The sequence below is a fragment of the Enterococcus sp. CR-Ec1 genome (genome assembly GCF_002850555.1).
Lineage (GTDB): Bacteria > Bacillota > Bacilli > Lactobacillales > Enterococcaceae > Enterococcus_D > Enterococcus_D entomosocium.
Genome location: NZ_CP025223.1, coordinates 712501 through 943186, shown reverse-complemented (window position 1 = coordinate 943186; position 230686 = coordinate 712501). Strand labels below are relative to the sequence as shown.

Below are 230686 nucleotides of genomic sequence, written 5' to 3'. Positions count from 1 at the left end.
TATTTTTCCCGTGGCAATTCTTGAATTTTTTCCCGCTTCCGCAAGGACAAGGATCATTGCGGCCCACGTTTTTGAAACTTGGCGCTTGGGCAGCCGGTGCTTCTTCTACCCCTTGTGCTTCTCCTTGGGCTACTTGTTCCCGTTGAACGTTTTGGCGGATTTCTGCCTTCATAAACAGACGAGTTACTTCATACTCGATGGCTCCAACCATGTTTTCAAACATATTGAATCCTTCTGTTTGGTATTCAACTAACGGATTGTTTTGTCCATAAGCCCGTAACCCAACCGATTGGCGCAATTGATCCATGGCATCGATGTGGTCGGTCCACTTCGTATCAACGACTCGTAAAATCACTACTTTTTCAAATTCCAGTAATTGTTCTGGACTATTAAGTTGTGTTTTCTTTTGTTCAAAGACTTCTTCTGCCCGTTGGTTTAGATAATCTTTAATCTCTTGAGCTGATTTGCCCTTGATGTCTTCAATACTGATGGTATCTTCATGAACAAGTGCATTGGCAGCAAAATCAACGATTCCTTCATAATTCCAATTGCTTTCTTCTAATTGCGTATGACTGTCAACGACACGGCTGATGGAACGTTTCACCATATTCATTAATTGTGGTGAAAGATCCGTTTCTTCCATGATTACTTCTTGACGTTGTCCGTAAATAACTTCCCGCTGTTCTCGCATTACGTCATCGTATTGCAAGACGTTTTTCCGGGTATCGTAGTTATTCCCTTCCACTCGTCTTTGGGCAGATTCTACTTGTTTTGAAAGCATCTTACTTTGGATCACGGCATCGCCTTCATCGATTTTCATCCGATCTAAGAACACTTTGATTCGTTCAGAACCAAAACGTTTCATTAAATCATCTTCTAGCGACAGGTAAAATTGCGACATCCCTGGATCTCCTTGACGTCCCGCACGTCCCCGCAACTGGTTGTCGATCCGTCGTGATTCGTGACGCTCGGTACCAATAACTGCCAATCCGCCTAGTTCTGCAACACCAAGACCCAACTTGATATCCGTTCCCCGACCAGCCATATTGGTCGCGATCGTTACAGCGCCTTTTTGCCCAGCATTCAAAATGATTTCCGCTTCTTTAAAGTGATTCTTGGCATTCAATACTTCATGAGGAACTTTCTCCCGATCAAGCATTGATGATAGTAATTCAGAAGTCTCAACAGCGACGGTCCCTACAAGGACTGGTTGCCCTTTGCGGTGACGTTCTTTGATGTCTTGAACGACTGCTTGGAATTTGCTGGTAAGTGTTGGATAAAGCAAGTCCGCACGATCATCCCGTAAGATCGGTTTATTCGTAGGAATCTGAATGACTTGCATGTTATAGATTTCTCTAAACTCTTCTTCTTCCGTTTTCGCAGTACCGGTCATCCCAGACAATTTTTTGTACATCCGGAAGTAGTTCTGGAATGTGATCGTCGCCATCGTTTTGGTTTCATCTTCGATCTCGACACTTTCTTTTGCTTCGATCGCTTGATGCAGCCCGTCAGAATAGCGGCGGCCATCCATGATCCGACCTGTAAATTGGTCAACGATCATTACTTTGCCATCTTGCACCACGTAATCAATGTCACGAATCATGATGTAATTCGCCCGCAACGCTTGGTCCAAGTGATGGGTCAATGCGGTGTTTTCGATATCATACAAGTTTTCTAAGCCGAAGGTCTCTTCCGCTTTTTCGATCCCGCGTTCTGTCAAGCCGATCGTTTTTGATTGAATATCGATTTTGTAGTCTTCTTCTTCCGTCAAGCGTTTGACGAAATTGTCGACCCGATTGTATAGCGCGGTCGATTTTTCTGCTTGTCCTGAAATGATCAATGGCGTTCTCGCTTCATCGATCAAGATCGAATCGACTTCATCGACAATGGCATAGTTTAATGGACGTTGTACCATTTGATGACGATAAACCACCATGTTGTCCCGCAAATAGTCAAACCCTAATTCATTGTTTGTACTATAAGTGATGTCACAAGCATACGCCGCACGTTTTTCTTCTGCTGATTTTGAGTTGATGTTCAAACCGACTGTCAATCCTAAAAAGTTGTACAGCTCTCCCATCTCAGTCGAGTCACGAGTTGCCAAGTATTCATTGACGGTTACGACATGGACGCCTTGACCACTCAAGGCATTCAAATAAACAGGTAATGTCGCCGTCAAGGTTTTCCCTTCACCGGTACGCATCTCTGGAATATTCCCATCATGCAAGACGATCCCACCCATTAATTGGACGTGGTAAGGATAAAGACCCAAAACGCGTTTTGCAGCTTCACGTACTACTGCAAAAGCTTCAGGTAATAATTTATCCAAAGTCTCTCCCTCTTGGAAACGACGACGAAATTCATCGGTTTTCCCGCGTAATTGTTCATCAGATAAAGCGGCCATTTCATCCGCATGTGATTCAACTTGATTCGCAATATGGTCAAGACGTTTTAATTCTTTTTTGTCGTTTTCGATTAATTTTCTAAAAAAATTGGCCATACCTTAATAATTCTCCTTTTACTTCTACATTATCCTAGCTGGAAACTCTCCTAACTATTTTAGCACTAGTTCACCATAAATGAAATATTTTTCGATAGAACTATCGCATCAATCTTGCGTGATAAACGGATTCTTAACCTTTTTTCACAGATTTTAAAGAAACGAAGGGAAAAAATACGCAACAAGCCATCGATCGGTGCCCAAAGTCCAGCGCACGTCCAAATGACTTGTTGCGAATATTTGCAAATTAGGCCGTTTTAAAACGGGTTTTTAAGAAAGCTAAGAAGAGCATCAGCAGCATGCCTAAAGATTGGATCCCAATCATCAAGATGATGTCCGCGCCAATAAATCCTGCCAACATCGCCACCAGAGAGCCTGCCCCCAGTGCATTCAAAATCACGTTGGTACTTTCTTTGAAACTGCTGATCGTCGACAGTCGCGACTTTTTCGTCAGCCAGAGGAAACACGCTGCGCCCATGACGAGGATACTATTCATTGCCACCAATAAAAATGCCACCGTGATCGTCTGGCTGAAGAAAATCGCCGTCTCGTTGTTGCGATAAAAGCCGTCTTCGATCACTCTCTGAAACGAAGCCGCATCATGCACTTGATCAGGCATCATTTCCGCCGTGTAACGCATCTCATAATGATAGGTTTGTCCATCGATTTCCTCTTTGATGGTCCAGTCTGTTTCACGAAAATTGATGGCATATTTTGCTCTTGAAAGGTCCGCTTCTGAAAGCGCAACACCTATAATGCCCGCTTCTGTTTGCGAAAAGACTTGTGACTCATCCGTTAAAAGTTTGCCATCTTCCAGCTGCAGTTCACTGTATTCGGCTGCTGTTTCAGCAGTCATGAGTGTTTTTGCATGGGGGAAAAATGCTGCAAAGGCTTGATCCGTTTGCTTGCTGATCATCAAGGTCAGCGGGATCATCAGCAAGGACATCAAGAAAATATAGACAAACACTTGCTGCCAGCGATTTAATTTTTTACGCCATGCATAGACTTTTGTTGGAGAAAATATGGCCCCAAAGTATGTTAAGGGAAATCGTTGTTCAGACATCCTATCATTCCTATCCTTTTGTTCCGCCCGAGGTCAAACCTGAAACAAAGTATTTTTGTAAGAAGAAAAACAGTGCAGCAATCGGTACGGCGATCAAAATCGCCCCAGCCGCAAAAAGTGCTACCCGTTGGTTACGGGCATCGTTGATAAAAGTCTGCAGACCGACTGCGACGGTCAAACGCTCTTGTGAGCGAAGCAAGAACCGCGCCAGCAAGAATTCGCCGAATGGCCCCATAAAGGCCCACAATGCTTGCACGGCGACCATTGGTTTTACGAGGGGCAAAACGATTTGCCAAAAGATGCGGAAATGCCCTGCACCGTCAAGTTTTGCTGATTCATCCAAGTCGATCGGTACCGTATCAAAGTACCCTTTCATCAGCCAAGTATTCATGGGAATCCCACCACCGATATAGATCAGTGTCAAGAACCAGAAACTATCTAGGCCGTTTGCTAATAAGCCCATGACATAAAAAGCGGTCAACGCCGACATTGTTGGCACCATCTGAACGATCAAGAACACCATCAAACTGCTCTTACGACCGGCAAAGCGATAACGACTGTAAGTATACCCTGCCAGTGTTACGATCATTACTTGGATCACCATCGTGGAAACAGCCACGATCAAGGTGTTTTTATACCATGTCAAATAGGGGGTTTCATTGAACAATCGTCGAAAGTTGTTCAATGTCCAATCCGCATCAAAATCCAAGCGAAAGGCGATCATATTCCCTGCCTTGAAGGCTGAGGTGGCGGTAATCAACAAGGGATAGATGATAACGATCGATAAAGCGATCATAAACAAGTAGGTAAATAATTTGCTGAAAGAAAACTTTTTCTTTTTCATCCTCAATCCTCCATATTAAATGCATTCGTCTTTTTAAACACCAGTAATGAAATGGAAATCACCACAAAGGAAATGATCAAGGTCAATGCAGAAGCAATCGAGTATTGTGGCGAGCCGCCCGTCGTCAATTTGTAGATCCATGAAATCAAAATATCCGTCGAACCGGCATTTCCACCTAAACTTCCTGGACCACCTTCGTTAAAGAGATAGATCATGGAGAAGTTATTAAAGTTCCCTGTATATTGCGTAACGAAGGTTGGTGCTGCCACCAAAAAGATCGCCGGTAACGTAATATTGCGAAAACGCTGAATCGCATTTGCTCCATCCATTTTGGCTGCTTCATACAAATCTTCAGAAATGGATTGTAAAATCCCTGAGACCATAACATAAATATATGGAAACCCTAACCAACCCTGAATCAAAATAATCGCCGTTTTCGTCCAAAACGGATCGGTCTTCCAAGCAATGTTCCCAATATCCACAAAGGGCAGATTGTTCAATAGCGGGATCACCTGCGTATTGATCGCTCCTGCGGTATCATTAAACATATTTGAAAAACTCATGATTGTGATAAACGCTGGCACCGCCCAAGGAAGCAAGAAAATCACCCCGAAGACCCGACGGAACTTCACAAATTTTTGATTGGCAACAACAGCTGTCAGTATTCCTAAGGTAATTTGCAAAGTAGTTGCTAAAACGGTCCAAATCACCGTCCAACTAAACACTTTTACAAAGGTGTCGCGGTAAGAACTTAAGGTGAAGATATTCGTAAAATTCGAAAAACCGATCCAGTCGATTAAGTTTGCTGGCGGAATATGTCGAAAATCATAGTTGGTAAACGCCATGAAGAGTGTCACCATTACCGGAAAAATAATTGCTACGATCATCACCAGATAGGCTGGGATCGTCAATAGATAAGCGAAACCATCCTCATACAATTTATTGAAAAACTCTTTTCTCGTAACTGCCACCGGGAACCCTTTTTCAATACTTTGGCGAACTTGATAGGCATCTTTGATATTTAAAACCCAAAAGATAATGAAAATAACGGTAACGATGACCTGTAGCGTTCCTTCGATCAACAAGAACAAAGAATTGTGTTCCATCGGTACTGATCCCAGTGTGACAAAGTTATATAATGCTTGTCCACCGAACAAAAGCATTTCGCCTAGAAAAATTAGAAAGACCGCAAAAAAGAGTCCCGCTTTAAATTTCTGACCATTTTTGAATTGTCCCACCCCAGGGATGATTGAAAGAAGCGCTGTCTGCGTGGCTTTTGAATTCGTCCTCATATGTATCCTCCTTAAAATCGAAAGTCTGCCAAGCGGCCGACGATCCATAGAAATCAATCTCATCAAGCAATTTCTTGCGTGCTACGTTGCAAGGAATCCTTTTGACAAACATCCTCTATAGAATCGTCGACATGAATGACAGACCGTAATCGGCTATTTATTAATATTTCTGCTCAATCGCTTCTTCGATTGTTTTGGCAGCATTATCCGCTGCTTCTTGAGGAGTCATATTGCCTGAACCTGCATCAAACAGCATGTTTTCAGCCCCTACCCAAACCTCAGACATTTCAGGGATATTTGGCATTGGTTGTGAAACACTGTATTGCTCGATCACTGCTTTTGCTACTGGATCATCAGAAGCAGCAACTGTTTCTTGAGCCATAATGTTTGCTGGAATATCATGACGCATTTCATACAATTTCTCTTGATTAGCTTCGTTTGTTAAATATTCGACAAATTGTTGAGAAACGTCTTTGTTTTGTGAGTAGTTGGAAACAACCCATGCTTTTCCACCACCAAACGTTTCATAATCATTGCCATTGCTCAGCGTTGGGATTTTCGCTACGCCATAGTTAATCCCTGCTTCTTCAAAGCCGTTCACGCCCCATGGTCCGTAAATGATGGCTGCTGTTTTGCCTTGGTTAAAGTAATCTAACATCAAGTTTTCGTTGGCTGATACATCCAGCATTCCTTGCGGCCAGACATTTTGGAACCAATCAGTTGCGTACGTGATTGCTTCAACAGAACCTTCATTGTTAATCCCTAAATCAGATGGATCTGTCCCTTCATCCCCAAAGACATAACCACCATAACCAGCTAATAGACCATACGTATAATAAAAGTCTGTCCAACGAGCTAAGAAACCAACATTGTCATCGCCTTCTGCAAAACGATCATCTTTTGCTAGCTCTTCTAAATCAGAAAAAGTTGCTGGCGCTTCATCGATCAAATCTTTGTTATAGAACATGACAACTGCTTCAATCATTGCTGGTGCGCCATAGATTTTATCATCGATCGTTACCTGTTGCTTGTCTGTATCGCTGTACCGTCCATCATCTGGCAAAGTCATTTCTGCCAAATGCCCTTGCGAGCCTACTTGACCTACACGATCGTAAGGAGACATCGTAACATCTGGACCTTTCCCAGCGGGACCGTCTAGTTGAAGCGCATCCATTTGATCGAACATATCCATTTCTACAACGTTGATGGTCACATCATTTTCAGATTCAAAGTCAGATTTCACTTCATTGATATAATCAATATAGTCTGCGCCTACAGAGACCGTGAGCGTTTTTTCATCGCTACCTGAACCTGCATCTGCATTACTACCATCGGTACTACCACCGTTGCCGCCACACGCCGCAAGCGCTAACAACGCACTTCCTGAAACTAATCCTAGAGCTGCCTTTTTCCAATTCACTTTCATCCTGTTTACCTCCTGCAATTTGTAACTCCATTATGCAACCGGTTTCTTAAAATGGCAAACCTTTTCTAAATGTTAGCGATAACAAAAATAGAAAAAGCCTTTAAATTAAGATGTCGAGGAATCGAAAAGAAATTGCGCAACCATTTGCTTAATTTTTCATTTTGTGGATTCACGAACCACGAGTTGAGGTAAAAAGCGCTGTTGTCGCTGGCTCGTATCATTATGTTCGATTTTTTGGATCAATAATTCGCCGCAAACTTCCCCCATTTCCACAATGGCTTGCTTCATCGTTGTCAATTTTGGCGAACTTACCTGATCAAGGAATACGCCATCGTAGCCGATGATCCCAAAATCATCTGGCACCTCCACTCCGATCGACTGTAAGCCTTGATTGATGCCTAACGCTAAACGATCTGTGGCACAGATAAAACAAGTGTTTTTCATTAAATGCTCATTCTGCGATTGGATAAACTTGCGGGCGGCGGAAGATCGGTTGTCAAAACGATAGATTTTTGGTGATATTCCCGCTTTTGTGACTGTATCTATGTACCCTTTTTCTCGGCTTTTCGTAAACGCTTCTTCCAACTCTAAACCAATATAGACCAATTGTTGATAGCCGGTGTCGATAGCATGTTTGCATGCAGAAACGATTCCTTGATAGTTGTCACTGTCAACAAAACTGAACCCAGCTTCATTTTCGCCAAACAACACCACAGGCTTTCTTAAATTTCTTATCCAGTCCATGTCAGCCTGGCGAAAGCCCGTAATGATGCAGCCATCTGCTGGACCACGATCCACCCCGTCAGTCGTAACTAGCTGCAAAGAATAGTGTGCTTTACCAATAGAACGAGCGATCCCAACCAATAAGTTCATATAGTAAGGTTCCGTCGTATCCATCTCCTCTAAAATATACACTTTGATGATATGGGAACGCTTGGAAACTAATGATTTGGCAGCAATATTCGGCTGATAATCCAATTCAAGCATCGCTTGATGAACCAGCTGCTTTAACTCTTCAGTTACTTTGTCCGGATGATTGATCACTCGAGAAACGGTCATTGCGGAAACATTTGCTTTTTTAGCAACATCTGCTAGCGTAGTCATGATTCACTCTCCTTGTATTATTTCATCTATAGTATAACATAATAAACCAAAAGAAGAACCAAGGCACTCTCTATATAAAAAAGATTTCCAGCCAATTTAACGAGTATAAAAAAACAGAGTGGCTTCTCAGCTACTCTGTCAAAAAAGACTATTTTTTTGGGGTGTCGAGAAAAAGGTATCAACACTTGTTAATCGGTTTCGATCAACCCGTATTTGCCATCTTTTCGACGATACACAATGCTCGTTCCATTCGTTTCCGCATCTTCAAAGATAAAGAAGTTGTGTCCAAGCATGTTCATTTGTAAAACAGCTTCTTCACTGTCCATTGGTTTTAAAGACAAACGTTTTGTACGTACGATGTCTAATTCAGAACCATTGTTTTCTTCATCGTTTGCTTCAGTTGTGAACAAATCACCATCTGTTGGCGGAACCAATGCTGTCTCGCGAGATTTGCGGTTGATTTTTGTTTTAAATTTGCGGATTTGGCGTTCCAATTTGTCAACAACCAAATCGATACTAGCATATAGATCAGGTGAGGTTTCTTCCGCACGCAGAACTAAGAATGGTAAAGGAATCGTTACTTCTACTTTTGCTGTTTTTTCAGTATAAACTTTCAAATTAACATGTGCTGTTGCTTCCGGCACATCGTTAAAATAACGTTCTAATTTACCTACTTTTTTCTCGACGTAATCACGGATCGCTTCTGTTACCTCGATATTTTCGCCGCGCACATTATATCTAAACATAAAAATTACCCCTTTCGTCTACCAGTAAAGAAGGAGAAGGACCACTCTTTTCTTCTTCTTAACTCTATTATATCGAACTCTTGCTCATTTGCCTAGTAAATCGAACAAATTTCTTTAAGCGTTTTCAAAATAACGATTCAACGGGCAAAGGAAAAGGATCGAATCGACTGGGGGCCAAAGGTCTGCAATGCTTCAGCTGCGTGATATAACGTTCTACCGGTAGTGTAAACATCATCGATCAACAACAGTTTCTTGTTTTTTATTTCAACCGTTGCCTCTGGCTTCACCGCAAAAGGTTGCACCTCCTCTAATCGTTGCTTGCGAGAACGTTGAGCTTGTGGTGCGGTATCAACCACTTTATCCAGCCATTCTTTCGACTTAACTCCGCCTGCGTCTAGCACAGCGGTCACTTGATTAAACCCTCGCTCCTGGTAACGTTCTGCCGATAGCGGGATGGGTATCAAACAATCGTAATCAAAGTTGTTGATCTTTTGTCTGATGGCAGCAGCAAAGGTCTCTCGCAACTGATAGTTTCCCATTAATTTGTATTCGTGAATCCACTCCTTCATCCCTTGATCGTAAGCGAACAGTGCCCGATGCTGCAAATGGATCATGGGACAGGTTTTCGCCCAAAAGAGACAGTCACTGCAGGAAATGGTATCCTTTTTGCCACATGTTGGGCAGCAACTTTGCCAATCAATCACTGTAAATCGCTGAGCGCATTGTGGACATAATTCTTTTTCGGGGATGCGCCAAGGAGCCAACAGCTCAATGATCGTTACCTCTCTTGAAAAAAATATTTGGCACCAACTACACTCCATCGGTCAACCAGCTCCTTGCTAATTGGTTCATCTCATTGATTTCTTTGATTGCTTGACGGATTGCTTCTGTCATTTGGTCGTAGAAAAAAATGACTTCCCCTTCTGTAAACGCACCTTTGCGATCGACACGGCCAGCGATTTGTACTAACGCCGATTTTGTAAAGACCGGGTGATTGGCTCCCAGTACCACCACTGAGACATTTTCAAACGTTACACCTCGTTCTAAAATCATCGTTGTAAACAACACCTTGTACACTTGGCTGCGTGCCGATTGGACTTTTTCCCTCCGTTTTTCATCTTGTGAAGAAACACTAGTGAGGAGCCATGATGCTTCTTGCCTGCGGACAGCCCCTTCCATTTCCTTCATCAGCTGAATACTTGGACAAAATACCAAGACAAAGTTTTTTTTAACCAACCGCTGCAAGCGCTGTAGCAATGGTCGCAGCCAACGTTTTTTGCGATAAGCCTGCGCCCAGCGGCTATAATGAATAGGTTTCGGAACGATCAGCGGACGCTGATGAAACCGTAGAGGCATTTTTAACACTGCAAATTCCGAATGAATTTCTTGCAACAATCGTTTTGAAGGCGTCGCACTTAAATAGATCAGACACCCGTTTTCTGCCAAGGCATTGTATAATCCGTAACGCAGCTGCGCATCGCCCTCGTAGGGAAATGCATCTATCTCATCCACCTCGATCAGTTGAAAGCTGCGATAAAAATGCAGTAGCTGATGAGTGGTGGCAATAAGGATCGTTGTATAACGATAAGGTTCTTCTGATTTCCCATAAAGGAGCAGGCTTTCCTCTTGTGGGAACGCTTGTTGAATCCGGGGGAACAGTTCACGGCAGACATCGATCCGTGGCGAGACGATCGCCACACGACCACCTTCTTGCCGTACGTGGCGGATCGTCTCAAAGATCATCTCGGTCTTCCCTGAACCCGTGACTGACCAAACAAGAGACGATTTCTTTTGTCGACAATTTGCCACTAGTTGTTGAGAAATTTTTTGCTGAAACGAAGTCAACACTCCTGGCCAAACGATCTTGTGATCAAAGGCTGGAAGATCCGTTTGTTGAATTACGAGTTGGCCATCTGATGTGATCCGACCATAGCGAATACAAGTTGGACAGTAATAGCAGCCTATCGGCAATAGAACCGACGTCTTGTGGTGGGAAGAACCGCAACGCTGACAAACGATTCTCTTCCCCTGCTCGAGCATTGCCGGTCGAGAATCAAAAGTTTTTCCTACACTCATTGTTTCATCTAAAACAAAAAATTGTCTTCCTTTTTGATTGGTCATAACATACACCTCAGTTTTAAGTACGCAAAAAAATCGGTTCAAGTACTTTTTGAAAAGTACTTGAACCGATTACAGGTTTCTTGTTTGCTTCAACAGCAGGTCTTGCTTATTCGCCGATCAATGTCAAAGCTTGATCTAAGACTTTTTCGCCGTTCATCATGCCGTAATCTGCCATGTTGATTACTTCTAATGGAATTCCTTTTGGCGCTAGACGTTTCTCGAAATCGCCTTTCATGAAACGAACTTGTGGTCCTAATAGTAAAACGTTTACGTCTTTGCTTTCTAAATGTTGATCTGCTTCTGATGCGGAAACTGCAAAAATATCTGCTTCTAATCCTTTTGCTTCAGCTGCTTTTTGCATTTTTGTTACTAATAAGCTTGTACTCATCCCTGCAGAACAAACTAACATAATTGTTTTTTTCGCCATATCGAACACTCCTTGAATTTTAAGAATAAGATAACATTTCCTATCTCTAGTATAGAACAAGTTTGAAATTTGTCAACGCTTTCTATCCAGCAACCAGTTTGATTTTACTAAACGATTAAAAACGACGTACTCTTTTTTTAAATTGACGAGGACTACCTCGTAGCCGGCATTCAGCCACGCATAAGCCCCATTTTCTGGATGTCGGTAATCATTCGCCCACCAATCGCTACTGGTGCGGGCACTTTTGGGCAAACCGGATGCGGGGAAAAGAAATTCATCAAACTGCGTAAACGTTAAGGTGATTTGCGAACCACCGTTGTTTTTTAAATAGTGAGTGATCGTATCGTACTTTTTGCGTCTACCCAAAGCAACTGCCTCCTCTTTTTAGAGTCTATGTTCGTACCTGTTTCTTTCTTCTATTTGTAACTTTCCTTCCGATTGCCTATACTAGAAATATAAAGGAGGCGATCGTGCGCGTGACTTATCGAACGATTCGACAAGACGGAGAAACAGAAATAGAAATCAAAAAATCGCGTTTCCTCTGTTCATTAAAACGAATTCAATCAGAAGACGAAGCCAAAGCGTTTATTCAAGCCCTCAAGAAAGAGCATTGGAAGGCAAATCATCATTGCAGCGCCTATGTATTAGGTGAAAATCATGAGATCCAGCGCAGCAGTGATGATGGTGAACCGAGCGGCACCGCTGGGGTACCGATTTTAGAAGTGTTAAAGAAAAACGAACTGATCAATGTGATCGCCGTTGTTACCCGCTACTTCGGTGGAACGAAACTGGGTGCTGGTGGATTGATTCGCGCTTATTCAAGTTCGGCCTCTGCTGGAATCAAAGAGGTAGGAATCGTCGAGGGTATTTTGCATCAAGAACTTGCCTTGACCATCGAGTATCCACTTTTAGGCAAGCTCCAAAACTACTTAGAACTGCAGAATATCTATATAAAAGATATTGCTTATACGGAGAAAATCGTTGTCACCTTAATGATTCCTGAAGCAGTACTTGCCGACCAAGAAGCCGCTCTGATCGATTTGCTACAAGGTCAAGTGCAATTGACCAGAGGGACTACCGAATATGTAGAACGCTTGATCGAGCAGTCAACAGAGTAAGCCAGCTTACTAAAGACCTTCCAGTGTGTGCTCTTTTCCTCAAGGAGGACGCTGCCAAGTTTGCTACAACCAATGCAGGAAGCCCAAATATTTGAAAAGCCGAAACGGTCATGCAACCAGCGACGCTACGCAACAGCTGAAACGCTCGTAGGGTCCTTTCGGCTTTTTTGGGCTTTTTGTTGCCAATTGAAATAGACAGGTTATTTTTCCATATAAAATTCAAAACGATTACCAACATATTGGGTGCGCACGTATTCAAATGGTTGACCATCTTCAAATGAAGTGATTTGCCGCATACGTAAAATGGCATCGCCGCGTTTGATTTGTAAGTAATCAGCAATTTGCTCGGAAGCGACCATAGCTGAGATCGTTTGCGAAGCGCCGCCAATTTTCCGCTGTCCTTTTTCTTCCAACACTTTATAGAGGGAAGAGATGATCTCCTCCTTGCTAAAGTCATGAATAAACTTTTCAGGAATACTCGCTACTTCAAAACAGATCGGCACATCATCCGCATACCGAATCCGCTCCATCCGTAAAATCGTTTCGTGACCTTCTAATTGCAGCTTTTCCATCTCACTGGAGCTAGGTGCCGTCAAGAAATAAGCGACCGCTTTGCTGGAAGGCTTACGACCAAGAGAATTCATGATTTCGGTAAAACTCGTCGTGCCCGTCATTTTCTCTTGTACTTTTTGGCGAGCCACATAAGTGCCGGAACCGATTTTACGCTCAAGAATCCCCTCATCTGCTAAGGTTTGGATCGCTTGTCGCAACGTCATGCGACTCACGCCGAATTGTTTCGACAACTCGCGCTCTGAGGGCAGACGATCCCCGATTTTGTATGTATTGTTTTCAATATTGGCTTTAATTTGATCATGAATTTGGATATAAACAGGTAATTTTTCCACCACTACACATTCCTCCGTTCCCCTCCTATTATAACTGGTATATACCTAAATAGCTAATAAAAAAAGCAAAAACTGCTCTGTTTTTCTCAATTTGTGCGAATTCTTTCCCTATTTTATAGGCAGAAGAAAGAAGTTATCACAAAATGTCCAAACAAGAGCAGTCGCTTTTCTTTTAAATTGGTTCGGTCGCTGGCTTGAGAATTTATTCAGCCAACGCTTTATTGGCAGTGGCCATCAACAAGCGGATACGATTCAATTGATTGACGATTGAGACACCTGGATCATAATCAATGGCCGCAATGTTCGCCTGCGGGTATTGACGACGTAATTCTTTCATAACACCTTTTCCTACCACATGATTGGGCAGACAGCCAAATGGTTGCAGACAAATGATATTGTTGACATTATTTTCCAATAGATCAATCATCTCACCGGTCAAGAACCAGCCTTCTCCCGTATGATTACCAATGGAAACAATCTCGCTCGCTTGCTCCGCAAGCTGATGGATCGAATGGATACCATCAAAACGCGTTGACGCCCTAAGTGCTTTATCCATCGGTTTTTGGAGCCTTTCAATCGCCATGATTGCAAAATCAGCGATCATTTTACTTTTCTTCGACATCCCCAAATGCTTGTAGCGCCAAATCTGATTGTAGAGGGAATAATTCATGAAGCCGACAATATCCGGTACGACCGCTTCCGCTCCTTCTGCTTCTAACAGGCGAACGACATCGTTATTAGCTGTCGGTGAATATTTCACTAAAATCTCTCCCACGACTCCGACACGCGGCTTCTTGATATCTGTTAGGGGCACTTGATCAAAGGCTTGAATGATTTTTTTCATATTGCGATTAAACAGACTGAAGGAGCCATTACGAACGTTTTTGGCAATTTTTTCCAGCCATTCTTGATGGAGCCGATCGACAGCCCCTGCTTCTTGCTCATACGGACGGGTGCGATAAACGACCCGTTCAAAGAGATCTCCGTATAAAAATGCCACCGCCAAACGCTTCATCATCGGTAAGGTAAAGCGAAAGCCCGGATTTGATTCAACCCCGGTGTTGCCCATCGAAATAGATACCACCGGCACTTGTGGGAATCCTGCATCGTTCAGTGCTTTACGTAACAAAGGAATATAGTTTGTTGCACGACACCCGCCGCCCGTCTGGGTCATCAAAACACTGGTATTTTCAACATCATATTTTCCGCTTTGCAATGCTTCTACTAGCTGTCCAATGGAAATGATCGCCGGATAACACGCATCATTATTGACAAAGCGTAAACCGACATTAACCGCCTCACGATCTTCACTAGGTAGACAGACCACTTGATACCCAGAAGCTTGCAAAGCAACATCGACTAACCCGCTTTGATGGATGGGACTCAACATCGGCAATAAGAGCGTGTGCTGCTTGCGCATCTCTTTGGTAAAAATGATCTTTGCCGGTTCCTCGTATTGCTTTTTAGGTGCAAAGTGCTGTTTGTCCCGTTCGTTGACTGCTGCTTTCAAGGAACGCAACCGAATCCGAATTGCCCCAAGGTTCGCTCCCTCATCGATTTTCAACACCGTATATAACTTCCCATACTGCGCCATAATCTCTTCGACTTGATCAGTAGTGACTGCGTCGATCCCGCAACCGAATGAGTTTAATTGAACCAGTTCTAATTGTTTGTTTTTCGCGACCACTCGAGCTGCCGCATACAATCGCGAATGATAGACCCATTGATCCACAACCCTCAGATCGCCGACATTTGCTAAATGAGCAATACTGTCCTCAGTCAATACATGGAAGCCTTCTTGGGTAATGACTTCTGCAATCCCATGGTTGATTTCAGGATCCAAATGATATGGTCTTCCAGATAAAACGATCCCTTTTTGATTGGTCGTCATCAGCATACGTAGCGTTTCTTCTCCCCGTTGCGCAATATCTGTCTTGAACTGATCCAGCTCCTCGAAACCGCTGCGTAGGGCTTGGGCAATTTCTTCTTCTACAAAACCAAAATCTTGAAAAGTACTCGTTAAAGTTTTGACCATTGAGGCTTCATCCGCCAAATTCAAAAACGGACAGCGGTAGTCAACCGCCCCTTCACGAATCGCATCGACGTTATTACGAATCACTTCTGGATAGCTTTGCACAATTGGACAGTTAAAATGATTCTCAGCGGCAGTGTTCTCTAGTCGCTCAAAAATAACACCTGGATAAAAAATCAACGGTACGTTTTGATCAATCAGTGCTTGGATGTGTCCATGGGCTAGTTTGGCTGGGTAACAAACCGTATCACTAGGAATCGTTTCAATCCCTTGCTCATATAGTTCTTTGTTGGAACGTGGCGACAAGGTTACTCGAAACCCTAACTTGGTGAAAAAGGTATGCCAAAGCGGATAATTTTCATAAAGATTCAATACTCTTGGCAGGCCGATTTCGCCATGGACGGCCTCTTTTTTACGTAAGGAACGGTACTTAAACAAGCGGCGATATTTTTCATCCACAAGATTGATTTTGCGGTCTTCTTTCTTGATTTTGATTCGCGCACCACGTTCGCAGCGATTCCCGGTAATAAATTTTCGACCGTCAGAAAAGAGGGTCACCGTCAACAAGCAATTGTTTTCGCATAGACCGCAATTCGTAAATTCTTTTTCTGCTTGGAAATCGGCCATTTCTGCTGGAGACAACAACGTACTAACATCGTCAAGGGCTGCTTCTTCTAAAGCGATCAAGGCGGCACCATATGCCCCCATCAAACCGGCGATCGATGGTCGAACGACTTCACGGCCGCTGATCAATTCAAAAGCGCGCAGAACCGCTTCGTTATAGAAAGTCCCTCCTTGGCAGACGATTTTCTCGCCGAGGTCTTCAGGTCGCCGAACCTTGATAACTTTATAGATAGCATTTTTTATGACCGAGTAAGACAAGCCGGCTGAAATGTCGCCAACAGAAGCCCCTTCTTTTTGGACCTGTTTCACTTTTGAGTTCATAAAGACGGTACAACGCGAACCAAGGTCAACCGGTGCTTGGGCTTTTGTAGCTGCCAACGCAAATTCTTTGACATCCTGATTCATAGATTTGGCAAAAGTCTCAATGAAGGAGCCGCATCCTGAGGAACAGGCTTCATTCAATTGAATCGAAGATAACGCGCCATCTTTAACCGTCATCGCCTTCATGTCTTGTCCACCGATATCTAGGATAAAATCAACCCCCGGCTGGAAATGTTCGGCAGCTTTGTAATGGGCCATCGTTTCCACTTCACCGATATCGACTTTCAGTGCATGTTTGATCAAATGCTCGCCGTAACCTGTGATCGTTGACTTTGCGATGTAAACGTCAGAAGGCATCTGACGATAAAGCTCTTGTAAAACCGCCATCGTTGTCGCTAACGGTTCACCTTCATTATTGCCATAGAAAGAAAACAATAATTCCCCTGCATCATTGATCAAAACCACTTTCGTTGTGGTTGATCCTGCATCGATGCCTAGATAAGCAGCGCCTGTATGCTCAGACAACGCTTTTTCTGCAGCAACCGCTTGAGCATGGCGAGCACGAAAAGCAGTCAATTCCACCTCGTCTTTAAACAATGGGGCTAATGTATCAGTTGGCGCGAGTTTGCCATCTTCTCCGTTGGCTAAGCGGGCTAATAGCACGGAAAGCTGTTGCTCTTCTTCTGCATACAGTGCGGCCCCCATCGCTACAAACAGTTCTGGGTTCTCGGGAAAAATGATGTCTGCTTCTTGCAGGCTCAACGTATCGATAAATCGTTGACGCAATTCCGACATAAACGTCAACGGTCCACCTAGAAAGGCTACCTTGCCTTTGATTTTACGACCAGCAGCCAAGCCAGCAATCGTTTGATTGACCACCGCTTGAAAGATACTCGCCGCAATGTCTGCTTTTGCTGCTCCTTCATTGATCAGCGGCTGCACATCGGTTTTGGCAAAGACCCCGCAGCGTGAGGCAATCGGATAAAGGGTTTGATAATCTTTGGCTAGTTCATTGACCCCATTGGCATCCGTTTTCAATAAAACCGCCATCTGATCAATAAACGCACCCGTTCCACCGGCACAACTGCCGTTCATTCGCTGCTCCAATGCCCCTTCAAAAAAGGTGATCTTCGCATCTTCGCCGCCTAACTCGATGGCCACATCGGTTTCGGGAATCACTGTCTCAACTGTTTTGGTACAAGCGATGACCTCTTGGACAAATGGGATCCGCAAAACTTCCGCCAGACCCATCCCACCTGATCCGGTAATCGCCAGCGCAAGCGGCTGATCTTCGATCACTTCTTGCGCTTCTCTAATGATTTTTTCCGCTGCCTTCTGGATGTCTGCATAGTGCCGTTCATATCTTGAAAAACACGTTTGATTGCCTTCATCTAACAGAACCATCTTGACTGTTGTCGACCCGACATCGATACCCGCTTTATATTTTTTCATTTGTTGCCTCCATCTAAACAACACTTTGTTGATTATCTAACAAGCCGTTTGTTATAATACTTATGTTCATTGTAATTCTTTTAATTGATAATTCAACAAACAATTCTAAGGAAGGTGTGGGATAAACAACAATTACCCGTTTTTTGTTGTTTATTTTGAAAGGAAATTCACAATATGAAAAAATTGGATTTACGTGTCAAACGAACCAATAAGTACATTATTGAAGCTTTTATCCGCTTAGTGGAAGAAAAAGGCTTCGAGCAAGTGACTGTCCAAAATATCGCCGACGAAGCCATGATCAACCGTGCAACCTTTTATGCCCATTACAAAGACAAACAAGACTTGTATGAAAAGATATTTGACTTGGCTGTCGAATCATTTACCGCGATTCTTGATTTTGAAGATTTTGTTCAAGGCAATCGCATCAAAATCCGCAAAATCGAAGCGGCCATGACCGAACTTTTTTTACACATTCAAAACAATCGTTCCTTTTATTTGACGATCATGGATGCCTCTGCCATTGAGATCATCCGTAAAAAGTTGGGCCTGATTTTGACTGAACGTTACCAAGAGATCTTTTCAACGTTGAGAATCACCGAAGGAGACATTGAAGTGCCCTTAGACTTCATCATTGACTATATGACCTCGATATTTGTTGGTACCTTGCATTGGTGGCTAACGGCAGAAACAACGATGACACCCGACCATCTAGCAAAACTTGTCATCAAACTGGTGGCAAACGGCCACCTGACTGTCTTGGGGATTGAGATTGAGGAATAAAAAAAGAAGCTGCGAATATGCAGTTTCTTTTTTATTCCTCAATTAGTGATTCTTTGAACGCCATTTGATCGTGTCTTTCGTCTTACGCTGTTTCGTTACTTTGATCCCTTTTGGAGCCACACGAATCGCATAATCTTCCTTTTTCACCACATCATAGACATGCTCTGCAACTTCCGTTACTTTTTCTTTTAGATTCAATTTAAATTTCATGTGTTTTCATCTCCCGAATGCTTTACTAATAGCCTATCGCAAATAAAAAAAATCTTCAACTTATAGCCCTTCATAAAAAGGATTTTTAGGGTTTTCGTTCCTCTTTATTGGACAAGCGATTTAGACGCAACCAATGCTTCGTAATGCTGAACTGTTTTTCTAGGTTTAGAAGAAAATTTGTTGAACAAACGGCACGATCTTTCCTTTTCCCCTTCACAGTTCCCTATTTCTGGCAATGTAGCATTATTGACATCCCTTTGATTTCAGGGATGTTTGCAGAAACTTATCTTTTTCATGTGCTCCTCGTTTCTTATCAAATGAGACTGAGTTTGATCGACAGATTGTCTCTAGACAGACACACTTATTTTCTAGTTTCAATAAAAAAGTGTCAGTAGAAAATCCAACGATTTCCCACCAACACAAAATAGTATAGTTTCCAACTACCACGAAGTTTGATTAATAAATTAAATAGTCAGAGGCACCAGCTTGCTTGATCTCGATCACCAGCTTATGAGGCAGGCAAATGCTCGTCTGCCCATTGCGATAGATCCAGCTGGTTTTGACAGCAATCTGGTCGGGACTATTGTCTTCACGAACTCGGATCGCGCCATCTTTGATCTCGACGATATTGTACTGACCTTCTGCTGGATAGTAGGTTTTTTCCATCGCATCGATTTCTTCTAAGTTAAAACGGTCAACCTCTTCTCCATTTATTCGCACGATTGCATACCGATCGCCGGTATCACTTTGAGCTTGCGCTTCAAATAGAAAAAGCGGTAAAAAAGAGCCAACAACTAATAGAACAAACAATAGATAATCATAGGGCTTTAATAGTTTTAAAAATGGCTGGATCGTCTTTTTCATCACATGTACGCCTTTCACTGTTCATTTTCGGAAGGTAATCGCTCTTCAAAAAAGGCAGTCAGATCAATGATCTCTTCCTCTGTGAAGGTTTCTCGTTCCCATTGGTCAAGAATTTGTTCTTGCAAAGCCAAATCCATTTCCCAAAAATGATCGATCTTCTTGAAATGCTTTGGGTCAAAGGAACGAAACACGGGGTAGATCATCAAAAATTCTTCAAAGGTAAGATCCCAGTCCTCAGTATAATCTTTAACGACCCCTTCTGACAAGGCTTTTTCCGTTGGATCGCCATTTTCTTTGATTAAACCAGCTTCGTAAAAATGGCGATAGATGGCCTCTTTGGTGATCTCTGGATGAAATTTTTTACTGTGACGGTAGGCTTCTTCAATCAATGACGGATAGATGATCTCCATTTTCCCCCTGCTTTCTGGACGGCGTCATAAGACGGCGTTAATTCTTTTCGATTGGGTGCTGTGCTTTGTATTCTGCTAAAGATACATGGTGGCTGCGCTTGAAGGTTCCTGTTGTCCCATCAAACGAAATCGCTGGGGATTTGACGCCATGGTGGGTCCGACGCTTATTCTTTTTTGCTTTTGATGTTTTTCTTGCAGGTACTGCCATGTCATTTCCAACTTTCTTTCACTTTTTCATTATGCACGCAGCTGCAATGCATTTTTTCGTTTGTTTCGTTTAAATTCATGAATGATTTTTAATGCGCGTTTCCTTGTTTTGATGTTCGGGCTCTTTAAACGTCGATACGCACTAGACAAGTCCGTTTTTTCCATGTTGACTCCTTTCTGTTACCAGCTTGCTTTTGTAACGCCGGGAATTTCTCCGAGGTGTGCATGCTTACGGAAATTGATCCGTGACATGCCGAATTTATTCATGTAGCCCCGAGGACGACCATCGATCATATCCCGTTTCTTCAAACGAGTCGGATTCGAATCCTTCGGTAGTTTGGCCAATGCTTGGGTATCTCCTTGCGCTTTTAATTCTTGACGCACTGCTCGGTATTGTTCGATCAGTTGTACTTGCTTGTTGTATTTTGCCATTTTTGATTTTTTTGCCATTCAGTTATTGTCCTTCCTATTTCTTGATTTCACGAAAAATCGCTCTGCGCCGCAACTTTGGTGAATATTTTTTTAATTCTAAACGTTCCGGCGTATTGCGCTGGTTCTTATTAGTCAAATAAAGTCTTTCCCCTGTCTCCACACATGCCAAAATAATATTGTTTCTCATAATAACCAGCTCCTTTCTCTTGCGTCACACCAAAAAAGGTTAAAGTGTAACGATTACGTTTTGTATCATATCACACTCAAACATAGGAAGCAAGCAAAACTATTTCTTCTTTTTGTTATTTAACACGTGAAGAAAACGTCATATGAATTTGTTTTCAATCGTTGCTGTCATTGGCGGCAAGGTAACAGGAACCTGTAGCTTTTGATCGCGCAAAAAAACCACCTGATCTTTAAGGAATCACTGGTCGGGCTTTTCAAGCAGCCCATGTCGTGATCCTTTATCAGGTGATTTCTTTCGGTTAATTTACTGATTTGTTCTCATGTGATGCAAGCCATTCACTGATCGCCTGCAAGCGTTCTATCCGCAAGTTCGGCAAGCCATTGCGTGATAAACCATGCGAGGATTGAGGAAACAATATCAGCTTCGTATCGACGCCTTTACGCTGCAACGCCATGTAAAACTGCTGTCCTTGTTCTTGCGGACATCGCAAATCATTTTCCCCATGGAGGACTAGCGTAGGTGTCTTGACTTGGCTGGCATAGGCCAAAGGCGACATCTTCCAAAGTCCTTCGGTCTCATCAAGTTCCCGCAACAATTGGAATTTGACGAAGGCAGGTCCAATGTCGCTCGTCCCATAAAAGCTGATCCAATTTGAGATCGAGCGTTGCGTAACTGCCGCACAAAAACGATCGGTATGACCAACGATCCAGTTGGTCATAAAGCCACCATAGCTGCCGCCAGCTACATGGATCGTGTTCGTATCGATTTCTGGATGGTTTGCCACCACGGCATCCACCCCCAACAGTAAGTCTTGATAATCTTTATTGCCATAATCACCTAAAATCGATTTGACAAACGCCTGACCGTACCCTTGCCCGCCACGAGGGTTCAACAAGATGACCCCATAACCGTTAGCGGCATGGACTTGCATCTCATGGAAAAATGTTTCCCCGTAGCAGACTTGCGGACCGCCATGGATGTACAAAATTGCTGGATGACTTTCTTGTGTTTCGGTCGGGGGCAAATACCAGCCTTGAATTTGCCAACCATCTGCTCCTTCGTACCAAAACGCTTCGGGTTTACTGATCGCTAACCTTGACATAACTGCTTGGTTGGGATCGTATAGATCAGTTACTTCGCCACTTGTTAAGTCAACCAAGCCTAAGCGACTAGGGATCGTTGGCGTCGCATAAGCAACAGCAAGTTTGGCTTCCGAATAGATCGCCGCATCAAGGATATCCATTTTTTCATCAAGCAGTTTGGTCCATTCTCCTTGGATCGAGGCGCGGTACAATTGTAGCTTGCCATGCTCCGTTACGGGTACAAGGAATGTGTCATCCGTCAACCAGGTGATCGCTACGCCGCGATTTTTTTGTTGAAAATCACTGATGATCGCATTGCCAAAAGCGATGTCAAGATCTTGGGAAAGATTTTTGACCGCTTTTGTTTTTAAGTCGACCAAAAACAAATCATCCAAGGTCACAAAACCATAGGAAAGATCATTGCCTAATAGTAATAGCTGATCATTGCGCGCTGCAACAAAAGTATACGTTCCTTCTGGCAGAATGTTTTCTAAACTTTCTGTCTTTTTCGTCTGGCTATTTAGGAGATAAACCTTCGATCCATAGTCCCACTCGTCTTCTTCCTCTTTGTCAAAAGTGAGAAACAAAGTCTCTTGATCATCCGCTAAGCCAGAGAACACAAAGGGATACTTATGCTCAAAAATCAGTTCCGTTTCTTGTGTCGCGATCGTTTTTTTGATGATCGAATGTTTTTTTTCTTTTAAAAAGCCGACGCCATCCGCCAAATAATTGACTTTCGTAGTAGCTTTTACTTGTGGAAATTCCTTCTGCTTGTCCGTCTTTTCTTTGTCGTCTTGATCCTCTGAAACTGTCTCCTCTTGTGCCAGCTGGTAATAGATAGCCGTTGCGTCTTGCTCCCAAAAATAGTCGCCCAGACCTTTTTCAGTGACAAGTGCTTGGGGCTTGCCGCCGGATATCGGCATCGTCCATAACGTACTTTCACCTTTCTTTGGATCGGTCGTCACAAAACTGAGCCATTGCTCATCTGGCGAGACCTTTAGACTGTTGTGGGTCGTCGCTTCGGTGCCCCACTCACGCCGTTCATTGGTCTTTGCGTCAATACTATAAATCGCTGAATCATACGTGTTGGTCTCTGGGTTGACTACCGTTTCCAAGTAAAAAACCTGATTTTGCCCCACTGCAGGCTGCGCAATCGTTTTCAGTTCAAACAGTGTCTCATTCGTTATTTTTTTCATCCATTTCCCTCCAAATATACGTGTTTTCGTAGTAACTATCTACTAGTATATCAAAAGAAACGAATTTTTCTGCTTTTTTTAATAGTGAAATCCTCGCAAATTCGCAACTTCTTCAAAACCAGCCGACATCCCTGTCTGCCTTAAGATCTCCTGCCCATTTTCTAAAAGGGTCAAGGCAATTTCCGTACTGGCACTTTCGCGAATGATCCGATTCATTTGCCCAATAGAAGGTGCCCTCAAAGAATGTCCTTCTTTCGTCAAAACTTCGATCGTTAAGGACCATTGTTTTTGTTTGAGATGGATCACTAAACGGTCTTCCGTGCGTTTGACATCATGAATCTTTGCACCATGATAAGTAGCAAAACGATATTCTTGGCTCCCGGCTTGCAGAACACAAATCGTTCCCAAAAAAGCAAAACCAGCAAAGGGAATGTCGGCTGCGGAGAAAAAGAACCGAACATCTGGCGCATCAAAGCTGTTGCATTGAACCCAAATATAAGCTGCTGGAAAGGAGGTTCCCCAATCTTTTTCCAAATAACCGATCCCGTTCGTAAAATCGATTGCTTCGTCGTTCCACTGCAGCGTACCTTCTAAGGTATGACTCATGCTCAAGACCCCGTGATAACACTCCATAAATGACAGATACGAAAAAGGACCCATGATACTCGGCGCATAACGTGTCCGCTGAATCGGTTTGTGGTCGTTATACTTTACTGACCCTTGTACTTGAAGTTCGTTATTTTTTAAAGAGACTTGGATGCCTGCTTCACTAAAGATATTGTCACCAATCGTTACTTTACGCTCCTCTTCAGACACTTGAAAGTCAGTTTCTGGAAAGGAAAAGTAATGCGCACCCTCATGATTGATCACTTGAATGAATACTTCTTTGGTCCCGTCTTTTTGAATCGAAAAACCAGGAATAAAAGCATAGACTTCTTCACCGATTTGGTGTTTATGGTACCAGCCTTCAAAAAAAGCGGTCTGCTTGTCGTGGCCGTGAAAGAACTGATCTGTTGTCAACATCTTGATTTCCCTCCGTTTCTTTTTTAGTGTAGCATGAAGCAGAAAGATTCCTCAGGATAATGCTTTTTCTATGTAAAAAAAGCCAGAAACAAGCAAGACACTTGTTTCTGGCTTTGCTTATTGCTCTTTCATCACTCGACGGGTCCACCAGAGAAAAATAAGAAACCCTACAACTAACAGTGTCAAAAGTCCGCCGGTCATCCACGATGGAGCCCCAATGTGATAAAATGCCATGGCTTTTTGCAGGCAACCAAGCAACACAAATACCCCCAGTAGAAAAACGATCGGATAAAAAGCTTTTTCTTTGAGTGATACAACAAAAACGATCGCCGCTACCAGCAAACTGCCAACCAATACTACATCAAATGGAAATGCGATCGTCAGGAGCCACCAGTTTGGGGTCAGCAGATTGATCAGCAGTGAAAGACCAATCCAGCCACTCACAACGAGCCACAGGGAGCCGAAACGAATCACTTTGCTTGTGCCCTTCTTTTGATAGATGGTTTTGCTGATGATCGCAAAAATCCCGATGATCGCTAACACAGTTACCAATCCTGTCAGAAGATAATCCAGAAGGTTAAGAACCAGTGGTCCTTGATTTGTAAAATCAGCTATAAATTTGATTCCCCAACTGATGCCAACCGCTAGATACGCCAATTTGAGGCGCTCTTTGAGATTACTCTTTGGCGTGTTTGCCAATAGTTCATCTGCCACCCCTTTCGGATCATTGCCAAAATAGTGTTGCGCCTCTTCCCCATGAGTTTGTGCTTCTAATAAATCCATTGCAATCGCGTATACCTGCTCTGTGACTTTATGCTCATCGTAAAAAAGGCTGGAAAGTAAGAGGTAGCTTCGCAAATCATCAAAAAATTGGCGATTTTTCTCATTGAATTGTTGCTCGATCAGATTGGTTTGCTTTCGCCAATAGGTCGTCTCTTGTTTATTTGCCATGTTTCCTCACTCCTTAAATAATCCTTCGACTTTCTTCATTAGGTTCGTCCATTGTTCTCTAAATTGTGCCAAATTGTCTATGCCTTTCGGGGTGATCGAGAAATACTTGCGATCAGGTCCTTCAGGTGACTTTTTCATCTCAGAGGTAATAAGTTCTTGTTTTTCCAACTTCTGCAGCAAAGGATAGATCGTGCCGCCAACGATCGTTTCAAAGCCTCTTTGCTTCAGTTCCTGTACCAGTTCATAACCATAAATCTCTTTTTGAGCAATCACTTGCAAAACACACCCTTCCAAAACCCCTTTTAGCAATTGCGTCTCTTTCACGATTTCCCTCCTTTGGTTCCCTTTATCTAGTTTGTTATACAAACTAGTGTTGTACCTAGTATACGTGTTTGCCACTAGTTTGTAAAGCATACTAGCAGTGGAAATAAAAACGGCCTTTTAAATAAGACCGTTTTTGACAAACCCGATGCTTTTTTCTAGATGACAATATCGATATCCTCGGGTAAGAGGCTCTTGTAAAAATATACTTTATTCCGCTTTGATTCTAAAACCATTAGAATAATTTTTTCGGTGCAGTCTTTCAATACCTGTTTAAATACTGCTTCCCCTTCAGTATTCTCAGTGGCTCCTTTTTCTTCATCGTATCCTCTACATGAGAGAAGTGCAAGATCAAAATGATAGGTTCTGAGCTGGTTGACTGCTGTAACTGAATTAACGGTAAACTTTTTGTTCGTTACCGTCCCGCCAACGATGGTCACCTCAGCAGCAGTATGTTCCGATAGTAGTGCGGCAGTTAGCACACTATTGGTTACCACTCGTAACCCATGAATTTTTTTCAGGTAAGGGATCAGGTGCAAAGCTGTGCTCGAACTGTCCACGAAAATGGTCATATCGTCCTCAATATACGTCACTGCACGTTCTGCAATTCTGCGTTTTTCTTCATCATTGACATAATTCCCCACTTTTGTCAGATAAGCCGCATCGACCTTCTCTGAATCGATCAGCACAGCACCACCTCGGGTACGTCTGATTTGTTCTTCGTTTTCCAGTTCAATCAGATCGCGTTTGACCGTAGCATCACTATAATGTAAGAATTCAACTAATTCCCCCAGAGAAGCAAATTTCGTTTCATTTAAATACATCATGATTTTCTGCTTACGCTCATCTTTTGCTTTCCCCATACATTAAACTCCTTTAAAAAAGAGATTCCCACCAATTTAATCCTGTACCAATCAATCATTTCATTTATTATCTCTGATAAAAACGTGCTTTGTCAACCGTATTCAGCAGGGTCAACTTATGGCGTACAACAGCTTTCACATCTTTTATTGGTTGTACATATACTTGATTTGGTTCATACATAGCAGGGTTTTCCGTCAATACTTTTCTGACTGAATCAAAAAATACGGATTTCAAATCAGAACTAAGATTTACTTTACATACGCCATATTTTACAGACTCTCGCACTTCATGATCTGGGTTTCCTGACCCACCATGCAATACAAATGGTAAAGCAATACGATCGTTCAACTTTTTCAACAAATCGATGTTCAACTTAGGGGTGATATTTTTTGGATACAACCCATGAGCCGTTCCAATTGCAATGGCAAGGGTGTCAATGCCGGTAGCACGTACAAAGTCTTCGGCTTGGTCGACATCTGTGTAAATAATTTCTGCAGCTCCCCCTTCTGCGGAACCGTTGTTCCCAATCGTACCAATTTCTGCTTCAACGCTGACACCAACCATATGTGCCAGTTCAACAACTTCTTTCGTGATTTTTTTATTTTCTTCGTAATCGGCTAATGATGCATCGATCATCACCGAGGTATAGCCATTACGGATCGCCCGCATGACATCGTAGATTGATCCCCCGTGATCCAAATGAATAACGACTGGTACCTTACTTTTTAATGCGTACTCCCGCACTGTCGCTATGAAACAATCTCCTAAGTATTCGATCTCATCAGGATGAATTTCTAAAATGACTGGTGCATCCTGTGCCTCAACTTCTTCCATGATTGCTTTTAACATATCAAAACTGCAAATATTAAATGCTGGAACAGCAAATTTATGTTCTTTTGCTACAGCAAGTAATTCTTTCATTGTCATTAACATTGTGACATTCCTCTTTTCTTTTGATTCGTTTCTCTTCAACTTATAAATAGTTTCTAAATCAGTTTTCCTTCATCGGTTGGTTGGCGTTCCATTTCAGTTCTAGATTTTTTCAAAAACCCTAACATCAATGCTGTAACCACCGTTCCAGAAACGATTGCCACGACATACATCAACGGATTGTTCAATACATTGGGAATCGGTAAGATCCAGATACCACCATGTGGAGCTAATGAAGTTACGCCGACACCCATTGATATTGCAGCAGCGGTTGCTGAACCTGCCATCAAACTAGGTATTACTCGTAATGGGTCAGCGACAGCAAATGGAATCGCACCTTCAGTAATATAAGATAATCCCAAAACCCAGCAAGACTGAGCAGAAGTTCGTTCTTCTTGAGTAAATTTTTGCTTAAACAAGATAGAAGCCAAGGCAATGCCTAGAGGAGGTGTCATCCCGGCAGCCATACAAGCCGCAATTGGTGCATTAACTCCTGCCGACATCAAACCAATACTAAAGGTTGAAATCGATTTATTGATGGGACCGCCCATATCAGCTGCCATCATAATGCCTATCAGTAAGCCGAATACCACACCACTCGTAGAACCAAGTCCATTAAGCCAATTCGTCAAAGCATCCAATACATAAGAGATTGGTTTATCAATGAAATAAAACATGGCAAAGCCAGTCACAGCAACTGAGATCAAAGGAACAATAATCAACTGATAGAGTGCCGCAAATGATTTTGCTACTGTTACTTTATTCGCTAAATAATCCGTAGCATACCCAGCGAGTAAACCACCAACCATCCCACCTAAAAAACCAGATCCTCCACTTGCCGCCATCGTTCCCGCAACCAAACCAGCGGCAAAGCCCGGTCTACCGGCAACGGAAGTGGCAATTCCTGCTGCAAGTGCAGGAACCATCAATGCAAAAGCCGTATTCCCACCAATCGTGCTTAAAACTTCGGCAATTTGATTGTATGATGGATCGCTAGGATCAGCTGCATTGATCCCAAAAGCAAAACTAAACGCAATTAAAATTCCACCAGCAATAACCAAAGGCAACATGTAATTAACGCCATTCATGAAATGATTATAAATGCCAGCTTTCTTTCCGGATTCGTTTGAAACATGCTCGCCTTGGGCAATCGTGGTCACTTCTAACCCATCAATTGCCTCTTGGATCACTTTTTCTGGTTCTCTGATTGCTCTTGCGGTTGACACTCTTTTAACTTTTTTTCCAGCAAATCGGTCGGTCTGTACTTCTTTGTCAACCGCTAAAATGACAACCTCTGCCTGTTGAATTTCTTCTGTACTCAAAATGTTTTCGACTTTTACTCCTTGTGTCTCGATTTTGATTGTATATCCCAATGATTTTGCCGTTTTTTCCAGTTTTTCAGCAGCCATATACGTATGCGCAATTCCAGTCGGACAAGCAGAAATACCGACAATTTTCATACAGGTTCCCTCTTTTCTGATTGATTTGATTGAATATTATTAATAATATCTGAGGCGTCTTTTGCCTTCTTTACTGCATTTCGAAATCCTTCGTGCATCAACAATCGTGCGAGATTGCTTAAGATGATTAAATGATCGTCAGTACTCTTTTCAGGTACTGCGATGACAAAAGAATAGGTGACAGCCGTTCCGTCAATTGCTTGATAATCAGTAATTGGACTCGACTTTACGAAGGCGATTGCGGGCCTTAGTACTGCCTTACTTTTTGCATGAGGAATACCAAAATGATCTTCAATCCCAGTAGAGGTTTGTTTCTCGCGACGAAATAAATCTTTTTTGTACTTCTTTATATTACTGATAACTCCTGAGGACTCGAATAAAACAGATGCTTGAGTAAACAATTCTTCTTTTGTCCGAATTTGCTCATCAAATAAAATGAATCGTTCATCAATCAGTTGACCGATATCCAATTTCAACACCTCCATTTTTTGTAATCGTTTTCGAAAACTTGCCTAAACTATACCATCGTGAACTAAACAGTTCAATGCTATGAGCTATTTAATGCAAATAGACGAAAAAAAGTGGAATACGTTCATAAAAATGATCTATAAAAGTCAAAAAAAAGAACAAAGAACGACAAATCATCGTCCATTGTTCTCTTATTTCGATTAATTCCTAACCTATACTAAAAAAATTTTTAAAAGAAGAACCGTAAGTAAATCTCTACTTTTCTTCCATTCCCGATCTCTACACTTACAAGTCATTCTTTCGAATCAACTCTCATGTAATAAAACATATATCAACGTTTCACCCCACGTTGATAGGAATCATTGTACGCTTGAAAGGACTTATCGTGAAGTTTAGCCGCTGCATCTGCCAACCAGTTGGCATTTCTGATCAATGCGCGGCCTTGTAAAACCAAATCCACTTGATTGGTTTGCAAAAGATATTCACAAAGATCAGGATTATCCAATAAACCGACTGCTGCTACGGGAATATCGACCACTTGCTTGATGGCTGCAGCAAAGGGCACTTGGTAGCCATCATAGATCGGAATATTAGGCTTTTTATCCACCACACCACCGGTTGAGCAATCAAGACAATCAATGCCATCTGCTTGAAGCCATTGGGCTACTTGCTGCCAATCTTCCAACGAATTTTGGCGTCCTGGTTCTTCATAGTCTGTCAGTGACAAGCGCATCCACAATGCCCCAGAAAAGACCGCCCGAACTGCTTGTACCGTTTCTTTTACAAAGCGATACCGATTCTCTAAGGAACCACCATACTGGTCGGTGCGTTGATTGACGAATGGCGAAAGAAATTGATCCATCAAGTAGCCATGAGCCCCATGAAGTTCGATCATCGCGACACCCGCATTAGCTGCTCGTTGGGCAGCCTGAACAAAACTGTCTTGCACCCGTTTGATCTCCGCCAGGGTCATTTCTGACGGTAACGGGTAGCGTTCGTTAAAGGCAACGGCACTTGGTGCCAAAGGATTGGTGGCATCAACTGCTTTTCGTCCTGCATGGCTTAGTTGGATGCCTACTTGCGCATTGAAACCATGCAGCAGTTCCACCAATTTCGTCAGTTCTGTTTGCTGTTCTTCATTCCATAACCCTAGATCATTGTTTGTGATTCGTCCGTCTGGTTCAACGGCAGTTGCTTCGATAATGATCAATCCGGCTTTGCTTAATGCTCGTGCCCCATAGTGAACAAAATGAAAGGGCTCCGCAACACCGTCTTCTTTTTTTACTTCATACATACACATCGGCGACATAACGACGCGGTTGGCCAATGTTAAATTCGCTAGCTTCACTGGTGACAATAGTTTGGACATGTTGACACTCCCTCAACGATTTTTCGCTTTGTATTTTTCTCTATATTCAGTATAAACAGCCCCTTCAAAAACACAAGCAATGACCCTTTTTCTCATTTTTAAAACAAAAAAATAGACGCATTCTGCTTGCTCCCATGACATTGGAACAATCAGCTGCCTCTTCCCACTATTATTATACCGCATCCAGAGTCAAAAAAATAGACTAGTATTTTTGGTGGATGCCCGTATAATTGAGTTACTTTGGAGAATGGATGTGAGTCTGAATGAACAACCTAAAGGCTGAAAAGAAGCATCTCGCAGACACGTACCAGCAATTGCTGACACGAAAGACAGTGCTGAACAGTTTCTTGACTGAAGGCAGAAAAAAAGATCGCCTTGCGATGCAAAGCATCGGCGAAGAAATTCGCTTAAACTTTGATAATTTTGCTGACCGTTTAGATACTTTTGCTGCCATCGAAAGTAAGAATCGTGAGATAGACCAAATGAACGCCGCTCTTCAATCTGCTGAACGTGAATTAGCTGCCATCGACCGTCTTCTGGATAGTCCCTACTTTGGTAAAATCTCCCTACAATTTGAAGATGAGGAAACGATAGAAGATTTTTACATTGGGATCAATGGTTTTGTTAATGAAAATAAGGAAGGGCTGATCTATGATTGGCGCTCCCCAATTGCCGAATTGTTCTATGCCAAACGCCTGGGTCCGGTCTCTTATCAAGTGAACAATCAGACGATTTCTGCCGTTCTTGAACAACGCCGTCAATTTATTATCGAAAAAGATCAATTGAAGCAAGCCTTTGATACCTCAGTGGCGATTCAAGATGAAGTGTTACTGGCAGCCCTTGAAGCCAATAATAGCCAAAAAATGCAGGATATCACTGCTTCGATCCAACACGAACAAAACGTCATCATCCGTGACTTAGCGCATAAAAACCTACTGGTCAACGGTGTTGCTGGAAGCGGAAAAACTTCTGCTGTCATGCAGCGGATCGCCTTTTTGCTGTACCATTTTCGTGAAGAGATGACCGCAGAGAATGTCTTGATCCTCTCCCCGAATTCGCGGTTTATTGATTATATTTCGCAAGTGCTGCCTTCCCTCGGCGAAAAAAATCCATTGACGTTGACCATGCGGCAGTTTTGCCAAGCATTTCCTAGCGTTGACTTAGAATCGGAAGAGGCTTATTTTGACCGCATCCAGCAAGCACCCAGTGAAGCAATCGAACTTTTACGCAGTGCTGACTTCAGCCGCTTTCTTCAATCCTTGAGCAAACAGCTGCCAGAAGAACTTGTGCTTCAGTTTAAACCAATCAAAAGAAAAAACGTCGTCCTTTTTTCTGAAGAAACGATCGACACTTTCTTCCAAGAAACACCGAAACAGGCACCCTTGCGCGATCGCATCCAAGCTGTCAAAAAGAAATTGGCTTACGCTTGGGAGGAACGATTGCAAAAAAATGCCTTAGCAGCGAATGTTCACGACCAAGTTCGTTCTTTGACTGAAGATGAACAACGATCCCTTTTAGGGACAGTTTTAAAAGATGATTCAGAAAAAACGATTCAGAAAGCAGCCCTTCGCCTCCTAAAGAAAAAATATGCAAAAGTTACGAAACAAATCAATGACCTTACGTGGTTTGATACGAAACAATTGTTAGCAGACAGTGCCGACTATTTTACTCATGGACAGATCACTTTGACGCAAACAACAGATAGTTTGGATTATACTGTTTGTCTATTGCTGATACGTCATTTGGTGGCCGAAAAACAACCTGTCCCTGCTTTGCGCTATCTCTTTATCGACGAAGTCCAAGATTATACGCCAGCACAACTGCAGTTTCTATTATGTCTTTTTCCTATGACCGCTTTCACCCTCGTGGGGGATCAGCAACAGGCGATTTTTACAAGTGCCATCACCGTATCAGAAATCCAAACGATATTTCAACAACAGGCGAAATCCCTCGAAACGTATCAGCTGACTACGAGTTATCGGTCTAGCGGTGTAATCACACGGTTATTTGCTCAAATGCTACCAAAAGAAACCAATTTAAACATCTCTGCCGTTCGACCAGCAGGAAAGTTGCCACAGTTTTATGCCAATCTGACTGACGTTGCCTTGGTAGACATAGTAAAGGAACTTAAGCAGCCAGTAACGATCATCACAAAAGATAGTCGATCCAGTGAAGAGCTTAAACAATTCTTCGATAAACAGGCCGTGTCATTTCATGGAACGGTTTTACCGATTCATCTTGCCAAAGGATTGGAATTTAAGCAGGTTCTTTTATATGATGTTTCAGCAGAAAATTATCATACCGATCAAGATCAGCGGATTCTCTATACGGCGATTTCTCGTGCAATGGAAGAACTGATGGTAACTTCAAAAACGACCTTTTCACCGTTTCTCACTATTTGATAGTAGAACGAGAAACCTCCTATTTTCTATAGAATCTTGATAAGATTTGAGAGAACCCTGTCTTGTCTCTCTGGGTAATTCTCTTGTCTGACCGATTTAGAAAGCGATCGATCAAATAAAAAAGCATCAACGCGATTGCGTTGATGCTTTGCTTTTGATTTGATTAGCGATGGATGTAAGTATATCCAGATGCGCTCAATGTTGCAGTGTTTGGTCCACCAGGACTGTCAAAGCCCATTCCGCCTTGAGAGATCGTGATCGTATTGTTTGATGGGTTGTATGATTCAACATAGGCTACGTGACCATAAGTTGGATCAGCAGTCCAAACGCCACCAACTGATTGACCAGCGGCAAAGACTACAACAGCACCGGCTGCTGGTGTACCATTGACAGTGTACCCATCAGCTGCAGCTGACGCACCCCATTGGGCCCCGTTACCCCAGTAAGTACCTACCCAAGGAGCACGGTTTTTCACGTACCAAGTACATTGACCCCAAGCATACATGTTCCCTGAGCTTGAATGATCTTTTCCGCCGCCTGTAGAAGTACTTCCGGTAGAATCATTGTTTGATGAAGAGTTTGAACCTGAGTTACTTGAACTTGAATTGCTTGAACCAGTGTTCGAAGAGCTTGTGTTCGATGAACTTGAGCTGTTAGAACTGCTAGTATTGCTTGAACTTGAGCTTGTGTTGCTTGAAGAACTACTTGTTGCTGTTTCAGTAGAAGCAACTGTATTTTCTGTCGTGCTCTCTGTTGATTGGGCAGCAGCTTCTTCTTGTGCTTCTTTCAAAGCAGCAGCTTGTCTTTCTTCTTCTGCTTTTTGAGCAGCAGCAGCTTCTTGTTGTTCTTTCAAGATACGGGCTTTTTCAGCTTCCGCTTCTTGTTTTTTCTTGTTCAATGCATCTTTGTCTTTTTCAGCAGTTGCTTGTTCTGCTGCTAAGTTTGCTTTCAAGACATTTAAATCAGCTTGTTTTGCTGCAATGGCATCTTTTTGTTGGCTAAGTTCTGCTTGGTTTGCAGCAACTTCTTGGATCTTGCTTTCGTTTTCTTTGACTTTGTCTTCAACATCTTGTTTGTCTTGTTTTTGTTGTTCAACTAAATCATTGTTTGCATTGACGATCGTTGTCATCGCTTGTACGCGACCGATAACATCCGTTAAAGAATCTGCTTCTAAAACAGCATCAATGAAATTGGTGCTTTGACCGTTAACTTGTACATCACGGGCTTGCTTTTGAATTGCTTCTTCACGTTTGGCAATACGCAATTTCAATGTTGCGATTTTGTCTTGCAATTTCTCAGCTTCTTGACCTAACTCAACTTGTTTTGCTTCTAATGAAGCAACTTTTGCACTCACTGTTTCAATTTCTGCTTCTAGAGAATCGATCTGTGATTGGGCGTCAGCTTGCTGACCTTTAAGAGAATTGATTTTTTGGTCTTGCTGCTCGATTTGATCATCAATGGAATCTGCAAATGCTAATGCAGGTGCTGCAACTGCGGTTAATGTTAGTGAACACACCATTAATGCTGATAACAAACTATTCTTCACTCGTTTTTCCTCCGACTAGCTGGTTGATTTGACAGATGAACTGCCTTTATAAAAACTTAATTTTGTCTAAGAAAGTTTAATGTTCGATTTAACGACAAATGAATTCTACCATAATGATATGACACACAGATAAAGGAAATGTTACAAAAATATTTCAATCTAACATTGCCTTTATCTCAGCGATAAATAACAGAACAATTAAAGACCGTTAAATCAATGTTTCTGAATAAAACACCGCGTTTTCTTTTCATTTTCAAAAAATGATGTTCTTTCTATTTTAGTTATTTTTATCACATAAAAGCACCCAAATAAGAGCACTTATAGTTTTTTCGGAATTATCTTAACAAGAAAAACTATGAAAACAAGAAATCTTTCAAAAAAAGACCCTTTATGTGACAAGATTCCTTTTCCTTCCTATAATAAATAAAACAAGCGAGGAGGGAATCGCGATTCGTACACACAAAAAATGGTTTTGGCCATTGGCACTTCTTACACTTTTTGTCACCTGTTTCCTGTTATTCTTTCAATTTCGTAAGGTGCATGAAGCCGATACACCTTTGCAACAGGCAAGCAACAGTGAGTTTTGGCTCTTAAGTGATATTCATTTTCTTTCCTCCACGCTTCATGATAATGGCGAAGCCTTTCAGACCTTCACGCAAGGAGCTGCTGGCAAAGAGATGATGTATCAAGAACAATCAATCGAGGCCTTCACCGCTCAAGCCTTAAAGGAGAAACCAACGGGAATTATTTTGACCGGTGATATGACGCTCAATGGCGAGAAAGCAAGTGCTCAAGAGTTGGCAAGATTGCTTGAACCATTGCAAGAAGCTGGCATTATGGTTTTAGCATTACCTGGCAACCACGAGATTTACAATGGTTGGGCGCGAGCATTTCAAGGTGAAAAGGAATACTATGCCGATCAAATCAGTCCTGAGGATTTTCAAACGATTTTTGCTGAAGGTTACGAAAAAGCCAACAGTATCGACAAGTCTTCCCTTAGCTACAGCATTCAGTTAAATGACAAGTATCGCCTCTTTTTACTAGATTCATGTATCTACGATTCTGAGGTTAATTGGGATGATCCTACAACGAATGGTGAGTTGAAACCAGCTACTCTAACCTGGTTGGAGGAGCAATTAACCCTGACAAAAGAAGCAGAGCAAGTACCACTGGTCTTTTTACACCATAACTTGTTTGGTCATAATGAACTCTTACAAGACGGTTATGTTCTCAACAACGCCTCTGAGACTGTCGCTTTGTTGGAACGCTTCAACGTGCCAGCCGTTTTCTCTGGTCATATCCACATTCAAGACATTAACGAAGGGAATGATTCGCTTTATGAAGCAGTCACTGGGTCTTATTCAACAGCAGAATTAGGCTACGGCGTCCTTTCTCTTTCTGACAAGGAAATCGACTATGAAGCTCGTCAAATTGATCTACATGCTTGGGCGGCTGAAACGAAGCAAACTGATGAACAGTTACTGGACTATCAAAACTACCAGAAAAGTATTTTTGAAAATGACACCGACCAACTGGTCCGCGACCAATTGTCCGCCGTGTCTGAACTGTCAGAAGCCCAGATCACACAACTTTGCACGTTTGTCACGAAGCTGAACACGGCCCTTTTTACTGGCAATGATACTTACTCAGTCGAGGAAATAGCTGCCATCAAAGACTCCGAGGAGTATCAGTGGTTAGCGACCTATTCTTACTTTTTGAAGCAATATGTCGATTCAATGCTCGACGATCAAACCGATGATCGCAAGCTGACGATCCCCCTCACAGCAGAATAAAGCCAAAAAGTGTCTTCTTCCTTTCTTTTAGGAAAAAGACACTTTTTCTTTTCTAATGAACGATAGCCCTCTCGTTTGGGTAAACGAGAAGGCTATCTGACGAGTCAATATTTATTCTTTGAAAGTGCAGCATACTATTACTACTATTATTTATTTCTCATTTAAACGATACAATCCCTAACCTCTATTGTATCCTTGTAACTCTGAAGTTACGCCAGGTTTGAATAAATTTCTTCAAAACAAGTAACGTGTGGTACAAAAATATTTGTCGCTTATTAATAACTTTACCACGAGACAGAGTGCAAATGGAAGAAAACGTACTTATTCTTAAACATTACTTAAACAAAAAGCTTTGTTTTCATACAGTGTTGCCCTTTAAGAATTTTACGTGAAGCGATTAACCTTCCTGTCATGCATATCTGCTAACCATTCCTATACGGGAATTCCTTTTATTCAATAGGCAAGTCGTGCTGTTTTAAAAAAGATAATTTATCCCAGTAGCCTCTTTGAAATAAAATTTTATCATTTACTATTTGAAAAAAACCGCAGCCTCTCAAACCTAATGGGTCACGCCACTCTAAAATTGCCCATTGTCCATCTTCGAAAATGTTCTCAACGATACAAACCATTTTTGCGTTAGAAAAATCTTGCTCAAACATCTGCTTTATCGCTTCTTTCCCAATAACTGGCTCATTGGCAACCTGATGGTTTATTGCATTGTCATCATATAATTCTGAAATACATTCTACATCTGCTTGATTAAACGCATCAACCCATTGGCAAAGTATTTCTTTTGGCTTCATATAGATTCCCCCTCGAAATGTAATCATCTTTGTTCCAATCGCAATAAAAAAGCAGCTAATTTGTATCAATATATTCTACTTTTACAATTCATTCAAGACAATATCGATGAAACGAATAAGAATTATCGATCTTTCACATCGATTACTCTTGTATAAGTACGGGGGACCATACATTGAATCGTGGCATTTTCCACTGTACCTGTTTCTTTATTCTATTCAAATGAGACATGCCATTTGAATCACTAGCGATCATTGATTTTATTGGTAGCGATGCTACTAAACCTGTTCAATCACTTTTTCATTTACTGTGAAAAGCATTTATTTATTGAATACGGTATATAGCCTCTCTTTCTGTTTTCCTCTTTTTATACGCTTATCATCGAATGAGAAATCATGGATAAGTAAAACGCAACGCTTAGGGTTAGTTGACTATCGAAAGCAAAGATGTACTGTTTACCATGTCAGGCCCTCAAAGCCTGCAACTATTCTCTTGTAACAGATCCTGGAAACCTTATCAATTTCAATATTTACATAAAATAAAACAAAAAAAAAGCGAGAACCCAATGGATTCTCGCTTGTTAACGTCAATTAACCTTTAACGATGTTTGTTGCTTGTAAGCCACGTTGGCCTTCTTCAACGTCGAAAGTCACTGCTTGACCTTCTTCTAAAGTTTTGAAGCCGTCGCCTTGGATAGCTGAGAAGTGAGCAAATACATCATTGCCGTCTTCACCTGTAATAAATCCAAAACCTTTATCTGCATTAAACCATTTTACTGTACCGTTATTCATAAACGTATACCTCCATATTACACATCGACTGTGTTTATTTGTTTGTAATAGAAAATGATGTGTAATTGAAGTGTGTATCAATAGAAAAGATAAACAAGTATTAACATATCAGAACTTTACCTATTCATCATAGCACGGTTAAAATAAAATAGCAAATAAATTTGGGCTTTTTTCTTGATAAAAAGCTAAATTGTTAAGAAACCTTATGATTAAGCCTAGGAATTGCTTTATCTGGAAGAATCAAAAATCAAAGAGTTGCGCCGTTTGAAGCAATTACTTTTTTGTACCAATCAAAAGATGCTTTCTTGATGCGTTTCTTTGTGCCATTGCCTTCATCGTCTTGGTCGACGTAGATAAAACCATAGCGTTTCGACATTTGTGAGGTCGAAGCACTGATGATATCGATGCAGCCCCATGCCGTATAGCCAAAGACCTCGGCGCCATCATGTAACGCTTCATTGATTTGTTCAATATGCTGACGCAGATAGTCGATTCGATAAAAATCATCGATGGTGCCATCTTCGTTTACGACATCCTCTGCTCCCAAACCGTTTTCGGCAATAAACAAAGGTTTTTGGTAGCGGTCATAGAGTTGATTCAATGCTGTTCGCAACCCTTTGGGATCGATCTGCCAGCCCCATTTACTGCTTGGCAAATAGGGGTTTTTTATCCCACCAGTAATCAAATTCCCGACAGCACTTTCCAATCGTTCTGGATGCGCGCTGACTGCACTGGACATATAGTAACTAAAGGAAACAAAATCCACAGGGTTTTCCCGGATGACTTCTAAGTCTCCTGGTTCGATCACCAATTCCACTCCTTTTTCTTCAAACATGCGTTTGGCATATGCTGGATAATAGCCTCTTGCCTGCACATCACTGAAAAAGAGTGAGGTTCGTTGACTTTCGACTGTTTTTTGGACATCATCTGGATCACAGCTGTACGGCGTTAATAATTGATAGCTGATCATACAGCCGACCTTGGCATCGGGAATCAATCGATGGCAATAGTCAGTCACGATTGCGCTGGCGACAAATTGATGGTGCGCCCCTTGGTACTTTTCTTGTTCAATATTAGGATGGCCTTCTTCAATGATCCCGACACTAACATATGGATGGTGTTTGACACAGTTGATTTCATTAAAAGTCACCCAGTATTTGACTTTCTTTTGGTATCGCTCAATCACCGTCTTGGCAAAACGGACATAAAAGTCGATCACTTGCCGATTCGGCCATCCTCCATACTCAGTCACTAAATACAATGGCATTTCATAATGGGATAGTGATACTACTGGTTCGATCCCATACTTCAAACACTCATCAAAGACTGCATCGTAAAATGCCAATCCAGCTTCGTTTGGTTCTACCTCATCCCCCTTTGGAAAGATCCGTGTCCAGGCAATTGACATCCGATAGGCTTTGAAGCCCATCTCACCAAATAAACGAATATCTTCTTTAAAATGATGATAAAAATCGATGCCCTGTCTTTTCGGATAGTATTTCGTGCTGTTAGGATCCTGTGCTTCTGCAACTTGCTGATGAGTCATCATATGCCATTGGTCAGTCCAACGTTCTTTCGGCATTGAGGAATCGAACAGATAGACATCAGAAACCGACAAGCCTTTTCCATCGATCCCAGAGCCTCCTTCAACTTGGTTGGCAGCTGTTGCTCCCCCCCAGAGGAAATCTTTTGGAAAATAACTTTTCATTTTACTTGCCGCCTTTCAAAAATGATTCGTACGCCAACGCTTCCCCATTCGTGGCGATCACTTGCTGATAATACGCAAAACTAGCTTTTTTCTTGCGGGAAAGATCTCCGCTACCATCATTTTGCTTATCGACATAGATAAAGCCGTATCGTTTTTCCATCTCTCCTGTCCCCGCAGAAACGATATCGATCGGTCCCCACCATGTATAGCCTAGAATCGTTGCGCCATCTTTGATCGATTCCGCCATTGCCTTTACATGATCTTTCAAATAAGCCATCCGTTCTTCATCGACGATCGATCCATCTTCATTGACAACATCCTTTAAACCAATTCCGTTTTCAACGATAAATAATGGTTTTTGATAGCGATCAGTCAATTCGCTGCAAACATAGCGTAATGCCAACGGATCGATCGGCCATCCCCAAGCAGTTTCTTTTAGGTAAGGATTCTTTTTCCCCAATAATCCGCCAGTATTACCTAAAATTTTCATGCCCGCTTCATGCAATGAGCTGCGGTAAAAACTAAAGCCTAAATAATCGCAGGTCCCCGCTTTAATGATCGCTAGATCTTCTTCTGTAATGTCCAGCAACAGATGATTATCCTTCACGATGCGGTCGAAGTATTCAGGATACGCCCCTCGCAATTGCACATCACTATAAAACAAAGAACGACGGCGCAGTTGATACGATTCAAAAACATCTTGCGGGTTGCACGTTGCAGGATAAATCGGACTCAGTGACAGCATACAGCCAATCTGATTGTTTTCATCTACTGCCTTCCCATTCAGAACTGCTTTGGCACTTGCAACAAACATATTATGACTCGCTTGATAAAGTGCCTGTAATTTTTCTTCTTCAGTCTCGAAAGAAAACACATCGATACCTGCTGCGAGTAAAGGGATCGTATGGGTATGGTTGATTTCATTGAAAGTCATCCAATATTTCACTTTCCCTTTATAGCGTGCAAAAACCACTTTTGTATACCGATCAAAAAAATCGATCAGTGCACGATTTTGCCAACCACCATATTTCGTTACCAAATGCAGTGGTGTCTCAAAGTGAGCTAACGTAACAACTGGTTGGATCCCTTTTTCATTCAAGGCATCAAATAAATCATCATAAAATTGTAAACCTGCTTCATTCGGTTCCGTCTCATCCCCATTCGGAAAAATGCGACTCCAAGCAATTGAGGTACGCAAACACTTCAAGCCCATTTCCGCAAACAGTTCAATGTCTTCTGGGTACCGATGATAAAAGTCGATGGCTTCATGGCTCGGATAAAAGTTTTCCTCTTCAAGCTGCAGTGAAACTTGCTCAATACGTTTTTCACCAACTGGTAAAATATCTGCTACGCTTAATCCTTTTCCTCCTTCCAAATAAGCTCCTTCGGCTTGATTTGCGGCGATTGCGCCGCCCCATAGGAAATTTTTTGGAAATACACTCATGAAATCGCTCCTTTTAATAAATCATTTGCTACCAATGCGGTAACGTCTTTTTTCGCTTGATCCACAACTGTCAATGCATCTTCTTTGATCACACTGGTAAAGACCAACATGGTTGTCGGATCATATCCTTTTTCAATAATTTTTGCTAAGTCAAAGGTGCCAATTTTTTGCCCCTTCACGACTTGATCCCCTTGTTTCACCGAAATCTCAAACACGCCTTTTGCTAAATCAACCGTGTCTAAGCCGATATGAACCAACACTTCCGTCCCAGCAGCTGATTGGATCCCAAAAGCATGTCCAGTTGGAAACACTGTCACAACCGTACCAGTAAGTGGCGCATAAATATCGCCGGCTGATGGATAAACGGCTAATCCATCTCCCATTGCTCGAGAAGAAAATACTTCATCTTTGACATCATCAAGCGTGATCGCTTCACCAGCAACTGGTGTCATCACTTGCAGCCCTGCACCTTCTTCTAAAACAGGTTCTAGCGTTTCTTCAAATCCTAATACATAGGTCAAAATAGCAGTACCGAAGAACGCAAAGGCAATGCCGATCAAATAGTACACAAAGGTGTCCCCAAAGAAAGCTGGCAATGTCGTCAATGCTGGAAAAACATAGACGATGGCCTTGGTTTGCATCATGCCCATAAACGCACCAGCAATGGCACCAACGATGGTTTGAGCAATCAACGGCTTTTTAAATTTTACCGAAAGTCCATAGACGATGGGTTCTGTAATTCCTCCAAGCAATGCTGGAAGCAAGGAAGATAGCGCCAGGCCTTTGGTTTCTTTTCTGCGAGAGCGTAAAAATACACCTAAAGCAACCCCAGCACTCGCAAATGTTGCTGCTGCGATCATCGGGCGCAGCGTATCATAGCCATATACCGCTAGGTTATTGACCATGATCGGTACAACTCCCCAATGGATCCCGATCATTACTAAGAATGTCCAACCGCCACCGATCAACAAGCCAGCCAACAGCCCACTCTTATCGCTGATAAAGTTCATGGCATTGCCTAAACCGTCCCCAAGCATTACACCGACCGGTCCAATGATCAAAACAGTCAGAGGCACCATGATCAAAAGAGCCACTAGCGATAGAGCAAAAATCTCGATACTCTTAGGAATGATCCGTTTGAGTAGGCGTTCCAAGTGCGAGTAGATATAGATCGAAACGATCGCTGGAATCACGGTACCCGAATACCCCATCAGCACAGCTGGGATGCCAAAGAAATCAACCGTCACACCGTTTTCCGTCACCATTGCTGTAAAATTCGGCTCCAGCAACGCCCCAACGATTGCTAAAGCAATAAACATATTGACTTTGAAAATCCGCGCTGCACTGATCGCTAAAAATAAAGGCAAGAAATAAAAGACACTATTGCCAGCAGCAGCTAATATTTTATAGGTGCTTCCTTCTGCGTCCATCAAATGATAGGTCGTAAAAACAACTAGTAAAGCTTTCAACATCCCTGCCCCTGCAAGCGCAACAATGATTGGATTAAAGATCGCAGACAATACATTGAAGAATCGGATAAATACATTGCCTTGTTTTTCTGTTGATTCTTCGGCATCTCCATCACTTTCCAAAGCGTTTTGGATCGAATACTTGCTCATGATCGTTTGAAAAACATCTGCCACATGATTCCCGATCACGACTTGAAACTGGCCATTTCCTTCAATGACTGACAATACCCCATCAAGCTGCTGAATTTTGTTCTTATTTTTTCGTGCCAACTCGACATCTTTCAACTTAAAACGCAATCTAGTGATGCAATGATACAGGCTAACGATATTTTGTTCCCCACCGACCTGTGCTATAATTTCACTAGCAAGTTTTGAATAATCTTTTGCCAAATGACTCACTCCCGTGTTTGATTTATAAAGCGCTTTATGGCGTTACTATAGCAGATTTTTTTCTCTCACCTGCGAAAGTTCGCAATTTGGAAACTGCTTACAAGAAAGGAAAGAAAATGGGCCTCTTAATCATTCGTTTATTGAATCTTTTAAATAATGCACCCACTGATTCCACCAACTACTATATCGGTTTGACCATGATCAACTATTACGATCAGATCCAAACTCTAAGTATTGGTGAATTCGCCGCTCTTTGCCATGTGTCAAAGTCAACCGTTTCAAAATTCGCCCGTACCTTAGGCTTTGATGACTATGGTGATTTAAAAGACAACGCAGCTTTCATCGAGAACCGCTTCAACAATCCGCTAAATTATCGCTCGAATATTTTGTCTGCTTTGGAGCAAGAAGGCGTAGACTCCTATTTTGACGCAGTGATACAAGACATCGATTATCTGCGGCATCATCTTGATCTGCCAGCCATCGAACGGATCGCACAAGCAATTGTTTCGCATAAAAATGTCTTTGCTTTTGGAATATTATTCTCAGAATCGGCTGCTATTGATTTCCAGATCAAACTAGCTTACAACGGCAAGTTCATTCGGACCTTCCAAGACGATCTCGTACAAGAAGAAATCATCAAATCTGCCGATGAAGAATCGCTTTTTATTATTTTTACCAATTCCGGTGACTACCTGACCAAGCAACAAATTCGAAATGGAACGCCTCGAAAAGATTTCTTTGATCGAACCAAAGCCAAAGTCATTGTGATCACCGCCAACCCACAGATCTCGGAACTTCCCTTTGTCCAAGAAGCCATCATCTTCCCTCATCAAACCCATTTCCAAACCCATGCCTTTATGTATCAGTTCATCATGGATTTGATCGTATCGAAGTTCAAGCAGTTGACTGATCGAAAGCGAATGTAGTAATGACCCTCCATTATAGAAGAAGGGCATTTCTTCCATAATGGAGGGTTCTTTGTGAATGAGATGTCTCATTCATTCGTAAGCGTCACGCATTTATTCCTAGTTTCTTTGAAATTTTTTTAATCCTAGGCTGATATTTATTAAATTTCTCCTCATTTATGTTTTTTGTTTCACAAACTTCACTTCGGTATGGTATAATCATTTTGTTTTTAAGAAAACTATGGGAATACAAAGGAGAAGGAAACATGAAAAAAACTAAAATCACTTTAATCGCTGCATCATTGCTTATGGGAGGCACTCTTTTAGCTGCATGTAGTTCAGATAACGACACAGCTGCAAGCTCATCATCAACAGCAGCTTCAACTGCTGCATCAACTGAATCATCAGATGATGTTGTTTCAACTGCTTCTATCAGTGACCAAACTTCAGTCATTGAAAAAGCATTGGGTGCAGATGGTAACTGGATCGTTGCTGTAACTGCTGACATGACATTTGATAACGATGTAACCGTTGATGGCGAATTCCATGATAAAGGCGATGACTCAGCTGATATCTACCGTAAATTTGCATTGTACTCACAAGATGAAGACCGCAACGTAACAGCTGAGTACACAGTAACTGTTCCTAAATTGATCGTTAACTCAGAAAACTTCAACATCGTTCACGGTGTAATCAAAGGTGACGTTGAAGTGAATGCAAACGGCTTTGTATTGAACGGTGCAAAAGTTGAAGGTAACGTAACATTCACTTCAAAAGAATTCCAAGATTCAGCAACACTTGACGAAGATGGCGCTTCTGTAACAGGCGACGTAACAGTTAGCGAATAATCTTTCACTGGATTTCTGTGAAATAGATGAAGAAAAAACGAGGTTGACAAGTTGATCATTGATCCTTGTCAACTTTTTTTTGTTTTTTTATAAACAATTGCATCCGCTCTCATTACTAACATTGTGTAAGTAAGAACAAAGCACAAGAAAAAAACTGGCTTGCTTACGCAAAACCAGCTTCTTCTTTAGGCGCTTATTCTTCAATAACTGCCCACTTGTAATCGTATTGCGCACCGGCACCGTGAGAAACGACCCCTTTTACTTTTGGTGCACGTAAATGAGCTTCAACGTTTTGGTACACAGGGATAACCCCTTGTTGATCCATAATGATTTTCTCTGCATCCAACAAATCTTGCCAGCGGGCATCTGGATTGCCAGCATTTGTCGTGGCAGATGATTTCACTGCTGCATCGTACTCATCGCTTGTCCAACGACCTCGGTTGTATGAATTATCGGTTACAAATAGATCTGTAAAACTGCTGGCATCCGCATAGTCAGCACCCCAGCCACCCATAACGACATCAAAATCACCTGAGTTTGAACGATCAAGGCGAACGGAGAAAGGTACTGGACTTAGGCTAACTTTCACCCCATCAAGCGTATCTTGAATCGCACTTTGAATATATTCAATGGCTTTTTTGGTTGAGTCTGTGTCAGAGGCCAAAATTTCAAAACTTAAAGAATCGATTCCCAAAGCCTCTTTGGCTTTTTCCCAATGTTCTTTGGCTTTTTCTTGATCGTATTCAATGACACTTTCCGCTTCATCGACAAAATCAGTATTATCAGTTGGGTTAAAGGTCATTCCTTTTGGTATCAATCCTGTGGAAGCCAATGAACCATCACCTAAAATCGATGTCACTAATGCATCACGATCGATGGCATAAGAGATTGCTTTACGCAGATCCTCATTGCGAAATGGCGAATCTTCTTCTCGCTGATTCAACTCGATATAGGAAGTACGGGCTAATGGTTCTGACACAAACGCTTCATCATTGGCCATTTGCTGCGCCAATTCTCCTGTTAAGATGACGTCGTCCGCTTGCCCATCCTGGAATAGATTCAAGGAGGTCGATGATTCTTTTACGACACTGACATTGATCGTATCAAGTTTCACCGTATCTTTATCCCAATATTGGTCGTTCTTTTCATATGACCATTCTGTATCGGTTCCTGGACCATCAAAGCCAGCTAACACAAACGGTCCATTGTAAACGGCATTGTCGCTTGTTGAAGCATATTGATCGCCGTTGTCTTCTACGACTGCTTGGCTTTGTGGGAAGAAGGATGGAAATGCCAATAAGTATTGGAAGTATGGCGTAGGTGTCGTCAGCGTGATTTCTAATTCATAGTCGCTGACTGCTTTGATCCCCAATTCTGAGGCATCTTTTTCACCTGCTGTTATCGCTTCGGCATTGGTTACGGGCGCAAATAAGTACGCATATTCAGAACCTGTTTCCGCACTTACGGTGCGTTGCCAGCCAAAGACATAATCCGCTGCTGTTACTGGTTCTCCATTTGACCATTTGGCATCTTCACGTAATTTCAATTTATAGGTCAGACCATCTTCACTGACTTCCGCTAATTCGGCGGCACCTGCTGGTTCGGGCTTACTATCAGCATCTAAGCGGTACAACCCTTCATACACATTATTTAAAGCACTGAAACTGATCGTATCGGTGGCTAAGGATAGATCGGCACTAGGCATTTCTTGTTGAACCACAACATTAAAAATTTGTTCGGCAGCTGCTGTCCCACTACCACTTGAACTTTCACCTGTACTTGATGTCCCTCCTGTTGAGCAACCTGCTAATACGATTCCACAAACAGCGATGACACCATATCCCCATTTTTTCTTCATCTTACCTACCCCTTATGAAAATCCAAAATTTTCAGAATTATTACAAAACTCTGAATGTAAATAAGATTTTAATAAATATTAATTATAAAAGCAAGCTATTTTTCTCATTTTATTATTATTTATTTTTTATGTTAACACTGCATGTTATTATTTATGACACAAAAACAAAAAACACAAAGCGAAAGAGATCGCGCTTTGCGTTTTTTTATCTTTGGATAGGAAAGTGGATTACTCCATTTTATAGCTTTGACGCGTCACTTTACCCTCTCGTACCGCAGCGATAATAGTTGGAATAGCCCCAATCGCCGTAAAGAGATAGACCAGACCTAAGTTCCCGTAATATTGACTCGCTTCCAAATACCCTTCACGAATCAAATCAGGTAAAATACGGAAAGCGTAGAAGACATCAACGTCCGTGTAATAATTCGCTACACTGATCGACCAGTCGATACGATTCCCGACATAGACCATAACGATCATGACGATGATACTACTAATAATACCTTTTGTACTGAGTTTTCCACCTAATAATTCATACCCTTTGATGGCACAGATCGCCATTGCGATTCCAGACAATGCAGCTACATATCCCAGTTGTCCTAATAAAATAATTGCGCCGGCACCAATCAGTGAACCAAGAAACGCGCCCACTGTTCCAGCTAGCCAATTTTCTTTTTTCTGCCCTTTTTCCCGTTCTTGTGCAAGGACCGCTTCTTGTTGTTTCTTAAAGCAAGCTTCACACGCAATGACGGGAGTGCCGCCAATAGCATACAGCGAAACCGGCTCAGTGATCGTTCCGCAGAAGGTACAAGCATTTTGGTAACCTTTCGTCTTCAAGAAATTCGTCAATTGGTCCAACGCAGTACGGATCTTGTCCACAGTTTTCCCTGCAGTCATCGCTCCGCGTAATGTATAGGCAACTTGATATCCTTGGATCACACAGTCGGTGATCTCTTTTGACTCACTTAAAACTTCTTTGACTTCTTCTTGGTTCGGAAGTTCCCCCTCTTTGCTAAGGGAAAAATGAGCCACAAGAGAATAACTATTGTTATTCTCTTGAACTAAAAAAAGTTTATAACTATGATACGTTCCATAAATCACCCCGGTGGAAGTATCAACTGAGAGCCCCAACGGCTCGGCAAATTTGGTCAATGTCTTCTCGATCTTCTTATTCATTTTTCTCCTTCTTTCCAACAAACACTTACCTTTTTAGGTATAGCTAAAAGTTTAAGGAGAGTAGAAATGAAAGTCAATCAATTTGTTCAAAAAACCTAGTTTTTTTATTTATTCTGTGACAAATCGCCGCAATGCATCAGCAACCCCATGGTCTGTATTGCTAGCCGTCACAAAATCAGCTTTTGCTTTGACCAAATCGGGCGCATTCTCCATCGCAACACCGATACCGGCTGAAGCAATCATTGGCAGGTCATTAAAATTATCGCCGATCGCTAAGGTTTGCGCCAGCGACACTTGGAAATAGGCCGCTAATTCATTTAGCGCCTTATCTTTTCCCACAGCTTGATGAGTGACTTCCAAATAATTCTCTTTGGATAAATAAAAGGCGCTTTCTAAAAAGTCAGCGTTCTGGCAGGCAGCATGAAGCGCTTGGATTTCTGCCGTTGTGCCGATCAAAAGAAACTTATGAACCTCAAAAGCTTCTTGTGCCAACAGTTGTTCTAATGAAGTTTCTACAGGAGTCTCTTTGGTGATCGCCGCTTCTGCTCGTGCCCATTGGTCCACTCTTTCGCAATACCACTGATCACCAGAGTAGACATTGATGGAAACACCAGGAAAATCAGCTTTGATGCGCGCAACCAAAGTTTTTGCTTCTGCTTTTTTGACCTCATGACTAAATATTGGTACAAGCGTACCCGTATGATCGTACCGTCCAATCAGGGCACCGTTGTAGCAAGCCAAGGGCCAGTCTTCTATCTCTAATTCTTCAGCTATCGGTAGCATTCCTTTCGGGGAGCGAGCGGAAGCCAAAACAAAAGGAATCGCTTGCTGCTTCAACCGTTTGATTTCTTCAATCAAAACCGGATCGATTTGATGTTTATGATCCAAGATCGTCCCATCGATATCACTTAAAATAAACCCAATCTGCTTTTTTTCCAAATAAACCATCCTTTCCCATTCCCCATCCTTTTTACGAAAGCGAATTGATCCATCGCTTTCGACCAAAACAAGCGCCGTTTCCATAAAACGAAAACAGCTTTCTTGTCCTTCTTTGCTTCCAGTTTACCATACTAGCCAATGAAAAAAAGAGTGCATCGCTGCACTCTTAGGAAGTATAGATATAAAACTCGATTTCCTTCTTGATCGGCTTTTTGATCCAGCGTTTCACAGCAGCTGCCCGCTTCAAGCCCATATGCTCATAAAAACCGTAATTACAAGTGGTATCGGTATAAAGGAAAAACGGAGCTGTTTTATCATGCTGGACCATCGCTAAGAAGGAAGTAAAGAGTTGCTTGCCTACACCCAATCCTTGTGTTTTGGGACTAACGGCAAACAAACCAACTTCGGTCTGAAAAGGAATTTGTAAGTCTTTCAACATCGCTTGATTTAACTCAGCCACCTCTTTGGCATAATGCAGCAGCGTGTTTCTCCCTTGATTAGAAAGCATTAAGCAGCCAGCATGCCACATCGTTTTCCCCCAATAGCGCATTGGATGAAGCTTCTTTCCTCTTTTACTGTCTGCTAATAAGATACCGACAGCTTCACCATTTAAAAGAGCCACACGTGAATAGGTAGCACGGGCAAGTTCATAACACAAAAAGACATGAGCAAAGTGTTTGGCGGTCTTCGGGTCAAATTGCTTGTCGTAGTTCCAGCTATCAATAATTACTTGCACAAGCGCAGGCAGATCTTCTCGTTTAAATGGTCGATATGTTACTTGTTTATTCATTCTATCTTCCTCCCAGTAGTTGACTATCTTTAGTATAAAGTTTACAGTAACTGTAAAGTCAAGGAGGAGCGCCATGAAAACCAAATTAAAAGTATCGGAAATGGCACGCTTAGCGCGAATCAATCCTCGGACACTCCACTATTATGACGAGATTGGGCTATTTCAACCAAACAGCAAAGACGAGAACGGGTACCGGTATTATTCCCTTGATCAACTTTTGGATCTCGGATTGATCCTGTCTTTGAAAGAATTATCGATGCCCTTAAAAGAGATTCAAACAGCGTTGCAGGGGGATGCCGAGACCATGAGAAACTTATTGGAAGCCAAGCGGCAAACCATCGATGAAAAAATTCAGCAGTTGTCCAACATCCAAAAAATCATCGAACGAAAAGCAGCGGACTTGCGTCTGGCTGCAGAAAAAACTTCCCCCTTCACCTTGAAGGAACAGCCAGAGGAGTATTTCTCCCTTAGTCCTAGATTAAACGGCAGCAGCATCCCAGAGATGATCACCCAAGCCTACGACCTTTTGATGGCACAGCCTTATCTTTTCTCGAATAACGAATACGGTTTTATGATTCGGACGAACAAAGGCAATACGCAGGACATCGACTACGTTTATGTGCGGCAAGAAGAACCACAACGAGCTTCCTTCGTGAAACCGGCAGGTTGCTATTTAACCACCATTTATCAGGGGGATGACGAAGGATTGAAGCAGTTCTATCAAAAACTCAAGCAGCTGATTGCAGCGCACCAATGGCAAATCGATGACTACTTCTATGAACGATCGATCCATGAAACGACCCTTAGCAACGAGCAAGCTTATTTGACAGAGATCCAAGTCCGGATTTTATCTGAGGAATAAGGATTCGTCTAAACAACACTAAAAAGTAAATGAAAAAACGCAACGACCACGAGCAGTTTCTTTCGCCTCGTCGTCGTTGTGTTTTAATTAAATCAAATGGTTTTCTTTCAACAGATCGCCAATGTAGGTATGTTCAGTTTTCTTAACGAAGCCTTCCAATAGTTTCCGTTCGATAAATGGTAGCTCCATTTCCGTGATTTTTTTCTTATCGGTCAGATAATAGACAGCTTTGGCCAAGGTACGCAGATCATAAGCGGAAGCAAACACTTCTGGTACCCCGCGTTCCACATCTAATAGCTGATAAACAGCCTCCATTGCAGTCCGAACGGAATACTCTGTTGTAAAAACAGTGTCTCTTTCAGTCTCTGCGAAATTACCGATAAAAGCTAAGTTTTTGGAGCCATTTGGAATAACCAATGGCCGATCCCCTGGCTCACGCAGCATGAAGTAGGAAGTGATAAACGGCATGTAAACCGGAACTGCCACACTTGATTCTTTTGAAATGCGTTGGATTTCTGCTTCCGGCACGCCTAAATGGTAAAGCAGTTCTTGCACGATTTCTTGTCCAGAACATTGCTCAATTGGTTTTTTGATGTAGTTTCCTGGCGTATTTGACAACAAGCCATACACCCATGTGATCGTTTGTTGGTCTTTTTGTTCTTTAAAGTGCGGTTGGCGATGGGTCGCAAAGCTCATCATCCAATTGGAATCTTTGATGGTGATGATCCCCCCAGTGACGATTCTGCCTGTTCGCAACTTGCGATGGGTCAATTTTTCTAAATAAGGTTCAACATCAAAATTTTGCCAAGTGACAGTTGCCGAAACAAACCAGCTTTCTTCAGGTAAGTTTTCATAAAAGACTTCTGGATGACCAAAATCAGGCGATTGCGCCGCCAAGTTTTTCCATAAACGCCAGCTACCACCAGGTGCTTTTGAGATAGGCGCTGGAGTATAATGGTCCCCTTGCGTGGAACTTTCAGTGATCGATCCGTTGGTAACAAAGACCAAGTCATCTTCTGACAAAGGAATTTCTTCGATTGCCCCCGCTTTTTCTAGCACAAGTTTTTGAGCAACTTTTTCCTCGCCCACGATCCGAACATCGATATTGCTGACTGTGCATTCATATTGGAAGTCGACTCCTTGTTCTTCCAAATAAGCAAGTAGTGGTTTGACCAATGACTCATATTGGTTGTAACGGGTAAATTTTAACGCGGTAAAATCAGGCAAGCCATCGATATGATGCACAAAACGCAACACATAGCGACGCATTTCAATCGCCGAATGCCATTTTTCAAAGGCGAACATCGTACACCAGTATAGCCAAAAATTGGATTCAAAGAATTCTTCGCCAAAAACATCTTCGATTTTTTTCCCGATCAATTGATCTTCTGAAGTCATAAATAATTGAGTCAATTCTTTTTGTGCTGTAGCAGACAAGGTAAATTCTCCATCATCTGCTGCTCGTTGGCCGCGATTGTGGATGATCCGACAGTTAGACGAATTTGGATCATCGTGATCCAACCAGTAAAACTCATCTAACACCGAAGCATCTTCCACCTCCAAAGACGGAATCGAGCGAAATAGATCCCACAGACACTCAAAATGATTTTCCATTTCTCGACCGCCGCGGGTCACAAATCCATCATGGGGAATGAATTTTCCGTCTAATGAACCGCCTGATAAAGAAAGTTCTTCAAGGACGTGGATTTTCTCACCCGCCATATGGCCGTCACGGATCAAGAAGACTGCCGCAGCAAGTCCTGCTAATCCACCACCAACAATATAGGCTTCTTTCTTTTCGACATCTTTCGGTTTTCTGCTTCTTGCAAAAGCTTCGTAATTTCCGTTCGTATATCTCATGTAGATCCCTCCTAATATTGGTACGTTTTTATGGTATCAGTAACTATTTTTTTTGACAAAAATTTGTACTAGTAAAAACAAGTGATTTTGACAAATCGGCCTTTTTGTCAAAAAAACAAGGGCAAAATCCCACCTTTTAGAAGATCTGCGCCCAGCACAAAAAGCGCCCCTAAGAAAACTGATTGCAGCTTTCTTAGGGGCGTTTCTAACAAAGGACAGACCCTTTGCCTTTTCAATAAAATATTTATTTCACGCGTAGAGCGAAGCTAGCAGTCGAAAAGCCTGATTGTGCTTCGGTGACTGTATAACCCGTGCTTGGCGCATGGATATAGCTTGTATTACTTGTAGCGATCGCTACATGGTAGGTATTCCCTTTTTGACCCCAGAACAGCAAGTCGCCAGCTTGTGCTTGCGAGACAGGAATGATCGTCCCTGCGCTTTCTTGTGGGACTGTCCAATCACCGATGTTTTTGCCCGTCACTTTTAAGAAGACGTAGCGTGTAAACCCAGAACAGTCGAAGACATCTGGTCCTTTGCCTCCCCATTGATAAGGAGTGCCGATATGTTTTCTAGCTTCTGCAACGATCGCTGCTCCGTTCACGCTCATCGGAATATTAGTATTGCCTGCGTTGTTATTGTTGCCAGGAGTCGTCGCACTGACTTCTTTGACATATGCTGCAGATACCCAGCCACCAGTTGATAACTTATACCAAGTGGTATTGCCATTGACTGACGTGCCTTGTTTTTGAGCCACTGCTTTGAAGGTCGCATTACTGCCCAAACTGCTGACCACACTTGCAGAAGTCGATGCATTTGAGCGCACATTCATCCCAGTGGTTGTTTGGAACGTCTTATTGATGGCTTGCTCACTCGCATTGCTTGAGCCGTTTGATGAACCAGTATTGTTTGAACCTGTGTTTGAATTATTGTTATTACTTGTATTTCCAGAACTAGACGTGACGTCACGCACATATGCCGCTGTGATCCAGCCACCAGTCGATACTTTGTACCAAACATTGGTGCCGCCAACGGATGTGCCATTTTTCTGGGCAACGACCTTCACCGTCGTGCTGTTGCTTAGGCTGCCAACGACACTGCCGCTTGTTGACGCACTCGAACGAACATTTAATGCCGCTGTTGTTTTCACGTTCTTGCTGATAGCCGTTTCTGCAGAAACACTTGTATTGCCGCCAGAAGAACTATTGCCTGTGGAGCTACTGGAAACATCTTTGACATAGGCTGCCGTGATCCAACCGCCTGTGGACAATTTGTACCAAGTGGTCGTGCCATTCACCGATGTCCCACTCTTTTGTGCAACGACCTGTACTGTCGCATTACTGCTCAAACCGCGTACGACACTAGAACTTGTCGTTGCATTTGAACGGACGTTCAATGCAGTAGTCGTTTTCACTGATTTCGAAATTGCTTTTTCCGATGAAGAAGACGACGAATTGGACGAGCCTGTATTGGCAGAAGAAGAGCCTGAGGTGCTCTTCACATAAGCCCCTGAGATCCAGCCGCCTGTTGATAGCTTATACCATATTGTATTGCCATTCACTGAGGTACCGTTCTTTTGAGCCACCGCAGTGATTGTTGTATTTGCTCCTACACCACTTACGATAGAGGCACTTGTTGAAGCATTTGAACGAACATTCAGTGAAGCTGTTGTTTTAAATTGTCGATTGATCGCCGTTTCAGCTGACGATCTGGCAAGAGTAGCAGTTGTGTTGGTTGATGACGAAGCGTTCGTCGTTTCGGTCGCATGAGCAAGAGACGTAAAGACACCTGATGTTGATGCTAACGCTGCTGTGATACCCAATCCTTTTTGTACGAAAAGGGACCGTTTTTGTTTCACTAAACGCTTCCGTTTGATTTTCCGAGATTCCAATAAAACACCCCCTGTACCCCATTTTAACAAAAATTAATATTTTTTGATATTGTTTTCGTTTTGTATTTTTTTAATTTGCGTTTAATAAAACGTGTCATTTATTTTCCTGCGTTATTCTTTTTAATCACTTTCTCTTTGACGCTGACCGTTGGCACTATATTTACAAAGATTTCTATAAACAACAAAAAAATGCTATTTCATTCAACGTTATTTTAATTCGCGAATAAAAACAGGATTTTTTTTACAAACAAACCCACTTTTTGAAAATCAAGACTGTTATTTGAATAACATTTCTTTCCTGATCCCCTTTTTCAAAAATCGATACTAAAATCACCCATTTATCATTCCTTTTTTACACACGGGATTCTGTGAAAAAAGTTTTTTCAAAAAGAATGCTTCTTTTACCAGTGTGATCGACGCTATGATGAAATCCTGTTACATCGCTTCCAACTGGATACGAATTTTTTGATAGAGAAGTCCCTCACTTCTACCGAAAGAAATATTTTCACAATGTATTTCATACGAAAGTTTATAATACCAAGGAGAAAACCAAGAATTTGCATAAGTTTGTGAAATTATGCTATACTAAAAAAAAAGGAAGAGGTGACCGAGTATGAAAACAAAGACGAAAGAAAAAGTTTATGCTGAACGACAACATAACTACAAAACGAAAAAAGAAGAGATTTTCAAAAAAGCCCTAGATTCCGTACCGACCACAGACAAGAAAAAAGAAGAACAGAAAAAGAAAGCGTAGAATCCTGCGTTTTCTTTTTTTGTTGATCTGTAAAAAGACGAGGCTTCGCCGAAGGGTGGCGAGTCTCGTCTTTATTGTAATCGAAAAAAAAGCAGGCTATGATACTTTCTATCTCAACCATTGTCAATTCACCTTGAAAATCACCGAATGACTACCATCAATGCAATAAAGGGAAACTCTTCCTCAAAAGAAGCGACAGTTTCTTATTCCAACGGGTCTTAAACACAATATTTAGTAGGCGAAAACACGTTCCTACAATATATTGTGGATAAACCTGTTGAAACTGTGCATAACTAAAAAGCCTGCGATTTTTTTGCAGACTTTTTAGTTATTGACATGCTTGAATTAATCTAGAGATAAATAATAGCTCACATTATCTGGTAACGGTTTAAAGCCATTCTTTTTGTAAAAATCCGCTGCGGGCATACTTTCTTCGGTATCTAACAGGATCGTTGGAATCTCTTTCTTGAGCAGATCCTCTTTGATCATTTCTAAGAAAGTGGAACCCAAGCCCTTTCCTTGGTGCGTGCCTGTAATTAAAAAGGTGTCGACCACATACTCTTTTCCTTGATACCAGGGCTTGATAAAGCCCAATGAAAGACCAATCAATTCATTCGATGCTCGGTTTGTTAGTCGATAACCAATAAAAGTATTCATTGCCATCATTGATGATACATAGTCGGTGATTTGCGGCACTGTCAATTGGTCATTCCATGGTTCTGCTGAAAATACAGCAATATAGTGGTCCACGACTTCTGCTAAATCTGCCGTTGTTAATTCACGCATGCTTACGTTCTTTTCCATCCTATCTCCTGCTTCCCTTTCTATTTCGGTCGAGCCTATACTCGAAGAATCCACTAATTTTTGTGCGTGTATCAATCATCGATTCGTTTTGCATAGCCATTGCCATAACTGATATAACGGCGCTTTTGGTTGACGGCCATTTTTTTATGAATCTCTGCTTCAAGATCAATGGAAAGGATTTCTGCTAACCCAAGAAGATAAATCGCCACATCCGCCAATTCTTCTCCTACCTCTTGTTGCTTCCGATAGGCATCAAAGGCCTCCCCTATTTCACCATATAAAGCCAAAAACTCTTTTTCAATATTGGTGACATTGAATTGGTGATCGATTTTGTTTTGATAAATCGCTTTTTGCATTTCTGATAGTTTCATAGTCGCTCCTTTTGGGATAGTATACCATTTAATTAAAATTCAAAATAGAAACTTAGTAAAAAAATCACCTCAAAAAATAGTGACCCCAAAACGTTAGAATTTTGATCTAACTTTTGTAGGTCACTATAATATAGGATTCCCTTTTTTTATTCTGCCCGCTCCAATTCAGCAGATTTGATTGCAACCCGTTGAGCGATTTTTAGAAATGGAAAATAGATTGCTACACAGACGACGATGATGATCACCTGAACCAAAACAACTTTGAAATCCCCTTTTGATGCCAATAATGCACTAAGAATTGGCGGTGTCGTCCAAGGAACCATGACTGAAAGTGGCTCAATGAATCCTACTGCGGTCGCAAAGTAGCCAATCAACGTCGCAACAATTGGACTTGCAACGAAGGGAATGATCATTGGTAAATTGAAGACGATCGGTAAACCAAAGATGATTGGCTCGTTAATATTAAAAATACCCGGAGCTAGGGATAGATTGACGACATCCCGAAAAGGTTGGTAATTGCGGACGAATAAGAGCACTGCAATGATCAAACTGATCGTAAATCCAGTCCCGCCTAGTTGTGCGAAAACCGTCACAAATGCTGAATTTAAAATATTGGGTGGCGTAGCACCGTCCTGCACAGCCTGCATGTTCTCATTCATATTGACTAACAGCAACGGATCTAACAAGGTGCCATTGATGACGGTTTGGTGAATGCCTAAAGTAAACAGAAAGTTGCCCGTTGAATAGATGATCAAGAAACCAAAAATCGATGTGTTCAATAAACGCAGTGGTTCTTGGATCACTGTTGAAATGATTTGAATCAGGTCGGTATCAAATGCTGCTAGCACGGTCGCAACTACGGCAAAGAAGGAAATCACTAAAATAGCAGGGATCAACGTACTGAAGGATTTGCTGACAGCAGGAGGAACTTGATCCCCTAAATTGATTTCTAAGTGCTTGTTTTCTGATAGCCGAATAAATAATTCCGTGGCAACTAGCCCACAAATGATTCCAGAAAACATCCCTTTGGTCCCGACATCATCAAACAGCATCACACCACTGATGGTCACTTCTGCTTGGGCGCCTTCCGGCATCACGGCATGAGCCATCGCCAACATGACCACTAAGCAAGTCGTTGCCACAAAGGTTGCATTGATGGCGCTCGGATTATTTTTGTTGCGACAAAGGAAGTAGGCGATCATCGGAGCAATCAGCAAACCGGCGATATTCAATGTTCCATTGGTGATGGAATTGCCAAACACTTGCATTCGCGCCAAGGCAGCCCCTTCTAAGAACCACGGAAAGAAGACATTATTAAACAACACAGCGATCCCTGCGATAATAAAGGCAGGCATTAAGGTCGCAAACGCATCACGAAGACTTTTGAGATGAACCTGATTGCCGAGACGGACCGAAAACTCTGTAAATTTATCTAAAAACGTGCGCTTTTCTGCTGCCATTTTCTGTTCCTCCTATTCTGCATATGGGTTTGTATAGATCGTACTACCATTCGTTTTGATAACTTCTTTGAACCATTCATACGATTTTTTCGGCACACGTTTCATATCTCGCAACTCATGATTGCCACGATTGACATACACAAGTCCGTATCGTTTCTCCATATCACCTTGAGAGCTCAAAATGTCGATCAGTCCCCAGCCAAGATAACCAAGACAGACCACTCCATCTTCCACCATCGCTGCAAACATCGCTCGAATATGCTCTTGATGGTAGGCAATCCGGTAATCATCTTGAATCGGTTCGTTGCCATTCCAATGCTCTCTGACACCAATTCCGTTTTCAATCGGAAACACTGGCAACCGGTACCGCTGATAGACTTTATTTAAGACATCACGGAAGCCGAGCGGATCAATTTGCCAATTCCATTCCGTCGTTTCAATATACGGATTGTCTTGTTTTCCAAAAGTCATGTACCGATTTGGCGACGTTCCTTCAGGGATTTTTTCAGCGTTCAAGGTAGAAGAAGCATAATAGCTAAAGGCAATGTAATCATTTTTCTGCGCTGCGATCGCTTCTAATTCCCCAGGTAAAATATTCATATTGAGTTGATGATTTTTCACGTATCGGTCTTGTGCTGCCGAATACTTGCCGTGCGCATAGCAATCTAATAAAGTAAAATTCGCAAATTCATCAAACTCTCTTGCTGCTTTGATGTCTTGTGGACGACAAGTCGCTGGATACGCTTCAGAATACGCCAGCATGCCGCCAATCTTCGCATTTGTTGTTTCATGAAGATAGTTACAGATCTCTGCATGGCAAACCATGACATTGTGGAAAATTTGATACAATTCTTCTGTTGTTTCTTCCCCTTCTAAATAGCCGCTGATCTTAAAACCATGGTCTTGGTGGAAAAGATTTTGTTCGTTAAAGGTTAACCAATAATGGACTTTATCCGCAAAACGATCCACCATTTCTTTTCCAAAGCGAATGAATGCGTCCTTCACTTCTTTACTGATGAACCCGTTATAGGTTTTCGCTAGATGCAGGGGCATATCAAAATGGTACAAACAAATCATAGGTTCGATTCCTCTAGCTAACAGATCATCAATAAAACGATCGTAATAGGCGATCCCTTCTTCATTAAAGGCACCATCTCCATCGTGAACGACCCTTGACCAAGAAATTTGAAAACGATACATGTTCATCCCCAAATCTTGCATATAATCAAAATCTTCTGTATACGCATGATAGTTATCATTTGCTACATGCCAATCGCTAGCCTGTTCCGAAGCTTCCCGTATATCATAAACGGATAAGCTTTTACCACCTTCATTCCATCCACCTTCTGTCTGCATACTGCTGACACTGTTTCCCCAATAAAATGTCGTCATATTGATTCCTCCATCATTTGTATTCGCTTACAAAACCTATTATAATTAGGTGAAATCGGCATGTAAATTTTTCGAGAACACATGTAAAGCTTTTTCTGTACATATGAATTTCAGTTGATTCTTTAATGATATACCTTGTTTTTATCCCCTTCAAACAAAACTCAAGTCCATGAATTACTTTACATAAGGAGTGATGACTATGACAAAATACAAAGAGATCGTTGATCAGTTGCGGACGAATATTTATGAAGGTGTTTTTCCAGCTTTATCAAAGCTACCGGAACAAACGGCGTTAGCCAAACGATTTCAAACCTCGCGAATGACGATCCAAAAAGCGCTAAATCAACTGAAGCAAGAAGGCCTGATTTCCACCAAAAGAGGTCATGGCACCTATGTCAATTCAGCGACCTACCAAGGACAGATCAATGAGTATATCGGTCTAGTCAACCGATATGGCGGGCGGCATAAAGTGCAAAGTAAAATCATTAGTTTCAATGTTCGTTTCCCAGAAGCCAACGAAATGGATTACTTGTCCTTGCGAGAAAACGAACCTGTTTATGATATCGTACGACTGCGCTATGTTGATAACGAACCCTTTGAATTGGAGTACACGATCATGCCCATCAAAACCATTCCCGATATTGATATGGCGATCCTTGAACACTCGATCTATCGATATATCACTGATTCCTTACACCTCAAAATAGGCCCCGCCATACGTAAAATCCGTGCCGACAAAGCGGATTCCTATGATATCAAATATTTAGAAGTTGATCCCAATGATCCGATCTTAGAATTAGAACAAGTTGCTCGTCTCTCCGACGGACGGCCCTTCGAATTTTCACAAACTCGTTATCCTTACCAAAATCGTGAGATTTACTATCTTTCTGAACCTTAATGGCAAAAAAACAAGTCTGAAGAAAACTCAGACTTGTTTTTATTGTCTAGGAAAGGTGAACTCGTTAAGATTCTTCGTTTTTTTTCGCCGTTCGCTCGGGACTGACCCAAACGCCGCTACCGTAGCCAAGGATGGTTTTGACGGCTGGAATAAAGGTAGTGACGATCGTTATGGCATTAATCATCCAGTAAAACAGCATGTAAAAAGGGGCAAAGCGGAAATACTTCAGCTTGCTGCGGTTGTCATCCGCCAAAAGGCTGGTAAATAGCTGCATGACCCCTGCAATCATCTCAAAACAAACAAAGAGAAAGGCCATCGTAAACATATGGTAGATCCGCTCGTAATTCCCAGTTGCCCCATAATAAATCAGATAAAAAACAAACAAAGCCGAAGACAACCAGAAAAAGAATGACCAGATAATACTTAAGGACTGATCCACAAACATGGCGGTTCGTCCGATATTTTCAAAAGGGTGTAAGAAAACTTTTTTAAAATTGGTCAACCACACTTCCGTTCCGCCTTTCGCCCAACGTTTCCGTTGCCGATAGAGCATCTTGAGTGTTTCTGGCACCTCCATGAAAAACATCACTCGTGACGCAAACAATGACAACCAACCATGGAATTGGTGGTCCCAGGCAATACTGATATCTTCCGTGGCACGATTTTGTCGAAAGAGACCAACGTCCATCAATGCGGCTCTACGATACATTGTGTTGGCACCGCTATAGGCATAGATGACGCCGAAAACGGCTTGCTGGGTTCGTTTGATAATTCCTACGATACTTGAAAATTCAACGGTTTGCGATTTCCCGACGATCGTTGTGCGATTTTGAACGTCCATATTCGCCGTAATGGCAGAGATATTGATGGAATCTTGGCGGATGAAATAATTGACATATTTCCACAATGCATCAGGTTCAGGGACCGTATCTGCGTCGTTGCTCAAAATCAATTCCCCTTTAGCAAACCCTACACCAATATTAAAGGCATGGGCTTTCCCTTGGTTTTTTTCGATACGCAAAACCCTTAGATTCGGGTACTGTTCCATCAATCGATCTAGTATCACAGGAGTTTGATCCGTTGAGCCATCATCCGTCACCAACACCTCATAGTTGCTGTAGTTTAGATTGTTCATTAAATAATGAATCGTGTCTTCAATTACGACTTCTTCATTGTGAGCCGGTACCATAATGGTGATCATCGGCTCGATTTCTTCGGGGATCGGTATCCACTCTAACTGACGATAGCGGAACAAAAAACGATTGCAGATCACCCCGATGAACCAAGCAAAGCCGCCTAAAATGGGATACGTGAACAGAATCATTAAAACAACCGTTAAAAATGTATCCAACCACGGGAACCCAGTATCAAAATTGACAACCATCAGCCCACCCCATTTCTACGGAAAAGTTCTTGGATCTCCGTTTCTCCAATGTTTTGCTCAGGAGTAACGGCATAGTACTTGGCAGCGTGACGCTCTTCTTTCGTTCCGAAGCGTTCTTCGTAAAAAGCTTCTAATACTTCTTTGCGTTTTTCTAAGGCAACTTCGTCATGCATCGATTGCTTTTGCAACAATCTTTTGAAACGCCGGTTGTTCCTCAAGGTCAACAAAGTAAATGTCAGAACCAAGACCAAAAAAGAAATTCCTAGGAACAACGCCAAAAAATCAAAAGTCACTGCTTCTTCCAGATATGTCCGAAAGGCGATCCGATCCGCTAGATTCGGTAAAGTCAGCGGGATGGCCAGCCAGACAAACGGAACCAAGACCATCAGCCAAGCAAGAATCGTCAAAATCGTTTGGCGGGTCTTCAAAGCAGAACGACCTTTTTGAAAATACGCATCGGTGACCAACCGTTCTTTGACTTCTTCCCGTGTCACTCGTTGTTTCATTTTACTCACTCCTTAAAAAGTATTTTTTGCTGTGAAGAAAAAGAAGCAACAAAAGCAAGTCGTCTTTTGATGGACCTGCTTCGTTCTTCTTTTTGACCTACTTGGATTTCTTGCCAACTTTCAACGCATTGAACAGCGTGTGAAATTGGCCTTTAAAGGACATCACTTGCTCAAACACATCTTCCCCATCATTCAGCATCTTGACAGTCACCCAGCCTAATGCTTCGGTGATACCACTAGCCACACTGGCATTGATCGCAGCTCCAGCAACGGTGCCTACTGCTGGGACAAATTTCAAGATATTGCCAACGGCACTGCGTCCAAAACTCACCACCACTAACTCTTTCGAGATACTCTTCGCTAACCCTTCACGCCACGTTCGCCCAAAAATGCGATACAAACGTGCCATCATCGTCATTTGAACCGGCACAAGTAACACTGCATCTGAAAAAGGAATCGGTGAACAGCCGATGATCGCCGCCGTCAAAGAAGCCGCATGGATCGTGCGGTGGGCTTTTTTCCGCGTTTCATCATCTACGCCAACCAAAAACTCCTCAAACACCTGATCAAATTGATCCTTGCTTTTCGCTAACACTTTTTCCGCCTGGGCTTTTGATCCGTCATAGCCTTTCATCACAAGGGCAGCCGATTTTTTCGGCATTCGCTTCATGACATCCGCAAAAAAAGAAGTAAACTCCGCTTCTTCTTGCAGCTCTTCTCTCGTTTGACTTTGCTCGACTTGAACGGACTGTTCCGTTAATAATTCATTTTCGTTTTGCTTCTTTTTGCGTTTTATCCATGGTTTTTTCAAAGAAATGTCTCCTTCTTTCGACTCGTTGTTCATTTAAAAAATCAAAGTGAGCCATGATTTTGTTCCTCTTTCTATTTTAGCTCAGGTTTTTCAAGATAGCGAAAATGTAGCTTGAGAGAGCTTACACTTGATGAAAAATGCAAATTTGCATCTTTAGATTATTTATTTATATTATCGTTTTTTTATGCTATGATACACAAAAGGAGTGGATCAAATGAAAAAGAAATTGAATTGGAAAGTCCTTTTTTATTTAGGCTTATTGACTTACTTTCTTTTAAGCGGTATCTTCGCATTCTTTGGGGTCGAAATACCGTTTCTTTATAAACGTTGATCTTCACGTTTTCTCAGAACAATATCATTCAACCCTTTGCTCTATGCTAAGACAATCCATCATTCTAACATCCATATAATCTAATTAGAAAAGGTGATTTTCTTGTCCATTTTATTTGATTTATTGCAGCTACTTGCCGTTATCTGTATCGCGTATTTATTGTTCACAAAAAACCATTTCCTCAAGCAATTAACCGCTGTTCAGAAAATGGTCTTTCTCGTCTTATGTGTTTCTGTGCTCCTACCGGCTCTTTATGAATTTATTACTGGGTTTGCCCAGGGATTTTGGGAACGGTTGTAATTCACGGTTCCTTAGAAAACACGCTGCCTTTACAAGACAAATAGATAGCTCATATCTACCAGTCCTTTCTCCTTTTATTCAAGCAATGAACCAATTCTTTGGTGCTTAGAATACTAAGAAGAGAGGTTTTTTGTCTTTTACTGTGTTAAAGTATTTTTTGATCGTACAAAAAAAGAACCCCTCAAAAGAGGAGTTCTCAAGGCTTGCTTACATCATGCCGCCCATACCCATTGATGGGTCCATTGCAGGAGCTGCTGGCGCTGCTGGTTCTGGTTTGTCGGCAACGACTGCTTCAGTTGTTAACAATAATGCGGCAACAGAAGCTGCGTTTTGTAATGCAGAACGCGTTACTTTTGTTGGGTCAACGATCCCAGCTTCTAGCATGTTTACCCATTCGCCAGTTGCTGCATTGAAACCAACACCTAAGTCAGCGTTTTTCAATTTGTCGATGATGACTGAACCTTCGTAGCCTGCATTTTCAGCAATTTGACGAACGGGTTCTTCTAATGCACGTAAAACGATTTTGACACCTGTTGCTGCATCGCCATCTGTTTCGATTTCTGCAACTTTGTTGATGACATTGACTAAGGCAGTTCCACCACCAGAGACCATGCCTTCTTCAACAGCGGCACGTGTTGCGTTCAATGCATCTTCAATACGTAATTTCAACTCTTTCAATTCAGTTTCAGTTGGTGCCCCAACTTTGATCACTGCAACTCCACCAGCAAGTTTTGCTAAGCGTTCTTGTAGTTTTTCACGGTCAAAGTCAGAAGTTGTATCAGCGATTTGGTTTTTGATCAATTGAACGCGTGCGTCAATTGCTTCTTTTTCACCAGCACCTTCAACGATCGTTGTGTTGTCTTTATCCACAACCACTTTGCTTGCTTGACCTAAGTTATCGATGGTTGCATCTTTCAACTCAAGACCTAAGTCTTCAGTGATCACTGTACCACCAGTTAAGATCGCAATGTCTTCTAGCATTGCTTTACGACGGTCACCAAATCCTGGTGCTTTCACTGCGACAACGTTGAATGTTCCACGGATTTTGTTCAAGACAAGTGTTGGTAATGCTTCGCCATCAACGTCATCAGCGATGATCAATAATGGTTTTGATTGTTGTAAGATTTGTTCTAACAATGGCAAGATATCTTGGATGTTAGAGATTTTTTTGTCAGTGATCAAGATGTATGGATTTTCTAACGCTGCTTCCATTTTATCGTTGTCAGTTACCATGTATTGTGATAAGTACCCACGATCAAATTGCATTCCTTCCACAACATCTAATTCTGTTTCGATCCCTTTTGATTCTTCAATAGTGATAACACCGTCATTGCCGACTTTTTCCATTGCATCAGCGATATATTGACCAACTTTTTCACTACCAGAAGAAACAGCACCAACTTGTGCGATTGCTTCTTTTGAATCAACGATTGATGAAATGTTGTGTAGCTCTTCTACAGCCACTTTTGTTGCCATTTCGATCCCACGACGAATACCTAATGGGTTCGCACCAGCGGTGACATTTTTCAATCCTTCACGAACGATTGCTTGTGTCAATAACGTAGCAGTCGTTGTTCCGTCACCAGCGATATCGTTTGTTTTTGAAGCGACTTCAGAAACAAGTTTTGCGCCCATGTTTTCAAAATGATCTTCTAATTCGATTTCTTTAGCGATCGTTACACCGTCATTTGTAATCAATGGTGAACCGTAAGATTTTTCTAAAACCACGTTACGACCTTTAGGACCTAAGGTTACTTTTACTGTATCTGCTAATTTATCTACCCCACGAAGCATTGCTGCGCGTGCGTCTTCTGCAAATTTGATTTCTTTTGCCATGATTTCATCACCTCAAGTATTTTTTATTTTTCTTATTCTACTACTGCAATGATATCTTTTGCAGCAACGATCAAATATTCTGTTCCTTCATATTTCACTTCTGTGCCAGCGTATTTTTCAAACATTACTTGTTCGCCAACGTTGACAGCAACAGGAGCTTTTTCACCGTTTTCGAGCGTGCGTCCTTCGCCGACTGCAATAACGGTACCCGTTTGTGGTTTTTCTTTTGCTGCTGATGCAAGCACGATTCCGCCTACAGTTTTTTCTTCTTCTTTTGCGACTTCGATAATCACACGATCACCTAATGGTCTTAACACGATAAATCCCTCCAATGAATGTTATAGAATTTAGTATTAGCACTCTCTTGTATCGAGTGCTAACTTACAGTTTCAATATTACTCATTTTCCCAAATTTTTGCAAGCCTTTTGCTAAATTTTTTTTGCATTTCTATTTGATTGATAAAAATAGTAGGATTTTTTGTTTCTAGAAGCAACCTAGTCTATAATGAAGCAAAGGAGTGTGAGGAAACAACTATGTCTTTATCAAAATATTCTTTGTCCACGATTCTTACTTACGGCATCGTCTTTTTTCTACCGATCGCCTTCATCCCTAGCGGACATCAAGTGGCCGCAACAACGATTGGTTATTTAGTTGGTGCTGCGATCATGTTTTTCTTGTATTTCAAACAAACGGAACCGTTATCGTTTGAACACAAAAGATCAAAAATTTCATCGATTCTTATTTATGGACTGACAGGTATTATTGCAGCGATCTTGTTGCAAAATCTAGCCATTTTTATCGAATCGCTTTTCGGTGAAGTCAGTGCTTCGCAAAATACCGAAAATATCATTGCTATTGTGCTGCAAAACCCACTGTTCGCCCTCGCGGCAATGGTTGGTGGACCAATTATGGAAGAATTTGTCTTCCGCAGAGCCTTAGTTGGCATCATTGGGAAATACAGCAATGTTTGGGTCGGTGTAGTGGTCAGCGCTGTAGCCTTTGCCTTTGCCCATAATGACAATCATCTCTTAGTCTATATTTTCTTAGGACTGTTCTTTTCTGGGCTTTATGCCTTGACCGGCAGCATTTGGACTTCCATGATTACCCATGTGGGAATGAACACTTTAGTTATTATTATTCAGTTGTTGCTTCATTACGGCTATATCCAAATGCCCTAAAGAAAAAAACGCTACGCAGAAATTTTGCGTAACGTTTTTTTTCTTTATACCTTCATGCCATTGGACGCAATCACTTGCTGATACCATGCAAATGAATCTTTCTTCCGACGATCAAGGGTCCCATTTCCTTCATTGTCTTTGTCCACATAGATCACACCGTAGCGTTTCTTCATTTCCCCTGTACCAGCAGAAACCAAGTCAATGATGCCCCACGGTGTATAACCCAATAAGTCGACGCCATCATAAGCTACTGCTTCTTTCATCATTTCGATATGGGCTTTCAGGTAATCAATACGGTAGTCATCATGGATCTGCCCATCCTCTTCCACTGTATCTACGGCACCAAAGCCATTTTCTACAATGAAGAGCGGCAATTCGTAGCGTTCGTTGAACCAATTCATGGCATAGCGTAAGCCCTCGGGATCAATCTGCCAGCCCCATTCGGAAGCATCAACATAGGGATTATCCACCAGATCTTGGCTCTCATCATAGTCATAGGTTGGATCATTTTCCTTACCTTTGATCGCAAAAGACATATAGTAACTAAAGCCGATGTAGTCAACACAACCTTTTGCCAAAATTGCTTCATCTTCAGGGGTGATATCTAAATCAAATTGTTTTCTCTCAAAATAGCTGCGCATATATCTCGGATAGTGTCCACGGGCATGCACATCTGAAAACCAATAGCGGCGCTGCATGGCCACCGTGGCTGCCATCATGTCTTTGGGATTGCAAGAATACGGATAGATTGGACACATCGCGATCATCGATCCGATTTGAAACGCAGGATTGATTGCATGCCCTAGCGCCACCACTTTCGCACTAGCAACGAGTTCGTAATGGGCTGCTTGGTACATGATTTTTTCTCGGTCTTCTCCTTCGGTAAAGAACAGACCGGAATTGGTAAACGGCGCAAAATCTTCTTTGTAGTTTGCTTGATTGTTGATTTCATTGAAAGTCATCCAATACTTCACTTTCTTTTGATAGCGCGTAAAACAAACTTCTGCAAAGCGGACAAACAAATCGATCAACTTACGGTTACGCCAACCTCCGTATTCGGTAACTAAATGATAGGGCATTTCAAAGTGAGAAAGGGTAATAACCGGCTCAATGCCATAGCGTAAACACTCATCGAATAATTGATCATAAAAGGCCAAGCCTTCCTCATTTGGCTCGCGTTCATCACCTTTTGGAAAAATACGGGTCCAGGCAATCGATGTTCGGAAGCACTTCAACCCTAATTCGGCAAAAAGCTTGATGTCTTCAGGATACCGATGATAAAAATCGATCGCTTCATGATTGGGATAGCTTTCGCCCGGTTGGATACCTTCCGTGATTCGGCGAGAAATTCCGTTGCCTCCTACAGTCATGACATCAGCGACACTCACGCCTTTTCCACCCGCACGATAGCCGCCTTCCAATTGGTGAGCAGCGACTGCGCCACCCCATAAAAAATCGTTTCTAAGTTTATTCATTTCTGTTCAACCTGCTTCCTTGGTATTAAACGATCTCTGTTTCTTGTTTATAGTTCAAACTATCGACCTTACGAATGAAAGGATAGTAAATAAAGAAGCCGATTGCTAAAACAACAAATTGTAAAATAGCGGTCCGGATGCCCCCTACTAGAAATCCTGAAATGATCGGCGGGGTCGTCCACGGAACTTGCACAGCAGTAAATAACGGTACGATACCGGTATAAAGTGCAAAATACGTGATCACGCCTGAAACCATCGGTGTCAAAATAAATGGTAAGACCATGATTGGGTTCATGACGATCGGTGTCGCAAAAATAATTGGTTCATTGATATTAAAGAATGCTGGGATCAGGGAGAGACGTCCTAATTGTTTGAACTGCGCTGAACGGGCAAAAGCAACCATGTATAGCACGATGCCAATTGTCATTCCTGCACCAGTTACCGTCATAAATTGATCTAAAAACTGTTGGGTCACGATGTGTCCCCCATTTTCCAATGTCAATGCTTTACCAGATTCAAGAATAGCCGTATTTGCTAATGAATTGGCTTGTAAAATCGGCCCCATGATGCCGCCCACGATCGTCGAACCATGAACCCCGAAGAACCACAAGAATGGTACTAAGAAGCCTAGCATCATTGCACCGCCAAGAGAATCCGTCACACCTTGCATTGGACTTTGAATCACGGTGTAGATCCATTCGACCACGGTTGTCTGAAAGACTTTATCAAAGAAAACATAAATGCCTAATGCGATGGTCGTCAAAACAGCTGCCGGAATCAACGCTGTAAATGAGTTTGCAACATTGGTGGGTACTTGTTCTGGCAGTTTGATCCGGATGTCGCGTTTTAAGAACCAAGTATAGCCCCAACCCACAAAAAGCCCTACTAAGATGGCACTGATCATGCCTTGTCCACCAGTCCATGTTTTATCAATGACATTTGCGATGGTCACATTTGCTTCAGCATCCGTTACACTTGACTCCATAGTTAATAAGAAAATAACTAAACCAATCATTCCTGCTGGGAGTCCTTCGTAACCTTCTGCTTTTACATACGAATAGGCGATACCCATTACGGCGAAAAAAGCCATAATTGCAAAAGAGGCGCCATAGGCTTGGTTGAAGTATTCACCTAAGCCACTATTCGTTACCCAATCCGCAATCGACTGGACGGGAAAGTTTGCTAATAGCAGGAAAATCGATCCTACGATTGAAAAGGGCATCGTATAAAGCATACCGTTTCTTAATGCAGTGATTGCTTTCGTATTAACAAATTTTAATATTGGGGGTAATAATTTCTCATTGATCCATTCGTTCATCTCACATCACTCCTAAAATAAAATTCCATCCACCGGCCAGTGAATTCGCTTACAAATAAATCTTAATGGATAATATTCCCCTTGCCTATAGCTTTTCTAAGTTATGAAACATGTTCCAACAAAAAAAACAGCCGAAGCTGTTTTTTTACGATCGCTTAGATTTGCTTGTAGACTTGATGGGCTAAAAGTTCGATCAGTGTAATCACCGGGACTTGCGTTGTCAGGTTCAAATCGACTTCTTTTCCGCCACTTACGACGGGCATATAATACGATATATTGTAGTCCGCCATTTGGGCGATCGTCGATTTTTCATCATTGGTGATGCTGAGTACTTTTGCTCCATAGCGTTTGAAGTCTTCCGTTTGCTTGATCATTTGAATGGTTTCACCCGACACCGATAAAATGATCGCTAACGTATTTTCCATTCCACGAGACGGTACTGGCAAAAAGGGATCAACGATGCTATAAGCATTAATGCCTAAGTTGGCAAAATAGCGACTGCCATAGGTGCCCAGAATGCCGCTTGTGCCGATACCGGAAAACGCCACATGGCGTGCGGAAAGAATCAATTCTACTGCCGGTTGGATAAACTTACGGTAATCTTCATTATTGACTTTTTTTAAGAATGTATTGACTTGAATCGTTGCATCATAGAAAAGATCAAACGCTCGTGCGTCTTGTTCCTTTTTTTGACAGATTGCATACTTTAACTCTGAATATCCACGATAGCCCAATTTCGTGATACATCGTAAAATCGTCGACGTTGAGACGTGGCATGCAGCTGACAATTCGCGAATCGTCAGCTGATCGATCTCTTCAAAATGCTGGACAATGTATTTATAAACTGCCATTTCAAGCTCGTTCAAAGTCTTGATTTTTTCTTCATCAAACATCCCACTGCCTCCACCCAACAAATTCATCGCTCTGATGATCGATTAGATCGCAAATAATTCCGTCGCTTTGTCAGGATCGGTATCAAAGACTTCAAACGTTTCTCCAACACCTAGATCATGTTCTTTCATGGTGTTGACCATCGTTAAGTGCGCCAACTCTTTCAGGTTGTTTTCTTTACTTAAATGACCAAGATAGACCCGTTTGGTGTTGTCGGTCAAGATATCCGTCATGACAAGTGCGCCATCTTCATTCGATAAGTGACCGCGATCTCCAAGAATCCGCTGCTTGAGACTCCATGGATAAGGACCCATTCGCAACATTTCTAGGTCATGGTTGCTTTCCACAAGGTACGCATCGGCGCCTTTGATAATGCCTCGCACATGATCGCTGCAATAACCGGTATCCGTCAACATCACGAATGATTTGCCGTCTTTATGGAAACGATAAAATTGCGGCGCTGCAGCATCGTGAGAGACGCCAAAGCTTTCAATGTCCAAGTCACCCAAGGTCAGCACTTTTCCCATTTCAAAGATATGTTTTTGTTCGACAGCGACGTTACCGATCATTGGATCCATCGCTTGCCATGTTTTTGTATTCGCATAGACATCAAGTTTGTATTTTCGTGCCAGTACTCCAACACCGTGGATGTGGTCCCGATGTTCGTGGGTCACAAGAATGGCGTCCAAGTCTTCTGGTTTGCGCCCTACTTCATCCAATAATGAAGTGATCTTCTTGCCGCTCAAACCGGCATCCACTAAGATCCGCTTTTTATTGCTTTCGATATAGAGCGAATTCCCTGAGCTTCCGCTGGCTAGAATACTTACTTGAAAGGCATTTTCCTTCATCATGGTTTACGTGACTTCCTCTCTGGTTGTTTCAACGAGTTCCATTATACCCGCTTTTTTATGGATTTTCTACCTTTTGAACGGCATTATTCGTGATGATCCGATTGCTGAAGGCATTGACCGTTTCGATTTGAATGGTGTCATCGCCATCTAATTGGAAAGCAATAAACCATGCAGGAATATACACGTTTTTTTCCCTAACCTTCAAAATCATCGTATAGGCTAATTCCGTCCAGAGAATTTTCGAGTGACTTGGCAGCTTGTTGTTCAGATAAAGCGTATTTACTGCTTCTTTTTCTGAATAGACCGTCATCTTTTCCCTTAGAGGCGTAATATTGGAGATATGTGTTTGCGTATAACGGGCAATCTGCAGTAGATCATCCGTTTGTTCTAAGGTGATATCGATCCGACTTGAGCTGTCATTGAAAGGAATGCCTTCATACGACTGGACCGCCACCACCGTCGGATGATTGGCGTTCAAGACAGAGAGGTTTTCCAAATAGTCATATTCATCCCCAAACAGGACTTGGTCTTTACGTTGCAAGAAACCATTGACGGTTTCTTCCGTTTGAGAATCATCACTGATATAAAAGCCATTGGTTGAGACATGGATCAACTGCTGCCCTTTGACCGTCGACCCTCTTTTGAACTGAGTATTGAGTTGCGGATTTCGTAGTTCTGCCTCAAAATCCGTCTGTTCACCGCTCAAATAATAGCCACTCAAGACCTCGTCTGATAATTCACCAGAATACCGAATGTCCTCAGAATCGAGTCGTTGTTCGATAGGAATCGTTTGGTTTGATTGTGAAACCATCTGATGCTCGCTGCGAGCCTCACTATAAACATTGAATAAAAAGACATTCAGACCAAGAAAAGCGAGGAAAAAAATCCATTCGATTCGTTTAAAATCCAATTAATTCTCCTCCGTTTCTGCTAATTTTGTCATTAATGCATCATAGCTAATCCAAGACGAGTCATAATTGACATACCAAGCAGGTGTCAAATCAACCAGTGGTGCATCTTTGATCTCCCCCCATTGATAGCCGACGATGATCTGTTGCAACAGCTCTGGGTCAGCCCCTGCCGCAATCAAATCATTTTTGACTGACAAACTAGAAGGCAATTCAATCTCCGTTTCAGAAGGAATCGGCACTTGAATTGCGTTCAAGCTGGCAGAAATCGTCATTTCACGACTGCCGGTCTGACCACTTTCTGAAAAAGCGACACTGATCACCCCTTGGCCGCCAGTACTAAAGACTGGATAGCCTTCGACGAAAACCCGATAATCCAAGTGTTTGTCTTGTTGATCAAAATAGCGGATCGTCCCAAAGTTATTGCCTAGACGAATAATGTAATCCGCACTCAACATTGCCAGATCCATTTCATCGGAACCGTCTGTGGTGGTTTCAAACTTGACTTGCTGCTGATCTTGCAAGACCGTCATGTTTTGCCCACCTTCATAATAGTAGGTATCGACACTTTCGTCATTGATCTTGACATTTTTAGGATTGCTGAAAAAGGCTTCTCGGAACAAACTCTGAGACTGTGTCGAAGAATAGTAGCTGTATTTTTTTAGCTTGATCGAATCCTGCGTATAGTATTGATTGCTGGATCGTTCTTGATCAGTCCTCATTGCCGTCCATTCCCGAGGATTGTCTGCTAGTAAGTGTTTTACTTGGCTTTTATCCCAGTCGATCTTGCCTCGAACTACTCGTTGATGGGTAAAGTCAACAAATTGGATCGTATTTTCTTCGAGATCAAACTGGATGCGAGAAAACGGAAAATCCTCTGTTTCACTTTCGTCCTCTAAGGACAGTTCTTTATCAAAGGTTTTCTCGTAATCTTTCAAGTAAAACGTCGTATAGTAGTTTAAGGATATTCCTTGATCGACCTCTTGGGCTTTCGAAAAAGCCTGTTCTTCACCATAGGTTCGCAGGGTCAAATCACTGATCGTTGCCTCGTTGATCACCTCTTGGATCTCTCGAATCACCGCTTCAGAGTTGGTTTCTTTGATATCCTCTTCGTCATTCCATGTCAGATATAGGGGCAAAAACAAATCACTTTTTTGTTTGTAGGTTTGAACCGAAGGATTGACGCCAGTATCTGTTTCGGTGCTGGCATTGTTGAACCCGGTCGGATTTAGCCAAATCATATAGGAGAAATAAAAACTCAAGGCGATCATCACGATCAAACCTGCTCGAATGATTTTTTCTGAGATTCTCATACCCACCAATCCTCCTCATACGGTTCATAAGGCAACATGATGTAAAATGTTGACCCGCGATTTTCTCGACTTTCCGCCCAAATCGCACCGCCATGAGCTTTGATGACTTCACGTGAGATCGCCAACCCTAAGCCGGTGCCTCCTTGTTGGCGGGCTCGAGCTTTATCGACTCGATAAAAACGATCAAAGATCTTCGTGAGATCTTTTTTCGGAATTCCTAGTCCTTGGTCATTGATGCTAAGGACGATGTTATTATGAGTCTCCATCAATTTCACCGTAATAATCCCACCATCTGGCGAATATTTGATGGCATTATTCATGATGTTGTCGATCACTTGGATCATTTTGTCCGTATCGACTTCCACCCACAATTCTCGTTTGGTGAACTCCCGACGAATCAAATATTTTTTGCTTTCATTCGTCACCATCATGTCAAAACGATCCAACACGAAATTAACCATTTCATTGAAATTGATGTATTCCAACTGCAGTTGCGAATTGCCGCTATCCATCCGCGACAGACTCAACAGGTCATTGATCATGCGAATCATTCGATCCGTTTCATCCAAAGTCACTTTCAAAAAGTTCGGCGCAATTTCTGGATCTTTCCAAGCACCCTCACTCAGCGCTTCGATGTAACTACGCATACTCGTTAGAGGTGTTCGCAACTCATGGGAAACGTTGGAGACAAATTCTCGCCGTTCCTGCTCATTTTTTTCTTGTTCCGTGACATCGTGCATTACCGCAACTAGACCGGAAATGAACCCGGACTCTCGACGGATCATGGAGAAATCAATGCGCAAGATCAGATTTGTTCCCGTCAAATCATTGCTAGGACGTTCCAAAAGCATGTCTTCAGGATTTTCCAAAAGCTTTCGTAACGTGTATTCTTCATCGATTTCCAATAACGTCAAAATCGACTGCCCGATCGCTTCTTCGTTTGTGACATTCAACAAGGACATCGCCATCTCATTGATGGTAATGACTTTGCCTCGTCGGTCGGTGGCAACAACGCCGTCTGTCATGTGGGATAAGACACTATCCAAGCGATTTCGCTCGGACTCCATCGCCTCTTGAGTCTCTTCGATTCGTTCTCCTAGTTGATTGAAGGTTTCCGCCAATTGTCCCAATTCATCTTTCCCATGAATCGCGACCTTGCGGCTATAATCTCCTTTAGCGATGCGAATCGCTTGTTCCCGCATCTCTCCAATTGGTTGGGTAATCGAACGAGAGACCAATAGTGCCACAATGATCGAAATCACTGCCGCTATCAGCGAGGCGGTAACAAAAATGACCGCCGTCGTACTGACTTCATTGTACTTTGACTCTAGATTGCTCCGTAAATAAAGGGTTCCTAAAACGGTATCCCCTGTCGGTGATTGGATCGACTGGACGATATTGAACACCCGCTGACCGCTGGATTCATCATAAAGGACTTCACTGCGGTTCGTATCGTAATCACGGTAATCATTTTTTTCTCCCACCGAGCCACGATCATTGATATTGGTGGTTGCACGAATAATCCCTTGCTCATCCACCACCCGCATCTCCAAAATTTCTGAAGAGTTGGTACTCGTTAAGATTCGATTCAGGGAAGCATTCATGGAATCCCAATCCAACCCGTCATCATTATCCATGCGACTCAATTCAGAGCCTAATGTCACCACTAACGTGCTGGCCCGTGCCTCCATGTCGCGTTTGAAGGCATCGACCGTTGTTCTTTCCAATTCGCGAATAAAATACGCCCCGATAATCTGGATCGCAATCAATAAGATCAAGATAAAAGTCAGGGCGATTTTGAAGTTCACCGATTGAAAAAAGCGAACCTTATTTTTCATAGCTTATTCCTGTTCTGGGTTCCGCAAGTAATAGCCCACTCCGCGACGAGTAACCAAATAGTTTGGATGGCTCGGGCTGTCTTCGATTTTTTCACGCAAACGGCGCACCGTCACGTCAACGGTTCGAACATCACCAAAGTAGTCATAGCCCCAGACAGTTTGCAATAAATGTTCTCGGGTCATCACTTGACCAAGATGTTTTGCCAAGTAGTGCATCAATTCAAACTCCCGGTGCGTCAATTCGATGGCTGCACCATTTTTAGTGACCATGTAGGCATCCGGATGAATTGTTAAATCACCAATCGTTAATTCGCTGTTGGCATTGTCGTCTGCTTCCTTCGCAGCTGCCGAGCCGCGACGCAGATTGGCTTTGACGCGGGCCACCAATTCCCGGTTTGAAAATGGTTTGGTTACATAATCGTCCGCACCAAGCTCAAGGCCTAGTACTTTATCGATTTCAGAATCTTTGGCTGTGACCATGATGATCGGCATGTCATGGGTTTTGCGCACTTCCCGTGCAACTTCCAATCCATCCATTTTTGGTAGCATCAAATCAAGCAAAATCAGATCAGGATCGACCTCGGCTACTTTTTCTAATGCCTCTTCTCCATCATAGGCGGTATATACTTCATATCCTTCTTTGGTTAAATTAAATTTGACGATATCAGAAATTGGTTTCTCATCGTCCACTACTAGGATCTTTTTCAAAAATGTCACCTCAATTTTTTTGGTTTCTTACTTATTATACATTATTTAAACAGGCTTTTCATCTTTCCCAAAAACCGCCGCCTCATTCTTAAGGAAAGCACAAAAAAAGAAAGGCACGGGGCCTTTCTTTTTTACTCTTCTAAGAGTTGAATACCGATCCCTAACAACCCAGGACCCGTATGGACAACTAACGCGGGAGAGATTTGCCCAAACAAGATTTCTTTGACCTTAGGAAATTCGGCTTCTAATCTTGCTTTCATCTCTTTGGCTTCTTGTAGTGCATCACCTTGGGCCACGGCTAAACGCACATGGCGATGGTCACCGATGAATTGCTTGATCAAGTCAACGGTTTTATCCAAGCTTTTCTTCCGTCCACGAGATTTTGCGACCGTATAGTAGATCCCTTCTTCATTACAAGAGATAATTGGATTCAATTTCAAAGCATTACCTAAGATGGATGCAACCAGACCGATCCGGCCGCCTTTTTGTAAATACTCTAAGGTAGCTACGTTGAAAAAGACTTTGTTTTTCGGTACTTCATTCGTTAATTGTGCCCGCAATTCTTCCCAAGTCACGCCTTTTTCTAACAGTTCTGCCGCACGAATCGCTTGCAGCCCTGCACCGATCCCAATATTTTTCGTATCAAGTACAAAAACCTCAAGATCCGTCCGTTGTTCACCTAACAGTCGAACGACATTAAACGTTCCGCTCAATCCGCTGGAGATGGTTACGGCAAGGACTTTTTCATACCCATCGGCTTTGATCCGATCAAAGATTTCCCCGATCGCCGCGCCATCAGGTAATGAAGTACTAGGAATCTCTTGCGGCAAACGTTCGTAAATTTCTTCGGCAGTAATATCAACTTTATCGGTATAGGTCCGATCCTTGTAGATTATTTGCAATGGCAGCATATACATGCCGTATTGCTCCATGATCTGTGCGGGAACATCGGTACCTGAATCAACTAATAGGGCAATTTTCTCTTTATTCATGGGCTTCTCCTTTATGTGTTTCTAAATAAATGACTTCTAATTCGATGGTTTTTTCTGCCAACAATTTATTAGCAAAGGAACGCGTTGCACCTTTCATGGCCACTAATTCAATCGGGATTGGTTCCGATGCCATTTGCTCGGGCTCTCCCATTGCTTCTTTGCCAACAAGATGAATTGCTTTTTCTTGTTCTTCACAAAATACATTATAGGCATTTCTGATTCCGACAGCTTTCCCTTGAAAAAGGATGCCTGTCTTTATTTCTGGAATTGTCAACACTTGCTTCAGCATCGTGATCGCGATCAAAAATGCGAGATGCTTTTGGTTGTAACGTTTTTTTTCTGGTGCGGGGATCATCCCTTTTTTGACATAATTATTGACCATAGAAGAGGTCAATAGCGGATGTTTTTCTGTTTGGATCACAGGTGATAAATATTGGTCAATCAAAGTGATTACCTGATCCATATACAGTTCCAGGGTTGGCAACTCTTCCCACCTAGGCAGATGGAATTCCAGCAGCGATTCACCCCATGTTTTCATGTTCGATTGTAATTTTTCCATGTCATCCTCCATTTTGACTAACAGAAGGTTAGATTATCACAAACTAATCATCTAGTTTCGATAACTAGATACATTTTATCACGGTTTTCTGAGTTTTTAAAGCAATCTGATCAATCTTTTAAGAATTTCCTATCATTTGAAATTGGGGAACGAATGGTGTTTTTTTAAGATAACCCCTGTTTTCCAACTGGAAAAAGCGCACATTTTTTTCAAAAGAATGATTGATTTTTAAACACCGGAGTGCTAAGATAATGAAGTACTTTTGGTACGGGCCGTTAGCTCAGTTGGTAGAGCAGCTGACTCTTAATCAGCGGGTCGCGGGTTCGAGCCCCTCACGGCCCATTGGGTGCCAAACCCACGGAACAGGTAAATGTTGGTGCGAAAGCATTTCGAAAACATTTATGCTGTTCCATTTTTTTGTTTATAATTATCACCTTACGAATAAAGGATTTTTTTGATAAGAAGATTTCTTATTCGAAGAGGTCTGTGTAAAACTTCAAAAACTTTTGAGCGATGAAGAAGGCATCTCAATACGATTCTCTCCCTTACTCAAACGATGACTCATTTACCGATCACGAAACGAGTATTCTACAGATTTAAATCATTTGAGAACATGAGAATTAGAATCATTTTGATCAATCAATTAATCAAAGTAAGCTAACAAAAAATCTGAGCCAGAATGCTATTCATTCTGACCCAGATTTGATTTTGTACGACTCATCAGTCCTTGTTGACAAAGAGTCGAAATAGTTTAGCATATTATATCCCACGTTCATAGTGTGACCAAACAGAGAGAATCGTGATCGTTTTACTCTCTTCTTCCACGCTGTAACCAACCTGTGTTTGATATTGAGACGTCTTGAACAGTAAGGTAATCCTGGTAATTTTTCGTAAGGCGGCGGTGTTTGAAAAGGATTTTCCTTAATGACTTTGATCAGTTCATCAAACTTACTAGTTAGATTGATACTCTTCAATTTAGACAAATCTTTGCGAGCATTCTTTTTGATCTTTACATTCTATCCCAATCAATTTCACCTAAGTCTTCACTTTCTTCATTCTCAAAGTGTTTGATCCGATCAAGTACACCCACATTTTGTAAGTTGAGCGTTTCTTGTAAGGAGTTCCAATCGCTCTTACTAATCATGATGGCGCTTTCTTCCTCTTTTGTACTCGCAATTTCTACAGGTTGACTGTCAGCCACAACATGCTTAATGATTCCATAAAGGTTTTTTCTTGCATTCGTTGGTGTAATTACTTCCATGTTTTCTCCTCCTTCTATTTAAAAATCTTAAGCATATTATAACGTACGTAAATAAAGAGGAAGAACATATTTAATTTTTCTTACAAGTCTTCAAGTCTTTTAGTAATCGTTTTTTGTGCCGTAATTTGTGGTTTCGATTGCTCAAATTGGTTACTGTTTGCCGTCCTATTTACCAAATGGGCGGTTTCTTGTATTGATTCTTGGTCTTTAACAGCTGCCATAGTCATTTTGTCTTCAGCGGCTTGCTTTTTGATCCGTTTATTAATCGAAGAATGCAACAAGAAAAGAAATTGCCAATCACTGTTTTGCTTCTAGTATGACTGTCCTTTGTGTCCTGCACAGTAATAAGACTAAATGTATTGAAAAGGAGTAAAAACATTTTGATGCTACTTCATTTATTCTTTTGCTCAATCACTACTTCATCTTCATTTATCGGTTCTTCGAATCCTGAAAAAAACCGTTGAAGGATTTCTTCTGTAATAGGAAAAGCGGAATTTGCAGTCTGGACTTTATTTCTGATCGCTAATCGTTTTCGTAAAGTATCATAATCAGCTTTTAGATAGATTACTTTAATCGTCACATCATATGCTGCCAGTAGTTCTCTATAAGCGTCTCGGTGACTTTTAGCCCAAAAACTAGAATCGACAACTACGTTTTTTCCTTCTTGAACAGCCCTTACTGTAAGCTCTTTCAATTTAACTGAAGATAATGACGAAACTTTTGCATATTTTTCCGAAGGGTAATCAACACCATAAACGCCATAGTCTTCCCAAATTAATTCATCTATTGCTAATCTTACATAACCTTCTTGCTCTTTTTGTTTTGAGTAAGTGGTTTTGCCTGCACCACTAACGCCACACATCAAAAGTACCTCAACCATTATTCTCCTCCTACCTTTTCTGATCAATAAACAAAGAGAACGAAAAAACCTTATTTGTAATCAACGCTCGTGTTTTAGACCACTGTTCGCCACCCACATCTGATGATACAATGATAACATTGTTTTTATGAACAACAAGCAGATTGGGAAACAATCGCAAGAAAAATAGTAAGTAAAACCATATATTAGAGAATAGAAGCGTTAGCCACTTAAGCTAACGGATAAATCAAATTTTTGTCCATTTCCACTCTACTATAAAAAAATTATTTTCTACAAAAAATAGGAACGAAAGCCAAAATACGAAAGAAACATCATGGCTAAAACTTATGTATGTAATGGTATCTTTATTTCTATTATTCCAATTTTAAAATAAAATAAGCCACCACTCCAAACTATGATAGAAAAACAAGAATAGACTCTTGAATAGAACTTGAATGCAAAACTACCTCCAAAATAAACGCAAGAGTCTATCTGTATAGATAAAGATCTTTATGTGCAAGTTCTTTTGCACCAATAAAGATCCTTAGAATCAAACAAATCAGAATGTTTTCAAATCAAATGTGATAGTGTCATTGTTCTTTAAAATCAACGCTTGTGCCCCTTTATCGGTCATTTCGTCATTGACGGTATAGACCCAAAATAGATTGGCTTTTTGATCTTGGCTGATGCCGTTGATCGAGGTGATAAAGCCATCTTTTTCTTTGATCGTAAAGTTTTCTTTCATTACTTCCAGCAGCGACTCATTTTCTCGGAACGTTACTTCTTTTGAGGTCACATCTTCTTGATTTTGGATGACGATCGTAGCTGTTCCTTGTTCTTGCTTCAAGGAACTTTGCTGCGTGCTTTCTGACGTTACACTTGCCTGTTGACATCCTGTAGCGACGAGTAATGTGCTCACTAGCATAAATACGACAAATACTTTTTTCATCTATTTCTTCCTCTCCAATAGTCAAAATACTAATCGTTTTTCTATCCAATATGCGGATAAGAGTTATTTTATCAATCCCGTTTTTTCTTAGAGCCCGCATTTTAATTGGATTTTACAGTTTGTGCAGGTACTACAGCCGCCGATTTCCTCAATGGTTCCTTCATGGCAGATGGGGCAGATTTCACCAGAGACGACGGGTTCATCTACTTGAACGACAGGCAGCGGTTCAACTTGTGCGGTCAGCTCATTTTCTACCGCTTCTAAGGTAAGTACTTGTGAATCTCGGCTGCCATCTACATAGACGGTCCCTCCTTTGGCTCCTCCTTCATAAAGATCTCGATAAACCTTGGCTACTTGGCTTACTGTATATCCTTTTGGTGCATTGACCGTTTTTGAAATGGAGCTATCCACCCAACGTTGAATGGTGCATTGCACACCGACATGTTCTTCGGGCGTCAACTCCATAGCGGAAATGAACCATGCCGGCAACTGCGCTTTGGTTCTTTCAGGATGATCCATCAGGTATTCGTCAACGATCTCCGCATTGATTTCAATAAACTTACCTAGTCGACCGCTTCTAAAATAAGAAAAGGAGTAGTAAGGTTCTAAACCGGTTGAAACTCCCGTCATCGTGCCTGTCGATCCTGTTGGTGCAACGGTCAAAAGATGAGAGTTACGAATGCCGAATCGCAGCACGCCTTCGTGGATGTGCGCTGGCATTTTTTTCATGTATCCTGTATCGACAAATTTCTTCCGCAACGCTTGCGTCTCTTGGTCATTTTTTCCAATCAGGAAGGGAAAGCTGCCTTTTTCTTTCGCCAATTCAATGGATGCCTCATAGGCAGTGACTGCCATTGCCTCGAAAATTTGATCAACGAATTGATTCCCTTCTGCCGATCCGTATTTTTTCCCACAGTAGATCAATAAATCTGCCAAGCCCATGATCCCTAATCCAACACGTCTTTCCCCTTTCGCCTGCTGCTCATTTTTGTCAAAAAAGTAAGGCGTTGCGTCAATAACATTGTCTTGGAAACGAACTGCTGTTTTCACGGTTTCTTTTAGTTTGGCAAAATCAACGGTGCCTTTCTGGCGATCCGCCATGTTTGCGAGATTGATGGCTGCCAAGTTACAGACGGCATAAGGGGTTAGGGGCTGTTCACCGCACGGATTGGTTGCCACGACTTTTTGTCCGTATGCTGTAGCATTCGTCATCTTGTTGGCATTATCGATAAAGAAAATACCAGGCTCAGCAGAATACGTTGCACAAAAAGTAATCAACTCCCATAACTCACGAGCTTTGATCCTTTGATAGGTTTTGACTTTATGACCAGCTGCTGCCCATTCTCGCACATCCCCGACTTCCGCCCATTTTGCATCATATTGCGCCATCTCTGCTTCTGAATAATTGTCAATATCTGGAAAGCGCAGCTCATACCACCCATCTGTCTTCACTGCTTCCATGAATTCTCCTGTCAAGCAGACTGAAATATTCGCACCAGTTAAGAAATCACTTTCTTTTACCGTATAGCTGCCACCTATTCGCAATTTTTCTTTTGCCTTTTGGATCATGTCATTATGTTCCTTATCTGACGATTCAGGCAGTTGCGCTAGATAAGTGAACATTCTTTCTTCCATTTTTGTCAAAGGATCAAATTGCAGTTTTTCATTGATCAGTTGTTTGATTGCTGCATTCGTGACTGTTTTTTTCAGGTGAAGCAATACAGCAGGATTTTGAACTTTAGAAAGAATAAACGTAAAAATATCTGGATGCCAATCTGCCATCATAATCATCTGCGCTCCGCGACGACTACCTCCTTGTTCGACAAGGTTCGTCAAGTTCGCCAAATCATTCAACCAAGAAACTGCCCCAGAAGACCGACCGCTGACGCCGTGGACCACACTTGATTTTGGTCGCAAGGTCGACCCATTGGTTCCAACCCCACCACCACGACTCATGATTTCCATGACTTCTTGTCGATGGACAGCAATCCCTTTTCGGGAATCATGGATGAAAGGCATCACAAAGCAACTGAAGTAGGTAACTTGAGAATTTGTTCCTGCTCCATAAAGTACTCTGCCTGCGGGAATTAGGTTTTGCGCCACGATTTGTTGGTAAAACGTCTCAAGGAAGCGCTCCTGGTCATGGGACTCGTTGGCAGAAATCCCTTTGGCAACACGATGCGCCACTTGCTCAAAAAAGAGTTCTAACGGTTTTTCAATGTCACTTTTTCTTCTTTTCACAAGTCCACTGGCTTGTTCATCAGTATCTTCTAACGCTGAACGATAGGCCTCTTCCACTTCGATAGAGACTAGTTCCCCATCGATTGCTTTCACAATACCGATTCCTCGTGCAGGATATTTAGGATCAGCTTTCGTTGTCAAAATCACCAAATCATCCTTACCCAACGTTTGATGGGTTTGATCCTTGAATGAGTAACGATCCAACATAATCAAACGAGCGATTCCCTCAAATGTTTTGGTCATTTCCGGTGTGATCGCCGAAACTTCTTGGAACAACTTGATATCCTCGTTCAATTTCTCAATCGTTTGTTTTTTGTAGTCCATTTCTTTCCCTCTCCTTCTAAAAACACAACATATTGTGCTCCGTTTTTATTATCGTACTATATGATGTGTATTTCAATCTTGAATTATATTATTTTCCATGTATAATGAGAATGATTATCAATTAGAAAGTCGGCGATTTTCATGCTTCCTCCCCAATCCAAGGTATTCTCCGTTCAAAGAATTTCTCATTTAGCACTGCTCACCGCAGCGTGTATCGTTGGACGGTTGGTTTTTGTCTTTATCCCTAACGTTCAGCCTATGAGTGCCCTTTTATTTTTAGTGGCTTTTTCTTACTGCTTAACCGATGCGTTGATGATTGCCTTGCTAAGTTTGCTCGGAACAAATATCTATTTAGGCATGGGTCCCTGGACGATCAGTCAATTGGCTGCACTTACCGGCACCATCGTTCTTTTTCAACAGCTTGGAAAAATCCCGATCATCAAGAAAAATCGTATCCTGCAAGCTTTCTTTGCCTTTCTTTGCGGACTTCTTTATGGCTTGATCGTTTCGTTGATGGAGGTTTGGCTTTATCAGTTTCCTTCGTTTCTTGCCTATTACCTTCAAGGACTACTGTTCGATTTCTTTCATGCCAGTGGAAACTTCGTCTTTTATTTGCTTTTATGGCCAGTATTTGAGCGAATAACACCCAACTCCTATAAATTGAAGAAAAAAAACCAGTGATTTCGATGGAATGAAGAATCCGGCTAACTTTGTTTTCGTGTTTCTTTGAAAGAATGTTAGCGTAAAGTTATTGTTAGAAAAACAAAAAAACTATGGCTACTCTTCTGTTTCCTTTGCTTAAAAATCTATCCAAAAAGTAACAGCTAAAAGCCTTTCGAAAGGGTTTCTTTCATCTTTATGCGTCCATTCATTTAAATGAAACGTTCTCTATTTCATCCACGCCCTTGACCGAATGTAGTAGCATTTCTTTCAGATTATTAATGAATGATGATGTTTACTTTTTCTATCATCAGAAATTTATTATTTTTTTTAAATAACAATTTAATTTTTCTTGACCAAAAGAATTCAGAGGTTTATCCTAACTATGGAAAATCAATGACTGGATAAAAAAGAGCAGCTGAAATTTTTTTATTCAATTTGACCTTTGACATTTGTGAAAAAGTGCATAAGAAACTTGATAGTGATCAAGCGCTTATGGAAAGAAATTTTTTTCTCACTAAATTTCAAAAAACGCTCTATTTTAACCAGTCAGAAAAATCATTTTAAGAAGGAGAAAGCGATGAATGAGAAACAATTACGCTGGTATAATATTGCGCTGATGGCGTTCGTCTCTGTTTGGGGACTGGGAAATGTTGTAAACAATTACGCTCAACAAGGATTGACTGTTGTTGTTTCGTGGCTATTAATTATGGCTCTTTATTTTGTACCCTATGCATTAAGTGTTGGTCAGTTAGGATCGACCTTCAAAGAGTCAAGTGGTGGGGTCTCCTCATGGATCAAAGAAACCTCAACAAAGCGGTTGGCTTTTTTTGCTGCTTGGACTTATTGGGTCGTTCACGTGCCCTACTTGGCACAAAAACCCCAAGGAATCTTAGTATCCTTGAGTTGGTTATTTAAAGGAAATGGTACATTTGTATCGACGATGGGTTCCATGGAAGTCTCGTTGATTTGTTTAGCTATTTTTCTATTCTTTTTATGGATTGCCTCTAAAGGATTGACGACCTTAAAAATGATTGGGAACATCGCGGGAACAGCCATGTTCGTGATGTCGATTCTTTTTATTCTTTTAGCAGTCACCGCTCCAGCAATGACTGGTGCTGAAATTGCTACACCAAACATGTCATCTGTTTCAACCTATATCCCTAAATTTGACTTTACCTATTTAACCACGATCTCGATGCTGGTATTTGCGGTAGGCGGCTGTGAAAAAATCTCGCCTTACGTAAATAACACAAAAAATCCTGCAAAAGAATTTCCAAAAGGCATGATCTTTTTAGCCGGTATGGTGGCGTTATGTGCCTTGCTCGGCTCGATTGCTATGGGGATGCTTTTTGATGCCAACCATATTCCAGAAGATTTGATGGTTAACGGCGCTTATGAAGCCTTTCAACGACTTGGAAACTTCTACGGAATCGGCAACTTCTTTGTCATTCTTTATTCCATCGCCAATGCGTTGGCGCAAATCTCTGCTTTGGCCTTTTCAATTGATGCCCCATTGAAAATATTACTGTCTGATGCTGATTCAGAATTTGTACCAAATGGCTTAGCAAAACTAAACAAAAAAGGAACACCAGTAAATGGATATATTATGACTGGTATCCTGGTAAGCATTTTGATCATTATTCCAGCACTAGGAATCGGCAATATGACCGAACTGTACCGTTGGTTGCTGAACTTGAATTCAGTTGTCATGCCACTGCGTTACTTATGGGTCTTCTTAGCCTTTATGCTAGTCAACAAACACGCCAATCGCTTTACTTCCGATTATAAATTCGTGAAAAACACCAAAGTTGGCTTTGGGATTGGCTTATGGTGCTTCTTGTTCACGGCCTTTGCCTGCATTTTAGGGATGGTTCCTAAGCTTGATTATGCGGCAGATCCGCAAGCTTGGTTCTTCCAATTGGCCTTAAATATCATTACGCCGATCGCCTTTCTTTTGATTGGCTTGATCTTGCCAATCATTGCGAAACGTGTAAATAAAAAATAATCATTTGCTCAAAAAAAAGGTGTCCGACAACTATTTCGGTTGTCGGGCACCTCTTTCTTTGTAAATGAACTTCTCCGCCGCGTGCGGTATTTGATCCATCCTCTTGCCGAAGCGTTCATTCCTCTTTGTTGTACTCTTTGTTGTCCTTTTTGATTCCATACTTGATCCACTGCACCTTATAGCGGAAATCTTTGATCAGCTCTTTTGCGGTCCATTCATTCGAAATAAAATCTGTCAGACTATCCATCACGACCGCCATAATAAAGTAAAGGAAACTGACGGCTTCTTGCGTATCATGGATCGTGAAGCGATTTTCTTCCAACAGCTCCAACCATTGGCGAATCATGGGCGAATCGTCAGGGATCGCATCGCGCTTCGTCCAGGCATTGCTTTGGGTACATAAGTGGATCATTTTCCAATGATCATCTTCAGGTGACCATTGACTGCACCAAGCCAAGTATTCTTCGATCCCTTTGAAAAAATCATTTTTGTTGCGATTGATAAACGTAAAAATCGCAGAATGAATTTGGTTGGAATAGTTGGTGATCGCATAGTCATAGGCATCTTCTAAGTTTTGAAAGTACTTGTAAAACGCCCCTCTAGAAATGTGCGATTTTTCGACGATGGCAGAGACCTTGACTTGACTGATATGCTTGCTAAAAAATTCTTCTAAAAGCACGGCATCGATTTTTTCTTTTTTCTCTTGTTTTAAATGAAAAAATGTTGTACTTGGCAAGGGATTCTCCTCCATCATTCGCAATCTACTCCCTCTATTATAAACAAATCCCTCTACTTTTCCACTCAGACTTGTGCAGTTTCTCTTGATGGGGCGTTTTGTTCGATCAGATTGCCATCTTCCATTCGGAAAATGCGATCACTCCATTGGATCATTCGCTCGTCGTGGGTGACCATAACTGTCGCTTTCTTTTTCTCATGCGCTTCTTTCACTAATAACTTCACGACTTCATACGCATGATCGGTGTCTAAGCTGGCAGTTGGTTCATCCGCTAAAATCAAGCTTGGGTCATTAAACAAGGCCCTGCCGATCGCTACTCGTTGACGTTCCCCACCAGATAAATCGCGGGGAAACTTGTCTTGAAGATCGAGAATATCTAATGAAGCAAGCAATTCATCAATCCGTTCCTTTTCCTTGGCTTTTCCTGAAACTTTGTCGACCAAATAAAATTGTTCCTTTACTGTTAGAAAAGGGATCAAATTCGAGCTTTGCAAGATAAACCCAATCTCTTTAAAACGCAACTTCCCTCGTTGCTTTTCATTTAATTGGGAAAAGTTGACCTGGTTGATGATGATCTCTCCGGCTGTTGGACTTTGTAAGCCGCCAGCGATGGTCAAAAAGGTACTTTTTCCTGAACCAGAAGGACCGATGATACTGACAAACTCCCCTTCTTGAACGTGAAAATTCAGTCCTTTTAGTGCCGTTACTTCGGTATGCTGCTTGCCAAATTTTTTTATAATATCCTTCATTACTAAAATGTCTTTCATCTTTGTTACCCTCCTATTGCCGTTATTGGATCGACTTTTGTGACCGTCCGAATGGAGAATAAGCCGCCTAGAACTGCCACGAGAATCAAGATGCCGCTATAAAGCAGCCATTGCTTTAATTCAAAGAAAAATGGCATGGCATCTGGTAAAAACAAGCTGGTGCCGTATGCCGCCGCAAAGGCTAGGGCTACCCCGATCACTCCTACCATAAATGCTTGCGCAATAATTGATTTGGCAATGAAGCTGGTCCGAATCCCTTGGGCTTTCATCACACCAAAAATCGCTGTTTTTTGTAGGGTGATCACATACATGAAAATCCCCACGATTGCCGTTGCAACAACAAACAAGAAGTAGATCATGGCATTTAAGGTCAAGTTTTGGGCAGAAAATCCGGGAAGCTTTTCAATAAAGTCTTCCGTTGCCAACACTTTGAGCTGGGTTCCTTCTTGGTTATCGACTTTAGGATCACTTGATTTGGTCACAATGATATTGATTGGCTGCTCCTTGTCAGATGCAAATGGTTGATTAGCAAACTTCATTTTCGTCCAAGTATCGAGGGAAGTATAAATCACTGGTGACACCGTATAAGACGTTTCTGGGGTGATCCCAACGACTTTGAAGGTTTCATCTGAGCGTCCGATTTTCACTTGATCCCCGACCTTGATACCTTCTTCTGCTAAGTTTTCTGAAATCGTGATCTCATTTTCTTTTGAAAACAGCTTGCCCTCTAAGACTTCTGGTAACAAGAACGCATCGTCTTGTGTACCAAAAACAGTCACATTGACTTGTTCATCGTTGACCGTAATGACACTGCTGTATAAACCAATTGGGGCTTTTTGTGTCCCTTCTACACGGTCTAAATCCCCTCTCGTCAATTGCGAAGCCGCAAATGTGTCATTCGCATCTTCTGATAAAACGATCGCGGATGAATCCCAGTCGACGATGGCCTTTTTAAAATCCCAGTTAAGTCCGGTAGCTAAGCCAGACAATATAAAAACAACATAGGCGATCAAAAACATGATTCCTACGATCAACCCATATCTTAATTTTGAATAACGCATTTCTTTTATAGCCAGAAACATTGTTCTTTCCTCCTACTTTCCAAATATTGACAAAGTGTCACTTTTTGAAGAATACCACATAAGGTGACACTTTGTCACTTTTTACAACTCGGAAAGTTTGTAAGGTTGATCGATCATTCTTTTTCTGTCATTCACTGAGGATGTTTTTTCCTAAAGGAGTGTGAATAAAGAGAGTTGAATACTGGGCGTTTCGCGTAAAATACGCCATTTCCTTTTAACATTCTTTGCTAGATGAAAAAAAGCATGGCAGACCGTAAATAGTCGAACCATGCTTTGGCAAAAACGAACACGAGGATTTCATTATTGGTGTTCTAGAGATCAGCTGACTTTGCTTTGTCCAATTGTGGAAATTACTGCTCGTAACTGATGACACGAAGTATCAAACTGCCGTTTTTCCTCAGGTGTAAGCGTCAATTCAATAATTTCGCGGACGCCGTTTTGGTCCACGACTGCAGGAACCCCTGTGAATAAATCGTTGATGCCATATTCCCCATTAAGGTAGGAAGATACCGGCAGAATCGCTTGCTCATCATTTAAGATCGCTCGAACGATTCTTGCGACACTCATCCCTATCCCGTAAAAAGTTGCTTGTTTTCGATCGATGATTTCATAGGCAGCATTTTTTACTCGTTCAGAAAGAACCGCTAGATCGGCAACGGTCAAACGATCCTTTTGCTTGATCAATTCTACGATCGGTTTCCCACCGATCGTTGTATGGGACCAGACAGCGACTTCCGAGTCACCGTGTTCCCCAATGATGTACCCATGAATATTCCGTGGATCGATGGCTAATTTTGCCGCCACTTCTTTTCGAAGTCTTGTGGTATCGAGGGTCGTTCCCGTACCAACGACCCGATTGGCTGGCAACCCGGACACACGCCATGCTTGATAAGTTAAGACATCGACTGGGTTTGAAGCGATAACAAGCACGCCATCAAAGCCTGAAGCCATCACTTGTTTTGTGACGCTTGCCATAATTTCGGCGTTCACATCAATCAATTCAAGCCGTGTTTGTCCTGGCTTTTGGTTGACCCCTGCGGTAATAACCACGATGTCAGCATCTTTACATTCCGAGTACTCTCCAGCCCAAACTTTGATGTTTTCTTGCCCCCATGACATACCGTCTAACAAATCGAGGGCTTCTCCTTCTGCTTTGTCACGATTGACATCGATCAAGACTAACTCATTGATCAGTCCTTGATTGATCATGGAATACGCAATGCTCGTTCCAACGAAACCTGTTCCGACAACGACAACTTTTCTGCTTGTACTTTTCATGTGCGATCCCTTCCTTTTCTTTTCAAATACTTGTGCTATTGTTTTGCGTATATTACGTATTTTCTCAAAAAATGTATGTTCTCTTGTGTACTCTTGTGTTTCCTTAATAACTATGACCGGCAATCAGCGCTTTGGCTTGCTGATACAAATGAATTGCATATTTTCCTAACACATAGCAGACGACAATCACGGCAAAGCTTGTTTCAATAATCGTTAAGGCTTGTAGAAACCCAAATATCAGTGGGTGATTCGCAAAAAACTGCGCTGATTTGAACATAGCAGTCGCTGAAATCACAAGAGGAAACGTAAATGCCGCATAGCTTGGGTAAAAGCCGACTGCCAGCATGTTTTTCATATAAGCGACGACACAAAAATAAATCGTTTGTGACAATAACAGCATAAAGGCGACAAACCAAGCAGAGCCTTGTTCAAATACGGAAAGGTAACCTGCTAAGCAAAGAGAACCTGGTGCTGTTAAAATCGTGATCAAAGGAACTGCCGCACGTTCCGTCAGCTTCTGATGGACGATTCGTTTTAAAATAATCGGCAAAAGCGCAAAATACAATACCAATGCGATCCAGACGATCACTTCCCCCAGCTCTTTAAAAAAGACAGCAGAAGTATTGGGAATGACGCCAATACCGACGAAGGTAATAAACCAGCTCGGATAAATGTATTCCAGCGAAAGGTCGACAGGCAAAATATGCACGACAACAAAATAGATCATTAAAGCAAAATGTAAGCCGATAGCCCCCCACCAGAGCAGATCATTCATCACTGCATCGGGAATGACCCGTTCAAAAACAGTGGAAATCACCATCAGCGCCATCGTAAAGGTCGGCGCCACAGAAGCAACGATTGGGTTTTGCAACTCTGACATCGTGTGCTTAAATGTAAAGCATACTTTCAGAAGGAAGAGCCCCATGATGAAAATACCAAGGGTGCAAAACGCATTTCCAACCGTCTCCATTCCTTCTGAATACAATAAATTCCCCAATGACACAGTGCCTAAAATCAAGCCACAAATCGGGATTGGCAATGAATGTAAAAAATGCTGGATCGATGTTTTCATCAACTCATCCTTTCTAAACGTATGAAAATTTCAACTAAATTTGCTTTCTTTTTTCTCTACACTTATACTATAATCACCTGATAACTATTTGTAAAATTATACTTTTAAATACTAATTATAAATATTATTAATAATAAAGGAGTCCCCAAAATGATTGAATTGCTCAAAACCTTCATTGTTGTTTATGAAACGAGAAACTTTAGTCTTGCCGCCAAACAACTCTATAAAACTCAACCAACGATTTCCTTGCAAATCCAACGCTTAGAGGCCGAACTTGGCTTCAAACTTTTTGAACGTAAAGGAAAACAATTGATTTTACCCACCAGCCAAGCGGAGTTTTTGTATCCTCGTGTGGTCGAGTCTCTCCGCTCATTGTCCACTATTTTTTCGCAAGCCAAAGACACCAAAAATTTTAAAACAGAGTGTGTGCTCGCTTGTTCGAATACGACCGCCGTCTACTTACTGCCCAGCATCATGGCGCAGCTGATTGAAGAATTTCCAACGTTTGCCTTTGAAATCAAAATCATGAATTCTCAAGAAGTAATCGATGCCGTCGAATCAAACAAAGCCCATATTGGGCTGATAGAAAAATCAATCGTTTCGCCATTGATCCAAAAAGAATTCGTTTATCGCGATGAATTGGTGTTAGCAGGCAACCTCGCTTCTGATTTTTGGGTCTTGCGGGAAAACGACTCGGGGATGTACTACATTAACGAAACCTATCTGTACGCACAGCACTTGCATCCGCAAATCATCAAAGCCAATAACAGCGAAGTGATTTTGTCCCTACTAAAACAAAACATCGGCAAATCGATCATCTCGAAACTTTCATTACCAGAAGAGTTGCCTTGGCAGGAACTTGATCCAGAGTACCGCTATCGTGATCTTTTTATCATTCAGAATCGTCAGCGTGCGACGCCGGAGACCGGAGAGATTTATGAGGAGATTAAACGGCTGTTGTTGGAAAGGAATAGAGCTGCTGGTACTGGTGAATCGAGAAGATAACAAAATATCCTTTATACTGATTCTTAAGAAAATTTCTCAGAATCAGTATAAAGGATTTCTATCAGACAACTTCGATTTTTTGCAAAAAAACAAAATACATTTATGCGACGTTAAATACTAAAGAATATCTCGTTTCCATACTTAAATCATACCCACATAGTTCTTTAAAATAGCTTTGATAGTCATTTTCAATGATACGGATAATTTCTTCGCTTGGTAGTTCTTCAAATTTAATCAATTCAACTAATAGGTTTAATTTTGCATCAATTCCCAAAATTCTTGGCAGCACACTCCAAAAATTTTCTTTTGAGATTTCATCAGTTAGTTGGTTTAAACGCCGCAACAAATCAATTAAATAGTCTTTCAAATCTTTTTCTTTTCTTGATGCATTCCTAAATTCTTTTTGATAATAGCTGCTATATTCTTCTTTCATTGTGAATAGCATGATTCATAAGGTCCTCTCTATGTGATTATTTCTTTCTAATGCGTTCCAAAAAATAGTGAACATTTTTTGGAAGCTAATAAAATACATGCCTCTCGATAAAGTAGTTTAATAGGTGAGATAATGTATGAATGATACTCTTGAAACCTCTTCTTTAAAAAAATTTCCAGATGTAATTTATGAAGAAGCGACAATAGCCAATAAAAATCTCCTTCATTATGGGAGTCACTCTTGATCAACAAAAAACGATCAAGATGTAAAAGTGATTTTAAACATGCTATTAACGTCGGATTCATTGAATCCCCCTTGAATCCGAACGAGTTGGAAAGAGAAGATCCCCCAAAGAATACTGATAACCGCCAGTCTACTATTAAACATTTTACTTTTATTTTACATCACTGCCGATACCACTAAGCATTCATTTTGAGCAACTGACGTTCTTCTTTTAATACTTGTAAGACTTTTGATGTTAAGGTTCTATCGAGCATTTTCTCTTCCTGCTTTACTACCTTCATTTCCTTATTGACTCTTTTAGTTACACCTTTCCATAATAAGATTCATTCATCTTTTACTTGCCTCTTTTATTATTACTTATTTCGGTGTGATATATTGAACCAACGAGGAACGAGCTAGATCATTGCCAATCACTCGGTAAGAAATCGTTGTACCACCATAAACGTTTGCTTCGGAAATTAAAATACCATTCGGTCCAACCGCTTCTACAAATGCGACATGACCATACCTGGGATCCGACCCCGCTGTCCCGTGGCTGAAAGAAATCAAGGTTCCGGCTTTGGGGGTTCGACTAACTTGATAACCTAATCTAAGACCAGTAGTTCCCCAATCTCCCCCATTTCCCATGTAATCATCTACACGACCACCTAATTGTGCGACTCGATTAAAGGCATACCAAGTACACTGACCTACAGGATAAGAACCAGAAGTATTATAATCTTTCCCATTATAAGCTGGGAAAGTCATTAACTCCCGATATTCATTTGGAACTTCTTCCAATCCTTTAATGAAGACACCACTTTGTTGTGATTGATCCTCATCGTATTGGGTCAACTCGTAAACAGCAATCAAAGAATTCAATTTCTGATTATAGCTAGTGTCTGTTGCATAGGTTCCGGTTAAAGCATCAGTTGCACGCAAATAGTTTTTTGCTTCTGAGCGCCAGACTGATTTATAAAAAAATGAATCGTGGGAAACGCCTCCGCGAATCAATGCAATATAATCTGTTAACGATTCATCGTAACTTGGATAAACACGAAAAGCATCTTGAATTTCAATCATTTCGCCATTTCCTAAATCCTCTTTGGTAGTCATCACTACTGCACCTTCTCGATAACTTCCTTTAATACCGAAAAGGTTATAATAGGGTGCCTTTGATAAAAGACTACTACCGTTGCCACTTTCTAAAATAGCTTGCGCAATCAAGACTGAAGCAAAGACGTCATACTCTTGCCCTAGTTTCCGAGCTTTTTCACTAATTTGTTTGATAAATTCATGTGTAGCAGTATTAAATTGGAAATCAAGTTGTGCTGGATAATTTTTCACCAACTCTTTACCTACTTCAGTTAACTCTGGTGATTGCGCACGTTTAATCAATAATGAAATGTTTTCTTCATCCCATTCTTCTTGATCGACCTGTTGATAGGACAGCTTCTCAAGATAAACCACTGAAGTCGCTGATTGATTTAAATCAACGTCTTCATTCACTTCATCTTCTTGAGATTCTTGTTCCAATGTTTCTGACATTTCTTGTGTACCAATTGTCCCATAATAATCGTTTCCTAGCCAAATTCCCAATAATTGATTCCCTTCCGCAGTTTCCTTATAGAGAATATCACCAGGCTGTAATGAATTATAGGTTGATTCTTTCATATCAAGATTTTCTAGATTTGTCGCCAGTACTTCGTTATAAAGTTCTTTCAGCCAAGTATCGACTTCTTTACTCTCTATGTCATCTGCGCCAACCTGTCGAATTGTTTGATACACCAACGCAGCTTGCCAGGAGTGGTCAAAGCTAGCTAATAACGGTAATGTGAAACTCCCTAACGTTGATTCAGCCACTTCACTACTTCTAAATGCATCTGGAAGTTGATTCTCTGCACTATTGAGTAAACCTTCAAAAATTGTATCAATTTCTTGATCTGTAGCAGGTGGTCGAGTCACCGGAGCACTCGGTGGAAATGGATTAGCTCCTGAATCAGAACTTTGATCCTCTTGATTTGTTGAGGAAGTTGGTGGATCGGGCTGCACTGGTGCCTCAGAAGAAGGTGGTACTGTTTGTTCAGCTTCTGGTACTTCAGACGGAATCGTTTCTTCTATTGGGATATCTGGTTGCTGCGATTCTTCAGGTTTGTCTGACTCTTGTTCTTCAGTGTTTTCTTCCCCCAACTCTTCATCTTCCCAATGAGACTCTTCTGGAAAGTCGGTACTTTCATCGGAAGATTCACTTGACTCTTCTATTATTGGAACATAACCACTAGACAATTCGGTTTTGGAGCTGGTACTCATTGCTATATTCGATGTTACATTAGACGCTTGTCGCATACTCGAAACTAACTCTATGTTGGGTTCTTGCAAATCAACATTCGATTGCTTCCTTTCCTTTGAGAAGGTGGATTGGCTTGCGTCTTCTGATTTATCAGAAAGATGATCAGTTAAATTGCTTGCCAACAAAGTTGGTGTGGTAAAACTTTGTGCTGCTAATACACCTAGGCTGATTAGTGTGATACCTATCTTCTTATTTTTCATCTTAATACCTCCTCGCGCTTCATTCTCTCTTTCATTGTTTCTTGCTTTCCTATTTCTATTCAAATAAACGCTTTTTTTAAAAATGTTAGATTATTACACAAAAATTTATCTATATTAAATATTCTTTGTTCTTAGTATTTTGCAACAGTTGACCATACATGACCGATATCCGATAAAAATGGTATGATTATCTTGTTTCTGTTGACTGTTGCAAGAATGCTCTTTCACAAAAATTATTTGTATTCTTCAAAGTCATTAAATTGTAATTTATTATGTGCTAGCTGTTTTACTTTAAATTGCAAATCTTCAAAAAGATTTGTCACTTCGTCTTTTGTTTCATCTACGTCGAATAGAATCTCTTTTGCTCTCTCATGAATAGAACTAACACGTACTTCTGCTAATCGAATCATTTTATTGGCTTCTAACTGTGCTTCTTCGACAGTTCTTTTAGCTTTTCGTTTTGCGAATGCTAATACTTCACCAATTTCCTCTTCGAACTCTTCTTTCTCTTTTTGCAACTTCTCTTTTTCTTTTGTTAATTTACTCAACTCTTTTTTTAATTCTTGAACTTCTTGAATTTCTTCAAGTTCTGTCTCTAGTTCCTGAAGGTCCTGGATTGCTTTTGGAATATCTTTTTTTGTAATAACTAATTCTGCTATTTCTTTCTCAGAAAGCTTATCTTTCAAAGTATCAATCTCATGTTGTTTTTCTTCTAATTTTTCTTCATAGCTTTCTTCAACTTTGTTGATGGTTGCCTTTAACTGCTCTTTCTCGACCTGCCATTCATCATATCTTTTTTGTGTATCAGCAATAACATTGGTTAATTGGCTTTTTAGTTGTTCAATTCGATAATCTTCCGTATTTTCTTTTTCTAATTCTTCACTATTTAAATGATTAGGGCCGTATTGCTCTAATGATTGTGTTAATTCAATTACTTTTTGTGTTGCTTTATTTAGTTCGTGTGTAAGATATTGGTTATCCTTCTTACTAGTTTCGAATTTATTTTTTAACTCCTGATACGCTTCTTTTATTTCTGAATTTTTATTTTGATTTTCAATCTCTTCTAATTTTGTTCTTAACTCTAGGTTTTGTGTATTCAATTCACTTTCAACCATATTTTTTTGACTAACCATTTCTTCTAACTTAGTTGAAAGTTCATTTTTTTCATTTATTGCTTTTTGAAGTTCCTTTTCAGTCGTTTCCTTGACTTCAATAGCCAATCGTAATTGTTCCTTCAAATTACTTCCGTCTTTAGTCTCTTTGTTCTTTGATTCCAAGTCATTTTCAATTTTTTCTTTTTGGCTTGTAATCTCTTTTACTTTAGTTGAAAGTTCGTTTCTCTCTTTTAATGATTTTTGTAATTCCTTTTCAGTCGTTTCGTTTACTTCAAGAGCTAGTCGTAATTGTTCCTTTAAATTATTTCGATCTTCGGTAATCTTTTTTAAATTATTCTCCTGCTGCTTCTGGATTTCTTTTATTGCGCTAAGATCATTATTTATTCTTTGATGGTTTTTCTTACTCATCTCTAGTTCTTGAAGCAAATTGTTCTTCTCAGCTACTAATGTATTGACCTTTTTTTCAAGTTGTTCAGTTCGCTCTTGTTTCTTATTGTTATTCTCCTGAGAGTGCTCTTTGACTAATTTATCGCTTTCTAACTCAGACTCAGTGTCATATAGATCAATAGACTCAACATTTACTTCTTGAATTTCATCTAATAATTTTTTGTAAAAACTTTTTTCTTTCTTAGCCATTCGTTATTACTTCTCCTTTTTGCTCTACTTTTTCTTTGACTTCAGTCTTATTTTCATTTTCTTGCTCCACACTATCATCGCCCTTTTCAAGCAATTCTAGTTCACCAGAATCTGTCCTTAAAAATACTTCATCAGAAATCATAGTTTCTGTATCGCTATCAAAAATTTGAATGTTTGCCTGATTTAAAAAACTTATGTCTTGAACTTCGCTTAAATAAACTTCGATATTTTCCTGTATCTTTGGTAGATCTTGTTGATTATTTACTTCAATATAGATTGACAAAATTAAGTATTGTAAAGGTACATTATTAGTGATGATTGACACAGTACGACCAAAATAGGGCGTAAGATCCCTGCCTATTTTTTCTTCATAAACAAAACGCTCTTCTGGCGTTATCTGTGCAAGGAGATCTTTCCAATCAATCTCAGAAAGACCAATACCCTCTTCCGGATAGCTATAGATTGATAGTTCCAAAAATTTTTCTTGTGCTTTTGATAATTCATCTACTTGTTTTTCTAGTTTCGTTAATTCTCCCGAAACATTTTCTACATACTTCTTCTCTTTCATTTGTAATGTTCCTAATGTAATTAGGCTAAGGAGCATTGTGGCAGTCACACCTAAAATAATCCAGATATTTACACTTTGCTGTATTTGCTTAAAAACTATTAATTTTTTTTTTAGCAGCAAATCATTTCCAATTGCTAATTCTGTTTTCTTTAATTGTCGCTCTTTAAAAATCCTCCATGAGATGAGTATTAATAAGGCTATGCTCACGAGAAGCACAGATAAATAGATATACAATTTTTTCACCCTATCTTAATTGAGTTTTTTGGTACACCGTCTGTTCCATTGGAAAAGTAAGTATTAATTTAATTTTTAAGTAGATTCAAAAAAATCATTATGATATTCCACTGTCTCTATCAATTCTCCTTGAATTACTAGTCTTCTTGTTCCTCTGGCATCATCACATGTCACAAGAGTAATCATCTTCCGATCGGGGATATCTTCAATTAAATACGTACTTTCTGGGTTTACGATTTCTTTAAAAGAAACACTGTAGATATAAACTTGTTCCAAGTCTGTTATGTAAATCAAATCATTGATTTCCACACGCTCTAAAGGCCTAAATAATAAGCTTTTACTTTCACTTCTATGACTTGCAAGACTATAGTTTCCCTCTCCCATAACTTGGTCTTGTTTCATAGTTCCTGCTCCAAAACTTAACGTAAAATCTGTTACTCCAAAAAAAATAGGTAAGTCAATACCTACGCTTGGAATCAAAATTGCGCCCATCGTCCTATCCTTAGCTACTGTTTCGTTATTTTCATCTAGCTGTAATCTGACAATCGAAGACAAACTTGTCAATGAGATTGACTCAAAATCAAAACTGTTTTCTTCAATGGGATCATTTTCTAATTCTGTTAATTTTTCATGATTCTCCTTCACTTGTTCCTTTGTCATATTTTCGATGGAAAACTGTTTTACATTCATATTAATGATTTGATTTTTTAGAGGAACACTAAAAATAGCTATTGCCCCTAAAATTATTAAAAATACTATGAGTATATTGGATATATACTTCTTCAGCGTGTCTTTAGCCATATACATTGACCTCTAAACTATTAATCCTTAAAATTGTTGATAGAACACGAAGAGTGTGTTCTATCAACAATCCAATTTTTATTTCTTTCTATTTTTATTTCTTTTTCTTTTTCTTTCTATTCCACAATCCAAATCCAGCACCTACAGATGCTAAACCACCAACAACTGAGGCTGCAATCGAGGAAGAACCTGTTTGTGGTAATTTGCTACCCGGTTTCTTATTGCCAGAGCCTGAATCGGAATCAGCATCCGCATCTGAATCGGAATCGGAATCGGCGTCCGCATCTGAATCTGCGTCGGCGTCGGCATCGGAATCTGAATCGGCATCTGAATCCGCATCAGCATCGGCGTCCGCATCGGAATCTGAATCAGCATCTGAATCAGCATCTGAATCGGAATCGGAATCAGCATCCGCATCTGAATCCGCATCAGCATCAGCATCTGAATCGGAATCGGAATCGGAGTCGGCATCCGCATCAGCATCGGCGTCCGCATCCGCATCGGAATCGGCGTCCGCATCGGAATCGGAATCGGAATCGGAATCAGCATCGGCGTCGGAATCTGAATCGGAGTCTGAATCTGCATCCGCATCGGAATCAGCATCGGCGTCCGCATCCGCATCGGAATCTGAATCCGCATCGGAATCGGAATCAGCATCAGCATCCGCATCAGCGTCCGCATCCGCATCGGAATCGGCGTCCGCATCGGAATCGGAATCGGAATCTGCATCCGCGTCGGAATCTGAATCGGAATCCGCGTCCGCATCGGAATCTGAATCCGCATCTGAATCAGCGTCGGAATCTGAATCGGAATCGGAATCCGCGTCGGAATCTGAATCGGAATCGGAATCAGCATCCGCATCCGCATCTGAATCGGAATCAGCATCTGCATCCGCATCTGAATCGGAATCAGCATCTGCATCTGAATCAGCATCTGAATCGGAATCAGCATCCGCATCGGCATCTGAATCGGAATCGGAATCGGCGTCGGCGTCGGCATCCGCATCTGAATCGGCGTCGGCATCTGAATCGGAATCAGCATCCGCATCTGAATCGGCGTCCGCATCGGAATCGGAATCTGAGTCGGCATCCGCATCTGAATCGGAATCGGAATCTGAGTCGGAATCTGAGTCGGCATCCGCATCTGAATCGGAATCTGAGTCGGCATCCGCATCCGCATCGGCGTCGGAATCAGAATCAGCGTCGGAATCGGAATCCGCATCAGCGTCGGAATCGGAATCTGAATCTGCATCAGCATCAGCATCTGAATCGGAATCTGAGTCGGCGTCCGCATCCGCATCTGAATCGGCGTCCGCATCTGAATCGGAATCGGAATCGGAATCCGCATCCGCATCCGCATCCGCATCTGAATCGGCGTCCGCATCGGCGTCCGCATCCGCATCTGAATCGGAATCCGCATCTGAATCAGCGTCGGAATCGGAATCTGAATCGGAATCTGAATCCGCGTCGGCATCTGAATCGGAATCGGAATCGGAATCCGCATCCGCATCCGCATCCGCATCTGAATCGGAATCCGCATCCGCATCGGCGTCCGCATCGGAATCCGCATCGGCATCCGCATCTGAATCGGAATCCGCATCCGCATCCGCATCGGCGTCCGCATCGGAATCTGAATCAGCATCCGCATCTGAATCGGCGTCGGCATCTGAATCGGCATCGGAGTCCGCATCGGCATCCGCATCTGAATCGGAATCCGCATCCGCATCCGCATCTGAATCGGAATCTGCATCAGCATCTGAATCGGAATCGGAGTCGGCATCCGCATCGGCATCAGCATCGGCGTCGGCATCCGCATCGGAATCGGAATCCGCATCTGAATCAGCATCCGCATCTGAATCGGAATCGGAATCGGAATCCGCATCTGAATCGGAATCTGAATCGGAATCTGAGTCGGCATCCGCATCCGCATCGGCGTCCGCATCGGAATCGGAATCCGCATCTGAATCGGAATCGGAATCGGAATCTGAGTCGGCATCCGCATCGGCGTCGGCATCTGAATCGGAATCCGCATCCGCATCTGAATCAGAATCGGAATCTGCATCGGCGTCTGAATCGGAATCGGAATCCGCATCGGCATCGGAATCGGAATCGGAATCCGCATCCGCATCCGCATCGGCATCGGAATCGGAATCTGCATCGGCGTCTGAATCTGCATCCGCATCAGCGTCGGAATCGGAATCTGCATCGGAATCTGCATCTGAGTCTGAATCGGAATCTGCATCGGCGTCTGAATCTGAATCAGCGTCTGCGTCTGAATCTGCATCAGCATCGGCATCAGCATCGGAATCGGAATCGGAATCAGAATCCGAATCGGAATCTGAGTCGGCATCCGCATCGGCGTCCGCATCTGAATCGGAATCGGAATCCGCATCCGCATCGGCATCTGAATCGGAATCGGAATCTGCATCGGCGTCTGAATCTGCATCCGCATCAGCGTCTGAATCTGCATCAGCATCGGCATCGGCATCGGAATCTGAATCCGCATCCGAATCGGAATCTGAGTCGGAATCTGAGTCGGCATCCGCATCGGCGTCCGCATCTGAATCTGCATCAGCATCCGCATCTGAATCTGCATCAGCATCGGCGTCCGCATCTGAATCGGAATCGGAATCTGCATCGGCGTCTGAATCGGAATCAGCATCCGCATCTGAGTCGGAATCCGCATCAGCATCTGCATCTGCATCTGAATCTGAATCTGAGTCGGCATCGGCGTCGGCATCCGCATCTGAATCTGAATCTGAATCTGAGTCGGCATCGGCATCCGCATCAGCATCGGCGTCCGCATCCGCATCGGCGTCGGCATCCGCATCTGAATCGGAATCCGCATCTGAATCAGCATCCGCATCGGCGTCCGCATCTGAATCGGAATCGGAATCGGAATCAGCATCAGCATCGGCGTCGGCATCTGAATCGGAATCCGCATCAGCATCGGCGTCCGCATCTGAATCGGAATCGGAATCGGAATCAGCATCAGCGTCTGAATCGGAATCGGAATCTGAGTCGGCATCAGCGTCTGAATCGGAATCAGAATCTGCATCGGCATCAGCGTCTGAATCGGAATCTGAGTCGGCATCTGCATCTGAGTCTGAATCCGCATCAGCATCGGCGTCCGCATCTGAATCGGAATCGGAATCAGCATCAGCATCGGCGTCTGAATCGGAATCTGAATCGGAATCAGCATCTGAGTCAGTATCAATAGGTTCTTGTATAATTACAGCAACCATATCAGACTGTTTATCATCACGATTTTCCTGATGTCCGTTTACAACAATACTTACTTCATCACCAAGATTGAGCTCAGCATCTAGTGGAATTTCAAATTCACCGCTAGCATTGATTGGTACATTCTTCTCTACAAGTTCACCATTGATATAAACGTCAAGTGAATACGTTCTACCAAATGTATCATCTTGTTCATGACTTCCTGTTATTACATTGTCACCAACATAGATATCATTTAGTTTGGGTTGATTGACTACCCAGTTATTGTAGCCAGTTGTGTCATCGACATTTACTGTTGTCTCAACTGCCTTAGTTCTTATCTGACTCGGATTAGCAACATCCGGTTGTTGTCCGACAACTCTGACTGTTACTTCATCGCCATAAGAAAGATCTAGATTTAATTCATTTACATCATATGCGAATACATAACTTCTACTTGTTACTGGAATATCTTCTTCAGTATTAACGAGACGGCCATTCACCAGTAGTTCTAAGTTATAGCTTCTCTCGTACGCTCTACTCTGAAGTGGAACACTTCCACTAATCAGTTGATCGTCTTCTTTTAATGGATCAACTCTTGCAGCTTGAACTTCCCATTGATCATAGTCATCGATATTTTCAACAATCATCGTAGTTGTTGAGCTTACTTTATCTTCATGCCCATCTTGTTTTCCAATGACATATGCTTCAACAACTGCACCTTCAGGCAACGGCGCTGGTGATCCATCCACGATCCACATTGAAGAGAATTCAAAATCATTTGAGATATTTTCTCTTCTTAGGACTTCCTGCCCTTCAATAGTCAATACTAAATCATACGTTCTTCCCGCTTGACGATTTTGTGGCAAGTTTAACCCAGTAACTAAATACTCACCAGTGTACGCTTGATGAACTATTGGATTACTTACTACCCAATCTTCATAGTCTACAATATCTGTACCTGTGCTATGGTAAGTAATACCAGAATATTTTGTATACCTTTTTCCATTGCGCAATACGTATTGATGAACTCCTTTTACCCTTGCGGTAACGATATCACCCTCTCGCAGAAAACTACCAAAATCGTATTCCCAATTGCCGTCTTCATCCATACCAATTGTATCTCTTGGTACACCATTGACTAATAGTTCAACAAAATAATCGGTATCATGTTCATTAACGAGATCTTGCTTCCCATTTCCATAGAAATTTTGATCGTCAGAAGTTAATAATGTAGTCGTCTCTACCGGGTTCTCTATCCAAGTGTTATAAATCCCCTCAGAAGAAAGTTCCCCGGATATTGTTCCACTACCTCCAATAACAATCCAGTCTGCACTAGTTGTTACACTTCTAACAGAGTAATTATCCTTCCTAATCACCATGTTGTCTCGAGGATTATCTTCTTTCCATCTTGCCAAATCAATCTTTAGATCAATAGCAATATCTACACTACTCAACTGAATTAAATAGTTAGGGGTATAATAGGTGATGGAATGGGTATCAGGATCATACCCCATCGTTTCATAACCTGAGATAATGCCGGTTCTCGCATCCCATACATCTTTAATGTCTTCAGTTACATCACCCCAACCTAAGATAGTTGACGGTCGAGAAATCGTTCCTGAAATATAGTCTGTATAATTTGGGGTTAAGAAGAATTGATCTGCTAAATCAGGATCTAAATAGATCGTTTGCTTAAATTGAGAAATCAAACCAATGTTTAGCCATGTATTAGATTCACCTGCTGTTGCTATGTGAATCCCGTCCTCATCTGCAGATAATTTATTGAACTTATCTGTGAAGCCAAAGTTAATCCCTATTCGAGGTGCAACTTCTTCATAGCCTCCTGTGCTATCTGTAACGTTTACAGACTCGGCATTTACTTTTGTTTCAGCTACAAACAAGCCGCTTGTAATTACACCAGCAATCATAGCATTGTAAATTAGTTTATTTTTAGCATTTTTTTTCTTAATATTTTTCCTATTCAATGACTGAACGTGATCAAATTGATTTTTCATTTTTTCCTCCCTTTTAGTAATTAATAAGATTTCTATTAATTGCTAAGTTCACATTCAAAATAAATATAAACTTAGCAATTAAGTGAACCTCAATTGCTTTTGAGATAATTCTTATAATTGATTAGTCCACTTAAAAAGTGCTCTGCATCATCTATTCTCATTCTAAAATTATCGTGTCTTGCAAAAAAACCACCAGCAATGATATTTGGTTTTGCCATATACATAGCAACCTCCGGATAAAACACCCCTACGTTCATTTCATGCAACGCTCGCTTATCCATAGTTGGTTTTATATCCTTCGCTTTAGGAAACTTCTCTAACAAATGTGAATATTGTTCACTTGTATCTAAGTGATCAACAAATTTAGCAGCCGCAACTAAAAGTTCTAGCATGGTAGGATAAGCAGTGTCTCGTTTGTTGATAAAATTCAAATTTTCTGTAGCATTTCGAATACCAAACTCATAATATTCCTCTTTAGGTAATAAAGCTGATAGCTCATTAACGGCATAGCTTATCCAATGGTCATGGTATTTATAATATTTTTTTTCTACTAATTTTTTCAAAATTGATTCCGCTAATGATAAAGTGGTATCATCTGGAATTTGCTTATACGCTCTAGCGAGACCGAATAGTACTTCGCCATCGTAATAAACTGTCCGGAAAGCCTCTTTTACTTCTAACTTTTCGTTTAGAACGTGAATTGTATCTCCATCTTGAATAAAATATTCTTTGATCATTTTCACCGTATTGATAAGAATTTCTTCATACTGTAAATCACCAGTTATTTCTTGATACTTTGAAAATGCTAACAGCACCATCGCATTGCTTCCAAGTTTGTATTCAAAGGCGTCGATTCTTCGATCGATAATATCTTTGAAAAGCAAGTGTCCTTCAATATCAGTCGTTAGGTTTTGAATCCCCCAGTCAAGCCCACTCTTAATTTTCGGAAGATCTTCTTCATAGGTTTCTAAGTCTTCGACTGCTTCTAACCACGCATACAAAGTGGAAAAATGTCTTACCGTATTGTAGTTGATTAGCGTTTTATTAAACTGAGGAAAATAGCCATATATGAATTTTCCTGAATCAAGTATTTGGTCGCTTAAATATTTGCGCCCATCTTTAATCACTCTTTCTAAATCAGATACAATATTTTTCTTCAAATGCTGTCTCACATTGATCCCCGGTCCACGATACTGAAGCTCATAGAGTTCCGAGCCTTCATTCACCATTATTCCTCTCGTTCTAAAAATGGTGATAGCCTTGAGGGGATCGGGTAAAATAATAGGTTTCTTATATTTCCGGAAAAGATATTTGCTCAGATTTACATGATTGAAAGATAAATTTGGTTTATTTTTCCCAATTTTATGCTCTCTATCCGGTTGGAAAATCATATTCCCATTAATTTCTTCTTCCAGCAAAGAAATACGTAATTCCTCATCAAAAGCGATCCCATATCGAAAATAGTTGTTTCTTGGTGTTTCTTTTAGCATTTCGTCAAATTTTTGATAAGGAATTTTCTTTGAGTAGATGACAACATCAAATTTGAGATACTTGACCATACTCAAATTATTTCTTTCAAAAAATCTTTGAACCTTAATCCATGTTCTATCAAAATCCTTCGAGCAGAAAGACTTTACTTCTGCCCTACTTTGACCAGTTGACCACGAAATGTAGATGACCGTTTGACCTTGCATATTACTTTTTTCATAATAGCTACTAAGTTTTGCTTTAATTTGAACTAACTTTGAGTGCTTTAACATTGAACAACTCTCCAATTTAATCAGTTTGACCAGTTTTTGAGATAAATCTTCCATTCATTGCGTTAAACTTTTACCCATTGCTATGATTTCAATGAATGCTCATGACTGTTTATACATGTAGTGAGATAGCTAACTATTTGATGTACTCATCCCCCTTTTTCTTTTCCTTGAACCATTTTTCTTAAGGAGCGTCATTGAAAAATAAGGTTTTGGTTCGAAAGCTAAGATGACATGCTGCGTTCTTTTCTATAGATCCTAAAATTTTATTACTTACCTGCTTCGCTTTTATAAAATAAAAAAGGATGTTTACCGCAAATAGTGAATATTTCCACGATCGAAAACAATGAATTTGATCGCTAATTAAAAGTATTGAAATTACGCATCCTCATTACACATATAAGGTTACACAGGGTAGTGAAGAAATTAAAATCTAAATTTTCATAGCATATTGCACTTTTCAGAAACGCAGATAAAAAGATGATTTTTTTAGCGTTAATATAACAAATAATAACCATATGTCTTTTTTGAAAACTTCGCTAAAAATTGGAATAAGAAGAAAGCCCATTATGGTTCGATAACGTTTCCATCTATATAATCTTTTGTTAATTTTAATAAAAAGAAAGAATATTTCGCTTTGTATCGGTATATAATCTTAATATAAATTAGCCATCAAAATCTTCATTATATAAACTTATTACTATATAATTTGCCTACTTTTATTTAAAACTTCCTAATACGATTCATGTAATAAGAGAAATATCCCTTCCATATATAACAAATGAACCCTTCAAATATTTCAACTCAATCAATGAGGCAAACCAAAAAAATACGTAGAAAAGAACTCACGTCCTTTTCTACGCAATCGTAACTGCTACTCGCTAGCTAATAATTTTTATGTTCTCACTTTACCAGTAACGAATTCCATTTTGACCATCTCATCGATTAATCGGTAATTATTATGAGATTTAATGAGCATGACTCATCATTAATTTCCCTCGTGAATCCCCATAGAAACATCACAATACCTTAATATGACGAGTTGTAAAATAATCATAGTGCACACAAAAAGTATGATGAATTCCAATCTTTCGATTTGTGTACAATTTTGCTTTTTGTACTTAATCTTTGAATAAGTAAAATCATCAACCCTAGTAAGTATTTTAATAAGATTATCTGTCTTGATTTTCAAAACGTATTTTTTAATCAAGTTAACTTGTCACTAAAGTATTTAACCTCTGCATTAGTTGATCCCAATCTTTCTGATTTGGAATTGTATTAATAAGGAGATAATCTTTCTCCAACTCATAATCAAAAATATATGGTCGGTAATTCGTGACTATTAAATCTGTTTTATTAGATTTTAAGCGCTCCTCTGTCAACTCTGGTAAGGATAAAAAATTTAGCTGATAGCTTTCGCCTAACAAACGTTGTGCTTGAAGACGGATACTTTGAACCACCATTGAATCGCCCTCCAATAAAAATAAAATATTTTGACGAGGCTGATGAGAATGAATTAAAAGTTCAATAAATAAAGTAAATCCAACAGCTAATTCTTCAAGTGCTGTAGCAGATAATCTTAATTCCTCCTGATGTTTTTTCAGGAACGCTACATTTTTTTCATAGGATGATTGTTGCATGGCAATATGTCTCACTTCTATTTGCTGTTTATTCCATATTGGCCAAAGGGCGTTACTTAATTGCCATGCAATGAAATAAGACCTCGTAAAGGTTATTAACAAAGGACGATCCCATTGACTAAAGAGTTCATTTGAAAAGTAATCAGTGACTATTGCAGTAGTTTGAGGCCATTGATCAAATCGCAGCAAAAAACACTGCTCGTATTCCAAGCAACTTGTAGTACGTTTTGATACAATCATTAAATAGAGCCAGACTAACTCATCTTTCGGCAGGAGAATTCCGTATTCTCTATCAATGATTGGGATCAGTGACTCAAATAACTGGTAATCCTCATCCTGATAAACGAGTCTCTTAGCCCATTCGGGAACCTTAATCAACTGTTCTTGTTTTACTCTTACCATAGTCAAGTAAAGTAATGAATAGAAGGCAGCAATTGAAATTCCCGTTCCTATTTTATAAGTTTTCAACTCTACTGAAAGTTCTTTTCGAATAATTGCATGCAGGTCATCTGGGGGGCGAACCGTTTGTGGAGTTTGTTCGCCTCCATAATAAAAATCAAAGAAAAATTTCCTTATGTTTGACTCCTCTCCAATAAATTTTACAGGTTTAAAGCTGAGGCTAAGATCGTATTCTTCCAATGTTGGTTGTGTCTTTTTTAAAAAACGTCTTAGGGTAGTTTCTGCATAATTGTACTGATGTGCGAGTTCATCGAGGTCAGCAAAATCACCATAAAAAATTCTTTCCAATATTTCATAAAGTGCATCTTGGTCTAAAAGTTCCTCTTTTTTCTCTTGGTACATTAGACGATCGATTTCAGCAAAACGAAAACCAGTATTATTTGAATAAATAGCAACACTATCACCGAAGTATTCTTTTATTAAATGAATATCTTTGACTAGTGTACGTTGGGAGATTGCCAATTTATCAGCTAGCGTAATAGTTGTAAAAGTCTCTTCTTGTTCTATAATAGTTAAAATTCGCATCCATCTTCTGATCATAGGACTTGTAATAAAAGCAATTTGAAGTTCACGCATCATATTCCTCGCTTTATTTGTAATCATTTTCTATCTTTCCATCTACTAACTAGTACTTAAATAGATTGCTAATACTCGCTTTAGTATCGCTTTGTTCATAAGTATCATTCGCTCTATTAGCATTCATTTAGTTCTTTTAGAACCTAGGAACTCTGGTATGTTTTAAGAAATTTCTATCACTTGAACAATGGATCCCTATCCAACACTGATCATTTTAGAAACATACCTTGATTGTAGACTTCACCACAAAGAGACCTGTTAAGCGATCAGAAAAGTATCGTAAGCCTTCAACTAAACAAAGAAAGACACCTATATTAATATCTGTCAGAATAATTTATGTGCGCCCATAAAAAAGGGAGGAATCATTGATTTATCATTATTGAATGACGTGTAGATGATCTGTCAAAATGCACGTATAGGCTATTCTGATTCTCGATTTAATACTTGTCCAAACTTAAACGAACGGTAGCATGGATAGTAGCTATCAACTCCATCGCAGACCTTTTCACTTGATATTTTCCTATATAAGCCAAAGAAACAAACTTTTTCACGAGAGAAATCAATTAGATGGTACCGAACTTAACTCCCAGGTTAATGTCGTTTTATAACTTGCAGCATCAGGATTGGCCCCCTTAGGAACCTCTAAAATCACACTTCGACCAGCACTTTCAAAATCACCAAATCGATAAATCCATGTTCCCGTCCCTTCAGCTCCTTGAGCTTTTAAAACCGTGCGTTTAGCTCCACCAGGAATAAGTGTGATAGGTGTCGTCTGCTGCAAGCCAGGTTCGATGCCATCTTGTACTGAAACTAATTGTTGATTCTGGAATATAAAGCTTGCCCCTGTTAACTCCGATCCTGTTTCAGCGCTATAGAATTGCTCGTTTTGACTCACAGAGAGCTCCCATCCCCCACGAGTATTTGATGGACGGCGATCGCTGACTTGAACGTAATTTGGTCGAATCTCCTCTTCAATGAACATTCCATCAACTGATAATAATCTTTGTGGCTTAGCGTAATATCTTTTGTCTTGTGCGGAAATTGCAAAGGAGCCAAAATAAAAATTGGATGCAAAATCAATACTGAACAATCCCTGGTTTTCAGGCAGAGATGAGGGATTTTCAGGATTTACTTCTTTATCTGGAGCTAGTGGATCTAACGGAGAAACACGATCATTTTCTTTTATATAAACGAATCTGATACATTTGGGAGAGTCTCTTTGAATTTTTAAAGTAAGAGATTGCACATCTTCTAAGATTTCCTCATCATTTTGAATATATAAGAGTTCATATCCTTCAAAATATTCTGCAGAAAATTCTTTGTGTTGATTCACGGGAATTTCAACGGTTTCTTCTTTAATAACAATCGTTCCTGGCTCGGCGACGTGCATCACTTTGACTTCATTTTTTGCTCTAGTAAAGTAATAAACAATTGTCTTTTCTTCATCTGAAAATGTGTAATATCCTTTGTCGTCAATCAGCGAAGAGGAGTCTTCACTAATTCCTACAAAATCATAGCCATTAAGAAATGGTTCATCACTTTCTTTACTCTTAGGATCGATGAAAGTGGAGTCACCCAACTTGCCCGTAAAGGATTCCCCAGACAAAATATTCTCCTGTGTATCAATATCTTTGTATTCAACGTTGACCGATCCCTCTCCAACAATATATTTAAAGTAATCTACCTCTATCTGTTGTAGATTACTCTGAGCGCCTGTTGCTGCTGAAATAATAAAAGACAAAGCAGTAACATTTCCACTAGATAGCCATTCACTGACATCATGGTGCCAAACCTGACCATTATACTCAATTGACAAAATCGAATCATACTCTCCGGGATTATAGGTCATTTTAAACTCTCTAAATAAATTATTATTATTCCTTAAGATCGCCTTTGCTGCTGAACTATCGTTATTGTTACTTACATGGCTAGTCAACATTCCATCGTCTCTGGTATAGATGAATGACCCATGTGGATTGTGGGTAACCAAAGGCCAAACACCAGTTGATCGAAACTCGTCTAAATCTGCAGTGGCAGATCCCGAATCCACACGATTGTGATAAGTATCTAATTTAAATCCCCAAGCGTTTTGCAGTCCTGCTATGCCCATCCCTTGTCCAGACTGACCTAACGTATCAAGTTCAGATTGATGGAAGCCAAAACCTATTCCATCACCGCCATCACTTCCGCTCAAAGAACTACCCGATGCTCCTTGTCCTCCGTTTCCATTCCCAATATTGACACGACCTTTAAACTCAAAAGGATGCATATTACTCAATTTTTCTTTAAGTAAAATACTACCGTTTTGATTACTCCTATCCTCGGTTAGTGTGACGATTCCAGTTTGGTCATTATAAATTGCCGAACCGCTCAAATGAAAATGGTCCAAAAAATTGGTCCGATCCCCTTCAATAAAATCATATTCCGTAGCTGCTGCCACATACTCAAAGCGATCAAGACGAATTTGATGGAGGTTGACTGACCCACCTGTCGCAGCAGAAATGATAAAAGATAAGTCTTCTGTGTCTATCCACTGAGAAACATCAACTCGCCATACTCTTCCTTCATAGCTAATACTGAGTATTTTGTTGTCGACACCGGGATTGTAAACTAACGAGAAATTTCGAAAAGAGTTATTACTGGGATTTGTTGTGACTCGAGGAGGCGCTTCATTCCCTTGATAGTTTCGCAGGATGCCTGAGTTTGAGTCTGTATAAACAAATGCACCAAATGCAGAGTTTGAAGTTCCATCTATTGACGAGGGGTCCGCTTCAGTTAGAGCTGTTGCACTACTGTTTCTATACGTATCAATTTTAAAGCCAAAAGAAGAAGCCAATCCTGCAAGCCCCATCCCCTGACCTGTTTCACCTACAGCATCTAAGTCATCCGCATGAAAACCAAAGCCGACCCCATCGCCACCTCTACTCGAACCTAAACCCGTATTACTGAGACGTCCAGTATTAATCGAGCCAGTGACTCGCATAGGATAACCAGAGAGCATTTTTTCTTTTAGAGTTATGGCACCGGCTTGATTGGTTACTTCTTCCGTGAGTGTCACTTGACCAAAACCGTCATTCTTTGCGTTGCCAATAAAATGAAAATAGTCTTGCAGATTGTTCACATCTACGATAACTTTTCTGTTCTCGTTTAATGGTGTGCCTTCAAAAACTTCATTGAATAACTCAAGATGTTCACTGTATGCTTCATAATCAATACCCGTTTCTACACTTTCTTGTCCAGCAATTCCATCTTCATCAGGAAAAATACCATTGTTTTCCTCTGACTCTGTGTCCCTAGCATCATTTGTAGGTTGCTCTTCTTCTATTTCAAGAACAAGTATTTTTTCTAATACAGATACTTGATATTTCCCTGGAACTTCGAAAAACAAAGGAATGTCAAATGTATCTTGAGGACGAACGGATTCAATTAGCCACCGACCTAATTGTGCTTCTTGTTTTATAGAAATACCCTCTGGTAATTTTTCTTCAACAATCTGTGCCTCTTCTGGCAAAGTAATAGGAACAGATAGATACTCACTGTTTGAAAAAATCTTTACGATTATCGGTTCTGATACTTTTCCTTTAAGATAAGTATCAGAAAAATGAAAGGTTTCATCCTTTAATTCATCCGCTTCTGTTTGCTCCACGATAGAAGGAAATTCATTAGTTTCAGACACATCATCAAAATCAGTAAGCGTTTCTGCAAAAGCCATGTTCAATGGTACAGAGAATGATTGTGCAATCATTTTGAAAGCGATAATATAAATTACCGCTTTCCTAAATAATTTACTCATCCGATCTCACACCTCCTGACTTTCTTTTAAGCTTTTTCTTATAGAGTTCGTAAACGATCATCCCCAATAACGCAAAAAATAAAACAAGTGATCCTATCATCCACCAGTTTGTGCTTGCGTCAATCGTGACATCTGTACGGTTATAACTTCGCGCTTTTTCAGAATCAATCGTAAATTTTTGTTCCCAGGACCACGACTCCCCTTTAGAAGTTGCTGTCAGTTTCAAAAGATAATTGCCAGCTTCAAAACGATCGCCTCCCAAAGGAATTGGAAAATGAAAGTGGGAATTAGGTGCCATCTGCATTTGCTCGTCACTTGCCTCATAAAGAATTTCTGTTTCACCTTCGCGCTGAACACTCGCTTTAATGGCTAGTCGATTCACAAAGGTTGGCGTCACATTTTGAATCGTCGCGCTAATTACATTGCGAAAGTTCAATTGATTTGGGAAAACATCTAAGAGTTCTAAATCTGGTTCTACAGAATCTCGAGTATTGCTGACCACAACTCCTATGACATAAGCAAATTCATTTTTTACTGCAACCCCCTCTTGCTCACTAACCGTTTCTTCTGTCTCTTCCTTCACTTCACTAATACGCAGCCCACCTGCTAGAAATCCATCAAAGGAAGCGTCTGGCATTTGAAGTGATAAGTTCACTGTTTTTGTTTCATTTCCACTGAGCTCGACCACATCTGGTGATTCAATCAATTCGTCAAGAGAATATAGTAATGTTGGGTCCGGTTCTTCTGCCTTTTTGCCATACTCCACGAAACCATGCACATTGGTATAAGCAGTATGAGGGGTGATTCGCACTTGAATGGTTTCTTCACTCCCGTTATGAAGCTTTAAGGACAATTTCTCTTTTGAACCTGGTGCTAGATTCAGATCAAAGTAACTATTTGTACTGTCTACTTGGCTAGCAGGTAATTCCGGTACAACATGAAAATTCAGGCTACTTTCTTCGGCTTGGACCAATGCTGGAAACAAGAAAATCGAAAGAAGAAAAAAAACCTTATATTTAAGGAACAAATGCTGTAAATAAGTAGATATATGAGTATGGTTCAAATGAATCATCCTTTCTAAAAAAAACAACGCTACACATTCATGCAACGCTGTAGAGAATTTTTCATAAAGTTTTCTGGTGCCTGCTCTTACTAAATATTATTTTCTTCATCACCAACATCGCCATTAGGAGTCGTTGTCAAATCCCATAACAGTGTTGCCTTATACGTGGTCGCATCTTTAGCAGTAGAACCCGGAACATGCAATTTGATGGCACCATTTTCTACAACATCATTTTTAGAATCAAAATCTTCTGAGGAAAATTGATTTGTCAGTTCTTCTTGATTTCCCCAGACAACTGAAGAAACCCCGGCGCCTTGACCTTTTATCGCTCTCATCACTGAACGAGCAGCCCCGTTTGTGAGTAGTTCTAAATTATCTTCATGAGCGCTAGGTGAATTTAAATTATTGCTTCCCTCGTACCTAATCTCAGAACCAACAAACTCTATCCAAGCACCCGTCAAAATATTGTTTTGTGTTTGTGACTCAAAATTACTTAAACTAACTTCTAGATCCCAACCGGCATTTGTTCCTCGTAGATCATGAACCTGAGCAAAACTGACATAAGGTACTTTATTATCGTCACCCGTTGTTCCAGATTTTTGCTGCATTTCTGCAACCATGTTATATTCTCTATCTTGATTAGAAATTACTTGTGTACCGAAATTCATCGTTGCTACTTTCATGATGGATAATTCTCCAGTGGTCCCAGGAATTTCGGGTTCAATCTCCACATCTGGATTTGGTACTGGATTCACCACCTCTAGCTCTCCATCCTCTTCACCCGCCGGACGAAACTCAACTTGTCCATTCGAGGTTACATCTCGAACCTCTTGTGAATAAGCTTTGGTCGCACTTCCAGCTAAAATAGTGGTAGATAATACGGCAATTGACGCTAAACGAATAAATTTCATATTTCATTCCTACTTTCTTTTAATTCATATATGTTTTTCAATGCTTTCCCCCACCAACAAACGACAATGATAAGTAAACTTAATCCAATCGATTTCCACCAAGTGTTTGTGATCATATTTGTTTGTGGAAAAGTTTTTTCCAAACTTGAACTACCATCTGAAGGTGGCTTGACAACGTGAACTGGTGGCTTAGGCTCTGGCGCGCCAATGGGTTCGTATGTACCAGTGAAACTAATCATGCCTTCAGTTTTCACTTCTTGAGTTTGTGTACCATAAACAATAGTTGGAAAATGGATGAAAACTACTATGCAAAAGACCAACATTCCCTCACCTATTTTTGATTTCATTCACCACCCTCCTTTAGTGAAAATTAGCCATCAATTTAGATGACTCATTGTATTTTTCTTTTATAAAAGCTGAATCACTTCTAACAGATATTTTTGAAAAATAAATCTTTTAGTCTACCTTTTAAAATTAGTGATTCAACTTTTCGAAAAAAAACGGTGCGTTCTGTTTGCTTCTTGCATCTAATAGATTACAAGTGGGTAAGAAAAAATCAAAATCGAAATTTTCATAGCGCCATGCATTTTTGAGAAAAATAACAATTATTTATAACCCGTATATTCATTTATTATTTCTTGCATACTAAGTCCCCCAGAGAAAACAATTGTTTTTTAATAAAAAAATAGTAAAAATCATTTTTAAAATGGCACCAAATTCGCAAAAATACCGTGCAAAAAAAAACAAAAAAAGCAGCTTTTAAAAATTTTAGGTCTTGCTTTTTTTAAGTTGTTGCTTTCCTATGTCATTCCCTTGATATAGCTAGGCTATTCATATCAATACCGGGTATTTCTTCTAGTTATTAAAAATCAGTAGATAAGAAAAAAAACTTTCTTGCTAAAATAACAGGCCATAAATAGAGGGAACTTCCATCATAAACTCATCTCTTTTTCAATATTTGCATAACACGAAGTAAATATCGAATGGCAATTTTGTATCTTCTTTACTACTATATTTTAAGAAGAAAGGGTGATTAAATGAGGGTCGAAAAAGTAAAATTGACTGCTTTTATTTATAAAATGAGCTGTCTGGAATATTCATATTCTTTGATTAAAAGCGGGTATTCCCCTATCAAATTAACCACAGAAGAAGAGAATGAAATTGAATCTATCATCAATACTCGATTACATCGATCCTTGCTATCAGCCAATCGAAGACGATTTAAATTCAGCAAAGTGAAACTTTCAAGAAAAGGAAAATCAGCTTATCAAAAACTAAAAAAGTTTGAGTATCTGATTGATCTTTAGCAAACATTAATACATTCCTATGATTAGACGGATAAAAAGGTAGCAATTAAATGGGTTTACCTAGTGTACGTCCATTTTCCTCAATAATTGAGTGATTTTCTTACCACTATTCAAGTCATAGAAATAGAAAATTATCTATTTATTCGTGGACCAGTTAATAAAATTATCCTCTTCACTAAAAGATTAAAGAAATGTTCCTCCATGATCTATGCATTTGTATCTGAAGGCTACAGCTAGCATTGATCCCTTAGAACCTAGATTTTCTGTCTTAAATTGAACAAATAAAAACGTGGATACAAAAAAGACGCTGAAGAGTCGTTTGTCACTCCTCCAGCGTCTTTGCATTTTTATAATTCCTTGATAAACCGTTTCTGTTCATGACTGCTGTGGTAGCCATGGTTTTCATAAAACTTGTGGGCAGCATGGCGTTTGACATTCGAATTTAATCGAATGCCTTGCATTCCTCGCTGTCGGGCTTCTGCTTCAATTGCCGACAGTAGTTTCCCGCCAACGCCTTGCTTTTGCACTTGATCATCCACTACCAAACCTAGGACATTAAAAAATCGCCCGGCAGAATAAACTGTTGAATATGGCTGTGCTTCAATCATTCCAACTGCTTTTCCCTCTATTTCAGCGACCAGCAAGAGATGATCCTCCTCAGCTAAAATTCTCTTTAGGCCTTCGATCAATACTTCTTCTTCGATTGGATAGCCTAGTACTTTCGACAAATGAGCTAGTTCTTTATGATCAGACAATGCAGCAGCTCTAATTCTCATAGTATTCTCCCACCTTTTGGCTTTTTATTCGGTCTTGTTTTAGATAACTCACATTCATTTATCAACTTAGAAATAAATGACAGCTAGTTGATTTGTACAAGTGCAATAGAAAAAAAGTATACAGACAATGTACTAGAAATCCCTTTGCTATGATCTTTTATGTTATTTAGCTAAACCAGTTTTTAATTTTGATCAAATGAAATGAGTGCATATTCGTTAGGAATATACCTGATTGTCGTATATTCGAATAATTTTCCCATATCATTATAGACCGCATTTTCCAATATTCCCACACAATTATTTTTTCCTAAAGCTAATTCTTTAAAGTCAGAATCTTTTGCAGATTCAACTTTCATTATAGACTTTGATGCAGCGATTTTAAAATCTAAGTTTTGTTTGATATGGTCGTAGATTGATCCGGCTATGATTTTCTCATTAAGACCCTTAACGATACTTTTTTTGAAATAACTCGTATCTGACATCATCGCTTTCCCATCAATGAGGCGTAATCGTTTCACAAGGTATACTCTTTCACCAACCGGAAATGAAATTTTTTTTGCTAATGAATCATCAACAGTCAACTCGTGAAATTCTTGCACAATTGTTTTTTTTTCGACCTCAGTATCTGCGGATAGTGCCTTCAATCCTTGAAAATTTCCTACCTTGAAAGACTTCTTGTCAATCTCGATTCTTTCAAGAATAACTACCCCTCTTCCTTTCACACTATAAACCAATCCATCTTCATTAAGCAGTTGAATCGCTCTGCGAACTGTATTTCTACTAGTACCAAATCGCTCAATTAACGCCATTTCGGTCGGTAAAACCATTGTATCGTTATAGAGTCCCTCATTAATTTCATTTTTCAAAGTGTCATATATATCCCGAAACTTATTCACCATAGTTCCACCTCACTCTTTCAGTTAATTATAACATGATATCATTCTACCTATAAAAAAACTTAAATTTGTTTAAACAAATGCTTGATTATTTGTTTAAACAAATTTAAAATGAGCGTAACCGGTTAAAAGAAATGAGGAGGTTTTATTATGAGTGACAAACAGTTAGCGGAGTACATGATTGAGTACGTTGGTGGAAAAAATAATATCAAAAATGTCATCCACTGCATTACACGTGTTCGTTTCTATCTAGTGGACAAAGAGAAAGCCGATACAACTAAGATAAAAGAGTTGGATGATGTAATGGGCGTAGTAGAAGCTCAAGGACAATATCAGGTGGTTGTTGGAAACAAAGTAAATGCTATTTACGAGGAAGTAATGCGCCAGTTAAACAATGATCAAGTCTTTGATTCTACAGAGGGAGTGGTGGAAAATGATTCCAATAGTGATTTTCTTCAGCTATTTCGAAATGGCTTCAATCAGTTTATTGGCATAATTACAGGTTCAATGATGCCCGTCATCGGTCTTCTTGCAGGAGCTGGAATAATCAAAGGATTACAAGCTTCGTTGGTGACGTTTGGTTTATTACAAGATAGTTCGCAATCTTATCTATTGATTAGCACGATTGCAGATGGCATTTTTTATTTTTTACCTGTCATCTTAGGTTTTACTGCAGCTCAAAAATTAAAGGTGAATCCTATTGTTCTGGCAGTCGTCGGTGCGATACTCATTCACCCAAATATAGTCACTATTGCTTCAAGTACAGCTGCGAAGGTCGCTATTTTTGGCATAGAATTCCCCATTATGAATTATACAGCTTCGGTTTTCCCTATTCTGGTCGCTGCTTGGTTAGCAACGTATGTTGAAAAGTTTTTAAAGAAAATTGTTCCTCTCGTGATTTCTTCCATTGTGTCACCAATCGTTGAAGTTCTGGTACTAAGCTTAGCCGTTCTTCTTATCATCGGACCAATCATAACGATTATTAGTGATGGGCTAGCATTCGGAATTAGTACCATTTTTGACTTTAACACGATTATTGGCGGAGCAGTCTATTGCGCACTTTTTCCAGTCTTAGTGGTCTTCGGCATGCATTGGCCATTGATTCCGATCATCGTCAACGATTTAACTGTTAACGGATTTAGTATGATGAATGCCTTCTCGTCTGTATTGATGATGGGTATTGCGGGTGCAACATGCTCAATCGCATTGAAAACAAAAAAAGCTCAACTAAAACAAGTTGCCTTTGCTGCCACTCTTTCACAAATATGCGGTGTTGGCGAACCTGCAATCTATGGTATTCTACTAAAATACAAAAAAGTCTTCTATCTCGTGACCCTTTCAAATATTTTTGGTGGTGCTCTAGCAGGTTTCCTTCACTTGGTCAACTATGGATTCGCAGGTGGGGTTATAGGATTTGCCTCTTTTATCAACCCGGTTGCAGGGATCGATAAAAACTTCTATGCTTATCTACTCTCTCATATAGGAACATTTTTGCTATCCTTTCTTTTGACTTGGCTTTTTGGTTTCAATGATAAAATGAAAGCTGCAGATGAACTGTAAGGTGATATATGATGAAAAAAATAATTTGGCATCAAGTATTTTCTAATTACCAAGTACTAAACTTTTCTCCTAATGGACGTAAATTACGTTTAAGAATCAAGCAGCCGCTTTCTGGACAACGATTAGCACTCGAACTTTGTAACCGCTATGATTCTTTTGATTTAAACGTAGAGTCGATAAAAATCAGTAGTAATCCGGGAAACCAACAATCCAATGTTATTACCTTAGATAATCGACCACAATTCATTGTCCCAGCTGGATCCACTTTATGGACAGATGACGTTGATTTTTCAGTAACCAAAGGAGCCGATATTCTGATAGAGGCATTATTCTCCAACGAGATCAATCGAGTATCTTCCTCGGCAAACTTACTATCTGATCAAGTAGTCCATTCGAATATAAGAGAAACCAATAACTTTATTTTTGGGATTACTTCAGTTGCTCTAGAAACGAAAGTTGATGCAAAAGTCATTGCTTTTTTTGGCGACTCTTTGACGAATCAAGGATATTTTAGTGATAGTGTCATCGACAATCTAAACAAACGTGGTCTGATTGCAACAAGCTTTAATGCTGGCATATCAGGCAATCGTCTGACACATGCTGGTTCAGGGATTTCTCGTTGGAAAGACAGCTTTGGTGTTGCAGGAATCGACAGGTTCCAAGCAGATGTCGTGGATCAAAAGCCAGATTTGATTGTTTCATTGATTGGGTTAAATGACTTGTTTCACCCAGGAACTGGCTCACCGCTTTCAGAATTACCTATCAAAGAAGAGTTGATCCAACAATACAAAGTTCTAATAAATCTGGCAAAAAAAGCAGACATTCCGTTTGTTCCCCTCACGCTTCCCCCTTTTAACTATTCTTACAACCAAGGAAAGCCGAGTTGGACCGAGGAAAAAGAAGCTATCCGAACTGCGTTTAATCAATGGATAATGACTCAAGCAAATACGATCGATATCAATGATATGGTAAGAGATCCTTCTGATAAAACGAGATTAGCTTCTGCATTTGATTCGGGGGATCATCTGCATTTTTCTCAAACTGGAGGGGAAATTTTAGGAAAAGCTGTGGCTGAGAAAATTCTTTGCCTTTCATTGCTGTGAATTGATAGACTCTCAACAAAAACTGTTAAAAATAGTCAAAAATAAAACCTACCTCCCATACACATCTGGTTAAAATGTATACGGGAGGTTGACCTTTTCACTATGAATTTTCTTCAACTCTGCACTTGAATATCCTTACTCTCGATCACTAGCAATTATTCTACATACAATGTCACAAATTTTGCATGGCCTATCTTTTCAAGAGTGACTACATTCTTTTCCACAAGAAGTGCTTCTTTTGTAGCTTCTTTTAAATCGACTGTTTCTACTACGTTCACTGGATGGTTAAATGTGATCGTCGCGTGTCCAACTTCATCTAAAAGCCCATTGTATAGACGCAAAATATAACCTGGACGAGCTTCGGCTTTTTTCAATACACTTAGGGTCAAATTGCCATTGATCTCAAAAAGACTAAAGTTTGCCGGTAAGGTTGGTTCAACCGGCCCTAAAGTAAAAATCAATCGGGAATTCAGGAATTCTGCGGATTGATAAAGCGTGATCGGTGTTACTGCTTGTTTGGCACGTTGCGCAACATTTGCTTGATCAAATCCTTGCGCAAAGTAAGCAACAGAAAAATCAAAATGCATCGTTTTGTGACACTGCGCAGCTGGTGTCGCAATCACTGATTCTCCTGAAGCACGCCCTGGACGATACAGTAGATTCTCTTTCCCCATGAAGCCATAGGTTCGGAAAATCGTTAAGCGAATCGTATCAAACGCTTCCCCCACGATCTCATATTCACGTACACCCTGAGGCATTACTGCTACGCCATGGGATGCATCGAATAAACTGACAAACGATTGACACGTTTCTATGGCGATCGGTTGCTCATTCCATTGCTCTTTATTGGCTTCCCAAAGGGCCATTTCTTTTTCAAACATAACCGGACGCTGCAATGTACCAAACTGTTGGTCAGCCAGCGAAAATTTCGAGGCAATTCCGGTATCAAATAGCACACATACCCGATGGCTATCCACTTGTTGATTTTCAACCGTTAATTTGAAATCAATTTGTTGCGATTGTTTTTTTAACACGATCGTCAATTGGATCGGCAGTGAAGCCGAGATCTTCTTTTCTGCACGTTCAGCTAAATCCTTCGGAACCCTCAGGGTGAATGCCACATCAATCTTTTGGTAGATCGCTGATTGCTGAATCGAGATCGTTGGTTGCGCATCAATTGATGAAATCACAAAATCTTTCACAGGTGGTGAATAATTGAATGAATCACCATCGTCGCCATTTTCTTCAATAATCCCTTGATTTTGATAAAGTACTTGATTGGTTTTATCTAGAATATCCAACGAACCATTGCTATTGACAGTGATCTGATAGTACTCATTTTCGATCGTATTGGTTGTAATCTCCTGCAATGGTGCGCTTGTATCACCTTTTAAATCAATCGTCAGCTGGGTATACCCCATACTCGGCACGTCAGTCGTTTCTATGGCAATTTTTGCTTTATAGACTTTCTCCGGCAAATAGATCTCCTTGACTGGATCTAATATGTTCCCCTGATTCAACACATACTCCGTTTGGTCGGTAAGCTCTAAAATCGTATAAGGTAACGCCTGACCTGACTGGTCAAGGATCGCAAACTCTTTTTGCGGCAAATAAACCTCTGCTTCGATCACCCCATTACGTTTTGTGTCATAGGTATTGAAAAGCGTAAAAGTAATTTCTTTTGCTTGTGGGTTGTTGATTGCAGTAGAAATCTGTCGTAACGTCAATTCGACAAGATTCATAGAAATATCTCGCGCTTGCTTATAGCGCATATAGATATCTTCGTTGGTCGTATCAGAAACACAAGAACCAATCGAATCATGCGCCGCATTTTCAAACATTAACTTCCAAATCTCTATGACTGTTTCTACGGGGTACTCAAATCCTAATTGCATAGCCATGGTTAAGATAGGCTCCATGACATTGACTAAGTAATGTTGGATCTGGGTGTTCATCGCCTTCAAATCAGGACGTGAAGAAAAAATCGTTTTGTGGATTCGCATCAATTTGCCGTTGATCAGTTCACCAGCGATTTCTTCCAACTCAGGATGGCGTGCTTTGACCGCAGCAATGTATTTTTCGATCGTTGAAAATTGTAACACATACTCATCCTGATACAGTTGATTCATTCGATCAACCAATTCTGGAAGATTTTCTCTAACTGGTGCTTGATCGAAACCATTTGGAAAATACACTTGATCCGTTGCACTGCGTCCCCAAGTCGTTTTAAACGGTTCTTGATGTAAGAACTTTGCTAATTCTACTTCTCGCTCAGGAATGGCACCGCCAATGTAGTACCCACTTGGGATCTGATAAACATTGACCACAGAACCATCTTCTCCACGCCATTTGTACTCTGTGCATTTAACATCGTCATCACTGACACCGCGCCAAAACATCGTGTCAGTGATACCAAACTCACGATAGATTTGCGGCATACTAGCTGCTTGTCCGAAAGAATCTGGCACATAGCCGACATTCATGTAGGTTCCGAATGCTTCACAAATTTTCATGCCATATAACATATTTCGAACAATGCTTTCTCCCGAAATCACTAATTGATCGGTTTGTGTGTACCATGGACCAATGATCAACTTCCCTTGTTGAACAAGTTGTTGAATCCTTTCTTTGTCCTGCGGACGCCATTTCAAGTAATCATCTAACAGAGAAGCCTGTCCATCTAAGATAAAACTTTCATAAGGATCATCCTTTTCTAGTTGTTCAATGACGTTTTTTAGATCGTGCATCAAATAGATTTTCGAGCGACTCGTCGTAAAATACCATTCGCGATCCCAATGACTGTGGGGTACGACATGTACTGTTTTTTTCATTCAATCATTCCTCTCCCGTGATTAGAAAAGGCACGTAACGATGGGTGTCGTTCGTGCCTATTAATTTTTCTCAATTTTTTTACCATCTGGTACACATAATTTGATTCTTACACAAATACTTCGAATTTTGAAAATCGATTCTCTTCAAATACTCTCGTTTTCTTCCCCAAGTCTTGACATTGTCAGATGCCTTAAAGCGTTCTTGAAAAATCACCTGCTCGTGCCTTTTCTTTTGCTACTATTTAGCTAATCAGCCTTGTTGCTTAATTTTCAAAGCTCACTTCAATATCATCGAGGGCAATATCTTCTGTTTGTTCTTCTTGCTTATTGAAATTCACGAATAAAGGCGCGACAAAACCGATGAAGGCTGCTCCTGCAAATAGTCCAATCAAATACGCCCAACCGTTTCCAACAGTGAAGAAGCCGTATATTCCCCCAACTGGCGGCATTTTGTCATACATTCCTAATGCGATCCCCAAACCAGAAGCGATTGCTCCTCCCAACATGTTGATCGGCACAAGCCGTAATGGATTGACTAATGTAAAAGGAATTGCTCCTTCTGTGATTCCGATAAACCCCATAATAAAGTTATTACGCCCAGCATCCAGTAGCTCTTTGTTGAATCGATTTTTGTGGAACAAAGTTGCTAAGGCATATCCAAATGGTACCGCACAAATCGCAACATTCACGATGATAGCTGGCAAAAAGACCCCTTCCGCTAGTAACACATTTCCTGCCATCCAAGCAGCTTTGTTTACAGGTCCCCCTAAGTCAGAGCCAATCATTGCCCCCATGATGACTGCCAGTAAAATTTTGTTAACGTCATTTTCAATCATGGTTCGGATCCATTCAACCAAACTAGTATTGATCCACGCCAATGGCTCAGAGAGTAAGGCGCCCATGACGATTGCTACAGACAATGTAGCAATCAAGGGTAAAATTACCAGCGGCATCACCCCAGCAAACGACTCCGGTAATTTGATATGTTCTTTCGCCCACTTCACTAAGTATCCTGCTAAGAACCCAGCAATAACTGCCCCTAAAAACCCAGCATTGGTGCTAGAAGCGACTGCACCACCGATAAAGCCGGCACCTAGCGCAGCCTTATCTCCAACAGAATACGCGATAAAACCAGCCAAGACAGTATTGATCAAGCCGATTCCTGTCCACCCTACTTGTTCAATCAAATAAAGCGCATGTTTAAAGCCTTCCGTGTCAGCATAAGGATCTAAGCTTGTGATCCCCATACCAAGAGCAATCATTTTCGGAATGGCAACAACCAGTGAAGCACCAATAATCAATGGCAGTACAAAACTAATTCCACTCATCAAGTGGCCTTTTAAATCTGCTAGAACTCTTTTCATCATCCTTGCCTCTTTCCTTTAGTTTGCGTTTCTTTGTTCAACAGCAGCGACACATTTCTTCAGCACCGCTTCCGGTGCTTTGATACACGTATTGATATTTACTCGAATTTGCGGTTTTCCTTCAAACCGTTCCATCCCAACAACTTTTTGGTCAGTCGCTAAAAGCAAGAAATCTGCTTCTTTTGCTTCGGCTGCAGTGATCTCATTGACTTGCCCTAACGAGCCTTGCTGTTCGATCTTGACCTCATAGCCAAGTTTCGCACCAGCTTTTTCTAAAGCTTTTGCCGCCATCGGTGTATGTGCCAATCCTGCTGGACAGGCGGAAATCCCTACTATTTTCATATAATTTTCTCTCCCATCATTTCCTTTTTGATCAATTCTGCTAAATAAGCTTTGTCTTCTGATTGTTGAATCTGCTGGATGAATGTCTCTTCAAGCAATGCGGTTGCTAGACGACTCAGCATTTGCAGATGCACCGTTCCTTCATCTTTTTTAGGGACCATCAAAGCAAACACATTTTTGACTGCCGAATCATCGAAAGTTTCCCATTCGATGGCTTGCTCTAAACGAATAAACAAAACGGTCGGTTCCAAAACCGGTTCAGCTTTTGCATGTGGAATAGCAAAGCCTTCTTGTAAGCCGGTTGAATATTGTGCTTCCCGTTCAATGAATGCCTCACATGTATCTGCTGCATTGGTAACGATCCCTGATTCATAGGCATGATGCGCAATTACGTGAAACAGTTCTTCTTTTGATGTAACAGCCACATTCAAGAGAATATTTTTTTCCTGAAAATCCATCTCATCTGCTCCTTTCCTTTATTATGAAACCATTAGCGTAATTCGTGTGGTTTATTTTCTGTACACGTTTAATTTACGGTTTCTGATTCACCATGTAAACACAACAAATTTCCAATTCAAGCGGCAATCATTAGTAAAGCGTTTTCCAAAATGATTGCCAACTCTTCTGGAAACTTTCGGTACTGGTGAAGCATTTCCTTCTTATTCTTTCTATTGTATGATGAGAAAGAGCACGGAGGTGAAACAAGTGTCAAAACTTGCTTATCAACGATTAGATGATCTAATGGAAGTATTAACTAGACAAACGGCGCCGCTACCAATGAAGGAGTTAACAAAAAGCTTCTCGATTTCTGAGCGAACGGTTCGGACCGACATTGCAAATTTGAATGATTTGTTAACAAATGTAGGAGCCTCCATCAAGTTGATTCGAGGACAAGGCTATTTGTTGTCTATTGGTTCAAAAGAACGATTTCATGACTGGTGGACTGAAAGTATGTCGACTACCGAGTCCTTTCTAACTACGAGTGAAGAACGACAAGCTTATCTACTTTTCCTTTTATTTAAGAATGAAACCCCTTTATCCTTGGATGATTTTCTTGATCGATTATTTATTAGTAAAAACACCTTTTACTCATACTTAAAAACGGCTCGAGACAATTTAGCGACCTATCAATTAAAAATAGTAAATCGTCCAAATATTGGCTTTGAAGTCTTGGGTAACGAATTCGCCAAACGCCAAGCAATCAGTGATCTGTTGATTGAAAAAGATCTCCAAGAGTATTTGGTCGGCTTCACGGAAATGGAACTTGAGTTGTTTGATACGATTGATCTAACCCGCTTGCAAGAATTGTCATTAAATCATCTGGCACCCTTAGACTTATTAGACTCTGATTACTATCATAAAAACATTCTTTCTCATTTTGCTTTAGCAATCAGTCGCTTTATAGCCGGTCATCAGATCAACGAATTTCCCTTGCATGTGCCCGTGCTCAAAAAAGACGCCCAGAAAGTTGTAGGTCACTTCTTAGAAGAAATCGATCATGCATTTGATATACAATTGACTGCTGGAGAAAAACAATACTTCATTTACTATCTCGCGATGAACGCACCACGTTTAGTTGAAACAGGCGATGCAAGCGATTCTTCCACGAAAACTGCGAAAGCCATTGTGGAAGAATTATTAACTGCGATCAAACAGACGTCAAACTATGCATTAGAGACAGACAAGATGCTAATAGAAGATCTGACATCTCATATTGAGGGCTTTATCAATATGAATCTAATGGATGCACGCCGTAGCAATCCATTGCTGGCAACGATCAGAAAATCTTTTCCACAGGCTTATGATTTATGTTTGACTCATTTAGAAACGGTAAGCCTGAAACACGGTTTTTATTTTTCTCCTGATGAGATCGGCTATATCGCTTTGCACATCGCAGGTGCTATGGAAAGGAATTCCATCAGAAATCATCATAAACATCGCGTCATCCTTGTTTGTGGAACTGGTCGAGCCATGAGTCGTATTATTGAAGCAAAAATTATCAAGCACTATCAAGAAACGATCGAAGTCGTTGATCGCTTTTCTTACGTCGAGCTACAACAATGTGATCTTTCTGCGATTGACTTTGTGATCACAACCGTTCCATTAGAACAGTTTTCGGTTCCCTCTATTTACATCAACATGGCCAAGCTAGATAAAGAAATTGGCAAAATCGAACCGTTCATTGAAACGCTCAGTGAAACAAAAGACGGCATCTATTCATTGTTTCAAAAAGCATTTTTTCTTCATGAAAATCATGCAGATAAAGAAACCTTACTAAAGAAAATGGCGCAGCAATTGTACCAAAAAGATTTTGTGCCCCAAGATTTTTATGACAGTGTGAAAAAACGAGAAGCAATCAATCAGACCAATATTAACGAGTGGCTTGCTATCCCCCACCCCATGACATTGCTGGCAAAACGCTCAGCCGTTTCAGTGGCGATCATTCCTGATGGTGTTGATTGGGGAAATGGTGATTTGGTTAAATTTGTCTTTCTCTTTGCGATTCAAAAAGACGAATATGAAGATACCGAAGAAATCTATAGTCTTTTATTAGAATTGATGGATCGTGAAGATATTCAACAAGCAATCTTACAAAAAAGTGACTATCACCACTTTTTGAGCTGTATCAAGCAATTATAAAAGGAGCTGGGGAATCCAGCTCCTTTTGTTGATTCTAACTTTTGTGAAATGCATGCAAACTATGGTTAGTAAATGAAAAGATTCTGAATTCAGAGAGTTTGACAATCTCTCCCTTTTCAGCTAAGATTTTATTATTGTTACATTAATTGAATATCCAAAACACCACCGGGTGATAGAAGTGTTTGGTAAACTCATTAGGTCCTTGAAGAGTTTACTGAATGCTTATTTTTTTTTGAGGAGGAGAATAAATTATGACATGGATTTATTTACTTTTAGGAGGATTTTTTGAGGTCGTATGGGCATCTACCATGAAACTGAGCAACGGGTTTAGCCACTTTTGGTATAGTATTTCAACAGTCATCGGAATGCTTTTCAGTTTTGGCTTCTTGGCTTTAGCGGTCAAAAACCTACCATTAAGTATCGCTTATCCTGTTTGGACAGGGATAGGTGCGGTGGGATCGATTATTGTGGGGGTCGTGTTCTTTAAAGACCAGCTATCCCTTCTGACTTGGGTTTTCGTCGTCTTATTAATAGTTGGTATTTTGGGCATCAAGTTTACCAGCGGACATTGATTTAGCCATTTGATAATAGTTTTGCTAGCCTTTTTGTAGGTACCTTCATTAATCAAGCGCCTTGACTCATATATCGAAACACGGATCCAAATCGCCTTTTTCAGCCAATCTAAAGATTTTTTTGCAATTAGCCTATAGATAAAAAATATTTTCAAAAAACGTTTGACCTTATAGTCACTCTAACCTTTATGCTATTCATGTAAAGAAAACGGAGGGAAAATAATGAAACAATGGCATAATTTGGATATTGAAAAGGTGCAGTCAGCGACAAGTGAGACGTTTATCACAAATGAGGTACGTAAAGCGTATCAAGAAAAACACGGGAAAAATAAATTACAAGCATCAGAAAAGACACCCGAATGGAAGAAGTTTTTATCTTACTTCCACGATGCGTTAATGTATGTCTTGATCGGTGCAGCTGTTTTAAAATTTATTACGGGAAGTCTAATTGAAGGAGCGATCGTTTTACTAGTGGTCGTTTTAAACGCAATGATTGGTTATTATCAAGAGAGAAAAGCAGATGATTCACTATCTAGCATTTCAAAATTACTTAGTTCAAAGGCGACAGTCGAATCTGAAAACGGACGCCTTTTAATCGATGCAGAAGATTTGATTCCAGGGGACCGTGTTTATTTAGCACCTGGTGATGTTATTCCTGCTGATTTGCGTATGGAAACTGTGAATCAACTAAAAATAGATGAATCGATTCTGACTGGAGAGCCTGATGCAGTCGTAAAAACAACTGCTCGTTTAGAGGGGCAAATAGCACTTGCTGAACGAACCAATATGGCGTATTCAGGTACGCAAGTACAGTCAGGAACTGGAAAAGGGCTCGTTGTTGAAATTGGCTCGGACACTGAGATTGGTAAAATCAATGCTTCTTTAGCAACCATTGAAGTGAAAGAAACCCCTTTATTGAAAAAAGTGAACGAAATGAATCATGCTATTTTTAAAGGGATCGGCGTCTTTATCTTCTTATTAGGACTGATCAGCTACTTCATTTATGGCATGAGTCCGATGTATATCGTGTCAGCAATCATTGCTTTGATCGTTTCTTCTATTCCTGAGGGATTGCCTTCTATCTTGACGATTATTCTGTCTTCCGGCGTGAAAAATATGTCGGAGCAAAATGCGATCGTAAAGGGATTGCCTACTGTCGAAACACTTGGCTCAATGACAGTCATCTGTTCTGATAAAACAGGTACTTTGACCAAAAACGATATGACCCTTACCAATGTGTTTTCTAATAATCAGGTAACAGTGATTGATCATGAAGACCAAACAGATTCTTCGAACAACGAACTGCTAGCCAAAATCATGCAAAACTGTCAAGAAACACAGAGTTTCGGTGATCGCCACTGTCCAGTGACCGGAAATGCAACAGAATTAGCTTTATTACGTTGGACCAATCGTATTGGCACACCGCGGATCAAGAGTCTAGAAACATTACCTTTTGACTCAAAATATAAGTATATGGCAACAAGCCATTTGATCAATGGGAAAAAGCGGATTTTTGTAAAGGGTGCTCCAGATATCGTTTTAAATAAAGCGACTGCTGCACATATTGATGGGCAGATAGCGGAGTTTGATCATGCACAGTGGGAAAAGATCAATTTGGCTTTTGCTTCAGAGGGACAACGAGTGATCGCGTTTGCTTATAAAGATGTAGATACAACGACTGAATTGACTCATGAAGAGATGGACGAGCTCGTAATCATCGGATTAGCTGGCATTATCGATCCAGCAAAAGAATCAGCGATCGAAGCGGTAGCAGATTGTAAAAAAGCCGGGGTCAGAGTCGTAATGATCACCGGGGATCACCCAACGACCGCAAAAGCGATTGCCAAAAAATTAGGAATCGACCATTCTGAACGGGCAATCACTGGAACTGAATTGGATCGTTTATCCACAGATGAGTGGCAAAGAGTGGTAAAAAATACCAATATTTTTGCCCGAACGACACCTGAGCATAAACTGATGATCGTTACTTATTTACAAGAACAAGGCGAAATCGTTGGAATGACTGGTGATGGGGTCAATGACGCACCCGCACTTAGAAAAGCAGATGTAGGGATCGCCATGGGAATTAAAGGAAGCGATGTTAGTAAACAAGCTGCCGACATGATCCTCATTGACGATAATTTTGAAACGATTGCAAAAGCAATCAAAGAAGGCCGTCGAATTTTTGATAATTTAAAAAAGACGATCCTCTTCTACTTGCCAACCTGTCTGGCCCAGGGGCTTTTGCTGATCGTTTCTATGTTGGGAAATCTTCCTTTACCACTAAGCACAGTGCAGATTCTTTGGTTAAATCTAGTTGCGTCAATTACACTCTCCTATGCGTTAGGTTTTGAACCAGCTCACAAAATGATCATGAATCGAGCACCTCGTGATATGAAAGAAAAAATCATTTCCAAATATACACTCTTTCGAATCGTTTATGTCGGCCTACTCTTGACCTTCTTCGGCTTTCTAACGATGAATGCATTCGGCGACGAAGCTGTCAGACAAACCGTTTTGATCAATGCGATCGTTTTCGGTCAAGCTTTTTACATGATCAACTGTCGTGAGATCACGGATTCAGCCTTCAGTAACAAAATCAAGCAGAATAAAGCCTTGATTTACTCATTACTTGTTATGGCGATTCTCCAATTAGGAATGGTCTATTTTTCACCATTGCAAAGTATCTTACAGACCACCTCTTTAACTTTATCCGAACTGCTTATCAGTGTTATCCCAGCAACTCTACTTTTCTTATTAGTAGAATCTGAAAAGCACGTAACACGAGTCATTCTAAAGGAAACTACTCCCACCTACTCAATGGATACCAAAGTAGAGAAATAAGAACAGTTCTATTTCATAAGTCATCTTATCGATAAACTTGCTGAATCACTAAGTACCAATAGATACGTTTCTCCTTGATCGATCCCGTTTTAATCGGGTTGATCAAGGAGAATTTCTATTTTACTCACGTATTCTTCCGGTAAATTCGTCTCATGAAAATCAATCAAGTAGAACTCATAAAAATTTCCTTTCGCGACCAGTCTATTTTTCTTTAGGTAACTTTTTAGTTCTGCTAAAGCAGCTAAACGCTGCTTATATGTGCCCGTATAATAAATAGCGAGATACTCTCCTGCAGGCATTGTAAATGCCTTCTCATCTGCCAAATCGTTTGCCAGACAATAGAAAACTTGATGCCTAAATGCGTCTTCGTGCGGCAGTAAAATCGTTCCGAAAACATTTTGATTATTGGCATGCAGTTCTTTTTCAAATTGTTTGTGCAGGCGTTTAAGTTCAAAGTACAAGTCTTTCCCCATTGTGTCTTTCTCTTGACTTAAAACAAGGTACCGTTCTTCATAAAATGTACGTTCAATTTCATGGTTTTGCTTTTTTTCAGCGTAGACAAGCAAGTCAATTCGCTCTTTTAACAAATCTTGTTTCTCTTTTAACGCATGGATTCTATCTTCTAATTGCTCCATCTCGAAATGAAGGATTTCTTTAGTCAGCGCTTTATTCTTTGTATCCAAGTAGTTCTTAATTTCCTCAAGTGACACATCAAAAAAACGCAGGTCTCTAATGGTATTTAATCGCTCAATATCCTCGTATGAGTAATCTCGATACCCATTCTCAGTATAGTTGGGTGATAGCAAACCAATTTGTTCATAGTACCTAAGAGTATGTGGTGTGATATCATAGTTTTCACTCACTTGTTTTATCTTCATAGTTCCATCCCTCCCTTTATCTTTCATAGCGTGTCTCTGTCACAAAATCATATCATAATTTTCTTCAGAAAACGAAGGAGTTTTTCTATTGAAGTGGTCAGAAGGTTTGGTGTGTGATAGTACTTGAACAAGCTTCAAATCATAATGAAAAGACTGCTGATAAATTTCCAAGATTAGTATGGGAAATTATCAGCAGTCTTCTACTTCGCCAGTATTCTATTCCATTTCATAAGAAAGCTTTTTCTGATTTCTTATTTTCGTTTCTGTCTTAAGCGTCTTAAGAAAAATGCTAGCAGGGATGATACCGCCATAGTCACTCCAGCGTATAATATGAAGGGTTCCTCTTTCTCTCCTGTTTTTGGAAGACTTTTTTCACTCGTGACTGTTCTTGTTGTTTCTGATACGTTAGTCGTTATTTTCATATCAGTAGACGGTGTGTTATCATCTGTTTTTGTCTGATCACTTGGCGTGTTGCTCGACTCTTTTGATGAGTCTGTTGGATTGGCTTCGTCTGTTGCATTTTTTATATACGTCACAGTCAGCTCCGTATCTTCATCTTCTGCAGTCATTCCTGTTTGTTCTTTGACTGTCGTCAGGTCTGCCGTGTAGCCCTCAATTTGCTTGCTTTTCACCTCATCAAATGTCGTGTCACCATTTGTGGCTGTCCAGTCAGTATATGCGACTTCACCAGTCAGCAGATTGGTTGTTTCCGTGCGTGTATAGGTTAAGGTTTCCGTATAACTTTCTGCCGCTTGGCTACCATCTTCATAAACATAATGTATCGTCCGCGAAACCTCTTTGCTTTGTAGATCACAGTCAACTCGGTATCTTTTGCATCGGGTTGAATATTCGTAATTGCTTCGATTAACTCATTATCTGGTGTGCAATATTCAATCATTGGGCTGGAAATTTCAGCAAAAGTCGTGTCGTTGTCTTTTGCCTTCCATTCGCCATAGGTCACTACACCAGTTGCCAAATTCTTTGCTATCACCCGGGTGAACGTGACTTTATCGGTATGATCGTCCGCCGCTTTGCTACCATCTTCATAGACGTAATGAATCGTTTGCTTGACTTCCTCAGTTTCTGTTGCGGTTTCCATTTTTGGCACATACGTAACGGTGACTTCGATGTCTTGATTATCAACCGCTACTCCTGTAACTGCTTCGATCGTTTCCTTATCGACGGTATAGTTCTTAATCTCAGGACTCTTCACTTCGTCAAATGTCGTATCGTTTTCTTTGGCTTGCCATTCTCCATAGATCTTGTCACCAGTTGCTTCATTCGTTGTCACTGTGCGTGTAAAGGTCACCGTGTCTACTTTGTCTGGGGCTGCTTCTTTGCCGTCTTCATACACATAATGAACCGTTTGTTTGACCTCTTTGGTTTCTGTTGACTCAGTCATATTTGGTGAGTAAGTAACAGTCACTTCACGATCTTTGTCCTTTGCTGTCAAACCTGTGACTTTCTCAATGCTTGTTTTGTCTGCATGATAGTTCTTGATCTCAGGACTCTTCACTTCATCAAATGTTGTATCATCACCTTTGGCTTGCCATTCTCCATAGGTCTTGTCACCAGTTGCTTCGTTGGCGGTGACCGTCCGCGTGAACGTGACCGTGTCTACTTTATCTGGCGCGGCTTCTTTGCCGTCTTCATACATATAATGGATCGTTTGTTTGACCTCTTTGGTCTCCGTAGATTCGATCATATTTGGCGAATAAGTGACAGTCACTTCGCGATCTTCTGATTCTGCAGTCAGACCTGTGACTTTATCAACCGTTTTTTGGTCCGCATTGTATTTGTCAATTTCTGGACTTAACACTTCATCAAACATCGTATCATCATCTTGGGCTTGCCATTCGCCATAGGTCTTGTTGCCAGTTGCTTCGTTCGTGGTGACCGTTCGAGTGAACGTAACCGTGTCTACTTTGTCTGGGGCGGCTTCTTTGCCGTCTTCATATACAAAATGGATCATTCGTTTGACTTCTTTGGTTTCTGTTGACTCGGTCATATTTGGTGAGTAAGTAACAGTCACTTCACGATCCTTGTCTTCTGCTGTCAAACCTGTGACTTCCTCGATGCTTGTTTTGTCTGCGTGATAGTTCTTGATCTCAGGACTCTTCACTTCGTCAAATTTCGTGTCATCATCTTTCGCTTGCCATTCGCCAAAAGTTTTGTCACCTGTTGCTTCATTTATTGTGACAGTTCGTGTAAAAGTAACAGTGTCCGTTTTGTCTGGCGCGGCTTCTTTGCCATCTCCATACACATAATGGATCGTTTGGTTGACTTCTTTGGTCTCCGTAGATTCGATCATGTTTGGCGAATAAGTGACAGTCACTTCGCGATCTTCTGATTCTGCAGTCAACTCAGTGACTTTCTCAACCATTTTTTGGTCTGCATTGTACTTGTCTATTTCTGGACTTAACACTTCATCAAACATCGTGTCATCATCTTGGGCTTGCCATTCGCCATAGGTATTTTTCCCTGTTGCTTCATTCGTTGTCACTGTGCGTGTAAAGGTGACCGTGTCGACACTGTCTGGCGCGGCTTCTTTACCATCTTCATACACATAATGGATCATTCGCTTGACTTCTTTGGTCTCCGTAGATTCGATCATATTTGGCGAATAAGTGACGGTTATTTCGAAATCTTCTGATTCTGCCGTCAAGTCTGTGACTTTATCAACCATTTTTTGGTCTGCATTGTACTTGTCTATTTCTGGACTTAACACTTCATCAAACATCGTGTCATCATCTTGGGCTTGCCATTCGCCATAGGTATTTTTCCCTGTTGCTTCATTCGTTGTCACTGTGCGTGTAAAGGTCACCGTATCGACACTGTCTGGCGCGGCTTCTTTACCATCTTCATACACATAATGGATCATTCGCTTGACTTCTTTGGTCTCCGTAGATTCAACCATCTTTGGCGAGTAAATGACAAATTCTTCAATATCTTCTGAATCGGCCTTTACATCGATAACTTCATCGATAAACTCCCTATCTGCATAGTAGTTGACTATCTCTGGACTTTTGACTAAATCAAATATCGTATCATCATCTCTTGCTTGCCATTCACCAAACGTTTCTTCGCCAGTGGCTAGATTCGTCCTTACTTCTCGAGTAAATTCAACTGTGTCTACTTTATCTGGAGCAGCTTCTGTACCGTCTTCATGCAAATAGTGAATGACTCGTGCGACAATTTTTCTTTCCTCATTACTTTCTATTTTAGGACTATAGATATACGTGACCGTTTGCGGAACATTGCTAAAGACAATTTTTTCCTCTCCTTGAACTTCCTTCAATGTATAGTTAGGGATCTCCTCAGGGACAACTTCAATTGAATCGCCAATATTTCCGCCAGTCAATACATTAGGTGGCAATAATTCATTACCCTCTTCATCTAGGTAATTGACTGTGACTGGTGCTCCTTCAATAAACCGAGGCTGCCATACATAGGTGTCAGCCATCGTCGTGCCATCGTAAATCAGCACTAGCTCCTCTGATTTTAATATATGTTCACCGTATGGCGCATCTATGGTACCTGTCCCTACATTTTGCCAGTAGCCGGTATAATAACTTGAATTCCATCCGTACATCCCACTTGGGTCAACCAAGTTCACCGGATAGGAATTGCCTGGCCAATTGTTCCACCCAACAAAACTGAATTTTGGTCCTAATGTTAATTCTCTTAGATAGCGTACATTTGCTAAAAACTGGTTCATCCCAGCACCTAAAGAATTTATAACACCGGTGCTATCAAAATTCGATAAATCTAATGTAGATCCGCTATAGCCATAAAACATACTATTCATCGTGGTGGCTTGACTCGTATCAAGATAAGTCAGCCCAACAATCTCATTCAATTGAGAGGGTACAGTGCCATAGTGGGAGTAGCTCTCGAACAAACCTGCCACATCGGCTGGCAGAATGACGGGCGCAGTGAGAATAACTTTTTTTATGACCATATTTTTAAGTTCTTCCGTTAAAGGAATCACTTGGTCCACCGCCGTTGTCAATGTACCTGCTCCTACAGTCAAAACCCCTTCAATATCTAATGTGGCTGGAGCGGTTCCCCAGTTACCTGACCAAAGGATATTTTCTGCTTCCGCTACTTTTGTTTTCGACTCCTCATCAGATGTTGTACTGCTCTCAGCGGCTTCTGGCTCACTGGAGGATTCTGTCATTTGCTCTGTGGATGGTTCCACTTGATCTTCACTTGCTTGTGATGACTCCGATGCCCCATGTTCCCCTGTACTTTCTACTACTTGTGTTTCTGAATCGACGGTTTCTTCACCTGTAGCTTGTTCGACTATTCCTTCTTGTTGTTCAGATATGAATTCATTTGTACTTCGTGTTACTTCTTCTGTCGTTGAAGTGCTGATCGTTTCAGCTACTGCCGGAACACTGACAATTGCTTGCGTGATCAATGGGCTGCCTAATATAAAAACAGAAGAACTGATCAGAATACGTGATAAAAGTTCTTTCTTCGCTGGTTTTTTCATTGCTTTTCCCTCTTTCAAATTAAGTAAATAAGATCAGCTACACTCTCTCCAATTAAAAAAAGCTGCCCATTGACAACTACTTCTTACATCTATGTAATACGTTCGCTGACTCATTCCTTATGACTGCATTATTGCATGGTTTTCAGGGACGAACACGACAATAATTGTCATGAATATGACAAAATAAGTCCTATTTTATAAAACGAAAATAAAGAATATGAATGATTGTGTCTCTGAAAGTGTGAACAAATTAAAGAAATATAGTTTAACTTACTTCCTAGAACTGGTTCACACTATGTTTACAAAGCGTTCGGAGTCCTCGTAAAAAACTTTGGGTGTAACCGATCAATCCAATTAACTCGAAGGAAATAATAGCTATATAGAGATACAAAAAAAGAGACTGGATATTCAGCCCCTTTTGTTTATCATTCTTATTCATAGAAACAGCCAAGACGCTCTTGATCTTCTCCCTTTATCCTACGGCTAACAAGCAAAAACATCGAAGCCCATTTTTGATTTCTACGAACTTACTTTCCCTGATCTTCCTTAAAAGCAATAGCATCGATTTGAAAAAGAATGCCTACCTCTCCAGAATGAGCGAAAGCTGTCTGAATTGATTTTCTAACCGGAAATTTCCCATGGAAGGTTTCTTTTAAGAGCTTCTCCATCACTGGAATATCAAACACATCTTTAAAAAGTACATCCATTTGAACCACATTTGCAAATGTCAAATCGACTAATTTCAAACGTTCTTCTAAATGATTCAATGCCCCTACAATCTGTTGCTCTATTGGCTGCCCGATGTTCCCCACGCAATAGCCCACGAAAACAAAATTTCCCGCTTCAATCACACCTGAAAGTGCCCAGTCCTCATTGATATCGTATCGCTTCATTCGTTTTGTTTCCCCTTTCTATTTATTTTCATAATAAAAACCATGTCTATTAATTGACTTGGTCATATTATTGCTTTTTTTGTCTTTGAGCGTCAATCCGTACATTCCAACTGATAAATTCCTACTCCACCGAAAAATGCAAGGAATGAGGGGTTGGGGCGATCAATGTCAGCCCGCACCTTTCTTTAAAGTAAGTCTTGCTGTCTTCTTTTGCCACTTGCAAGATTTCCGCTTCAGTAAAAGGCACAACACTGTCACTGCCTCGAAGCTCACTACACTCTAAAATAATCAAAATCTCTGCTTCAAGGGTATTGATTTTCGCAAGCTGTTCGAAAAAATTTTTTTGATTGATTTCTTGAATCGCCATGCGAATTTCTAAACAGTTTCTATGGATTTTTTCTTTGATTTTTCCATACTCATCTTTACTGAAAAGCCGTTCAGATTCCTCAATATAAAAGTTCAAATATTCTTGCAATGTGTGGATTTTAAATGGTTCCTCCATCTCCAGCACCTCCTGTATTTTAATGGTTGATTCTTATGTAAAATGATTTATTCCAGTTTTGTATGTCTGTATTATCACACGGTTTTTAGCTGGAAACGCGTCAATATGTGACTGATTAAATACAAAATACGTCCTGTTATATAAATACTGATTCTAGTTAGTACAGTTCATTTACATAATCACCTTTATCTCCGAACATACTTCGCAAGCTATAGAAGGTGTGACACTGTTGTTCAGCAAATTTCTATCCTCTGGCTATAAAGAAAAACAGGCAGTCCTCTCAGATTTGAGAATACTGCCTGTTTGCTGAATCTTGGGTAAATCAATCATTTTCATTGTATTTTTTATTGGAGGTATTCTGAAATGTTTCCACCGCTTCAATTAGTTCCAGCCACCGGTCACCGGTTGGAAAGCTATTCCACTTAAAAAATTGGACGTTTGGATTTTGGTCCAAAAAGGCTTGCCGATCAACTGGATAATCGGTCACCACAAAATCTGGTTTTTCTGAAACGAAAGCGAGGGTATAGCCAAACCAGCGTTTCAATCGTTCTTTTTGTCTGATTTCTTGAATTTTTCCAAATTTTGATTCATGAAAGATGCGGACTGTCGTTCGATCGATTTTTGCTACAATTGAAAGAAGCATGCTGTATTGAAAAAGCAGTCGATTATTGGAAGCATACATGGTAGTAAAAATTGGGGATTGTTGGGCTAACGATTGGTACATCTCCTGCACGAGTGGAAAAATTTTGGGAAAGACTCTGCGATAATCTTTATCCGTTGTCGTTTTTCCAAAAGCATCAATTTTATTTTTCGACGCAAAGAGGAGTGACACAGAATGAATGTTCAAGGCATTAACGAAAAGATACTCGATCTCCCCTTCAGGGACGAGAAAGATCTTCTGAGCAGTTTTTGCAAACAGTCTTGCTGTTGCAATTGATCCTTCCGAGAAGTGATCAACAACTCTTAGTTGGCTAGGAATCTCTTCAGGCAAATACGTCGTCATCACAGAAAACATATAATATAAGAAGAGAAACTCTGTTTCTGGAACGTCACTTAGAATCAAGTTAGCGTTTAGCAATGGTTTTATGAGCTCTTCTTTGAATTGCTCGTAGGAAATCGTGTGATGGACCATTTTCTTCATCTCTTGAGGAATCTCTTTTACCGGAAAACCTCTTTTAAAACGATAAAGACTTAGTGCAAGCAGTTGGATAAATTTTTCCTGATCGATACCGCGATAAAAACTAGGATAACTTGTCAACTTCTCCTTCAATGCACGAACACTTTGCTTCGACAATCCAATATAACGCACATTCGTCGCATCATAGATCTGCCAATACATGATATGGAAAAAATGACGAATTCGGTATTCTTCCGCTACAAATAACGGTTTCTTTTTTAAATTCAATTTGATTTGATAATTCTCAAGAATCGTTTCTACTTCCTTGAGCTTTCTTTGAACCGTGCGATTACTGACATAATGTTGTTGGGCGGTTTCTTCCAAAGACACGTATTTATCACTAAAGAGTCTGTCTAAAATTTGAAAGGGCATACTTTCTGCTAACATAACCGAATAGAATTTTGACAACAAAAAATTAGGCGCAAAATCAAGGGCTAGCTCCCTTCCTTCTCGCATGTCGATTTCAAAAAAAGGGTATGATTTTTGTAAGTCTCTTGCACGCTCAAAAACTAAAACGATTCTTCTTTTTGATAAATGCACATGATCCGCAAGGTCACTCAATAGTTCACGATCAATGGCATGTTCAAAAAAATACGCAAATAGCTCATAGACATCTTGATCCAATTTAGTTAAAAGAAATTTATACATAGTAATACCTCTTAACTTTAGTTTTACAGTAATTATACTCTTTTAAACGTGCATTTTCATTTCCTAGGTGTTGATTCATTCGTTTCTCTCAATGAAACATTCTTGCTAAATAATTCTGTTATTCGAGATTGTCTTGGAACGTTAGTCTGATAAAGAATCAGAGTCTCAAATGATCAGAAATTCTTTGAGCTACTGGGAATAGTCAGATAAAATCCATTCAAAGATTAAGGAGACGAGGAAACCGTCCAATCCATCCTACAAAAAAGGAGTGGATCGCCCCACTCCATAAAAGGTTAACTTTTTAAACCAATCGTCCATTCTGGACATATTTTACTCTTTATAGAGAAGCTTTAATTCTCAGTTTTTCTTTTTCTTCGCCAAATTGCTAAGAAAGAAAATAGAACAATGATCGTTCCCAAAAAGCCCATGATTCGTTGACCTGTTAGTTGCTCTCCTGTGGCAGGTAATTTACTTTTCCCGTTGGTTTGTGTGTTGGTTTGTGTGTTCATTTGATTGTCTTTGTTTCCTGATTTATCCTCTTTTTCTTCTTCAGGGGTTTTGTTTTCTGATTCAGGCGTATCTGCTCCTGAATCATCCTCTGGTTTATTCTCTTTTTCAGCACCGTACACATAGATGACTTCTTGTGCGGTAGTACTGAACATCCCTTTGGCATTGCTTGGTATTTGAGAAACCGTCCAGCCTGAAAGTTCTTTGGCTTCACTCTCATACGGCAAACCTACTTTGCCGTTCAGAATCGTTGGTTCGGCTAACTGATTGCCTTCTGTATCTTCGTATTTTACCGTCACTGGTGCAGCATCACTACGTTCATACACATAGACCACTTCTTGCGCGGTGTCGCTGAAGATGCCTTTGGCATTGTCGGGTGTTTGGGCTACATACCAACCAGAAATAGATTCTGACTTGCTCTCATACGGCAAACCTACTTTGCCACTTAAAATTGTCGGCTCGGTTAATTGATTCCCTTCTGTATCTTCGTATTTTACCGTCACTGGTGCAGCATCACTACGTTCATACACATAGACCACTTCTTGCGCGGTGTCACTGAAGATGCCTTTGGCATTCGCTGGCGTTTGAGTCACCGTCCAGCCTGAAAGTTCTTTGGTTTCACTCTCGTATGGCAAACCTACTTTGCCGTTCAGAATCGTTGATTCTGCTAACTGATTGCCTTCTGTATCTTCGTATCTTATCGTCACTGGTGCAGCATCACTACGTTCATACACATAGACCACTTCTTGCGCGGTGTCGCCGAAGATGCCTTTGGCATTGTCGGGTGTTTGAGCTACATACCAACCAGGAATAGATTCTGACTTGCTCTCATACGGCAAACCTACTTTGCCGTTCAGAATCGTTGGTTCGGCTAACTGATTGCCTTCTGTATCTTCGTATCTTACTGTCACGGGTGCAGCATCACTGCGTTTGTATACATAAACGACTTCTTGCGGGGTATCACTGAAAGTACCTGTTTTATCCCCTTGGATTTCTTTCAATGTATAGCCAGCAATCGGCTCTTCTTGTGTCGTATACGGTTCACCAACAACCCCTGATAAAGTGACGTCTGGTAACAATGTCTTTTTACTTTCATCAACATACTTGACGGTCACATCTTCTGCAGTATTCACATACTTCACAGGTAGTTGATAATTCACTAAATATTGAATGGTACCTGTACTAGCAACTCTTTCTGTGGACAAACGATTAGGAACAAGAGAAGTGATTGACAAATAATCAACATTGGCGGGAATATGTTTAAATTGAATCCCTTCTTCAGTCAATTCGAACCCATCATTTTCATATAAGGGAAAGATATAGCCATTTTTATCTACCCCCCGAATCGAATAAGAATACTTTTTGTTGGACAAAGAAGAGAGCAACGCATTTCCTTGGGTATCAACCATCATATGGTCTTTATAAAGAACATCAGATTGGCCGTCTTTTACTAACATTGACTCTAATAGTATTTTCTCCTGAGTCATAATAGATAGTTGGGAATTTTGATGGTGTTCTGCAGATAGCTCTAACTTAGAAAAATCCGTCATGCTACTTGCATAGACCGTCAGATAATCTGTAACCCATCCACTAAGATATTGACCAACCCCAATTAATTCTTGGGCTGTCAAATAGGCATCATAATTTCCTATGTGGATATTTGAAAAAGATCCTTTTGGAAAAATTTGTGCTAGTACATTAGGACGGGTAAACAATGTTGCATTGTCCGCCATAGTGATTTTGGGAACATTCGCAGCAATAATAGACGTCGTATATAACGCTTGTAAGTTGCTAGCGTATTCTAAGCCAGTAAAATCGACTACTGTGTCTTTGACTAAAGAAGAAAAATCTAGCTGTTTTAGATTCGCCATATCTTCTTGAGTGATTGTATCAACTGTTTTGTTTAGCCCTTTCGCTACCTCATTTTGCAAATTCTTATCCGGCATCCAAGCGTCCAATGGAACGCTGCGATCAGAGAATGCCTCTTTCATTTCTGCTGACGATTCGGTTGCCAAGCTAGCTGTGTCTTCACTTGAATCAGGTAGTTTTTTTTCTGTCCTTTCCGTCGAGCCATTTTTCTCATCATCATTAAACACTTCTTGCGATTCTGAGTTACTTGTGGTGTCCCCGTTGAATTCTTCTATACGAGAAGAAGCGACTGTTTCAGTAGTCTCCTCCACTTTTTCTAATGTTCCTAGTGTCGTTATTTCCTTGTTTGATGGAATGGTTTCCTGTTCCTCAGCCATAACTTGTGCCAAAGGTGCCAACACAGGCTGACTTAACAAGATCGCCAATGACAAATAGCCCCAAAATTTCCTTTTCATAACATTCTCCTTTTATATTCGTTTAAATACGATACGCTTTCCTATCTTTCACCTATCTACAAACTTCGCCTTCTGATGATGGTGATGACTTGTTAATTACAACTTTTAGACACAGGATGCTCCTGTTCATTTTGATAGTATTGCATGGTTCATCATTCTGAACACGTCAACATTTGTATCAGAAATGACCAAACTTGTCAGGTTTCAACGAACAGGTTATTCAAACAAACAGATCGTTCACTTAACCTGCTTCTTCATGCTCCATGCTTGGACTCGGTCAGCGCTACAATCACTTATTTAAATTGTTATTTTTACACACATAAAAAGAGACACATAACATGCATCTCTTTAGGCGCCCCATTGTAAGTTCAGTCTATTATTGATTTTTTACTAGTTATCCCGATACTCGATCGTCAATCCTTTTAAAAAGTTGCGGGCATATTTGTCTAAGCATGGCTTGTAATTGCGATGGCCTTCTTTGCGTAAAATGGCGCCCAGTTCACCTTTTGAAACCTTAACTCCCGCTTGCTCGAAAATGTTCAGCATTTCATCCGTTGTTAGGGAAAGGGCGATTTTTATTTTCTTCAGCATCAAATTATTCACATTGCCATTGTTCAACTCTAAGACAGGTTCTGCAGCATCTGACTTTGTTCCTCGTTGCGAGCGAATCAAACCATTTAAGAAACGCTCAAAGGCTTCATTGGTACACTCAATCTCGTAGGTCTCAGGGTCTTTTTTCTTCAATAATTGTCTTACTTCTTCTTTCGTGAAAGAAGCGCCGCCAAGTTCAAAAATTTTCACCATGTCAGTATCTTTGATATCCAAAGCATAGCGTAAACGCGTCAAGCGATCATTGTGATTCATTCTATACACCATCCATTTCTTAGGTTGATTATAACAAATAAACCTAGACGAGTAATCCCGTTTTCGCTTTTTTACTCTAAGAACCCATTGTTTTCGTTCAAATGTATATCGCTTCTCTCATTCTACTTCCTCCGCTATACTTGATTTAGGGAGTAAATTTATTCTAACAAAACAATAAACAAAAAAAAGCATCTATTACGATGATGTTTTGGATTGCTTTATTGTTTTTATTTTGTATACAAAAAGGAGAGGAAAGAAATGAAGAAGTATGGGAAATTTTTGGTAATGATTGGGGTATCGACGGTGATTATGTTTTGTATGATGTATTTCAATGTCTATGCCCTCGATCATATTTTTTTCAGCCAAACCCGCCTGTTTATGGCACTTATGATGGGCGCGATGATGGCGATCATCATGCTATTGTTTATGTGGAAGATGTATGACAACAAGAAAATGAATATCGGCATTCTAGTTGTCAGTGTTGCACTCTTTTTTAGTTCACTTTTTATGGTCAGAAGCCAAACTGCCGTGGGAGATACAGCCTGGATGAAAGCCATGATTCCCCATCATTCGATTGCGATTCTAACCAGTAAAAATGCCGATTTGTCTGATCCAAGAGTAAAAGAACTTGCAGAAAAAATCATCGACGCACAGGAAAAAGAAATCAAAGAAATGAAAGAATTGATCGAAGAGTTAGAAAACAAATAGCAATTTTATGTGCTCACTTAAAGAACCAGCAGATCAACTTTTTCCTCACGGATGAGAAGCCCTTCAAGCAATAGCTGAAGGGCTTCTTTTTTATCGTCAGCTACTTTCTTTCTACTGAAAAATCCTGACCGTTATTGCATCCGCTCTTGTTTGACTTTCTTATCCACAACATGACGCTTGGCAAGCTCTTGGCGAATAGCCGCTAAATCAATCCCCATTTCTGCCATTAAAACCAATGTATGATACGCCAAATCAGCAATCTCATAAACGGTTTCTTGACGGTCTTCCTTCATCGCCCCAATTACGACCTCGGTTGCTTCCTCGCCGATTTTTTTTAAGATTTTTTCACTGCCTTTTTCAAACAAGTAGCTGGTATAGCTTCCTTCTTGTGGCGTATCTTTACGACCTTTTATCAGCTCATACAACGCATCGATGGTTGGAGAGGATTTTGTACCATAAAGCACTTCTGTAAAGCAGCTTTCCGTGCCTGTATGGCAAGCAGGTCCGTCTTTTTTTACTTTGGCGACTAAGGCATCTTGATCGCAATCTGCTGTCAATGACACTAAATGCTGGTAATTGCCGCTGGTTTCTCCTTTGCGCCACAATTCTTGACGACTGCGGGAATAAAAGGTCATCAATCGGTCCTTCAAGGTCAAGGTCAAACTTTCTTGGTTCATATAAGCCAAAGTCAAGACTTCATTCGTTTCCACATCCTGCACGATCACTGGAACCAATCCTTGTTCATCAAATCGTACTTGCACCATGTTATCCACTCCTTCTGTTGCCTATCAAAACGCCTACTCTATACGATTCGTACGGGAATATCGACGGCCTGTAATTGTTTTTTCAGCTCTGGGATTTTTACCTCGCCATAGTGAAAAATCGAGGCTGCCAATCCTGCTTCAATATTTGGCAATTGAAACAGCTCGATAAAATCGGTACTTTTGCCAGCACCACCGGATGCGACGATCGGTAATTTGGTGATTTCGCTGACAGCTTTCAGCAAGTCGAGATCAAACCCCTGCTTCACGCCATCGGTATCCATGCTGTTGATGACTAGTTCACCAGCACCTAACTGCTCAGCTTGGTGAATCCACGCCAATGCTTCTAAGCCTGTATCTTCCCGTCCGCCTTTGGCAAACACATGCCAGTTCTCACCGACACGGCGAACATCAACGGATAAAACAACGCACTGGCTGCCATAGCGTTTCGCGCCTTCTGCGATCAGCTCTGGTCGGCGAAGCGCTCCCGAATTGACGCTGACTTTGTCGGCGCCACAGTTTAAGACTCGCTCAAAATCTGCTACTTGATTGATGCCGCCCCCCACCGTCAAAGGAATAAACACTTCTGACGCCACGCGCTGCAAAATGTCCGTGAATAAGCCGCGTTCTTCTGCAGAAGCAGTAATGTCATAAAAAACCAGCTCATCGGCGCCTTGTTCATTGTAAAAGCGCGCCAAAGTCACCGGATCATTGACATCTTTTAAGCCAGCAAAGTTGACCCCTTTCACTACTCGCCCATCTCGCACATCAAGGCAAGGAATAATTCGTTTGGCGATCATGCTTCTGCCTCCCCTGCTGCTAAGACATCGGCCAATTGGAGACTACCGTTATATAAGGATTTCCCGACGATCACGCCAGAGATCCCCAACTGTTTTAATCCTTTGATATCTGCCAATGAAGCCACGCCGCCAGAAGCCACGATGTCGCAATCCAATTGATTGAGTTTTTCGTATAAGGGCAGATTGATGCCTTCTCCTGTACCGTCACGGGAGATTTCGGTAAAGATGATCGTTTGCGCGCCCCATGCCACCAATTGTTGGCAAAAAGTAAACGCGTCTGTTGCCGTTTTCTCGAGCCAGCCTTCCACTGCCACTTTTTCTTCCTTGGCATCGACTCCAATGGCGATCTTATTGCCGTATTTCTTGAGCATCGCTTTTGTGAATGCTGGGTCTTTCTGGGCAATCGTGCCGAGGATCACCCGATGAACGCCTGCTGCCAAACAATGCTGGATCGTTTCTTCCTCACGAATCCCGCCGCCAACTTCGACAAACAGATTGGTCTGCTGGACGATGTTTTTTGCGATATCAAAGTAATGGAGTTTGCCGGCTTTGGCACCATCTAAGTCGACGAGGTGCAGATAGTTGGCACCCGCTTCTTCAAATGAACGAGCAAATGCCACTGGATCATCCCCAAACACTTCTTTTTGCTCATAGTCTCCTTGGTACAAACGGACCACTTTTTGATCTAACAGATCGATTGCTGGAAAAATTTTCATAGCGGCACCTCCGTAAATGCTTTTAAAATCTTCAACCCGACTGCCCCGCTTTTTTCTGGGTGAAACTGAGTGCCGAAGACATTGTCTTTTTGCACAATACCGGGAATTGCTAGACCATAGTCACTGTCTGCCACGACATACTCTTGGCAATCAGTAGCAAAATAACTGTGGACATAGTAGACAAAGTCTTGTTCCCCTAGCCCGCTGACGAGGGGACTTTCTTTTCTGACAGTCAAACGATTCCAACCAATCTGCGGCACTTTCAGATTCAGTTTGGCTTCTTCAAAGGCGCATTGCATGGAAACGATCCGTCCTGGAATCAAACCGAGCCCCGCATGTGTGCCAAACTCCTCACTGCTATCAAACAACAGCTGCATCCCTAAACAAATGCCTAAAAAGGGTTTGCCAGCTGCTGCCAATTCTTGGATCGGTTCGATCAGCGACAACTCTGCCAACTTTTGGCGAGCATCGCCAAAAGCCCCTACGCCGGGTAAAAGAATGCGGTCGGCAGCTTTTAATTCTGCTAATGAACGCGTGATTCGGCACTCAACACCCAAATAGTCCAGCGAACGAGACAAGCTGAACAAATTGCCGACCCCATAGTCGATGATTGCTAACATAATACGCCCCTTTCCTTATCTCATCCCTCTGTGTGGAAGATACGTAATCATTTTTCCCCTCATGAATCACTGGATCGTCCCTTTGGTTGAAGGGATCTCATCTGGGGCTGCTTGATTGATCGCCACCGCTTCACCTAAAGCACGCCCAAAACCTTTAAAGCAAGCTTCCACAATGTGGTGGCTGTTTTTGCCAGCGATTTGATGGAGATGGATCGTAGCACCTAATTCACGGGCAAAAGCAATGAAGAATTCTTCAACCAACTCCGTATCAAACTGCTGCCCGATTTTTTCACTCGGTATCGCCAACTCTACGACTGCCATGCCGCGACCGCTAATATCGATCGCTGTCATAACTAAGGCTTCGTCCATCGGCAGCAGCATACTACCATAGCGTTTGATACCTCGTCGCTCCCCAAGACTTTCTGAAAACGCTCGGCCAATGGCGATGGCAACGTCTTCTGTTGTGTGATGGGCATCTACTTCTGTATCGCCATCACAAACCAACGTCAAATCAAAGCGACCGTGGCGGACAAATAATTCCAGCATGTGGTCTAAAAACCCCACACCAGTCTTGATTGATTGCTGACCAGTACCATCGATCGTCAACTGCAGGTGGATCTTGGTTTCCGTCGTATTGCGGGTAGCTTCTGCTTTTCTCATTCCTTCACCTCTTCTATGATCGTTGTTAGCACCGTCATCAGTCGTTCCATCTGGGCCTTCGTTCCTACCGTAATTCGTAAATACTCTTTGATGCGGGGCTGATTGAACCAGCGGACGAAGATTTTCTGCTCTTTCAGTGCCTGATACAACTCTTCACCGGCAATCGCAGGGTGCCTTGCAAACAAAAAATTCCCTTGGCTGTCGGTCTGCTCAAAGTCGAATTTCGCTAGGGCTTGCTTGCTCCACTCACGCACGTGGATCGTTGCTTGGATTTTCTCATCGACATACGCTTGTTCCTGCAAAACGGCTGCACCAGCGGCTTGGGTCAAACTATTGACATTGTACGGATTCAAGCTAAATTTCAACCGATTCAAGTCTTGGATCAGTCCTTCATTGGCAACCGCAAAGCCTAAGCGTGCTCCTGCCAGCTGCCGAGATTTCGAAAACGTCCCCACAACCAAGAGATTTGGGTATTGATCGATCAAAGAAACCATTGAAGAGCCGCCAAAATCGATATAGGCCTCATCGACTATCACTAAGCGATCGGGATGCCGTTTTAGAAAGGCACAGATTTCGCTTTGTTCTTGATAAACCCCAGTCGGGGCATTGGGATTGGCAAAAATGACGGTCCCTTTGAGTGAATCGTAGTCCGTTAACGCGATCGAGAAATCTTCTTGCAGCGGAACAACGGTGGCAGCGACTTGGTACAAGGCACTATACACTTGATAAAACCCGTAGGTCACATCGGGAAAGGCGATGCCGTTTTCCGTGAAGCCTTGAAAGAGGTAGGACAAGACTTCGTCACTGCCATTACCGAGAAACAGTTGGGCTGGTGTAACGCCAAGATAGGCAGCCAGAGGGTTTGTCACTACTTCAGCAGCAATATCCGAGTAACGATTCAGCTTTTGGGCGGCATCAGCAACCGCTGCTTGAACACTTGGCGCTGGCGGATAAGGACTTTCATTGGTGTTCAGTTTAATAACGACTTGCTCATCTACTTGTTCCCCCGGTGTATAAGGAGTCAGCTTGTGATACTTTTGATGTAAAAAGGTCATTTTTCTCCCTCTCTTCGTACATTGATCGAACGGGCATGGCCGATCAAGTCTTCGGTTTCCGCGAACAACGCTACAGCTGGACCAGCTGCTTTCATGGCTGCCTCTGGGTAATACAAATAACTGCTTTTCTTAATAAAATCGTCCACTGATAACGGCGAATAGAAACGAGCCGTCCCTTCTGTCGGTAGGGTATGGTTTGGTCCAGCAAAATAATCTCCCAGTACTTCCGGTGTATGGTGACCTAAAAAGACGCTACCCGCATTTTCTACTTGTCCCAATAATGCAAAAGGATCAGCCACCGCTAATTCAAGGTGTTCTGGAGCAATTTGATTGGCAATGGTAAGTGCTTCGGTCAAATCTTTGACCAGAATCAGCTTTCCGCTAGATTCAAGCGCCGCAGCAGCAATGTCTTTGCGGGGCAGTTGCTTCAGCTGCAACTCAAGCTCGGCTTGTACTTCTTCAATCAAAGCTGCTTCTGTTGTGACTAAGATAGCTTGCGCTAAGGGATCATGCTCGGCTTGTGCCAAAAGATCCGCCGACAGCCAGCGAGGATTTGCGCTGGCATCAGCGAGGATCAGCACATCGCTGGGCCCTGCGATCATATCGATATCAACTTCGCCGTACACCATTTTTTTCGCTGTGGCGACATAAATATTTCCCGGTCCGACGATTTTGTCGACTTTGGGAATTGTTTCTGTTCCATAAGCCAATGCCGCTACGCCATGGGCCCCACCGACTTTGTAGATTTCATCCACTCCGGCAACGGAAGCTGCCGCTAAAATAGCAGCCGGAACTTTTCCCTGACTGTCCGTCGGTGTGATCATAACGATTTTTTTGACCCCGGCGATTTTTGCCGGCAGGACATCCATCAAAACCGTACTTGGATAAGCTGCTGTGCCGCCAGGAACATAGACCCCGACTTTTGCTAATGGTAAGACCCGCTGTCCCATCACAACGCCATTTTCCTTCGTTAAGACAAAGCCTTGCTGGACTTGTTTTTGATGAAATGCCAAAATGTTTTCTTTCGCCTGTTCCATCACATTAAGCAGCTCGGGTGAGACGGCATGGACAGCCGCGTCTATCTCCCCTGGACTGACGGTTAAGGAAGACAAGGTCACTTGATCGATTTCCTCAATTAATTGAAACAACGCCTGATCTCCTTGCTGCTGAACACGGGCAATGATTTGGGCGACAATGGTTGAAACATCTTTCGTTTCCGACTGTTTCCTTGCCACAATCGTTTCGATCGTATTTTTTTGGGTCGAAAAAATTCTCATAATTGCTCCCTCACCTTCTCAATCACTGTTTGAATGCGTTCTTGCTTGAAACGCCACGTGGCGTGGTTGATCACTAAGCGCGCTGAAGACGGCGCGATGTCTTGGATCACTTCTAAATCATTTTCTTTTAGTGTCGTCCCCGTTTCGACGATGTCAACGATCACATCGGAGAGACCTAATAAAGGGGCCAATTCAATCGATCCATGCAGTTGGATCAATTCCACTGAGCGACCTAAACCTTGATAAAACTGGCGGGTGATCTGCGGATATTTTGTAGAGACCCGCAGCGGTCGGGAGAAATCTTCCTCGAAATCCTTACGCGCCGCTACGGCCAAACGGCAGACCCCCATATGCAAATCAAGAAATTCGATGACTTCCGCCTTGCTTTCCATTAAAATATCTTTGCCTACGACACCGATATCCGCCACTCCGTGCTCCACATAGATTGCTACATCGCTAGGCTTGACTAAGAAAAAGCGCAGCTTGTTTTCTTCATCACAAAAAATTAGTTGGCGATTGTCTTTGAAGACGCCTTGCGCAGCGACTCCGGCTTTCGTGAACAAATCATATACGGCATCCCCCATGCGGCCTTTTGGCAGCGCAATGTTCAAATAGGCTGAACTTTCGTTGTCAGTCGGCAACTTTTGCCCCACATGATTGAGCTTCATGCCAAATCCGATCGCTCCTTGCGCTTTGCCTTGCCGACTCATCAAGCGATCATAACGGCCGCCATATAAAATTGTCTCTCTTGCTTCTTCGATAAATCCTTGAAACAGCAAACCACTGTAATAATCGGCATCATTTAAAATCGAAAAATCTAACCTTATTCGAATGGAGGTTGACAGTTGTTCTTTTTGCAATGCTTGATACAGTTGGTTCAGTTCTGCTAAACCAGCTTGAGCTTGGGGATATTCTGCCAGCAGTTCTTTGGCTTTTTGATACTTGGTTTCAAAATCACCTGACAAACGTACCAGTTTCGCTAATTTTTCAGCTTCTGTTGCTGACAAGCCAGCTTTTTCAGTCAGTGCATCCATGCCATGAGAACTCTTGTCCCGCAGGCAGTGCAATACCTTTTGTCGATCCGCTTCGGGGAAGCGTTGGCAGATGCCATCCAAAATCCCCATATGGGACAGATCCAAGGTCCCTTTTCCCACCTGAGCCAAACTTTCCCACGCCAGTTTTACAACCTCCAGTTGATCTTCCCACGTGATTTGGTCAATGAGCTCCAAACCGATTTGATCGATTTTTTGGTATTCCCCAGCTTGACGATCCTGTCGATAGACATCTTCCACATAATACACTCTACGCGCCTCTCCAGACGGTGTATTTTTGGCAATCGACAAGGTAACATCGGGTTTTAGAGCCATCGTCCTGCCATCCGTGCCTGTAAACGTGATGATGGAAGAACCACGCAAAAACTGATCATTTTGCTGATAGTTGCGATACTCTTCAAAGTTGTTCGAGTGATAAGGTGAAAAATGATGCTGCGTATACAATTTTCTTAATTTCAGTTCGACTTGTTCGGCTGGTTTCAATACATTCCATAACTCTTCCACACTTATCACTCCTATTTCATGCCACTGATCCGGCTTTCTCACTGTTAAAGGCTCGCTTTATCATCGATTCACCATCAGTTTTTCTAATAATACTAATGGTTTTGCCATAAATAAGCAATGGTATTTTTCGAAATATTCTGGAATTTTAGTCGATTTCAAGAGAACATAGCGATGTCGTTTCTTTGTTGACGATTATTCCATCGAAACTGGAAGTCAGTTTTCCTTTCTTAATGAAGTAACTTAGTACTTGTGCATCCTCCATCACTTAGTTGCACAACCATAAAAAAGTCCGAAATATACGACCATCTTGTTTCAGAAACTCGTTATCGATTACTCTATCCTTTGTACCGTACAAAGAATTGGCGCAAATGAAGCGATGATATGACAATCACCCAAAACGTTCATTGTTGTACTTATCGCTTATATTGCGGCACAAAAAGCACACTCAGAAGAATCAGAGAAAACAGCTAAATAGTACATGCTCTATAGCTTAATAAGGAGAGAAAAGTAAATGAACAAACTTATAGGAAAACAAATCTCATGGAACAACGCTTTACTAGGAACAGTCCTCGCAGGTATCGGTTTGGTCGGTCTTTTGTATGCCCCTGCCATCGTCAGCATCTTCTCATTATCGATTGCCAGCTATTTGGCATTACGGCTGGTTTACGGTAATGAGGCAGTCAAGCAGCTCTTTGGAAAACCCATCGCGCCAGTGAAGACGATCAGCAAGTATGTTCTTTTAAACATCCTGATCAGCTTCCTCGTTTCTCTCGTTTTGCAATATGGACTAAAATGGGATCTTCACGGAAATCCAGTGAACGAAGGCTTTCAATGGTTGACTCTGCTAGTTATTCCAATCATGTTACTTGGAGAAGAACTCTTTTCTATCTTCTTTTTAGCGATCTTTTCTAGTAAATGTACCTTGCCAATTGCCAGCATCCTTTCCGCGATCATCTTTGGCTTGGTTCATTACAGCACTTATGACAACGGCAATGTTTTCCATACCTTGATCCATATTCTTTTCATTCAAGGAGTGGCGCGCTTGCTATTTAACCAAGCTGCTATCAAGAGCAACTCGATCCTGACTAGTTGGGGCACACATGTCTTGTTCGACCTGTTTGCTATTTTAGTGGCTTATCTGACTGCTTGAGAAGAAAGAAAAAGACTGATTCAATTGGAATCAGTCTTTTTTGATACAACAAATAGTTACTTGTGTGCCCCTCCTTGAAAGGACGCATTGATCGCTTTTGTGCCTTTCACAAGGTTGGGTGTTTGTTCTATTCGCTGCGTTTCATAAGAAAATGGTCTTACTTTTTAAAGGTACCCTCTTTTACTTTCTCACAAATTTCTGCCTCACTGTACACCTTCATCAGCCGTTTGACTTCGCCTTCGATGTTGAAGCGCAAGGCTTCTGTCGCCTTCAGATTTTTCAATGCTTGTTCAAGATAACAAAAAAAGGTTGTTTCCTTCATTCAACTCAGCCTCCTTGTCAATCGTTGGTTTTACCGATCAGTTTACCAACATCGCTCAACTCCTGATCAATTCCTCCAGGAAACAAAAGGATTGTGCAGACATCTGCTTCTTAGTAGTTACACGAGGCCGTGCTTTTGGAGCGCTTGCGCAATCTCGCCGTCTTCTGGTCGAGCCGTCACCTCGTCAGCTACTGCCAATAGCTGTTCACAGGCATTGCCCATTGCAATTCCCGTCGCAACAGCTTCAAACATTTCGACATCATTATGGCCGTCACCAAACGCCAAGGTATCTTTGTTATCGATCCCTAAATGGTTCAAGAGAAAATCGATGGCTGTTTTCTTGTGGATATTCTTGATGCCGATCTCGCCGCTATCTTTGCCAAAAACAGGTACCGTACTGCGAATCATTTGGAATTGTTCGTGGTATTGGTCATGGACCCGTTCATAAGGAATGGAATGATTGATAAAGGAAACTTTGTTCACGTCATCGTAATCGATTTTCGCTTCGTCCTCAATCAGTAAATCAAGGAACCACTGAATAGTTTGAACGCGTTGTTTTCCTGCTTTACTTTCAACAGACTCACCTGCTAAGACGATCTCCAGCAAACGATTTCTTAGATTGGTACTTGCAAATAAACCTTGGTTCGATTCCAAGTAATACTCGATTTGGTTTTCTTTTAAGAAATCAATCAATCTTAATAAAGCTTCTTTTTCAAAAACTTTGTGCAAAATCACCTCATTATGCACCTCACAATAACCGCCGCCGGCACCAATCATCCCACTTAGGGGCAGTGCCAACACGTCTTCTGTAATTTCGGCCTTTGAACGACCGGTACATAAGAAAAATTCATGGCCTTTCTTATGCGCCGCTGTGATCGCTTGGCGTGCACTTTCTGGTACATTTCCAGCATCATCACATAATGTTCCATCTACATCTAAAAAGACAATTTTTTTCGTCAAATCATTCCCTCTTTTCTCACTCAATCAATAAAGCGCTCACATGAACGTACTTGCCGAACACAAGGTGTCAAGATCAGCTCCTTAGAATTAGTATAACAAATCACAAGGAAAGTGCGCTAGACTATTTTACTAGATCATAAGATGGGATTCTGTTATTATGATCGCTCTTTCTATTCCTCTACTCCCGTGTTCATCGCGTTATTGCTCCATGTGTTCTTTCTTGAGATGGTTGAATTATCCTAAAATATGCTTACTCCTCACTTAAATAAATTAAACTCCATTTTGGTACTTGATTGTTTTTTTGACCTGTAAGCTCGCGATAATAAGATTTTTTATCATTTTTGATCATACAAATAATTTCATGCTCATCCATACAAAACTCTTTGCATAGGTTTGTTCTACTATTTTCAAAAAGTTCCAGTAAAATTTGAATCTGCGCATCTATTGCTAGAAGTGCTTTGAGCTGAACAAATAAACTCTTTGATTGATCATAGTAAATGTGCTCAAATTCATCACAGAGTTCTTGATAATAATGAAAGATTTTTGGGTAATCAGTCAATACCCCTACACTTAGCAACACTTCTTTTGAATAACACAAATAGTCTTTCGGTTCCTTGATATTTTCTGATATCATATCCTTACTCCTTTACATCTATGTTTTTTTGGTGAAAGTAGCGCTATCCCTTCTGCTCGCTTTGATTTTCTTCCGATAGGTTTTTTAATTGAAGCTTAGCTGTCCAAAAACCACTAAAAATGATTGGGTCTTTAGCTCTTACCAATGCAGACACATTAAGAAAATCAGTTACGCCTATTATAGTTTCCCTTTCAGATTCTCTTATAATTACTTTTTATTAAATAAAAGAAATAAGAGTGAAAAAGAGGCGGCCCCGTTCCCTTCTGCTAAAAAGTAGTGCCCGAATGCAACTAGATCGTCTCTAATGACAAGAAAATGACTATAATATCCATAAAAATCAACAGATAGCTAAAATTGTTGCTTCATGTAAATAGACGCCCCATATCCATACCAACAAAAAAACCAATAATCGAATCTATCGATCATTGGTCGAAACCTCAAATATACTGCTGGAAGAAGACGTTCAGTCCATTCTATTTTTCACGCTACAGATCAAAAATAGAAATGATTTTTAAACTGTATCAGTAAAAATAGATCAAGCATAGATATAATCTAAAATATCCTGCGGCGCTTCTGCCAAAGCATCTGGTTTGTCAGCGGAAAGTTTTTTCGCATCGTGGCTGCCCCAGGTAACAGCGATGGTTTTGACACCGGCTGCTTTGCCCATCTGGATATCAAAAATAGCATCTCCTACCATGATCGTCCTTGTCGGATCAAACTGATACTGAGTTACTACTTTATTGATTCCTTCTGGATGAGGCTTGTAGTGGGACACCGCATCTGAGCCGATGATTTCTTCAAAGAACGCCACCAGGTTCTGAGCAGCCAAATTTCGTTTGACGACCGCTGTCTTCTTACTTGAAACCACGAAACAAGGAACCTTTCGTTTCATTAAGATTTCTAGGACATGGGGAATTTCAGGAAATACGTTCAAGGTACTTTCCTCGTATGTTTGATAATAGGTACGAAAAACCCGAATCAGTTCCGTTGCTGTTTCTTGATCCAATGGCTGTTCTGACATTTTAAAAAACGATTCTTCGATCGGTATCCCCATGTAATGTTCAATGACTACCTCACTCGGTACTTTGAGTCCCATCTCTGTAAAAGCTGCTTTTGTCGCCTTGATGCTGCATTCTCTCGAATCTAATAGGGTTCCGTCTAAATCAAATATCACACACTCAATCTTCTTCACGACATTTCCTCCTCTGAAAGATACTACAGCACGTTTCTCCAAAGTGCTTTTTAAATCCTGTAGTATTCCTTTTCATTACTGATTATCTCTATTTTAACACTAAAAAAAAGCATTATCATAATTTTCGATACCATCATTTATTTAATACTAATATTTTTATATAAAAAACGACTCAATTTGAAAACAGAGTCGTTTCTACCTGAAAAGCAGTCGAAGCTACAAAGAGGTCTATTCGTGAGAAATAAGGCTTCGATGCTCTTTTGATCACACAATTTTCTTTTTATTGTAAGATATAGCCTTTGCCCCAAGCGGTACGAACCCGTTTTTCAGTGTAGTCGTATTCATCTAATTTTTCATTGATTCGTTTCGCTAATATTGACAACTGAGATTTTCTCGAGTTTGTTCCACCATTTCCCCAAATTTTCCAACACAGGTCTTCTCGGTTAATAAATTGCTCTTCTCCTAAATTGTTAAAAAAGATCTGTTCTTGCAGACTAAGAAATTTAGGAAAGGATTCTTTCGTGACGGATGCTTTTTCTAACTTACGACTAATTGGTGGTAGTGCAGCCAAAAATTCTCTCAGCTCGACAAAAGAGCGATTCAGGTACGTGGCATTTTCAGCTTTTTCCATCCTACCTTCTTGTTCAATATTCCCTGGCAAGATACGGACGATTCGTTTTTGATAATAAGGAGCCAACGCCTGATTGATCAATAAAAATTCTGGATCTGCAATCGTTTCACTGACAAATAAGCAGTCAAATAATTTGGCGCTTTCTATCAACCATTCCGCCTCTTCTGTATTTTTCCCTACGAACACTTCATGACTCAAAATCTGTAACTCCCGCTGCAAATCAATCTCATATGATATATTTTTCGTCAGTATAATAATTCTCATGACACATCCTGCTTTCTTTCCCTTTTATTCAGAAATCATCTACTGAATCCTTTCCGACTCATTTCTGAATGCTTTATGTTGACATTATTACTTATTTTTATCAGTTTGAGGTGTCATTTTTTGTTCATAAATGATAGTCTACTGTCATGTTTTGTTGGAAGGAGCGCCATTCGTTTCATGATTCGTTTTCTCGAAAGCTAATAAAAAAGCAACCTGTTGGTCAGGTTGCCTTATTAGTCAATTTGATTTTCTTTTTGCTGCTCCCACTTCAAATCTAATAGCTCCAGCATTTCATGGTAGGCGGTTTCTATGCGCTGCCGTTTTTCTTCAGTAACACGTTTGGCGTATTGTCCATCCGGTAGATAATCTTCGGCCAAGTAAACTTGAAAATCAAAGGCCTGCAAGACGCCGTATTCTGGATCATAATAGGTACGATCAGGGATCGGCTCTTTGGAGACCCAAGTTGGATGTAAGGCAATCTTACTTAAATAGGTCCGAGCTCCCTGTTTGGTGATCTCAACTTCTGGAATGACGCCGCGTTCGGTCCAATAGTTGTTATTGACGGTTTCATAACGTTGATTCGACAATAAGTTCCCCATTGAATAAATGATAAATTTCTTTTCACCGTCCTTTTCGATGATTTCGGTTGGTTCTGCTACATGCGGATGGCCGCCGAAAATAATATCAGCACCAAAATCGATCATCTTCCGATAAACAGTTTGTTGTTCTTCCGTTGGTTCTAAAGAATACTCGACACCAGACTGAGGCATCACGATGGTGATATCCGCCAAGGTTTCCGCTTCTTTGATCTCTGCTTCCACTTTATCGAGGGACAAGTCTTTCAAATAGGTGTCATACTCTGCTTGAGTTAAGCTTTCTTCAAGTCCATTGAAGCCATAGGCATAGGCCAAGAGAGCAACTTTGATCCCGTTGACTTCTTTGACCAAAATTCCACTATTGTCGACCGTGACACCAATCGTTGCCAACCCTTGATCGTGAAAAGCAGCCGCCGTTGTTTTGACTCCTTCGATTCCCGTATCTAAGATATGATTATGAGCAAGATCGATCACATCAAAGCCCGCATCTTTGATGCTGGCAACGGCATCGATAGGCGCGTTGAATAAGGGAAAACCGCCAAGCGGTTTATTAGGATTGATGGTTCCTTCAAAATCACCCAGAGCAAGATCCGCCGATGCAATTAACGGTTTGACTTGCTCAAAATCATTGTCAAAATCATAACGCTTTCCATCGTAAGCGCTTAAATAAACAGGTGTATGATAAAGCATATCGCCACTAGCTGTCACTGTGATGGTTTTTACTTCTGGCTTTGTTTCGGTAGAACTACTTGATTCTTGCATTGGCTTAGTCGGTTTTGTCGATTCTGCTGTAAGACGCTGTTCGGGGATGCTTGTCGCTTGAATCACTAGATAAATCACTCCGAATGTGATCGCCAATAATGCTACACTTAACCCAGCAATGATCCGCTGGCGTTTCTGACGCTCCCGTCTTCGTTGTTGTCTCATGCCCTCACCCTTTCACTCTGCTTTATCAAAAGCCTATCTTCGTTTACGTTCTAACTAGGTTCCCTGCTCCCTTTCCTACAAATCCCACTAAATAATATCTTTTCATTAAATAATTATACTATATTTAAGATCCCTTTAATAGATCGTTTTTTAAAGAATAAAAAAACAGCCCGATCGTGATCGAACTGTTTCTCCACTTCTATGGTAGCTGATTTCCGAATGAATCTTTCTTGTAGAACTGGACTAACCTCAAACGGCATAAATTAGTATCATTAGATAATCCTTCGGCTGTTAACAGTTCTGGATGACATCCCTCGCTTTCGGATGAACAGCAGCAAACGATGAAAGCAAATTACTCCCCTTCGCACGCTTCTCTCAATAAAGACCAAAGAGTATATGCTTTATTCTATAATACTTACAGTTTTTTCGAAAAAATTTATACAACAGCAGTACGTAAAATCTCTGCAAACCAGTGATAAACTGTTTCCGGACATTCATGTTTTTCTAATTCTCGAAAAAAGTCTTTGGATTCAATAAGGGTAATAAACTGAGTCATCGCATTTAGATGCTGCTTGCTGTCTAACGCAGAAAGAGTAAAGATGTACTTTACAGGAATCGTTCCTAAGACATATACTTCAGATTCTAACGTTGTCAATCCCATGCCAAGTTTTTTTGCACCTGCTTCAGGAACCGTATGCGGTAAGGCAACTTGATCGACTATCACCATATAAGCACCTTCTGATCTGGTTTGTTGAATGATCGAATCGATGTAATTTCTAGTGATGATCTTTCTTTCAATCAATGGATTGGCTGCGAGATAAAAGGCCTCTTCCCACGTTCTGGCTTTTTTGTTTAATTGTATCAATTCTGGACGCATCATATCCAACAGCATTGCAGGTTCTTTTGTCTTTTTTTCTTTTTGAGACATGATAGATGCCGTTGGCGAGCAGGTCTCTTGTACAAATTTCTCTAAATGATGCCGCAGAGCTGACTCGCTGGTAACCGTTGAATATTGTTGAATAACTTGCATCAAGCCGTCGATCGTAACAGTATTGGGCTTTATACTTGTACTGGTTTCGAATTTGACATCTAAAAACAACTGGGTTCGTTCCTCGTAAGACATGATCGGGTTTACTACAAAAATCGGTTTTTTTAACGGATAAAGTTGAAAGTTGGGTTTTGTCGTAAAAATGATATCGTAAGACTGATCAAATGAATGCAGTTCGCTTGTTTCAATCGGTCCCAATAAGATAAAAGAGGGAAAGATTTCCTTTAATTCATTGTAAATGATTGCTGAGCTTCCAATACCATTTGGGCAAACAACGACCCCCACTTTTTGTTGCACCATATATTCTTCAGAATTCCTGATCAAAAGCGCAAAGTGCATTGTTAAAAAGGCTACTTCTTCATCTGGAAGCTTTGAATCAAAGCTATCACTGATTGGTCTCAAGGTTTCTTTTACGATCTGATAAAGGTCATTATATTTTTCAAAAATTTTCTCCTGCATAGGATTGATGATCGGTAATCGAAACAGCATTCGGAAATAGGTCGGTCGAAAATGACTATATAATTGCTTGATGACAGAGTGTTTATCCTTGAAACGAATACCTGAAAGCAATTCAAATCGCTCGACGATTCTTTCTACCAAGTCAATGATGACCAAATTTCCTTGAAGCCATTCCTTTTCATTCCCTAATGCCATTCCCAGGACCCACCCACAGAGATAGTTCTTTTCTATACTATTCATCACCCCTGCGTTTTCTAAAATTTCTTCAGCAAAGCGGTACTCCTTCATTTTTACTAACTCATGATCATTAGAAAAGGGCTTTAGATCAAATTCATTCAAGCCCATTCTTGGGTATAAAAAAATAAGGATATAGTTCAATTCAATCAACCTATTTTCAACTAACTCTATCGCATGTTTTTCTAAAAGAAGAGAAAGATAGGTGTCCTGCTCATCCGCCAATTGTATTCGTTCGTTATGAATAAAGTAACGGTAAATAAAATCATCATCCTTGCTAGTCACATCTTCCAAAATCATTCGAAATAAAGCGTAACGAATCATCAGTTCATCACCTGCTAAGTGATACCCCTCTTTTCTTGAATAACTGATTGAAATATCGTACCCATGTAATTCCGCTTGTAATTTGCGCAGATCACTCATAAAGGTTGTTTTGCCGATTTTTAACGCATCTAAAAAATGGTTGACCGACAGATAGTCTTTCTCGTAGTAAAAGAGCGTCAAAAAGATATATTTTCCTCGTTCTTTTGAACTCATCTCATAATACTTAAACATACGCTCACGTAAAAATGACTCCAACAAATATTCCTTGCTTTTTTCAGGCAGTCGAATCACACTTTCCTTATTCACGCTAAGTGGTAGTTTTTGGGCAGATAGAAACTGGTTGATTTTATCAATGGTATACTCTATTTGAGTGCGGTTCATAGAATAATTCCGCTGAAGATAATCGTAACTGATGGTCGGTTTTTCAATCAGAGCCATCATCATCTTTCTCGTCCTATAGTCAATTTTTACCATCAATGTTCCCCCATTTCTGCAGCCTACTGTTCTACTTTCAATGTAAATCCTTCCGCTTGTACATATTTTTGAAGCACTTGATCTACCTGCTGCTTTTCTTCTTTCGTAAGATCTAGAACAGGCAGTTTCGGTAACCCAACATCCTGTCCGATTGCCCGCAAACAGTATTTCAGCCCAGACGGAATCGTTGAGCATTTGCAGGCTTCTCTAAAATCATCAATACTTGCTTGTTCTTGCCGCGCTTGTTCTATGTTTCCAGCTACAAATTGTTCATAGATCGCCACATCTGTTTTCGTCAAAACATTTGCGGTTGAAGCCACAGAGCCATCTGCTCCTAACTGTAATGCTTCTAAAATCTTAGAGTCGCTTCCCATCAGCAAAGAGAAATCCTCTCGATGATTTAATTCAAGATAGCCCTTGAAGTTTTCTAGATCACCGCTTGAATCTTTTATCCCAATGATCGAATCAATTTTGAGTAATTCCGAGAAAACATGACGATTGATGAAATTTCTAGTATTTGGCGGAATATTGTACAAAATGATTGGTAGTGTCGTTTGCTCAGCAATCATTCGGTAGTGATGGATCAACTCCTCATCGGTATATTTCAAAAGATACGGCGTAATGATGGAAGCAGCATCAACGCCGATTTTTGCAAACTCATTTACTAACTCAATCACTTTATTCGTTGCGATATCTCCGGCACCTGCAAATACTGGTACTCTGCCCGATACTTCATCGACAACGATTTTTGCAAACTGGATTTTCTCTTCTTTGCTTAAGGTATGAAATTCGCCATTGGTTCCTAAAATAAACAACCCGTGGACACCACCAGCAATCAAATGCCTTACAAGCTTTCTGGTGCCCTCTTCATTGATGCCGTTCTCATTTAATGGTGTGACCATTGCTGGTATAATTCCTCTGATTTTCATTGCGTAAGCTCCTTTTTTGTCGTTGCTCCTAAGCTTCCCCCTGGATGCCATTTAAGGTAATCTTCTAAATTGATTTCTTTTGCTTCTTGCAGCAACACCGACAGAACCTGCAGCTGGATCATTTGGGCGATCACAGAGGAACGTGGCGGTTTATTCAATGAGTCCCCTTCTTGGGAAACATAAGAAGACAATGTGACTTCAGCACAGGAAGCTAGGGAAGAATCTTCATTTCCTGTTACCGCTAAAATTACAGCGCCATTGGCTTTTAAGGCAGCAAGTGCATATTCTAATTCTTTGGTGTTCCCACTATTACTTATCGCAATCACTACATCGCCAGCCACGACTTGTCCTGCCGATCCGTGCACAGTTTCGGTTGTGTCTAAAAAATAGGTTGGCGTGCCGACAGATGAGAAAAGTGAAGCTGCATAGCCTGCTACATAGGAACATTTTCCCACGCCTGTTACATGAACACGCTTATGATTTTTTTCTGCATGGAGAATAAGTTCTTTGGCCTTCACCATCTGTTGATAGACTTCTTCTTCTTCAAGCCGATAAAATTGAGCATCGCTTTGGGCTTTTAAATTCGTACTATATTCAAACAAAACGTTTTTTTCATTCAATACAGATTTTCCTTCCTTATAGCAAGGAGAAATTGTATCCACCTTTCTCCTTGCTAATCATACTGTTTAACTAAATAGTTTTAAGATTTTATCTAGTAAAATTCCGATAATATTGTAGTCGATTTGAGGAAATCCAGCGTCTGTGATGCCTAATTCAGAAAAAGCTGGGAAAAGCACCAAAGGCAATGCAGTCAGCAAAATACCGCCTAAGAAGGATGCGATGATCGCCCCTTTCAACCCGCCTCTTATTGAACCAAAGACACCCATTGTTCCACCCGAGAAAAAAGCAATCCCAGCTGCTGGCAAAAGTACAACGGGAGAACCCATAGCAGCCATGGCAAACGTCGCTGTTAAGCCACCTATAAACGAGGTAATAAAACCGACAGGAACCATGGTTGGCGCATATTGGAAAAACACAGGAACATCTACTGCCGGCATTGATCCCGGGATATATTTTTCAGAGATCGCCACGAAGGCAGCCGTTAATTCAGCAATAAATTGACGCACACCATAAATCAGTACAGACATACCCGCCGCAAATTGCAACCCTTGAATCAACGGATACAAGAACCATAAGTCGTTGCCAGCCATTTCTTGAACGACATCCATATGACCACTTAAAACTGCTGCGATCGTTGCAATGTAGAAAAGAATAATCATGAAAAATGCAACAGAGAAGACAAAATCTCGGAATACGGAGAAGAAATCAGGAAGCTCACGATTGGCTGCTTTCTCTTTCTTTGCTTGCCAATTTTTCCCGCCAATGACACTGCCGATGACACCTGAGAACCAGTAAAAAATCAAGTTAAAGTGACCTAGTGCAACCCCTGCATTACCTGTCAGCTCATCTGTATATTTCTGAGCCAATTTGGGCAACCCTGCTCCTGCAAAACCTAGTACCAAAGAACCAAAGATAACTGTTACCCAAGTGGGCATACCATTCGAAATAAAAATCAACCCAATGACAGCAGCAAAGAAAAGATAATGCTGACCGGTTAAGAAAATTGATTTTAAAGGCGTCAATTTCGCAATAACTAATCCGAATATGAACCCTAGCCCCATAATCATTGATATTTCAAAACCATATACATCCATAGCTAACGCTGTAGCAGGCTCTACTGCCAGAACCGTCCCTTGAACACCAAATGCGGTCTGAAACAACGTGGCGAAATTTGCAGCAATCGTTCCTACATGACCACCACCAATATTAAAAATCATAAACCCAATGCCCACTTTGAGGACACCGCTCAGGGTCTCCTTCGCAGGCTTTCTTTGTGCAAGTAACCCGATCAAAGCTAAAATCATTAGCAACACAGCAGTATTTCTGAATTGGTTCATTACTAAAATTGCCATTCAATTTATTCCTCGCTCCATCAATTTATTTTGTTTGCATCGTTTCAAGAAATGTTTCTAGTTTTCCTTGGATCTCTTCTTTACTCATAATATTTTGAATACCTATGACTTCATAAGGTTTGTTTTGAAAATCAGGTTCCGCTGCGATATCTGCCATACTCATAAAGGCATCACCCGTAAAACCAATGAGAACATCTAGATTTCCATGAATCGTTTCAATGGGATAGCCGTTTTCTTCAATCACTGATTTTACTTTTATGTGAAGCAGCGTTGAACTCCCCATCCCAGCACGGCATGCAACCGCTATCAAAAATTTCTTGCCATTACTCGCCTTAGGTTTTGCATCTGATTGGATTGATGCATCATTTTTCTTTTTTTGAAAGAATCCCATCTTAACTCCTCGTTTCTTCTAATAGTTTTATAAATGCTTCTGGTGTCTCCACATTTGCTAAACGATCAATGATATTGTCCCTTGCTAAAACCTCTGCTAACTCACTCATCAGTTCCAAATGACTGGTCGGGTCTATCGCTGCCAAACAGAAAATGACTTTCACTGGATCATTGGGCGAACCAAATGAGATGGGGGTATTTAAGGTCATCGCACTTAGTCCTAAACGACAAACCCCATCTTCTGATCGGGCATGGGCCAATGCAAACCCAGGCATAAGCACGATATACGGCCCGGCATCTAAGACGGATTGAATCATCGCTTCGACATACTGTTTTGAAACGCTGCCATTCCTCAATAACGGCTGGGCAGCTTTTTTGATTGCTTCTTGCCAACTGGTACTGTCTTGCTGAAGTAAAATGTTTTCTTTTGTTAATAATGTAGTTTGCAAACGACGATTTCCTTTCTAAAAAAATTTCTTTAGGTTTTGGTAAAAGAATTTCTCGAGATAATTCCTATACACACACTATAAGTGAAAAGTTCTGACCTGAATAGACGATTTGCGACCACATATTTGTACACGCTTCCAGATTAAGTGAACTGCTCTTCTCAAAAAGACCAGGAATACTGCCTATTTTTTTTACTAGCCTCCAGTTTTTCTCGATAACCTTCTTGAGCAGTTCACAAAACTTATTCTATAAAGGAAAAAATGAACCAAAAATGGACAGATCTTTTGCTTGCACCCACAATAAAAAAAAGAAGCTCTTAAATAAACTAAGAACTTCTTAAAGCAAACACTCTATTCATGGCTATAGATCTACCGTTTCAATTGTATTTCTAGCCGTAGGTGTTTTCACACGAATTTTTACTTACAACCGCTATTTTCTACTTTGCTTCCTCATGCTTCACGGGACAACTGCTGTGGCAATCAGAACAATGATCCTTTTTCACCATGCGGTACACCACACGACCGCCATAGCCAAAAATCAGTCCGCTTAGAATTACTGTAGCAATCATTTTTCGCCTCCTACGACTTGGATCAAGGGCGCACTCCCTCGGAATGGTTTCTTCACCAGAGCAAATACTAATAGACCAGCAATGACTATTGCCGCAAAAACACCTAGCGTGAGGTGTCCGCCTTCAAAGATGACGTGTCCGAATTGGTACACCAGAAAACTGGCGCAGTACGCCAAGCCGCATTGATAGCCAATGGCTAACCACGTCCACTTGCTGTCCCCCATTTCACGGTGGATCGCACCGATGGCAGCAAAACAGGGGGCACATAGTAAATTAAAGACGAGGAAAGAGTATGCCGCCACAGCAGTGTAATCGCCGCGCAACACTTGCCAAATCTCCGTCCCACTTTCTGACAACTCACCGGTTTGTCCGTAGAGAATCCCGAATGTGCCGATCACATTTTCTTTGGCCACCAAGCCAGTGATCGTCGCCACGGCGCCTCGCCAAGTTCCCCAGCCTAGGGGAGCGAAGAGGGGCGCCAAAAGTCGACCGAAAAAGGCCAAAATGCTTTGGTCTTCACTGACCCGCTGCAAGGCAAAGCTGTAGCTGGAGGTAAACCAGACAAAGATACAAGCCACAAAGATTATCGTTCCGGCTTTTTTTACAAAAGCAATGGCTCGATCACAGGCACTTTTCAAAATCGTTGTGAGCTGCGGCAAGTGATACGCTGGCAGTTCCATAATGAATGGTGCCAGATCACCTGCAAAAAGCGGCGTTTTTTTCAAGACGATCCCTGAAAAAATCACAGCACCCATGCCGACAAAATAGGCCGATGGTGCGACCCAACTATAATGAGGGAAAAAGGCACCCGAAATCAATGCAATGATCGGCAATTTGGCAGAACAAGGCATAAAGGTCGTGACCATCACCGTCAACCGACGATCCTTTTCGTTTTCAATCGTTCGGCTTGCCATCACCCCCGGCACGCCGCAACCTGTAGCGATTAACATGGGGATAAACGACTTGCCAGATAGACCAAACTTGCGAAACAACCGGTCCATGACAAATGCCACCCGTGCCATGTATCCACAGTCCTCCAAGATAGCCAAGCAAAAAAACAACACGAAAATCTGCGGCAAAAAGCCTAAAACCGCACCGACCCCAGCCACGATGCCATCCAAAATCAGTTCTTGTAGCCACTGGGCGACCCGCAGCTGTTCTAGCCAATGCGCTGTTGTTTCGGGAATCCAGCTGCCAAATAATACATCATTGACCCAATCAGTGCCGATCGTGCCAATCGTCTGAATCGATAAATAGTAGATTCCCCACATAATGAAGGCAAAAATCGGTAGTGCCAATACGCGATGGGTCAACACGCGGTCGATTTTGTCGCTGAAGGCTAAGTGCTGATCTGTTTCCTTGATGACTGCCAGCGCCAACAATTCTTCAATGAAGCCATAGCGCTCATTGACGAGAATGGCGTCACTGCTGTCTTTAAAGATCATCTCTAAAATCGAAATCGTCTCCTGAATGACTGCTTGCTGGGAATCAGTCAGTTTACACATTGTTTGAATCGCTTCATCTTTTTCGAAGAGTTTTATGGCAAACCAGCGTTTTCGCTGCTGAGGGATCGTCTCTGGCAAAATCGCCATGATCTCGGTCAAGCCAGCCTCTAGACGAGCATCGTAGCGGGGAGGGAGCTGTAGTGTGTTGGCTGCTTGCTTCGCTGCCTCGATCATTTTGGCTAAACCACGTTGTTTCAAAGCACTGATCCCCACTACAGGAATCCCTAATCCGTAAGCCAATTTTTCGAAGTTGATCTGCAAGCCTTTTTTCTTTAATAGATCAATCATGTTGATGGCTGCCACGGTCGGAACATTCATTTCTAATAATTGCAATGTTAAATACAGATTTCGCTCAAGATTAGTTCCGTCAATAATATTGATCACCGCATCCAGCGATGCTTCCATCAAATAATTGCGGGAAATCAGTTCTTCAGGCGTATAAGGTGACAAGGAATAGATCCCGGGCAGATCTTGGATCAGCACGTGCCGGTCTTTTCGCAGTCGCCCCGCTTTACGTTCTACGGTGACACCCGGCCAATTGCCCACTGTTTGTTTGGCACCAGTCAATTGATTGAAAGTACTTGTTTTCCCACTATTGGGATTTCCTGCTAATGCAAATTGATAGGTCATCAAGCTTCGACTCCTTTTTCGATAAAAACCAACGCTGCTTCTTGCTTTCTCAAAGACAATTCATAACCGCGGAGCCGAATCTCCATTGGATCACCCAATGGAGCCAGTTTCACTACTTCCAAATGAACGTTTTTCGTAAGCCCCATATCCATCAAACGACGGCGCAAAGCACCTTTTGCACCAATCTGATTGACCTTCCCGCTTTCACCAACTTGCAGCTGATCCAAAGAGGTAATGACCGTTTGCTGCTGGATTTCTGTGACATCGATTTGTTCCATGACCCGTGCATCTAAAGCAATCCGCGTCCCTTGGTGCAAAATGATGCCGCCTTTGCGATCTTTTTGCACCACAACGATTTCAACCCCCGTGCGAATGCCAAGATCGTTTAAATGAACCGTGATTTCTTTGGTTGTTGCCAACGAGTCGATTTTGTATGTCCCAGAAGCCCAAGTTTGCGCCATTTTCATTGGTTCTTACTCCTTTTGTGAAGTGTTTTTTAATTAACCTACTTTAATTGAGAATGATTATCATTATAATAGAGCCATTTCCATAGGAAGTCAATCTGTTTTCGACTTAACTTTGAATCTTCCTTCACAATAGAGATTTTTTTTACTCATTTTGATTGCATATCCCCTCTAATAATTACGCAAAAACCTTGTAATTCTAAGTATTTTCCGCTTTTTTCATTTGCATAAAAAACACAGAAACACTATAAATTGTGTATGCCGAATTCACAAGCACAAGATATAGTGTTTTTTCGTTGACTTTCTCCGAGACTTATTTATACTAGGTTTATAACTATTACAACTCGGAGGAAACAATTATGAATATCAAACTATTTTCTAAAAACAACTGCATGCAATGTAAAATGGCGAAACGCTTTTTAAGTGAAAATCAGATTGCCTTTGAAGAAATCAATATCGATAATGAGCCTGAAGCATTAGAATTTTTGAAAGAACAAGGATTTCAAAGTGTGCCAGTCATTACCTCTGATGCGCAAACGATCATCGGTTTCCGTCCAGATCAACTACGTCAATTAGCGAGCTAAGATTTTTCTCAATGTGATGCTTTTGAGGGATTTGTCAGTCGTCCAGACCGCAAGTCCTTTTTTATACGAACAAAACAAGAAAAGAGGTTAGCCATTTATGAGCTTGAAAGAAATCAAAGATGTCAGTTATTTCAAATTGAATAATGAGATCAACCGTCCAGTAGATGGTCAAATTCCATTAAATAAAGACAAAGAAGCCCTAGCGGCATTCTTTAAAGAAAACGTTGAACCAAATACCTTAACCTTTGCGACTGCAATGGACAAAATCAATTATTTGATTGAAAATGATTATTTAGAAGAAGAATTTATCAAAAAGTACCGTCCTGCTTTTATTGAGGACTTGTATCAATTCTTAGATGAGCAACACTTTACTTTCAAATCATTTATGGCTGCTTACAAGTTTTATTCACAATATGCATTAAAAACGAATGATGGTACCGCGTATCTTGAGCGTTACGAAGATCGGGTGGCGTTCAACGCCCTTTACTTTGCGGATGGGAATGAAGAGTTAGCCATGAGCTTGGCAGATGAAATGATCTACCAACGTTACCAACCAGCAACCCCTTCTTTCTTGAACGCAGGACGCAAACGTCGCGGTGAATTAGTTTCTTGTTTCTTGATCCAAATCACTGATGACATGAACGCGATCGGTCGTGGGATCAACTCCGCGCTGCAACTTTCACGGATCGGCGGCGGTGTCGGGATCACATTATCAAACTTGCGGGAAGCTGGCGCGCCTATCAAAGGCTACGAAGGTGCAGCAAGTGGTGTGATGCCTGTAATGAAATTGTTTGAAGATAGCTTCAGCTATTCAAACCAATTGGGTCAACGGCAAGGGGCTGGTGTGGTCTACTTGAACGTCTTCCACCCAGACATCATCAGCTTTTTATCAGCGAAAAAAGAAAATGCAGATGAAAAAATCCGTGTCAAAACCTTATCATTAGGTGTGATCGTACCTGACAAATTTTACGAATTGACGCGTAAAAATGAAGAGATGTATCTCTTTAGTCCGTACAGTGTCGAAAAAGAATATGGCGTACCATTTTCTTATGTCGATATCACCAAGGAATACGACAACTTAGTCATGAATCCACGGATTCGCAAGACTAAAATCAGAGCTCGCGATTTAGAAAATGAAATTTCTAAATTGCAACAAGAATCTGGTTATCCTTATATCATTAATATCGATACAGCAAACCGCAGCAACCCAATCGATGGCAAGATCATCATGAGTAATCTTTGTTCCGAGATCCTTCAAGTTCAAGCACCATCTGAGATCAACGGCAAGCAAGAATACGAGGTTTTAGGAACAGATATCAGCTGTAACTTAGGTTCCACCAATATCGTGAACTTGATGGACAGCCCTGACTTTGGGAAATCTGTTCGAGCAATGACTCGTGCCTTGACCTTCGTTACTGATGCGTCTGACATTGACGTGGTACCATCGATCCAAAATGGGAATGCCTTGAACCACACGATCGGTTTAGGCGCAATGGGCTTGCATACCTATTTTGCAAAAAATCAAATGGAATACGGTTCACCAGAATCCCTTGAATTTACTGATCTTTATTTCATGTTGTTGAACTATTGGACATTGGTTGAAAGCAATGCCATCGCCAAAGAAAAAGGCGAAGTTTTCCATAACTTTGAAAAATCAGCTTATGCAGATGGCAGCTACTTCACTGATTATATCCAAGGTGACTACCAACCAAAATCGGAAAAAGTCAAAGCATTGTTTGAAGGCGTCTTTTTACCAACTGGTGAAGATTGGGCAGCCTTGGCACAAACCGTCAAAGAAACCGGCTTGTATCACCAAAACCGCTTAGCCGTTGCACCAAATGGTTCGATCTCTTATATCAATGATACGAGTGCCAGCATCCACCCGATCACTCGGATGATCGAAGAACGCCAAGAAAAGAAAATCGGCAAGATCTATTATCCAGCACCTTACTTGAGCAATGAGACGATCGGCTACTACAAATCAGCCTACGATATGGATATGCGCAAAGTGATCGATGTTTACGCAACTGCTCAAAAACACGTCGATCAAGGGATGAGTATGACCTTGTTTATGCGTTCAGATATTCCAGAAGGTCTTTACGAATGGAAAGAAACGACAAAACAAACCACCCGTGATTTGAACATCTTGCGTCACTATGCTTTCCACAAAGGGATCAAATCGATCTACTATGTACGGACCTTTACAGATGATGCAGAAGAGATCGGCAGCAACCAATGTGAAAGCTGTGTCATCTAATCCAACTTTTGCCTGAAAACGAACCAATAGCCTGCCCCTGCTCTCTATTGAGAGCGGGTCGGCTGTTGTCTTGATACGATTATTGGAGGAACCGACTATGGGTAAGACTTACTATGAAGCAATCAACTGGAATGAGATCGAAGATATCATCGATAAATCCACTTGGGAAAAATTAACAGAGCAATTCTGGTTAGATACGCGGATCCCTTTATCAAATGACCTTGATGATTGGCGGACGCTATCACCATTAGAAAAAACGACGGTGGGCTACGTCTTTGGCGGCTTGACCTTATTAGATACCGTTCAATCAGAAAGCGGTATGGATCAACTGCGTAAAGATGTCCGCACCCCACATGAAGAAGCGGTCTTGAACAACATCCAATTTATGGAATCTGTCCATGCAAAAAGCTATTCATCGATTTTCAGCACCTTGAATACAAAAGCGGAGATCGCCGATATTTTTGAATGGACCAATACCAATCCTTACTTACAAAAGAAAGCCGAACGAATCAATGAGATTTACAAAAATGGGACACCGCTAGAGAAAAAAATCGCCAGTGTGTTTCTAGAGACCTTCTTATTCTATTCAGGTTTCTATACACCCCTTTACTACTTAGGTAATAACAAACTAGCGAACGTAGCGGAGATCATCAAATTGATCATTCGTGACGAATCCGTTCATGGCACGTATATCGGCTACAAATTCCAATTAGGGTTCAACGAATTACCAGAAGACGAACAGCAAAAGCTGAAAGACTGGATGTACGACTTGTTGTATGAGTTGTATGAAAACGAAGAGCGTTATACCGAAGAATTATACGATGAGATCGGCTGGACCGAGGAAGTCAAAACCTTCTTGCGTTACAATGCCAATAAGGCTTTGATGAATCTAGGACAAGACCCGCTTTTCCCAGACACCGCCAACGATGTCAATCCAATCGTCATGAACGGTATTTCAACTGGTACCAGCAATCACGACTTCTTCTCACAAGTTGGGAACGGGTATCTGCTTGGTTCCGTTGAAGCGATGAAAGACGATGACTACTTCATCGGACTTGATTGATTTGCTTACAAATAAACACCTTGTTTCTCGCCAATAGAGGGTGAGAAACAAGGTGTTTTTAGTTAGCCAGCTGGTCTTTGATAAAGGTCAACGTTTCTGTCAAACATTCCTGTGCTTGCGGCAAGCTATAATCAAATTGGTATTCGTGGGTCACTGTTTCCGAATCCCCTTTGTAAAAACGACTTGTCACGGGAATATCAAGAGCTTGCAGCTGGTTGGCAAAGGCAATGCCTTGGTCTTCAAAGGAATAGGCGTTGCCATCAGTGATATACGTTGGTGGAAAATCAGCCGTCAATTTATCCACCAGTGAGATCTCCTGCAGTTGGGGACTATCTTGCCATTCTTTTTTGCCTAATAACGACCAAGCCACCGTTTTAACAAAGAATTTCATAAAACGATCATCCGAAGAAGTTCCAACGATCTGCTTCAAATCAAGGGGGCCGCAATAGGAAATAAACCCTTTCAGGGCCGATGTAGGAATGTCTTGATCAAAGGACATTTCCTTCGCATACGCTGGATTGGTTTGCAGCGCCACATATTGCCCGGCAATTTGGGCACCTGCAGAATCTCCACCAAAGAAGAGTTGATCGAAATCAAGCATGGGGTATGCTTGGGCATCTGCTTTGATCGAGTCTACCGCTTGGGCTAATTGTTTGACCTGTCCCGGATAATGCAAACTTGGCGCCCATTCATAATTAATCGAAATCACAGCGGCTTTGGTTTCATCGACGACATAGGTCGCAAATTCTTTGACGCCTTCTTTGTCTCCCCCGACATATCCGCCCCCATGGACCCAAAAAATGACTGGAACAGGGCCTTGTGCATCTTTGGGATAATAAAGATCAAAGGTACTGCGTTGATAATCCGATTGATAAGCCAAGTCCTGTTTGACCGTCACATTCGGCAAACTTTTTTGATAAGCCGCCTCATCCTTGATGGTCACTTCTTGGTTAAACATATGACCGATCAAAAAAGCCCCCGGTCGTGGGGAGAGTTGAAAAGCCAGAAAAACGGCAGCTAAGAGTCCGATCAGGACAATCGCCACCCACATGAAAAAGCGCAGAATTTTTTTCACGCAAAAGCTCCTTCCTTCGTTCTGTTTCAGCTTTTTCATTTAACCATGTTTTTTTAGCAAATTCAATGACAATCGCTAAAGATTAAAAAAGGATGATACCAATAGGCACCATCCTTAAAATAACATCGTTTATAATGGCAACATCATAAACAAACCAGCTGCGATCGCTGCACCGATCATTGGACCGATGATTGGTACTAACGCATAGCCCCAATCGGAAGTCCCTTTGTTTTTGATTGGTAAGATTTGGTGAGCGATCCGTGGTCCTAAGTCCCGTGCCGGGTTGATGGCATAGCCTGTTGGTCCACCAAGAGACAGTCCGATCGCTAAGATCAAGATCCCAACAACGATGGGATTTAATCCATCCGTAAAGGTATTGGCACCAAAAGCCAATAAGCCAAAGACTAAGACAAAGGTACCAATGACTTCAGTGATCGTATTCGATACTAAATTACGAACTGCAGGCCCTGTTGCAAAGGTACCTAAAATCGCGCCTTGGTCTTTTGTTTCATCCCATAATGGCAAGTAGTTGAGCCAAACGAGGATTGCTCCTACGATCGCACCAGCAATCTGCGCCAGCATAAACGGTATAGCCAAACTCCAAGAAAAATTCCCTGTCATCGCCATGCCTAATGTAACGGCTGGATTCAAGTGAGCAGGTCCCATGTACCCTGAAACGTATACGGCTATGGTCACCGCCGTTGCCCAGCCCATCGCGATCACGATCCAGCCAGAGGCTTCTGCTTTACTCTTTTTCAGATTGACAGCCGCACACACGCCATCCCCTAACAAAACCAAAATAGCCGTTCCTAGAAATTCACTAAAGATCTGTGTTGTTTCATTCATCTTTTTTTCCTCCTTTTAAGGCTGTTAAATCTGATTCTGCGATCACTTGGTTCATTTCTGCTACATAGGCTGCTTTTTCTTCTTCGCTCCAGCCAAAGAAGTCGGTCATAGCTGCGACGACACCGGCTTTGACTTCATCTAAGGTATCTCGCATAAATAGGATATGGTTGGTCCGACGCAATAGATAATCGACAGGCGTCAGAACCATTTCTTCATGTAAGGAATAGTTCAAGGCAGTGCTTTCTTTTTCATCTAAGCCCTCAAACTTCGTCTTGTAGTTCAACACTTGGGGAAGATTCGACCCATAAAGATGAGCCAAATACGTCGCAGCTGCTTCATTGAACCCAGCGGTTTGTGCTTGGTCAGCCAGCTTCGCTAATTCTTCCTCTACATTGGCTGCATCAAGCTCACCACCAGAAACTGGGTACGTGGTTGAATCCACCAACTCGAAGGAAGCACCGCTTTCTTGGAGCAATTCATTGATCCGTTTGACTGCTCCTTCCGCCATCAAACGATAGTCGGTGATTTTTCCGCCTGCCAACGTCAATAGTCCGTCTTTTGAGCGTTCCAAACTGCTGCCGCGAGAAACTTGCGATGGATCCACTTTGCTGGCTTCTACTCGTTCTTGCGCTTGTTTTACAGCTTTTTCTACAACTGGTCGCTGCCGCTCATCTGCAAGATATTCTTTGACGCTTTCAACGATCTGCTCAAAGCTTTCATCAGATAATTTGCCTTTACCACCACCATTGTAATCCGAACCACCATTATTCGTAATCAATGGACGTAGACCAGCCCAGCTCGCTTCGATATCATCAAGGGTGATCTGTGCATGTGGAAAGCGTTCATTCACGATGGTCAGTAGATAATCGACATCTTCTTGTGTGACCGTCGGATGGGCAAAATCGCCTGTATAGTCCGTATCGGTTGTGCCAAAATAGGTCTTGTTTTCTCTTGGTACCACGAAAACCATCCGACCATCATTTTTCCCAGTATCAAAATAGGTTGGTTGCGGTACTTTTAGTTTTTCCCGATCGACCACTAAATGGACGCCTTTTGTCGGACGCATTTGTGGTGGCAGCTCATCATTCTTGTCTAATTGACGAACGATATCTGACCAAGGGCCGGTCGTGTTGATCACGACTTTGGCGTGAACCTCAAAGCGCTCGTTTGTCAGTTGATCCTCCACTTCTACCCCATTGATGATGCCTTGCTCATCATGTAAGATGCCGACGACTTTGGCTTTACTGATCATTGCTGCCCCATCGGCTTGTGCTCGTTTAATGTTTTCGATCACCAAGCGGGCATCGTTGTTGCGAAAATCAAGATAGACTCCGCCACCAACTAAGTTTTCCGCCTGCAGCTGTGGTTCGCGTGCTAAGACCTCTTCTTTCGTCAGCAGATAATTTTCGTATTTACTGCCTGTCACATTTGCTAAGCGATCATAAAGATCCATCGCCACTTTGACAGAAAACAAGGAGAAGGTTGCCCCCGGTTCATCGTAAATCGGTAAAAGCATCGGATCTGGTTTCGGGATATGCGGAGCAATTTGTTGGACGATCGCCCGTTCCCGCACGGTGTCAGCGACCACTTCCACGTCAAAGGTTTTCAAATAGCGAATACCGCCATGAACGAGTTTCGTGGACCGCGAAGACGTCCCTTCGGCAAAGTCTTGCATTTCCAAAAGAACCGTCTTCATCCCAGCCGCTGCTGTTTGAACGGCAACCCCTGCGCCGGTAATCCCACCACCAATGATCAACACATCATAGGTGGTATTTGCCGTTTCTTGAATGGTTTCCTTCCGATCTTTCTGAGAAAAGGTCATGGCTTACTCGCCTTCTTTCTTCGCTTTGAATTTGAAGGTCTGAGTAGCCGCCACCGCTTGTTTCCAACCTTCGTACAAATTGTCTCTTTCTTCTGCTGGCATTTCTGGCGTAAACATTTGCCCTTCTTCTGCCATTGATTTCAATTCATCTAAGTCTTTCCAGAAGCCAACCGCTAGTCCTGCCAAATAGGCTGCACCTAATGCGGTTGTTTCCAGATTCGCTGCTCGTTGTACGTCAATGTCTAAAATGTCCGCTTGGAACTGCATCAATAAATCGTTTTTGGCTGCCCCTCCATCGACTTTCAGCAATGGGATATCGATACCGGAATCTTTTTTCATCGTATCGATGACGTCTTTTGATTGGTACGCAACAGCTTGCAGTGTTGCCCGAACAAAATCTTCCTTCGTCGTCCCACGAGTCAAGCCGAAGACTGCTCCTCTTGCATCTGAATCCCAGTAAGGCGCACCTAATCCAGTAAAGGCAGGCACCACATAGACTTCATTATCTCCTTTTGCTTTGGCAGCTAGTTCTTCTGATTGTGGCGAAGTCTCGATCATGCGTAGACCATCCCGCAGCCATTGGATCGCTGATCCAGCAACGAAGATACTTCCTTCTAAGGCATAATAGACTTTGCCGTTGATGCCATACCCGATAGTCGTCAGTAGGTCATTGTCAGACAATTGTGGTTCTTCACCCGTATTCATGACAATAAATGCCCCAGTGCCGTAAGTATTTTTGATCATACCTTTTTCAAAGGCCATTTGTCCAAAGAGGGCGGCTTGTTGGTCTCCAGCCATTCCAGCGATTGGTACTTCACTGCCGTAAAAATGGTAGCTGCGGGTGTGACCATAGACTTCTGAGTTGCTTTTGACTTCTGGTAGCATCGAGCTTGGAATGTTCAAAAGATCCAAAATTTCTTGATCCCACTCTAATTTATGAATGTTGTAAAGCATCGTCCGACTAGCATTGGAGTAGTCGGTGACATGGACTTGTCCATCTGTCAGTTTCCACACAAGCCATGAATCGATCGTTCCGAAGAGTAACTCACCATTATCCGCCTTTTCTTGTGCCCCTTCGATATTGTCTAAAAGCCAACGCACCTTGGTCGCTGAGAAATACGCATCAATGACTAAACCAGTTTTTTCATGGATCATCTCTGTATGGCCATCTGCTTTTAATTGGTCAGCGATCGGTGAAGATTGACGGGATTGCCAAACAATCGCATTCGCGATTGGCTGCCCTGTCGTTTTATCCCAAACCACTGTCGTTTCACGCTGGTTGGTGATCCCGATGCCGGCGATTGCTTCTGGTCGGATACCTGATTCAATAAATGCCCCTGCGATGACTGATTGGACAGAGTTCCAAATTTCGTTGGCGTTATGTTCTACCCAACCTGATTTTGGAAAGTATTGCGGAAACTCTTTTTGTGAACTGCCGATTTTTTTCCCGTTACGATCAAAAATAATTGCTCTTGAACTAGTGGTTCCTTGGTCGATCGCCATTACATAATTTTTTTCTGCCATTTGATTCGCTCCCTTTGGTTTTATACGCGCTTTTTTTGTTAGCGCTTTCTGACTTGCTTTTATTTTAGCTGAACTTTTGCTATATGGTTCGTCAATTTTTTTTCAAATCTCTAAGAAATTGACGAAATCCACTATTTAAAGCGTTCACGGATCATTTTTTTGATTGTCTCACGATCATAAGCAGTCCCTAATTCACTGATTCGATAAGTCGGTGTTTTGGTCTCGATGGCATAATTCGCCAAGATCAAATCATATTCTTGTTCTGGACGATAGCGTTCGACAACTACGCCATTCAAATTTTTGAGATACAGCAGCCACATATAATAGAGAGCTTCTTTAAATAGCTCATCCATTTTCAAGGCGATCCCAACACGAAATTCTCGATTGATTTGATAGTCGATGATCGTGATGACACTCAAGTATTTGACCATCGTCATCATCAGTAGACTATTTTTCTCGGACGGCTTGATATTTAACTCTGTTAAGGCCTTACCTAATAGTTCATGACTGATTTGCTGAATGTTGCGGCTGGATAACTGCGCTTCTAACTGCCAAATATTTTCTCGATCAAAAACCTCCACATCCCCTTTGAAAAAATAGACGCGGCTGTGGATCTGCAGCAGGTGACCATAGCAAGTGGCTTCCATTTCACGAGGAACAAACGATGGGCGGTAAAGATGCAAAATATGTTCCAAAATCAATGTATCCGTCAAGGCAGTTGGCGTAAACCGAGAACGCTGCAGCATATACACCTGCAGATCGTGTTCGGATAACACCGAGAACGACAACAAAAAGACAAAATGCAGCATCGCCTCCTCTTCTCTGACTTCTAATGCGTAATGGCCAAAGCCACGAAATACCAACTCACGTAATTGTTGAAACAAAGGGTCTTTCATGTAAGGTGCCATTTTCTCCCGTAAAACTTGAAAGGATTGAGTAGCAATTTTAAGTCGCGCCTTCATGATCCTCAGCCATAGGGACAAGCGCTGCTGGGCTTCTTTCGTAAAGCGCATGTTCAGGCCGCGAGTGATCAGACCGACATATTTCTCATCGATCGGCAATGGCTGACTGTCAAAAGAATGAACATACCAAAAGAGTTCAAAATAGAAATAACGAATTTGGGTTTCTTCTCCAATCAGCTTTCCTTGCCAGATCTCTAACTCAAATTCTGCTAGCAAACCATTTAGCTCTTTGATTTTGCGAAACAAGGATGACTCGCTGACTGTTAATTTTTGTGCCAGCTGGACAGTTGTCACTTCTTGATGTTGTAAAAGATGCTCGAGAATTTGAAATTTCAAGGCCGAACGATAAAATGCCCATTCAATTTGGTTAAGAGAAAAGGTGGGACTCATTTCAAAAACCAGTGAACCATTTCGGTAATACAATCGACACTGCTCATGATAGTGCGTCAACTCATCTTGCAGCTCATCCACATACTTTTCCAGAGAAGGCTTACTGATGCCAAGATAGAGCGCTAATTCATGTAGCTCCATTTGACCGCCAACTAGTAAAAGTTTTTTGAGCAGCTGCAATTGTTTTGCTTCTTTTTTTTCTAATAACTGATCAAGTCTCATCGGTATCACTTCCCGACCATATGAAGGTTTGATCCAACACATGAGTGAATCGTGGATGGAAGAAAAAGTCTTTTTGGGTCAGCTCCTCCATCGTTGCCTGCTGCTCGATCGCAAACGCTAGTAAATTGATTTTTTCCAAAATATTGGCTTTTGATAAAAGCTGTGCACCAACGATTCGACCGCTGGCTTGTTCGATCATCACTTTTCCATGAACCTGCGTCGAATCAAAAAGGGAAACGGTAGCCGTAAAAGTGTGACAAACGATCGGTGATTCATAGAAAAACTGATCCGACTCGGTCAAGCCGGTACTGGCTAAATACCACTCAAACAATTGTGTACCGACTGTCCGCAATCCACCACGAAACGGGGTCGTTTTGTTTGCTAGATTGCGAGCTGCCGCAATCCCTGAGCGAACAGCATTATTGACTAAGGGCATGTAGACCGTGTCTTTCGTAATAGCATTTGGAATTTGGATCAAGTCGCCGACCGCAAAAATATCCGTGGCAGAAGTTTCCAAGTAGGCATCTGTCCAGATAGTTTGATCACTGTGTAATTCAAAGACCGTAAATGCCTCTGGCAAGCGAGGATGAACGTTAACTGTCGTCAATACCAGATCGCTTTCATAACCTTGATCGGCGGTTTCGATCCGAAAGCCTGTTTCCGTTTTAACGACTGCCAAAGTTGGCTCCGACCAATGCAGCTGCAAGTTGGGGATTTTTTCGATCTCCGTTAAAAAGGGCTGCAAAAAATCGCGATCAAAGTATTTGAATAAAGGATACGACATTGATTCGATCACACTGACTTTTTTGCCGATCATCGTTAAGGTATTCGCCGCTTCCATCCCGGCTTGACCAGCACCGACGATGGTAATCGACTCTGCTTGGGGCAATTTCTGTAAGAAATGCTTCGCTGCTTCATATTCTTTGTAGGTCAGCAGTGCTTCTTCTGGTTGCGGCAAAACAGTGGAATCTTGACTAGAACCTGCCGCCAAGACGAGTCGATCATAGCTTAGTTCTCGCTGATCCGTCCGAATCCGATGATCAGAAGGAAAGACTTCTAGAAAGGTTTCTTCTAAGGCTACGTCGATTGTTTCTGCCTCCAGCTGCTCCTTCGTACAAAAGAATGCTTCATCCAGTGAAGCGATCCTGCCTTCGATCAGCAATAACAAACCGCTTGGAACAAACCCAAGATGGGCTTTTTTTTCTATCAATAAAATCTCTGCGTCAGGGTATAATCGGCGTGCTTCACGGGCGCAGCTGACACCACCAAAAGACCCACCTATAATTATGATTTTCATTGGATCACCTCTCTCCTTTAGCTTAAATGAAACGCTCTCATTTGACGAGTAAAAAGCTATCTTCCTTACTATTTTTTTGTTAACTGCGGTAAAATAAATGAGACCTATGCTACACTATACGCAAAGGAGTGTTCAAATGGTTTTCTTTTATCAATTCATGCTAGGATTGTTTGCCAGCATATTCGTTGCAGCGGCAGCATTCGTCTTTCAGTGGCTGACTATTTCTGGCGCACTGGCTGCGATTCTTTGCGGCACACTGGTCATTGGCTTTGGTCCGTGGTACAGCATCTTTTTGATTGGATTTTTCTTTGCCAGCTCTGGCATCATTGGTCTTTTAAAGAAAATGCGCCGTCAGCCAGAGTTAGCTGTGCTTGCCAAAGGTGCTCGCCGTGATGCAAAACAAGTCTTTGCGAACATCGCACCAAGCATCTTTGCTCTACTGCTTGCCTTTTGGACGAAAGAACCGCTATTCCTTTGGGGATTTGTGGCGGGAATCGCTAGCTGTACGGCTGACACTTGGGGCTCAGAAATCGGCGTGCTGAGTCCAAGTCCACCGCGTCACTTACTAACGGGAAAAAAATTACCACCGGGACTTTCCGGCGGTGTCAGTTGGTTGGGAACTGCCGCTTCCCTAGCAGGGAGTCTCGCCATCACTGGTTTATTCGCAGCAGCCTTATGGTTGAACGGCAAGCCGTTCTCCCTTGATCTCTGGTTGACTTTGACTGCTTTAGGCTTTTGCGGTAGTCTTTTGGACAGCTTACTGGGCGCAGCGATTCAGGTGCGCTATCAATGCCCTGTCTGTCACCAATACACCGAAAAAAAAGTCCACCACGACGTTGCGACCAAGCAAGTCAGCGGTCTTTCCTTTGTAACGAATGAAGGGGTCAATTTGCTGACTTCAATAGTGATCGTTTTTGTATCAGTCTTGCTAACTGGCTCTTTTTTCAAGTAATCAGGCAATCCACTGCGATGACAATTCCTTCATACAAAAAACCTTCGAGAGCTACACGTTTGTGTTTCTCTTGAAGGTTTTTATTTGTTTAGTGAAAGTATGATACGGGTGCTCACTCCATAAGGAGCCTGATTAAGATGCAGACGAATGATTCGTCACTTTATAATAAGCAAAATCAGCATAGGATTGATGTTGGTGTGCATCCACGGCACCAATGAAATTAAATAATCCTGTGAAGCCGCCTATTTCTCCTGGCATTCCATTGACTCCTTCATCAGATAAGTACGCCACTGACAGATCTTGGAGCAAAACTTGCCAAGTCTCTTGTTCCTCTAATCGATAGTAGACGTTTGCGATCCCATGCTCGTATCTAATTTTCAGGTGAATATTTCCTTCGGGAACGACGACGCGAGTATTTACATATTCGATCCTTTGTCCTAATTTTGCCTGTAAGAGAGTCAAATAAGGACATCGCTTTTCTTCTGAATAGGTAACATGAGCATATAACCAATTGTTTGAATCATAATAAAGCCCAAGTCCTGCTGTTTGTGAATAATGGTTCGGTTGAAACTCCAACAAGGTCTCCACCTCATAGGTGAAAGAGGTTGCTCGTGTTGCCATGATGGCAGGATTCATCTGTGAAAACAAGGAATTGCCCCCATAGATCCGTAAGTACCCCTGCCGCTTTTGCGTACTGACCCATGACTGATGCTGTTGGCGATACGGTGTCATAAATTCTAACAGATACTGCGCCTCTTGAAATGAATCAAATAAATCAGTGTTTGGTTCATTGTCAATTGGAACACCAGCTAATCCTTTAAAAGTCATTTTTGCCAAATTGCTTCCATCTTCCATTTCCAACCAATTGTCTTCGGTCCAGTGCATCCTTTGAATAGAAGCTTCTCTTCCAAGAGGATTCAACAGCTCCCCCTCTAAGGGTCTTGCCATTAAATGAGCCATGAACCATTCATCAGTATGGGTATGGACGAGCGAACCATGTCCTGCTTTTTGCATCACTGAATGAGGATTGACCATTTCAAAATGCCCAGCATCAGGGTCGCCCAAAGAAAACAGATGCCTTGGAGAAGAAGTAAGGATTGGTTCGCCAGAAGGATGCGCTTCATAAGGACCAAAAATAGTCTCTGCGCGACCGACTTCCACACCATGAGCATAGCCCGTGCCTCCAGATGCCAGCAATAAAAAGTATGCCCCTTCATGCTTGTATATTTGGGGTGCTTCCGCACACCCTCTGGTGGTGAACCCTTGTGTTACGCGATGCCAAGGGGACAGTAATTTACCTGAAGGCAAGTCGATCTCCGCAAGAACAATATGTCCCGGCGCTTGATAGCCTTCTCTTGTTTCCCATTCCAAAATCGTTAAATAATGCCGCCCATCCTCGTCATGAAATAGCGCTGGATCAAAGCCAATTGAGGTAAAATAAATCGGTTCTGACCATGGTCCTCGGATGTCAGTCGCCCAAATGGCATAGGAATCAGCATTAAATTCACGTCCTGCCATGTTGACCATATGTGAATACGCCAGCCAAAATCGTTTTGTTTGTGGATCATAAGATAAATGTGGTGCCCAGATACCAGCTGGTGTATTGGTTCCACGTAAATTCACTTCTTCATTGTTCAAGGCATAACCAACAAGTTGCCAATTCGCAAGATCCTTTGATTCGAAAAGTTGAATCGCAGGTGTCCAATGGAAGGTTGAAGTTGCGATATAATAACGCTCATCCACACAAATGATAGAGGGATCAGGCGCCATTCCAGGAATAACTGGATTTTTGATGATTGTCATAAGCTTCCTTCCTATTCTTAACTTTTTATTCGTTTTGCAACCAAACAACAGTTTTTTTATCATCGTTTGCAGGCGAATGCGATAAATTGAAACCGTTTTATTCGATTGCTACATTTATCTTACGAAACTTTTAGGGTAGAATGAATATCAAAAAAAAGCCAATACTTACCATTTTTCATTTTTAAGGAGGTCGTACCGAATGAACCCAACACCTAAATGGCTAGAACAGCTGGTCAAATTACCCGATATCGACATCAATTTAAAAACCTTTGGTGGACACAAGCAACGCGTTTCCGAAGGATGGTGTGCACCGCAAGAGACCCACTTTGCTTTTGAGATCATGATGATCATTGATGGAGAGCAGCGCACAATATTTGAAGGCAGGCAGTTTGATTTTGTGGCAAATGATGTGATCCTGATACCGCCTGGTACCGCTCATGAAAATACTTGTCTCGTAGCAGAAGGTTTAGAGTATTTTTGTATGCATTTCGATCTTGATGATCCTGAGATTCAGCAACAGTTGTTGATGTATTGTCCTTTACTACTAAAAAAGACAAATCCCGCTTACCAAGCGATCGTTGAGATCCTTCAGCAATACATTGCGTTTTTGGCAAGCGGATACTTTGGAATGAAAGAAAAAATCGCCATTGAGATCTTACTGTTAGAACTGATGCGTGCCTTACTAGACTATGTCGAAGATGAAAAAAATCAGTTAGCGCATACAGATAACACTTCCCTTGTTTTAGCAAAAGCGATCGCAGAATCGATCCAACAAAATTTTCGTACGTACACACAAAGCCCTACGGAAGAAAACAAAGCCTTGCTTTCCATGAGTTATACGGCCAATTCATTGAACATTAGTAATAGTACGATGCTGACGGTTTTCAAAAAAGTTTATGCTAGTAGTCCAAAACAGTACTTAGATCAATTACGCTTCAACCAAGCAAAATTCTATCTCCATCAACCCAAATTGGCCATCGCCGAAATCGCAGAGATCATTGGCTATCAAAATGCCGCCCACTTTACGAGACAATTCAAAAAATGGGCAAACATGTCGCCGAATAAATACCGTAAGCTCCAGTTAGAAGCAGCAAAATAAGTAATCGACAAATAATGATTCGAGAAAAGCGACTTCTACTTCTTCCTCTGAGGATTCGAAAAAAGCTTTTTTCACATAATAAATGAAAAATGGTAAATTTCCCCTTTTTTTTGATATTTCAAGTCCTGTCAGCATTCTTTATGATTAATACCAAGAAATCGTTTGCAGGAATAAAAATAGTTAGTTGCAAAATAGCAAGATGGGAGATATTCTCAGCACACTTGCTTTGCACTACATTAAGGGGAATATGTATGCTTTCAGAAAATTCAATGTCAATCAAAAGTCGGTTGCCGTTAAAAATCGGAATTTTGAGTCTTTCATTGGTCGTACAAGCTGCTGGTGCAGTAGCAGCAGCCGTACCTTTTATTATGAACGATTTTTCTGACCGAACCACCGCACAAGTCCAATCTATTTTGACACTGCCATCAATGGCAATCTTGATTTTCATTCTGCTAAGTTCATGGTTTATCAAAGCACTTGGCAAAAAGCGAACGGTCTGTTTAGGCTTGATGATCGCTTTAGTCGGTGGTATCTTACCGGCATTTACAATGAACTTTGGCTTGATTTTATTTGCCCGTATTTTGTTTGGCGCAGGTCTGGGGCTCTTTAACTCAATGACCGTCTCCTTGATCGGCGACAACTTTACAGGTGCCGAGCAAAAAAACTTATTAGGTATTCAATCAGCCGTGATGACTTTAGGAAATAGCCTAGCAACGTTTGCTGCGGGCTTACTGTTAACGATCTCGTGGCAAGCTTCATTCTTAGTGTACTTGGTCATCTTACCGATTCTGTTTCTTTTTCTTTTCGGTTATCGTAACGTCAATGAAAATCCAGTTGAAACAACGCAGTCATCAACCATCGATACAAAAAGAAGAAAGCTGCCATTAAGCGTAACTTTAGGTATTTTGACTCTCTTTTTATTCTTCATTAGTTTGATGGTCGTCATTACTTCTTCCGCACTACTGATTCAAGAATTGGCGCTGACGAATCAAGGATTTCTTTCCACCGCACTAGCGATCGCCGGTATTTTTAGCAGCTTGGTCGCATTAGCTTTTGGTCAAATCACCAAATTATTAAAGCGCTTTACACCAGTTGTCGTCATCAGTTTCGCAATGGTTGGTTTTTTCACGATAACTTTAGCACCTACGATGACCGTCTTTTTCATTGGTCTATTAGTGGTTTATCTTGCCAATCTTGTAGTTCCTTATGTATACAGTGTCATTCTTAGCGATGTAGATCCAGAAGCCAATAACTTAGTTGTTTCTTTGGCAATGGTCGCTTGTAATCTTGGTGCTTTTTCCTCCCCCTATGTCATAAACTTTATCAGTCAACTGTTTGGCATGACAACGGCGGTCATGCAAGTCAGAATCGTTGCCGGAATCATGGCAATCATTGCTCTGATTTTTCTATTTCTCGCTTTCAATAAAACAACCACACCTATTAGTAAGGAGGAACTATAAGATGGAACAAAAACTTAGAGGCGTCAACCTAGGCGGTTGGCTTGTATTAGAAAAATGGATGGCACCTAGTCTCTTTCAAGGAACACCTGCCGATGACGAGTATTATTTAGCCTATGATCTACCTGAAGCTGAATACCAAGCACGGCTGTTGATTCATCGTGAAACGTTCATCACTGAAGCTGACTTCTTGCGCATTTCAGCAGCTGGCTTCAATACCGTTCGAATACCTGTCCCTTATTTTATTTTTGGTGATCGTACCCCCTTTATTGGCTGTATCGACTATTTGGATAAAGCCTTCGCTTGGGCAAAGGCTTATGACCTAAAAGTCTTGATCGATCTGCATACTGCACCCTTCAGCCAAAATGGTTTTGACAATGGTGGTCTCTCGGGTGTGGTCAGATGGGCACAAATGCCCGAAGAAGTGGCGTTCGAATTAACGGTCTTGGAACGTTTGGCGCAAAGATATGCGGATCACGAAGCATTGTGGGGCATTGAAGTATTAAACGAACCGATCACAGATGGTGAAGTATGGCACAGCATGAATCCCATGGATCGTTTCCCACCTCGTGATCTTGCGTTAGCAAAAGGTAGTGCACCGATCTCTTTAGACTTTTTGAGAACTTTTTATCAAGATGCCTATCGAAGAACGCGTAACTATTTAAGCGATGACAAAGTGATCGTCTTTCATGATGGCTTCCAATTGCATGCTTGGAAAGAGTTTTTCACCCAAAACGATTTTCACAATGTCATGCTAGATACGCACCAATACGTTATGATGGCAGAAATGGCCGGCACAGAGCAATCCTTGGAAGCATACGTGTCTTTCATTGATGGCTTAGCCCAAGAGATCGCCACGGTTGCACAATATGTCGAGGTTTTTGTTGGAGAATGGTCCTTGTTCAACTCCTATGCTGTTGGTACAGATACCAAAGGCGGTATCAATCCCACACAAGAGGAATTCAGTAGCAACCGTAGTTTGACAAAAAGTGAATTAGAAGAAGTTTATCAAACTTTGTGGCGTGCTTCAATCACAGCTTGGAACCAAGGAGCCGGACACATGTACTGGACCTATAAGTTATCCATCGATACGATCAATGAGCCTGCTTGGTATGGCTGGGATTCCTGGGATGCTAGTCGAGCTATGGCAAAAAACTGGATCGATCCACGTTTCTAAAACACAACAAAAAACGAGATTGAAACGAAGCAAACGATACTGTTTGCGTTACGTTTCAATCTCGCTTTTTTGTTGCTTTTAAGCAATATCCACCAAGCGGATCTTCGTGACATTTTTGTAGACAGACAATTCTTCGATCACTTCAGAAAAGCCTAGTCCTCGCGGGAGATCAATCGTATAAATGTTGGTATAAATGCGATAGTCTTCCATGAATTTGACATCAAAATTGACATCTTCGATCACGATATTTTTCTCTTGGAAGTACTCCGTCAAAAACTCTTTGGTCTCGGTGCGATGAATGTACTGGATCTCCAATTTCTTTGCTGTTGGTACGCGGACGATCCGCTTAACGATCGTCAATGCAAAGAAGATCCCGATAAAACTGCTTAATGCGATGGTGTAAAAGCCCATCCCGATGGCAATTCCTAAACCGGCGATCGCCCATAAGGAAGCAGCCGTCGTCAACCCCGTCACGGAGCGCTTCGTCACAATGATCGTTCCGGCGCCTAGAAAACCGACCCCGCTGACGACTTGTGCAATCAATCGTGCTTCGTCCGAACGAATCACGCCTGCTAAATCTGGATGATCCAGCGCATCTCGCATGGCACCTGTGGCGATCTCCACTTGGATCAAAGCAATGACACAAGCCCCCATGCAAACCAAGATATGGGTTCTAAGACCAGCTGGTCGGCTTTTGTACTGCCGCTCGTACCCAATCGCGCCACCCATGACCATCGCCAACAGCAACCTCAGTGCTACTTCAGGAATGGATAAATGCATATCAACCATTTGCATCCCTCTTTTCTTCGTATTCTCTCTTTTAACTATAGCATCTCTGATGGAAAAAAGGAAAAAACATCGCTAGAGCGGCCAAATAAAAAAAGCCTCCTCAGAAATAAGCAAGATAGATCCGAACCATCGCTCGCAGCTGCGCTGGCATTACTGCACAAGCGCAGGGGGAAGCTGCAAGGATGGCGCGTTTTCCTTCTGACTTATTTCTGAAAAGGGCTGATTTTGTTTTACAGGTTGCTGGCAGCAGCCTCATCGATGATCACGATCACGTCATCATGCTTTTGTAAAACAGAAGCTGGTAATTCGTTGGTTACGGGTCCTTCGATCATTTTTTGGATTGCATCCGCTTTGACTTCGCCAAATGCCATCAAAATGATTTTTTTGCTTTGCATAATTGAACCGATCCCCATGGAAATCGCCGTCGTTGGGACGTCTTCGACTTTATCAAAGTAGCGTTTGTTGGCATTGATGGTTGATTCAGTCAAGTCAACGACTGAGGTCGTTCCTTCAAAGGATGCACCAGGTTCGTTGAAGCCGATATGTCCGTTTTGACCGATACCCAAGATTTGGATATCAACTGGGTGATCCGCAATCACGCTATCGTAGCGTTGGCATTCTGCTTCTAAGTCTTCCGCTTTGCCGTTTGGTACGAAGGTTTCTTTGAATGGTTTTTTATTGAATAAATGAGCATTCATGAAGTAGCGATAGCTTTGTTCGTCTTCGCCGCCTAGTCCTACGTATTCATCTAAGTTGACTGAAGTCATTTCTGAAAAATCAACTTCACTGGCAGTCATTTCTGCATAAAGGGTCTCTGGCGTGCTTCCTGTTGCTAAACCTAGCACTTTGGCGCCATTTGCCATACCTTCTTGTATCAATTCAAAAGCTTTCTTTCCGCCTTGAGCAGCATCTTTAACGCGAATAATTTCCATGATCAGCGCTCCGTTTCTATTTGGTATAGTCCAATAATACCACAGGTTGTGTTTGATTACAATAATTAGTCTAGACCAGATGACGATTTTTTCTTTATCACCAATCAAAAAAAGACGAGCTCTAAAATGCGCTCGTCTCTACTCGTATTCTACTTGCTTACCAATTCGTATAAACATCAATACCGCTATGACCGACACCTGTGTCATAGACTTTATAGGCACCTAAAGATGATTGACCAGTCGATCCTTTCGGTTGATTGTCGCTGGCAACAACGATGTACCCATCGGCATCACGGATCGTTCCGTCAGAGGCTACATGGCGTCCAGGGATGTTCAATCCGCCTCCTGGCAAAACTTTTTGTGAGTAGTACGATTCTCTCACACCATTGAAGTAGTTGATCCCATCCACTGGATTCAAGACTCCAGAACCAGCACCAGGAATGCTTGAACGGGTTTGACTCACGTTAGCAGTCGCTGTAGATTCACTTTTTTCTGTGCTTTCTTTCGTACTTGTTTCTTTGTTTTCTACTGATTGGCCATCGTTAGAAACCAACAATGTTTCGCCATCAAAAATCATATTTGGATTTTCGATCGAATCATTCAAAGCTAAAAGGTCTTCGATCGTTGTTTGATAAGTAGCAGCGATCCCAGATAGGGTGTCTCCTGGTTCGACAACATGGGTTTGTTCTGCTGCTGAAACAACTGTTCCTCCAACGAATAAACCAAATCCTGCAACAACTGTAAATGCAAATTTTTTCAAATGAAAAAACCTCTCTTTTGATTATTTGTCCCGCTATCGGGCACAAGTAAGAGAATAACATTACAATGTTGCAGGAAGGTTTCAGAAATGTTTTTCATTATCACAATTGTTAAACAGAAAATTACAAGCTTTTTGATAATAAACAGTAAACTTACAATATTGTTATCCATTTCGATGAATGATTTTGGCTCCATCATGCTATAGTAAACCCAGTAATTGAAAGGATCGATGCACATGAAAAAACTACTTTTGACGCTTGGCGTTTTGATTTTAGCAGTAGGTGGCTATTTTGGCTACACTTACTATACAACAACTTATCAAGGGATAACGGCCTATGCCATCACGCCCAACAAAGTCCCAGAAAAGACCCAAACGTACAGCGATTCCGGTGAAAAAATCGATGGCTCCTTTACGTATAAGTACACGTTTGAGTTTGTTAAGAAAAACGGCGAGAAAGAACTCATGACCTATGATCTTTCTGGTGAAAATGTGAAGCCATTCGCGCCAAATACCTTAGTCAAAGCAGAGATCAGTAAAACCCGTGTCATCTCGGGTCCCAATGAAGTCCCTCAATCAGAAGTTCCAGCAAAAATACTGTCTGAGCTGGAAACCTTTGACGAATAAGGACTTCTTACAAGAAACTTTCTACTTTTTAAGGTTCATTTTACTTTGACCGGCTATGCTAGCTTTATACCAAACCTATTTTTCTTCCTCTTACCAGTCCTCGCCCGACTGGTATTTTTTTATTTTTTCCCAATGATCAGGCAAAATTTACGCGCCTTATAGACAGAACCGCTCTAGCTTCGCAATGTTTTTCTGTTCAAATTTTGATCAACCAGTTATTGACTATCGGAAATAAATAAACCGAGAATTATTAGGATAAAAGCTGAGTTCATCATAAAAAAACCGCTAGATTGTTTATCTCTAGCGGTTTTCTTGCGATTTTAGTATAGTTCCAAGTATTGTTCTCTTTCCCACTCGGAGACTGTTTGGCGGAAGGCTGCCCATTCTAATCGTTTTGCTTCGACAAAGTTGGCATAGATGTGTTTGCCTAAAGCATCGATCATCACTTGATCTTTGCGCAATGCTTTGATGGCATTGTGGATCGTTGATGGCAGATCTTCGATTTGTGCTTCTGCACGTTCTGTTTCGTTCATGATGTAGATGTTGCGGTCGACTGCTGGTGGTGGTGTCAACTCACGTCTAACGCCATCAAGTCCTGCTTGCAGTAAAACAGCCATTGCTAAGTATGGGTTGGCTGATGGGTCAACCGAACGCAATTCCAAACGCGTTGACAAGCCTCTTGATTCTGGTACCCGAATCAATGGTGAACGGTTGCGTCCTGACCATGCCACGTATACAGGCGCTTCGTAACCTGGCACTAAGCGTTTGTAGGAGTTGACGGTTGGGTTGCAGACAGCTGTGTAAGCACGGGCGTGTTCGATCAAACCGCCTAAGAAGTGATACGCTGTTTGGCTTAATTGCATTGGCCCTTCTTCATCAAAGAAGACATTTTCATCGCCTTTGAACAAGGACATGTTGCAGTGCATGCCTGAACCGTTGATGCCGAATAATGGTTTTGGCATGAAGGTTGCATGCAAGCCGTGTTTACGAGCAATAGTTTTCACGACAAGTTTGAAGGTTTGGATGTTGTCACATGCTTCCACTGCATCCGCATATTTAAAATCGATCTCGTGTTGCCCTGGTGCTACCTCATGGTGAGACGCTTCAACTTCAAAGCCAAGGCTTTCTAATTCTAATACGATATCGCGACGGCAGTTTTCCCCTAGATCGGTTGGGGCAAAATCGAAGTAGCCGCCTTTGTCGTTTAATTCCGTTGTGATTTCGCCTGCTTCATCTAATTTGAATAGGAAAAATTCTGGTTCTGGTCCAAGATTGAAAGAAGTAAAGCCAAGGGATTGCATGTCCGCTAATGCCCGTTTTAAGTTGCCGCGAGGGTCGCCTGCAAATGGGGTGCCATCTGGATTGTAGATATCACAGATCAAACGAGCCACTTTGCCATGTTCACTTTCCCAAGGGAAGATCATCCATGTCGACAAATCAGGATACAGATACATGTCACTTTCTTCAATACGGACAAATCCTTCAATAGAAGAACCGTCAAACATCATTTTGTTTTCCAGTACTTTATCTAATTGACTTACAGGTACTTCAACGTTCTTGTTTGTTCCTAAAATATCAGTAAACATCAAGCGTAAAAAGCGCACGTTCTCATCCTTTACGATTTGTTTGATGTCTTCGGCAGTTCTTTCAAATTTTGGCATAGTATCCCTTCCTTTTTCCCAATTCTTTTTTTATATCACAGCAATGATCTACAAGTGTTCTACATTCGTGGACCTTTTTGCTGGTATGGCTGTTGTTGATTCAATCCACCTTGAGCCAAGAGTTCATCATAAAAAATTCGACGAACATCTTCATCGGTCAGCGGCGGTTTGTTCTTCGCTTCTTTTTCTTTGGCAACTTTCATTTCATAAACTCGTTTGATCCCAGCCATGTTCAGTCCATCGGAAAGATAGTCTTTGATCTCTAGCAAGGTATCAATATCATTCAGCGAATACATGCGTCGATTGCCATCGCTGCGTTCCGGGTGGATCAATTCTTGTTCTTCGTAATAACGAATTTGACGGGCGGTGAGATCGGTCAATTTCATGACTGTTCCGATAGGAAAGACTGACATTGAGCGCCGCAATTCTTTTTCCCGCATAACTTGGCTCCCCTCCGTTTCAATGATGCTGCGTAACTTTATGGAAACTATACCAATTCTTTTTTTGCGTGTCAACCCCTCATGTTAGAAAAAGTGACATGAATGCAAATTTTTTTGATTTTTTCATTAGGTCCTTGATTTGATCGTATGTTCAAGCAGTTGTTTTTATGGAATAAATGGTGCTTTAGCCAAAAATGTTCGGTTTTTGCGTTCAAAGCAAGCCAAACCACTTATACTTCATAATTTTGTCACGACAAAAAAACGGTGCATCGGTTGCACCGTTTCTGCTTATTCCTGTTCTTGCGCCATTCTGCGTAGTGGATAGGTATCCTCAAGCGCAAATCCTTTGATATGATAGGTCTGTGTTGCTTCATCGAAGGCATTGCTCAAAACTAGTGACTCCCGTTTTAAACGATTCAGCGCATTGCCTTCATCGGCTTGCAGAACCAGATGATAAGGCTGCATGATCTGCATCAACTCCATTTTGATCGCCTGAGTCAAGCGTTCTTTGCCTTTGGTACTCTTTGCCGAAATCAAGACGTTGGGAAAGAGCGTTGGGACAAACTGATCGGCGTCGATGCGATCCGCCTTATTATAGACCGTCAACATCGGTAATTGGGTCAAAGAAAGTTCTTCCATTAACTTCAAGACGGTCTCCTCTTGCTGAACCCGTTCTTCGGAACTGGCATCGACGACATGCAGCAAGAAGTCCATGTTTTGACTTTCTTCCAGTGTGGAATGAAACGCATCGATCAATTGGGTCGGCAATTCTTGGATAAAGCCAACCGTATCGGTAATGGTGACTTCAAATCCTTCCGGCATCCGCCAGCGTTTCGTCAACGGATCGAGTGTTGCGAACAGCTGGTCTTGTTCATACGTATCCGCACTGGTCAAAATATTTAAAATAGTTGATTTTCCGGCATTGGTATAACCAATCAAGCCCATTTGAAAGACTTGGCTGTCTTTGCGCTTTTGGCGTGTCCGGTCTCGATGGGCGGCCACTTCCTTCAATTCCCGTTTGATGATGGTGATGCGGTTGCGGATGTGTCGACGATCGGTCTCCAGCTTGGTTTCCCCTGGCCCTCTCGTTCCGATTCCGCCCCCCAGCCGAGACATGTTCTTTCCTTGCCCTATCAAACGTGGAAGCAAATAATCCAGCTGCGCCAATTCTACTTGCAGCTTTCCTTCTTTGGAACGGGCACGCATCGCAAAAATATCGAGGATCAGCTGGACGCGATCAATCACTGGCACTTCTAGCGCATCACCGATCAACTGGCTTTGCCTTGGTGTCAATTCATGATTGAAGATCACTAGATCTGCTTCATGTGCTTCTGCAAACTGCTGCAATTCCGCAACTTTCCCCTTGCCAATCACGGTTTGTCGATCGACTTGCTGCCGTTTTTGCACCAGTGAAAAAACAACTTCACCATTGGCGGTTTTTGTTAAGCTTTTCAATTCTTTCATTGACGAATCAAAATGAAGATAGTTTTTCTCCGTTTCTACTCCGACAAGAATCACACGTTCTTGGCTCATCTTTTCTCCTCCAACCATTGGTTGATTTCTGTTTCAAGGGTACGTTGTTCTTCAGGTTGTCTCACTAAATCAATCCATCGGGGCTGTGCTCGGTTATTGAACCACGTCAGCTGCCGCTTGGCATAGCGGCGTGAGTTTTGCTTGATTTGCTCAATTGTTTCATCCAATGTGGCCTGCCCGTGAAAATAGGGCAAAAATTCCTTGTAGCCGATCCCTTTGGCGGCTTGCGTTTCTGGATACTGCAAAACAGCTTTTGCTTCTTCGATCAAACCTTGATCCATCATTAAGTCCACTCGCTGATTGATTCGCTGGTATAACAATTCTCGCTCAGTGGTTAAACCGATCATGAAGAAATCGTACAAAACTTGCGGTGTTTCTTTTGGTGCAGCAATACTTTCGCCAGTCATTTCAAAAACCTCCAACGCACGAATCACTTTCCGCTCATTGTTGTAGTGGATCTTCGCTGCTGCCAAGGGATCGACCGCCTGCAGCTTTTGCCATAGAGCTTCTTTGCCGATGGCTGCTGCTTCTTGTTCATAGCGCTGACGAATCGTTGAGTCGCCTTCTTCTGCCCCTAAACGAAAGTCATACAAAAGCGCTTGGATGTATAGCCCTGTCCCCCCCACAATGATCGGCAGTTTTCCTTGCTGCTGGATCGTCTCAATGGCCTCACGCCCCATTTGCTGGAAATCAGCCGCAGAATACGTTTCCGTCATTGCACGAATATCGATCAAATGATGAGGAATCCCTGCCATTTCTTCCTTCGTCACTTTGGCGGTACCGATATCTAATTGTCGATAAATTTGCATGGAATCCCCGCTGATGATCTCCCCATGGTATTTTTGAGCTAATTGGATACTCAAGGCGGTTTTACCGACTGCGGTCGGTCCCACGATCACTAAGACTTTTTTCATCCTTTTGTTTCCTCGCGGACCTGCTGCACAATTGCCCGAGCGTTTTCTGGAAAATCGGTGATGATCCCGGTCAACCCCAAAGCCAAGCAGGTGCGAATCGCCGCTTCTTCATTGACAGTCCACGGACGGATCGCAATCGGAAAATCAGTCAAGACCGTTGCTGTCTCTTGGACCCAGCGATAGGCCGGATGAATTCCTTCGATATACGGTCGGATGAGCGCCAACGGTGGTTTGTCTTCCCCGCGTCCCATAATAAAATCAAGGATCGCATCCGGTTCGATCGCATGCATCCGATCCAAAGTCTCGATATTAAAGGAACAATACCAATGAGTAAAAGGCCATTCTTGGCTATTCAATAAATCGGATACTTTGGCTTCGATTTCTTCATACTCATAATGATCGGTTTTTAATTCGATCGTCAAAATGCCACGATAATTCTTCGCTGCAAGTAAATCCAACACTTCTTTTAGCGTGGGGACTTTGGCGGCTTGGAATTCCTCAGAAAACCAGCTGCCGGCATTGAGTTCTTTTAGTTCAGCAACCGTCAGGTCACAGATCCGACCTTTGCCGTTGGTCGTTCGATCAACCGTTTCATCATGCATGACGATCAAGCCGCCATCTTTTGATAGATGTACATCTAACTCAATGATATCAGCTTTGACCCGCACCGCTTCCGCGAATGCCGGTAGCGTGTTTTCAGGTCGGTTGCCGCTACTCCCGCGGTGGGCAACGATTTGTACCATCATTCTTTCACTCCATTCTCACTCTTTATTTTACCATGGAATCTGCTAGAACCAAAAAGCCTCTGTTTGTTTTGATCCTTTTAAGGGGACAGCGCTTTGTTTCGGTCAAAGAAAAACACTCTTACTATGATCGCAGTAAGAGTGTGTGTGATCAGTTGAAAAAGTGCAATCGTCGATACTATGGTTTGGTTACCTTAACCAAGGCGACCGACTGACCAGAAGAATCAAATCGTTTTTGAAAAATAGGTCAACGGTTCGCTCGTCATGTTTTTCATTTGGTTTTTACGCTCATTGACCATTTCAACCAATTGATCAAGGAAATTTTCCATAATGATCCGACCGCCTTTATACGTATACCCACCGATCTTAACGGTTTCCTCTGGCGACAAAATCACCCGACGTGTCCCGATTTTTTTGAAAAATTCTTCCAAGAAAAAATTCGGTAGATAAAAACTGTTTTGCGCCGCAAAAGATTGTAGATAGGCAAAATCATCGATGGTGATATAACAGTCGTCAAAGGCATCAAAGCTGACATACTCATCCATCAGCATGACCCGTTTTTGTAGAATCTCACTGATTTTTTGATTCAATAAAACCAGCGTTTCGATTTCTTTGACTTTATGCTCCAACAAACGGCGTTGTTTTTCTTTTTGTTCCTCATACCGTATGCGTAAATTAAAAATGATGGTTACTAACAATGCGCCCACTAAGACGCCAATCAAACCTGCTATTGCTACTGCCATTCTTCGATCCTTCCTCATTCCTTTTTTAATATTGTATCATATTTGAAAGTTTCGCAAAAAAGATAACGAACTTTTTATTTGACCTTTCTTGACCTAATCGGTATACTATCTCTTAGATATTGCGAAAACTTTATGCTAAACTATATCTATAACGATTTTTAGGAGGACTATCACTATGAATTTAATTCCTACTGTCATTGAACAATCATCTCGCGGTGAAAGAGCGTATGACATCTATTCTCGTCTATTAAAAGACCGGATCATTATGTTGAGTGGTCAAGTAACCGATGACTTAGCAAACTCGATCATTGCTCAGCTTTTATTCTTAGACGCGCAAGATTCTGAAAAAGACATCTACTTGTACATCAACTCGCCTGGCGGAAGCGTTACTGCTGGTCTAGCGATCTTTGATACCATGAACTTTATCAAAGCCGATGTCCAAACCATCGTTATGGGGATGGCTGCTTCTATGGGTTCATTCTTATTGACCGCTGGTGAAAAAGGCAAACGCTTTGCGTTACCAAATGCCGAAATCATGATTCACCAACCATTAGGTGGCGCACAAGGTCAAGCAACTGAGATTGAAATTGCTGCCCGCCACATTTTGGCAACCCGCGAACGTCTGAACAAAATCTTGTCAGAACGTACTGGTCAACCAATCGAAGTGATTGAACGCGATACCGATCGCGACAACTTCATGACCGCACAAGAAGCCAAAGACTACGGCTTGATCGACGAGATCATGGAATCAAACAAATTGAAATAAGCTTGCATAAAAAGGTGTACGAAGCAATTCGTACACCTTTTTGCGTCTTTTGGTTCATCGTCAGACTTCGCCATATTGGCCTTGTTGGTAAGCATGCCCATTTTCCACGTAATGCGTGATGTTTGCCTGATTTTTGGCGATCTCTTCTTCTGTCAACGGGCGGATCACTCGTGCCGGACGACCAAACGCCAACACATTAGGAGGAATGACGGTTCCTTCCGTCACTAACGAACCGGCACCTAACAAACTATTTTCGCCGATCACGGCATGATTCAAAACGATCGAGCTCATGCCGACCAGCGCCCCTTTTTTGATGGTACAGCCATGGAGCATACACTGATGCCCAACAGTCACATCGTCTTCAACGATCGTCGGGGCATCGTGATCAACGTGGATGATCGTTCCATCTTGAATATTGGTACGCGCGCCGATTTCGATTCGATTGGCATCGCCTCGAATCACTGCTTGAAACCAGACCGTACTATCTTTTCCTAGAGTCACGTTTCCTACGATCGTCGCATTTTTTGCCACAAAACAAGGTGTCGCTTGCGGCGAGGCGGGCGAAACTGTTTTTTGGGTTTCATTCCCTGATTGTTCTTTGTCCATCAACTTCTCCTTCCAATCCATAAACGGATCTGCGCTTTCTTTTTTCACTATAGCACCACCCTTGCTACAATGCAAAAAGAGCGCCAGTCAGACTGGACGCTCTTTTCGGCTTACTCGGCTTCTTCTGAAAATTGACTTTGATACAGTTGGCTATAAAAGCCGCCAGCTGCCAACAAGGTCTCGTGATTGCCTTTTTCAATGATCGACCCTTGATCCATCACTAAGATCAGATCTGCTTCACGAATCGTTGACAAACGATGGGCGATCACAAAGCTGGTACGACCTTCCATCACTTTATCCATTGCTTTTTGAATCAGCGCTTCTAAGCGGGTATCTACCGAACTGGTGGCTTCATCGAGAATCAAAATCTTCGGATCAGAGATGACTGCCCGGGCGATGGTCAACAATTGTTTTTGTCCCAAGGAGACATTATCACCTTCAGAATTGATGATCATCTCGTAGCCATCTGGCATCGTACGAATGAAGTGATCGACATTGGCGGTTTTCGCTGCATCAACGACTTCATAATCGGTGGCATCTAATTTCCCAAAGCGAATGTTATCGCCGATCGTGCCTTCATACAGCCACGCATCTTGTAAAACCATCCCAAACAGTGAGCGGACATCGTGACGTTCCATCTTTTTCGTGTCGATGCCGTCGATCTTGATAGCCCCTTCATTGACATCATAAAAACGCATCAACAAATTGATCAAGGTCGTTTTCCCAGCACCTGTTGGTCCAACGATCGCCACAGTTTGCCCAGCTTTGACTTCAAAGTTCAAGTCTTTGATCAATGGTTTTTTCGGATCATAGGCAAAGCCGACATGTTCAAAGGTCACGTCACCTCTGATTTGTTCCGGTAATTGGATATCGGTTCGATTGACTGGCTCTTCTTCCTCATCTAAGATTTCAAAGACCCGTTTTGCTGCTGCTGAGGCACTTTGCAAGACGGAAGACAACTGGGTAATGTTCCCCATTGGCTGACTGACTTGCCAAATGTATTGAATGAACGCTTGCAGCTGACCAACAACGATCACGCCGCTGATCACGTAAAAACTACCCATGACTGCCATTGCGATATAGGTAAAGTAAGCGGTCATTTGCACCAGTGGCATCATCAATCCTGACACAAAGGCAGAACGAAAGCCGTAATAGCGCAACTGGTGGTTAACGTTTTTAAACCCTTCAAGTGTTTGCTTTTCCCGTCCATACACTTTCAACACACTGAATCCAGTCATGTTTTCTTGTACGTAGCCGTTCAGATCTCCTAACGCATTTTGCATGCCTTGGAAGTCCTTTTGCGACTTTTTGACGATTGTGCGAGAAATCAATAAGGAGGCTGGGATCATGATCAATGAAACCAATGCCATGTAAGTATTGATATAAAACATCATAGAAACCGCCATAATGATTCCTAAGAAGGCATTGACGATCCCGATCAAGGCTTGCTGCATCGCACCGCTGACGGCATCCACGTCATTGGTCACCCTTGACAGGATATTCCCTTGCTGGTTGCGGTCGAAGTAAGAAACGGGCAGACGATTGATTTTTTCTTCAATGTCTTGCCGCAAATCTCGCATCGCAGATTGGACAACGTTGGTGATCAGCAGCCCTGACATCAATTGTGAGAAACAGTAACCGACACCAACGACTGCGATCCAGATCAAGCAAAGGATCACGTAATCAAAATTAACGCCTTCGCCTGCAGCGATGTTGCGGCTGATCTCTGTCGTCGGCAATCCAGAAACATACGGCATTGCCGCATTGAAGCCGACGGTTGCAACTGTAAACAGCAAGACTAGGATAAATTGTACTTTGTATGGTTTGATGTAAGCACCTAACCGTTTTAAAGAAGAGATTGCTTTCATTGTGCCAACTCCTCCTCTGATAATTGTGACGCCGCAATGTCGTAGTATACTGGACAAGTTTGCAGCAGTTCTTTGTGGGTACCGATCCCAACCACATCGCCTTCATTCAAGACGACGATCTTATCTGCATTCATGATCGTTCCTACTCGTTGAGCAACGATCAAAACGGTCGATTCTGTGGTTTCTTTTTTCAAGCGTGCCCGCAATTTTGCATCCGTTTGGTAATCCAATGCAGAAAAACTATCATCAAAAATATAGATCTCTGGTTGGCGGATCACCGCACGGGCAATCGCTAGGCGTTGTTTTTGTCCGCCAGAGAAGTTGGTTCCGCCTTCTGCCAAGTGAGCATCAAAGCCATCTGGTGTGCGAGAAATGAAATCTGCCGCTTGCGCAATCTCGGCTGCTCGTTCCAGCTCTGCTTGCGTGGCATCTTCTTTGCCATAGCGTAGGTTTTCTGCGATCGTCCCTGTAAATAGCAACGCTTTTTGAGGGATAAACCCGATCTTGTTGCGCAACGTCGTTAAGCTGTAATCCCGAACGTCAACACCATCCACCAAGACGTGGCCTTCACTGACGTCGTAAAAACGCGGAATTAATTGGATCAAGGTCGATTTCCCGCTCCCGGTACTACCGATAAACGCCACGGTTTCCCCTGGTGAAGCGGTAAAGCTAACATTACGGATCACTGGACTTTGAGCATGTCCTGGATAAGCAAAGGTAACATTTTTGAATTCCAAGAAGCCTTTCGTCTTAGTTTCTGTCACTGGCTGTTCTGGCTCTTTGATTTCAGAAGTCGCATCTAACGCTTCTTGGATTCGACGAGCAGAAACCGCCGCTCGTGGATACATCGTAAAGACAGTCGCAAACAGCATGAAAGAAAACAGCGCATGGAAGATGTATTCGATAAATGCAATCAAGTCACCGACCTGCAGTTGCCCTTGATCGATTTGAATACTTCCCGTCCAAATAATCAAGATCATCACGATATTGAATAAGAAGAAAAAGCCTGGTTGTGCCGTTGCCATCAAGCGAAACAAGCTGCGAGAACTAGAAGCATAGGCTTGGTTGACTTTGCCAAAGCGTTTTTCTTCAAATTTTTCATTGACGAAGGCACGGATCACTCGTAAACCAGAGAGATTTTCCCGCAAGATGCCATTGATTTTATCTAGATTGGCTTGTTGTTTAGTGGATAAGGGTTCCGAGATTTTGGCAATGGCGATGACGGCCATCAGCAATATCGGCAATGCCCCCAAAACATACAACCCTAGTTGTGTACTTGTCCGCATGACCATGTACAAGCTGACCACAAACATCATGGGTGTCATTAAACCTGTCCGTAAGATGCTTTGCATAAACAGCATGATTTGATACGCATCATTGGTCACACGGGTGATCAATGATGAAACCCCGATTTTTTCATATTCGGTATGTGAATAGCCTTGGACTTTTTCAAAAAGATCGTCACGAATATCTGCCACAATGTTAGTGGTGATACGTGACGTGAAATAGCCTAACAAAATGTTCATCGTGATCCCCACAATGGTGATCGCGATCATCGCCGCACCCATTTTCCATATGTAGTCGCGATCACCAGCGGCGATCCCTTTGTCGATCATTCTTGCCAATAACGTCGGCAAACCTAATTCAATCAAAATAAAACCAAAAACACAGATGAAATTAAAAACCAGCAGTTTCTTGTTTCTCATCGTGTAGTGCCACATTAATTTCAAAAAATCCCCTCCTTTTTTACTTCATTACTTCTACTATAGCATAGGAATATTCTTATTGTAATGCACTTTCAACGAAAAAAAGCAAACTTCAGCGATAGTCCTTTCATTTTCTTTCAGTAAGCCTTTTCAAAATGACGTGTTTCTATACTTATTCGTTTTTCTGTGATAAACTAGGGATACTTGTAGTGGAACGACTTACAAACCCGGTGAATTTTTTATGACGACATTTGGAAAGCAAAGACGAGGCTTTCTCTTTTTTCTCACAACGATTGTCTGAAAAAAGCATGCAGCGGCTCTCGAAGCCTTCTTTTCAGGTCACTTTATTCGGACCTCGATTTTGTGATGCAGCGAATTCATCAACCAAATAGACTACTGCGAAAAGCAGATAAAGGAGAAAAGATATGATTTACAAAATTTATTACCAAGAAACAAAAGACCGCAACCCAAAGAGAGAACAAACCCACTCTTTGTACATTGAAGCAGACGATGCAGTGATCGCACGCCGTCTGGTTGAACAAAATACCCCATACAACATCGAGTTCGTTCAAGAACTAGATGAAAAACATTTAGCTTACGAAAAAGAAAACGCTGATTTCAAATTAGCGGAGTTTTAAGATGAAAGTTTCGCTGAAAAATAATGAGACTGGCGTATTCGGCGTCGGTGGACTTGGCGAAATCGGAAAAAACTGTTATGGGGTTCAATTCCAAGATGAGATCATCTTAATTGACGCGGGAATCAAATTCCCCGAAGATGAACTGCTTGGGATCGACTATGTCATTTCCGATTATAGCTACATCGTTCAAAATTTACCGAAAGTCAAAGGCTTGATCGTCACTCATGGTCACGAAGACCATATTGGCGGAATCCCTTACTTGTTGCGGGAAGCCAATATCCCGATCTATGCGGGACCATTGGCACTTGCTTTGATCACCAACAAATTAGATGAGCATGGCTTATTGCGGGACGCGGAATTACACGAAATCAATGAAGATACGATGATTCGTTTCCGTAAAACGTCCATCAGCTTCTTCCGAACGACCCACAGTATCCCTGATGCTTTAGGTGTCGTTGTCAAAACGCCTTCTGGCAATATCGTCGCAACTGGCGATTTCAAGTTTGACTTTACGCCTGTGGGCGAACCAGCAAACTTGCACAAAATGGCAAAAATTGGTGAAGAAGGCGTCCTTTGCCTCCTTTCCGATAGTACCAATGCAGAAATTCCAACCTTTACCAAATCAGAAAAAACGATCGGCAGCTCGATTCAAAAGATTTTTGAAAAAATCGATGGTCGGATCATTTTTGCCAGCTTTGCTTCCAATATATTCCGGCTCCAACAAGCTGCAGATGCGGCGGTTGCGACTGGACGTAAAATCGCCGTTTTTGGACGCAGTATGGAAAATGCGATCGTCAACGGACAGCGCCTTGGCTATATCAAGGTGCCAGATGGTACATTTGTGGAATCTCATGAGATCAATCGTTTGCCTGCAAATGAAACGATGATCCTTTGTACGGGTTCTCAAGGAGAGCCGATGGCTGCTTTGAGTCGGATTGCCAACGGGACTCACCGTCAAATCCAAATTCACCCAGATGATACCGTGATTTTCTCAAGCTCACCGATTCCAGGAAATACCACGAGTGTCAATCAGCTGATTAACTTGCTGTTGGAAGCTGGCGCAAACGTGATCCATGGCAAATTGAACAACATCCATACTTCTGGTCACGGTGGCCAAGAAGAACAAAAACTGATGTTGCGTCTAATGAAGCCAAAATTCTTCATGCCTGTCCACGGGGAATTTCGGATGCTGAACATCCACACCCAGTTGGCACAAGATGTCGGTGTACCAAAAGAAAATTGTTTCATTATGGAAAATGGTGACATGTTGGCCTTAACAGCGGATACCGCTCGCTTGGCTGGTCATTTCAATGCCAATGATGTTTATGTTGACGGCAGCGGTATCGGTGATATCGGAAATGTCGTCTTACGAGATCGTCGTATTCTTTCAGAAGAAGGCCTCGTCTTAGCGGTAGCGACAGTCGATGTGGCGAAGAAAGAAGTTCTTGCTGGACCAGATATTCTTTCTCGTGGGTTTGTTTACATGCGGGAATCCGGCGAGATGATCAACGAAGCCCAACAAATTCTCTTCCGTGCATTGCGGGAAGTCTTGAACCAACCAGACCCAACAGAACACAAATTAAGAGAAGCGATGTCATCGGCTTTACAGCCATTCCTATTTGAAAAAACCGAGCGTCATCCAATGATCCTTTCAATGATTATGACACCGGATAATTTATAGTTTCACATGCAAGGGGAGTTCTCAGGTTACTGGGAACTCCCCTTTTTCCTTTCCGTTATAAAAAGCAAAAAAAAGACCATCGAATCGATGGTCTTTTGGGTTTTTGATTTCAAAGTGCTCTTACTGGCAGTTTGTTTGAAAGCTTACGCTTTGTTTACGTTAACTGCTTGAGGTCCACGATCAGAATCTTCCACGTCGAAAGTTACTGCTTGACCTTCTTCTAAAGTTTTGAATCCTTCACCTTGGATCGCTGAAAAGTGTACAAATACGTCTGTACCGTCTTCGCGAGAGATAAAACCAAACCCTTTTTCAGCATTGAACCATTTTACTGTACCTTGTTCCATTATAAAAAAACCTCCTCGTGCATAAGCACTTAATTATGTGTAACATTGCCTTTGTGCGATAGAGGCCTAACGTGCGTTTCAACATCTATTCAGCAAACAAAATTACAATAATATTTTACACTTGCCCGTATTTTTTTGCAAGACAGACGATTAGACAATTCACCTTTATTTTTAATAATGTTCGCAAATTAGCCGTTGTGTCAGCAAATTTCTTGATGCCAGAGGCCTTCTTCTCGCAAACTAACATAGGCATTGTCGCCAATAATTAAATGATCCAGTAGTTCGATCCCCATCAAGTCTCCGCACTTGATCAAGCGGCGTGTAAACAGCAGATCTGCCTCTGAGGCTTGAGGACTTCCACTTGGGTGGTTGTGAACGACAATCACTCGTGCGGCACTGTAGCGTACCGCCCAATGAAAAATCTCCCGTGGGTGAGCGATCGACTGATTCAACGATCCGATGAAGATCGTCTTTTTTTGAATGATCTCATTTTTGGTATTCAAATAAATCCCTAGCAAGTGCTCCTGACGAAAGTCTTTTAATTCTTGGATCAGCTGATGAGCGATCGCCATACTGGAGTTGATCTTGCCGTACTTTGGTTGAACAGACCGCTGGATCCGCACACCTAATTCAATCATCGCTTTGATCTCGATGGCTTTGATTTGTCCGACGCCGCGAATTTCTTGTAATTCATCGATTGTCGCTTCTTTTAATTCATACAATTCTTCAAAACGATTCAAGACACTAGCCGCTAATTCCAAGACATTTAGGGGCCGTGAGCCAGTCCGCAACAAAATTGCCAACAGTTCTTGGTTCGAAAGGGCATCAACCCCATATTGCACTAAGCGCTCTCGTGGAAACGAGCTTTGGGGAATCTCTGTTTCATTGATCATAAAAAAACTCCTTTGCGTCGGTCTAATAAAAGATACGCAAAGGAGAGAGTATTTCATGAATAAGATGCGCAAAAAATCACAGTTAAATCGAAAAAGCCGTTTCTAGAAAATCTGGGACATCCTCTAGTGAAGGCAAGACTTTCAAGACTTTTTCTTCAATGATGGTCGTCGGCGCGATCAAATCGGGAATCATAATGACTGAGATCCCTGCCCCATGAGCAGCATGAATACCGTTAGCCGAATCCTCAAGGATCACCAATTCTTCTTTTGGTACCGCCAGTAATGCATGAGCTTTTTCAAAAATCTCAGGATCTGGTTTTGCCCGTGTGACATCATCAAAGCAGACGATCTTAGGAAATTCCGCCGTTAAGCCTGCTGCTTCCAGCAAGGTGTCGATCACTTTGCGCTGGTTGCTAGAGGCCAACACTCGAGGAATCTTTTTCTCATCAAGATAATGCAATAACTCGTGGATCCCTGGCTTCAATTCAGCCTCGCCCCGTTGGAACATTTCCAACGTTTGCTGAAAAGCCGCTTGAATAAATTCTTCAATCATCTGATGACCAAAGGCTTCATCGAATCTCTCATGATAAGCTGCCCAGACTTCTTCATCCGAAACACCTACATAGGCTAGGTATAACTCTTTTGTATAGGGAATACCCATTTGATCAGCCACGATTTGAGTCGCTTGGTAATAAAGCAACTCCGTGTCAAAAATCAAGCCGTCCATATCGAAAATCACACCACGTAACTTAGCCATTTCTTCCTCCTATTGCCAACAACAATTCACGAACTTCTGAAACAAAATACAAGGATCCTGTCACCAGCAGCAAATCTTCATTGGTCATTTTTTCTAATAATTCTGCCAAGCCAAACTGCCATAAAGAAACGGTTGAGATTCGTTTTTCATCAAGTTCCTGATAGCCGTCTGCCAAATGCAGTGCTTTGGGAAAATCGAAGGTCGTTAAATAAATCTCGGCTTGGGGAATCGATAGCAATTGCTGAAGCATCTCATTGACGTTTTTGGTTTCAAGCGCTGAAAACAGTACATGGATGCGATAGTCGCTGAACTCTTCTTTCATCGTATCTACTAAACGAGCCATGGCGTGTACGTTATGGGCACCATCGATAATCACTAGTGGCTCACTACTGATTCGTTCCATCCGGGCGGGCCAATAGGCTTTTCGCAAGCCATTGCGAATCTCTTTGGCTGAAAAGGGCAGTTGCCGCAGGTCGCAATACAGGCTGTATAATTGGATCGCAACACCGGCATTTTCTGGTTGATGGCGGCCTAACATCGGTGTTTTCAAGCCTTTGATTTTGCCATGCTCATTTTCAAAATCAAATAATTCGCCCCATTCTTCATCGGGACGACGATAGGTCACACGGTACTCTTGCCCTGCATGATAAGCGGGTGCCTGTGCTTCTGTAGCTTTCAAATCGATCACCGAAAGCGCACTTTCAACGATATTGCCAGTAACAAGGGGTGTTTGCGGCTTGATGATCCCTGCCTTATGGGCAGCGATCGCTTCAATGGTATCCCCTAAGACATCCATGTGATCCATGCCGATCGTCGTGATAGCGGTCAAAATAGGAGAAATAACGTTGGTACTATCTAAGAGTCCCCCTAAGCCAACTTCAATAATCGCAACATCGACCTTTTTTTCTTCAAAATAGCCTAATGCCATAGCGGTAATGATCTCGAACTGGGTAATGCCCGTCAACATTTCATCGCGATCAATTTCAGCAACCAGCGGCTGGATTTTTTCCACCCAAGCGACCAAGTCCTCATCTGATATAAATTGTCCGTTGATTTCAATTCGTTCATTGAACGCTTCAATGTGTGGGGAAGTAAAGGTCCCCACTTGCTGCCCAGCTTCTTCTAAAAGACTGCGCAAATAACTGACGGTCGATCCTTTGCCATTCGTACCGGCGATATGGATCATGGTCACCTTTTTTTCAGGATTACCCATCCGTTTTAATAATGCTTCGACACGCATCAATCCAGGTCTTTGCCCAAATGTCAAACGCGAATGGATCCACGCTGTTGCTTCTTCGCTTGTCATCTCGCTCACCTCGCTCCTATTTTAACAAAAAATGAACGGCTTTCCCAATTTCTTTCCTTTAAACGAGAAAATTGTTCGCCCTGTTTCTATTGAATAAGCAAAAACAAGCATCTCCGAAAGATGCTTGTTTGCGTATGATGTGCTCATCCTATTGGATTGTGCGTAATTGTTCGATCCGTTCTTGAACGGCTTTTTGTTTTTCAAGATAATCAGCTTCTTTGCTGCGTTCTTGTGCCACGACTTCCTCTGGTGCATTGGCAACGAAGCGTTCATTCGCCAGTTTGCCTTGTACCCGTTGAACTTCTTGGGTGAACTTCGCTAGTTCTTTCTCCAAACGCGCGATTTCTTCTTCAATGTTGATCAACCCAGCTAGTGGCAAGTAGATCGTCGCACCTGATAGGATGGCAGACATCGCCAATTCAGGGGCTTGCAAGCTGTTAGAGATTTCTAGTTCTTCTGGATTACAGAAGCGTTCGATATAGTTTTTGTTAGCAATCAAGAATTCTTCGATCTCAGGCTCATTTGCTTGGATCAGCAAAGTGATTGGTTTCGAAAGTGGTGTATTTACTTCTGCTCGGATGTTTCGAACCGAACGAATCAATTCTTTCAACACTTCCATCCCTTGCGCCGCTTTTTCATCCGTCCATTCTGGAGCCACTTGTGGATACTCAGCAACGACTAATGATTCCCCTGTATGCGGCAGCTTGCTCCAGATTTCTTCTGTAACAAATGGCATGATTGGGTGCAACAAGCGTAAAATTTGATCAAGAACATGGACTAAGATGCTCTTGTTAACTTGTTTCGCTGCTTCATTGTCACCGTATAACGTTTCTTTCGACATTTCAATGTACCAGTCACAGAAATCATCCCAGATAAAGTTGTATAATTGACGACCTGCTTCACCAAATTCGAAGCGTTCAAAAAGATCAGTGACTTTTTCAATCGTTTCATTCAAGCGCGTCAAGATCCAACGATCCGCCACTGATTTTTCACCAGAAAAATCAATGTCTTCTTCAGTCATTTCGCTGACATTCATCAAGACAAAACGGGAAGCATTCCAAATTTTATTGATGAAGTTCCAAGCAGCATCCATTTTCTCATAGCTGAAACGCACGTCTTGTCCCGGTGCAGAGCCATTTGATAAGAACCAACGCAATGCATCAGCGCCGTATTGTTCAATGACTTCCATCGGATCGATCCCGTTTCCAAGAGACTTACTCATTTTGCGACCTTGTTCATCACGGATCAATCCGTGGATCAAGACATTTTCAAATGGTCGTTTGCCAGTAAATTCCAAGCTTTGGAAAATCATACGGCTTACCCAAAATGCGATAATGTCATAGCCAGTCACTAATGTATTCGTTGGGAAGTAGCGTTGGAAATCTTCATTGTTTTCATCTGGCCACCCCATCGTTGAAAACGGCCATAAAGCAGAACTAAACCATGTATCCAATACGTCTGGATCTTGCTGCCAATTTTCGGCATTTGCTGGCGCTTCAAGTCCTACATACATTTCCCCCGTTTCTTTGTGGTACCAAGCTGGGATTTGATGGCCCCACCACAACTGACGAGAGATAACCCAGTCATGGACATTTTCCATCCAACGTAAGAATGTTTGGTTGAAACGTGGCGGATAAAAGTCCACCGCATCGTCGGTTTCTTGGTTGTCGATGGCTTGTTTTGCTAATGGTTCCATTTTTACGAACCATTGTGTCGATAAACGAGGTTCGACTACTACCCCTGTCCGTTCTGAGTGACCTACGCTATGGACCATTTTTTCGATTTTGATCAGACGACCTAACGCTTCTAAATCTTTCACGATTTGCTTGCGAGCAGCAAAACGATCCATGCTTGCATAGGTACCTGCTAAGTCATTCATTGTTCCGTCATCATTCATGACATTGACCCGTGGTAGGTCATGGCGGTTACCGACCTCGAAGTCATTCGGGTCATGGGCAGGAGTGATTTTTACGACCCCTGTTCCAAATTCTTGGTCCACGTACTCATCAGCGATGATTGGGATCTCTTTATTGACCAAAGGCAAGATCACTTTCTTACCAATCAATGCTTGATAGCGTTCATCTTCTGGATGAACCGCGACTGCTGTATCCCCCAACATCGTTTCTGGGCGAGTCGTTGCGATCTCCACCACACCGCTGCCATCTGCTAATTCGTAAGACATGTGGTAAAAAGCACCTTCGATGTCTTTGTGGATCACTTCAATATCAGATAATGCCGTGCGGGCTTGTGGATCCCAGTTGATGATGTACTCGCCACGATAGATCAAGCCTTTTTCATATAGCGTCACGAAAACTTTACGAACCGCTTCGGATAATCCATCATCTAATGTGAACCGTTCACGGCTATAGTCTAGGGATAAGCCTAGTTTCGCCCATTGTTCCCGAATGTGACCGGCATATTCTTCTTTCCAATCCCATACTTGTTCAACAAATTTTTCCCGACCAAGGTCATAGCGAGAAATTCCTTGTTCCCGCAGCTTTTCTTCTACTTTGGCTTGGGTAGCGATCCCGGCATGGTCCATTCCTGGCAGCCATAAGGTGTCATACCCTTGCATCCGTTTTTGACGAATGATGATGTCTTGTAACGTGGTATCCCAGGCATGACCTAAGTGCAATTTTCCTGTTACGTTTGGTGGTGGAATCACGATAGAATAAGGTTTTGCTTCTTTGTTGCCGCTTGGTTTAAAACGGTCATGCTCTAACCAATCTTGGTAACGCCCGGCTTCTACTTCTTGGGGATTGTACTTGGTGGATAGATTCTCAGTTTCTGTCATAGTTGGTCCTCCTAAAGTTACGTTTTTTAAACGTAATGGTTGGTGTGGTTTTTTGGTGCCTGTTGCTGGGTAAAGCGCGAAAATGTTTGAATCGTTCAGGATGAGTGCAGTGGTAATTAACAGCTGTTTATTGTTGGTAAAAAAAATTGCTTACAGAGGTCATGGCTCACTTCCGTGATCCTCTATTGTGTCTTAGGGCTTTTGGCAAGCGATCTGGCTCGCTTCGTGAACCAATTTTGTTGACTTCGCGTACTGTTCATCATCTGCTCTGTCCCTCTTTGTGCGCCAGTCATAGTGATTCCTAGTATAGTTACTACGCTCCCTACGGTCGCCTAGTACTGTTCATCATCTGCTCTGCCCCACTTTGTGCGCCAATCATAGTGATTCCTAGTATGGTTACTACGCTCCCTTTGGTCGCCTAGTACTGTTCATCATCTGCTCTGTCCCTCTTTGTGGGCCAGTCATAGTGATTCCTAGTATGGTTACTACGCTCCCTTTGGTCGCCTAGTACTGTTCATCATCTGCTCTGTCCCACTTTGTGGGCCAGTCGCAGTGATTCCTAGTATGGTTACTACGCTCCCTTTGGTCGCCTAGTACTGTTCATCATCTGCTCTGTCCCACTTTGTGGGCCAGTCGCAGTGATTCCTAGTATGGTTACTACGCTCCCTTTGGTCGCCTAGTACTGTTCATCATCTGCTCTGTCCCACTTTGTGGGCCAGTCGCAGTGATTCCTAGTATGGTTACTACGCTCCCTTTGGTCGCCTAGTACTGTTCATCATCTGCTCTGTCCCACTTTGTGGGCCAGTCGCAGTGATTCACAGCAAAAAGCGCCCTAATGCCGAGGCATTAGGGCGCTGATACGCGGTACCACCTAAATTGCAGATTGCTCTGCCACTTTGACGTGAGGTAACGTTCACGACGCGCTTGATCTTACTGTGCGGATTTGTCTGCAAGAAACAAACCGTGGTTCGGATCAAAGACCTTCAAGCTACCTTTTCAGTGTCTGGGGAAGTCTTGCACCGACCGACTTCTCTCTGACCGCCAGGGTCACTGATACTCCTCTTGAACATTGTCTTGCCATCATAGATTCTTGTTTCATCTTGCTACATTCTACAATGAACTTTTTTGAAAGTCAATCAGAGGTTTGCTTTCGCTGCATCGATGGCTGCTTGATAATCTGGTTCGTGGGAGATCTCAGGTACGATCTCAACGTGTTGAATCACGCCTTCACGGTCTAAAACGAAAATTGCTCGGGCAAAATGACCGAAGTCTGGGATCATGATTTGATAGGCCTCACCGAAGGTATTCGCTGGATCATGAAACATGATCATGTCGACGCCTTCTTGGCCGCACCATTGTGCTTGTTCTTCTTTTGTATTGTTAGAGATCGTTACAAAATTTATATCATCCAATTGACTTGCTTCTTGGTTGAAACGCTTGGTCTGCAACGCACAGACACGTGTCACGATATCGGGAACAACGCTGATGATCGTTGGTTTTCCTAAAAAATCAGTCAGTGTATATTCCTTGTCCTCTAAACTTTTCAAGCGAAAATCAGCTGCTTTATCCCCTACTTTTGGTTGGTTGCCGGGCATCTCATAAACCGTTTCTTTGCGTGTAACTTGCATAACATCTCTCCTATAGCATTTTCTCCCAGTATAAGAAAGATTGTCAAAAAACGAAAAGGATTTGCTCAGACTTTCGATTTTTGCGAGTAGGTCGTATCAAAAAAAATCAATGTTTGCAATTCTGTCGTCAAATCAATGTATTGGATATTGACGTCTTTTGGCACGATGACGGGATCAGGGGCAAAATTTAAAATTGCTGTGATCCCAGCATCTACGATCGCATCGATCGCCATTTGTGAATAACGGCTAGGAACGGTCGAAATCGCTACGGTGATTCCTTTTTCTGCTACGACTTCCGCCAATTGGTCCATTCCATAAACATAACGTCCACTAATGGTCTGGCCAATTATTTCTGGATCATTGTCAAAAACCGCGATGACGGAAAGATTTTCATTTCTGCGAAAATTGTTGTTAGCTAACGCTTTTCCTAAATTTCCATAACCAATCAAGGCGATTTTTTTCTCCTCATTGGTTTCTAAAATATAGCTCAAAACCTCAATCAAATAAGGAACATCATAGCCATACCCACTTCTGCCTAATTCTCCTAAATGAGAAAAATCTCGGCGGATCGTGGCTGAAGGAACTTGCGTGATTTCTGCAAACTCTTTTGATTTGATTCGCTGAACACCAGAGGCATCCAGTAATTTTAAATGTCGTAAATAAGCTGGCAAACGTTTTGCCGTTGCTTTCGGAAGTTTTTTATCTCTTAATGCTTCCATCCTGTCCACCCTCCTTGTTAAATGATTCACATATTGAGTGTAGCATGTTCCATTTTCAATAGCAAGAAAATATTCACAAACTCTCTCATACGATGAAAAACGACCACAAATGTTCCCTAACAGTTGTGGTCGTAGTTTAAAAAAGAGAGTTTATTATAAGAATTCAGCGAATTCAGTTGCTGCTTTTTCTTGATTTGCCGTGATTACTTCCAGTTTCAACCCAGCCATCGCCCGTTCCATCATCCCTTCGATATCGAGACGCTCTTCATATTGGTGTACCTTATCCAGTCTTGGGCGCGTCTTTGGTTGAGGAGGTGCAAAGATTGTGCAGCAATCCTCAAACGGCTGAACCGACAATTCAAAGGTATCAATGGCTTCGGCAACTTCAATGATCTCCAATTTATCCATCGTTGCCACTGGGCGCACGATCGGCGTATTGGTTACTTCATTGATGGCGACCATACTATGCAAAGTTTGTGAAGCGACTTGTCCTAATGATTCGCCGTTTAAGATGATCAAACCGTGACGAGCCTCACGAATCGCATCTGTCAAACGCAGCATCATCCGACGGGTGATGGTCATCCAATAGCCTTGCGGCACACGGTTTTTGATTTCTTCTTGGATTTCCGTAAACGGAACTTCGATAAATTGGATGCTTCCCACATAAGGAGCAAGCTTCTTCGTTAAATCTTTGGCTTTTTGTAATGCTTGTTCACTCGTATAAGGAGGACTTGCAAAATGGACTGCTTCGATCTCAACACCGCGTTTCATGGCAAAGTAGCCTGCAACTGGCGAATCGATACCACCAGAAAGCATCAACATTCCCTTACCGCTGGTGCCAACGGGTAAGCCGGCTGCTCCTTGGATCGTTTCATAGGACAGATAGGCGCCATCGACCCGTATTTCCACCCGCAGATTGATGTCTGGTTTTTTCATTTGGACTTTGATATCAGGAAAACGGTCGATCACCGCATTACCTAAGGTCAAATTCAACTGGTTGCTATCTTGCACAAACGAGTGATCGCTGCGCTTAGCTGTGATTTTGAAGGTCTCAACACCGGTGTAGATCTCTGCCATAACGTCTTGAACGGCTTTCTTTAATAACTCAATGTCTTTTTCAACCCGAATACTAGGGGAAAAGTTTTGAATCCCAAAGACTTTTTGCAGCTTAGGAATGATCTCTTGGCTGTTTTCACCGTTCAATAGCAAGTGCATGCGATCTCGCTCGGCATGAACTTTGACATGGGGATAATCGGCTAAGGTACGTTTGACGTTTGAAGCTAATTGCATAATAAAACTACGACGATTTTTGCCCTTTGTTGACAGTTCGCCGTAACGAACCATGATTTCTGAATAATTCACGAGAAAACTCCTTTGATTTGGATTGATTTTATAGTGCTATGTCGTGCTTAATTGATTTTCGAAAATTTTTGGTACAACTGGTGGAAGACGATTAGAAACTGCTCGACTTCTGCCATTGTATTGCTCTCATCTAAACTGATACGAACAGCGGATGTCGCTAACTGTTCCGGAACGTGCATCGCATGAAGCGTACTGCTGGCCATCTTTTTACGAGAGGAACAAGCGCTCGTCGTCGAAAGATAGATCTGCTTTTCTTCAAAGGCATGGACTAAGACTTCTCCTCTGATCCCTTTTAATGAGAAACAAAGTATATGTGGCGCAAACCCTTCAGTGCCAGAAAAAAGCGTGACTTTCTCATAGCCAGCCAGTGCTTCTTGCAAATAGCCTTTTAATAATTGAACATGGTTCGGCTTTTCAGCCTTGTGTTCCGTCGCTAAACGCAGGGCTTTTGCCATGGCAACGATTGCTGGTACATTTTCGGTACCGCTGCGCTGGTTTTGCTCTTGCCCACCGCCAGTCATCAATGGCGCCAACTTACGGCCTTGTTTCCAATAGATAAAGCCGGCGCCACGAGGTCCGTGAAATTTATGTGCAGAGAACACGGCAAAATCGACTCGCTCATTGAACCATTGCTCTTGCGGGACCTTTGTGATGGCTTGGACGGCATCTACATGGAAATGGATCGTTGGGTAGTCCGCCAACACGGTTGCGATCTCATGGATCGGTTGAATCGATCCTACCTCATTATTGACCGCCATCACCGAAACCAAAATCGTTTCTTTGCGAATCATGTTTGCTAATTCTGACACGTTGACAAAGCCTTGAGCATCAACAGGGACCACACTGACCTCAAATCCTAATTCGGCTAATTGAGCCGCTGTTTCACTGACGGCAGGGTGTTCAATACTGGAAATAATCAGGTGATTCCCATAGGCTTTTTTCGCTAAAGCAGTCCCTTTGATGACCCAGTTGTCTCCTTCGGTCCCCCCACTGGTAAATGCGATCTCTTTGGAAGAAACGTTTAACAGATCGGCGATCTGCTGACGTGATTGCTGTAGCAGGCGATTGGCTTGATTTCCTAAATCATGCAAGCTTGAGGGATTGCCGATGATTCGCTGACTGACTTGGACATATGTATTTAAAGCTTGTGGATAAATAGCGGTTGTTGCACTGTTGTCAAAATAGATCAATGATAGGACCCTTTCTCTAAAAAAATTCTTTCCCATTATAACTGCTCTTGGGCTGAGTTTCAAGGTGACTCGCTGGCTTTGGCTTTATTTAAAGGAAACTTTCCCTTCCTTCGTAAGCGTTAATCATGCAGCGAGCCATTCTTTCCATGAAAAAAGCCAGTCAGTTTTTCACTGCTGGCTTTCGTATTATACTAAGTCGCGGTTATTGAAGTAGAAGTTTTCGATCCTTTTGAAGGCACCTGGTTCTACTCGTTCCAACGCTGTGCCGATTTCATCTAGCGCATCTTGATAGCGATATTCTTTACTGAACAAGTAAAGTGATTTGTCGATCGCTGCCTTGATATCTGGATGAGAATGACGATAACGGTTGGCATATTGCATCATTTGCTCAGTCAATGCCGCAGCATCCACCAAGTCTTTCGTTTGTTCATCTAAAAGATCAAGATCTTCTTCACAGACAGAAACCAATTTATTGATTTCTTGCATGTTGATGCGAATCTTGTTCAATTCTTTGCCTAGTTCTTCCACCCGATCTGTTGCCACGAAGAAGAATTCTAAGTACTCACCTGGCAAACCAGGTAAGCGTTGCTTCTCAACAAACCGCTTCAAGTTGCGTAGACGGAATTCGAAGCTTTCCACTTTTTCTTGTGCAACTTTTTCGCCACGACGTAATTCCGCAAGGGAATCATCGATTTCGACTTGCTGGCTTTCCACATCATCCAAAATCTTGTAGGCATCTTTGTAGAAGCTTTGCACTTCTGAATAAGGAATTTCGTGCTTTTCTAATTGTGGTAGGTACTCGTTATTGCGACGAGCCAATTCGTCGACTTCCGTTTGGAAACCACGGACGCGACCTAACTCATTATGATTCAATGTATAGCTTTGTGCCGTATGATCCAACTCGATCAACAACTGACGGTTGTTCTTCGTTGCGTGGTCAATATAGTCTTCAATGATTTGGCGATTTTTCATGACATATTTCTTGGCATTGATCTCACGTTCCATCACCGTATACAAGGCATCGATATCACTTGCAGTATCACGACTTGCCACTTCAACGGAAGCGACTTCTGTTTTCGCTAGATCGTTCATGGAGTTTTCAACTCGTTTTTTCACACGGTTGATTTCTTCTTGGAAGTTTGCTTCTGGGAACACATATTTTTGTTCTAATAATTTTTTGTAGCCATCTTGGATTTCTTTCAACTGATCTGGGAAGGTACGGTTTAATTCTTCGTAGGCCGCTGGGATCCGTTTCATTAAGTCTTCTACTTCATAGGTGTGTTTTTCTGCTTGGTCTAACACTTCCCGTGCTTCCACAGGATCGCCTGAAGTATTTAAGGTAACAAATTGGGTGAACTCAATTTCAATGTTTTTGATTTGTTTTTGCAGCTCATTGTAAGCAGGACCGAATTCTTCGCCTTGATCCCGTAGCTTCTTCTTCAAGTCTTCGTAAACGTCCAACGCTTTTTGGACTTCCAGTGAATTTCGTTCTTCACTTTCTCGTAATTCTTTCAAGCCGGCGCGAATCTCTTCTACTTGGCGTTCCATCTCATCCATGGTCGCTTCCGCTTGAACGATCGCCCCTTTTGCTTTGAAAAAGCGGATGCGTTCGTTTAGTTCTTCCACTTCAAAGATTTGACTCTCAAGTTCAGCAAAAGATTTTGTGGAGATATCTGTCCATTGTTGGTTCCACTCACGGAAGGTGTTTTGACTTTGACCAACCAAGTGCATTCTTTTTACTTCATCGACTTCTTCGATCACCGGTAAGTCAAACAGATTTTCTTTGCGTTTTTCCAAGTCATTTAGCTTTTCTTGGTTTTTCTTCCGCATGAAAAAGCCAATTGCATACAAGACCGCTGCGATGATGATGATGGCAATGACAATTCCAAAGATGATATTAGTTCCCATTTTGTGGTTCCTCCAATTTTCAAATATACATGTTTCGTCTAAAATCTGCTGATCAGCAGATTGATTGATAAGTTCATTGAGTATAAAAAGGACAGACAGTCCCTTTATAAAAAAGCATCTACGCTAGATTATAGCATAAAGAAAAAAATCAAGCATTAGATTGAGGCAAAAAAGATCGACTTTTTTCGCATCGAATAAAATCATTCACGGCTTTTCCATCGATAATGAAAACAAATCGTGAAATTTACATCAACAAGTGACTTTTTTTCTGATTTTTCCGATTTTTTTCAAGAAACCGCTTGATTTCTCCCTATTGAAACTGTACTCTAGTAAAAAGCTTGAACAGGAGTAATGTCAAATGAAAGTAGCGAAATTCGGAGGCAGTTCCCTTGCCTCAGCCGAACAAGTCGAAAAAGTTGTTGCGATAATTGAAAGTGATCCTAAAAGACGGTTTGTTGTTGTCTCAGCGCCTGGTAAGCGTTCCAGCGACGATCAGAAAGTCACCGATCTGTTACTAGCAGTCTGTACCCGTCTGTCTGCCCAAGAAGAAATTACTGATTTAATAGAAGAAATCTATGCGCGCTATACAGCGATCGCCGCCCCCTTTGGTATCGAACAAGTCCATTTAGACCGCATCTGGCAATCATTGGCGGCTTTTCAAACGTTGCCTACCCAAGACAATCCGCATCTTTATGACACGGTCTTGGCAAGCGGCGAAGACAACAATGCCAAATTGATCGCTGGGATTTTACAAAGCCGTGGGTTAGCTGCTCGCTACATGAATCCGCAAGAACTTGGGTTGTTAGTGACGGATGAACCCCAAAACGCCCGTATCTTGAACAAATCGTACGCTAAGATCGCACAATGGCGTGATAGTCCTGAAATCTTAGTGATTCCTGGCTTCTTTGGTTACACAGAAGCCGGCGAAATCTGTACCTTCTCTCGAGGGGGATCTGATATTTCTGGTGCCATCGTGGCGGCTGGTCTGCAAGTAGAATTGTACGAAAACTTTACCGATGTCGATGGGATTTTTTCTGCTCATCCAGGCTACGTTCATCATCCAGAGTCCATCAAAGAAGTGACTTACCGAGAAATGCGGGAGCTGTCTTATGCCGGCTTTACTGTGTTGCACGATGAGGCGTTGATGCCTTCATACCATGCGAAAATTCCCGTGGTGATCAAAAACACCAATAACCCAAGTCATCCCGGCACCTTGATCACCAACCAAAGAGACAATTTGGATCAGCCGGTGATCGGCGTTGCCAGTGACGAAGGCTTTTGTATGATCTATATCCGCAAATACTTGATGAACCGCGAAGTTGGGTTCACGTTACGGGTCTTAGAGATTTTCCGGGAATTTGATTTAAATTATGAACACATGCCTTCAGGAATCGATGATATCTCGATCATTATGCGCTCCAACCAGTTGAATCCAGTATTGGAAGAAGAACTGCTGCGCAAGATCGCCTACGAGATCGATCCCGATGAACTGCGAATGACCCACGATCTATCCATGGTCGTCGTCGTTGGTGAAGGGATGCGTCAGCGGGTCGGGATCACTGCCGACAGTACCGCTGCCCTTGCGCGGAAAAATATCAACTTAGAGATGATCAACCAAGGGTCCTCTGAGGTCAGCATCATGTTCGGCATCCACAAAGAACAAGAAAAAGCCGCTGTCAGAACCCTTTACTACACTTTCTTTGATTAAACCAAACGTGCCAGTTGCACCACTCCTTTTGCTGATAAGCAATCGGAACGGGCAACTGGCACGTTTCTTTATTATTCTGACGATTCTTGGGCTTGCGCTTGTTTTTGTGCCAATTGGCGTTTGATTTCTGCCTTGATTCGCGGTTCAGGAGCAAACCGTTCTTCCCAATCGTTAGGCTTCATGACTTTGTGGGTCTCAGGATCATAATGGGGCTGCCCATCTGGAAAAAGTTTCCCCATGTTGGCGTCATGAACGATAGCCAGGATCGGCGCTGGATCGACCCCTACCAGTGAAAAAGAGCCATAGGTAAAATACAGCAGATCACAGAGCGCATCGACTTGTTCTACTAGGGAATCACTGACAGGCTGTTGTTTGGCAGCCAGCTTGGCTTGGGCTTGATCAATTGCTTGATGCAAATGCTCCAGGCCTGATTGGAAGGTCTCTTCGTCATTGTTGCTGGCAGCATAAAGGAACTCAACTAATTCTTCAATTTTAAAACCAGCACGAAACTGGGCTTTTTCCGCTGAAAAAGCTTGTGGATATGGCGGTCGTGTTGGATCAAAGGTTTTATGAAACTCTTCCGTCATTTCAAATGGACTCATTTCTCTCGCTTCTTTCTGCTTTTTCTAATGGTTCTGTTTCATGGTTCTGCGCTGTCTCCTACGTTGCTTCATGGATTGGCTACACCTTGTTTATTTTTTTAATTCAATCCCTTGCTTGGGCATCCTCGGCAATGATCCCAAAATGGATCAAGGCTTTCTTGATGCCGTCATGATCGTTGGTGTCCGTCACAAAGTCAGCACTGGCTTTGGTGATGGGCTGGGCATTGCCCATCGCAACCCCGATCCCCACACCTTCTAACATTTCCACATCATTAAAATGATCCCCAAAGGCCATCGCTTCTTCCATCGCGATCCCTTCATAGGCCAAAAATTCTTTGATCCCTTTGATTTTCGAACCGTTTTTCGGCACGATATCAACAGAATAGGCATTGGATCGCTTAAAATCACATTGCGGCAGCTTGGAGCGTAATTTTTCGCGCTCTGATTCAGGGCTCAGCATAATGCACTGATAGATTGGCTCTCGTAAAATGTCCAATGATTCATAACGTTTGGCGTTGCGATTGGGACTGAAGCGCTGCAAGACTTTCTTTAAAAAGCCGACGGGAAATTTTTTCGGTACATAGCGCAAATAGCGCTGCATGACGGGTGATTGGCTTAAACGGATCGTCAAGCTGCCAGCCACTTGCGTTTCTCCGCCAAACATGACTTGACGATAATTTTCATCGGCGTATTCTACGATCGCTTCCAGCGTTTGTTTTGGAAAAGGTTTGGCATAAATCAAGGTTTCCTTCGTGTAAACATATTGGCCGTTATAGGTGATAAACATGTCTAACGACAAGTAATCGATCACCTTCTCTAAATCAACCGGACCACGTCCGGTGGCAATGCCGCAGAGGACGCCATTGGCTTGGGCTTGTTTGATGGCTTCACGGGTACTGGCAAGCGCCTTGCCGTTACTGGCAATCAGTGTGCCATCAATATCAAAAAAGATTGCTTTTATCATATGACTCCTCAAAATAATTTCAACTGATTAGGATTTAATGCTTCGTAATCGATCTGCAGCGCATCGATCAATGCGCGAGCATTGTCAGCGGCGTCACGACCGGCATTATTATTGAAGACCACTGCGACTTCTTTGGCATTGGCTTCGATGGCTTGAATCGCTTGTTTTAACTCCGTTAGTTCGGCTTGGTCATAGCGATACAAGGTCCGCAGATTTTTGGCATCTGGCCCCGTCGCTGTCCAGCCGCTGTCATTGCGTCCATGAAAACGGCACAGGACAAACGCAGGATTGGTCACGGTTGGATCAAGGGGAATCGTGGTCGATAGCTTTTTCGGCTGATCAACGACTACTAAGGAAAACTGTTTTCGCTTCATATAATCGATCATTCCCGGATACAGTTTCGGCTGATACCAGCTGCTGTCTCTCAGCTCAATCGCCACTGGGTAACCCGCAAACCATTCTCGCACTTGATCTAAATAGGCGACATTTTCTTTCGTACATTTAAAGCTGTTGGGAAATTGCGCCAATAGGCAAAACAGTTTGCCCGCTTCTACCATTGGCGCGATCGCTTCTTTATAAAGCTGCAGCGCTTCGGTCATGGTCAACTGATCTGGCAAATCCCCTTGGGTGGTCACACTTTGATGGACTTTCAACACAAAGCGGAAATTTTCGGGAATCTGGGTCAACCAATTGCGCACGTCTTTTTCTTTTGGCAAAAAATGATAGGTGGTATCCAGCTCAACTAACGGAAAATAACGGGCATACTCAAATAATTTCGAGTTTTTTCTTTGCACGAGACTGCCATGTTCACTAAATGTGGTACAACCAATTCGAATCATTTTTTCCCATCGCTCCTTGTTTTCTTATTTTAATAGTATACAATAGTTTTGAGTTAAGAGTAAATAAATCATTGCAGGTGATGAAAAAATGAAACGAATTCTCGTGTTGCACACTGGCGGCACCATCGCCATGAAAGAAGATACCCTGACAGGCGGCGTCAGCCCCGATGTCAGCAATCCGCTGATGGATGCACCGATCCACATTGATGACGATGTTGAATTGATCGTCGAAGACATTTTTAATATTCCCAGTCCTCATATGACGCCAAAAGAAATGCTGCAGCTGAAAGAACGTATCCAGCTGGCGCATTTAAGCGGTGTCGATGGGGTCGTGATCACTCACGGAACCGATACGCTGGAAGAAACGGCCTTCTTTTTAGATACCACGATCGGCGGTCAGTTACCGATCGTGGTGACTGGTGCCATGCGCTCAAGTAATGAAATCGGCAGTGACGGGCTTTATAACTTTGAAAGTGCGATTCGGGTCGCCAAGTCCCCCGATGCCATAGGAAAAGGTGTCTTAGTCGTCATGAACGATGAGATCCATTCCGCACGTTATGTTACGAAAACCCACACCACCAATATTGCGACGTTCCGCACCCCGACATTAGGTCCGATCGGCTTAGTCACAAAGCACCGAATCTTGTTTATGCAAGAGCTGTTAAATAACCGCCATTTGGATGTTGATCGTGTCGATGGTTTGTTTCCGATCGTCAAAGCCTATGCTGGGATGACCGGGGAATTGTTCGATGCTTTAGCCGACTCGCTGATCGATGGACTAGTGATCGAAGCTTTAGGCGCTGGCAATCTGCCGCCTCAAACCATTGAGCCTTTGAAAAAACTGATCGCTAGAAACATTCCGGTCGTCTTAGTTTCTCGCTGCTTCAACGGAGTTGCCGAGCCGGTCTATGACTACTTAGGCGGTGGGATCGAATTGCAAGCTCTTGGGGTGATTTTCTGCAATAGCATCAATAGCCAAAAAGCCCGCATCAAATTGTTGATAGCGAAAAACCGTGGATTGACCATGGATGAGCTACCTGATTTCATGGAGAATTGACCAAACAAAAACCCTTTTGCCATTCCGTTAACGGAGGCAAAAGGGTTGTTTTATTTTTCTCGCCAAGTAAACACGGCTTCGCAGTAAGTATCCTCACCGATCTTGATCTCGTGGATCGTTTGCAGCGGCACAGCCTCGCCGGCTTCATCGATTGTCTTTTCATTGATTTGAAAATGGCTTTCGATCAAATGGCCGTAAGCAACTTCCCGATCAAAGCGGATCGTCACTTGTGTCACTTCATGTTTTGTTAAAAACTCATAGCCTAAGACGTCCATCAGCCAATTGAAATACATGGCGTTGTTGACATGCTGATTGCTATCGATATCGTAGAAACGCACCCGATACGGCAAAAATTGTCCTTGTGTGATAGGAGTGATCTTCGGATAGCGTTTGATTCGTTTAATTTTTTCACTGCCAAAAGGCACCACGATCTCATCCGGAACACTGCTGACTTTGCGCGTCTCCGGGTCCATCAACGCAAAAACCGCTTCGATTTTGACCAATTCCGTTCCGTCTTCTGCCAATAACCAAAAGTAACGGTAGCAGAAAAACTTATTGTATTCTCTCGCCTGGGTCGCCACTTGGATCTGCTCCCCTACGCGCGGCAAACGAGTTACCGTTATGTGATAGCTGGTAATGATCCAGGTCAAGCCATAACTAGCGATGACTTCCGGTCCGCGGTTTAACGTCGCACTTTGTTCTTCTGATGTCTTGATGGCGATGCCTAGCATGGCTGGAAACGTCATCGTTTGGTTGACATCACATTCATAATACGCCACTTCATGCGTGGTTTGATACTTTGCTGCCATAGTTCTAATTGCCTCCTAAAAACGACTCAATATTTCATCGACAGTTGGTCCATAACTTTCGCCAAATTGATTCAAATGGACCAATAAATAATACAATTGATACACTGGCAGTCGCTCTTGCCAATTCTCATCTAATGGATAGACTTCTTGATAGCCTTCCAAAAATTCCTGACGAAAACCGCCGAAAAGCTGGGACATCGCAATATCCATTTCTCGATCCCCATAGGCGACTGCCGGATCAAGAAACACTGGTTCTCCTTGTTGATCGAACAGCACATTCCCCCGCCAAAAATCACCGTGTAATAAAGCAGGTGTGACGCTGCGATCACGCCAATTCTCATGCAAAAATTCTTTCAAACGCAGATAAGCGGCTTCCCGTTTGGCATGCCAGTGATTACCCAGCTTCGCAAATTCGACTTGCACATCCAAACGGCAGACTGTGTAAAAATCAAGCCAATCGGTGGTTTTCGGATTGACTTGCGGCAAAAAGCCGATGTAATTGTCTTCGTAAAAACCAAAAGACTCCTGCGTCTGCTGATGAAGCCGAGCCAAGCATTGGCCTAAGCGCCGCTGCTGTCCTTCCCCACTATCGATCCATTCCATCAATAAAAATGCCCCCTCTTCGGTCTGACCGAGGCGTTCGATTTTTGGCACCCGCACGAAAGGGGCTAATTCAGCTAAGCCGTTGATTTCTGCTTGAAAGAACATCGATGAAACATGAGGATGGGTCTTTAAAAAATAGCGATTTTCTCCTGTAGTGAACCGATACGTTTGATTGACATCCCCACCACTGATGGGCGTCAGCGAGCCGGTCATCCCGATTGCTGCGAACAATGCTTCCTCCATACGGATCTCCCTTTCTTTACTCAGTCAGTTGGGCAGTCAAGTACGCTTGTTCCTCTTTCGTCACCCCTAGTCCTTGCAGAAGATACTGATCGACCGAACCGAAATGCTGATCGATTGCAGCCAAACTTTCCTCAAGAAAACTCTCTTTGGCACTCATCAAAACCGTGATCGCCGTTAACAGCTCTTGCGGCAAATGCTGGGTCATTGGGGCAAATTTTTCTTTTAGCATTGGGGCTAGATAGCGATTGGTCGCTAAATAATCTTCTTTGATCGTCGCTGGTGCCACCGCCAACACATGCAGCAATAAAAAGGCGCCAAAGCCTGTGCGATCTTTGCCGGCGGTACAGTGGAACAAGGTTGCTCCTTCGCCTTCCGCATTGTCGATCACATGATCAAAGAACTGCCGATATTGTTGGCGGGCATAGTCGCTTTCAACAAAGTGACGGTAGACTTTTTTCATCTGCTCTTCGGCATCTTCCCCATCTTCCAAGCGCTGCTTCAAGCTTTCTGGCGACAAGGAAACCATCGTTTCGTCTTCTTTGAAAATAGGTAAAAAAAGCTGCTTTGCTGTGGCGATCGGTCGATCAGGCTGTGCATTGGCTTCAGCGATGGAGCGAAAATCAATGACCTGATTGACCCCATAGTTTGCCAGTACTGCTTGATCTGAAGCAGTCAATTCATTGATCGCCGCACTGCGGATCAATTTTTTTCGTTTGATCGTCGTGCCGTTTATCGTTTGATAGCCGCCAAGTTCTCTGACGTTTGCTGCTCGTTCTAGTTGAATCAATTGTGTCATTGCTTATCCCTCCCGCGATGTTCTAGTTAAAAGTATAGCAGAAACTTCGCTATTAAGGGCACTGAAACCTAGATTTTTCTATGAGCTGAGCTTTAACGGACAAAAAAAAGAAAGACCACACGCAGTCTTTCTTTGCTTTCGCTTGTTAAAAAATGTTTCTATTCGGCTTCGATCACGGCGGCAGAATCATCTAAGATCGAACGATCCAGTTCGTTGATACGGCTGCTGGTCACCATTCCCGCAACCATACTGTCGCTGACATTAACGAGTGTCCGTGCCATATCGATCAATGGTTCAACAGAAATAACTAAGCCTACGATGGCGATCGGCAAGTTCATTGAGCCTAAGACGATCAATGAAGCAAAGGTTGCGCCACCGCCGACACCAGCAACGCCGAATGAGCTGATCGTAACTACTGCAACTAGCAGCAGGATAAACTGCCAATCAAAGACATTGATCCCAACCGTTGGTGCAACGATCGTTGCCAACATCGCTGGATAAACACCCGCACAGCCGTTTTGACCAATCGATAACCCAAAGCTGCCTGCAAAGTTAGCCGTGGCTTCATCAACACCTAACGCTTTGGTTTGGGTTTCGATGTTCAATGGCAAGGCACCCGCACTTGAACGAGAAGTAAAGGCGAAGCTCAAGACTGGAAAGGCCTTTTTGAAATACGTTACTGGATTGACCCGAACAGCGATCAGCAATAATGAATGAACGAGTAAGACCAAAATCAAAGCGGCATAAGAAGCGATGATAAATTTTCCTAAGTTCAAGATGGCTTCAAAATCACTTGAAGCTAATACGTTTGTCATCAATGCCAAAACGCCATAAGGTGTCAGGCGCAAAACTAACGTGACGATACGCATCACGATTTTATATAAGCTGTCCATCAAATTCGCAAAAGTTTCCGCTTCTTTCGGTGATTTGCGTTTGACACCAAGAAAGGCGATCCCAACAAAGGCTGAGAAAATCACGACCCCGATCGTACTTGTCGAACGAGTACCAGCAAAGTCGGCGAAGACATTACTTGGGATGAAAGAAACGATTTGTTGTGGGATCGATAGATCTTGGACTTGTGTCGAACGTTCCGCTAATTCTGCGATCCGCGCTGTTTCCGTTGCTCCTTCGGTAAAGCTGGCACCGTCAAGACCAAAGACCATGACCATCACGATCCCGATCAAGGCAGCGATCGCCGTTGTCCCTAGCAAAGTCGCAAGAACCGTAAAACTGATCTTCTTGATTTTTTCGCTTTCTTTCATCTTGGTGAAAGCACCAACGATCGAAACGAAGATCAAGGGCATGATCAGCATTTGCAAGAGGGCCACATAGCCGCTACCGACCATCGTGATCCAGTCAAGAGCTTGCGTGACAACGTCAGAGCCTGTCCCAAAAATCAGCTGTAGCACACCACCAAAAACGATCCCGACGAACAACGCCGCAAAGACCCGCGTTGAAAACTTCACGTGACGCTTTTGCAATAAGTAGAACCCATAAATAAGGGCAGCAAAAAGTAGAACAACAATAATAGTTAACAGATTTGTCATTTGAATCCTCCTTTTGTTCAATAAACATGACAAAGTCTGTCAGAGGAAGTAAAGGTTCCCAGTGACCATTCTTCAACAGTTCACTCTAATGAGACGTGTGGCATCATTAGTGACTATTCCATTTTAAAGAAGTTTGCTTCATCTTACAATAAATAAGTTCCCACTTTTCTGGGATGGTACCGCTTTTTTGTCAGTAAATAAAAAAAGAACCGTTGCCACACTCCCATGCTGCTAGGATTTCTGCTTTCCTAACGGTTGGATTGCGGCAACTGGTTCGTTATTTTTTTATTTCGTCTTTTTGAAAATTTTCAGTAAATATTCAGTCGGCCATTAGAAATTGCTGACTTACGCCAAAGCGCCCATTGGATCCCAAGGTGCTAAGACCGTTGGTTCTGCTTCAAAGGCAGCCAATTGTTCTGCTGTCAGGAATTCTTTGCGAACCACGATTTGATAGGTGTATTCATCCATCCATGCATCGCTCATGACGAAGAAGCCATTCGTTCCGACTTTTTCACCCCAGCTGTTTTCGACTTTCCATTTGGTTGATTCGCCGTCGATCAAGTCAACGCCAGTCAAGACCATCGCATGGGTCATTAAGCTTTCGCCAAAATCTAAGCGTTCTGCTTTGGTCATCGTAAAGTCGATATCAAATAAGTCGTTGATATCATAGGCATCTAATGCCATGATCCCAGTATCTCTGGTAGAAGATTGACCGACATCACAACCGAACCACACGGACTCCCCTTGTTCCAATTGAGCAATCGCTAATTTTTTGAAGGTCGGCATATCGACGTTCAAGTATTTGACTTCTTTGCCGCCAACCACGTTGCCTAGCATTTCTACGGTATACGATTGATTGTAAGGTTTGTCGGCAGTTGGTGCGTTGATGATACTGACATAATCGTCAAGATCCACCCCGACATATTTTTCATAAAAGCTTTGTGGTGTTAAGTTGCGATCAATGTGATAGTTTTTGTCTTCATCACGGTATTCAAAATCAAAGGTTTCTGGCGGTGTGCCTAAAGAAGTCGCTAAGAAACGATAAATGTCTTCCAACATCGCTTCTTTGGCTGTTTGGATGTCTTCAGCTGTTTTGCCTTCAGCCACTAGCTGACGCAAAGCAACCGCATCTTTACGCAGTTTTTTGTTCAAGTAATTGTTTAGGTCACGAGAATTGGAAGAGTTGCTGCTTTCTGGCATGACCGTTTTTGGTACGACACCATATTTTTGGAAAATCGAAACGATCATGTCCCATTGCCCACCATCTTGTTGTGGTGTTTGCAATAAGAAAGCAACTTTGCGACTTGTTAAAGGTTCGTTAGCAGTTGCTAAAATATTTTCATAGAAATAGTTGGCTTTTTCGTATTTATCCCAAAAGAAGGTATGGTTTTGCGACAATTCAAATTCTTTTAAATTGAAATCATTCAGCATCTTATGACGGAATGTATTCAATGCGGCAAACATCCAGCAGCGGCCTGATTGTTTTTGGTTTGAGACTTTCCCTGTTGTCACATCGACTGAGAAAACCGGCACATTGTTGACTTTTGCTGACACGTTTTCTGCAGAAGCGGTGATCCCATTTTTCACAACACTCCGTTGCAGTGCCGTTTGTTTATTATTTTCTTGATACGCTTGCGCAAAGGCAGCGGTGGTCTTTTTTGAAATTTCTGACATATTTCTTCATCCTTTCACTTTCCGTTCCTTCCATTTTACGCCTCTGCCTCTCAAATAACAACCGCTCCTAGAAAAATGAAAAAATCATCTTTCTAAGAGCGGTTGCTCGTATCAAGGATTTAAAGGGTTAGCATCAAAAGCAAAAAGCCAAGTAAAACAAAGGATAGTCCTCGTTCAAATCGTGCATACAGGAAGCGGATCGGGCGGCTAGCTAGCAAGATCGTCAGTAAAACACTGGCTAACACCAACGTCACAAAGCCTAATACCGACAGATTCAAGTCGGTGATGGCTAATGCCCGCAAGCCCTTGATGAAGATCCCCTGTAAAAGATAGACCAGCAGTGTGTTTTTGCCCCACTTCGTAAAAAATAGGTGCTCTCTGGGCACGAGGCTCAGAAAACCGATGATCCCCATCAGCCCGATCACGAAAAAGACCGCACGCAAGGGACCGCCGAACAACGGATAGCTCAAGTAATCGTCATAAGGCTTGGAACCAAAAACCATGTACTTGTTCATCCCATGAAAAAACGCGATAAAGGTGTAGATGATCGGTAGGAAAAGCAAACTGATGGTTCGAATCTTTGGTTTCAATAAAAAGCGCATCTCATTTTTGGGAAAATAAAACCCGATAATGAAAAACGGCAAAAAGACAAAGGTCCGCTGCAAGGTCAACACTTGATTTAAAAACGGCACGTAGCCAGCAAAGATGCTCAAGCCAATACTCAGCAGGATCGCCTGCTTTTTGGACATTTTTTGAAAGATCAACAGCGAGAGCTGCCAAAAGAACATGCTAAGCAAAAACCAAAGTGCCCATTGCGGATTCAACAGTTGGATTTTTAGCGACTCCCGTAGACCGATCAACCAGTAATAGACGGTGTAAAACACCTGAAAGAAGACATAAGGCAGCAAGAACTTTTTCATCAACTCACGAAGCTTGTGTCCCTTCGTCAACGGTTTGGCAAAGTACCCAGCCAGAAAAACAAAAGCTGGCATGTGGAAAGTGAAGATAAAATAATATAGGTCATGATAAAACTTCTGATCGCCGATAAAAGGCTGCAGCAAGTGACTGAAGACGACCAAGATCATCAGTAAAAATTTTGCATTATCAAAGTAAGCCGTTCTTTGCGATTGGCTCATAAAAAGTTCCTCCTCTAAGTTGTATCTGTCAAAGGATACCTGATCCATGAAACAGAACTGTAACAAGCTATTTACTTTTTTCTAACGATTCTTGTTCATTTGATTACCAGTTGCTATTTTGTATAGTTTGTATTAATATATATAATACAAAGGAGCTGTTTTCGATGATATTTGATATTCAAACCCAAAGCAACCAACCCATCTACCAGCAGTTGCGGGAACAGATCATTGTCGGTATCGCAAAAGGCGATTTGGCCGCTGGCGAATTGCTGCCATCCGTCCGTCAATTAGCCGAAGAGATCGGCATCAATACCATGACGATCTCAAAAGCCTACAATTCCCTCAAAGAAGAAGGCTTGTTAGTCACAGATCGCCGCAAAGGAACCGCCGTTGCCGCGCCACCACCGTTTACTTCCGGACAAGAAGCGGAGTATCGCCAAAACTTACAGCTACTGCTAGCAACCGCTCTCTTACACGGCAAAAGCAAGCAAGCGCTTTTAACGGATGTTCAACAACTTCTGGACCAATTTCCTGAAAGGAATGAATGCAAATGACTTATCTTTTTTTCATTATTGCCCTCGTCCTCTGTGGGACGACCGCATTTGGTTTACGCTTGATCAGTAAACCCCACAAAAATGTTTTACTCGAAAATACCCTTGCCCCTGAGCATCTGGATGATCCTAACGTCCACAGCTTGATCACAGAATTTCGCAAGCGTATCTTACAAATCGTTGGTACATTTAGTGTAGCAAGTCTCCTTTTTTTGTTCAATTTATCTGACTCCATCATCCTTACCCTGTTCTGGCTTTATATGGCCGCTTTGCTGGGGACAGCTTACTTGGTGCAAGTACATTACATCGGAAAAATGCGGCAATTGATCCTTACCAATGGATGGGAACTACCCATCGATCCGATTCGGATCGATACGAAACTCGTTCAAACCAAAAATAAGCGGATGCTGCCGTGGTATAGCCTCGTTCCTGCGGGGATTTTGTTGATGATCAGTTTGTACCAAGCATGGCAGTTGCCTGATCTTTCTACAGGATACTTGATGGGCGGTGTCTCCTTAGCAATTTTTGCGCTGTTCCTCTATCTCTGGGTGATCATCAGCCGCTTACCCGTTCGCGGGATCAGCGGCAATTCAACTATCGATCAACACATCAATGATTTAACAAAGCGTTATTGGTCCTTAATGATCGCCGTGACTTGCACCATTACGCTGCTCTTGTTGACTGTCCCGCTGGCGTCCATGTCCGCTACCGGAGCATTAAGTACTATCCTCTTAGTGCTCTTTGTTGTTTTGGTGGTTTTCTTGATCGTCTTTACCTTCTTCTTATTGCTTGATCTGCGTAAAAAACAAGATCAGCTCTTAGAGCCAGCAGCACAACCGCGCTATTATGGCGAAGATGCTTACTGGCGATATGGTTTTTACATCAATCCTAATGATGCGCGTCTGTTCGTTCCTGACCGTGTTGGGATGAATATCGGCATCAATTTAGGCAAACGCAGCGGACAAATCGTCGCAGGCATCACCGCGGTCTTCTTACTTGTGTTAATGATCGGGACCATCATTCCGATGTATCGCTTAGATTTTACTGCTGATGCGATCACTGGTGAAGTGCAAGGACAAGAAGTCACCTTCGATGCACCAATGACCGGGAAAACTACGGTCTCTTTGGCAGATATAGAGACAGTGGAATTGATCGAAACATTGCCGTCTCCTCGTGTTCGTACCATGGGTGTAGGAACCGCCAGTTACCAAATCGGTCAGTTTACCGTTGCCGGCAAACCTGCCAGAATGTTTGTCGACACGAAGGTGACGCCCATTTTAAAAGTCACTACTAACGATGGCCCAACTGTTTTTTACACAAATAAAAAAGCCGCCGAAACGACGGATTTATACGAGGAACTATTACAGAAGATTTCCTCAGCGGAGTGAGTGTTCTGGAGAAAAAACTGGGCAACCCATTATCCCCAGGCTATCGACAACCAACAAAAGAACGGACTCTTTCCAACAAAAAAACGACCTTCCGAAACGAAGGTCGTTTTTGATACTCCGGCAGTAGGACTCGAACCTACGACATCATGATTAACAGTCATGCGCTACTACCAACTGAGCTATGCCGGAAGAATCTATCTGTACTATACCAAATAGTCAGATAATTTAGCAAGAGCAAAAATCAATTTTTTGATCCTTTTTTTCAAGAAAATCCCCTTTTAGAAACTTCCCTTCCCGCAAAGCGTTTTTCTCAAGAAATATCCGAAAATCTCATTGACAAAGTAGCGCCTTTACGGTATTCTATATCTTGTGTTAAATAACACGCCGCTTTAGCTCAGTTGGTAGAGCGCATCCATGGTAAGGATGAGGTCGACGGTTCAAGCCCGTCAAGTGGCTTTGGTAGGACAACGTTTGTCGAACGTTGTCTTTTTTTGTACATCTCATTCCCAATATATAGCGATAATTTCTAAAGTTAACAATTCGTATTGCCTCTAATTACTTGCGATATACAAAAGAAATAAGATCGTAAAACCCAATAGTACGAAAGATACAACTGCTTTCACCATTCTCGCTGCATCTTTAAATTTGAACAAGAGCGTATAAAGATTAATAAAGTAAATGATCGACAGGACTGCTTCTTGCGAATATTCCTTCACTTGGATCAAGCCTAACCATATACTCAGCAAAAGAATCGAAAAAACAACCAAATAGTTTTCTGCAACACGCTTCATTTCATTCTCCTTTCCAATGATAGACACTTGCAACCAGCTGAATCATGGAAACTCAGTAAATTATCAGCCCCTCTCTCCAATACTTTTCCTACATCCTTTGCTTATTAAAAGTGTAACAAACTATTTTTTCTAACGGTCAACCTAGTTCAATTTACATAAATATTTTTTTGATAAAACGACGAAAAGACGTTTTCAATCGTTACTCACAGCTCCATTTTAGGCACTTCTTTTTTACAACAAAAAACCTGCTCTCCTAAAGCCAAGAGAGCGGGTTTTTCAACTAAACTGAATTTTTTTGAAAGGATATGCCTTATGCTGACTTAAAAAATAACATATTTTTTCCGTTTGATTCAACTTCTTACTTCACGACCAGCACCGTACATTTCGAATGATTAACGACATAATCGGTGGTTGAGCCCACGACAGCTCGAGTCAATGTACCTTTGCCAGTTGCACCGATAACGATCAAATCAATTGGATACAATTCAGTCGCTGCATGAATGATAAAACGCTTTGGATCACCGACTTCAACGATCACCTCAACATCTTCTACCCCATGCTGATTGGCATCATAGATTTTTTTCAACATGTCCGTTTCCACACGCAATTTTTCTTGGTCAAAAATTTTTGCAAAAGCATAGGCACTTGTGGATAACTCAGCATTGTTGATAACAGAGAGGACATACAATTTGGCTTTGTTCCTACGACAAATCGCGAGTGCTTCTTGGAACGCTTTTTCTGACTGATCCGACCCATCTAAGGCAACAAGTACATTTTGAGAATTACGTAACATCCAAATCGCCTCCTTTTCTTTATTTTACCACAAAAAATGGAAGCGTTACAAAAAAGGACGAGGTCTACTCTTAAGAGACCTAAAACTTCCTTTAAGATTTGTGAAGGTCCTTACTTGGTTCCGCAATTATGCAGTAAAATAAGAAGAACAATGATTCGAGGTGAAAGAAATGCGCTCTTTTTTCCATGCTGCAGTCACTGTGCTCTTGTACTTAGGGCTTTTCTTGCTGATAATCGGTATTATCGCCTTTTTCTTGCTAAAACTTTAAGCTTGGTTTGTTGAAAAGCAAGTTGCTGTCACATCCCTAAGAGGAGTGATACACTTGGTTTATCAACAATTATCGAAACGAACAGCTTGCTGCTCACTCGTTTCAAAAAGGAGATCATGCAAAATGGACTTACATATTACCCCTAATGCCGCTGCTCGCTTTCCAGAAGGACACGACTTATATATTCTGACGAGTAATGACGGATCGAACCAATTTTCTTCAGCAGCTGGATGCTGTATGATCGGCGAACGTTTTTTGATCACACCGATCGACGAACCGTTAGACCCATACAATGAGTTAGTCTCAAGCAATCAGTTTACTTTTTTTACATCAACCTATGATCAAATGTTCTTGACTGGTCATCTAATTCTAGATGTTCACCCAACTTCAGGAACCTTGATTTTGAAAAACGAAAGCGGCTATTTGGATACCAATCTTTTATTGGAAGCTTCTCCGCAGTTGAAGCAAACGAATGTGTAACAAAAGAGCTGACAAACGCCTTGTAAGGTGCTTGTCAGCTCTTTTTCTCTATACGGAATGGGAAATCAACGAAAGAAGTTCTTGTGTCTCAGCGGCTAAAGCGATTGCACCAGCATCAAGCAATTCTTCTCGTGACCCAAAACCATATAAAACACCGATTGCCGGTAACTGGTTTTCTTTTGCACCTAAAATATCATGCTCACGGTCGCCGATCATGATGGCTTCCTGCGCTTTTTGCTCCTTTTCGATCTCAGTAAGTGCGTAGCGGATAACCGCCGCTTTTTCCCCACGTTTATTCTCAAGATCCGCCCCATAGATTCCTTTGAAATAGCCATCATACTTGAGATGGGTCAGGATCTCTTTTGCAAAAACTTCTGGTTTCGACGTAGCGATATACAAATCGTGATCCTGCGCCAGCTCCTGCAATGTTTCTTCAATGAACGGATATGGTTGTACTTGAAACATCCCCGCTTGACGATAATTTT

Annotated in this window: 194 protein-coding genes, 3 tRNA genes, 4 pseudogenes and 1 other annotated feature (2 of these 202 running past the window's edge); of the genes and pseudogenes, 39 read left to right on the top strand and 162 right to left on the bottom strand. The window is 41.8% G+C overall.

Going from position 1 to position 230686, the window contains the following annotated elements; translation table 11 throughout:
- The 12 genes and pseudogenes from CXM95_RS19175 to CXM95_RS04355 all read right to left on the bottom strand — a co-directional run.
- A pseudogene (locus CXM95_RS19175) lies at positions 1-70 on the bottom strand (SEC-C metal-binding domain-containing protein); its annotated part reaches 5 nt to the left of the window's first position; the annotation flags it as partial.
- A gap of 45 nt (positions 71-115) precedes the next feature.
- A pseudogene (gene secA, locus CXM95_RS04410) lies at positions 116-2500 on the bottom strand (preprotein translocase subunit SecA); the annotation flags it as partial.
- Between the two features lie 247 nt (positions 2501-2747).
- On the bottom strand, positions 2748-3563 hold the full coding sequence (locus tag CXM95_RS04405; protein ID WP_101698865.1) for a DUF1189 family protein: 816 nt from the start codon (positions 3561-3563) through the stop codon (positions 2748-2750).
- A gap of 10 nt (positions 3564-3573) precedes the next feature.
- On the bottom strand, positions 3574-4407 hold the full coding sequence (locus CXM95_RS04400; RefSeq protein ID WP_005237297.1) for a sugar ABC transporter permease: 834 nt from the start codon (positions 4405-4407) through the stop codon (positions 3574-3576).
- 2 nt (positions 4408-4409) lie between these two features.
- Positions 4410-5699, bottom strand: a complete 1290-nt coding sequence (locus tag CXM95_RS04395; RefSeq protein WP_005237298.1) for a carbohydrate ABC transporter permease — start codon at positions 5697-5699, stop codon at positions 4410-4412.
- A 160-nt stretch (positions 5700-5859) separates the two neighbouring features.
- Entirely contained in the window at positions 5860-7125 is a 1266-nt protein-coding gene (locus CXM95_RS04385; protein ID WP_005237299.1) for an extracellular solute-binding protein, read from the bottom strand.
- 156 nt (positions 7126-7281) lie between these two features.
- The gene (locus CXM95_RS04380) at positions 7282-8229 is read right to left on the bottom strand and encodes a LacI family DNA-binding transcriptional regulator (protein WP_005237300.1); all 948 of its coding nucleotides are present in this window, start codon (positions 8227-8229) and stop codon (positions 7282-7284) included.
- A 188-nt stretch (positions 8230-8417) separates the two neighbouring features.
- Positions 8418-8975 carry a ribosome hibernation-promoting factor, HPF/YfiA family gene (hpf, locus tag CXM95_RS04375; protein WP_005237301.1) on the bottom strand — a complete coding sequence of 186 codons (558 nt, stop codon included), beginning with the start codon at positions 8973-8975 and terminating at the stop codon, positions 8418-8420.
- 137 nt (positions 8976-9112) lie between these two features.
- Positions 9113-9796: a ComF family protein gene (locus CXM95_RS04370; RefSeq protein WP_086299190.1), complete on the bottom strand. Its 684-nt coding sequence runs from the start codon at positions 9794-9796 to the stop codon at positions 9113-9115.
- Positions 9786-11096, bottom strand: coding sequence for a DEAD/DEAH box helicase (locus CXM95_RS04365; protein ID WP_101698864.1), 1311 nt, complete (start codon positions 11094-11096; stop codon positions 9786-9788). Before CXM95_RS04365 ends, CXM95_RS04370 begins: the two co-directional genes overlap by 11 nt.
- Before the next feature lie 106 nt (positions 11097-11202).
- Positions 11203-11523, bottom strand: a complete 321-nt coding sequence (locus tag CXM95_RS04360; protein ID WP_005228768.1) for a PTS sugar transporter subunit IIB — start codon at positions 11521-11523, stop codon at positions 11203-11205.
- A gap of 72 nt (positions 11524-11595) precedes the next feature.
- The gene (locus CXM95_RS04355; protein WP_005237305.1) at positions 11596-11889 is read right to left on the bottom strand and encodes a DUF7662 domain-containing protein; all 294 of its coding nucleotides are present in this window, start codon (positions 11887-11889) and stop codon (positions 11596-11598) included.
- Positions 11890-11999: 110 nt separating this feature from the next.
- On the opposite strand from CXM95_RS04355, the gene CXM95_RS04350 reads away from it, so the two are divergent.
- Entirely contained in the window at positions 12000-12641 is a 642-nt protein-coding gene (locus tag CXM95_RS04350) for a YigZ family protein (protein WP_016613813.1), read from the top strand.
- Between the two features lie 200 nt (positions 12642-12841).
- Here CXM95_RS04350 and CXM95_RS04345 read toward each other — a convergent pair whose 3' ends face one another.
- Both CXM95_RS04345 and CXM95_RS04340 read right to left on the bottom strand, forming a co-directional pair.
- A complete protein-coding gene (locus tag CXM95_RS04345; protein ID WP_005228765.1) occupies positions 12842-13549 on the bottom strand; it encodes a GntR family transcriptional regulator in 708 nt (235 codons plus the stop codon).
- A 199-nt stretch (positions 13550-13748) separates the two neighbouring features.
- Positions 13749-17975: a 2-hydroxyacyl-CoA dehydratase gene (locus CXM95_RS04340; RefSeq protein ID WP_061053855.1), complete on the bottom strand. Its 4227-nt coding sequence runs from the start codon at positions 17973-17975 to the stop codon at positions 13749-13751.
- 174 nt (positions 17976-18149) lie between these two features.
- On the opposite strand from CXM95_RS04340, the gene CXM95_RS04335 reads away from it, so the two are divergent.
- Positions 18150-18755, top strand: a complete 606-nt coding sequence (locus tag CXM95_RS04335; RefSeq protein WP_005237309.1) for a TetR/AcrR family transcriptional regulator — start codon at positions 18150-18152, stop codon at positions 18753-18755.
- A gap of 42 nt (positions 18756-18797) precedes the next feature.
- Here the strand turns inward: CXM95_RS04335 and CXM95_RS18815 are convergent, their stop codons facing one another.
- The 16 genes from CXM95_RS18815 to CXM95_RS04255 form a co-directional block, all read right to left on the bottom strand.
- Positions 18798-18965 carry a hypothetical protein gene (locus CXM95_RS18815; protein ID WP_005237320.1) on the bottom strand — a complete coding sequence of 56 codons (168 nt, stop codon included), beginning with the start codon at positions 18963-18965 and terminating at the stop codon, positions 18798-18800.
- Between the two features lie 456 nt (positions 18966-19421).
- Positions 19422-19829, bottom strand: coding sequence for a NusG domain II-containing protein (locus tag CXM95_RS04325; protein ID WP_005237322.1), 408 nt, complete (start codon positions 19827-19829; stop codon positions 19422-19424).
- Between the two features lie 14 nt (positions 19830-19843).
- Positions 19844-20239, bottom strand: a complete 396-nt coding sequence (locus CXM95_RS04320) for a hypothetical protein (protein WP_008377307.1) — start codon at positions 20237-20239, stop codon at positions 19844-19846.
- 37 nt (positions 20240-20276) lie between these two features.
- Positions 20277-20447, bottom strand: coding sequence for a 50S ribosomal protein L32 (gene rpmF / locus CXM95_RS04315; RefSeq protein WP_005237324.1), 171 nt, complete (start codon positions 20445-20447; stop codon positions 20277-20279).
- Positions 20448-20476: 29 nt separating this feature from the next.
- Positions 20477-20611 (bottom strand): putative metal homeostasis protein, encoded by a 135-nt coding sequence (locus CXM95_RS04310; RefSeq protein WP_005237325.1) that lies wholly within the window; start codon positions 20609-20611, stop codon positions 20477-20479.
- Between the two features lie 15 nt (positions 20612-20626).
- The gene (gene rpsN, locus CXM95_RS04305; RefSeq protein WP_005237326.1) at positions 20627-20896 is read right to left on the bottom strand and encodes a 30S ribosomal protein S14; all 270 of its coding nucleotides are present in this window, start codon (positions 20894-20896) and stop codon (positions 20627-20629) included.
- A gap of 16 nt (positions 20897-20912) precedes the next feature.
- Positions 20913-21065, bottom strand: a complete 153-nt coding sequence (gene rpmG / locus CXM95_RS04300; RefSeq protein WP_005225339.1) for a 50S ribosomal protein L33 — start codon at positions 21063-21065, stop codon at positions 20913-20915.
- A 298-nt stretch (positions 21066-21363) separates the two neighbouring features.
- Entirely contained in the window at positions 21364-23343 is a 1980-nt protein-coding gene (locus CXM95_RS04295; RefSeq protein ID WP_086299188.1) for a S9 family peptidase, read from the bottom strand.
- Between the two features lie 78 nt (positions 23344-23421).
- Positions 23422-24366 carry a tocopherol cyclase family protein gene (locus CXM95_RS04290; protein WP_086299187.1) on the bottom strand — a complete coding sequence of 315 codons (945 nt, stop codon included), beginning with the start codon at positions 24364-24366 and terminating at the stop codon, positions 23422-23424.
- A gap of 117 nt (positions 24367-24483) precedes the next feature.
- Entirely contained in the window at positions 24484-25317 is an 834-nt protein-coding gene (locus tag CXM95_RS04285; protein WP_086299186.1) for a hypothetical protein, read from the bottom strand.
- A gap of 6 nt (positions 25318-25323) precedes the next feature.
- Entirely contained in the window at positions 25324-25641 is a 318-nt protein-coding gene (locus tag CXM95_RS04280) for a PadR family transcriptional regulator (RefSeq protein WP_086299185.1), read from the bottom strand.
- 155 nt (positions 25642-25796) lie between these two features.
- Positions 25797-26501 (bottom strand): DeoR/GlpR family DNA-binding transcription regulator, encoded by a 705-nt coding sequence (locus tag CXM95_RS04275; protein WP_008377293.1) that lies wholly within the window; start codon positions 26499-26501, stop codon positions 25797-25799.
- 67 nt (positions 26502-26568) lie between these two features.
- Entirely contained in the window at positions 26569-27435 is an 867-nt protein-coding gene (locus CXM95_RS04270; protein ID WP_016613798.1) for a ketose-bisphosphate aldolase, read from the bottom strand.
- Positions 27436-27488: 53 nt separating this feature from the next.
- A complete protein-coding gene (locus tag CXM95_RS04265) occupies positions 27489-28892 on the bottom strand; it encodes a PTS fructose transporter subunit IIC (RefSeq protein WP_008377289.1) in 1404 nt (467 codons plus the stop codon).
- Entirely contained in the window at positions 28889-29371 is a 483-nt protein-coding gene (locus CXM95_RS04260) for a PTS sugar transporter subunit IIA (RefSeq protein ID WP_225869358.1), read from the bottom strand. The genes CXM95_RS04265 and CXM95_RS04260 overlap by 4 nt, the downstream gene beginning before the upstream one ends.
- 320 nt (positions 29372-29691) lie before the next feature.
- The gene (locus CXM95_RS04255) at positions 29692-30729 is read right to left on the bottom strand and encodes an NADH:flavin oxidoreductase/NADH oxidase (protein WP_086299184.1); all 1038 of its coding nucleotides are present in this window, start codon (positions 30727-30729) and stop codon (positions 29692-29694) included.
- Between the two features lie 263 nt (positions 30730-30992).
- Here CXM95_RS04255 and CXM95_RS04250 point away from each other — a divergent pair, with 263 nt between their 5' ends.
- Positions 30993-33131, top strand: coding sequence for a HelD family protein (locus CXM95_RS04250; RefSeq protein WP_086299183.1), 2139 nt, complete (start codon positions 30993-30995; stop codon positions 33129-33131).
- Between the two features lie 163 nt (positions 33132-33294).
- Here CXM95_RS04250 and CXM95_RS04245 read toward each other — a convergent pair whose 3' ends face one another.
- Entirely contained in the window at positions 33295-34677 is a 1383-nt protein-coding gene (locus tag CXM95_RS04245; protein WP_042890032.1) for a CHAP domain-containing protein, read from the bottom strand.
- A 392-nt stretch (positions 34678-35069) separates the two neighbouring features.
- On the opposite strand from CXM95_RS04245, the gene CXM95_RS04240 reads away from it, so the two are divergent.
- Positions 35070-36470 (top strand): metallophosphoesterase, encoded by a 1401-nt coding sequence (locus CXM95_RS04240; protein ID WP_086299182.1) that lies wholly within the window; start codon positions 35070-35072, stop codon positions 36468-36470.
- Positions 36471-36919: 449 nt separating this feature from the next.
- On the opposite strand, the gene CXM95_RS04235 is transcribed toward CXM95_RS04240, so the two are convergent.
- From CXM95_RS04235 to CXM95_RS04215, 5 genes are all read right to left on the bottom strand, one after another.
- The gene (locus tag CXM95_RS04235; RefSeq protein WP_005237337.1) at positions 36920-37273 is read right to left on the bottom strand and encodes a nuclear transport factor 2 family protein; all 354 of its coding nucleotides are present in this window, start codon (positions 37271-37273) and stop codon (positions 36920-36922) included.
- Positions 37274-37861: 588 nt separating this feature from the next.
- A complete protein-coding gene (locus CXM95_RS04230) occupies positions 37862-38062 on the bottom strand; it encodes a cold-shock protein (protein ID WP_005225331.1) in 201 nt (66 codons plus the stop codon).
- Positions 38063-38309: 247 nt separating this feature from the next.
- On the bottom strand, positions 38310-39770 hold the full coding sequence (locus tag CXM95_RS04225; RefSeq protein ID WP_086299181.1) for a glycoside hydrolase family 1 protein: 1461 nt from the start codon (positions 39768-39770) through the stop codon (positions 38310-38312).
- Position 39771: 1 nt separating this feature from the next.
- Positions 39772-41214: a glycoside hydrolase family 1 protein gene (locus tag CXM95_RS04220; protein ID WP_005237340.1), complete on the bottom strand. Its 1443-nt coding sequence runs from the start codon at positions 41212-41214 to the stop codon at positions 39772-39774.
- Entirely contained in the window at positions 41211-43082 is a 1872-nt protein-coding gene (locus CXM95_RS04215; protein WP_086299180.1) for a beta-glucoside-specific PTS transporter subunit IIABC, read from the bottom strand. The genes CXM95_RS04220 and CXM95_RS04215 overlap by 4 nt, the downstream gene beginning before the upstream one ends.
- 107 nt (positions 43083-43189) lie before the next feature.
- On the opposite strand from CXM95_RS04215, the gene CXM95_RS04210 reads away from it, so the two are divergent.
- Both CXM95_RS04210 and CXM95_RS04205 read left to right on the top strand, forming a co-directional pair.
- Positions 43190-43999, top strand: coding sequence for a MurR/RpiR family transcriptional regulator (locus tag CXM95_RS04210; RefSeq protein ID WP_086299179.1), 810 nt, complete (start codon positions 43190-43192; stop codon positions 43997-43999).
- Between the two features lie 245 nt (positions 44000-44244).
- Entirely contained in the window at positions 44245-44826 is a 582-nt protein-coding gene (locus CXM95_RS04205; RefSeq protein ID WP_005237347.1) for a polymer-forming cytoskeletal protein, read from the top strand.
- Between the two features lie 193 nt (positions 44827-45019).
- Here CXM95_RS04205 and CXM95_RS04200 read toward each other — a convergent pair whose 3' ends face one another.
- The 4 genes from CXM95_RS04200 to CXM95_RS04185 all read right to left on the bottom strand — a co-directional run bounded on the left by CXM95_RS04200 (position 45020) and on the right by CXM95_RS04185 (position 49589).
- Positions 45020-46684 carry a peptide ABC transporter substrate-binding protein gene (locus CXM95_RS04200; RefSeq protein WP_005237349.1) on the bottom strand — a complete coding sequence of 555 codons (1665 nt, stop codon included), beginning with the start codon at positions 46682-46684 and terminating at the stop codon, positions 45020-45022.
- A gap of 228 nt (positions 46685-46912) precedes the next feature.
- Positions 46913-47860 (bottom strand): hypothetical protein, encoded by a 948-nt coding sequence (locus CXM95_RS04195; protein ID WP_101698863.1) that lies wholly within the window; start codon positions 47858-47860, stop codon positions 46913-46915.
- 108 nt (positions 47861-47968) lie between these two features.
- Positions 47969-48808, bottom strand: coding sequence for a Cof-type HAD-IIB family hydrolase (locus tag CXM95_RS04190; RefSeq protein WP_158297424.1), 840 nt, complete (start codon positions 48806-48808; stop codon positions 47969-47971).
- 157 nt (positions 48809-48965) lie between these two features.
- Positions 48966-49589 (bottom strand): GNAT family N-acetyltransferase, encoded by a 624-nt coding sequence (locus CXM95_RS04185; protein WP_086299177.1) that lies wholly within the window; start codon positions 49587-49589, stop codon positions 48966-48968.
- 73 nt (positions 49590-49662) lie between these two features.
- On the opposite strand from CXM95_RS04185, the gene CXM95_RS04180 reads away from it, so the two are divergent.
- Positions 49663-50451 carry a MerR family transcriptional regulator gene (locus tag CXM95_RS04180; protein ID WP_086299176.1) on the top strand — a complete coding sequence of 263 codons (789 nt, stop codon included), beginning with the start codon at positions 49663-49665 and terminating at the stop codon, positions 50449-50451.
- Positions 50452-50538: 87 nt separating this feature from the next.
- Here the strand turns inward: CXM95_RS04180 and CXM95_RS04175 are convergent, their stop codons facing one another.
- Both CXM95_RS04175 and CXM95_RS04170 read right to left on the bottom strand, forming a co-directional pair.
- The gene (locus CXM95_RS04175; RefSeq protein WP_086299175.1) at positions 50539-52311 is read right to left on the bottom strand and encodes an oleate hydratase; all 1773 of its coding nucleotides are present in this window, start codon (positions 52309-52311) and stop codon (positions 50539-50541) included.
- Positions 52312-52555: 244 nt separating this feature from the next.
- The gene (locus CXM95_RS04170; protein WP_101698862.1) at positions 52556-54199 is read right to left on the bottom strand and encodes a C40 family peptidase; all 1644 of its coding nucleotides are present in this window, start codon (positions 54197-54199) and stop codon (positions 52556-52558) included.
- Between the two features lie 613 nt (positions 54200-54812).
- Between CXM95_RS04170 and CXM95_RS18810 the strand changes: the two genes are divergently transcribed.
- A complete protein-coding gene (locus tag CXM95_RS18810) occupies positions 54813-54953 on the top strand; it encodes a hypothetical protein (protein WP_005237363.1) in 141 nt (46 codons plus the stop codon).
- A gap of 345 nt (positions 54954-55298) precedes the next feature.
- Here the strand turns inward: CXM95_RS18810 and CXM95_RS04165 are convergent, their stop codons facing one another.
- The 4 genes from CXM95_RS04165 to CXM95_RS04150 form a co-directional block, all read right to left on the bottom strand.
- Positions 55299-55757, bottom strand: coding sequence for a GNAT family N-acetyltransferase (locus CXM95_RS04165; protein ID WP_008377253.1), 459 nt, complete (start codon positions 55755-55757; stop codon positions 55299-55301).
- Between the two features lie 71 nt (positions 55758-55828).
- Complete coding sequence (locus tag CXM95_RS04160) at positions 55829-56128, bottom strand: MazG-like family protein (protein WP_005237365.1); 300 nt, start codon at positions 56126-56128, stop codon at positions 55829-55831.
- Between the two features lie 146 nt (positions 56129-56274).
- The gene (locus CXM95_RS04155) at positions 56275-57588 is read right to left on the bottom strand and encodes a PTS sugar transporter subunit IIC (protein WP_086299174.1); all 1314 of its coding nucleotides are present in this window, start codon (positions 57586-57588) and stop codon (positions 56275-56277) included.
- A gap of 12 nt (positions 57589-57600) precedes the next feature.
- Positions 57601-58980 (bottom strand): glycoside hydrolase family 1 protein, encoded by a 1380-nt coding sequence (locus tag CXM95_RS04150; RefSeq protein WP_101698861.1) that lies wholly within the window; start codon positions 58978-58980, stop codon positions 57601-57603.
- A gap of 199 nt (positions 58981-59179) precedes the next feature.
- On the opposite strand from CXM95_RS04150, the gene CXM95_RS04145 reads away from it, so the two are divergent.
- Positions 59180-59878, top strand: coding sequence for a GntR family transcriptional regulator (locus CXM95_RS04145; protein WP_034868333.1), 699 nt, complete (start codon positions 59180-59182; stop codon positions 59876-59878).
- A 64-nt stretch (positions 59879-59942) separates the two neighbouring features.
- Here the strand turns inward: CXM95_RS04145 and CXM95_RS04140 are convergent, their stop codons facing one another.
- The 5 genes from CXM95_RS04140 to groES form a co-directional block, all read right to left on the bottom strand.
- Positions 59943-61262 carry a glycosyltransferase family 2 protein gene (locus CXM95_RS04140; RefSeq protein ID WP_005237369.1) on the bottom strand — a complete coding sequence of 440 codons (1320 nt, stop codon included), beginning with the start codon at positions 61260-61262 and terminating at the stop codon, positions 59943-59945.
- Positions 61262-61768, bottom strand: a complete 507-nt coding sequence (locus CXM95_RS04135) for a hypothetical protein (protein WP_005237370.1) — start codon at positions 61766-61768, stop codon at positions 61262-61264. The genes CXM95_RS04140 and CXM95_RS04135 overlap by 1 nt, the downstream gene beginning before the upstream one ends.
- Positions 61769-61865: 97 nt before the next feature.
- Entirely contained in the window at positions 61866-62612 is a 747-nt protein-coding gene (locus CXM95_RS04130; RefSeq protein ID WP_005225303.1) for a YcjF family protein, read from the bottom strand.
- Positions 62613-63417: 805 nt separating this feature from the next.
- Entirely contained in the window at positions 63418-65046 is a 1629-nt protein-coding gene (gene groL / locus CXM95_RS04120) for a chaperonin GroEL (protein WP_005237384.1), read from the bottom strand.
- 32 nt (positions 65047-65078) lie between these two features.
- Positions 65079-65363, bottom strand: coding sequence for a co-chaperone GroES (gene groES, locus CXM95_RS04115; protein ID WP_005225291.1), 285 nt, complete (start codon positions 65361-65363; stop codon positions 65079-65081).
- Between the two features lie 217 nt (positions 65364-65580).
- On the opposite strand from groES, the gene CXM95_RS04110 reads away from it, so the two are divergent.
- Positions 65581-66225, top strand: coding sequence for a CPBP family intramembrane glutamic endopeptidase (locus CXM95_RS04110; protein ID WP_008377239.1), 645 nt, complete (start codon positions 65581-65583; stop codon positions 66223-66225).
- A 44-nt stretch (positions 66226-66269) separates the two neighbouring features.
- Here the strand turns inward: CXM95_RS04110 and CXM95_RS04105 are convergent, their stop codons facing one another.
- The 10 genes from CXM95_RS04105 to CXM95_RS04060 all read right to left on the bottom strand — a co-directional run bounded on the left by CXM95_RS04105 (position 66270) and on the right by CXM95_RS04060 (position 77078).
- Positions 66270-67700 (bottom strand): 6-phospho-beta-glucosidase, encoded by a 1431-nt coding sequence (locus CXM95_RS04105; protein ID WP_086299172.1) that lies wholly within the window; start codon positions 67698-67700, stop codon positions 66270-66272.
- Between the two features lie 25 nt (positions 67701-67725).
- Entirely contained in the window at positions 67726-69018 is a 1293-nt protein-coding gene (locus CXM95_RS04100) for a PTS sugar transporter subunit IIC (RefSeq protein WP_005237388.1), read from the bottom strand.
- 155 nt (positions 69019-69173) lie between these two features.
- A complete protein-coding gene (locus CXM95_RS04095; RefSeq protein WP_008377233.1) occupies positions 69174-69911 on the bottom strand; it encodes a MurR/RpiR family transcriptional regulator in 738 nt (245 codons plus the stop codon).
- 42 nt (positions 69912-69953) lie between these two features.
- Positions 69954-70760 (bottom strand): MBL fold metallo-hydrolase, encoded by an 807-nt coding sequence (locus CXM95_RS04090; protein WP_005237390.1) that lies wholly within the window; start codon positions 70758-70760, stop codon positions 69954-69956.
- 55 nt (positions 70761-70815) lie between these two features.
- Complete coding sequence (locus CXM95_RS04085; protein WP_005237391.1) at positions 70816-71670, bottom strand: two-component system regulatory protein YycI; 855 nt, start codon at positions 71668-71670, stop codon at positions 70816-70818.
- Positions 71671-72981: a YycH family regulatory protein gene (locus CXM95_RS04080; RefSeq protein WP_086372670.1), complete on the bottom strand. Its 1311-nt coding sequence runs from the start codon at positions 72979-72981 to the stop codon at positions 71671-71673.
- The gene (gene walK, locus CXM95_RS04075) at positions 72978-74819 is read right to left on the bottom strand and encodes a cell wall metabolism sensor histidine kinase WalK (RefSeq protein ID WP_008377228.1); all 1842 of its coding nucleotides are present in this window, start codon (positions 74817-74819) and stop codon (positions 72978-72980) included. Before walK ends, CXM95_RS04080 begins: the two co-directional genes overlap by 4 nt.
- A 3-nt stretch (positions 74820-74822) precedes the next feature.
- Complete coding sequence (gene yycF / locus CXM95_RS04070; protein WP_010747607.1) at positions 74823-75527, bottom strand: response regulator YycF; 705 nt, start codon at positions 75525-75527, stop codon at positions 74823-74825.
- Between the two features lie 131 nt (positions 75528-75658).
- Entirely contained in the window at positions 75659-76519 is an 861-nt protein-coding gene (locus CXM95_RS04065) for a DegV family protein (RefSeq protein ID WP_005237394.1), read from the bottom strand.
- Positions 76512-77078 carry a DUF1836 domain-containing protein gene (locus tag CXM95_RS04060; RefSeq protein WP_086299705.1) on the bottom strand — a complete coding sequence of 189 codons (567 nt, stop codon included), beginning with the start codon at positions 77076-77078 and terminating at the stop codon, positions 76512-76514. Before CXM95_RS04060 ends, CXM95_RS04065 begins: the two co-directional genes overlap by 8 nt.
- Positions 77079-77347: 269 nt before the next feature.
- Between CXM95_RS04060 and CXM95_RS04055 the strand changes: the two genes are divergently transcribed.
- Positions 77348-77420, top strand: a tRNA-Lys gene (locus CXM95_RS04055).
- 149 nt (positions 77421-77569) lie between these two features.
- Positions 77570-77739: pseudogene (locus tag CXM95_RS19170) on the top strand (ISL3 family transposase); the annotation flags it as partial.
- 348 nt (positions 77740-78087) lie between these two features.
- Here CXM95_RS19170 and CXM95_RS04045 read toward each other — a convergent pair.
- The 4 genes from CXM95_RS04045 to CXM95_RS04025 form a co-directional block, all read right to left on the bottom strand.
- Positions 78088-78339 (bottom strand): type II toxin-antitoxin system Phd/YefM family antitoxin, encoded by a 252-nt coding sequence (locus tag CXM95_RS04045; protein WP_101698860.1) that lies wholly within the window; start codon positions 78337-78339, stop codon positions 78088-78090.
- Positions 78340-78730: 391 nt separating this feature from the next.
- Positions 78731-79219, bottom strand: coding sequence for an AAA family ATPase (locus CXM95_RS04035; protein ID WP_005237399.1), 489 nt, complete (start codon positions 79217-79219; stop codon positions 78731-78733).
- Between the two features lie 538 nt (positions 79220-79757).
- Complete coding sequence (locus CXM95_RS04030) at positions 79758-80147, bottom strand: DUF4430 domain-containing protein (protein WP_086299167.1); 390 nt, start codon at positions 80145-80147, stop codon at positions 79758-79760.
- A gap of 87 nt (positions 80148-80234) precedes the next feature.
- The gene (locus CXM95_RS04025) at positions 80235-82712 is read right to left on the bottom strand and encodes a vitamin B12-dependent ribonucleotide reductase (RefSeq protein WP_101698859.1); all 2478 of its coding nucleotides are present in this window, start codon (positions 82710-82712) and stop codon (positions 80235-80237) included.
- Positions 82713-82853: 141 nt separating this feature from the next.
- Between CXM95_RS04025 and CXM95_RS04020 the strand changes: the two genes are divergently transcribed.
- Positions 82854-83393 carry a hypothetical protein gene (locus CXM95_RS04020; protein ID WP_086299165.1) on the top strand — a complete coding sequence of 180 codons (540 nt, stop codon included), beginning with the start codon at positions 82854-82856 and terminating at the stop codon, positions 83391-83393.
- Positions 83394-83952: 559 nt separating this feature from the next.
- Positions 83953-85380, top strand: coding sequence for an APC family permease (locus CXM95_RS04015; RefSeq protein ID WP_005225272.1), 1428 nt, complete (start codon positions 83953-83955; stop codon positions 85378-85380).
- Between the two features lie 115 nt (positions 85381-85495).
- Here the strand turns inward: CXM95_RS04015 and CXM95_RS04010 are convergent, their stop codons facing one another.
- From CXM95_RS04010 to CXM95_RS03990, 5 genes are all read right to left on the bottom strand, one after another.
- Complete coding sequence (locus CXM95_RS04010; protein WP_016613761.1) at positions 85496-86134, bottom strand: TetR family transcriptional regulator; 639 nt, start codon at positions 86132-86134, stop codon at positions 85496-85498.
- A gap of 47 nt (positions 86135-86181) precedes the next feature.
- Positions 86182-86883: an ABC transporter ATP-binding protein gene (locus CXM95_RS04005; protein WP_008377215.1), complete on the bottom strand. Its 702-nt coding sequence runs from the start codon at positions 86881-86883 to the stop codon at positions 86182-86184.
- 5 nt (positions 86884-86888) lie between these two features.
- Entirely contained in the window at positions 86889-87965 is a 1077-nt protein-coding gene (locus tag CXM95_RS04000; protein WP_005237408.1) for an ABC transporter permease, read from the bottom strand.
- A gap of 318 nt (positions 87966-88283) precedes the next feature.
- Positions 88284-89243, bottom strand: a complete 960-nt coding sequence (locus CXM95_RS03995; RefSeq protein WP_034878749.1) for an L-lactate dehydrogenase — start codon at positions 89241-89243, stop codon at positions 88284-88286.
- A gap of 103 nt (positions 89244-89346) precedes the next feature.
- The gene (locus CXM95_RS03990; RefSeq protein ID WP_042890594.1) at positions 89347-90315 is read right to left on the bottom strand and encodes a TDT family transporter; all 969 of its coding nucleotides are present in this window, start codon (positions 90313-90315) and stop codon (positions 89347-89349) included.
- A gap of 150 nt (positions 90316-90465) precedes the next feature.
- On the opposite strand from CXM95_RS03990, the gene CXM95_RS03985 reads away from it, so the two are divergent.
- Entirely contained in the window at positions 90466-91320 is an 855-nt protein-coding gene (locus CXM95_RS03985; protein WP_008377207.1) for a LysR family transcriptional regulator, read from the top strand.
- Between the two features lie 100 nt (positions 91321-91420).
- Here CXM95_RS03985 and CXM95_RS03980 read toward each other — a convergent pair whose 3' ends face one another.
- From CXM95_RS03980 to CXM95_RS03900, 14 genes are all read right to left on the bottom strand, one after another.
- Entirely contained in the window at positions 91421-91765 is a 345-nt protein-coding gene (locus tag CXM95_RS03980) for a DUF7006 family protein (RefSeq protein ID WP_005237412.1), read from the bottom strand.
- A 588-nt stretch (positions 91766-92353) separates the two neighbouring features.
- Positions 92354-94588, bottom strand: a complete 2235-nt coding sequence (locus CXM95_RS03970) for a glucosaminidase domain-containing protein (RefSeq protein WP_016621802.1) — start codon at positions 94586-94588, stop codon at positions 92354-92356.
- Positions 94589-94758: 170 nt separating this feature from the next.
- Positions 94759-96276, bottom strand: coding sequence for a hypothetical protein (locus CXM95_RS03965; RefSeq protein WP_008377200.1), 1518 nt, complete (start codon positions 96274-96276; stop codon positions 94759-94761).
- Positions 96269-97087: a hypothetical protein gene (locus tag CXM95_RS03960; RefSeq protein ID WP_016621803.1), complete on the bottom strand. Its 819-nt coding sequence runs from the start codon at positions 97085-97087 to the stop codon at positions 96269-96271. The genes CXM95_RS03965 and CXM95_RS03960 overlap by 8 nt, the downstream gene beginning before the upstream one ends.
- Before the next feature lie 66 nt (positions 97088-97153).
- Positions 97154-97879 (bottom strand): class A sortase, encoded by a 726-nt coding sequence (locus CXM95_RS03955; RefSeq protein ID WP_233499089.1) that lies wholly within the window; start codon positions 97877-97879, stop codon positions 97154-97156.
- A gap of 94 nt (positions 97880-97973) precedes the next feature.
- Complete coding sequence (locus tag CXM95_RS18805; RefSeq protein WP_101698858.1) at positions 97974-103118, bottom strand: LPXTG cell wall anchor domain-containing protein; 5145 nt, start codon at positions 103116-103118, stop codon at positions 97974-97976.
- An 89-nt stretch (positions 103119-103207) separates the two neighbouring features.
- The gene (locus tag CXM95_RS03945) at positions 103208-104878 is read right to left on the bottom strand and encodes a poly alpha-glucosyltransferase (RefSeq protein WP_225869261.1); all 1671 of its coding nucleotides are present in this window, start codon (positions 104876-104878) and stop codon (positions 103208-103210) included.
- A 1208-nt stretch (positions 104879-106086) separates the two neighbouring features.
- Positions 106087-107577 (bottom strand): helix-turn-helix domain-containing protein, encoded by a 1491-nt coding sequence (locus CXM95_RS03935; protein ID WP_101698857.1) that lies wholly within the window; start codon positions 107575-107577, stop codon positions 106087-106089.
- A gap of 532 nt (positions 107578-108109) precedes the next feature.
- Entirely contained in the window at positions 108110-111343 is a 3234-nt protein-coding gene (locus CXM95_RS03930) for a lectin-like domain-containing protein (protein ID WP_086316942.1), read from the bottom strand.
- The gene (locus CXM95_RS03925; protein ID WP_086299163.1) at positions 111336-112415 is read right to left on the bottom strand and encodes a DUF916 and DUF3324 domain-containing protein; all 1080 of its coding nucleotides are present in this window, start codon (positions 112413-112415) and stop codon (positions 111336-111338) included. Before CXM95_RS03925 ends, CXM95_RS03930 begins: the two co-directional genes overlap by 8 nt.
- Before the next feature lie 80 nt (positions 112416-112495).
- Positions 112496-113317, bottom strand: coding sequence for a WxL domain-containing protein (locus CXM95_RS03920; protein ID WP_005237417.1), 822 nt, complete (start codon positions 113315-113317; stop codon positions 112496-112498).
- Positions 113314-113664, bottom strand: a complete 351-nt coding sequence (locus tag CXM95_RS03915; RefSeq protein ID WP_005237418.1) for a hypothetical protein — start codon at positions 113662-113664, stop codon at positions 113314-113316. The genes CXM95_RS03920 and CXM95_RS03915 overlap by 4 nt, the downstream gene beginning before the upstream one ends.
- 1307 nt (positions 113665-114971) lie before the next feature.
- Entirely contained in the window at positions 114972-115400 is a 429-nt protein-coding gene (locus tag CXM95_RS03905) for a GNAT family N-acetyltransferase (RefSeq protein WP_008377173.1), read from the bottom strand.
- 182 nt (positions 115401-115582) lie between these two features.
- Complete coding sequence (locus CXM95_RS03900; RefSeq protein WP_005237422.1) at positions 115583-116299, bottom strand: GntR family transcriptional regulator; 717 nt, start codon at positions 116297-116299, stop codon at positions 115583-115585.
- A 147-nt stretch (positions 116300-116446) separates the two neighbouring features.
- Here CXM95_RS03900 and CXM95_RS03895 point away from each other — a divergent pair, with 147 nt between their 5' ends.
- Positions 116447-117856: a PTS transporter subunit EIIC gene (locus CXM95_RS03895; RefSeq protein ID WP_016613049.1), complete on the top strand. Its 1410-nt coding sequence runs from the start codon at positions 116447-116449 to the stop codon at positions 117854-117856.
- Positions 117857-117867: 11 nt separating this feature from the next.
- On the top strand, positions 117868-118959 hold the full coding sequence (locus CXM95_RS03890; RefSeq protein WP_233499088.1) for a GDSL-type esterase/lipase family protein: 1092 nt from the start codon (positions 117868-117870) through the stop codon (positions 118957-118959).
- A gap of 155 nt (positions 118960-119114) precedes the next feature.
- On the opposite strand, the gene mngB is transcribed toward CXM95_RS03890, so the two are convergent.
- From mngB to CXM95_RS03870, 4 genes are all read right to left on the bottom strand, one after another.
- Positions 119115-121790, bottom strand: a complete 2676-nt coding sequence (gene mngB / locus CXM95_RS03885) for a mannosylglycerate hydrolase (protein ID WP_005237425.1) — start codon at positions 121788-121790, stop codon at positions 119115-119117.
- 263 nt (positions 121791-122053) lie between these two features.
- The gene (locus CXM95_RS03880) at positions 122054-123154 is read right to left on the bottom strand and encodes a PTS fructose transporter subunit IIC (RefSeq protein WP_008377165.1); all 1101 of its coding nucleotides are present in this window, start codon (positions 123152-123154) and stop codon (positions 122054-122056) included.
- Positions 123155-123172: 18 nt separating this feature from the next.
- Positions 123173-123496: a PTS fructose transporter subunit IIB gene (locus CXM95_RS03875; RefSeq protein WP_005237427.1), complete on the bottom strand. Its 324-nt coding sequence runs from the start codon at positions 123494-123496 to the stop codon at positions 123173-123175.
- Positions 123493-123954, bottom strand: coding sequence for a PTS sugar transporter subunit IIA (locus tag CXM95_RS03870; RefSeq protein ID WP_005237428.1), 462 nt, complete (start codon positions 123952-123954; stop codon positions 123493-123495). Before CXM95_RS03870 ends, CXM95_RS03875 begins: the two co-directional genes overlap by 4 nt.
- Positions 123955-124201: 247 nt before the next feature.
- On the opposite strand from CXM95_RS03870, the gene CXM95_RS03865 reads away from it, so the two are divergent.
- The 3 genes from CXM95_RS03865 to CXM95_RS03855 all read left to right on the top strand — a co-directional run bounded on the left by CXM95_RS03865 (position 124202) and on the right by CXM95_RS03855 (position 129552).
- Positions 124202-126136, top strand: a complete 1935-nt coding sequence (locus CXM95_RS03865) for a BglG family transcription antiterminator (RefSeq protein ID WP_034872182.1) — start codon at positions 124202-124204, stop codon at positions 126134-126136.
- A gap of 251 nt (positions 126137-126387) precedes the next feature.
- Positions 126388-126708: a DMT family transporter gene (locus tag CXM95_RS03860; RefSeq protein WP_005237430.1), complete on the top strand. Its 321-nt coding sequence runs from the start codon at positions 126388-126390 to the stop codon at positions 126706-126708.
- Between the two features lie 222 nt (positions 126709-126930).
- The gene (locus tag CXM95_RS03855) at positions 126931-129552 is read left to right on the top strand and encodes an HAD-IC family P-type ATPase (protein ID WP_016613044.1); all 2622 of its coding nucleotides are present in this window, start codon (positions 126931-126933) and stop codon (positions 129550-129552) included.
- 89 nt (positions 129553-129641) lie between these two features.
- On the opposite strand, the gene CXM95_RS03850 is transcribed toward CXM95_RS03855, so the two are convergent.
- The 9 genes and pseudogenes from CXM95_RS03850 to CXM95_RS03815 form a co-directional block, all read right to left on the bottom strand.
- Complete coding sequence (locus CXM95_RS03850) at positions 129642-130430, bottom strand: MerR family transcriptional regulator (RefSeq protein WP_005237432.1); 789 nt, start codon at positions 130428-130430, stop codon at positions 129642-129644.
- Positions 130431-130681: 251 nt separating this feature from the next.
- Positions 130682-130999 (bottom strand): LPXTG cell wall anchor domain-containing protein, encoded by a 318-nt coding sequence (locus CXM95_RS19165; RefSeq protein ID WP_233499087.1) that lies wholly within the window; start codon positions 130997-130999, stop codon positions 130682-130684.
- Positions 131000-131008: 9 nt separating this feature from the next.
- Positions 131009-131212 (bottom strand): annotated as a pseudogene (locus CXM95_RS19160) (mucin-binding protein); the annotation flags it as partial.
- Complete coding sequence (locus CXM95_RS03840) at positions 131155-134928, bottom strand: mucin-binding protein (RefSeq protein ID WP_233499086.1); 3774 nt, start codon at positions 134926-134928, stop codon at positions 131155-131157. The pseudogene CXM95_RS19160 and the gene CXM95_RS03840, both read right to left, overlap by 58 nt.
- A gap of 527 nt (positions 134929-135455) precedes the next feature.
- Positions 135456-135821, bottom strand: coding sequence for a RidA family protein (locus tag CXM95_RS03835; protein ID WP_008377153.1), 366 nt, complete (start codon positions 135819-135821; stop codon positions 135456-135458).
- 121 nt (positions 135822-135942) lie between these two features.
- On the bottom strand, positions 135943-136323 hold the full coding sequence (locus CXM95_RS03830) for a DUF7006 family protein (protein ID WP_008377151.1): 381 nt from the start codon (positions 136321-136323) through the stop codon (positions 135943-135945).
- A gap of 322 nt (positions 136324-136645) precedes the next feature.
- Positions 136646-138148 carry a helix-turn-helix domain-containing protein gene (locus CXM95_RS03825; RefSeq protein ID WP_008377149.1) on the bottom strand — a complete coding sequence of 501 codons (1503 nt, stop codon included), beginning with the start codon at positions 138146-138148 and terminating at the stop codon, positions 136646-136648.
- A 350-nt stretch (positions 138149-138498) separates the two neighbouring features.
- Entirely contained in the window at positions 138499-140979 is a 2481-nt protein-coding gene (locus tag CXM95_RS03820; protein ID WP_061053831.1) for a MucBP domain-containing protein, read from the bottom strand.
- Positions 140980-141369: 390 nt separating this feature from the next.
- A complete protein-coding gene (locus CXM95_RS03815; RefSeq protein ID WP_008377143.1) occupies positions 141370-141843 on the bottom strand; it encodes a DUF1456 family protein in 474 nt (157 codons plus the stop codon).
- 258 nt (positions 141844-142101) lie between these two features.
- On the opposite strand from CXM95_RS03815, the gene CXM95_RS03810 reads away from it, so the two are divergent.
- A complete protein-coding gene (locus CXM95_RS03810; protein WP_005237438.1) occupies positions 142102-142551 on the top strand; it encodes a DUF305 domain-containing protein in 450 nt (149 codons plus the stop codon).
- A 131-nt stretch (positions 142552-142682) separates the two neighbouring features.
- Here CXM95_RS03810 and hisIE read toward each other — a convergent pair whose 3' ends face one another.
- From hisIE to hisG, 8 genes are all read right to left on the bottom strand, one after another.
- Positions 142683-143315: a bifunctional phosphoribosyl-AMP cyclohydrolase/phosphoribosyl-ATP diphosphatase HisIE gene (gene hisIE, locus CXM95_RS03805; RefSeq protein WP_008377139.1), complete on the bottom strand. Its 633-nt coding sequence runs from the start codon at positions 143313-143315 to the stop codon at positions 142683-142685.
- Positions 143316-143353: 38 nt separating this feature from the next.
- Positions 143354-144112, bottom strand: coding sequence for an imidazole glycerol phosphate synthase subunit HisF (gene hisF, locus CXM95_RS03800; RefSeq protein WP_008377137.1), 759 nt, complete (start codon positions 144110-144112; stop codon positions 143354-143356).
- Positions 144109-144828, bottom strand: a complete 720-nt coding sequence (gene hisA / locus CXM95_RS03795) for a 1-(5-phosphoribosyl)-5-[(5-phosphoribosylamino)methylideneamino]imidazole-4-carboxamide isomerase (protein ID WP_016611981.1) — start codon at positions 144826-144828, stop codon at positions 144109-144111. The genes hisF and hisA overlap by 4 nt, the downstream gene beginning before the upstream one ends.
- Positions 144825-145448: an imidazole glycerol phosphate synthase subunit HisH gene (gene hisH / locus CXM95_RS03790; RefSeq protein ID WP_016611979.1), complete on the bottom strand. Its 624-nt coding sequence runs from the start codon at positions 145446-145448 to the stop codon at positions 144825-144827. The genes hisA and hisH overlap by 4 nt, the downstream gene beginning before the upstream one ends.
- A 66-nt stretch (positions 145449-145514) precedes the next feature.
- Positions 145515-146108 (bottom strand): imidazoleglycerol-phosphate dehydratase HisB, encoded by a 594-nt coding sequence (hisB, locus tag CXM95_RS03785; RefSeq protein ID WP_061053828.1) that lies wholly within the window; start codon positions 146106-146108, stop codon positions 145515-145517.
- On the bottom strand, positions 146105-147163 hold the full coding sequence (gene hisC / locus CXM95_RS03780) for a histidinol-phosphate transaminase (protein ID WP_008377129.1): 1059 nt from the start codon (positions 147161-147163) through the stop codon (positions 146105-146107). The genes hisB and hisC overlap by 4 nt, the downstream gene beginning before the upstream one ends.
- Entirely contained in the window at positions 147160-148440 is a 1281-nt protein-coding gene (gene hisD / locus CXM95_RS03775; protein WP_008377127.1) for a histidinol dehydrogenase, read from the bottom strand. The genes hisC and hisD overlap by 4 nt, the downstream gene beginning before the upstream one ends.
- Entirely contained in the window at positions 148437-149996 is a 1560-nt protein-coding gene (hisG, locus tag CXM95_RS03770) for an ATP phosphoribosyltransferase (protein WP_101698856.1), read from the bottom strand. The genes hisD and hisG overlap by 4 nt, the downstream gene beginning before the upstream one ends.
- A gap of 511 nt (positions 149997-150507) precedes the next feature.
- Here hisG and CXM95_RS03765 point away from each other — a divergent pair.
- The gene (locus CXM95_RS03765) at positions 150508-151146 is read left to right on the top strand and encodes a CPBP family glutamic-type intramembrane protease (protein WP_016611971.1); all 639 of its coding nucleotides are present in this window, start codon (positions 150508-150510) and stop codon (positions 151144-151146) included.
- 157 nt (positions 151147-151303) lie between these two features.
- Here the strand turns inward: CXM95_RS03765 and CXM95_RS18800 are convergent, their stop codons facing one another.
- The 15 genes from CXM95_RS18800 to CXM95_RS03695 form a co-directional block, all read right to left on the bottom strand.
- Entirely contained in the window at positions 151304-151468 is a 165-nt protein-coding gene (locus CXM95_RS18800; protein ID WP_008377119.1) for a hypothetical protein, read from the bottom strand.
- Between the two features lie 117 nt (positions 151469-151585).
- Entirely contained in the window at positions 151586-152428 is an 843-nt protein-coding gene (locus tag CXM95_RS03760; protein ID WP_101698855.1) for a Cof-type HAD-IIB family hydrolase, read from the bottom strand.
- Between the two features lie 250 nt (positions 152429-152678).
- Positions 152679-153062: a DUF7006 family protein gene (locus CXM95_RS03755; protein WP_016611968.1), complete on the bottom strand. Its 384-nt coding sequence runs from the start codon at positions 153060-153062 to the stop codon at positions 152679-152681.
- Between the two features lie 535 nt (positions 153063-153597).
- Positions 153598-154254 carry an HAD family hydrolase gene (locus CXM95_RS03750; RefSeq protein WP_176273466.1) on the bottom strand — a complete coding sequence of 219 codons (657 nt, stop codon included), beginning with the start codon at positions 154252-154254 and terminating at the stop codon, positions 153598-153600.
- A 280-nt stretch (positions 154255-154534) separates the two neighbouring features.
- Entirely contained in the window at positions 154535-155149 is a 615-nt protein-coding gene (locus CXM95_RS03745) for a hypothetical protein (protein WP_005237455.1), read from the bottom strand.
- Between the two features lie 233 nt (positions 155150-155382).
- Entirely contained in the window at positions 155383-156672 is a 1290-nt protein-coding gene (locus CXM95_RS03740) for a CapA family protein (protein WP_086299156.1), read from the bottom strand.
- 436 nt (positions 156673-157108) lie between these two features.
- A complete protein-coding gene (locus tag CXM95_RS03735; RefSeq protein WP_016611965.1) occupies positions 157109-159211 on the bottom strand; it encodes a BglG family transcription antiterminator in 2103 nt (700 codons plus the stop codon).
- Between the two features lie 23 nt (positions 159212-159234).
- Positions 159235-160140 carry a 4-hydroxy-tetrahydrodipicolinate synthase gene (gene dapA / locus CXM95_RS03730; RefSeq protein WP_086299155.1) on the bottom strand — a complete coding sequence of 302 codons (906 nt, stop codon included), beginning with the start codon at positions 160138-160140 and terminating at the stop codon, positions 159235-159237.
- A complete protein-coding gene (locus CXM95_RS03725) occupies positions 160137-160802 on the bottom strand; it encodes an SIS domain-containing protein (protein ID WP_005237461.1) in 666 nt (221 codons plus the stop codon). Before CXM95_RS03725 ends, dapA begins: the two co-directional genes overlap by 4 nt.
- A gap of 24 nt (positions 160803-160826) precedes the next feature.
- Positions 160827-162113 carry a PTS ascorbate transporter subunit IIC gene (locus CXM95_RS03720; RefSeq protein ID WP_016610457.1) on the bottom strand — a complete coding sequence of 429 codons (1287 nt, stop codon included), beginning with the start codon at positions 162111-162113 and terminating at the stop codon, positions 160827-160829.
- Positions 162114-162138: 25 nt separating this feature from the next.
- Positions 162139-162504 (bottom strand): PTS sugar transporter subunit IIB, encoded by a 366-nt coding sequence (locus CXM95_RS03715; protein ID WP_005237463.1) that lies wholly within the window; start codon positions 162502-162504, stop codon positions 162139-162141.
- A 1-nt stretch (position 162505) separates the two neighbouring features.
- Positions 162506-162952, bottom strand: a complete 447-nt coding sequence (locus tag CXM95_RS03710) for a PTS sugar transporter subunit IIA (protein ID WP_005237464.1) — start codon at positions 162950-162952, stop codon at positions 162506-162508.
- 434 nt (positions 162953-163386) lie between these two features.
- Complete coding sequence (locus CXM95_RS03705) at positions 163387-163518, bottom strand: hypothetical protein (RefSeq protein WP_005237465.1); 132 nt, start codon at positions 163516-163518, stop codon at positions 163387-163389.
- Entirely contained in the window at positions 163515-165653 is a 2139-nt protein-coding gene (feoB, locus tag CXM95_RS03700; RefSeq protein WP_086299153.1) for a ferrous iron transport protein B, read from the bottom strand. The genes CXM95_RS03705 and feoB overlap by 4 nt, the downstream gene beginning before the upstream one ends.
- Positions 165653-166120 (bottom strand): FeoA family protein, encoded by a 468-nt coding sequence (locus tag CXM95_RS03695; protein ID WP_005237467.1) that lies wholly within the window; start codon positions 166118-166120, stop codon positions 165653-165655. Before CXM95_RS03695 ends, feoB begins: the two co-directional genes overlap by 1 nt.
- 356 nt (positions 166121-166476) lie before the next feature.
- On the opposite strand from CXM95_RS03695, the gene nrdH reads away from it, so the two are divergent.
- From nrdH to nrdF, 3 genes are all read left to right on the top strand, one after another.
- Positions 166477-166701 (top strand): glutaredoxin-like protein NrdH, encoded by a 225-nt coding sequence (gene nrdH, locus CXM95_RS03690; protein WP_005225182.1) that lies wholly within the window; start codon positions 166477-166479, stop codon positions 166699-166701.
- Between the two features lie 97 nt (positions 166702-166798).
- On the top strand, positions 166799-168958 hold the full coding sequence (gene nrdE / locus CXM95_RS03685) for a class 1b ribonucleoside-diphosphate reductase subunit alpha (RefSeq protein ID WP_008377092.1): 2160 nt from the start codon (positions 166799-166801) through the stop codon (positions 168956-168958).
- Between the two features lie 97 nt (positions 168959-169055).
- A complete protein-coding gene (gene nrdF, locus CXM95_RS03680) occupies positions 169056-170021 on the top strand; it encodes a class 1b ribonucleoside-diphosphate reductase subunit beta (protein WP_005225180.1) in 966 nt (321 codons plus the stop codon).
- 58 nt (positions 170022-170079) lie between these two features.
- Here nrdF and CXM95_RS03675 read toward each other — a convergent pair whose 3' ends face one another.
- The 6 genes from CXM95_RS03675 to CXM95_RS03650 all read right to left on the bottom strand — a co-directional run bounded on the left by CXM95_RS03675 (position 170080) and on the right by CXM95_RS03650 (position 178159).
- Entirely contained in the window at positions 170080-171135 is a 1056-nt protein-coding gene (locus tag CXM95_RS03675; protein ID WP_016620571.1) for an alpha/beta hydrolase, read from the bottom strand.
- Between the two features lie 90 nt (positions 171136-171225).
- Positions 171226-171942 (bottom strand): MIP/aquaporin family protein, encoded by a 717-nt coding sequence (locus CXM95_RS03670; protein ID WP_005237471.1) that lies wholly within the window; start codon positions 171940-171942, stop codon positions 171226-171228.
- Positions 171935-173764, bottom strand: coding sequence for a type 1 glycerol-3-phosphate oxidase (gene glpO, locus CXM95_RS03665; RefSeq protein WP_016611959.1), 1830 nt, complete (start codon positions 173762-173764; stop codon positions 171935-171937). The genes CXM95_RS03670 and glpO overlap by 8 nt, the downstream gene beginning before the upstream one ends.
- A 3-nt stretch (positions 173765-173767) precedes the next feature.
- The gene (gene glpK / locus CXM95_RS03660; RefSeq protein WP_008377082.1) at positions 173768-175288 is read right to left on the bottom strand and encodes a glycerol kinase GlpK; all 1521 of its coding nucleotides are present in this window, start codon (positions 175286-175288) and stop codon (positions 173768-173770) included.
- 131 nt (positions 175289-175419) lie between these two features.
- On the bottom strand, positions 175420-176862 hold the full coding sequence (locus CXM95_RS03655) for a helix-turn-helix domain-containing protein (protein WP_016611958.1): 1443 nt from the start codon (positions 176860-176862) through the stop codon (positions 175420-175422).
- Positions 176852-178159, bottom strand: a complete 1308-nt coding sequence (locus CXM95_RS03650; RefSeq protein ID WP_016611957.1) for an NAD(P)/FAD-dependent oxidoreductase — start codon at positions 178157-178159, stop codon at positions 176852-176854. Before CXM95_RS03650 ends, CXM95_RS03655 begins: the two co-directional genes overlap by 11 nt.
- Before the next feature lie 136 nt (positions 178160-178295).
- Here CXM95_RS03650 and CXM95_RS03645 point away from each other — a divergent pair, with 136 nt between their 5' ends.
- Complete coding sequence (locus CXM95_RS03645; RefSeq protein ID WP_034872857.1) at positions 178296-179111, top strand: DUF92 domain-containing protein; 816 nt, start codon at positions 178296-178298, stop codon at positions 179109-179111.
- 132 nt (positions 179112-179243) lie between these two features.
- Here CXM95_RS03645 and CXM95_RS03640 read toward each other — a convergent pair whose 3' ends face one another.
- Positions 179244-180914, bottom strand: coding sequence for a family 43 glycosylhydrolase (locus tag CXM95_RS03640; RefSeq protein ID WP_034872855.1), 1671 nt, complete (start codon positions 180912-180914; stop codon positions 179244-179246).
- A gap of 199 nt (positions 180915-181113) precedes the next feature.
- On the opposite strand from CXM95_RS03640, the gene CXM95_RS03635 reads away from it, so the two are divergent.
- The 3 genes from CXM95_RS03635 (at position 181114) to CXM95_RS03625 (ending at position 184647) form a co-directional block, all read left to right on the top strand.
- Positions 181114-182013: a helix-turn-helix domain-containing protein gene (locus CXM95_RS03635; RefSeq protein ID WP_016611954.1), complete on the top strand. Its 900-nt coding sequence runs from the start codon at positions 181114-181116 to the stop codon at positions 182011-182013.
- Between the two features lie 251 nt (positions 182014-182264).
- Positions 182265-183473: an MFS transporter gene (locus CXM95_RS03630; protein WP_086299152.1), complete on the top strand. Its 1209-nt coding sequence runs from the start codon at positions 182265-182267 to the stop codon at positions 183471-183473.
- 1 nt (position 183474) lies between these two features.
- Positions 183475-184647 (top strand): glycoside hydrolase family 5 protein, encoded by a 1173-nt coding sequence (locus CXM95_RS03625; RefSeq protein ID WP_101698854.1) that lies wholly within the window; start codon positions 183475-183477, stop codon positions 184645-184647.
- Between the two features lie 78 nt (positions 184648-184725).
- Here CXM95_RS03625 and CXM95_RS03620 read toward each other — a convergent pair whose 3' ends face one another.
- The 3 genes from CXM95_RS03620 to CXM95_RS03605 form a co-directional block, all read right to left on the bottom strand.
- Positions 184726-185436 (bottom strand): MgtC/SapB family protein, encoded by a 711-nt coding sequence (locus tag CXM95_RS03620; RefSeq protein WP_008377072.1) that lies wholly within the window; start codon positions 185434-185436, stop codon positions 184726-184728.
- A gap of 230 nt (positions 185437-185666) precedes the next feature.
- The gene (nagB, locus tag CXM95_RS03610; protein ID WP_005225171.1) at positions 185667-186368 is read right to left on the bottom strand and encodes a glucosamine-6-phosphate deaminase; all 702 of its coding nucleotides are present in this window, start codon (positions 186366-186368) and stop codon (positions 185667-185669) included.
- A gap of 157 nt (positions 186369-186525) precedes the next feature.
- Positions 186526-187128, bottom strand: coding sequence for a LysM peptidoglycan-binding domain-containing protein (locus CXM95_RS03605; protein WP_016620555.1), 603 nt, complete (start codon positions 187126-187128; stop codon positions 186526-186528).
- A gap of 234 nt (positions 187129-187362) precedes the next feature.
- Here CXM95_RS03605 and CXM95_RS03595 point away from each other — a divergent pair, with 234 nt between their 5' ends.
- On the top strand, positions 187363-187752 hold the full coding sequence (locus CXM95_RS03595; protein WP_005237494.1) for a DUF1093 domain-containing protein: 390 nt from the start codon (positions 187363-187365) through the stop codon (positions 187750-187752).
- Between the two features lie 320 nt (positions 187753-188072).
- Here CXM95_RS03595 and glnA read toward each other — a convergent pair whose 3' ends face one another.
- The 6 genes from glnA to CXM95_RS03560 all read right to left on the bottom strand — a co-directional run bounded on the left by glnA (position 188073) and on the right by CXM95_RS03560 (position 193786).
- A complete protein-coding gene (gene glnA, locus CXM95_RS03590; RefSeq protein WP_005225167.1) occupies positions 188073-189413 on the bottom strand; it encodes a type I glutamate--ammonia ligase in 1341 nt (446 codons plus the stop codon).
- 59 nt (positions 189414-189472) lie between these two features.
- Positions 189473-189853, bottom strand: coding sequence for a MerR family transcriptional regulator (locus CXM95_RS03585; RefSeq protein ID WP_005225166.1), 381 nt, complete (start codon positions 189851-189853; stop codon positions 189473-189475).
- A 288-nt stretch (positions 189854-190141) separates the two neighbouring features.
- Complete coding sequence (gene hflX, locus CXM95_RS03580; RefSeq protein WP_101698853.1) at positions 190142-191386, bottom strand: GTPase HflX; 1245 nt, start codon at positions 191384-191386, stop codon at positions 190142-190144.
- Positions 191383-192300, bottom strand: coding sequence for a tRNA (adenosine(37)-N6)-dimethylallyltransferase MiaA (miaA, locus tag CXM95_RS03575; protein ID WP_016611941.1), 918 nt, complete (start codon positions 192298-192300; stop codon positions 191383-191385). The genes hflX and miaA overlap by 4 nt, the downstream gene beginning before the upstream one ends.
- A complete protein-coding gene (locus tag CXM95_RS03570; protein ID WP_101698852.1) occupies positions 192297-193046 on the bottom strand; it encodes a glycerophosphodiester phosphodiesterase in 750 nt (249 codons plus the stop codon). Before CXM95_RS03570 ends, miaA begins: the two co-directional genes overlap by 4 nt.
- A gap of 221 nt (positions 193047-193267) precedes the next feature.
- On the bottom strand, positions 193268-193786 hold the full coding sequence (locus CXM95_RS03560; RefSeq protein ID WP_008377057.1) for a hypothetical protein: 519 nt from the start codon (positions 193784-193786) through the stop codon (positions 193268-193270).
- 175 nt (positions 193787-193961) lie between these two features.
- Between CXM95_RS03560 and clpP the strand changes: the two genes are divergently transcribed.
- Positions 193962-194552: an ATP-dependent Clp endopeptidase proteolytic subunit ClpP gene (clpP, locus tag CXM95_RS03555; protein ID WP_005225161.1), complete on the top strand. Its 591-nt coding sequence runs from the start codon at positions 193962-193964 to the stop codon at positions 194550-194552.
- Positions 194553-194612: 60 nt separating this feature from the next.
- Here clpP and CXM95_RS03550 read toward each other — a convergent pair whose 3' ends face one another.
- From CXM95_RS03550 to CXM95_RS03540, 3 genes are all read right to left on the bottom strand, one after another.
- Complete coding sequence (locus tag CXM95_RS03550) at positions 194613-195206, bottom strand: gamma carbonic anhydrase family protein (RefSeq protein ID WP_016611938.1); 594 nt, start codon at positions 195204-195206, stop codon at positions 194613-194615.
- Between the two features lie 62 nt (positions 195207-195268).
- Positions 195269-197026 carry an ABC transporter ATP-binding protein gene (locus tag CXM95_RS03545; protein WP_005237514.1) on the bottom strand — a complete coding sequence of 586 codons (1758 nt, stop codon included), beginning with the start codon at positions 197024-197026 and terminating at the stop codon, positions 195269-195271.
- Positions 197023-198756 (bottom strand): ABC transporter ATP-binding protein, encoded by a 1734-nt coding sequence (locus tag CXM95_RS03540; protein ID WP_086299150.1) that lies wholly within the window; start codon positions 198754-198756, stop codon positions 197023-197025. Before CXM95_RS03540 ends, CXM95_RS03545 begins: the two co-directional genes overlap by 4 nt.
- Before the next feature lie 401 nt (positions 198757-199157).
- Between CXM95_RS03540 and CXM95_RS03535 the strand changes: the two genes are divergently transcribed.
- Together CXM95_RS03535 and rnjA are read left to right on the top strand one after the other, a co-directional pair.
- The gene (locus CXM95_RS03535) at positions 199158-199370 is read left to right on the top strand and encodes a DNA-directed RNA polymerase subunit epsilon (RefSeq protein ID WP_005225157.1); all 213 of its coding nucleotides are present in this window, start codon (positions 199158-199160) and stop codon (positions 199368-199370) included.
- Position 199371: 1 nt separating this feature from the next.
- Positions 199372-201051 carry a ribonuclease J1 gene (rnjA, locus tag CXM95_RS03530; protein ID WP_086299149.1) on the top strand — a complete coding sequence of 560 codons (1680 nt, stop codon included), beginning with the start codon at positions 199372-199374 and terminating at the stop codon, positions 201049-201051.
- 143 nt (positions 201052-201194) lie between these two features.
- Here the strand turns inward: rnjA and CXM95_RS03525 are convergent, their stop codons facing one another.
- From CXM95_RS03525 to ezrA, 10 genes are all read right to left on the bottom strand, one after another.
- Positions 201195-201395 (bottom strand): cold-shock protein, encoded by a 201-nt coding sequence (locus tag CXM95_RS03525; protein ID WP_005225155.1) that lies wholly within the window; start codon positions 201393-201395, stop codon positions 201195-201197.
- Positions 201396-201595: 200 nt separating this feature from the next.
- The gene (gene radC / locus CXM95_RS03520) at positions 201596-202288 is read right to left on the bottom strand and encodes a RadC family protein (RefSeq protein ID WP_008377042.1); all 693 of its coding nucleotides are present in this window, start codon (positions 202286-202288) and stop codon (positions 201596-201598) included.
- Between the two features lie 82 nt (positions 202289-202370).
- Complete coding sequence (locus CXM95_RS03515; RefSeq protein WP_008377039.1) at positions 202371-203045, bottom strand: HAD family hydrolase; 675 nt, start codon at positions 203043-203045, stop codon at positions 202371-202373.
- Positions 203038-204351 carry a bifunctional folylpolyglutamate synthase/dihydrofolate synthase gene (locus CXM95_RS03510; RefSeq protein WP_086299148.1) on the bottom strand — a complete coding sequence of 438 codons (1314 nt, stop codon included), beginning with the start codon at positions 204349-204351 and terminating at the stop codon, positions 203038-203040. Before CXM95_RS03510 ends, CXM95_RS03515 begins: the two co-directional genes overlap by 8 nt.
- A 148-nt stretch (positions 204352-204499) precedes the next feature.
- Positions 204500-207145 carry a valine--tRNA ligase gene (locus tag CXM95_RS03505; protein WP_034878770.1) on the bottom strand — a complete coding sequence of 882 codons (2646 nt, stop codon included), beginning with the start codon at positions 207143-207145 and terminating at the stop codon, positions 204500-204502.
- 844 nt (positions 207146-207989) lie between these two features.
- Positions 207990-208224, bottom strand: a binding site (T-box leader).
- A gap of 57 nt (positions 208225-208281) precedes the next feature.
- A complete protein-coding gene (gene tpx, locus CXM95_RS03495) occupies positions 208282-208773 on the bottom strand; it encodes a thiol peroxidase (protein WP_016620880.1) in 492 nt (163 codons plus the stop codon).
- Between the two features lie 65 nt (positions 208774-208838).
- The gene (locus tag CXM95_RS03490; RefSeq protein ID WP_016620881.1) at positions 208839-209492 is read right to left on the bottom strand and encodes a redox-sensing transcriptional repressor Rex; all 654 of its coding nucleotides are present in this window, start codon (positions 209490-209492) and stop codon (positions 208839-208841) included.
- Positions 209493-209645: 153 nt separating this feature from the next.
- Positions 209646-210854, bottom strand: a complete 1209-nt coding sequence (gene thiI / locus CXM95_RS03485; protein WP_101698850.1) for a tRNA uracil 4-sulfurtransferase ThiI — start codon at positions 210852-210854, stop codon at positions 209646-209648.
- A 47-nt stretch (positions 210855-210901) separates the two neighbouring features.
- On the bottom strand, positions 210902-212044 hold the full coding sequence (locus tag CXM95_RS03480) for a cysteine desulfurase family protein (protein ID WP_034872411.1): 1143 nt from the start codon (positions 212042-212044) through the stop codon (positions 210902-210904).
- A 186-nt stretch (positions 212045-212230) separates the two neighbouring features.
- Entirely contained in the window at positions 212231-213952 is a 1722-nt protein-coding gene (gene ezrA / locus CXM95_RS03475) for a septation ring formation regulator EzrA (RefSeq protein WP_016611694.1), read from the bottom strand.
- Positions 213953-214310: 358 nt separating this feature from the next.
- On the opposite strand from ezrA, the gene CXM95_RS03470 reads away from it, so the two are divergent.
- Positions 214311-215660, top strand: a complete 1350-nt coding sequence (locus CXM95_RS03470) for an aspartate kinase (RefSeq protein ID WP_016611695.1) — start codon at positions 214311-214313, stop codon at positions 215658-215660.
- 71 nt (positions 215661-215731) lie between these two features.
- Here the strand turns inward: CXM95_RS03470 and CXM95_RS03465 are convergent, their stop codons facing one another.
- From CXM95_RS03465 to CXM95_RS03455, 3 genes are all read right to left on the bottom strand, one after another.
- Positions 215732-216262 carry an HAD family hydrolase gene (locus CXM95_RS03465; protein WP_086299145.1) on the bottom strand — a complete coding sequence of 177 codons (531 nt, stop codon included), beginning with the start codon at positions 216260-216262 and terminating at the stop codon, positions 215732-215734.
- Positions 216263-216365: 103 nt separating this feature from the next.
- Positions 216366-217226, bottom strand: a complete 861-nt coding sequence (locus tag CXM95_RS03460; RefSeq protein WP_016611697.1) for a Cof-type HAD-IIB family hydrolase — start codon at positions 217224-217226, stop codon at positions 216366-216368.
- 8 nt (positions 217227-217234) lie between these two features.
- Positions 217235-218065 carry a DUF72 domain-containing protein gene (locus CXM95_RS03455; RefSeq protein WP_008377017.1) on the bottom strand — a complete coding sequence of 277 codons (831 nt, stop codon included), beginning with the start codon at positions 218063-218065 and terminating at the stop codon, positions 217235-217237.
- Positions 218066-218153: 88 nt separating this feature from the next.
- On the opposite strand from CXM95_RS03455, the gene CXM95_RS03450 reads away from it, so the two are divergent.
- Complete coding sequence (locus CXM95_RS03450) at positions 218154-219122, top strand: asparaginase (protein ID WP_005237533.1); 969 nt, start codon at positions 218154-218156, stop codon at positions 219120-219122.
- Positions 219123-219172: 50 nt separating this feature from the next.
- Here CXM95_RS03450 and CXM95_RS03445 read toward each other — a convergent pair whose 3' ends face one another.
- The 6 genes from CXM95_RS03445 to CXM95_RS03420 all read right to left on the bottom strand — a co-directional run bounded on the left by CXM95_RS03445 (position 219173) and on the right by CXM95_RS03420 (position 225930).
- Positions 219173-219931, bottom strand: a complete 759-nt coding sequence (locus CXM95_RS03445; protein WP_016611698.1) for an acyl-ACP thioesterase domain-containing protein — start codon at positions 219929-219931, stop codon at positions 219173-219175.
- Between the two features lie 15 nt (positions 219932-219946).
- The gene (locus tag CXM95_RS03440) at positions 219947-220777 is read right to left on the bottom strand and encodes a fructosamine kinase family protein (protein WP_086299142.1); all 831 of its coding nucleotides are present in this window, start codon (positions 220775-220777) and stop codon (positions 219947-219949) included.
- A 16-nt stretch (positions 220778-220793) separates the two neighbouring features.
- On the bottom strand, positions 220794-221573 hold the full coding sequence (locus CXM95_RS03435; protein ID WP_016611700.1) for a tyrosine-protein phosphatase: 780 nt from the start codon (positions 221571-221573) through the stop codon (positions 220794-220796).
- A 158-nt stretch (positions 221574-221731) separates the two neighbouring features.
- Positions 221732-223120, bottom strand: coding sequence for an L-cystine transporter (locus tag CXM95_RS03430; protein ID WP_010747447.1), 1389 nt, complete (start codon positions 223118-223120; stop codon positions 221732-221734).
- 345 nt (positions 223121-223465) lie between these two features.
- Positions 223466-224794, bottom strand: a complete 1329-nt coding sequence (locus CXM95_RS03425) for an aminopeptidase C (protein ID WP_008377008.1) — start codon at positions 224792-224794, stop codon at positions 223466-223468.
- 119 nt (positions 224795-224913) lie between these two features.
- A complete protein-coding gene (locus tag CXM95_RS03420; RefSeq protein ID WP_008377006.1) occupies positions 224914-225930 on the bottom strand; it encodes an acyltransferase family protein in 1017 nt (338 codons plus the stop codon).
- Positions 225931-226094: 164 nt separating this feature from the next.
- Here CXM95_RS03420 and CXM95_RS03415 point away from each other — a divergent pair, with 164 nt between their 5' ends.
- Both CXM95_RS03415 and CXM95_RS03410 read left to right on the top strand, forming a co-directional pair.
- A complete protein-coding gene (locus CXM95_RS03415; RefSeq protein WP_086299141.1) occupies positions 226095-226484 on the top strand; it encodes a GntR family transcriptional regulator in 390 nt (129 codons plus the stop codon).
- Positions 226481-227869, top strand: coding sequence for a hypothetical protein (locus tag CXM95_RS03410; RefSeq protein WP_176285390.1), 1389 nt, complete (start codon positions 226481-226483; stop codon positions 227867-227869). The genes CXM95_RS03415 and CXM95_RS03410 overlap by 4 nt, the downstream gene beginning before the upstream one ends.
- A 115-nt stretch (positions 227870-227984) precedes the next feature.
- Here CXM95_RS03410 and CXM95_RS03405 read toward each other — a convergent pair.
- Positions 227985-228058 (bottom strand) — tRNA-Asn (locus CXM95_RS03405).
- Between the two features lie 194 nt (positions 228059-228252).
- Between CXM95_RS03405 and CXM95_RS03400 the strand changes: the two genes are divergently transcribed.
- Positions 228253-228325 (top strand) — tRNA-Thr (locus tag CXM95_RS03400).
- A gap of 95 nt (positions 228326-228420) precedes the next feature.
- On the opposite strand, the gene CXM95_RS03395 is transcribed toward CXM95_RS03400, so the two are convergent.
- Together CXM95_RS03395 and CXM95_RS03390 are read right to left on the bottom strand one after the other, a co-directional pair.
- Complete coding sequence (locus CXM95_RS03395) at positions 228421-228660, bottom strand: hypothetical protein (RefSeq protein WP_034878778.1); 240 nt, start codon at positions 228658-228660, stop codon at positions 228421-228423.
- 358 nt (positions 228661-229018) lie between these two features.
- A complete protein-coding gene (locus tag CXM95_RS03390; protein WP_005237544.1) occupies positions 229019-229453 on the bottom strand; it encodes a universal stress protein in 435 nt (144 codons plus the stop codon).
- A gap of 391 nt (positions 229454-229844) precedes the next feature.
- On the opposite strand from CXM95_RS03390, the gene CXM95_RS03385 reads away from it, so the two are divergent.
- On the top strand, positions 229845-230201 hold the full coding sequence (locus tag CXM95_RS03385) for an iron-sulfur cluster biosynthesis family protein (RefSeq protein ID WP_008376995.1): 357 nt from the start codon (positions 229845-229847) through the stop codon (positions 230199-230201).
- 48 nt (positions 230202-230249) lie between these two features.
- Here CXM95_RS03385 and CXM95_RS03380 read toward each other — a convergent pair whose 3' ends face one another.
- On the bottom strand, positions 230250-230686 hold the 3' portion of the coding sequence (locus CXM95_RS03380) for an HAD hydrolase-like protein (protein ID WP_008376993.1). Its footprint extends 214 nt past the window's final position; the window shows 437 of its 651 coding nt (coding positions 215-651); its start codon lies beyond the right edge, outside the window; it ends in the stop codon at positions 230250-230252.

Coding starts and splice junctions, on each gene's coding strand:
- CXM95_RS04255 (WP_086299184.1), bottom strand. CDS start 30,729: ATGTCCAAACTATTGTCACCAGTGAAGCTAGCGAATTTAACATTGGCC.
- CXM95_RS04380 (WP_005237300.1), bottom strand. CDS start 8,229: ATGACTACGCTAGCAGATGTTGCTAAAAAAGCAAATGTTTCCGCAATG.
- CXM95_RS04230 (WP_005225331.1), bottom strand. CDS start 38,062: ATGAATAACGGTACAGTAAAATGGTTTAATGCAGATAAAGGTTTTGGA.
- CXM95_RS03745 (WP_005237455.1), bottom strand. CDS start 155,149: ATGAGAATTATTATACTGACGAAAAATATATCATATGAGATTGATTTG.
- CXM95_RS03450 (WP_005237533.1), top strand. CDS start 218,154: ATGAAACGAATTCTCGTGTTGCACACTGGCGGCACCATCGCCATGAAA.
- CXM95_RS03620 (WP_008377072.1), bottom strand. CDS start 185,436: ATGGTTGATATGCATTTATCCATTCCTGAAGTAGCACTGAGGTTGCTG.
- CXM95_RS04270 (WP_016613798.1), bottom strand. CDS start 27,435: ATGTTAATGACAATGAAAGAATTACTTGCTGTAGCAAAAGAACATAAA.
- CXM95_RS04025 (WP_101698859.1), bottom strand. CDS start 82,712: ATGGACTACAAAAAACAAACGATTGAGAAATTGAACGAGGATATCAAG.
- CXM95_RS04205 (WP_005237347.1), top strand. CDS start 44,245: ATGAAAAAAACTAAAATCACTTTAATCGCTGCATCATTGCTTATGGGA.
- CXM95_RS04195 (WP_101698863.1), bottom strand. CDS start 47,860: ATGAATAAGAAGATCGAGAAGACATTGACCAAATTTGCCGAGCCGTTG.
- rnjA (WP_086299149.1), top strand. CDS start 199,372: ATGAAAGTTTCGCTGAAAAATAATGAGACTGGCGTATTCGGCGTCGGT.
- CXM95_RS04370 (WP_086299190.1), bottom strand. CDS start 9,796: ATGGAGTGTAGTTGGTGCCAAATATTTTTTTCAAGAGAGGTAACGATC.
- CXM95_RS03835 (WP_008377153.1), bottom strand. CDS start 135,821: ATGAAGCGATACGATATCAATGAGGACTGGGCACTTTCAGGTGTGATT.
- nrdH (WP_005225182.1), top strand. CDS start 166,477: ATGAATATCAAACTATTTTCTAAAAACAACTGCATGCAATGTAAAATG.
- CXM95_RS04400 (WP_005237297.1), bottom strand. CDS start 4,407: ATGAAAAAGAAAAAGTTTTCTTTCAGCAAATTATTTACCTACTTGTTT.
- radC (WP_008377042.1), bottom strand. CDS start 202,288: ATGATCAATGAAACAGAGATTCCCCAAAGCTCGTTTCCACGAGAGCGC.
- CXM95_RS03395 (WP_034878778.1), bottom strand. CDS start 228,660: ATGAAGCGTGTTGCAGAAAACTATTTGGTTGTTTTTTCGATTCTTTTG.
- dapA (WP_086299155.1), bottom strand. CDS start 160,140: ATGAAAATCAGAGGAATTATACCAGCAATGGTCACACCATTAAATGAG.
- CXM95_RS04180 (WP_086299176.1), top strand. CDS start 49,663: ATGAAAACCAAATTAAAAGTATCGGAAATGGCACGCTTAGCGCGAATC.
- CXM95_RS18810 (WP_005237363.1), top strand. CDS start 54,813: ATGAAAACAAAGACGAAAGAAAAAGTTTATGCTGAACGACAACATAAC.
- CXM95_RS03595 (WP_005237494.1), top strand. CDS start 187,363: ATGAAAAAACTACTTTTGACGCTTGGCGTTTTGATTTTAGCAGTAGGT.
- CXM95_RS03410 (WP_176285390.1), top strand. CDS start 226,481: ATGACTTATCTTTTTTTCATTATTGCCCTCGTCCTCTGTGGGACGACC.
- CXM95_RS03720 (WP_016610457.1), bottom strand. CDS start 162,113: ATGGCAATTTTAGTAATGAACCAATTCAGAAATACTGCTGTGTTGCTA.
- CXM95_RS03510 (WP_086299148.1), bottom strand. CDS start 204,351: ATGACAAGCGAAGAAGCAACAGCGTGGATCCATTCGCGTTTGACATTT.
- CXM95_RS04225 (WP_086299181.1), bottom strand. CDS start 39,770: ATGAAAAGTTATTTTCCAAAAGATTTCCTCTGGGGGGGAGCAACAGCT.
- hisC (WP_008377129.1), bottom strand. CDS start 147,163: ATGACCTTTTTACATCAAAAGTATCACAAGCTGACTCCTTATACACCG.
- CXM95_RS03490 (WP_016620881.1), bottom strand. CDS start 209,492: ATGGAAGCATTAAGAGATAAAAAACTTCCGAAAGCAACGGCAAAACGT.
- CXM95_RS03515 (WP_008377039.1), bottom strand. CDS start 203,045: ATGGCTAAGTTACGTGGTGTGATTTTCGATATGGACGGCTTGATTTTT.
- CXM95_RS04220 (WP_005237340.1), bottom strand. CDS start 41,214: ATGAGTGTATTTCCAAAAAATTTCCTATGGGGCGGCGCAATCGCCGCA.
- CXM95_RS03735 (WP_016611965.1), bottom strand. CDS start 159,211: ATGGTAAAAATTGACTATAGGACGAGAAAGATGATGATGGCTCTGATT.
- CXM95_RS18800 (WP_008377119.1), bottom strand. CDS start 151,468: ATGAAGGAAACAACCTTTTTTTGTTATCTTGAACAAGCATTGAAAAAT.
- CXM95_RS04145 (WP_034868333.1), top strand. CDS start 59,180: ATGACAAAATACAAAGAGATCGTTGATCAGTTGCGGACGAATATTTAT.
- CXM95_RS03740 (WP_086299156.1), bottom strand. CDS start 156,672: ATGAGACAACAACGAAGACGGGAGCGTCAGAAACGCCAGCGGATCATT.
- CXM95_RS04365 (WP_101698864.1), bottom strand. CDS start 11,096: ATGACCAATCAAAAAGGAAGACAATTTTTTGTTTTAGATGAAACAATG.
- CXM95_RS04150 (WP_101698861.1), bottom strand. CDS start 58,980: ATGACGACATTTTATTGGGGAAACAGTGTCAGCAGTATGCAGACAGAA.
- CXM95_RS03895 (WP_016613049.1), top strand. CDS start 116,447: ATGAGTGACAAACAGTTAGCGGAGTACATGATTGAGTACGTTGGTGGA.
- CXM95_RS03915 (WP_005237418.1), bottom strand. CDS start 113,664: ATGAAATCAAAAATAGGTGAGGGAATGTTGGTCTTTTGCATAGTAGTT.
- CXM95_RS03445 (WP_016611698.1), bottom strand. CDS start 219,931: ATGGCAGCAAAGTATCAAACCACGCATGAAGTGGCGTATTATGAATGT.
- feoB (WP_086299153.1), bottom strand. CDS start 165,653: ATGACCTATCAATTTGCATTAGCAGGAAATCCCAATAGTGGGAAAACA.
- glpK (WP_008377082.1), bottom strand. CDS start 175,288: ATGGCAGAAAAAAATTATGTAATGGCGATCGACCAAGGAACCACTAGT.
- CXM95_RS03670 (WP_005237471.1), bottom strand. CDS start 171,942: ATGAATGAAACAACACAGATCTTTAGTGAATTTCTAGGAACGGCTATT.
- glnA (WP_005225167.1), bottom strand. CDS start 189,413: ATGCCAAAATTTGAAAGAACTGCCGAAGACATCAAACAAATCGTAAAG.
- CXM95_RS03965 (WP_008377200.1), bottom strand. CDS start 96,276: ATGGCTAAGAAAGAAAAAAGTTTTTACAAAAAATTATTAGATGAAATT.
- CXM95_RS03755 (WP_016611968.1), bottom strand. CDS start 153,062: ATGATATCAGAAAATATCAAGGAACCGAAAGACTATTTGTGTTATTCA.
- CXM95_RS03415 (WP_086299141.1), top strand. CDS start 226,095: ATGATATTTGATATTCAAACCCAAAGCAACCAACCCATCTACCAGCAG.
- CXM95_RS04005 (WP_008377215.1), bottom strand. CDS start 86,883: ATGAAAGACATTTTAGTAATGAAGGATATTATAAAAAAATTTGGCAAG.
- CXM95_RS04185 (WP_086299177.1), bottom strand. CDS start 49,589: ATGAATAAACAAGTAACATATCGACCATTTAAACGAGAAGATCTGCCT.
- clpP (WP_005225161.1), top strand. CDS start 193,962: ATGAATTTAATTCCTACTGTCATTGAACAATCATCTCGCGGTGAAAGA.
- CXM95_RS03545 (WP_005237514.1), bottom strand. CDS start 197,026: ATGAAAGCAATCTCTTCTTTAAAACGGTTAGGTGCTTACATCAAACCA.
- CXM95_RS03860 (WP_005237430.1), top strand. CDS start 126,388: ATGACATGGATTTATTTACTTTTAGGAGGATTTTTTGAGGTCGTATGG.
- CXM95_RS04165 (WP_008377253.1), bottom strand. CDS start 55,757: ATGGAAAAGAACGTAAGCATGCGTGAATTAACAACGGCAGATTTAGCA.
- CXM95_RS03850 (WP_005237432.1), bottom strand. CDS start 130,430: ATGAAGATAAAACAAGTGAGTGAAAACTATGATATCACACCACATACT.
- CXM95_RS03855 (WP_016613044.1), top strand. CDS start 126,931: ATGAAACAATGGCATAATTTGGATATTGAAAAGGTGCAGTCAGCGACA.
- CXM95_RS03455 (WP_008377017.1), bottom strand. CDS start 218,065: ATGATTCGAATTGGTTGTACCACATTTAGTGAACATGGCAGTCTCGTG.
- CXM95_RS03990 (WP_042890594.1), bottom strand. CDS start 90,315: ATGAAAACATCGATCCAGCATTTTTTACATTCATTGCCAATCCCGATT.
- CXM95_RS04235 (WP_005237337.1), bottom strand. CDS start 37,273: ATGAAGCCAAAAGAAATACTTTGCCAATGGGTTGATGCGTTTAATCAA.
- CXM95_RS04210 (WP_086299179.1), top strand. CDS start 43,190: ATGGGCCTCTTAATCATTCGTTTATTGAATCTTTTAAATAATGCACCC.
- mngB (WP_005237425.1), bottom strand. CDS start 121,790: ATGAAAAAAACAGTACATGTCGTACCCCACAGTCATTGGGATCGCGAA.
- hpf (WP_005237301.1), bottom strand. CDS start 8,975: ATGTTTAGATATAATGTGCGCGGCGAAAATATCGAGGTAACAGAAGCG.
- CXM95_RS03935 (WP_101698857.1), bottom strand. CDS start 107,577: ATGATTACAAATAAAGCGAGGAATATGATGCGTGAACTTCAAATTGCT.
- hisH (WP_016611979.1), bottom strand. CDS start 145,448: ATGTTAGCAATCATCGACTATGGGGTCGGCAATTTGTTCAGCTTGTCT.
- glpO (WP_016611959.1), bottom strand. CDS start 173,764: ATGACCTTTTCTCAGAAAGATCGGAAGGAAACCATTCAAGAAACGGCA.
- CXM95_RS04290 (WP_086299187.1), bottom strand. CDS start 24,366: ATGTTGACAACAGATCAGTTCTTTCACGGCCACGACAAGCAGACCGCT.
- CXM95_RS04080 (WP_086372670.1), bottom strand. CDS start 72,981: ATGAGAATCTCAGAAAAAATCATTCGAGCAGGTTTGATCGTGATGATC.
- groL (WP_005237384.1), bottom strand. CDS start 65,046: ATGGCAAAAGAAATCAAATTTGCAGAAGACGCACGCGCAGCAATGCTT.
- CXM95_RS04395 (WP_005237298.1), bottom strand. CDS start 5,699: ATGAGGACGAATTCAAAAGCCACGCAGACAGCGCTTCTTTCAATCATC.
- CXM95_RS04320 (WP_008377307.1), bottom strand. CDS start 20,239: ATGGAGATCATCTATCCGTCATTGATTGAAGAAGCCTACCGTCACAGT.
- CXM95_RS03705 (WP_005237465.1), bottom strand. CDS start 163,518: ATGATTGCTACAGTAATTCTAAGCGGACTGATTTTTGGCTATGGCGGT.
- CXM95_RS04360 (WP_005228768.1), bottom strand. CDS start 11,523: ATGGCGAAAAAAACAATTATGTTAGTTTGTTCTGCAGGGATGAGTACA.
- CXM95_RS18805 (WP_101698858.1), bottom strand. CDS start 103,118: ATGAAAAATCAATTTGATCACGTTCAGTCATTGAATAGGAAAAATATT.
- CXM95_RS04335 (WP_005237309.1), top strand. CDS start 18,150: ATGAAAAAATTGGATTTACGTGTCAAACGAACCAATAAGTACATTATT.
- CXM95_RS04275 (WP_008377293.1), bottom strand. CDS start 26,501: ATGGGGAAAGCAAAAGATGAGCGTAAGCAGAAAATCATGATGTATTTA.
- CXM95_RS03695 (WP_005237467.1), bottom strand. CDS start 166,120: ATGAAAATGGCGCAAACTTGGGCTTCTGGGACATACAAAATCGACTCG.
- CXM95_RS19165 (WP_233499087.1), bottom strand. CDS start 130,999: ATGACTGCAGAAGATGAAGATACGGAGCTGACTGTGACGTATATAAAA.
- CXM95_RS04155 (WP_086299174.1), bottom strand. CDS start 57,588: ATGGCAGCAGAAAAGCGCACGTTTTTAGATAAATTTACAGAGTTTTCG.
- hisIE (WP_008377139.1), bottom strand. CDS start 143,315: ATGGTGCAAGTACGATTTGATGAACAAGGATTGGTTCCAGTGATCGTG.
- CXM95_RS04065 (WP_005237394.1), bottom strand. CDS start 76,519: ATGAATAAAGAGAAAATTGCCCTATTAGTTGATTCAGGTACCGATGTT.
- CXM95_RS03980 (WP_005237412.1), bottom strand. CDS start 91,765: ATGCTATTCACAATGAAAGAAGAATATAGCAGCTATTATCAAAAAGAA.
- CXM95_RS03675 (WP_016620571.1), bottom strand. CDS start 171,135: ATGAAAAAGCTGAAACAGAACGAAGGAAGGAGCTTTTGCGTGAAAAAA.
- CXM95_RS03420 (WP_008377006.1), bottom strand. CDS start 225,930: ATGAGCCAATCGCAAAGAACGGCTTACTTTGATAATGCAAAATTTTTA.
- CXM95_RS04285 (WP_086299186.1), bottom strand. CDS start 25,317: ATGGCAAATAAACAAGAGACGACCTATTGGCGAAAGCAAACCAATCTG.
- CXM95_RS04100 (WP_005237388.1), bottom strand. CDS start 69,018: ATGAACGAATGGATCAATGAGAAATTATTACCCCCAATATTAAAATTT.
- CXM95_RS03995 (WP_034878749.1), bottom strand. CDS start 89,243: ATGAAAAGTACAAGCAGAAAAGTTGTCGTTGTCGGAACAGGTTTCGTT.
- miaA (WP_016611941.1), bottom strand. CDS start 192,300: ATGAAAAAAGTCTTAGTGATCGTGGGACCGACCGCAGTCGGTAAAACC.
- CXM95_RS04060 (WP_086299705.1), bottom strand. CDS start 77,078: ATGGAAAAATTACAATCGAACATGAAAACATGGGGTGAATCGCTGCTG.
- CXM95_RS03765 (WP_016611971.1), top strand. CDS start 150,508: ATGAACAAACTTATAGGAAAACAAATCTCATGGAACAACGCTTTACTA.
- CXM95_RS04160 (WP_005237365.1), bottom strand. CDS start 56,128: ATGAAACTATCAGAAATGCAAAAAGCGATTTATCAAAACAAAATCGAT.
- nagB (WP_005225171.1), bottom strand. CDS start 186,368: ATGGAAATTATTCGCGTTAAAGATGCTGCTCAAGGCGGAAAGAAAGCT.
- CXM95_RS04000 (WP_005237408.1), bottom strand. CDS start 87,965: ATGTTTCTGGCTATAAAAGAAATGCGTTATTCAAAATTAAGATATGGG.
- CXM95_RS03465 (WP_086299145.1), bottom strand. CDS start 216,262: ATGAGTCCATTTGAAATGACGGAAGAGTTTCATAAAACCTTTGATCCA.
- CXM95_RS03425 (WP_008377008.1), bottom strand. CDS start 224,794: ATGTCAGAAATTTCAAAAAAGACCACCGCTGCCTTTGCGCAAGCGTAT.
- CXM95_RS04105 (WP_086299172.1), bottom strand. CDS start 67,700: ATGAATAAACTTAGAAACGATTTTTTATGGGGTGGCGCAGTCGCTGCT.
- CXM95_RS04010 (WP_016613761.1), bottom strand. CDS start 86,134: ATGATGGAGGAGAATCCCTTGCCAAGTACAACATTTTTTCATTTAAAA.
- CXM95_RS03645 (WP_034872857.1), top strand. CDS start 178,296: ATGGTTTTCTTTTATCAATTCATGCTAGGATTGTTTGCCAGCATATTC.
- CXM95_RS04020 (WP_086299165.1), top strand. CDS start 82,854: ATGCTTCCTCCCCAATCCAAGGTATTCTCCGTTCAAAGAATTTCTCAT.
- CXM95_RS03920 (WP_005237417.1), bottom strand. CDS start 113,317: ATGAAATTTATTCGTTTAGCGTCAATTGCCGTATTATCTACCACTATT.
- CXM95_RS04130 (WP_005225303.1), bottom strand. CDS start 62,612: ATGAACAACGAGTCGAAAGAAGGAGACATTTCTTTGAAAAAACCATGG.
- CXM95_RS03535 (WP_005225157.1), top strand. CDS start 199,158: ATGATTTACAAAATTTATTACCAAGAAACAAAAGACCGCAACCCAAAG.
- tpx (WP_016620880.1), bottom strand. CDS start 208,773: ATGCAAGTTACACGCAAAGAAACGGTTTATGAGATGCCCGGCAACCAA.
- rpsN (WP_005237326.1), bottom strand. CDS start 20,896: ATGGCAAAAAAATCAAAAATGGCAAAATACAACAAGCAAGTACAACTG.
- CXM95_RS03890 (WP_233499088.1), top strand. CDS start 117,868: ATGAAAAAAATAATTTGGCATCAAGTATTTTCTAATTACCAAGTACTA.
- CXM95_RS03650 (WP_016611957.1), bottom strand. CDS start 178,159: ATGAAAATCATAATTATAGGTGGGTCTTTTGGTGGTGTCAGCTGCGCC.
- CXM95_RS03870 (WP_005237428.1), bottom strand. CDS start 123,954: ATGGATTTTCAGGAAAAAAATATTCTCTTGAATGTGGCTGTTACATCA.
- CXM95_RS03635 (WP_016611954.1), top strand. CDS start 181,114: ATGAACCCAACACCTAAATGGCTAGAACAGCTGGTCAAATTACCCGAT.
- CXM95_RS03390 (WP_005237544.1), bottom strand. CDS start 229,453: ATGTTACGTAATTCTCAAAATGTACTTGTTGCCTTAGATGGGTCGGAT.
- CXM95_RS03925 (WP_086299163.1), bottom strand. CDS start 112,415: ATGATTCATTTGAACCATACTCATATATCTACTTATTTACAGCATTTG.
- CXM95_RS04200 (WP_005237349.1), bottom strand. CDS start 46,684: ATGAAGAAAAAATGGGGATATGGTGTCATCGCTGTTTGTGGAATCGTA.
- hisB (WP_061053828.1), bottom strand. CDS start 146,108: ATGAGAAAAGCAGAAGCTACCCGCAATACGACGGAAACCAAGATCCAC.
- CXM95_RS03955 (WP_233499089.1), bottom strand. CDS start 97,879: ATGGCTAAAGACACGCTGAAGAAGTATATATCCAATATACTCATAGTA.
- CXM95_RS04045 (WP_101698860.1), bottom strand. CDS start 78,339: ATGGAAGTAATTACACCAACGAATGCAAGAAAAAACCTTTATGGAATC.
- CXM95_RS03505 (WP_034878770.1), bottom strand. CDS start 207,145: ATGACAGAAACTGAGAATCTATCCACCAAGTACAATCCCCAAGAAGTA.
- CXM95_RS03830 (WP_008377151.1), bottom strand. CDS start 136,323: ATGGAGGAACCATTTAAAATCCACACATTGCAAGAATATTTGAACTTT.
- nrdF (WP_005225180.1), top strand. CDS start 169,056: ATGGGTAAGACTTACTATGAAGCAATCAACTGGAATGAGATCGAAGAT.
- hisA (WP_016611981.1), bottom strand. CDS start 144,828: ATGAAAATTTTTCCAGCAATCGATCTGTTAGATCAAAAAGTGGTCCGT.
- CXM95_RS04310 (WP_005237325.1), bottom strand. CDS start 20,611: ATGGAAAAAACGGACTTGTCTAGTGCGTATCGACGTTTAAAGAGCCCG.
- CXM95_RS03585 (WP_005225166.1), bottom strand. CDS start 189,853: ATGCGGGAAAAAGAATTGCGGCGCTCAATGTCAGTCTTTCCTATCGGA.
- CXM95_RS03625 (WP_101698854.1), top strand. CDS start 183,475: ATGGAACAAAAACTTAGAGGCGTCAACCTAGGCGGTTGGCTTGTATTA.
- CXM95_RS04110 (WP_008377239.1), top strand. CDS start 65,581: ATGTCTTTATCAAAATATTCTTTGTCCACGATTCTTACTTACGGCATC.
- CXM95_RS04140 (WP_005237369.1), bottom strand. CDS start 61,262: ATGGTTGTCAATTTTGATACTGGGTTCCCGTGGTTGGATACATTTTTA.
- CXM95_RS03440 (WP_086299142.1), bottom strand. CDS start 220,777: ATGGAGGAAGCATTGTTCGCAGCAATCGGGATGACCGGCTCGCTGACG.
- CXM95_RS04295 (WP_086299188.1), bottom strand. CDS start 23,343: ATGAAAAAAATAACGAATGAGACACTGTTTGAACTGAAAACGATTGCG.
- hisD (WP_008377127.1), bottom strand. CDS start 148,440: ATGAGAATTTTTTCGACCCAAAAAAATACGATCGAAACGATTGTGGCA.
- CXM95_RS03385 (WP_008376995.1), top strand. CDS start 229,845: ATGGACTTACATATTACCCCTAATGCCGCTGCTCGCTTTCCAGAAGGA.
- CXM95_RS03810 (WP_005237438.1), top strand. CDS start 142,102: ATGAAGAAGTATGGGAAATTTTTGGTAATGATTGGGGTATCGACGGTG.
- hflX (WP_101698853.1), bottom strand. CDS start 191,386: ATGAGCCAAGAACGTGTGATTCTTGTCGGAGTAGAAACGGAGAAAAAC.
- CXM95_RS03900 (WP_005237422.1), bottom strand. CDS start 116,299: ATGGTGAATAAGTTTCGGGATATATATGACACTTTGAAAAATGAAATT.
- CXM95_RS03880 (WP_008377165.1), bottom strand. CDS start 123,154: ATGAAAAGAGTTCTAGCAGATTTAAAAGGCCACTTGATGAGTGGAATT.
- CXM95_RS03570 (WP_101698852.1), bottom strand. CDS start 193,046: ATGATGGTACAAATCGTTGCCCACCGCGGGAGTAGCGGCAACCGACCT.
- CXM95_RS03930 (WP_086316942.1), bottom strand. CDS start 111,343: ATGAGTAAATTATTTAGGAAAGCGGTAATTTATATTATCGCTTTCAAA.
- CXM95_RS04265 (WP_008377289.1), bottom strand. CDS start 28,892: ATGAAAATTGTCGGTATTTCTGCTTGTCCGACTGGAATTGCGCATACG.
- CXM95_RS04250 (WP_086299183.1), top strand. CDS start 30,993: ATGAACAACCTAAAGGCTGAAAAGAAGCATCTCGCAGACACGTACCAG.
- rpmF (WP_005237324.1), bottom strand. CDS start 20,447: ATGGCAGTACCTGCAAGAAAAACATCAAAAGCAAAAAAGAATAAGCGT.
- CXM95_RS03875 (WP_005237427.1), bottom strand. CDS start 123,496: ATGAAAATAGTAGGGATTTCCGCCTGTCCAGCAGGATTGGCACATACA.
- CXM95_RS03715 (WP_005237463.1), bottom strand. CDS start 162,504: ATGGGATTCTTTCAAAAAAAGAAAAATGATGCATCAATCCAATCAGAT.
- CXM95_RS03905 (WP_008377173.1), bottom strand. CDS start 115,400: ATGAGAATTAGAGCTGCTGCATTGTCTGATCATAAAGAACTAGCTCAT.
- CXM95_RS03825 (WP_008377149.1), bottom strand. CDS start 138,148: ATGTATAAATTTCTTTTAACTAAATTGGATCAAGATGTCTATGAGCTA.
- CXM95_RS03945 (WP_225869261.1), bottom strand. CDS start 104,878: ATGTTAAAGCACTCAAAGTTAGTTCAAATTAAAGCAAAACTTAGTAGC.
- CXM95_RS03820 (WP_061053831.1), bottom strand. CDS start 140,979: ATGAAAAGGAAATTTTGGGGCTATTTGTCATTGGCGATCTTGTTAAGT.
- CXM95_RS04405 (WP_101698865.1), bottom strand. CDS start 3,563: ATGTCTGAACAACGATTTCCCTTAACATACTTTGGGGCCATATTTTCT.
- CXM95_RS04035 (WP_005237399.1), bottom strand. CDS start 79,219: ATGGTTGAGGTACTTTTGATGTGTGGCGTTAGTGGTGCAGGCAAAACC.
- CXM95_RS18815 (WP_005237320.1), bottom strand. CDS start 18,965: ATGAAATTTAAATTGAATCTAAAAGAAAAAGTAACGGAAGTTGCAGAG.
- CXM95_RS03815 (WP_008377143.1), bottom strand. CDS start 141,843: ATGAATCACAATGATCGCTTGACGCGTTTACGCTATGCTTTGGATATC.
- CXM95_RS03430 (WP_010747447.1), bottom strand. CDS start 223,120: ATGACAAATCTGTTAACTATTATTGTTGTTCTACTTTTTGCTGCCCTT.
- CXM95_RS04090 (WP_005237390.1), bottom strand. CDS start 70,760: ATGATGAAGGAAAATGCCTTTCAAGTAAGTATTCTAGCCAGCGGAAGC.
- CXM95_RS04030 (WP_086299167.1), bottom strand. CDS start 80,147: ATGAAAAAAGTATTTGTCGTATTTATGCTAGTGAGCACATTACTCGTC.
- CXM95_RS03985 (WP_008377207.1), top strand. CDS start 90,466: ATGATTGAATTGCTCAAAACCTTCATTGTTGTTTATGAAACGAGAAAC.
- CXM95_RS03460 (WP_016611697.1), bottom strand. CDS start 217,226: ATGATAAAAGCAATCTTTTTTGATATTGATGGCACACTGATTGCCAGT.
- CXM95_RS03435 (WP_016611700.1), bottom strand. CDS start 221,573: ATGACACAATTGATTCAACTAGAACGAGCAGCAAACGTCAGAGAACTT.
- CXM95_RS03470 (WP_016611695.1), top strand. CDS start 214,311: ATGAAAGTAGCGAAATTCGGAGGCAGTTCCCTTGCCTCAGCCGAACAA.
- CXM95_RS04095 (WP_008377233.1), bottom strand. CDS start 69,911: ATGTTTGATGAAGAAAAAATCAAGACTTTGAACGAGCTTGAAATGGCA.
- hisF (WP_008377137.1), bottom strand. CDS start 144,112: ATGATCGCCAAACGAATTATTCCTTGCCTTGATGTGCGAGATGGGCGA.
- CXM95_RS03560 (WP_008377057.1), bottom strand. CDS start 193,786: ATGGCAGTAGCAATAGCAGGTTTGATTGGCGTCTTAGTGGGCGCATTG.
- CXM95_RS03525 (WP_005225155.1), bottom strand. CDS start 201,395: ATGGAACAAGGTACAGTAAAATGGTTCAATGCTGAAAAAGGGTTTGGT.
- CXM95_RS03655 (WP_016611958.1), bottom strand. CDS start 176,862: ATGAGACTTGATCAGTTATTAGAAAAAAAAGAAGCAAAACAATTGCAG.
- CXM95_RS03630 (WP_086299152.1), top strand. CDS start 182,265: ATGCTTTCAGAAAATTCAATGTCAATCAAAAGTCGGTTGCCGTTAAAA.
- ezrA (WP_016611694.1), bottom strand. CDS start 213,952: ATGGGAACTAATATCATCTTTGGAATTGTCATTGCCATCATCATCATC.
- nrdE (WP_008377092.1), top strand. CDS start 166,799: ATGAGCTTGAAAGAAATCAAAGATGTCAGTTATTTCAAATTGAATAAT.
- CXM95_RS04175 (WP_086299175.1), bottom strand. CDS start 52,311: ATGAGATATACGAACGGAAATTACGAAGCTTTTGCAAGAAGCAGAAAA.
- CXM95_RS04385 (WP_005237299.1), bottom strand. CDS start 7,125: ATGAAAGTGAATTGGAAAAAGGCAGCTCTAGGATTAGTTTCAGGAAGT.
- CXM95_RS04325 (WP_005237322.1), bottom strand. CDS start 19,829: ATGAAAAAGACGATCCAGCCATTTTTAAAACTATTAAAGCCCTATGAT.
- rpmG (WP_005225339.1), bottom strand. CDS start 21,065: ATGAGAAACAATATTATTTTGGCATGTGTGGAGACAGGGGAAAGACTT.
- CXM95_RS04340 (WP_061053855.1), bottom strand. CDS start 17,975: ATGAAAAAATATAAAGCGGGTATCGATGTCGGGTCGACAACAGTCAAG.
- CXM95_RS04190 (WP_158297424.1), bottom strand. CDS start 48,808: ATGGTTTATTTGGAAAAAAAGCAGATTGGGTTTATTTTAAGTGATATC.
- walK (WP_008377228.1), bottom strand. CDS start 74,819: ATGAAAAATAAGGTTCGCTTTTTTCAATCGGTGAACTTCAAAATCGCC.
- CXM95_RS03640 (WP_034872855.1), bottom strand. CDS start 180,914: ATGACAATCATCAAAAATCCAGTTATTCCTGGAATGGCGCCTGATCCC.
- CXM95_RS03840 (WP_233499086.1), bottom strand. CDS start 134,928: ATGAAAAAACCAGCGAAGAAAGAACTTTTATCACGTATTCTGATCAGT.
- CXM95_RS04135 (WP_005237370.1), bottom strand. CDS start 61,768: ATGAAACAACGAGTGACACGGGAAGAAGTCAAAGAACGGTTGGTCACC.
- CXM95_RS04015 (WP_005225272.1), top strand. CDS start 83,953: ATGAATGAGAAACAATTACGCTGGTATAATATTGCGCTGATGGCGTTC.